This is a genomic window from Paraburkholderia fungorum, assembly GCF_046027215.1.
In the GTDB taxonomy this organism is placed as follows: Bacteria; Pseudomonadota; Gammaproteobacteria; order Burkholderiales; family Burkholderiaceae; genus Paraburkholderia; species Paraburkholderia fungorum_D.
This window is the reverse complement of record NZ_JAQQEN010000001.1, coordinates 4189562-4414357: the sequence shown is the minus strand read 5'-3', so window position 1 is coordinate 4414357 and position 224796 is coordinate 4189562. Positions and strand designations below refer to the sequence as shown.

The window sequence follows — 224796 nt, the reverse complement described above, 5'->3', positions numbered from 1 at the left end:
GCCCTTATCCGCCGATCATGGCTTGCGTCGAGCGGGAATAATCGCTCTCACTGGAAAGAGGCGTCGTGCCTCGCCCGACTGGAGAGCTTTTGTGGCAGAGGATAGCGACCTCGAAAAAACCGAATCAGCCACTCCCCGGCGCCTGCAAAAGGCGCGCGAGGAAGGGCAGATCGTGCGTTCGCGGGAGCTGTCGACCTTTGCGCTGCTGGCAGCGGGGTTCTATGGCGCATGGGGCATGTCTGGCCACATCGGCGAGCATCTGCAAAACATGCTGCGCGCGGCGTTCACCTTCGATCACGCCGGTGCGTTCGAAACCCGCCGCATGATGATCGGAGCCGGCGCGGCGGGCCGTGAAGGCCTGTACGCGCTGCTGCCGATTCTCGGTTTTACCGGCGCGGCCGCCTTGTTCGCGCCAATGGCGCTGGGCGGCTGGCAACTGTCGGCCAAAGGGCTGGAACCGAAATTCAACCGGCTCAACCCGGTCGCCGGGCTGGGCAAGATTTTTTCGATCAATGGGCCGATCCAGCTCGGCATGTCGCTCGCCAAGACGCTGGTGGTGGGCATCATCGGCGGCACGGCGGTGTGGAATCGCCGTGAAGAGATTCTCGCGCTGGCCACGCAGCCGGTGCACCTTGCGCTTGCCAACACCCTGCACCTGATCGCCGTGTGTTGCGGGATGACGGTGGCGGGCATGTTCATCGTGGCAGCGCTGGATGTGCCCTATCAGCTGTGGCAGTTCCACAAGAAACTGCGCATGACGAAGGAAGAAGTGAAGCGCGAACACCGCGAAAGCGAAGGCGATCCGCACGTCAAAGGCCGGATTCGCCAGCAGCAACGCGCGATTGCCCGCCGCCGCATGATGACCCAGGTGCCGAAAGCCGACGTGGTGGTGACCAACCCGACCCACTTCGCGGTCGCGCTGCAATACACCGATGGCGAGATGCGCGCACCGAAGGTCGTCGCCAAGGGCGTGAACCTGGTGGCCGCGCGGATTCGCGAACTCGCGAAGGAAAACAACGTGCCGCTTCTGGAGGCGCCGCCGCTCGCGCGTGCGCTGTATCACAACGTCGATCTGAACCGCGAGATTCCAGGGCCGCTGTATGGCGCTGTGGCCGAAGTGCTCGCGTGGGTCTATCAGTTGCGACGCTTCAGGACCGAAGGCGGCGAAGCGCCGGTCGCACCGACCGACTTCGACGTGCCGGCGGACCTCGACAAGGGCGGCGTATCGGATGAAGAAGCCGATCAGGAAGCCGCCGACACGCTTAACCCAGATAACGACGACGTTTCAGGAGCCTCCGCATGAACGCTCGCGCCGGATTCCTGTCCCGACGGCCGGATGCCTTGAGCGGCACCAATTTGCGCGCCCTCGCCGGGCCGGTGCTGATCTGCATGATCCTCGGCATGATGATTCTGCCGTTGCCGCCGTTCCTGCTGGATCTGCTGTTCACCTTCAATATCGCGCTTTCCGTGATGGTGCTGCTCGTCAGCATGTACACGATGAAGCCGCTCGACTTCGCCGCTTTCCCGAGCGTGCTGCTGTTCTCGACGCTGCTGCGCCTCTCGCTGAACGTGGCGTCCACGCGGGTCGTGCTGCTCGAAGGGCATACCGGCCCGGACGCGGCGGGGCAGGTGATCGAGTCGTTCGGTCACTTCCTCGTGGGCGGCAACTTCGCGGTCGGTATCGTCGTCTTTATCATTTTGATGGTGATCAACTTCATGGTGATCACCAAGGGCGCGGGGCGGATTGCGGAAGTTTCCGCGCGCTTCACGCTCGATGCGATGCCCGGCAAACAGATGGCGATTGACGCCGACCTGAACGCCGGCCTCATCAACGAAGAACAGGCCCGCAAGCGCCGCCTTGAAGTCTCCCAGGAAGCCGAGTTCTACGGGTCGATGGACGGCGCGAGCAAGTTCGTGCGCGGCGATGCGATCGCCGGTTTGCTGATCATGGTGATCAACATCGTCGGCGGGCTGATCGTCGGGATGGTCCAGCACGGCATGGACTTCGCGTCGGCGGGCAAGAACTACACGCTGCTGACCATCGGTGACGGCCTCGTGGCGCAGATCCCTTCGCTGGTGATCTCCACGGCAGCCGGTGTGATCGTGTCGCGCGTGGCCACCAATGAAGACATCGGCACGCAACTGACGGGGCAGTTGTTCACGAACCCGCGCGTCCTGGTGATCACAGGCTGCATTCTCGTGCTGATGGGCCTGATTCCGGGCATGCCGCACTTCGCGTTTCTGATTCTCGGCGGCGGTTTGATCCAGCTCGGCCGCACCATGAAAAAGCGCGCCGAGGACCGCAAGAACGGCACGGCGCTGGTCGATGTCGCACCGGCCGCGATGACGCCGGTCGAGAACACCGAAGCCAGCTGGGACGACGTGACGATGATCGACACGCTCGGCCTCGAAGTGGGCTACCGGCTGATTCCGCTCGTCGACAAGAACTCGGACGGCGAACTGCTCAAGCGGATCAAGAGCATCCGCAAGAAGTTCGCGCAGGAAATCGGCTTCCTGCCGCCGGTGATCCATATCCGCGACAACCTCGAACTACGGCCGAACGGCTACCGGATCGCGCTCAAGGGCGTCGAAGTGGGCGTTGGCGAAGCGTATCCGGGACAGTGGCTCGCCATCAATCCGGGGCAGGTCTCCGCCGCGCTGCCCGGCACGCCGACGCAGGATCCGGCATTCGGCCTGCCGGCCATCTGGATCGACACGAATCTGCGCGAGCAGGCGCAGGTGTATGGCTACACCGTGGTCGATTCGAGCACGGTGGTGGCGACGCACCTGAATCACCTGGTCGTCACGCATGCGTCCGAGCTGCTGGGCCGCCGCGAGGTCCAGGCGCTGCTCGAGCGGATGCAGAAGGACACGCCGTCGCTGGTCGACGATCTGGTGCCGAAGACGCTGCCGCTCACCACGCTGCAGAAGGTGCTGCAAAACCTGCTGGAAGAAGGCGTGCCGATCCGCGACATGCGCACGATTCTCGAAGCCTTGTCCGAACACACGCCGAAGGTCACCGACGCACACGATCTCACCGCCGCCGTGCGCCTTGCACTGGGCCGCGCGATTACCCAGCAGTGGTTCCCGGGGACGGGCGACATGCAGGTCATGGGCCTCGACGCGAACCTCGAGCGGGTGCTGTCCCAGGCGCTGTCTACCGGCGCCAATCCGGGCCTGGAACCCGGTCTCGCAAATACGCTCCTGACTGAAACCCAGAAAGCGATGACGCGTCAGCAGAACCTTGGCCTCGCTCCCGTGCTGCTGGTCCAGCATGCGCTGCGGCCGATGCTCGCGCGCTTCCTGCGCCGCAGCCTGCCGCAGTTGAAGGTGCTGTCTTATGCGGAAGTGCCGGACACGCGCAATATCAAGGTCGTCAATCTGATCGGCGCGCGCGGGTAAGCCGGGCGCTTGCCTCGTCGAGGGTTTGATCGACACTTTCGCCGGCGCTCAGGGAGCGCCGGTTTGCATTCCGGGATCTGACCTGGCGGCCCGCAAGCGGTCGGGAAAGTCCACCCCGCGGGCGCCAAAAGGCCGGTTAAAACCACCGTGCGGGCGACTTGCGGTGCGTTTCCATCACCCGAATTGCCTGCCTTTACCCGTCCTTATCCATCGATCGTGACTGGACGGCTTTCGCAATAATTGATCTCAATGGGAAGCGGTATGTTGCCGGTCCGTTAGTCCGTTTACCTCATCGGGGGTCCAGCTTGAACATTCGTAAATTTGTCGGTGCTACCAGTCGTGATGCTCTGCGTCTTGTTCGCGAAGCCCTGGGCCCGGATGCAGTCGTTCTGTCTAATCGCACGAAGGACGACGGCAGCGTCGAAATCGTCGCGCTGGCCGACAGCGACCTTGCAGCCATCACGCCGAAGGTTCCGCGCGGCAACGCAAGCGCACTTCAGGCCGCACTGACGAATGCAACGGCCGGACTGCCGCCACTCGGCGCGCCGCGCGGCAACCCGCCCGCGCAGGCGAATCCGTATGCGAGCGGTATGCCCGATGTGTTCTCTTCGGTGTTCGGCGCGAGCCCGGAAGCGGGCGCTGAGAATATCGGCGGCCACGGCGCCAGCGCCAGCGCGCCTGCCAACGATGCCCCGGCCACGCCTGCGGTAGCCAGGCCTGTCGCCGCTGCGCCGGCCGCGCTTCCCGCAGCACCGGCGTCGCAACCGGTCAGCATCGACCAGCCCAGCGCCCGCGCCGCGGCGACGCGTCTGTCCGATGACCTCCGCGCCGATCTGTTCAGGGCAGCCGGCGTGCCGTCCGCTCCCGCCGCGCTGCCGAGCGAGAAAGACCTGCCGCGCACGATGGCCGAATCGAATCCGTGGCTGATCGATCACGCTCGCCGCATCGCTGCCGAACAGCAGGAGCAGGAAGGCGCCCACAGCGCGCGCCCGGCGGCGATGACGCCGGCCGCCGCCACCGCCAAGGGCCTCGGCGCGGCTGTCGAAGTCAGCAAGGACGCCACTCAACCGGCCGCTGCGCCACAAGCGGCCGACACGCCCGAATGGGCCCGCGAAGCCGCCCAGGTTGCCGCTCGCCGCACCGCGCAGAAGAGCGCGCCGGCGCTGCCCACGGGCGAGGACGCCCGCACGCCGGCCTCCGTCGCCGAGGCAATCAAGGTGCGCATGGAGCAGGTCGTCAACGACACCGTGATGAGCGAACTGTCGTCGATGCGCGGCATGATGGAAGAGCACTTCGCCGGCCTGCTGTGGGGCGACCGCCAACGCCGCAGTCCGACGCGCGCCGCGCTCACCAAGCATCTGTTTGCCGCCGGCTTCTCCGCGCAGCTCGTGCAGATGATGGTCGACAACCTGCCGGACGACATCGACAACATGGAAGGCGGCATGGAGTGGGTGCGCTCGGTGCTCGGATCGAACCTGCCGGTGATGGAAGATGAAGACGCGCTGATGGAGCGCGGCGGCGTGTTCGCCCTGATGGGCCCGACGGGCGTCGGCAAGACGACGACCACCGCCAAGCTCGCCGCGCGCTGCGTGATGCGCTTCGGCGCCAGCAAGGTCGCGCTGCTTACCACCGATAGCTACCGGATCGGCGGACACGAGCAACTGCGCATTTTTGGCAAGATTCTCGGCGTCTCCGTCCATGCGGTAAAAGACGGCTCGGACCTGCAACTCGCGCTCTCCGAGTTGCGCAACAAGCACATCGTGCTGATCGACACGATCGGCATGAGCCAGCGCGACCGCCTCGTGTCCGACCAGATCGCGATGCTGTGCCGCGCCGGGCAGCCGGTGCAGCGCCTGCTGCTGCTCAACGCGACGAGCCATGGCGACACCCTCAATGAAGTCGTGCAGGCCTATCAGCGCGCGCCGGATCAGCAGCCGCTCGCCGGCTGCATTCTGACCAAGATCGACGAAGCCACCAATCTCGGCGGCGTGCTCGACACGGTGATCCGCTACAAGCTGCCGGTGCATTACGTGTCGACCGGTCAGAAGGTGCCCGAGAACCTGTATGTCGCAACGAAGAAATTCCTGATCAAGAGCACCTTCTGCATCCCGCGCGACAACTCGCCGTTCGTGCCGCACGACGACGACATTCCGGCATTGCTGTCCGCGCTGTCCGCGCGTTCGACGGCCGAACTGCACGAGGTTCGCTTTGGATAAGCTCATCTCCGATCAGGCAGAGGGACTGCGGCGCCTGTTGGCGCGAAGCGGCGCGCGCGTGATTGCGGTGACGAGCGGTTCGGCGCGTGTGGGCTGTACGACGACGGTGGTGAACCTCGCTGCGGCGCTCGCGCAACAGGGCAAGGACGTCCTGGTGATCGACGAGTGTCTCGGCGAGCAGTCGGTGAGCGAGATGCTCGGCGGCGTACGCGGGGCAGGTAATTTTGCTGCGGTGATGCGCGGCGAGATGGCAATCGACGACGCTGCCGCGCGGCACGCGCTGGGTTTTTCCGTGCTGGCCGCCTCGCGCCATAGCCGCGAAGGTCTCACGGCCGCGCAGTTCCGCGTCGTGCTGAGCGGTTCCGCCGACATCGTGTTGATCGACGCGCAACTCGATCCGCAAGGCCATTTGTCGCCACTCGCGATGCAGGCGCACGACGTGTTGATCGTCACGCGTATGGCCGCGCAGGCGATCACCGATGCCTACGCGTGCGTAAAGCGTCTGCACTACGCGCACGCCACCGCGCAGTTTCGCGTGCTGGTGAACCACGTGCAGAGCGTGAACGACGCGCATACCGCGTTTGCAAACCTGGCCGGCGTGGCCGGGCGCTACCTGACGGTGGCGCTGGAAGACGCCGGTTGCATTGCCGCCGACGTGCGGATGGCGCGAGCCCTCGAGTTGTCGCGGTGTGTCGTCGATGCGTTCCCATCGACACCGGCTGCGCGGGACTTCCGGCACCTTGCCGCCGAATTGCAGTACTGGCCGATGCGGCCAGCGATGTCGTCGCAAACGCCCTGGCGGGCGCCTGCGACAGTTACAGCGGCGCAACACGCCGACCAACCGTCCGCGCAGCACGCCTGAAAGGCGGCACAAGGATAAGGGGAGCACGATGTATAACGCTCAGGGAAAGATTTCCCAAGCCGAAGTTCTGACGAAGTACGCACCACTCGTGCGTCGCCTCGGCTTGCAGCTCGTCGCCAAGATGCCGGCGAGCGTCGATCTCGACGATCTGATCCAGGCCGGCATGATTGGATTGCTGGATGCCGCGAGCCGCTATAAGGAAGACCAGGGCGCGCAGTTCGAAACCTATGCCAGCCAGCGGATTCGCGGCGCGATGCTCGATGAATTGCGCAGCAACGACTGGTTGCCGCGCAGCTTGCGGCGCACCTCGCGCGAGGTCGAAACGGCCGTGCACAAGGTCGAACAGAACCTGGGCCGCTCGGCGAGCGAGACCGAGATCGCCGAACACCTGCAGATGCCGCTCGACGAGTATCAGTCGATGCTCCAGGACCTGCACGGCAGCCAGCTGATCTATTACGAAGACTTCGACCGTTCCGCGGACGACGAACCGTTTCTCGACCGTTACTGCGTCGATCATTCGGATCCGCTCTCGGCGCTGCTCGACGACAGTCTGCGTTCGGCGCTGATCGAGGCGATTGACCGCCTGCCGGAGCGCGAAAAGCTGCTGATGTCGCTGTACTACGAGCGCGGCATGAATCTGCGCGAAATCGGCGCGGTGATGGAAGTCAGCGAGTCGCGCGTGTGCCAGTTGCACAGCCAGGCGGTGGCCCGTTTGCGCACGCGCTTGCGGGAGATGGCCTGGGCGAATGCCGAGGCGACCTGACGCGTTGTGTGAGTGCCTGAATGACTGAGCGGCAGCCGCTCACCTCTACATTGCGTTATGCGTCGGCCATCTCATGTTCGGCCGCGAGAGCGAGAAACGCCGAACGCGACATGCCACGAGCCTGTGCATAGGCGTCGATATCGTGAACCAGCGACTCGGGCAACGAGATATTGATGCGTATCGCCTTCTTCAGCGCGGGGATATTCCGGGTCGCGACGAAACCCCACGTAAAGCCCGAGTAGTCCGGATTGCGCCGATGCTCATCCAGCGTGAGCCGTTCAGGCAGCGGCAACCCTTCGTCGAGCAGCGTATCCAGATGCGCTTCGATCGCTTCCTTCGCATTCGCGTAGGCTTCTTCCAGCGTATCGCCAGCTGAGTGACAACCGGGAATGTCGGGAACCACTACGCCGAACGCGTGGTACGCATCACCTGGCTCGATCGCGATCGGGAAAATCAAGTTCTTCATTTCAGGCCCGCCTGTTTCAGGATGCTGTTCAGTGTGCCGCGCGGAAGATCCTTTTTGGGGTGCGGGATGGTCACGAGACCGGCTTTTACCGCATGCCGGAAATGATGGTGGCTGCCCGATATCCGGATCAACCGCCAGCCATCCGCTTGAATCAACTTGACGACCTCGGCACTGTTCATAATGCGTTCCTCGAACTGTACACACGATTACACAACCTCGCTAGTGGTAATGCTCCGCCGTCGGCGCGGCCCAACGACACGTCGAAGCCGCAATGACGGCGGAGAACCTCTGTGGGGGAATCGGTGATTTCAACCTGACGAGGGATTCCGCGCTACCTGGCCGGATGGCCAACGCGAGGCAAAGAGTTGACTGGTGGGTTTCGAGGGCGCCAGAAACAGAAAGGGCTCGTCAGTGACGAGCCCTTTCTGTTCAACGAATACTGCTCAACCGGATGGGCGCGCTGAGGGCGCCAACCCGAGGCATCAACTTACGCCGCACTGCGCGCCGGAATCCGGCCATCCGGTCCATAGAAGCCGGCCTTCGGCGGCACGGATACCTGCAGCGCTGTCAGCGCGCGCTGGTTGTATTCCATGCGCACACGGATCAGTTCGCCATTACTGGTATTGAAGCGCCGCGCGCGCTCGGCGGCTTTTTGCAGCAGCGACCATTGCGCAGCGATTCGCGCGTCGGTGCTGGCCGCGAGCTCCATGCCGGGCCAGCCGGCCGGAAAGCCCATTTCCGCCAGATGCGCGTCGCGCGTGGTTTCCAGCGTAGCGAGCAAGCCGATCAGTTCGGTTTTCTTCTCGACGATCGGCGGCAATTGCTCCAGCGGCGACAAGGCGGTCAGTGCCTTGGTCTCGAGCGTCAGAACCGAGGCAAATGCCTCGACGGCCGAATATTCTTCGATGAGGGTGGCAAGCAGGGCGTCTTTCATCTCAACAACTCGCTGAACACGACGGCTCGCGCTTGAGTCGCGAGCCGGGTTTGTCGAACGCCGCCCGGCAATTCACCGTACACCGATGTGGCGATCAGTTGCCGGTCGACGCGTTTTTGCTTTGCAACAGTTCGCGTGCGGTATTGAGCACGCCGTCCGCGATCTTGCCTGAGTCGATCTTCAGCGAGCCGTCCTTGATGGCCTGCTTGATCGACTCGACGTGCGCCGTGTCGATATCGGCCGAGCCCGACGCCGCGAGGCTGCGCAGATGCTGCGACAGGCCCGACAGGCTGACGCTGGCGTCGCCCGAAGCGCTGGTGGGGGTCTGCGAGACCGTGCCCGCACTCTGCACGCTGCTGTTCGCGGTGGTCGCGTCGCTGTTCTGCGAGCGGGACACGGCGTCTTTCAACGTCGGCAGATTCGAATTGGTTGTGGAATCGACTTTCACGATTGGCTTCCTGAACGATTTGATTCTGATAACGGCAATCAGTGATCAAAACTTTAGCGCAATCGCTCCGCGTTTTGCCTTGCCTTTCAAGCCGATACGGCCCCATGGGCGTGGCGTTCGCCCGTCCTGCCGGCTCTGCTGTCCCAATGAGGCGCTTCACAACTGGATCTCCACCGTTGAACCGTCCTTGACGATCCCGGAGATGATCTGGCCGTTGGCCGTCTTCACCCGCACCTGCTGGCCTGGCGACGCGCTGTTCATCGCGCTGCCTTCGGCGGAAATCGAGAACCCGTCACCTGCCGCGACCACCCGGACCGTTTGGCCGATCGCAATCGCCGATGCGCTTTTGAGCATGTCGCGCCGCAGCGGCATGCCGCCGGCGATACGCACGAGCGACGCCGAGCCGACCACCTGCGACGGGTCGGTGACGATGGCCTGCGGCAAACCGGTCAGGTCACCGTCGCGCGCCACGAGATCGGCGGAGGTGAACACGTCGCCTGGCGCCATCGCACGGGCGGCCAGGTAGTAGGTCGCGTGCAGCGAGATGCGCGCCTGCAGATAGATGGTCCACGGGCGCTCGCCGGCGCAGCGCACGCCCACGGTCATCCGCCCCCAGAGGCGCGCACCGCTCGGCATGAACGGCTCGAGCTGGGTGCAGGCCGCCAGTCCGCGCGGAAACGCCGCTGCGACGGTGATGTCGACCTTGCCGGGCAAACCGGCGGATTGCTGCTGCAGGAAGGCGAGGGCGGCGCCGCGGATCGCCTCGGCGTCCTGCTGGCCGGGCAGCGGAGCGGGTTGCGCGACCGCTGCGGGGCGCAGATTCTGTTGCGCCACAGCCGGCGCCAACTGGCGCGTTGCCGGCGTGCGCGCAATCGTGGCGGGTGGCGTCGGCATCGGCGCAGGTGTGGCGTTCGTCACAACCGGTTTGCCGTTCGCGCCCAGTTCCGGCGGCTCGCCGCGCGAGGCAAGGCTGTCGAACCCGCCGGCGGTGGGTGCGGGTGCGGCTGCGGGCATGGCCGGATTGCTGGCCGCCGCCGGGGGAATCGTCACAACGCCGTTGGCGTCGGGTTTGAAACTGGTGCGGATCATGGCCGGCGCGGCAGGCCGTTCGCCCGCGCCCGGAATCACGATTGAACCGCTCGCGTTGGCGGCACGCGTGAATTGATCGGCGTCGCGCGCGACGGGCCCAGGCGTCAGCGACTGTGCGGTGGCCGCGGCGAGCGTCGCGGCGGAACCCTGGCGTTTGGCCGGCGCTGCCTGCATCTGCTCGGCCAGCTCGGCGAGCGCGGCCGGATTCTTTTCGCCCGGACCAGGAATCACGATCGGGCCGCCGGCGTCCTGCGCCTGCGCGGTGGCTGGCAGCAGGACGATGCCACCGGCAACCCACAGCGTCACGCTGACGACGAGGCGGGTCAGCAGGCGCGACGCGAAGCGTACGACACGCCGCGAAGCGCGGCGGCCCGCGCCCGCACCCACGCGATGCGCCGCCGCCGCGTCTTGCGCACGGTGCGTCAGATCGGGAGTGGGTCGGTCCATCGGGTTCTCCATCGAGTTGCATCAGTACGCTTTGCATTCTAGTGAGCGCACCCTTGGCGCAAACGTTGAATAGAAGCCCCCTTTCCCGGTTATTCGTCCGATTGCCACTTGCGTTCGGCCCATAAGATGCACCTCATGCAAAAAGGTCTTCCCGGCCGACGCAGTGCTTGCGCGACCTTTCACGGGAAGTCTCGGGAACGTTCTCCGGAGATTCACATGCTGGACAAACTCGATGCCGAATTCGCCTTTGGCCGCCAGGCGCTCGATGTGCGCGCTTACCGGCAGGAACTGCTGTCGTCGAATATCGCCAACGCCGATACGCCTGGGTACAAGGCGCGCGACGTCGATTTCGCTTCGTCGCTCGCCGGCGCGTTGAAGAAGACTGAAGGCGGCGCCGGCCAGGGCGCGTCGAACAACTCGACGCTCGCCATGACGCAGCCCGCGGGCGTGACGAGCGGCATGTCGATGGTGTCGACCGCGCCGGGCCATATGTCCGGCAAAGCGACGCTGACGCCGACGGGCGGCTCGTCTGACGACTACGGCAACCTGCAATACCGCATTCCGACTCAGCCCGCGCTCGACGGGAACACGGTCGATATCGACACCGAACGGGTGCAGTTCGCGGATAACACGCTGCATTTCGAATCGGGCATGACCGCGCTGAGCGGCCAGATCAAGACGATGCTCGCGGCGATCACGTCGGGCTCGTAAGCAGACATACAGCAGCACAGAACAGACACAGCAGTACGCAAGAACAATCGCTACGGGAATTAACACGAAGCCGGGTCGAACCGGCCGCAACCATGTTGCATGGGATCAGAGAGAGCAGGAAAACATGCCATCTTTAATGAATATCTTTGGTGTTGCAGGCTCCGCAATGTCAGCGCAGTCGCAGCGGCTCAACGTGACGGCGTCCAATCTCGCCAACGCCGACAGCACGACCGGCCCGGATGGCCAGCCGTATAAGGCCAAGCAGGTCGTGTTCGCGGTGAACCCGATTGGCGGAGCGCGTACGGCCTCCGGCCAGCAGGTCGGCGGCGTGCAGGTCACCGGCGTGGTCGACGACCCGACGCCGATGAAGACCGCGTACGACCCCGGCAATCCGGCGGCCAATGCGGACGGCTACGTCACCATGCCCAACGTCGACCCGGTGCAGGAAATGGTCAACATGATCTCGGCTTCGCGCTCGTACCAGGCCAACGTCGAGACCCTGAACACCGCGAAGACACTGATGCTAAAAACGCTCACGATCGGAACCTGAGGAGAATTCCTTGACCACCAATACCACCATCGGCAACAACGGCACGAACGTGTCGCAAACGTTGCTCGATACGATGAACGGCACGGGCAGCGCCTCGGGCTCGACCGGCTCGACGGGCAGCACCTCGGGCACCTCGGCGAGCGATCTGCAGAACACGTTTCTGCAGTTGCTGGTCGCGCAGTTGAAGAACCAGGACCCGACCAATCCGATGGACAGCTCGCAGATGACCTCGCAGCTGGCGCAGATCAACACCGTGTCGGGCATCAGCCAGCTGAACACGACGCTCAGCTCGCTCGCGACGCAGTTGACGGCAGGTCAGCAGTCGCAAGCGGCGCTGCTGATCGGCCAGACCGTGCTCGCTCCGGGCAACTCGGTGCCGGTGGCGAGCGGCAAGGCCAGTGCATTCGGCGTGCAGCTCGACAACGCGGTGGGCGACCTGCAGGTGGTGGTGAAGAACTCGGCAGGCACCATCGTCAGCACGATGGACCTCGGCAAGCAGTCGGCCGGCACGATTCCGGTGGGCTGGACGCCGACCGATGCGGCCGGCAACGCGTTGCCCGACGGCAACTACACGATCAGCGCGGTTGGCACGATCAACGGCCAGCCGGCAACGGCCACCACGCTCACCAGCGCGACGGTGCAAAGCGTCGTCATGCAAAACGGTGCGCCGAGTCTCGTGCTGTCGAACGGCACGACCGTGGGGCTGACCGGCATCGCTGCCATCCTCTGATTCAGATTCAGTCAGTTACGACTTTCCAGATACGGAGACCGTCATGGGTTACCAACAAGGTTTGAGTGGTCTGTCGGCATCGTCGAGCGACCTCGACGTGATCGGCAACAACATCGCCAACGCGAATACGGTTGGCTTCAAGAGCGGCGCGGCGCAATTCGCGGACATGTACGCCAACTCGGTGGCGACGGCGGTGGGCAACCAGGTCGGTATCGGCACGCGACTCGCTGGCGTGCAGCAGCAGTTTTCGCAAGGCGACATCACCACGACCAACCAGGCACTCGATGTCGCGATCAACGGCAACGGCTTCTTCCAGCTGTCGAACAACGGCTCGCTGGTGTACTCGCGCAACGGCGTGTTCCAGCTCGACAAGAACGGCTTCATCACGAACGCGCAAGGCCTGCAACTGATGGGCTACGCCGCGAACAGCTCGGGCATCATCAACACCGCGCAAACCGTGCCGCTCACCGTGCCGACCGCGAACATCGCGCCGAAGGAAACCACCACGATCACCGCCGGCCTGAACCTGAACGCGCAGGATCCGCTGCAGCTCGGCACGCCGGCCGTGACGCCGACGCTTGTCGCGGGCAGCACGCTCACGACCCCTGGCGCCACGATTACGAACACCGCGTCGGGTACGAATAACGACAGCTACACCGTCAAATTCACGAGCCCCACGGCCTACACCGTGACCGACAACACGCTCGGCACGACGACGAGCGGCACGTACACGGCGGGCACGGCGGTCTCGCTCGGCAATGGCCAGACCATCACGTTCAACGGCGTGCCGGCCATCGGCGACAGCGTCGCGATCGCACCGACTCCGGTTGCCTTCAATCAGAATGCCCCGTCGACGTACAACTACTCGACCTCCGCGCAGGCCTTCGATTCGCTCGGCGGCTCGCAGACCGTCAACATGTATTTCACCAAGACAGCGGCCGGCACGTGGAACGTGTACGCCGGCACCTCGACGGGCACGGCGCAGCTGATCGGCCACGCGAACTTCAATTCGTCGGGCACGCTGCTCAGCACCACCGACACGGCCGGTGTCGCCACCACCACGCCGTTTGCGTTCAACTTCCAGATTCCGACCACGGACGGTTCGTCGACGCCACAGAACCTCTCGCTGAACATTGCCAGCACGACGCAGTACGGCGGCAAGAGCGGCGTGAATTCGGGGCCCCAGAACGATGGGTACGCTGCCGGCACGCTGACGAGCTTCACGATTGGCGCCGACGGCACGCTGACGGGTAACTACTCGAACTTTCAAACCGCGGCGCTCGGCCAGGTCGTGCTGGCGAACTTCGCGAACCAGAACGGTCTCGTGAACCTCGGTAACAACGAGTTCCAGCAGACCGACGCGTCGGGTGCCGCGGAGGTCTCGACACCGGGCTCGACCAACCACGGCGTGCTGCAGGGCGGCGCGGTGGAAAGCTCGAACGTCGATCTGACGAGCGAACTGGTGAACCTGATCACTGCGCAGCGCAACTATCAGGCGAACGCGCAGACGATCAAGACCCAGCAGACCGTCGACCAGACCCTGATCAACCTGTAAGCGACCGGGACCCACCCATCATGGATCGGCTGATTTACACCGCGATGTCGGGCAGCTCGCAAGCGCTCGAACAGCAGGCTGTCGTTGCGAACAATCTGGCGAACGCCTCGACCACCGGATTTCGCGCGCAGCTCGCGACTTTCCGCGCCGTGCCGATGGCGTTCGGCGACGGCAGTTCGATCAACGACGACACCACGCGCACCTTCGTGCTGTCGTCGACGCCGGGCGCGGACTACACGCCCGGGCCGATCCAGCAGACGGGCAACCCGCTCGACGTGGCGATCCAGGGGCCGGGCTGGCTGGCGGTGCAAACCGCCGACGGCGGCGAGGCCTACACGCGCGCCGGCAATCTGCACGTCGACGAAAACGGTCAACTGGTGAACGCCACCAATCAGGTGGTGCTCGGCAACGGCGGCCCGGTATCGGTGCCGCCGGGTGCGGAAATCACCATCGGCAAGGACGGCACGGTGTCCGCGCTGACGCCGGGCGATCCGCCCACCGCGGTGGTGACTGTCGATCAGCTGAAGCTGGTGAACCCGGATCCGCAAACCTTGACGCGCGGCGACGACGGCCTGTTTCGCACCGCTGACGGCAATGCCGCCGACGCCGACCCCACGGTCACGGTGGCGCCGGCATCGCTCGAAGGCAGCAACGTGAATCCGGTCAGCGCGATGGTGGCGATGATCACCAACGCACGGCAGTTCCAGATGCAGACCAAGCTGCTGGAAAACGCCGACAAGAACGATCAGTCCGCCAACCAGCTGCTCAGTTTTAGCTAACGGGTTGCTTCGGCACTTTGGAGAAGAATTATGAATCGCTCGCTCTATATCGCCGCTACCGGCATGAATGCGCAACAGGCGCAGATGGACGTGATTTCGAACAACCTCGCGAACGTCAGCACCAACGGCTTCAAGGGCTCGCGCGCGGTGTTCGAGGATCTGCTGTATCAGACCATCCGTCAGCCAGGTGCGAACTCGACGCAAAACACCGAACTGCCGTCCGGCGTCCAGCTCGGCACCGGCGTTCAACAGGTCGCCACCGAACGTCTGTACTCGCAGGGCAACCTGCAGCAGACCGGCAACTCGAAAGACGTCGCCATTAACGGCCAGGGCTTTTTCCAGGTGCAGATGCCCGACGGCACGACCGCCTACACCCGCGACGGTTCGTTCCAGACCAACGCGCAAGGCCAGCTCGTGACGTCGAGCGGCTATCAGGTGATTCCGGCGATCACGATTCCGAACAATGCGACCTCGCTGACCATCGGCAGCGACGGCGTGGTGTCGATCACCGTCTCCGGCTCGACCGCCAGCCAGCAGCTCGGCTCAATGCAGATCGCCACCTTCATCAACCCGGCCGGTCTCGATGCGAAAGGTGAAAACCTGTTTTCGGAAACCGCTTCGTCGGGCGCGCCGAACGTCGCGCAACCGGGCCTGAACGGTGCCGGCACGCTGCAGCAGACTTACGTGGAATCGTCGAACGTGAACGTGGTGCAGGAACTGGTGAACATGATCCAGACGCAGCGCGCTTACGAAATCAACAGCAAGGCCGTGACGACCTCCGACCAGATGCTGCAGACCCTCAGCCAGATGCAGGTTTAAGGCGTGGGGACTGGGAATCAAGCGCGCCCCGGCGTGTTCTCGAAAGGCAGTAATCAAGATGTCGCACTTCACTCGTAATCCGGTTCATTCGCGCACCGCTCAGGCGCTCGTGCAGCTCACCCTGCTCGTGGCGCTGGGTGGCTGCGGTCTCGTGCCGAAGCAGCCGATCACGCAGCAGCCGATGACGGCCTTGCCGCCGCTGCCGCCGTCGGCGCAGTCACCGGGCTCGATCTACAACCCGGGTTACGCGGGCCGTCCGCTGTTCGAAGACCAGCGGCCGCGCAATGTTGGCGATATCCTGACGATCGTGATTCAGGAGAACGTCAACGCGACGAAGTCCTCGGGCGCCGGCGTCAACCGCAACGGCAGCACCAGTTTCGACGTGCCGACCTCCGGCTTTCTCGGCGGCCTGTTCAGCAAGACCAACCTCAGCGCGAACGGCGCCAACAAGTTCGCCGCGACGGGTGGTGCGAATGCTTCCAACACGTTTAGCGGCGTGATCACCGTCACGGTGACGGGCGTGCAGCCGAACGGCAACCTGATGGTCAGCGGCGAGAAGCAGATGCTGATCAACCAGGGCAATGAATTCGTGCGCTTTTCGGGTGTGGTGAATCCGAACACGATCTCCAACCTGAACGCTGTGTACTCCACGCAGGTGGCCGACGCGAAGATCGAATATTCCGCGAAGGGTTATATCGACGAGTCCGAGAACATGGGCTTCCTGCAGCGTTTCTTCCTCAACTTGTCGCCGTGGTGATCATGCGTACCGTCTTCTCACGCACCCGCCGCGTCGCGCTCGTTGCGCACCTCGCCCGCCTTGGCCACTTTGGTCGTGCGATGGCCTTGATCGCGCTCGCCTGCGCGGCGCTGCCCGCGGCGACGCCGGCCCATGCCGAGCGTCTGAAAGACCTCGTGCAGATTCAGGGCGTGCGCGACAACCCGTTGATCGGCTACGGCCTCGTCGTCGGTCTCGACGGCACGGGCGACCAGACCACGCAAACGCCGTTCACCACGCAGACGCTCGCCAACATGCTGGCGAACCTCGGTATCTCGATCAATAACCAGGCGGCGGGCTCGAGCAATTCGCAGTCTTCGCTGTCGAACATCCAGTTGAAGAACGTCGCCGCGGTGATGGTGACGGCGGTGTTGCCGCCGTTCGCGCGTCCCGGCGAAGCGATCGACGTGACGGTGTCCTCGCTCGGTAACGCCAAGAGCCTGCGCGGCGGCACGCTGCTGCTTACGCCGCTGAAGGGCGCCGACGGCCAGGTGTATGCGCTCGGCCAGGGCAACCTCGCGGTCGGCGGCGCCGGCGCGAGCGCCAACGGCAGCAAGGTGCAGGTGAACACGCTGGCCGCCGGCCGCATCGCTGGAGGCGCGATTATCGAGCGCGCGGTGCCGACCACGGTATCGCAAGCGGGCACCATGCAGCTCAACCTCAATGATATGGATTACGACACCACGCAGCGCGTGGTGGCAGCGGTGAACAACGCGTTCGGCGGCGGTACGGCAACCGCGCTCGACGGCCGCACGATTCAACTGCACGCGCCGAGTGACCCGGAGCAGCAGGTGTCCTTCATGGCGCAATTGCAGAACCTGGACGTCAAGCCGGCGCAAGCCGCCGCAAAGGTGATCCTGAACGCGCGGACCGGCTCGATCGTGATGAACCAGATGGTCACGTTGCAGAACTGCGCGGTGGCGCACGGCAATCTGTCGGTGGTGATCAATACGCAGCCGGTGGTGAGTCAGCCGGGCGCATTCTCGAACGGCCAGACGGTGGTGGCCAAGCAGTCGCAAATCCAGATGAAGCAGGACGACGGCGCATTGAAGCTGGTCACCGCCGGCGCGAATCTGGCCGAGGTAGTGAAGGCGCTTAACGCGCTGGGCGCGACGCCCGCGGATCTGATGTCGATCCTGCAGGCCATGAAAGCGGCGGGCGCTCTGCGCGCCGACCTGGAAATCATCTAAGGACGACACAAGATGAATTCGGATACGACCAATACCGCGAACGCGGCCAGCGCCGCGAACGACCTGAACCAGCGCTTTGCCCTCGACGTGCAGGGTTTCGCGAAGTTGAGCGCGCAGGCCAAGGCATCGCCGCAAGCCGGCATGAAGATGGCCGCGCAGCAGTTCGACGCGGTGTTCACGCAGATGATGCTCAAGAGCATGCGCGATGCGACGCCGCAGGATGGGCCGTTCGATTCGCATGACAGCGCCACCTTCACGTCGATGATGGATCAGCAGTTGTCGCAACAGCTGTCGCAGAAAGGCATCGGCGTGGCCGACGCCATGCTCAAGCAGCTGATGCGCAATCAGGGCATGCAGGTGAGCGGCGGCGCCGGAGGGTCGAGCGGCGGCATGGGCGCCCTCGGTGGCGGCAGTGGCGGCGACGAAGGTCAGACCGCGGCGCTGAACGCGCTCGCCAAAGCCTACGGCAATGCCCAGGCCAATGGCCAGTTGGCGACCGGCAAAGGCTACTCGGCCAACAGCGCGCTGACGCCGCCGTTGCGCGGCGACGGCAGCTCGCCGAGGGTCGATGCATTCGTCAACAAGCTCGCCGAACCCGCGCAAGCCGCAAGCGCGGCGACCGGCATTCCGGCGCGCTTCATCATTGGTCAGGCGGCGCTCGAATCGGGTTGGGGCAAGAGCGAGATCAGGAAGGTGGACGGTTCGACGAGCCACAACGTGTTCGGCATCAAGGCGACCAAAGACTGGACCGGCAAGACCGTTTCGACCGTCACCACCGAATATGTGAATGGCAAGCCGCAGCGCACCGTCGAGAAATTCCGCGCCTACGATTCGTACCAGGAAGCGATGACCGACTACGCGAGCCTGCTCAAGGGCAATCCGCGCTATGCCCAGGTGATCAATTCGTCGCATGACGTGAATGGCTTCGCCAACGGCATGCAGCGCGCGGGTTATGCAACCGATCCGCACTACGCCCGGAAACTGATGTCGATTATGCAGAAAATGGGCTGACCTGCCGTTAATACAGGTGCAGGCAGTTTCAGTCACACCGCATTACCAGTACGTGTTATCAGTGTGTATTACCGGCGAATAAACAGACGTCACGGATTGCGCGCAGACGTAGACCGGCGGTTTAACGTTTGCGGCAAATATTTCAATAGCGGCCCCTAAATTTTGGCCGGACGCTGCCGCTAATCAGTTAGACCCGATACCGGAAAGCGTTGTAATGTCCGGTTGAATGCGCGTACCGCGGCCTTGATGAGACCGCGCGAAAGCCCCGGCAGGAGCCGGGGGCACGCGCCCGCAAGAACAAGCATACCGGCAAGCCCATGGATACTACCCAGTCGAACGGCCAGACCGAAGCACCCGTCCAGCCGCACGCTGCACCTGAAGAAGGTGGTCACGATTTCGGCCGTCGCAACCCGCTCGAGATCGGCGTTCAGTTGCGCAACCTCGTGAATCGAGGCGATTTTCTCACCGTTCAATACGCGGGCGGCCAGCTCGTGACGCGCCTGCTCGATGTCGACGTGCGCGGACGCACCTTCACCTTCGATTGGGGGGCGTTGTCCGAGCAGAACGTCGGCCTGCTGGCGGCGCCGCGTTGCCAGTTTCACGCCGCGCCGGATGGCGTGCGCGTCGAATTCGCCACCGGCTCGCCGCGTGAAACCCGCTATGAAGGACTGCCTGCATTCGAGGCCGACTTCCCCGAGGTGCTGTTCTACGTGCAGCGCCGCGAGTACTTTCGCGTCGATGCGCCGATTCTCGATCCGTACATGTGCACGGGCCGTTTGCCCGGCGGCGACACGTTCCGCTTCGAGGTGCACGATCTGTCGCTCGGCGGCGTCGGCATGCGTACCGTGGACGAACGCGTAGCCGAACTGCCGATGGGCACGCGGCTGCTTGATTGCGAACTGTCGCTTGGCGGGCTCGGCCGCCTTTCGCTCGATCTGCAACTCGTGTCGCACCGCGCCACTGCGTTGCCTAACGGCACGCAGCGCTATCAGCTCGGCTTCCGTTTTGTGACGCTGCCCGGCAGCGCCGAAAACACGCTGCAACGGCTGATTACGCAACTCGAAATGAAACGCCGCTCGCTGGTGCGTTGATGCGGATTGGCCCTCAATTTTTCCTCGTGAGGGCCGTTAAACAGGATGTTCAAGTCACGCGGCGGCACGTGTACGGCGTCGCCCTTCAGGATCTTCAGGATCGCGCATGTCCAATCTCATCAATATCGGCCTCAGTGGACTGAACGCAGCCCAGTGGGGACTCACGACGACCGGCCAGAACATCAGCAATGCGTCGACGCCGGGCTATTCGATCGAAAACCCGATCTACGCCGAAAGCGGCGGCCAGTACACGGGCTCCGGCTATCTGCCGCAAGGCGTCTCGACCACGACCGTGACGCGCCAGTACAGCCAGTATCTGACCACGGAGCTGAACAACGCGCAGAGCTCGGGCAGCTCGCTGGCGACCTACAACACGCTGATCTCGCAGCTGAACAATCTGATCGGCAGCCCGACTGCCGGCATTGCGAGCGCGATTACCGGCTATTTCACCGGTCTGCAGAACGTCTCGAACAACGCCTCCAGCCTGGCCACCCGCCAGACCGCGATGAGCGGTGCGCAGACGCTCGTGAACCAGATCAACGCCGCGGGTCAGCAGTACGACGCGCTGCGCCAAAGCGTCAACACGCAGCTCACCAATACGGTTTCCCAGATCAACAGCTACACGGCGCAGATCGCCCAATTGAACGGGCAGATCGCCGCCGCCAGCACGCAAGGCCAGCCGCCGAACCAGCTGCTGGATCAGCGCGATCTCGCCGTGTCGAATCTGTCGCAGCTGGTTGGCGTGCAGGTCGTGCAGAGCAACGGCAGCTACAACGTGTTCATGGCCAGCGGCCAGTCGCTGGTGAGCGGAGGGAATAGCTACAACCTGGGCACCGCGCCTTCGACGGGCGACAGCAGCGAACTCTCGGTGCAGTATCTCGGCCAGGCGGGCGCAAATCCGGCGGCCACGCCGCAGAATATGCCCGACAGCAAGATCACGGGCGGTGCGCTTGGCGGGCTCGTGGCGTTCCGCAGCCAGACGCTCGATCCGGCTGAAGCGCAACTCGGCGCGATCGCCGTAAGCTTTTCCTCGCAAGTCAACGCGCAGAACGCGCTCGGCATCACGCTGGCCGGCGCGCAGGGCGGCGCGCTGTTCTCGGTGGGCGGCCCGACGGTCTATGCGAACTCGCAGAACACTGGCAATGCGTCACTGAACGTGTCGTTCGCGAACCCTTCGCAACCAACCACGGGCGACTACACCCTGGCGTACAACGGCACCACTTACACGCTGACGGACAACGCGAGCGGCGCGGTCGTGGGTTCGGCGACCAACCTGAGCCAGCCGATCAACGGCCTGAATTTTTCGACCACCGGCACGATGAACGCGGGCGACTCGTTCACGGTCGAACCGACCCGCGGCGCGCTGAACAGCTTCACCACGGCGACCACGGCCGCCTCGGCGATCGCAGCCGCTTCGCCGGTGCTCGGCGCGGCGCCAGCCACCAATACCGGCACCGGCGCGATTTCGCCGGGTACGGTGACGGCCGGCTACACCATGCCGAACTCGACTACCACGCTGACGTACAACGGCACGGGTTTGTCCAACTTCCCGGTGGGTTCGACGGTGACGGTGGCGGGCTCGCCCCCGACCACCTACACGATCGCCAGCGCGACAACTGTGGTGCCGTATTCGTCCGCCACGGGCGCGACGCTGACGATCAACAACGCCACCGCCGGCCAGATGAACAACGTGACGGTGACGATCAGCGGCGCACCGGCCGCCGGCGACAAGTTCACTATCGGCCCGAACACCGGCGCGACCAACGACGGCAGCAATGCACTGGCGCTGTCGGGTCTGTCCAGTGCGAAGGCATTGGCGGGCGGCACGGTCACGCTGGCGGGCGCGTATGCGAACTACGTCAACCAGATCGGCAACCAGACCAATCAGATTCAGACGTCGAGCACCGCGCAGTCCTCGCTGGTGACGCAGATCACCACCGCGCAGCAGTCGGTCTCGGGCGTGAACATTAACGAAGAAGCAGCCAATCTGCTTCAGTATCAGCAGCTGTATCAGGCGAACAGCAAGGTCATCCAGACCGCGCAGACCCTGTTCCAGACGATACTCGGCATCTTCCAGTGAGGCGTTGAACATGCGCATCTCCAGTTCGCAGTACTTCAACATGAACGTGTCGACCATGAGCGATCAGCAAGCTCAGTTGGCGCAGTTGTACGCCGAGATTTCGAGCGGATCGAGTCTCACCACGCCCTCGGACAATCCGCTCGGCGCAGCGCAGGCGGTGCAGTTGAGCACGACCGCGACCACCCTGTCGCAGTACACGAGCAACCAGGGCACCGCGCTTGCGTCGCTGCAACAGGAAGACTCGACGCTCGGCAGCGTCAACAACGTGCTGCAGAGCATTCACACGCTGGTCCTGCGCGCCGGCGACGGCTCGCTGAACGACGGCGACCGCGGCGCGATTGCCACGCAGCTGCAGAGTCTGCGCAGCCAGTTGATGACGCTCGCCAACGCCACCGACCCGCAGGGCAATTACCTGTTCGCGGGCTTCCAGAGCGGCGCGCAGCCATACACCACCAGTGCCTCGGGCGCCGTGACCTATTCGGGCGACACCGGCACGCGTGCCGTGCAGATCACCGACACGCGCACGATGCAGACCGCCGACAACGGCCTTTCGATTTTTGGCAGCGTCGCGTCGATCGGCACTAGCGCGGTACCGGCCGCCGTCACGGGTAACGGCGGTTCCGGCGTAATCAGCAGCGTGAGCCTGACGAATCCGACCAATCCGGCCAACGCGGACACGTATACGATCAATTTCACGTCTGCGACCACCTACACCGTGGACCAGACCGACCCGGCGACCGGTGTCGTCACGCCGGGCACGCCGCAGCCGTTCACGTCCGGCTCGGCGATTACGCTCGGCGGCCAGTCGGTGACGATTACCGGCGCGCCGAACGCAGGCGACAGCTTCACGGTGACCCCGGCCACGCAAGGTAGCATGGACGTGTTCGCGAACCTGAGCCAGCTGATTACCACGCTGCAGACGCCGGTCTCGGGCGCCGCCTCGACGGCCAGCTTCCAGAGCGGCCTGGTCACCAGCATGACCCAGCTCGAGAACACGATGAACAACGTCGTCACCGCGCAGGCTACGGTGGGCGGCCGCGAGCAGGAAGTGCAGGCACTGCAGACCGTCACGCAGACCAACACGCTGCAGACGACCAGCAACCTTGCGGATCTGACCCAGACCGACATGGTCAAGACGATCGGCCAATACACGCTGACGCAAAACGCGCTGCAAGCGGCGCAACAGGCGTTCGCGAAGATTCAGAGTATTTCGCTGTTCCAGTACCTGAACTGAACGCGCGAGTTTTGAATTAGAGAAGGGCGGAAGCCGGTGTGAGCCGGTTCCGCCCTTTTTTCTGATGCGCGTGAGATAGGCAGCGTGCGAATCTGGGAGACCGTGCTACTTCAACCCCATCGCCAAACGTCCCATCATTGCAAAGAATTGTCACGCACGGTTGACATGCGCGACCCCCAACCACCAAAGTCAGGCGATAACTGAAGGGGAGCAAAACAATATGCCTGACGCATACATTGGTAACCAGTCCGTTCCCTACTACAAAATCAATTTTCTGCGTTTAGGATGGTCTGCAAACGAGGGCGAAGAAGGTTGTCGGTGCGTCCATGAAGTCGCGTTATCGCTAGACCGCTTGCCGCCAGAGAACAAGAGTGCACCACTGCCGCCGAAGCGCATCCAGCCGACGTCGGTCCAAAAGAAAAAGACGCTGGCGATGGGTTGCTCGCGATCCTGCGTGGCATCGACCGCTTTAAAACGTGGCGCGATACGCCAGACCCACCGAAACAGCGTAAGGCGGAAAAGCAGCAGTCGCGGCAAGTGCCGCCATTCGACATTCAGCAGATTCCTGAGGCAATGCGAAAAGAGGACATGCCAATTTCCGCGAAACTAATGGAGCGATGGTTCGCGGGAGTGCTGAATTACTCCCCTACCGACGCCGACGAAGGAGCTGAACTCAGTCAGGACGGCAAGCCGTACCCCGAGAGCATGGTTGATCGAACAACGATAAAAATGAAATGGGTTCTTGGCTACGGGAGAGCGCAAAGACAATATGAACACCTTTTGTCGGACCTGATCTATAGCGACAGAGCGCGTACAGCCCTGACGAAAATACTACGTCGGCACGTCGACGCATTCGAATTAAGACCGTGGACAATGTGTGGCAATGACCTTCGGAGCCTGCACAAAAAATTCCAGTTCCAGCGCGCACTCGTAGGCAGCACACTTAATCAGCGTTTCATGCAACTGATTGAACGCGTTCCAAAGGGCGCAGTCCCCGACGACCTTTGCGGCGCGCTAGGTTCGTTCAATCTATATGCAGCAATAGCCGGGGCGAAATACAGTCTGGACCGGAAAAGCGCGGTTGTTACGCATATCGTCGTCTACATCAAAGACAATTACACATTTGATGCCATTCCCGATTCGCGCTCGCAATACCTGGGTCATTGGAACAAGAATGGGATCATCGTCGTTCCGGCTCTCGAACTTCTTAATATGGCTGGCGTCCCGTGGCTTGACTACCCGGTTGTCACGGGCGCTAACACTGGCGACCTGTATAAGGATGGAAAAGTCTTTTATCCCGTCAGGAATCACGACTTCCGCACGTGGCAACTTAAACACAAGCGCGGCGGCGACTTCATCATTCTTTCCGACTACATACCGATCTTTTTGAAGCGCCCGATAACGGTCTATATCTGACATGAGCCAACACGAATACGTGTTTAGCGCGATTCTCGTGATAGCAGTCTTCATCCTTGCCGCTGTAGCGATCCTCGGCGTTGCATATCTCATAGCTGACGAAAGGGACCGCAAACGTCGTTCTTTGCGGTTCATCCGCCTGTTCGGCATCGGCTTTGCCTGCGTGATGCTTGCTTCCTATGCTTCGGGATACTACGACAATGCCAAGGCGCGCGCAGCAGTAACGCAGTTCCAGCAAGAAACGTCGGATGGAGACGGCGGCCTTTACACAGCACGGTATGCCTACCTGGGCAATCACAAAATATGGCTTCGATTGTTCCGAGCTTCGGACATGACGTTGCTTGCCGAGCGGACATACTATGAACCCGATGCGCCACAACTGCTTTGGGCAAAGGATGCGCTTTTCTATGGCAACGAAGACGCCGGCCTAATACGGCTACCGCCGTCCATGTGGGACGGTCTAGTGGCCCGTTTACCGTAACGTGACCTCGACCCTACAGGATTTTTCTACGGCCGTTGGTGGCGCTGGCGGGATGCCGGTGTGAGCCGGTTCCACCCTTGCGTGCGAGACAGACTGACCGCGGGCCTGGAAGACGGTGAGCTACTTTAACCCCATCGCCACACGCCCCATCTGATCGATACCGATGTCGAACATGCGCGTGAAGAACGGAATCATGTTCGGGATCATCAGTTGCAACAGCAGCATGCCGATCAGCATCGTCATCGGAAAGCCGATCTGGAACACGCCGATCTGCGGTGCGGCGCGGTTGAGAATGCCGAGCGCGAGATTGGTAATCAGGAGCGCCGCGACCACCGGCAAAGAGAGCAGCAGCCCTGCCGAAAAAATCGTGCTGCCGAAGTTCGCCAGCGTGCGCCAGCCGGGCGCGCCCAGCACGTTCGCGGCGACCGGCAGCGACTGGAACGTCGCCAGCAATGCGCTGATCATCTGCAGATGGCCGTCGATCACCAGAAACACCAGCATCGCGATGGTGTTCATGTAGGTCGACAGCACCTGGCTCGAACTGGCCGCCTGTGAGTCGAAGAACGTCGCAAAGCCGAGGCCCATGCCCAGGCCGACGAAGTCGCCGGTAGCGCTGATTGCCTGAAACACGATCTGCATGGTGAGGCCGAGCGCGATGCCAATCAGGAACTGATTGACGATGATCCACACGCCCTCGGCGGAAAACACCGTGACCTGCGGCAATGCGCCGAGCGTGGGCGCGACGATGATCGAGATGAACGCGCCCAGGCCGATTTTCACGCGCATCGGCAGAGAGCGGTTGCCGAGCACCGGCGCGGTGGCGACCAGCGCAAGAATCCGCACGAACGGCCACAAAAACGCGGTAAGCCATGCGTTCAGTTGTGCGTAAGTGACGGAAAACATGGCGGCGAGAGAGAGCGGGAGACCGGCGGGACGCTCAGTTGACGAGCGTCGGGATATTGGTGAGCGTCTGGCGCAGATAGTCGAGCATGATCGTCAACATCCATGGCCCGGCGATCACCATCGTGATGGCGATGGCAAGCAGCTTGGGAATGAACGACAGCGTGGTCTCGTTGATCTGCGTGGCGGCCTGGAACAGACTCACCACCAGACCGACCACCAGCGCGACCAGCAGGAGCGGCGCGGCGAGCAGCAGGGCGACATACATGGCCTGGTGCGCCAGCGTCATGACGGATTCTGAATTCATGGTGGTTCGACCGGAAGCGTGAGAGGTTGTACGAAACGAGTCAGGCGCGACGAATACCGAAGCGCTTAAACGAAGCTCTGCGCCAGCGAGCCGAGCAGCAACTGCCAGCCGTCGACCAGCACGAACAGCATCAGCTTGAACGGCAGCGAGATGGTGGCGGGCGACACCATCATCATCCCCATCGACATCAGTACGCTCGCCACCACCATGTCGATGATGAGAAACGGAATGAAAATCGTGAAGCCGATCTGGAAGCCGGTTTTCAGTTCGCTGGTGACGAAGGACGGCACCAGCAGCGACAGCGGCACATCTTCCGGACCTTGCATCGGCGCGGCGTGGGAGATGCGGGCGAACAGGGCGAGATCGCTTTCGCGGGTCTGACGCAGCATGAAGGTCTTGAACGGCGCGAGACCGCGACTGACCGCCGTCTCCATGGGCATCGAGCCTTCGGAAAACGGCTTGTAGCCGTCGTTATAGGCTTTGTCGAGCACCGGCGACATCACGAACAGCGTGAGGAACAGCGCCAGACCCACCAGCACCTGGTTAGGCGGCGTGGTGGCCGTGCCGAGCGCCTGACGCAGCAGCGACAACACGATGATGATGCGCGTGAAGCTTGTCATCATCAACACCATCGCCGGCAGGAACGACAGCATCGTGAGCAGCAGCATCGTCTGCACACTCAGCGAGTACGTCGTGCCGCCGTTCGGGCCGGGGCTTGTGTTGAACGCCGGCAGACCGGCGGTTTGCGCGAACGACAGCGTCGGCAGTGCGAGCATCAGCGCAGGCAGTGCGACGGGTGCGGCGCGGCGCAACGCGGAAGCGATTCTGGCGGCGCAGGACGTGCGCGCGGCGTGCGCGTGACGCGCTGATTGAAGACTGAACTGCATTACCGATCCCCGCCGCCTTGCCCGTTGAAACGTTTGCCCATTTCGCCTTTTAACGCGTCGCGAAAGCGTTGGCCGAAGGTGCCGGGCAAGGTTGTGCCGGGGCCTGGCGCGGCCGGCCGCATGCCCGCGACCGTATCGACCGCGGCAGAGCCGGCCGGCAGCGTGTGCAGGAGGCGCACATTGCCGGGCGCCGTGCCGAGCACGAGCCACGTATCGCCAATCTCGACCACTGCGACCCGCTCCTTGCCGCCGAGCGAGGCGCCGCCGATCGTCTTCACGAGACCGCCGCGATTGGCCGGCTGCAAGCCGAAGCGGCGCGCGAGCCACGCACATCCGAAGACGAGGCCGATCACCACCAGCAGACCGACGATCGTTTGCAGCACCGCGCCGACGCCGAGCGCCGGAACCGCGGTGCCGGCGCCGACACCCGAGGCGATCTTCGCGGCGTTGTTGACCGCATTCATGTCAGCGGCGTGCGCCATGAGCGGCGCGAACATCAGTGCCGATGCAAGCGTGGCCGTCGCTGTGAGTATTGGGCAATTGGGAACATTGCGCGACGCGGACAACACGGACAACGCGGCGCGACCGGCAACACGTTTCATCGATTCAACTTCCGGATGCGTTCGGACGGCGTGATGATGTCGGTCAGGCGAATACCGAACTTGTCGTTGACCACCACCACTTCACCCTGAGCGATCAGACAGCCGTTGACCAGCACGTCCATCGGTTCACCGGCCAGCCCGTCCAGTTCCACCACTGAACCTTGCGCGAGTTGCAGCAGGTTGCGGATCGCGATCTTGGTGCGGCCCAGTTCGACGGTCATCTGAACGGGAATGTCCAGGATCATGTCGATGTCATTGCGCGTCGAGGTCGGCTCGACTTTCGACAGCGGCTGGAATACGCCAGCCGTGGTCGCGCTGACTTCCGTGTTGTCGTTCTGCTCGGCCAGCGCGCTGGCCCAGTCGGCCATCGCCGCGTCGTCTTCGGCGCCGACTGCGTCGGCAGCCAGTTCGGCCTCAGTCTTTGCGTTCAGGTCACTCATATCCACCTTCCTTCATCGTGTCGGCTGCGCTGATCATCTTCTGGACCCGCAACGCGTACTGACCATTGAAAATTCCGTAGCCGCACTCCATCACCGGTACGCCATCGACTTTCGCCGTGATGTGCTCGGGGATGTTGATCGGCAGAACATCGCCTTTGCGCATGTTCAGGATCTGTTCGAACGTGACCGGCACCTGGGCCAGGTCGGCGGTCAGTTCCACTTCTGCTGCCTGCACCTGCTGCGACAGCACACGAACCCAGCGGCGGTCGACTTCGAGCGCCTCGCCCTGGATCGGCGACGAGAGAATGTCGCGGATCGGTTCGATCATCGAATACGGCATGCAGATGTGCAGCGTGCCGCCCGTCGTGCCGAACTCGATCGAGAACTGCGTGACGATGACGATTTCGTTGGGCGTCGCGACGTTGGCGAACTGCGTGTGCATTTCCGAGCGCACGTATTCGAACTGCAGCGGACGCACGCTTTTCCACGACGCCGTGTAGTGCTCGAACGTGAGGTTGAGCAGCTTCATGATGATGCGTTGCTCGGTTGCCGTGAAATCGCGGCCTTCGACGCGGGTATGAAAACGCCCGTCGCCGCCGAACAGGTTGTCGACCACGAAAAACACCAGATTCGGGTCGAACACGAACAGCGAGGTGCCGCGCAACGGCTTCACGTGGACCAGGTTCAGGTTGGTCGGGATCGGCAGGTTGCGGGTGAATTCGCTGTACTTCTGTACTTTCACAGGACCGACTGAGATTTCCGCCGAGCGCCGCATGAAGTTGAAGATACCGACGCGCAACAGGCGCGCGAACCGGTCATTGATGATTTCAAGACCGGGCATCCGGCCGCGGACGATGCGTTCCTGCGTCGCGATGTTGTACGGGCGTACGCCCGTATGCGTGGCCTGCTCGGATTCCGAGTCGGACTCGCCGGTTACGCCCTTGAGGAGGGCATCGACCTCCTCCTGGGACATGAACTCTTCGTGGCCCATTCCTTATTCCTCGTGCATCCCGTGGCGGTTGATAGTGGCAGCGCTAGGTAGCGTCACTGCACGACGAATTCGGTGAACAGCACGTCCTGGACGTGGACGGGTGCGGCGCCCTTATCGGTTGGCTGTTCGATGATCGTTTTGAGTTCGGTCGCGAGCGCGCGCTTGCCTTCGAGTGGCGCGAGTTCGTCGGGGTGCTTGTTCGAGAGGGCGAGCAGGATATGGCTGCGCACTTCCGGCATATGGTCGGTGAGTTCCTGCTGGGTTTTCGGGTCGTTGAGCTTGAGCGTCAGGCCGATCCGCAGGAAGTGTTGTTGACCGTCGTCCGATTGCAGGTTGACCGTCATCGATTCGAGGGGGAAGAACAGTGGCACGGGCAATGACGCTGGCGCGCTGGCGGTTTCCGCTGACGCGGGAGCCGGGGCGCGTTTGGACATGAAGAACCACACACCCGCGCCGGCTGCGCCTGCGGCGATGATCGCGATGAGGGCGATCAGGATGATGCGCTTCAAGGGGCCCGGGGAGGCGGGCGCGGCTTGCTGGTTTGCGGTCGTCGTTGCCATGAGGTTTGCTTTGCTTGCCTTTAGTGCTGGTGATTGTGATTGTTGTTGATTTGCCTGCGGCGCGATGGGTCGAAAAGAAGGGTTATTGAGGGCTATCTCTGGTTTTTGCCCTTTTGGGCGGTGGGCGCCTGACGGCGGGCTCTTTGCCTGCGGTGTTGGGGTTTTCTTTCTTCTGTATGCCTACGGCGTTGGCCCTTTCTTGTTTGCTTATTGGTTTATTAGCGTTCCCCCTGTGCGGGGGGGCACCTACTTTTCTTTGCCGCCGCAAAGAAAAGTAGGCAAAAGAAAGCGGCTCAAACCGCTAATTTTTAAGCGGCTCCCTTGGCTTGGAGGGGATCGTGGCTCCGTAGAGACCGAGCCTGCGCACCCTTCTGGCCGGAGTGACCAGGCCGTCATTCCTCCGGCGGCGCTGCGCGCGCCGATGCGGTACTTCATCAAACCGCCCGCCAGATTTTACGTATGCGGTTTGCCCGATGCGGTGGCCGCTAACTTTGGTGCTGGCGCCAGCACTTCCAAAACCATCCGTGTTTTTCAGCACCTCGCCGAGGCGAAGCCGATGGCCCCGCTCACGCTCGACCGAAGCACCCGGTTTCCCTGGCAGACCCACCCGCGACGCACGCAGTGCGGAGCGGGAGCGGATGACGGCTGTGTCACTGACGGTTACCGACCGCGGTGTGATCCGTTTATCGCACCACAATCCCCTCCAAGCCAGGGGACCCACTTAAGAATTGGCGGTTTGAAGCCGCTTTCTTTTGCCTACTTTTCTTTGCGGCCGGCAAAGAAAAGTAGGTGCCCCCCCGCACAGGGGGAACGCTAATAAACCAAAATGAAAACAAGGAAAGGCCAAAGAGGCAAGAACGAGGAAATGCCGCCGCCAAAGGCATACAGAAAACCCCAACCCCAAAGGCGAAAAATCAGGCAAACGTATCCACCAACCCCACAGTCCGCCGCACGGCACCCTCCCCCCTGGCAGGGCCAACAGAATCAGCAGAACCACCACCGCCACCGGCCAAACCCGTACCGGAACCCCTACCGGAACCCCCATCCCCGGCACTCTGCTGCCCACTCCCCTGTCGGGCAAACCCATCACTCACACTAGCGCTGCCCAGCCCAATCCCATTGGATTCCATCGCCTCCCGCAATTTCGGCAAAGCCGCCTCGACGGCTTCCCTAACCTGTTGATGCTGGGAAACAAAAAGAGCATGTGCATGGTTATCGGCAACCTGCAACACAACCTGTAGTGGGCCCAGATCCTTCGGATTTAAAGTGAGTTCGGCACTCTGCGAATGCGCATTCGACAGGAACACGACCTTCTGGCTCAGTGCCTCTTCCCAGTCAGTCGTCCCCACTTGCGGCGTCAGCGTACTCGCGGCTTCCGCCGCGCCCGCATTACCCGTGGTCTGCACGGCCGCCGTCGTGCTCGCGACGCCGGCCGCCGCGCCCTGTGTGGCGGCCAGTGCCGCAGTCGCCGCGTCAGCCGCACTCCTGAACGACGCCAGTTCGTCGGCCTGAGCGCCGCCAGCCGACGACGCCGCCAGCGCGTCAGCCGCCGCTTTCGCCGCCGCCGATGAGTCAGCCACCGTGGTGGCCGCGGTAGTCAACAGGCTCCTGGACGCGGACGAACCCTTGCCGTCGCCGAATAGTCCCGCGCCAAGCATCCTCTCGCCCGTGGCGCCATTCAGGCCGGTGTTCGTATCGCCCGCCAATCCGCTCGCGCCGGCCGACGCGTTCGCCGCCGCGCCACTCGCCAGCGCCTGCGCAGGCACCGCGCCCTGGCCATTCGCCAGCGCGGCCAAGGCGGCCTGCAGGGCGTCCTGCGCCGACTTCGGATCCGTCGCGCCGGCTTTTTTGCCCGTCGTGCCGGGCGTTGTCGTATCGGTAGTGGTGCCAGGCAGCGCCGCCGCAGCATCGGCCAGCGCCGCAGCCGGGTCGGCGGCAGGGTCCGCCGCGTCGTTTGCGTCGGCTTGAGCCTGTGCTTGCGCCTGGGCGGCGGCCGCCGCTGCCGACGTGTTGGCGTCGGCGTTGGTCGTGCTGCCGGATTTTGGCGGCGTCGCGGCAGGCTTGTCGGTCGAAGCCTGTTGCGTGTTACCAGACGACGAACTGCCTGACGACGCGTTCGTCGAATTGTTGTTGTCCTTGCTGCCGCTCGCGGCGCCCGTGCTCTTCGATGAAGCGTCGGGCGCCGGCGGTGCGTCATGCACGCTGGACGAGGACCCGGAAGACCCCGACGCGGAAGACGAAGCAGATGACGACGACGCCGAAGACGAAGCAGCCGGCGTGCTCGCGCTTTGCGCGGCGGCACTGTTCTGCAAGTCGATGCTTCGCTGGAGCGTTTGTGAGAACGGCCTGGCGTTCGCGGCGGCGGCCAGAGCCGCGCTGGTGGACGTGCTGCTGGCGGAGCCGAGCAGTGAGCCGATCGGTGAAAGAAGCGACATAGGTAATCCTGTCAATCCGTCAAACGGAGTGTTCGATCAGTTGAGGCGTGCGGACATGTCCGATGGTTTCAGGCGCCCTCGGCACGCATCCTCAGAATTCGGGCGGCGTGTTCGTCGGCGTCGCGCTGGTCGCGCCGCGCCATGGATTTCGCTTCGGCGGCGTCGCCGCGCGCCTGCAGCACTTCATACGAGCCGAGTTTCTGTTTCTGGCGCTGCCAGTCGGGTTTGGCGGCTTCGACGCGGGCGTTGGCCGTCGCCAGCAAGTTGCGCTGCTGTTCGATGGCGGCATCGAGCGTGTCGATGAATGCCTGAAAATTGCGCATGTTGCCGGCCGGCATGCCCGTCTGGGCCGTCGCCGTGAAGCGCGCGTGATATTCGTCCCGGTACTGCACCAGCGCGTCGAGCTGCGTCTGCACTTCGCCGCGCTCGCGTTGCGCGCGGCCCAGACGTTGCGCGGCGGCATCCACATCGTCCTTGGCGAGGCCGATGAGCGTCTTGATCGGAAAGTGTTTCGCCATCGTCAGCCTCCTTGGGCAAACAGCGCGTCCAGCATCTCGAGACTCGGTTCAAAGTTCGCGCACTCGCGAAAACCTTGCTGCAAAAAGGCTTCCATCCGCGGATACAACGCAATCGCACGGTCGAGCAGCGCGTCGCGCCCACTCGAATACGCGCCGACGTTGATCAGATCGCGGTTGCGCTGATAGCGCGACAGCATCTGCTTGAACATACGCGTTTTGTCGAGATGGTTATCGTCGATCAGCGCGGTCATTGCCCGGCTAATCGACGCTTCGATGTCGATCGCGGGATAGTGGCCAGCCTCGGCGAGCGAGCGCGACAGCACGATGTGGCCGTCGAGAATCGCCCGCGCGGAGTCGGCGATCGGGTCCTGCTGGTCGTCGCCTTCGGTGAGCACGGTGTAGAACGCGGTGATCGAGCCGCCGCCCGCCGGGCCGTTGCCGGTGCGTTCGACGAGGGCCGGCAGTTTGGCGAACACCGAAGGCGGATAGCCCTTGGTGGCCGGCGGTTCGCCCACGGCCAGCGCGATCTCGCGCTGCGCCATCGCGTAGCGGGTCAGCGAATCCATCAGCAGCAGCACATGCTTGCCCTGGTCGCGGAAATATTCGGCAAGCGAGGTCGAGTACGACGCGGCCTGCATGCGCAGGAGCGGTGAGACGTCGGCAGGCGCGGCGATCACTACGGAGCGCGCCAGACCCTCCTCGCCGAGAATCTGTTCGATGAATTCCTTCACTTCGCGACCGCGTTCGCCAATCAGCCCGATCACGATCACTTCGGCGCTGGTGTAGCGCGCCATGGTGCCGAGCAGCACCGATTTGCCGACGCCCGAGCCGGCAAACAGTCCCATGCGCTGGCCTCGGCCCACGGTCAGTAGCGCGTTGATCGCGCGCACGCCGACGTCGAGCACCTTGTGAATCGGTTCGCGGTTCAGCGGATTGATGACCGGCGCGGAGAGCGGCGCGTCGGCGTGCGCGCCGAGCGGGCCGAGACCGTCGAGCGGCCGGCCCGATGCGTCGAGTACGCGGCCGAGCAATTCCCAACCGACCGGCAAGCGCTTCGCGCCGGCCATCGGATCGGCGATCGGCGCGCTTTCAAGCGGAAACACGCGTGCGCCGGGCAGGAGACCGATCACTTCGGTGGTCGGCATCAGAAACAGTTTGTCGCCGGAGAAGCCGACCACTTCGGCTTCGGCCATCGGCAGCGAGCTGCCGGCCGGCAGTTCGATCATCACTTCGGCGCCCACCGAGAGGCGCAGACCGACGGCTTCGAGCACCAGACCGGCGGCGCGCGTCAAACGTCCGCAGGCGCGCATCGGCTTGGCGATCGCGTTGCGGGCGCGCAGCGCGTCGAGGCGGCCGCGCCATGCCTGTACGTGCGGGTTGTTGTCGAGCGCGGGATCGTAGGGAGCGTGGGCGGCGTGGGCTGAAGCAGGGCTCGAAGTGGCATTGGAAGCGGCAGACTCGCGGCTAGCCGCCGCGCCCGTCGCGGGATGAGCGTGAGACGGCAGCCCGGCGCCCGGCAGGCCGGCGCCCGGCAGGCCGGCCCCCGGATCCCGCAGCGCGGCTTCGATGGCCGCGACTGCAGCCGCCGCGGGTGTCAGCGCGGCCGGCTCGTCCGCGAACGCCTCGGCGCCGAACGACGCCAGCGCCAGCTCACGTTCGAGCGGCGTCAGATCGCTGGCGCGGATCTCTCCGAGCGTCGGCTTCACCATGTGCTCACTTTGCCGAGCGCCGCGGCAACGCGCTCCCAGCGTGTGTCGATGCCGGCGTCTACCTCACCGGTGCTGGACTGGGCGCGGCAACCGCCACGCTCGACCGACGGATCGGTACGCACGGTCCAGCCGCGCGTTTGCAGCTCTTCCATCAGATAGGCTTCAACCACCGGCAGATCAGCTGGGCTCACGATCAGCGCCGGGGCGCCGACCAGCGTGGGTTCGGTCGCCAGCACCTCGCGTGCGGCAGCGATCAGCGCGGTCGGGTCGTGCTGCACATGCTGGCGCACCACCTGTTGCGCGATGTCGAGCGCCAGCGCGACCAGCGTCTCCGAGATCGCGCCCTGGGCGCCCTCGAGTGCGGCCTTGAAGGTTTCGGCGAGCGCGGCAAGGCGTGCCGCTTCTTCGCGCGCTTCGCTCTGGCCCTGCTCGAAACCCTGCGCATGGCCTTGCTCGTAACCCGCCTGGTAACCCAGCGCCTGTCCCGCCACGTGACCGGATGCAATGCCTTGTGCATGCGCGGCGTCGCGCAGACGTTCCAGCTCGGCCTCGAAAGCGCCGTCGTCGACTTCGGGTTCGGGCGGCGCCGGCGGCACCGGATCGAACGAGGCCATCTCCCAGCGCTGGTAGGCCGAAAGGCTCGCCTTCGCCGTGGAGTTCTGATCAGACATATGCATCTTCCGCCTTGCCGCCTAGAACGATCTGACCGCTTTCCGCCAGATTGCGCACGATCTGCAGGATGCGGCGCTGTTGCGTCTCGACTTCGGAGACACGGACCGGGCCGCGCGCGTCGAGGTCTTCGGCGAGCAGTTCGGCCGCGCGCTGCGACATGTTCGACAGGAACTTCTGGCGCAGCGCGGGCGGCGCGCCCTTCAGCGAGATGATCAACGCCTCGGACTCGACTTCCTTAAGCAACAGCTGGATCGCGCGGTCTTCCAGATCGAGCAGGTTCTCGAACACAAACATCTGATCAATGATCTTCTGCGCAAGTTCCGCGTCGTACTGGCGAACATTCTCGATCACGCCTTCTTCGTGATTGCTCGACATGAAGTTGAGAATTTCCGCCGCCGTGCGGATACCGCCCATCGGGCTGCGCTTGAGGTTGTCGCTGCCGGACAGCAGGCCGGTGAGCACATCGTCGAGTTCGCGCAGCGCGGCCGGCTGGATGCCGTCGAGCGTCGCGATCCGCAACAGCACGTCGTTGCGCAGCCGGTCCGTGAAGCAGCCGACGATTTCCGAGGCCTGATCGCGGTCCAGGTGAACGAGAATGGTCGCGATGATCTGCGGGTGCTCGTTCTTGATGAGTTCGGCCACTGCCGCGGAATCCATCCACTTGAGGCCCTCGATACCGCTGGTATCGCTGCCTTGCAGAATCCGGTCGATGATCGCGCCGGCCTTGTCGTCGCCGAGCGCCTTGGTCAGCACCGAGCGGATGTACTCGCTGGAATCGAGCGACATGCCGGTATGCTGTTCGGCCTCGCGCACGAATTCCTGCAGGACCTCGTCGACCTGCTCGCGCGTCACGCTCTTCAGCGCGGCCATCGCCACGCCGATCTTTTGCACCTCACGCGGCCCAAGGAATTTGAACACCTGCGCGGCTTCTTCCTCGCCGATCGACATCAGCAGGAGCGCGCTTTTCATTACGCCTTCAGCGCTCATCGGACACCCAGTTTTTCACGACGGTTGCAACAATCCTCGGATCCTGGCGCGCGATGTTGCGCGCGAACTCCAGATTCCGTTCGTATTTATGTTTCACGCTTTCCAGCGCGAGTACTTCGCTGTCCGTTTCCAGCTGGACGACCGCGCCGTCGCGCTCGGCCGCCGGAATGCCGTCGAGCAGGATCGGCTCATCGTCAGGCGACGGCAACGCCGCTGCCATGGCCGACTCCGGCGGCGGGAAGGCGCGGCGCATTGCCGGCTTCACCATCACGAAGTAGAGGAACAAGGCGACTGCGCCGATGCCGAGGTAAGTGGCGATCTGCCTGGCGAGCGCGAGCATGTCCGGCGTGCGCCACCACGGCAGGTCGGCATTCGGATCGACGTCGACGCTGAACGGGCTGTTGACCACGTTGACCGAGTCGCCGCGCGCGGCGTCGAAGCCCATCGCATCCTTCACGAGCTGATTGACCTGCTGGAGTTTGTCGGCGGTGACCGGCTGCATGGTGGCGTGGCCCCTGGCGTCGACCACCCGCATATAGTTGACCACCACCGCCACCGACAGCCGCTTGATGCCGCCCATTGGCTGCTCCAGATGACGCACCGTCTTGTCGACTTCGTAGTTGGTGGTCGAATCCTTGCGGTCGCTGACCGGCGTGGTGGTGACGCCAGGCGTGCCGTTGCCCGCGGTGATCGGCGCGGAGGCCGGCTGCGGCGGCTGGTTCGACAGCGCGCCGGGCACGCCCGAGGCGGCGCCCTGCGACGTTTCGGTGGCGCTGCTCGATTGCTGGCTGCGGATCGCGGCCTGCTGCGGGCTGCCGTTCGGAGCGTAGTTTTCCGAGGTCTGCTCGCTGCGCGAGAAGTCGATATCCGCGCTGACCTGCGAATGCGCGTTGCCGGAGCCGAACAGGGGCGAGAGGATCGCGTCGATGCGCTGCTGGGTGCTGCGCTCGATCTGCTGGCGGTACTTCAGTTGCGAGGCGTCGAGACCGCTGCCGGTGGACGGCTGCGTCAGCAGGTTGCCGTCCTGATCGAGGATGGTCACGCCTTTGACCGGCATATCCGGCACCGCCGACGACACCATATGTGTGATCGCCAGCACCTGGCCTTCGTCGAGCGCGCGGCCCGGGTACAGGTTGACCAGCACGGAGGCGGACGGCGCTTCCTTGTCGCGTACGAACACCGACGGCTTCGGAATCGCCAGATGCACGCGGGCTGACTTCACCGACGAGATCGATTCGACCGTGCGTTCGAGTTCGCCTTCCAGCGCGCGCTGATAGTTGATCTGTTCGGCGAACTGGCTGATGCCGAATTTCTGGTTGTCCATCAATTCGAAGCCGACCGAGCCGCTCTTGGGTAGACCTTGCGACGCCAGCCTGAGGCGCATTTCATGCACCTGCTCGGCCGGCACGAGGATCGCGCCACCGGCGTCGGAGAACTTGTAGGGGATGTTGGCCGCCTGGAGCGCGGTGATGATGGCGCCGCCGTCGCGGTCCGACAGATTGCTGTAGAGCACCCTGTAGTCAGGCGCACGCGACCACAGGAACAGGCCGGCCACGATGGCCACCAGCAGCGCGACTGCGAAGATCAGGGGCGCGCGCGGGTTGCCGCGCATTTGCGCGAGACCCGAGAGGCGCTGGCCGAAATTGCCGCCAAGGTTGCCCCCGAGGCCGCCGAGGTCCGCTGCGCCGCCGGGCTGGCCGGTGCCGGACGCGCCGGCGCCCGGTTGCGCGCCGGCGAGACCCATGCGGGCGTCGGGGTTGATCAAAGAGTTGGCTGACGAATCCATGCGTCGGGTATCTCCGGGATGCCTTTGCGTTCTGCCGCCTGCCGCCGCACCGAGGGTCGGCGGGCGTACGGACAGAGACTTTCACCATTGAAATTATCCGCAGGCGCGCTCAACCCGATTGCTTGAATAGAGCCGGGTTTTCCCCCTAGTTTCGGGGCTTTCCCGCACGACCCGCTGCTATGCTTTCGTTCAGATCGGTACGGTTCTGGCATGCCGGTCGTCATTCCTGGAGAGAACATGACTTTGCCCGTGAACGCGCTTTCGTCGGCGCTGCAACAGATGCAGTCGATGGCGGCGCAGGCGGCCGGCAGCAGCAACGCGGTGGCCGGTGAGCAGTCCGGCGCGGCGACGGCCGGCGGTTTCGCCGCCGCGCTGAAGGCTTCGCTGGACAAGATCAGCGGCGATCAGGCCACGGCAGTGGGCGAATCGAAAGCGTTCGAGCTTGGCGCGTCGAACGTGTCGCTCAATGACGTGATGGTCGATATGCAGAAGGCCAACATCGGCTTCCAGTTCGGCCTGCAGGTGCGCAATAAACTGGTGTCCGCCTATAACGACATCATGCAGATGTCCGTGTAAGCGCGATCCGGGCGGCGTGGCTGTCGCTGCGCCCGCCCGCGATGACGCAAGCACGCACACACCCACGTACGCACATGCACACGGCGACGCAGACCGTGTGGCCCGTGCGGGCCGCGCCATGGCGCCCGTTAATCCTCCTTACACCGGCCTAAAGCTTTCCCGCTGCCTATCCGATAACCAGGTACAGGCAGAAATCAGGGCGCGGCGACGTGCCCGGATGGGGGCCACGACAAACCGCACTGTAAGAGAGGAGGAGCGCCGATGTTTTCCCCAGGACACTCTGGAGCCAATGCGTACGCACGCGTGGGCGTCGAGACAGGGGTGATGGGCGCGAGTCCGCATCGTCTGATCGTGATGTTGTATCAGGGCGCCCGGCAAGCGATCGCGCAAGCGCGCATGCACGTGCAGCTAGGCAATGTGCCGGCTCGTGGAGAGGCTATCGGCAAGGCGATTCAGATCGTCGAAAGCGGGCTGCAACAGTCGCTCAACCTTGAGGCGGGCGGCGAGATTGCAGAGCGGTTGAACGCGCTATATGTGTATATGTCGCGCCGGCTGCTCGAAGCCAACATAAAACAGAGCGAGGCGATGCTGGTCGAGGTCGATGGCCTGCTGGCGACGCTCGAAGAGGCCTGGATCGGGATTGCCCCGGAGATCGCGCGGATGGCAGCCCAGCCGGCCGCGGAAAGCATGAGATGACATCGAACGCACAATATTTCGCCCGCTACGAGGCGATTGCAGCGATTTCCCGCCACATGCTGATGGCTGCCCGGCGTGCCCTGTGGAGCGATCTGGCCGTGCTGCAGGAGGAATATCGGCATCTGGTGGATGCGTTGAGGGACGCGGAATCGGGCGTCAAACTGGACGATTCCGAGCGACTGCGCAAATACGCGTTGATCCGGCAGATCCTGGCGGACGACGCGGCGATCCGCGACCTGGCGAATCCGCGCATGGCCAATCTGTCGGCGCTATTCGCCGGGCGGCCGACTCGCGTGCTCAAGGAACTGTACGGGGCGCGTTGAGCGGGTTCGGGCGCGCCCGGCACGCCTGAGCGCGCCGACGCACATGTGACCAAGGAATCATCGGCATGAACGGAATCGACACGGCCATCGCTTCGCTGCTCGCAAGCCGGGTCGACAGTCTGCTCAATATTGCGCCTGGCGCTGCGACGACCTCGCAGACCGGCGCGGCCGGCGTCGACCCCGCACCGGCCGTCGTCACGCCGGCTGCGCCGCCGGCTTCCGCGCAGACCGCGCTGTCCGCGGTGGCGCTCACGCTCAATGCGATCGTGCGCTCGGGCGGCGAGGCGACACTCGCCGTGCTCGGCCAGGCGCCGATCTGGCCCGCCGCACCGGCGCTCGATGTCGAAGTCGGCGGTTTGCCGCTGTTCGATGGATCTCCCAGTTCTCCCGTTTCCTCGCCGTCAACCGCTAATCCGAATACCGCCGCTACGACGGCTACCGCCAATGTGGCGGCCGCGCAGGTGCCGGTCGCCGCGCTTGCCGCGGCACTCGAGCGGACGGTTGGCGACAGCGGCTTGTTCTATGAAGCCCATCTGGCGCAGTGGCTCGCGGGCCAGCGCTCGCCGGCCGATCTGGGCGGCGAGCCGCAAAACAGACTGGTGGCGGCCGCGGGGCAATTGCCGCTCGACTGGGCGAGCGACGCCGATCAGGCGGCCTCGGCCAACGGCACACCGCGCCAGGGCGCGGGGACTACGCCCAACAACGCCTCCAGCAACCCCCCCAACAATGCAGCGGACGGCAACGCCGCCGCCCGCGCGACGCCGATCCAGACGGCGCAGGCCGCGCGCTTCGCGGCTGGCGAGGTGCTCGCGAATTCGCTTTCCGACCTGAACGGCCAGCCGGCGCACGCGAGCCTGCATAGTGCCGCGGCGCAACTGGCCGACGGCGGGTCGTCGCAAAACGCTCAATCGATGGCGGCTGCGGTGCATCCCGCGACGATTCCGCTGGTGCGCCAGCAGCTCGACATGCTCGCGACCGGGCAGTTTCGCTGGACCGGTGAGGCGTGGCCGGGCGCCAAGCTCGACTGGACGATCGAGCAGGACGGCGACGAATGGGACCGCAGCGGCGGCGGCGCGGCGAGCGAGGACGATCAGCCGTGGCGCACGCGTTTGACGCTTTCATTGCCGACGCTCGGCACAGTCGACGCGGAATTGACGCTGACGGGCAATCGGCTGGTCGCGCGTGTGCAGGCGAGCCCCGGCGGCGCGGCACGGCTGGCGATGCAGGGCGACAGCTTTCGCCAGCGGCTGGCAGCGGCGGGTATCGAATTGAATGGATTGACGATTCGCGAGATTGGCGGCGGCGCGCCGGTCACCGCGGCCGGCACCGCAGGTGCGGTGGCTGCGCAAGCGGCGGCCTCGGCATATGCGCGCTCAGCTTCGGCGGCGGAAACGGCGCCGGCCTCACGCCGTGCCGCCCGTGCGGTACGGCCGGAAGCCGCGTCGCTCGACGACTTCGACTGGGACATGCGATGAGCCGCAAACACCGCCGCAGCGCGGCAGCGCTCGCCTACGACAGCAAAGGTAGCGACCCCGCGCCGCGGGTGGTTGCCCAAGGTTACGGGCTCGTCGCCGAGATGATCGTGCAGCGGGCCAAGGACGCCGGCCTGTATGTGCACGAGGCGCCGGAAATGGTCTCGCTGCTGATGCAGGTGGACCTCGATTCGCGCATCCCGCCGCAGCTTTATCAGGCCGTGGCCGAATTGCTGGCCTGGCTGCATCGGCTGGAAAGCGGCGCGGAAGTGGAGCCCGCACACGATCTTGCGGCCAATCCGCGCGACGTGACCGATGTGGTCGCCGTCGACGTGGCCGACGGTCCCGCCGCGCGGTAAGCGGGCTCGCTGCGTCAGAGCCGCATCATCAGTTTCAGCAATGCGTTCACCCGTTTGCCGTACGGCGGCGAGACCCATCCGCGGGCGTTCAGGCGCGCCTGCGTCAATACCGGCTTCATCTTCGAGAAAGTCACGAAGCCTTCGTAGCCGTGATATGCCCCCATCCCGCTCGCCCCGACGCCGCCGAACGGCAGGCTTTCGCACGCCAGATGCATCAGCGTTTCGTTGATCGCCATGCCGCCCGCGATGGTTTCGTGCGTGACCCGCTCGATGGTGGCGGCGTCGTCGGCATACAGATAGAGCGCGAGCGGGCGGGGGCGGGCGTTGATCCACGCGATTGCCTCGTCGAGGGTGTCGTACGGGACGATCGGCAAGAGCGGGCCGAAAATTTCCTCCTGCATCAGCATGCAATCGGACGGCGCATTGGTGACGGCGAGCGGCGGAAAGCGGCGGCTGGCCGGATCGGGCGACGCATCGGTCAGCGCGTGGAGTTGCGCGCCGGCGGCCTGCGCTTCGTCGGCGAGACGCTCGAGGCGCGCGAAGTGCCGCTCCGAGATGATCGACGTGTAGTCGCGATTCCCCGCAAAGCCGGGATACATCTTCGCCATCCGCGTGCGCGCCCGCTCGATAAACGCCTGCTCCTTGCCGCGCGGCACCAGCACGTAGTCAGGCGCGACGCAGGTCTGGCCGGCGTTGAGCGTCTTGCCGGCGAGGAGGTTATCGACGGCGTTGTCAAAGCGCGCATGCGCGCCGATGATCGCCGGCGACTTGCCGCCCAGTTCGAGCGTCACCGGCGTCAGATGCTCGGCGGCGGCGCGCATGACTTCGTGGCCGACCGTCGTCGAGCCGGTGAACAGCAGGTGGTCGAACGGCTGCGCGCTGAAGGCGGCGCCGAGTGCCGCGTCGCCATTCACCACGGCAACGTGATCGCGTGCGAACGTCTGGCCGATCAGCTGTTCGAACAGCGCCGAGGTGCGCGGCGTCAACTCCGACATCTTGATGATCGCACGATTGCCGGCGGTCAGCGCGCTGATCAGGGGCCCCGCAGCGAGCAGCACCGGATAATTCCACGGCACGATGATGCCGACCACGCCGAGCGGCTGCGGCACCACCTTCGCACGCGCCGGCAAAAGCCATTTGTTGGTGCTGCGGCGCTGCGCTTTCATCCAGCGTTTGCCGTGCCTGAGCGCGGCGTCGATCTCTTCTTTCACCAGCAGGAATTCGGCGAGCAGCACTTCCTCTTTCGCACGATTGCCGAAGTCCGCGCTCATCGCGTCGGCGAGTGCGTCGCGGTTGTCGAGCAGCATCTTGCGCAGCGTTCGCAAATGCGTCGCACGGGTTTCCCACGACGGATACGGCGCCCGCAAATAAGCATGGCGTTGATCGCGCAGCAGTGCTTCGAGCGCGACGACCTCTGGCAAATCGTTCTTCATCGTGTCCTCTCCCTCGCGGGATGTCGGTGCGCGTGATCGCGCTTTCTGGTTAGCTGATGCGTGAGCGGCGTCGCGTACAGGCCTCGTGCGGCGCTCAAACTGGAAATGTCCGTTCCACGATCGCCGCATGGTTGAAGGCGACCGGCAGCGTGCCGTACACCCGCCCGCTTTCGCCGCAGCCGTCGGCGAGGCGCGTGGCGATGAAGGCGTCGGCGATCTCGGCGGGCGCATGTTTGACCAGCAAGGTCGCCTGCGCGATCAGCACGATTTGCTGCGCGATACGCCGCGCCGACGCTTCACGGTCTTCGGCGGGGCCGCTGACGGTGGCGAGCAGTTTGCCGAGGGCGGCGCGCAAACCCGCATGCCCTTGCGCGTCGGCTTGCCAGGCGGCGAACAGCGCCTGCGCGGCTTCGGGCTCACGCTCCATCGCGCGCAGCACGTCGAGACACATCACGTTGCCCGAGCCTTCCCAGATCGAATTCACCGGCGCTTCACGATAGAAGCGCGCCATCGGACCGGTTTCGACGTAACCATTGCCGCCCCACACTTCCATCGCCTCGCCGGTGAATTCGAGCGTACGTTTGCAGACCCAATACTTCGCCGCGGGCGTGACGATGCGCCGCCACGCGCGCTCGGCGGGCGACGTGGTGGCGGCATCGGACGATGCTTCGAAAGCATGCGCGAGGCGCATGAACAGGACGGTGGCGGCTTCCGATTCCAGCGCGAGATCGGCCAGCACGTTTCGCATCAGCGGCTGCTCGGCGAGCCGGCGGCCGAACGCGCTGCGGTGCCGCGCGTGATGGATCGCCTGGACGAGCGCCGCGCGCATCAATGCCGCGCTGCCGATCACGCAATCGAGCCGCGTGTAGTTCGCCATTTCGATGATGGTCGGCACGCCGCGCCCTTCTTCGCCGACCATGATGCCGAAGGCGTCGAAGAATTCGACCTCGCTGCTCGCATTCGAGCGATTGCCGAGCTTGTCTTTCAGACGCTGGATCTGCACCGCGTTCTTGCTGCCGTCCGGCGCGAAGCGCGGGACGAAGAAGCACGACAGGCCTTCGTGATCGTCGGTGCGGGCGAGCACGAGGTGGGCGTCGCATTGCGGCGCGGAGAAAAACCACTTGTGTCCGACCAGACGATATTCCGCGCCGCGGCCGTTGCCACGGGTGGCATAGGCACGTGTCTGATTGCTGCGCACGTCCGAGCCGCCTTGCTTCTCGGTCATGCCCATGCCGATCATCGCCGAGTTTTTCTGCGTGAGGGGCACGTCGCGGGGATCGTGTTCGCGTGTGTAGAGCTTCTCGCGCAGCGTGTCGAACAACGCGGATTCACGCTGCAATACCGGAATGCTGGCGAAGGTCATCGTCAGCGGACACAGCGAACCCGATTCGAGTTGCGCATGCAGGAAGTAACCGGCGCAACGCGCGGCCATCGCGCCGGGCTGCGGATCGGAAAACGGCAGCGCATGCAGGCCTTCGCGGCGCAACAGCGACAGCAGCGTGTGCCATGACGGATGAAACTCCAGCGCGTCGATACGTTCACCGCGCGGGCTGTGCGTGAAGAGTTCGGGCGCATGGCGGTTCGCCAGTTCGGCGAGCGCAAGCGTTTCCGGCGCGGTAAGCGCCGCGCCGTCGCGGATCAGCGCCTCGCGATGCCAGCCGGCGCCGTCGCGTTCGAGGGCGGCGGATAAGGCGGTGTCACTGGAAAACAGGTTGTAGTCCGCGAGCGGCGGCGCCTGATTGGTTACGTCGTGGGTGTGGCCGCGAGTGAGGCCCGTGTTGTGCGGTTCCATCTGCTGTCTCCGTTTACCGGATGCGCGCCGGCGCTGATCGACGGTGTGCTGTTTCATCGCTGCGTGTCGTGCCGCACGCTGGCAAGGCGGCGCGCCTCGCGCCGTGTTTGAATGCCGTGCGCGAGCGGCCTGGCGGGCGCTTGCGCGTCTTTCATCATAGGGTCGTGGCGGCCCTTTCGTTTAGAGGAATCGCTCTGACGTGAAGCGGTCGCGCCGTCACAACGCTCCCTACAATGCCGATGAAACACACGTAGACAAGTGTGCCGCAATCGCTTGCGAGCAACGCGGCCCGCCAGGAGGAGCGCATGCAATACGACTACATCATCGTCGGTGCAGGTTCGGGCGGCTGCTCGCTCGCGAGCCGTCTCGCGGATAGCTGCCCGGACGCGACAATCGCCCTGATCGAAGCCGGACCGCACACGGACCGCAATCTGTTCGTGAACATGCCGGTCGGCGTGGCGGCGATCGTGCCGCACAAGCTCAAGACCAACTACGGTTACCTGACCACGCCGCAACCGGGCCTCGGCGGCCGTCAGGGCTATCAGCCACGCGGCCGTGGCTTTGGCGGTTCGAGCGCGATCAACGCGATGATCTACACGCGTGGCCATCCGCTCGACTATGACGAATGGGCGCAACTCGGCTGCGAGGGGTGGTCGTGGGCGGAAGTGCTGCCGTATTTCCGTCGAGCCGAGGGTAACGAGCGCGGCGCCGATGCATGGCACGGCGACGACGGCCCGCTCTCGGTGTCCGATCTGCGCTATCGCAATCCGTTTTCAACGCGCTTCGTCCAGGCCGCGATCGAAGCGGGCTACCGGCCAAACAGCGACTTCAACGGCGCGGATCAGGAAGGCGTGGGTTTCTATCAGGTGACGCAGCGCAACGGACGCCGCTGCAGCGTGGCGCGCGCCTATATCTACGACCGGCAGCGTCCCAACCTGCATACGATCGCCGAAGCGACCGTGTTACGCGTGACCTTTGACGGCAAGCGCGCGAGCGGCGTCGAGATGGTGCGCGGCGGCTGTACCGAAACACTCGAAGCGCGCGCCGAAGTGGTGCTGGCCGGCGGGGCATTCAATTCACCGCAACTGTTGATGTGCTCGGGCATTGGTCCGGCGGCGCATCTGCAAGCGCAGGGCATTGCGGTGCTGCACGATGCACCCGAGGTCGGTCAGAACCTGATCGACCACGTCGATTTCACGATCAACAAGCGGGTGTCGTCGATCGAGCCGACCGGCTTTTCGCTGCGCGGCATCGCGCGGATGCTGCCGCAGTTCGTCACCTTCATGCGCCACGGGCGCGGTATGTTGTCGAGCAATGTGGCGGAGGCGGGTGGCTTCCTGAAGAGCCGTCCGACGCTCGACCGGCCCGATCTGCAACTGCATTTCTGCGCGGCGCTGGTCGACGATCACAACCGCCAGATGCACTGGGGCCACGGTTATTCGCTGCATGTGTGCGTGCTGCGGCCGCGTAGCCGGGGCACGGTGACGCTCGCGAGCGCCGACGCGCGGTCCGCGCCGGTGATCGATCCGCGGTTTTTCAGCGATTCACGCGACCTCGATCTGCTGGTGGAAGGCACGCAAATGGCGCGGCGCATTCTCGATGCACCTTCGCTCTCGCTGCATGGCGGCAAGGAGTTGTACACGCAACCCGGTCAGACGGAAGCGGAATTGCGCCAGACCATCGCCGAGCATGCGGACACGATCTACCACCCGGTAGCCACCTGCCGGATGGGCGGTGACGCTCGCTCGGTGGTCGATCCGCAGTTGCGGGTGCGGGGCGTGTCGGGGCTGCGGATCGTCGACGCTTCGGTGATGCCGACGCTGATCGGCGGCAATACCAATGCGCCCACCGTGATGATCGGGGAGCGCGCGGCTGAGTTGATCGCGGCGACACGGCGCGCTTCCCAGACGCTGTCGCCGACCACGCTGGCCGGCGTCGCGGTCGCGACGATGAATGCGGTCTGAACTGCCTGCCGGGCAGCGCGGCGGTCGCGGTAGTCGCGCGCGTAAGGGCTGCGCGCGGTATGCAGTTGTGCGTGCGAAATCGAAGACCGCCCTTGCCTTGCACAGGCGGGCGCTTCGCCAACCGCCGCATCGAGTTTGTCGCTGCGAAGTAACTCACCGCAGCGGTCGATGAAGTAACCCGCATGCCGCCCGGTTCGCCCCGCGCGGCATGCTGTCATTGGCCGGCCGCGCTGCGGTGGCCGCATTTGCGGCGGCCGCGCTGCGGTGGCCGCATTTGCCGCGCTCGCGTTTCCAGTGGCTGGATTTACGACTGCGGTATCTGCGGCGGCGTGGTGATGCCGGTGAAACCGATGCCCGGCCCGAGCATGAAATCGTCGCCGGCCTGACCGGGCAGCGCCTCGCGCGCGACGTCGAGCCAGGCGCGCGCCGCATGCGACAGATAGCCGTTGCGGCGCCAGCCGATCGCCATTTCCCACGGAATCTCCGGTTCGACAACCGGCCGGCAGGTGAACTGCGCGGCATCGAGCCGCCTGCAGTAGGGCGCCGGCAGCAGTGCAATGCCGACCCCGGCCAGCACGAGCGCCGCCATGAAGTCCCAATGGCCGCTGCGCCCGACAATGGTCGGCGCAAAGCCGGCCGTGCGGCACGCATTCAAAACAACATCATTGAGCGCAAGACTCTCGCCGTAGAACACGAATGGCTCATTGGCCAGTTGGGCGAGCGGCACCTCGTTCAGATCGTCCCAACGCGAACCGGTGCGTGCGACCAGCCACAGCAACTGGCGCGTCATGGGCAGGATGTCGATGTGTTCCGGATCGACCGGCTGCAGGACACCGCCCAACTCCAGTTCTCCGCTGATCAGGGCGGTTTCGATCGCGCGCGAACCCTGTTCGAACAGCTTGAGTTCGATTTTTGGATAGCGCTGCCGGAACGCGGCGATGGCTGGCGTGAAGAGCGAACCACCCATTGGCGGAATGCCGATGGTCAGTTCGCCGCGGCCGAGGGTATCGAGATCGTTCAACTCGGCTTGCAGCCGCGCGTGCGCAGCCAGTACATCCTGGCCTCGCTGATAGACGATCCGGCCGGCGTCGGTCAGCACCATCTGGCGCCCGTCGCGCAACAACAGCGGCGAACCGATTTCGTCTTCGAGCGACTTGACCATCTTGCTGATGGTCGGCTGCGTGACGAACATCTGCTCGGCGGCAGCGGTGAAGCTCTGCTGACGCACCACTTCGACGAAATACCGTAGCGCACGTAGTTCCACGATCACAGGCTCCAGAATTCCAAAACGGAATGGTTTTGATGATTGTAAGTCATTATATTTATGTTGCAGCGCAACCTATACTGACTTCCATCAAATGTCACCTAGGGTTTGCCATGACCACGCCGCTTCTCTCCCGGCTTCTCTCCCGGCTTCTCTCCCCATTCGCCAACGCCGCCCGCGCAAGCGGTGTCCTGCGCGTGACGCGGATCGCCGTGCAGAGCGCCGCGCTGGCCGGTGTCTGGTTTGTCGCCGATTTTGTCGCGCGTCGGCTTCATTTGCCAGTGCCCGGCGGCGTGGTCGGGCTGATCGCGTTGCTCGCGCTGCTGTTTTGCGGCGGCGTCGCGCCTCGCTGGATCAAGGCCGGCGCCGACTGGCTGCTCTCGGACATGTTGCTGTTCTTTATCCCGGCCGCGGTCGCCGCCGTGCAGTACGGCGGGCTGTTTCGCGACGACGGCTGGCGCCTCGCGCTGGTGGTGGTCGCCGGCACGTTGATGGTGATGGTGGCCGTGGCCTTCGCTGTCGAGCAGGCTGCCCGGCTCGAACGGCGTCTCGCGCTGCGCCGGGTGGTCGTCGCGCGCCACGCCGCTCGCGCGTGATCCTTCTTCATCGTCTATCTTCGCCCGGGACCCGCCCATGAGCACGCTCTATTCGTCCCTGTTTGCCGACGATGCGTCCCGCCTCATCGCCGCTGGCTGTTTCGTGCTGACCGTGGTGCTGTACTTCGCGTCGAAGGCGCTTTATGCGCGCTTCAGGTCGCCGTGGCTCACGCCGTTGCTGGCCGTGCCGGTTGTGCTCGCGGCGATTGTCGTGCTGGCGCACATTCCGTATCCGGTTTACTTCCAGGATACGCGCTGGTTGATGTGGCTACTCGGGCCGGCCACCGTGGCGTTCGCCGTGCCTATTTACGAATACCGCAATTTGCTCAAACAGCATTGGATCTCGCTGACGGTCGGCGTGACGGTGGGCATCGTGGTGGCGGTTGGCGGCTCGCTGGTGCTGGCGAAGCTGTTGCACCTGTCGCCCGAATTGCAGCGCAGTCTGATGACGCGCTCGATCTCGACACCGTTCGCGCTCGCCGTTTCCGACAAGATTCACGCGCCGAGGGATTTGACCGCGCTGTTCGTGATCGCCACGGGTGTGTGCGGCATGCTGTTCGGCGAACTCGTGCTGGGACTCGTGCCGCTGCGCACGCGGCTTGCGCGCGGGGCGTTGTTTGGTGCGGCGGCACACGGTGTGGGCACCGCGAAAGCACGTGAACTGGGCAACGAAGAGGGTGTGGTCGCGAGCCTGACGATGATGATCGCCGGCGTCGTGATGGTGCTGCTCGCACCCATGCTTGGGCTGTTGCCGATCTGACGCGGCTGGCGATGGCGCGGCCAGCCAAGGTGCGGTCGGCCTAGCCGCGACGTTGCCATGACGCGGGCGGACCCAACACGCGGCCGACCAAGGCCCTGCCTGCGACGGCGCGACCGGCCCCAACGCGCGGGGCGGCGCGCACACGGCATTTCAGGATGGACCTGGCCGCGGACGGGCTACCATCGACGGCTTCCCACCGTTCGGCCCGTTCGCCCGTTTCAGCTCATGACGCCCATCTCGATCATCATTCCCTGCTACAACGGCGCGGCAACGCTCGGCCGTGCGCTCGAAAGCTGCCTGATTCAGGCTGAAGCCGCGCAGATCCTGGTGGTGGACGACGGCTCGACCGACCCGTCAATCGACGTGGTCGCGCAATACGGCCGGCTCGACTCGCGCGTGTGCCTGCTGCAGATGCCCTACAACGGCGGCGCGGCGCGAGCGCGCAACTGGGGCGCGATGCATGCGTCGCACGAACTGCTCGCTTTTCTCGATGCCGACGACGAATACCTGCCTCGCGCGCTAGCCGCGGCGAGTGCGTTCCTCGCGCAGAACCCAACCGAAGTATCCGTGCGGCTCGACGTCGACTACGCGGGTTTTCCGGTCGAACTCACCGGCCACCCCGATTTCAATATCCACGCGGCGACGCTCAGCAATACCGTGCCGAGCAGCCTGATCATCCGCCGCGCGGTGTACGCCGCGATGGGCGGTTTTCCAATGGACGACCTGTTTCGCCGCATAGGCGGAGAAGACGGCGCGTTTTCCTGGGCATTGCGCGAGATTTTCGGCAACCGGCGTCTCGCGGATGCGAAGCGTGTGTACATGCATTACCACGCGGGGATTCATGCCGAAGGCTATTTCCGCATTGCGTTGGGTCTGCAAAAGCCCGCTCCCGCCGACGTGGCCGACGCCTTCCGTGTTTCCCGGCAGTTCCTCGAAACTGCGCGCGCGGGCATCGCGCAATTGCGTGCAGTGCGTGTCACGGCCGAGGAAGCGGCGCTCGCCGTGCCGGCCAGCGCTACCTAGCCCCGATAGCAGCGCCGCGGTAACAGCGCGAGGGCGTTCCGCGTCAATCCATGCTGTGCGGGACAGGACACCTACACGGCATTCCAATCACGCCCTGAAGCCATCTCGATTTGCTACAATCGCCGTTCGTCTTCGAGGAGCGTTGCGACGGGTACCGCGAATCACTATATTCGCAGGCCGCCCGCCAGGCTCGAAGGCTTCAATCGGAGGGCCAGGACGCGCATTGCGCTCCCATCCACCGCATCGAACCGCGCTCACGTCAAATTTCTAGTCAATTTCTTAGAAAGGAGGGCGTGATGAACGCCGCAGTTATCGATTCGAACACCAAGCAAGATTTCCTCGTCGCCGATATGTCGCTTGCCGACTGGGGGCGCAAGGAACTGAACATCGCCGAGACCGAAATGCCCGGTCTCATGCAGACACGCGAAGAATACAAGACGGCGCAGCCGCTGAAAGGCGCGCGTATCGCGGGCTCGCTGCACATGACGATTCAAACCGGCGTGCTGATCGAAACGCTGACTGCACTCGGCGCTGACGTGCGCTGGGCCTCGTGCAATATTTTCTCGACCCAGGATCATGCCGCTGCTGCGATTGCGCAAGGCGGCACGCCGGTGTTCGCGTTCAAGGGCGAGTCGCTCGACGAATACTGGGAATTCTCGCACCGCATTTTCGAATGGCCGAACGGCGAATTCGCCAACATGATCCTCGACGACGGCGGCGACGCCACGTTGCTGCTGATCCTCGGCTCGAAGGCCGAGAAAGACCGCTCGGTCATCTCGAAGCCGGAAAACGAAGAAGAGGTCGCGCTGTACAAGTCGATCGCGCGTCATCTCGAAGCGGATCCGGTGTGGTACTCCACGCGTCTCGCGCACATCAAGGGTGTGACCGAAGAAACCACGACCGGCGTGCACCGTCTGTATCAGATGGAAAAGGAAGGCCGCCTGCCGTTCCCGGCGATCAACGTCAACGACTCGGTCACCAAGTCGAAGTTCGACAACCTGTATGGCTGCCGTGAATCGCTCGTCGACGGCATCAAGCGCGCGACCGACGTGATGATCGCGGGCAAGATCGCGGTGGTCGCCGGTTATGGCGACGTGGGCAAGGGCTGCGCGCAATCGCTGCGCGGTCTGGGCGCAACCGTGTGGGTCACGGAAATCGATCCGATCTGCGCATTGCAAGCCGCGATGGAAGGCTACCGCGTCGTGACGATGGAATACGCCGCGGACAAGGCCGACATCTTCGTCACGGCAACGGGCAACTTCCACGTGATCGGCCACGATCATATGGCGGCCATGCGCAACAACGCGATTGTCTGCAATATCGGTCACTTCGATTCGGAAATCGACGTTGCTTCGACGCGCCAGTACACGTGGGAAAACATCAAGCCGCAAGTCGATCACATCATTTTCCCCGACGGCAAGCGCGTGATCCTGCTGGCTGAAGGCCGCCTCGTGAACCTGGGTTGCGCGACGGGCCACCCGTCGTTCGTGATGTCGGCTTCGTTCACGAATCAGACGATCGCGCAGATCGAGCTGTTCGTTCACGGCGACAAGTACGAAAACAAGGTTTATGTGTTGCCGAAGCACCTTGATGAAAAGGTCGCGCGTCTGCATCTGGGTCGTATCGGCGCAGAACTGACGGTGCTGTCCGACTATCAGGCCAGCTACATCAGCGTTGACAAGAACGGCCCGTTCAAGCCGAATCACTACCGCTATTAAACGCGTGGGCAGTTCCAGGGCATGACAGTTTGACGACAGGGCGGCGCGTAGAGCGCCGCTTTGTTCGCCATGCCCGCCCCCGCCCCGTTTCGTTCACCGGACATCCTGCCCACAAGGAGCTCTACATGACCGTGCTGCTGACCTGGCTGATCAACGCGCTCGCGCTCCTGATCATCACCTACCTCATTCCGTCGATTCATATCCGCAGTTTCGGCACCGCATTGATCGTCGCGGTGGTGCTCGGGTTGATCAACACGATTCTGCGACCGGTGCTGATCCTGTTGACTCTGCCTGTCACGATCGTCACCCTCGGACTCTTCATTCTGGTGGTCAACGCGCTGTGCTTCTGGCTGTGCGCGTCGCTGCTGAAGGGCTTCGAAGTGTCGGGGTTCTGGTCGGCATTCTTCGGCTCGATTCTGTACAGCATCGTTTCGTGGCTCCTGTCCGCGCTCATTTTCGGCAACCGCAGTCTCGGTTGAAATACTGAACCATGAACCCGATCGAACTTTCATTCGAATTCTTCCCGCCGAAAACGCAGGAAGGTGTCGACAAGCTGCGCGCCACCCGCGCGCAGCTCGCCTCGCTCAAGCCCAAGTTCGTGTCCGTCACGTTCGGGGCCGGCGGCTCGACGCAGCAGGGCACGCTCGATACCGTCGTCGATATGGCGAAGGAAGGGCTCCAGGCGGCGCCGCACGTGTCGTGTATCGGCTCGTCGAAAGAGAGCCTGCGCGCGATCCTCAACGAGTACCGCGCGCATGGCATCCGCCATATCGTCGCGTTGCGCGGCGATCTGCCGTCCGGCATGGGCGAAGTCGGCGAACTGCGCTATGCATCGGAACTGGTGAGCTTCATTCGCGCCGAGTTCGGCGACTGGTTCTGGATCGAGGTGGCAGGCTACCCCGAGTACCACCCGCAGTCGCGCTCGCCGCGTCACGATCTGGAAAACTTCGCCAACAAGGTGAAGGCCGGCGCCAATTCGGCTATCACGCAATATTTCTTCAACGCGGACGCGTATTTCCGCTTCGTGGACGATACGCGGAAGCTGGGTGTCGATGTGCCGATCGTGCCGGGCATCATGCCGATCACGAACTTCTCGCAGCTGATGCGTTTCTCGGAGATGTGCGGGGCGGAAGTGCCGCGCTGGGTGGCGCGCAGGCTGGAAAGTTTCGGCGACGACCGCGAGTCGATTCGCGCGTTCGGGCTGGACGTGGTGGCGGACCTGTGCGGGCGGCTCATCGACGCAAAGGTGCCGGGCCTGCACTTCTACACGCTCAATGGCGCTGCGGCGACCAAGGCGATCTGTGAACGGCTGGGCGCCTGAAGCGCGTCTGAAGTCGGAAAGCGTTGTACAAAAACCGCGCGGCTCAAAAGGCTGCGCGGTTTTTTTCATGCGGCGCTGGCTGCTGCGTTGCAGCAAATTTGTGCAACGCGGACTTCCTTGCAGCGCGTAAGCCCCCATTGAACCCGATTTTTGTGCTGTCTATGATCAAAGCGCAGCTGACGTGGCTGCCGTGCGGAGAACATGATGACAGTATCCCGATTGCTGTTTGCAGTTCGCCATACCTGTCTGCCGGCTTTGAGCGCGTGCGCGCTTCTGGCTGCTGGCCTTTCGTCCACCGCTGCGGAGGCGGTCACGCTGCCCGACAAGACCCTCGTGTTCTGCTCCGAGGGCAGTCCGGCAGGCTTCGATACCGCGCAATACACGACCAGCGTCGAATTCAGCGCCGGCTCGTACACCGTCTACAACCGGCTGGTCGAGTTCGCGCATGGCAGCACCGATATCGAGCCGGGCCTCGCGGAGAAATGGGACGTATCGCAGGACGGCCTGCAATACACGTTCTATTTGCGCCATGGGGTGAAGTTCCAAACCACGTCGTTCTTCAAACCCACCCGCGAATTCAACGCGGACGACGTCATTCTCACCTATCAGCGAATGCTCGATCCGGAGCAGCCTTTCCGCAAGGCATACCCGGTGCCGTTCCCGTATTTCAGCGATCTCGGCCTCGCCAAGAATATTTCAAAGATCGAAAAGCTCGATCCGTACACGGTGCGTTTCACGCTGAAGGAAGTCGATGCACCTTTTTTGCAGCAGATCGCGATGCCGTTCGCGTCGATTCTGTCGGCTGAATATACCGATCAGTTGCTGAAGGCGGGTAAAGCGTCCGATATCAATCAATATCCGGTCGGCACCGGCCCATTCATTTTCCGCAGCTATACGAAGGACGACACGATTCGTTTCGACGGCAATCCGGATTACTGGAAGCCGGGCGTGGTCAAAGTGGGCAAGCTGATATTCGCGATTACCGTCGATCCGGCCGTGCGGCTGCAAAAGCTGAAACGCGGCGAATGCCAGGTCATGGCCTACCCGCGTCCCACCGATATTGCGGGGATCAAAACCGAGGCGTCGCTGGCGATGCCGAATCAGGTCGGCTTCAACCTCGGCTTCATTGCTTACAACACGACCAAGAAGCCGCTCGACAATGTGCTGGTGCGCCGCGCGCTCGATATGTCGATCAACAAGAAAGCGATTATCGAATCGGTGTATCAGGGTGCCGGCCAGGCGGCCACCAATCCCATGCCGCCGACGCAATGGGGCTACGACAAGAATCTGAAAGACGCCCCGTACGACCTCGACAAGGCGAAAGCGCTGCTCAAGCAGGCGGGCTATCCGGACGGCTTCGACCTGACGTTGTGGGCGATGCCGGTTCAGCGGCCCTACAACCCGAACGCGCGCCTGATGGCGGAAATGCTGCAAGCCGACTGGGCGAAGATCGGGGTCAAGGTGAACATCGCCACGTACGAATGGGGTGAGTACATTCGCCGCGGCCATTCCGGTGAGCACCAGGCGATGCTGATTGGCTGGACCGGCGACTATGGCGATCCTGACAACTGGCTTGGGGTTTTGCTCGGCTGCGACGCGGTCAATGGCAGCAATTTTTCAAAATGGTGCTACAAACCTTACGATGACCTGATCAGGAAAGGCCGCAGCACGACCGATCTGGCGGAGCGCACCAAGGCGTACACGGAAGCGCAGGAGATCTTTAAACAACAGGTTCCGTTCACGCCGATTGCCCATTCCACGGTCTATCAGCCGATCAGCAAAGACGTCACCGGGTTCAAGATCGACCCGTTCGGACCGACGCAATTCATGAATGTTGGCCTGAAATAAGCACAAGTGGGCTTTTTTCCAGGCTCGACCTTCAGCGCCGCACGCACCGGCCAGCGCCGGCGTGCGGCCGTCGCTCATGCCTGATTGAATTCCGATCGTCAACAGAGGGAATTTCCTCCGCTTGTTGGTGTTAGCCAAGCTCAAGTAAGATCGCGCTACGCCGGCGGGAGCCGGCCACGAACCTGGAGGAAACATGAAGCAAAACAATCTGTTGCGCGCCGCGCGTGTTACGACGCTCGTCGCAGCTGCAGCGGCATCGATGCTGGGCGCAAGTGTCGCGCGCGCTGAGATTCCGAATAAAACCCTGGTTTACTGCTCAGAAGGCAGTCCTGCGGGTTTCGATCCGGCCCAATACACCACGGGCACCGATTTCACGGCTAATACGTTCACGGTCTACAACCGTCTCGTCGAATTCGAACGCGGCGGCACCAAGGTCGAACCGGGCCTCGCCGAAAAGTGGGAAGTGTCCGCGGACGGCAAGACGTACACGTTCCATCTGCGTCATGGCGTGAAGTTCCAGACCACGTCGTTCTTCAAGCCGACGCGCGAATTCAATGCGGACGACGTCGTGTTCACGTTCCAGCGCATGCTGGACCCGAACTCGGCCTTTCATAAGGCTTACCCGGTCCAGTTCCCGTACTTCACGGACATGGGCCTCGACAAGCTGATCACCAGTGTTGAAAAGGTCGACCCGTACACGGTCAAGTTCACGCTGAAGGAAGTCAACGCACCCTTCATCCAGAATCTGGCAATGGAATACGCGTCGATCCTGTCGGGTGAATACGGCGACCAGCTGATGAAAGCCGGCAAGGCGGCCGACATCAACCAGTTGCCGGTCGGCACGGGTCCGTTCATCTTCCGCAGCTATACAAAGGACGCGACGATCCGCTTCGACGGCAATCCGGATTACTGGAAGCCGAACACGGTGAAGATCTCGAAGCTGATCTTCTCGATCACGCCGGACGCCGGCGTGCGCGTGCAGAAGATCAAGCGCGACGAATGCCAGGTGATGAGCTATCCGCGTCCGGCCGACATCGCGCCGCTGAAGGCTGAAGCGAACATCGCAATGCCGTCGCAGCCGGGCTTCAACCTCGGCTACCTCGCGTACAACGTGACGCACAAGCCGGTCGACAAGGTGGAAGTGCGTCAGGCGCTCGACATGGCGATCAACAAGAAGGCGATCATCGACTCGGTGTACCAGGGCGCGGGCCAGGCCGCCACGAATCCGATGCCGCCGACGCAATGGTCGTATGACAAGAACCTGAAGAGCGCATCGTTCGACACGGACAAGGCCAAGGCCCTGCTGGCGAAGGCAGGCTATCCGAACGGCTTCGACATCACGTTGTGGGCGATGCCGGTGCAACGCGCGTACAACCCGAACGCCCGCCTGATGGCGGAAATGATCCAGGCCGACTGGGCCAAGATCGGCGTGAAGGCGAAGATCGTCACGTACGAATGGGGTGAGTACATCAAGCGCGCTCACGCAGGCGAAGACGACACGATGCTGATCGGCTGGACCGGCGACAACGGCGATCCGGACAACTGGCTCGGCACGTTGCTGGGTTGCGAAGCGGTGAACGGCAACAACTTCTCGAAGTGGTGCTACAAGCCGTTCGACGACCTGATCCAGAAGGGTCGCGTCACGTCCGATCAGGGCGCGCGCACGACGGCTTACATGCAGGCGCAGCAGATCTTCGCGCAGCAACTGCCGTTCTCGGCGATTGCCCACTCGACGGTTTACCAGCCGGCGAGCAAGAAGGTGGTCGACATGCGCATTGAGCCGCTCGGCTACGCACGCTTTGATGGCGTCAGCGTCAAGTAAAAGTAATAGAGTAAAGCTTACGCAGTAGCTTTTCGTACCGTTAGAAAACTGGTCGAAATGGTCCGGCGGCCGGGGTCACAAGCCCTCGTCGCCGGTTGCGTTTTTTCTTCATCAAGACCATAGGGACGAACCATGTTCCGCTTCGTTTTGCGCCGCATCGGCATGGTGATACCGACGTTCATCGGCATCACGATCCTCGCGTTCGCGCTGATTCACCTGATTCCGGGCGACCCCATCGAAGTGATGATGGGCGAGCGCGGCGTCGATCCGGCAATGCATGCCGCCGCCATGCACCGGTTGGGGCTCGACGAGCCGCTGCCGATGCAATACATCCACTACATCGGCCGCGCGCTGCACGGTAATCTCGGCACCTCGATCATCACCAACACCAGTGTGATGGGCGAATTCCTCGCGCGTTTTCCCGCTACCGTTGAACTGTCGATCTGCGCCATGCTGTTTGCGCTGATCATCGGCCTGCCTGCGGGTGTCTTCGCCGCGCTCAGGCGCGGCACGGTGGTCGATCACGGCGTGATGGGCGCGGCCCTCACCGGTTACTCGATGCCGATCTTCTGGTGGGGCTTGATCCTCATCATGTTTTTTTCCGTCGACCTCGGCTGGACGCCGGTGTCCGGCCGCATTGCGGTCGAATACGACATCCCGCACGTGACCGGCTTCATGCTGATCGACGCGATGATGTCCACCGACGAAGGCGCGTTCAGATCCGCGCTGAGCCATCTGATCCTGCCGGCCATCGTGCTCGGCACGATTCCGCTGGCGGTGGTCGCGCGCATGACGCGTTCTTCCATGCTCGAAGTGCTGCGCGAAGATTACATTCGCACTGCACGCGCGAAGGGTTTGTCGCCTGGCCGCGTGATCGTCGTGCATGCGCTGCGTAACGCGCTGATTCCGGTGGTGACGGTGATCGGCTTGCAGGTCGGCACGCTGCTGGCCGGCGCCGTGCTGACCGAGACGCTGTTTTCGTGGCCGGGTATCGGCAAATGGCTGATCGACGCGATCGGCCGGCGCGACTATCCGGTGGTGCAGGGCGGTATCCTGATGATCGCTACGCTGGTGATCGTCGTGAACCTCGTCGTCGATCTGTTGTACGGCGTGCTGAATCCGCGCATTCGCCATACGAGGTGAAAATATGAACCCCCACGCTCTCTTACGTTCGCTGCCCCCCGAGGGGGCGCATGCCTCCCTTGAGGCGGCTCTGCGGGAGGCATGAACGACCATGGCAGACATTCAAAATACAGTCCCCACAGCGGTGACGCCGCCCAGCGGCCGCGCCATCGCCGCCCGTGAATTCTGGGCGAATTTCTCGCGTAACCGCGGCGCGGTTGGCGCCGGCATCATCGTGCTGGTGCTGGTCTTCATCGCCATCTTCGCGCCGTTGATCGCGCCGCATAGCCCGATCGAGCAGTACCGCGATTCGGTGAAGATTCCGCCCGCGTGGCTCGACGGCGGCAACTGGAAGTTCATTCTCGGCACCGACGAAGCGGGCCGCGACATCCTCTCGCGCCTGATGTACGGCGCGCGGCTGTCGTTCTGGATCGGCTTCGTGTCGGTGGTGCTCGCGCTGATTCCTGGCATCGTGCTCGGGCTGATCGCGGCATTCTTCGAGAAGTGGGCCGATACGCCGATCATGCGCATCATGGACGTGCTGCTCGCACTGCCGTCGCTGCTGCTGGCGGTCGCGGTGGTCGCGATCATCGGTCCGGGTCTCGTCAACACGATGCTGGCGATCGCGATCGTCGCGCTGCCCGGCTATGTGCGTCTGACGCGCGCTGCCGCCCAAGGCGAATTGCAGAAGGAATACGTCACGGCTTCCCGCGTCGCGGGCGCCGGCACGTTGCGCCTGATGTTCTCGCAAGTGCTGCCGAACTGCACCGCGCCGCTCATCGTGCAGGCCACGCTTGGCTTCTCGTCGGCGATTCTCGATGCGGCCGCGCTCGGCTTCCTCGGGCTCGGCGTGCAGCCGCCGTCGGCGGAGTGGGGCGCGATGCTGGCCTCGGCGCGCGATTACATCGACAGCGCCTGGTGGATCGTCACGATGCCGGGTCTTTCCATCCTGATCTCGGTGCTCGCGATCAATCTGCTCGGCGACGGGCTGCGCGACGCACTCGATCCCAAACTGAAACGGATGGCATGACATGACTAGCTTATTGACCATCCGCAATCTGGCGGTGAACTTCAACGGACTGCCCGCTGTCGATCGGATCAACCTCGATGTCGCGCCGGGCGAAGTGGTCGGCGTGGTCGGCGAATCGGGTTCGGGCAAGAGCGTGACGATGATGGCGCTGATGGGCCTGATCGATGCGCCCGGCAAAGTCACGGCAGATGAAATCACCTTCAATGGCAAGAGCCTGCTGAAGGCGTCGGCAAAGGAACGCCGCAAGATCATCGGCAAAGATATCGCCATGGTGTTCCAGGACGCGCTCACCAGTCTGAATCCGAGCTACACCGTCGGTTATCAGATCAAGGAAGTGCTGAAACTGCACGAAGGCCTGCGCGGCAGCGAACTGGATAAACGCGCCCTGGAGTTACTCGACCAGGTCGGTATTCCGGATGCAAAGAGCCGGATTACTTCGTTTCCGCACCAGATGTCGGGCGGGATGAACCAGCGCGTGATGATCGCAATGGCGATCGCCTGCAATCCGAAGCTGCTGATTGCCGACGAACCGACCACCGCGCTCGACGTGACCATCCAGGCGCAGATCATGGAGCTGCTGATCAAGCTGCAGAAGGAACGCGGCATGGCGCTCGTGCTGATCTCGCACGATCTGGCGGTGGTGTCCGAGGTCGCGCAGCGCGTGGCGGTCATGTACGCTGGCGAAGTGATCGAGACCAATCGTGTGCCGGACATCTTCGCCGCGCCGCATCATCCGTATACGGAAGCGTTGCTGGCTGCGATTCCCGAACACAATGTCGGCGCAGTGCGGCTTGCCGCGTTGCCGGGCATGGTGCCGGGACGCGACGACCGCCCGAAAGGGTGTCTGTTCGCACCACGCTGCAAATACGTAGTGGACGACTGCATGAAGGCGCGACCTGCACTGGCGCCGATGCAAGGTCATACCGAGGTGGCGCGCGTGCGCTGCATCAAACCCCTGAACCTGAGCGGCGACGCCAACATTCACACCCATGGAGGCGCACGATGAACGCAGTACTCGAAACGCGGCGCCAGTCGGACCATGCGGGCGAACATGTGCTGGTCGCCGACAAGCTGGCGCGCTACTACACGGTCAAGCGCGGCATGTTCGCGTCGGGCACGGTGAAGGCGCTCAACGGCGTGTCGTTCGCGCTCGAGCGCGGCAAGACGCTGGCGGTGGTCGGTGAATCCGGTTGCGGCAAGTCCACACTCGCTCGCCAATTGACGATGATCGAAGCGCCCAGCGCGGGCCGCCTGCTGATCGACGGTGAAGACGTGGCCGGCGCCGATCACGCGAGGATCGCGGCACTGCGGCGGCGCGTGCAGATGGTGTTTCAGAATCCCTTTGCCTCGCTGAATCCACGCAAGACCGTTGAGCAAACGCTCGGCGAGCCGCTCGCCATCAACACGCAACTCAGCACTGCCGAACGCGCCGAACGGATTGCGCAGATGATGCGTACCGTCGGCTTGCGGCCCGAGCACGCAAAGCGCTATCCGCATATGTTCTCCGGCGGGCAGCGCCAGCGTGTCGCGATTGCGCGCGCGATGATTCTCGATCCGCAGATCGTCGTCGCCGATGAACCGGTCTCCGCGCTCGACGTGTCGATCCAGGCGCAGATTCTCAATCTGTTCATGGATCTGCAGGAGCAGTTCAAGACCAGCTACGTGTTCATCTCGCACAATCTGTCGGTGGTCGAGCACATCGCCGATGACGTGATGGTGATGTATTTCGGCGGCGTGGCGGAGCTTGGCGACAAGAAGCGGATTTTCTCGAACCCGCGGCATCCCTACACACGCGCGCTGATGTCGGCGACGCCTTCGATTTTCGAGGCGGATCGCAGCATCAAGATCAAGCTGCAAGGCGAAATGCCGTCACCGTTGAATCCACCGTCGGGTTGCACATTCCATCAGCGCTGCCCGTATGTGATCGATCGGTGCCGTAGCGAAGAACCGAAGCTGCGTGAAGTGGATGGTCGTCAGGTGTCGTGTCACCGCGCCGAGGAGGTGGGGGACGTGGATGCCTGATGGGGTAGCGGCGCGTCGTCTTATGCGCCGCTCGCGTGATGGTGGCCGCCGTGTTGCTTTCGCGCGGCGCTGGCGAGCGCGTGCACTGGCGAGTGCCGCGCTCCTTGGCGTTTGTTCTGTCTTTCATCTGGGCGCAGGGCCGATCGGCCTCGCCCATGCCGCTGGGGCGGCTGCCAATACACCGTCTCAGGCAGGGCGTCCGGCGTTGCCGGTGCCCAATATGCCGGCACCGCCGCGTGCTGCCTTACCAGGCTTCAATCCGCCGCCCGCTACGCCGGGCACTACGGCGAGCGGTCCGGTGCGGCTGCAGCCGGCGCGCATGCCGTTCTATGTCGCGACACGCGGCACGACGACCATCTACGTGCTCGGCACCTTGCATGTCGGCGACCCTGCCGACTACCCGGTCAAGCAACCCTTCCGGGCGCCGATTCTCGGGGCGCTGGCAGCGTCGCCGACGCTCGCACTCGAACTCTCACCCGACGAACTGCTGGTCTCGCAAGACGACGTGTCGAAGTACGGCGTATGCCGCCGCGACTGTCTGCCGGGGCTATTACCCGACGCGTTGTGGCGCAAGCTCGCGTTCCGCTTGCGTGGCAATCCTGCCGCGCTGGAAGAAATCAAGAAGATGCGGCCGTGGCTGGCGTCGTTGGTGGTCGAAACCTACGATTCGCTGAGTGCCGGTTTGCAGACCGAGTACGGCACGGAAGCGCAACTGCAGAACGTGTATATCAGGACGCGCGGCAAGATCGTCGGACTCGAGACCTTGTCGCAACAGATGCGCGCGTTCACCGGACTCACGCTGGCCCAGCAGCGCGAAATGCTCGCGCAGGATCTGGTGCAGACGCCCGCGGAAAATGTCGACGACGTACGGACTTTGCATCGCCTGTGGAGAGTCGGCGATGCCGATGCCATTGCGGCCTGGCAAGCGGCGAAATCGGAAATGCTGGCGCGCGACAAGCGCATCTCAGATCAGATCGACAACAAGATCGTGTACGAGCGCAACCGGCGTTTCGTGTCGCGGATGCTGCTGATTGCGGGGCCGAACAAGCCAGTATTCGTCGCGATCGGCGCGTTGCATCTGGGTGGACGCAAAGGCGTGCTGCAGCTGTTGCGGCAGCACGGGTTTGTGGTCGATGCGAGCTGAAAACGGCGCACCCAAGGTCGCTCTCGTGACAGGGGCCTTAGCACGCGTAGGCCGCCTGGCCAGGATAGGAACCGGGATTTGACCCATTGGTCCGATGGTGGCGTGTGCAGCAAACTGCTCGCGGCACACGGGCCATAGCTGCGCTTTGTATGCTATGCTGTATGTACAGACGTCAATACAGGTGGTGCGTGCGTTTTGAATGGGATGAAGTTAAAAATCAGCTCAACATCCGTAAGCATGGCATCGACTTCAATGATGCGATCGACGTGTTCAACCATCCGGTACTTACGGCGCTGGATCAGCGGGAAGACTACGGTGAGGACAGATGGGTCGCACTGGGCTGGATGGCTGCGATCGTCGGCGTGGTGGTGTATGTCGAGCGCAATACGGATGCGATCCGCGTTATCTCGGCCCGCAAGGCGACGAAACACGAGGTCAAACGCTACAAGCACAGCGTCTGGAATTGACGGGGGCAACGGCAATTGGCAGAAACGAGCAGAGGCGAAATGATGGGTAAAGCAACGGGAACCGACTGGAAGCGACTAGCAAAGACGGACGACACCCAGATCGACACGAGCGACGTACCAGAATTGGGTGACGAATTTTTCGAACGTGCCGAATTGCACGTTCCGCCCAAACAGGCCGTGACGATGCGTCTCGATGTCGACGTGCTGAACTGGTTCAAGGAGCAAGGGCAGGGCTATCAGACGCGCATCAACAAGTTGCTGCGGGCGTACATGCTGGCGCAGCAGCGTCGACGCCCTTAGGTAGAACAAAGGCGGCGCCACTGCCGTCTGTGCCGAATGCCGGGAGAACGCTGCGCGGAACCGCTCGGCACCCGCGCAGCGCGATTCTTATTCGCTGCCGTCGCCTAGTTGTTCGGCCACTCGTTCAACCACCGTTCGCCAATCGCCCAATATCGCTTGCCGGAACAGTTTCACGCCTGGATACCACGGCGAGTCGCTGCGGTTTTCCAGCCAGCGCCAATCGGAGTTGGCGGGCAACAGCACCCACACCGGTTTGCCCAGTCCGCCCGCCAGATGTGCGACGCCAGTGTCCACCGCGATGACCAGATCGAGATTCATGATGAGCGCGGCCGTGTCGTCGAAGCTGTGCAGATCGGCGGTGAAATCGTGAGCGCGGAACGCGGGTGGCGCATCGGCCAGTTGCGCGTGCGCGGCGCCCATTTGCAGCGCGTACCACGCGACGTCTTTCACGTCGCTTAAGGCGGACAGGTCCGCGAGTGCCATCGACCGGTAGCGGTCATTGCCGAACGTTGGACTGCCGGCCCACACAAGCCCTACCTTGCGCTTTGCTTTGCCGGCAGCGTCTACCCGCTTGCGCCATGTCTTCACCTTGGCTTTGTCGGCGAACAGATAGGGAATATCGGCCGGAATGGTCGACAGGTCGGTGCCGACGCACGACGGCACGCTCGTCATCGGCACCCAGAAATCGTACTCACCTTCGGGCTTGCCACTGAAGGCGCGATGCACGCCCGGGACGCGCTCAGCCATCGACAACAGCGGCTCCCGCACGCACGCATCGACTGTCGCGCCACGCTGCTCGAGCACGCGCGCGTAGCGCAGAAACTGGAAGTGGTCGCCGAAACCCTGTTCACCGACCAGCAAGATCCGTCGTCCCATAAGCGACTCGCCCTGCCATTGCGCAATACCGGGCACCGCAATCGCCGCGTACTCATGCGGACGCCAGCGCCTGGCGTATGCCGCCCAGCCTTGCTTGTAGTCGCCGCGTTTGAGCAGAAGCCACGCCAGATTCTGGTGTGCATCGGCGTAGTTGGGATCGAGTGCCAGCGCATGTCGATAGAAGCCTTCCTCTTCATCAAGGTGCCCTTGCGCGCCGAGCGACCCGCCGAGACACACCAGGTTAGTGGGATTCGGCTTGAGGGCGACCGCGCGCCGATACTGCGACTCGGCGCCGGCGTAGTCGCCGAGCTTGCCGATCAGACTGCCGAGGTTGACGTGCGCCTCAGCATAGTCGCTGCGCAGCGCCAGCGCCCGTTCGAAGCTGGCGATGGCGGCGTCATGATCGCCTCGGGCGTTGTACGTGTTGCCCGCGTTGAAGTGCGCTTCTGCCGACTGCGGGTCGAGTGCCAGCGCGTTCCGATAGTGCGCCAGCGCTTCGTCGTAATGGCCGAGCTTGCTCAGCGCGGTGCCGAGATTCAGATGCGCATCGACAAACAAGGGGCTCGCCGCCAGCGCCTGCTGGTACTGGTTGATTGCGTCGTCGAGCGCGCCTTGTGCCTGCAGGGCCACGCCGAAGTTATTGCGGGCCTCGGCAAAATCCGGCTGCAATTGCAAGGCCTGGTCGTAGCAGATCATCGCTTCTTCGCGATGGCCGAGCGCCGCGGCCACGAGACCGCGGTTGCTCCAGCAGGCGGCGTCGGTGCGATCCAGCTTGAGCGCCTCGCTCATCAATTCGGCGGCGAATACGTGGTTGCCGCGTTGATGTTGCAGCACGCCGAAGTAGTGAAGCGCCCTGGCGTGTGTGGGATCGAGCGAAAGGGCTTCGCGATAGAACGGCTCGGCGGCTTCGAGTCGGCCGGCCTGATGCGCTTCGAGCGCGGCATCGACCAGCGAAGCGAGATAAGCGAACGGGGGCGCAGCCGTGTGCGCATTGTCGGGGTGGGATGGGTGTGCCATGAGGACCTGCTGGAGAGTACCGGTGGCGCATAGTGCGCACCGATGTATGTGGATGGAAGACCATCCGCCAGCTTATGTTCCGACATCCTCTCCGACGATCGGACGCATCCTAATCTGGATGCGTCCTTGTACCGCAGCTTGCCCAATCACCACTGAAGCGCCGATAAATGCGTATCTATCGATGCCGACGCGGCGCGGCGCGGCAGGCAAGTCCTACAGAAACATCAGGAAATTCAACAGCAAGATGTTCACGACCAGCAAGCTCAGCGCGGTGGGCACCTGCACCTTGATCACCGCGTTCTTATCCGGCAGTTCCAGCAGCGCGGCTGGTACCATGTTGAAGTTCGCGGCCATCGGCGTCATCAGGGTGCCGCAGTAGCCCGAAAACATGCCAATGGCGACCATCACCGCCGGGTTGCCGTGAAACACGCCAACCAGAATAGGCACGCCGACGCCGCCTGTCATCACCGGAAACGCGGCAAAGCCATTGCCCATTACTACCGTGAACAGCGCCATGCCGATGCAGTACACGGCCACCGCGATAAACCGGTAATCGAGGCTGATGTACGCCGTGGTCACGTGCGCGACGGCCTTGCCCACGCCTGCATCCGAGAACACGAGACCGAGCATGCCGAGCATCTGCGGCAACACCGCGGCCCACGACAAGGCATCGACCAGCCGGCGCGCTTCCTTCATCGATTGACCGACGGTGTCGCGCGTCATCACGCACGTAATCGCGAGCGCGATCACACAGCCGATGCCGAAGCCGATCAGCGTGACGTTGGCCTTTTCGATCAGCGGCATGCCGCCGAAAATCAGGTGGCTGGCCGATAGCGTGATGATCACGGTGACGACCGGAATCGTCAGCGCGGGGACGAACAGCTTGTTGCCCAGACGCGCGGCGCTAGCCTTGCGCGCTTCGAGCGAGAGCGTTTTCGGTTTGGCCGCAGTGACGCCGCCGAAGCCGGCGATCAGCGCCATCACGATCACCAGCACGCCGACCACCGCGGGCGGCAGCCTGTCGCCGATCAGGAAGATGAGCGCGTAAAGAATCCAGAAACCACCGGCGGTGAAACGGCGCGGGTGCTCCTTGTCCGTCACGATCATGCCGCCGATGACGAGCAGCACCACACCCAGCAGCCAGAACAGATAGGTAATCGTGAAGGTCATGCTTTGTCTCCCGCGGCGGATTGCGCTGGCGCAGCGGCCGCCGTGTTAGCGGCAGCATTGCCACGCAGTTCGCGCTCGAGCCTGCGGTCGAGCAGATACAGGCGAAAGCCGTGAATGATGAATGCGCAGATCGCGGTGGGGATGCCCCAGACGGCCACGTGAATCGGTTCGACGATGATGCCGGCTTCTTTCAGGAAGGTCGTCATCAGTACGATCGCGCCGAACGCGACGAAGATGTCCTCGCCGAAGAAGAGACCCACGTTATCGGTTGCCGCGGAGAACGCACGCAGCTTGAAACGTACCGCATCGCTGATCTTGCCGAAGCGGGTTTCCGTGGCGCCCTCGGCCATTGGCGCGATCAGCGGACGCACCATCTGCGCATGGCCGCCCAGGCCCGTGAGGCCGACCGCCGCAGTCAGCTCGCGAACCAGCAGATAGACGATCAGCAGACGCCCGGCGGTCGCCGCCTTGATGCTGCCGATCCAGGCCTGGGCGCGCTCGCGCAGACCATGCCGTTCCAGCAGACCGATCACCGCGAGGGGCAACAGAATGATCAGCGGGATATTGCGCGTCTTGATGAAGCCGGTGCCGATTTCAGCCAGGATCTTTTCCGGCGGGAAGTGCGCGGCAAAACCCGTGATGATCGCGGCGACGGCCACGATCAGCATCGGATTGAACCGTAATAAAAAGCCGACGATGATGACGGCCACGCCAATGAGCGGCCATAGACTGACGGTTGTCTGCATCTGGATCTCCAAACAGGGTTTTAACCTCGCCGCTTGTGGCGGCGCATGTGGGCCGGCGCCAGGGATCCCGCGCCGCCCTGCTGCTACGGCTCTTGACGGCCGCATTGCTTCGACTACACCCGCGCCAGCAACGGCTGGTTTGCCGCGGGTACTGCGATGAGTCCTGCACCTGGCAAACGCCCCGCATGGAGCGGGGCGTTTGCCGTTTGCCATTTGCCGCCTGGCAGGGATTGAGCTTGCGACGTCCCGCTTCAGACGCTCGCGGCGCCGCCCGCCTGCACTTGAATGCCGGCGTCTTCCAGCGCGTGGCGGATGCGTCGCGCGAACGCCAGCGCGTGGGGGCCGTCGCCGTGCAGACAAATGGTCTGCGCATTCAGCGGCACCCAGTTTCCGTCGACCGCCTGCACGCGGCGTTCGCGCACCATCGCGAGCGTGCGCTCCAGCACCACGTCTTCGTCATCGAGCAGCGCGCCTGGCTCCTTGCGCGGCACAAGCGAGCCGTCGGCGCGATAGCCGCGATCGGCGAACACTTCTTCGACGGCGGTCAGGCCCGCGTTGCGCGCGGCTGTCACGAGGCCGCTGTTGGCGAGCGCGAACACGGCCACCGACGGGTCGAAATCGTGCACCGCGGACACAATCGCGTCAGCGATCTTTGCGTCGCGCGCGGCCTGGTTGTAGAGCGCGCCGTGCGGTTTGACGTGCGCGATGCGGCCGCCTTCGGCCTGCGCGATCGCGGACAATGCGCCGAGCTGGTACAGCACGCCCGCATAGATATCGTTGGCCGGCAGGTCCATTTCCTTGCGGCCGAAATTTTCCGGGTCGTTGAAACTCGGATGCGCACCAATCGACACGCCTTTCTGCACCGCCCAGCGCACGCAGTCGCGCATCGCGTTGGCGCCGCCCGCGTGCCAGCCGCACGCGATGTTTGCCGAGCTGACGAGGTCGAGCAACGCCTCATCGGAGCCGCAGCCTTCGCCGAGATCGGCGTTCAAATCGATTTCCATGGTGTTCCCCTACTTATTGTCACAGCGCCGCGACCGCCGCCTGGCGCGCACAGCGTTCTTCATGCATCGCGATCGCGGCGTCGATCTGCCGTAAGTACGTGCGTTCTTCCAGTAAAGCATGACGCGCCTCATAAGGCGTCGTCGGGATGAAGCGGATGGCGGCGTTCAGGCGCACCTGCGCGAGTTTCCACAGATCGGCCTGAATCACCGCGCCGATCTTCGGATAACCGCCGGTGGTTTGCGCATCGCTCATCAGCACGATCGGCTGGCCGCTGGGCGGCACCTGAATCGTGCCCGGTAAAACAGCGTGTGATAGCAGATCGGTCTTGCGGGTGCGTTTCAGTTCGGTGCCGGCAAGGCGGTAGCCCATCCGGTTGCTGTTGGGCGTGACCAGCCATTCGTCGGACCAGAACGATTGGTGCGCTTCTGCCGTGAAGCTGTCGTATTCCGGACCTTGCAGCACGCGGATCGGCACAGCCCAGGGCACGCCCGCCGGATGCCGGCCGCGCCGCAGCGGCTCGTGAACCAGCACGAACTTGCACCAGGCGGGCGCCTTCACGCCGAACTCCGGCGCTTCCGGCGTGAAACCGAGGTGGCCCCGCTGCGGTGGCGCGCCGACCGGCAGGCGGTCGCCGTCGCGCAGCGCACGTCCGCCGAGTCCGCCGAAATGGCCCGCGAGATCCGTGCTGCGCGAGCCGAGCATCGGCAGGACATCGATGCCGCCGGCAATGCAGACATAGCCGCGCATGCCGCGCCTGGCCGCTTGCAGCACCAGTTCCTGCCCGGCCTGCACCGGCAGGCTCCACCATGAATAGACCGGCTTGCCGTCGAGTGTCGCACCGAATTCGGTGCCGGTGATGGCCACACGTGTAGCGCGCAAAAAGCGCAGCACGGTCGGGCCGAAAGTGATTTCCAGACCGGCCGCATCGGGCCGGTTGCCGACCAGCCGGTTGCCGACTTCGAGCGACAGACGATCGAGCGCACCGCCCATCGCGACGCCGAGATGCCGATGGCCGTGGCGGCCGAGATCCTGGATCGTGGTCAGAAGACCCGCGCGAATCACATCGATCATGCGTGTATCCCCGCGATGGTGAAGCGCACCCGGTCGCCCGGTTGCAACAGCGTGGGTGGGCGGCGCGCTGGGTCGAACAGCGGCAGTTCGGTGCGGCCGATCAGCTGCCAGCCGCCGGGGGAGGTGGCCGGATAAATGCCAGTCTGTTCACCACCGATGCCGACCGAACCGGCCGGCACTTCGAGCCGGGGCGACGAGCGGCGCGGCGTATGCAGTGCCGCCGGCAGGCCGCCCATGTAGGCGAAGCCGGGCTGGAAGCCGAGGAAGAACACCACGTACTCAGCTTCCGAGTGACGTTGCACGACCTCGCGCACGCTCATGCCGGTATGACTGGCGACCACCTGCAGATCGGGCCCGAACTCACCGCCGTATTGCACGGGGATGTCGACGTCGCGGCCAACTGGCGGCGCCTCGCCGACCGCCTCCCAGGCAGCGCGCAGGAGACTGGCGAGCGCTTCGCGATCGGCTTCGAGCGGATCGAACACGAGCGTCAGATTGTTCATGCCCGGCACGACTTCCAGTACGTGCGGCCAATCGCGCGCGGCCTCGGCGGCAGCCCACACGCGCCGTTGGCACGCCAGCGTGGCAGGCGGTGGCGACTCGCACACCAGCGCGGCATCGCCCAGCGGAAAAATTCTTGGTTGGCTCATCACTCACTGGCCCAGGTCGAGTCGGGGAATTCGAACACCACGCCCCTATGGATGGTTTAACGGGTTAACGGCATCCGGCTGACGATGTTTGAAGCGTACATTATCAATAAAATATCGACAATTTCTCAATAAGCGTTTTCGCCAGGCTCCCTGGGAGGGATTCGTCGTCGTACACTCCGGACACTTTCCCAACCTGCCTTCGAGAATCTTCGCCATGTCGCGCCATCCCACCAAGATCGTCTCCTCGGAACACCTCGTTTCTGACACAAGCGCGGAATTGTCCGAGCTGGAGTACGCACTCATCATGGCTGGCAACGCATTCAACCGCTGGATGGTGCGCTGCATGTCGGCGGCCGGTGAAAAGGACATGACCGCCATCGAGGTCTCGCTGCTGCACCACGTCGGCCATCGCGAGCGGCGCAAGAAGCTGGCGGACATCTGCTTCGTGCTGAACATCGAAGACACGCACGTTGCCACCTACGCGTTGAAGAAGCTCGTAGCTAGAGGGTATGTAAAAAGCGAAAAGACCGGCAAGGAAGTGTTCTTTTCCGCGACCGATGCGGGGCGCGAACTCTGCATGAAGTATCGCGACGTGCGCGAGAGCTGTCTGATTTCGACGCTGAAGGAAAGCGGGCTGACCAATGAGCAGATCGGCGAGGCGGCGCAACTCATGCGCAACGCATCCGGTCTCTACGACACGGCCGCGCGGGCGGCGGCTTCGTTATAACAGAATTCGGCGACTGCATCCGTGAGCGGATGCAGCGCGAGCGGCACGCGCCGGACTCACCGCACGGGTGGCGGATAGAGGCCCGCTTCGGTCACGATCAGGTCGAGCGGGACGTCGTGGGGTTCGCGTTGCAGCGCTTGCGTGCGGCATGCTTCATAGGCGATGCCGACCGTCACCGGCTTCTTCGAACCCGGCCATGCGGCCAACGTGCGATCGTAGTAGCCGCCGCCGTAGCCGAGCCGGTAGCCGTCGGCGTCGAAGCCGACGCACGGCACGAACAGCAGATCGGGGACCACCGCGCGCCCGGAAGTGGGCTCGGCAATCTTGTGATGGCCGACTCTCATCGGCGTATCGGGCGACCACGCATGGAATTCGAGCGGCACGCCGCGCTCCCGGACGACCGGCAAACTCGCTTCGCGTTGCACGTTCGCCGCGAGCCAGATCGTGATCGCGGCGCGCGCATCGAATTCACCCGCGAGCGGCCAGTAGAACCCCACGCTGCTCACGCCGTAGTGCTTCAACGCATCGAGCATGCGACGATTCAGCGCGGCATTGCTGGCCGGCTCGGAAGCCGCTTGTAGCCTTGTTTCCAATAGCATTCGACGCAGCGCCTTTTTCGATTCCGCGACGGGGTTGCATGCTATGCTTGGGTTCAATTCGCGCTCCAGAAACAACGATGTCAAAACGCCTCTATCGAGTATATCGCGCGGCCGGTCTCGCGCTGGCCGCTGCGGCACTCGTCGCGTGCAGCACGGCCTCGGCCGTCAAGCCAATTCCCCTGTCACAACTCACGAACGACGACCAGATTTTCGTCCAGCTTCGCGAGGCCGCCCGTAATAACGACACGGCGCGCGCGGCGCAACTGGCGAGCATGATCCCGAACTATCCGGCGCCCGCGTATCTGGAGTACTTCCAGCTCAAGCCGCAACTGTTCGACTCCACTGGCCATGCGCGTGTCGACGCGCCGGACGCGCCGGTACTGGCGTTCCTGCAGAAGTACGACGGCCAGGCGATCGCCGACCGCATGCGTAACGACTACCTCACGGTGCTCGGCGCGCGTCACGACTGGCGCAACTTCGACCAGCAATACGCGCGCTTCGTGCTGAACGACGACACGCAGGTGAAGTGCTACGCGCTCGAGTCGCGGGCCGCGCGTGGCGAAAATGTCGCCGACGCGGCGCGTGCACTGCTGGTCGATCCGAAGTGGTATGGCGACGGCTGTGTCGACCTGATCACTGCGCTAAGCGTCAATCAGCAATTCAGCACAGCCGACATCTGGCAACAGATCCGTCTTGCTTATGAACAGAACTACACGAACACCGGTAGCAAGCTGGTCGATGCGCTCAGCAACCAGCCGCCCGATCCGGTGTTGTTCGGCCAGGCGACCAGCACGCCGCCGTTGTTGCTCGCGCGCGGCGTCGGTCCTGACACGCAGTCGCACCAGCTCGCGCTGCTCGCGATCACCCGCATGGCGCGCAACGATCCGGCCATGGCCGCTGCCACTTTCGCATCGGTGGCGCCGTCGTTGAGCTCGCCGGAGCGGGCGATCGGCTGGGGCACGATTGCCTATCAGGCTGCTCTCAAGCAGATGCCGAGCGCGGTCGACTGGTATCGGCTGTCGGTGAATGCGCCGCTATCGAACCCGGCATACGAATGGCGCACCCGCACTGCGCTGCTGGCGGGCGACTGGACGATGGTGCGCTGGTCGATCGAACAGATGCCGGCGGCGCTGCGTAACCAGCCTTCGTGGGTGTACTGGCATGCGCGCGCCTTGAAACAGGCTGGCGACACCGCAACGGCGAATCAGGAATTCGAGTCGATCTCGCAGGGCTTCAACTTCTACGGTCAACTGGCTGCGGAAGAATTGGGCCAGAAGATCAGCGTACCGCCGAAAACCACCGTGACCGACGCTGAAGTCCAGGCGGCCGGCAATACCCCGGGCTTCGATCTGGCGCAGCGTTTCTATGCGCTGAACCTGCGGCTCGAAGGCAATCGCGAATGGAACTGGCCGCTGCGCACCATGAGCGACCGGCAACTGCTCGCCACCGCCGAATACGCGCGCCGGATCGAGCTGTATGACCGCACCGTCAACACGGCGGACCGCACCAGGAGCGATCACGATTTCTCGCTGCGGTATCTGTCGCCGTTCAAGGATATTGTCGAGCGCGATTCGCAATCGAATGGACTCGATGTCGAATGGGCGTACGGGCTGATTCGCCAGGAGTCGCGTTTCATCATGAACGCGCGCTCGGAAGTCGGCGCGAGCGGCTTGATGCAGTTGATGCCGGGCACCGCGCAACTGGTCGCGAAGAAGATCGGTCTCGGTCCGATTTCGCGCGAGCAGATGAACGACATCAACACCAACATCCTGCTCGGCACGAACTATCTGTCGATGATCTACAATCAGTTCGACGGGTCAGCCGTGCTGGCCACTGCGGGGTATAACGCCGGCCCAGGCCGTCCGCGCAACTGGCGCCAGTCGCTGCAGCGTCCGGTTGAAGGGGCGATCTTCGCCGAGGCGATTCCGTTTCAGGAAACGCGCGACTACGTGAAGAATGTGTTGTCCAACACGGTCTACTACGCGGCATTGTTCGAAGGCCGTCCGCAATCGCTGAAGGCGCGTCTGGGCTATATCGCACCGTAAGCGCCGTGCCGCCGTCGCGTCTTCCCGATGCGGCGGTGCGCCACGCCAGCCGTTGCCGCGGCTTCCACCAGGGAGTCGAAAATGCGACATCAAGCCATTGCGATCATCGGCGGTTCCGGTTTTATCGGCAGCCATCTCGTCAACGCCCTCGTTGAAATGGGCAAGGATGTCCGCATCGCCACCCGGCGGCGCTACAACGCCCGCCATCTCACCCTGCTCCCTATCGACGTGATCGAAGCCGACGTGTTCGATCCGGTGCAACTCGCGCGCTTCGTCGAGAATGCCGACGCCGTGATCAACCTGGTCGGCACGTTGCATGGCAAACGCGGCACGCCCTATGGACCCGAATTCGCGAAGATACACGTCGAGTTGCCGACGAAGATCGTCGCGGCCTGCGAAGGCAAGGGCGTGCATCGGCTGATTCATGTCAGTGCGCTTGGCGCCGACGCGAACGGGCCGAGCATGTACACGCGCTCGAAGGGCGATGGCGAGAAGGCGGTGCATGCCGCGAACCTTGCGTGGACCGTGTTCAGGCCTTCCGTAGTATTCGGTCCGGAAGACGAATTCCTCAACAAGTTCGCGTTTCTGCAACGCGTCTTACCGGTGATTCCGCTTGCCATGCCGGACGCACGGTTCCAGCCCGTGTACGTCGGCGACGTGACGACGGCCCTCGTCAACGCGCTCGATCTCGATGCAGCCAGTGGTCATACTTACGAGCTGGGCGGCCCGACCGTCTACACGCTCGAAGACCTCGTCAGCTATTGCGGCGACGCGATCGGCCGGCACGCGCGGATCATCCGTTTGCCGGATTCGCTGGCGCGCCTGCAAGCATTGTCGTTTGAAATGGCGCCCGGCAAACCCGTGATTTCGCGCGACAATCTCGATTCAATGAAAGTCGACAACGTGATGACTGGGCCGATCGCGCCCGAACTTGGCGTCGAGCCGGCTAGCATCGAAACGATCGCACCGGTGTATCTGACCGGCGTGTCGAGCCGTTCGCGCTTCAACACGTTCCGCGCCAACGCGGGCCGCTGAACCTTTTTCTCTCTCCTTTGATACGAAGCATGAAGCTGATTATCGGTGACAAGAACTATTCGTCGTGGTCGATGCGTCCGTGGCTGCTGCTCAAACATTTCGGCATTTCTTTTGAAGAGGTGCTTATTCATCTGAATGACGCCGGCACGACGTCCGCGATTCTGGCTCACGCGCCGACTGGGCCGGGCAAGGTGCCATGTCTGATCGGTGAAGATAGTTTGGCCACCTGGGATTCGCTGGCGATCGCGGAGACGTTGGCTGAGCGCTTCCCGCAGCATGCGCTCTGGCCGCGCGACGCGGCGGCGCGCAGCCACGCGCGCAGCGTGAGCGCCGAGATGCATTCGGGATTCGGCGATTTGCGCTCGAACATGTGGATGAACATCCGTGCGTCGTTTCCGGGCAAGAACGCCACGCCGGGCGCACTCGCCGATATCGCGCGCATCGAGGCGCTCTGGAACCAGTGTCTCGCGGCTTACGGCGGTCCGTTCCTGTTCGGCGAGTTCAGCATTGCAGACGCGATGTACGCGCCGGTGGTGATGCGTTTCAATACGTGGCGGCCGGCGCTATCGGAAGTTTCAGCGGCCTATGTGAACCGGGTGACGACGCTGCCGGCAGTGCAAGCCTGGATCGACGACGCGCTGCGGGAAACGCATGCGATTCCTTATCAAGACGTATGTCCATGAATATCTATGCCGTAGGCGGAGCGATTCGCGACGAACTGCTGGGCGTGCCCGTGCAGGATCGCGACTACGTCGTGGTCGGCGCGACGCCCGAGCAGATGGTCGCGCAGGGCTACCGGCCGGTGGGCAAGGATTTCCCTGTGTTCCTGCATCCGCAGACGCACGAGGAGTACGCGCTGGCGCGCACTGAGCGCAAGACGGCGGCGGGCTATCACGGCTTCCAGTTTTTCTACGCACCGGACGTCACCCTCGAGGAAGACCTTGCACGCCGCGATCTCACGATCAACGCGATGGCGCGCGAGATGCGCCCGGATGGCGAGTTGACGGGGCCGGTGATCGACCCGTTCAACGGCCAGGGGGATTTGCAGGCGCGGCTCTTTCGTCACGTCAGCGATGCGTTCCTTGAAGACCCTGTGCGGATCTTGCGGATTGCGCGGTTTGCTGCCCGGTTTGTCGACTTCACCGTTGCGCCGGAGACGATGGCGCTGATGCGCAAGATGGTCACCGATGGCGAGGTTGACGCGCTGGTGGCGGAGCGCGTGTGGCAGGAAGTATCGCGCGGGCTGATGGAGAAGAAGCCGTCGCGGATGTTCGAGGTGTTGCGGGAATGCGGGGCGTTGGCGCGGATTCTGCCGGAGGTCGACGCGTTGTTCGGTGTGCCCCAGCGGGCTGACTATCACCCCGAGGTGGATACGGGCGTGCACGTGATGATGGTGGTCGATCACGCTGCGCAGCAGGGGTATGCGCTGGCGGTTCGGTTCGCTGCGTTGACGCACGATCTAGGCAAGGCGACTACGCCGGAAGATGTGTTGCCGCGGCATATCGGGCATGAGGGACGCAGTGTGGATTTGCTGAAGCCTTTCTGCGAGCGGTTGCGGGTGCCGAATGATTGCCGCGATCTGGCGATGCTGGTCGCGCGGGAGCATGGGAATATTCATCGGGTGATGGAGATGGGCGCTGCCGCGCTGGTGAGGTTGTTTGAGCGCAGCGATGCGATTCGGAAACCTGGGCGGTTTGCTGAAGCCTTGCAGGCTTGTGAGGCGGACGCTCGCGGGCGTCTGGGGTTTGAGATGCGGGAGTATCCGCAGGCAGAGCGATTGCGGGTTGCGCTTGTTGCCGCGCGGGGGGTGGATGCTGGGGCGGTGGCTGGGAGGTTGGTTGATGCGCCTCAGGGGATCAGGGATGCTGTGCATCTGGAGAGGGTTCGGGCTGTTGAGAATGTGATTGGGTGAGTTTTTTGCCTTTGGCGGCGGCATTTTTGCTGTATGCCTACGGCGGTGGTTGTTTCTTTTGCTTTTGGTTTATTAGCGTTCCCCCTGTGCGGGGCGACGCTAATAAACCAATAAGAACACAAGGAAAGGCCAAAAAAGCGAGAACCACGAAATGCCGCCGCAAAAGGCAAAAAAAGCCACTACAAAATCCTGGCAACAATCGACAACAAAATAGACAACACAAGCGTCGACATAAACGGAAAGGGATACTCCTTTCCAAACACCCGAAGGGTCACATCACCGGGCATCCGTCCGATGCCAATCTTCCTGAGCCACGGCCAGCAGGCTGACAACACCGCCACGGCAACAAACGTAGTCAACAGCCAGCGGATCATCGAAACCTCGAAACAAAAATCGAAACGAAAATCAAAACAAAAAATCGAATCACAGCGAATGCGACCGATCACCACTGGAAAAAGCCACCAGCGTGTCACCAATCCCGCGTGAAAAACCAATCACCTTAAACAGTTCGCCCATCTCCGCTTCGGATAACAACTTCTGCACCGCATTCGCCGCAGGCAAAAACCGCCCGGCATCAGAAGGATCAATCCCGGACAGCGCCTCGGTAATCCCCGCATTCAGCAAAAACCGCGCTTGCGAAGTAAACCCCAGCAAATCGGCGCCAGCCTCAACCCCAGCTTCCGCAATACCGGTAAATTCCACGTGCGCCGTAATGTCCTGCAAGCCAGGATAAACAAACGGATCACCATGCGCCCGGTGCCGGTAGTGGCACATCAACGTGCCCTGCGCCCGCTGCGCATGGTAGTACTCGTGACGCGGAAAACCATAGTCGATAAAGATCGCCGCACCACGCGTGAGCATCGTGCAAATGGTTCGCGTGAACGCACGAGCGGCGTCGTGCGTCTCGGTGACGTAATCGTCGCCGCCTGTTTCAATGTCCGCCAGAAACGCCACGTCAGCCGCAGAGGTAACAGGGCGGTCGGCGAATGCAAAAACCTCATTGCGCCAGACGACGCCGCGCTCATGCCAGGCGCTATCGGTAAAGGCAAAAAGCCGGACCGGCATCGCGTCCAGCACTTCGTTGCCGATCACCACGCCTTCGAATTGCGCCGGCAGCGCGTCGAGCCAGCGCACCTTGGCGGCCAGCGCCGGCGCGGTGGCTTCGATCGTCTCGCGCTGGCGCTCGCGCAGTTCGCCCGACAAATCCACGATCGAGTAGCTGTCAAACGCGACACCCAGCGCATCGAGCGCGTTCAGTACCCCGGACGCCAGCTTGCCCGTGCCGGCACCGAATTCCATCAGGTGGCGCGTGCCGCTCGCCTGCAGCGCCTCGGCGAGCGGGCGCGCCAACGTCTCGGCAAACAGCGGCGACAGTTCGGGTGCGGTGACGAAGTCGCTGCCATCGTCTCCACGCAGGCCGAATTTGCGGGCGCCGCCGCTGTAATAGCCCAGTCCCGGCGCGTACAGCGCACGTTCCATGTAGCGGTCAAACGGCAGCCAGCCGCCGGCGGTTTCGAGCTCCGCGCGGAGCTGCGCGATCAGCGCTTCGGACTGCGCAAGCGCGCTCGGGCCGGGAGCAGGTAAACTATCGGGTTGGTGAGCTTTCGGATTCATCCCCGCATTGTAAATGACCGCCTCTTTGGACACCGCCGCCGCCCGCGCGCCTGAAACGCCGCGCATCGTGCTGATTACGGGCGCCGCCCGCCGCATCGGCCGGGCGCTCGCGCTCGGCTTTGCCGCGCGCGGCTGGGACGTGGCGGCCCATTACGGCTCCTCTCGCGCCGAGGCCGACGAACTCGTCGAGGAAATCGTCGCGCTGGGCCGCCGGGCGGTCGCCTTGCACGCGGAATTGGCCGACGAGGCTCAGGTCGAGCGTCTGTTGCCGGACTGCACCACGGCGCTGGGGCGCCCAGTGTGCATCGTCAATAACGCGTCGCGCTTCGAAGAAGATACGGCACACAACGTCGGTTACGACCTGCTGCTGAAGCTGACGGCGATGAATCTGGGCGCGCCGCTCGTGCTGGCGCGTATGCTGTTCGAGGCGACGCCCGAGGCGGCGCGCCTCGACGAAAGCCAGCGCACGGTCGTGATCAACGTGCTGGACCAGAAGCTGTACAACATGAATCCGGACTACCTGTCGTACACGCTGTCCAAGGCGGCGTTGCAGACAGCCACGGTTGCGCTGGCACAGGCGCTGGCGCCGAAAGTGCGCGTGGTCGGGCTCGCGCCCGGCTTGACGATGCAGTCCGGCGATCAGACGCCGGATGGTTTTGCAGAGGCTCACCGTTCTACCCCTCTTGGTCGCGCGTCGCGGCCGGAGGATATTGTCGCCGCCGCGCTGTATCTCGCCGATGCAGCGGGCGTCACCGGAACGACGTTGGTGGTCGACGGCGGGCAGCACCTCGTGCCGCTGCCGCGCGACGTAATGTTTTTGACGGGCGCCTGAAGCGCGCACGGCCTGCCGATCCCGGTGGCCGCCGCGCCTCGATGTGCCCCCTTGCGTGCTCCGCACGCTTTTTTCGACTGGAACGAACATGTTTGCCGCTCTTTCGCATCCCCGGCTCGCCGATTGCCGCCGGCTCTTTCTGCGCAATTACGAAGTGCACATTAACATCGGCGTGCACGACTTCGAAAAGCGTGGCGAACAGCGCGTCGTGATCAACGTCGATCTGTTCGTGCCGCTCGCGCTGTCCACGCCGGTTGAAGACAAGTTGCGCGAAGTCGTCGATTACGACTTCATGCGCTCCACGATCGCGCGCCGCGTCGAGCAAGGTCATATCCACCTCCAGGAAACGCTCTGCGACGACCTCGTCAAAACACTGCTCGCGCATCCACAAGTGCGCGCAGTCTGCGTCTCGACCGCGAAGCCGGACGTTTATCCCGACTGCGACGCCGTGGGTGTCGAAGTCTTCCGTATCAAGGAGGATTGAGCCATGAATGCTCAGGAAATCCTGAACGACCCCGCAACCCCGGCCGCGCCGACCAAAGCACCGCTCACGCGCCGTGAGCAGAAAGAAGCCTACGAGAACAACAAACTGTTCAAGCGGCTGGCGCGCCAGGTTGGCGAGGCGATCGGCGACTTCAACATGATCGAGGACGGCGACAAGGTGATGGTCTGCCTGTCGGGTGGCAAGGACAGCTACGCGATGCTCGAAATCCTGATGCGGCTGCGCGAACGCGCGCCGATCAATTTCGAGATCGTCGCGGTGAATCTCGACCAGAAGCAGCCGGGCTTCCCGGAGCATGTGCTGCCCGAGTACCTGAAGCAGCTCGACATTCCGTTTCACATCGAGAATCAGGATACCTACAGCATCGTCAAGCGGCTGGTGCCGGAAGGCAAGACTACCTGCTCGCTGTGTTCGCGGCTGCGTCGCGGCATTCTGTACCGCGTCGCGGGCGAGCTCGGCGCGACCAAGATCGCGCTCGGCCATCATCGTGACGACATCCTGCAAACGCTGCTGCTCAATCTGTTCTATGGCGGCAAGCTGAAGGGCATGCCGCCCAAGCTGCAATCGGACGACGGCAAGAACATCGTGATCCGGCCGCTCGCTTACGTGAAGGAAACCGATCTGGAAAAATACGCAGAGCTGCGCGAGTTTCCGATCATTCCGTGCAATCTGTGCGGTAGCCAACCTAACCTGAAACGCGCGGAGATGAAGGCGCTGATCCGCGACTGGGAAAAGCGCTTCCCGGGCCGTGTGGAGAACATGTTCAACGCCTTGTCGAACATCGTGCCGTCGCATTTGATGGATCACAAACTGTTCCCGTTCGCGGGTTTGCGTGCAACGGGCGAGGCCGATTCACAAGGTGACATCGCTTTCGACGAAGAGCCGTGTTCGACCGACATTGGCGATGGCGCGATGCCTGGCGCGTCGAAGCCTATTTCGATCGTCCAGTTCGACGATCTTTGATGAACAGCTGAAATGTGCGGAATCCGTGCGATTCCGCGCATTCTGGCCTGTTATCAGGCCGTGCGGGCGGCCTTGGTGTCATAACCCGCATGTTAGAATTGGCGCCTCCAACTCGTCTAATTGCCGACGCCATGAACATTGTGATTTTGGCGGCAGGCACCGGCAAGCGCATGCGGTCCGCGCTTCCCAAGGTGCTCCATCCCCTGGCTGGCCAGCCGCTCCTCGCTCATGTCATCGACACAGCTCGCACGCTCAAGCCCACGCATCTCGTCGTGGTAATCGGCCACGGCGCCGAAGCGGTGCGCAAAGCTGTAGCGGCGCCGGATGTCCAGTTCGCCGTGCAGGAGCAACAGCTCGGCACCGGCCACGCTGTACAGCAGGCATTGCCGTTGCTCGATCCATCCGCGCCCACGCTCGTGTTGTACGGCGATGTACCGTTGACGCGCGCGAGCACCCTGCAAGCGTTGGCCGACCGTGCGGGGCAGGGCGGCTACGGCGTCCTTACCGTCACGCTCAACGACCCCAGCGGCTATGGCCGCATCGTGCGGGATCAGCACGGCAAGGTATCGCGAATCGTCGAACAGAAAGACGCGACCGCTGAGCAGTTGAAGATCGCCGAGATCAATACGGGCATCATCGTCGCGCCGACCGAGCGACTCGGCGGCTGGCTCGCCGCGCTGAAGAACGACAACGCGCAAGGTGAGTTCTACCTGACCGACGCGGTGGAGATGGCGATCGAAGCCGGCCTCGAAGTCGTTACCACGCAGCCGGACGAAGAATGGGAAACGCTCGGCGTGAACAGCAAACAGCAACTCGCCGAACTCGAGCGGATCCATCAAGGCAACGTAGCCGATGAACTGCTGGTTGCGGGCGTCACGCTGGCCGACCCGGCGCGTCTGGACGTGCGCGGCACGCTCGAATGCGGCCGCGATGTATCGATTGACGTGAATTGCGTATTCGAAGGCCGCGTGACACTGGCCGACAACGTGACGATCGGGCCGAACTGCGTGATCCGCAATGCGACCATCGGCGCGGGCACCCGCGTCGATGCCTTCACGCATATCGAAGGCGCCGAAGTCGGTGCGAACGCCGTGCTCGGCCCATACGCGCGGTTGCGTCCCGGCGCGACGCTGCACGACGAATCACATGTGGGCAACTTCGTCGAAGTGAAGAACGCGGTGCTCGGTCACGGCTCGAAGGCAAATCACCTCACGTATATAGGTGACGCGGACATTGGTGCGCGAGTGAACATTGGCGCGGGGACCATCACCTGCAACTACGACGGCGCGAATAAATTCCGCACTATCATCGAAGATGACGTGTTTGTCGGTTCCGATACGCAACTGGTCGCGCCGGTGCACGTGAAGCGCGGCGTGACGATTGCGGCGGGCACGACAGTCTGGAAGGACGTCGCGGAAGACATGCTGGTTCTGAACGACAAGATTCAAACAAGCAAGGCGGGCTATGTGCGCCCGGTCAAAAAGAAAAGTTGATGGGCACGACGCGCGCGTAAGGCGCGCTCCTTGATAACCCAGCGCTTAAAAGGAATTGAGCTATGTGCGGCATTGTCGGCGCGGTTGCGCAACGTAATATCGTCCCCGTCCTGATCGAAGGACTGCGTCGCCTCGAGTATCGTGGCTACGATTCGTGCGGCGTCGCCGTTCTCGGAGAAGATGGACCGCGCCGCGCACGCAGCGTCGCGCGCGTCGCGGATCTCGACGAGCAGGTGCGCGAGGGTCACCTCGAGGGCATCACGGGCATCGCGCATACGCGCTGGGCCACGCACGGCGCGCCGGTCACGGACAACGCGCACCCGATCTTCTCGCAAGACGCGCTCGCGTTGGTACACAACGGCATCATCGAAAACTACGAGACTCTGCGTGAAATGCTGCGGGGTAAGGGTTATGTGTTCGTTTCGCAAACGGATACAGAGGTTATCGCTCACCTGATTCACAGCATCTATCGCGGCGACCTGTTCGCCGCGGTGCGCGAGGCCGTCGCGCAATTGCATGGTGCGTACGCGATCGCCGTACTGCATAAGGACCAGCCTCACACGGTGGTCGGCGCACGGCAAGGCTCGCCGCTGGTGGTGGGGCTCGGCGATGGTGAAAACTTCCTTGCTTCGGACGCGCTGGCGCTCGCCGGCAGCACGGAACGCTTCATCTTCCTGGAAGAAGGCGACGTGTGTGAACTGTCGCTCGACGGCGTGCGTATCGCCGATCGCGACGGCTACGAAGCGCAGCGCGATATCCGCCAGGTCGCGGCCTATGGCGGCGCGGTCGAACTCGGTCCGTATCGTCACTTCATGCAGAAGGAAATCTTCGAGCAGCCGCGCGCGATCACCGACACGATTCCGCAATCCGATTCATTCGACGCGTCGATCTTCGGCGAGAACGCGGACAAAGCGTTCGCGGACATCGACAGCCTGTTGATTCTGGCGTGCGGCACAAGCTACTACTCGGGGCTGACCGCAAAGTACTGGCTCGAATCCGTCGCGAAGATCCCCACCCAGGTGGAGATCGCGAGCGAGTATCGCTACCGCGAGTCGGTGCCCAATCCGAAGTCGCTGGTGGTGGTGATCTCGCAGTCCGGCGAGACGGCCGACACGCTGGCGGCGCTCAAGCATGCGCAGTCGCTCGGGCACAAACATACGCTGGCCATCTGCAATGTCGGCACGAGCGCGATGGTGCGTCAAACGGAACTGTCGTTCCTCACGCACGCCGGCCGCGAGATCGGTGTGGCGTCGACCAAGGCGTTTACCACGCAACTGGTTGCCCTGTTCGTGCTGGCCTTGACGCTTGCCAAACTGCGCGGGCATGTCAGCAAGGAGCAGGAGGCCGAATACGTGAAGCTGCTGCGCCACTTGCCGGCGGCGTTGAATAGCGTGCTGGCGCTGGAGCCGCAGATCATCGCGTGGTCGGAAGAGTTTTCGCGCAAGGAAAACGCGCTGTTCCTCGGGCGTGGGTTGCACTATCCGATTGCACTCGAGGGCGCGCTCAAGCTCAAGGAAATTTCCTATATTCACGCGGAAGCCTATCCGGCCGGCGAGTTGAAGCACGGGCCGCTGGCGCTGGTGACCGAAGCGATGCCGGTTGTTACCGTCGCGCCGAACGACGCGTTGCTGGAAAAGCTGAAGTCGAATATCCAGGAAGTGCGGGCGCGCGGCGGTCAGCTTTATGTGTTCGCGGATGCGGATACGAAGATCGTCAACGACGAAGGCCTGCACGTGATCCGGATGCCGGAGCACTACGGGTTGCTGTCACCGATCCTGCACGTTGTGCCGCTGCAATTGCTGGCGTATCACACGGCTTGTGCGCGGGGCACGGACGTGGATAAGCCGAGAAACCTGGCGAAATCCGTGACAGTGGAATGAGGGCGCGAGGCGGATTTTGCTAGCAGCGTCACGCAAAAAAAACGGTCACCTGTTGGTGGCCGTTTTTTTTCGGCCCCGCGCTATGCTTCGTACCCTGATCGGGTACGAACGCAACCCCGCCTTATCGTGCCGCCCGCACCAACTGCACCGCAACCGCTGCAATAAACTGCGCCCGCACGCTGTCCCCAACCTTGAGATCGTTGAGCGGGATCCCACTCGCGGCCCGCAGCACCTGCCGGTGCTTTGCTCCGCGCAGCGTCACCATCCGGGTCTTGCGATCGATTTTCACCACTGTCGCGACGACCTCAATTCTATGTGCCGATGACGCATATCCGCCCGAGGCAGGTATCGTCGTTGTCGTATCAATGCGCTCGCGGACACCCTTTGTCGCCATTTTGTCGACGCGAAGCAGCAGCGCCTGCTGATACGCCACGTTCAGCCTGTCACCCACCCGCAGTTTGCTGACATCGGCCACGGCGGGATCGACATCGACATCGGCCAGATTGCCGCGCGGGCCACGCAGCGTGACGCTGTTGGTCACGGCGTCGATCGCGACGACGCTGACCTGGGCGTGCACCACTTCAGCCTGTCCGAGCGCTCTCTGTCCCGCATCGGCATCCGCGTTCTGGGCAAAGCCGGGCGGACAGAAAGCGGCCACCAGCACAGCCGCGCCCCATCCGATTGCGGCCGACGAGCCGATTTTGCGCAGACTGGTCATTCGTTACTCCGCGGTCTGGGTGACACCCTTAGGTGACACCGATAGTGATTAACGAAAAACTAGCCACGCTCCGGCATCTACAGTTCCGGACGCGCCAGGTCGCTGGTGACGATGTGTTCGCCATACACTTGCGCTGCGGCGATCGCTTCGAGTTTGGTCGGGTACGGGCCGAGTTCCGGTGCACCGTCGAACGGGAACAGCACGCGGCCATCCGTGGTTCTGACCACTTTCAGGACGCCGAAAAAGCGCCGGTAGCCAGCCAGCTTCGAGCTCGCCGATACTTCAAAATCGTCCTCTGACGTAGCAGGGACGCTGGGAATAAACGCGGTCTTGCTCATACCTGAAAACATCTCATGTTCGATGGGCCGCCGCTTGCTCGAGAGGCAGGGCGTCACCCGGTTGTCCCGGGAAAACATTCACCGGCGGTCTTCATTGTCTCAAATCCCGGCCGCCGACACGCTGTCGCCGAGCAGATAGGGTGCCACCCGCAACGGATTCTCCACCGTCCCGATCATTGAATCGAAGTCGCAGTAAGGTGAGGTGGCAAGTGGTGCGGGTTCACGCTTCATGGTCGGAGAAAGATATCGACGATGTTTTTTGCCGCGTTCCTCACCACGTTGAACGACGGCTACGTGCTGAGTCCCAGACGCTCGAAGTGAGGCTCGCAAAATTTCTGGTTGGCCTCATTTCATCAGACGAATTCTGGTCGATTGGAAGCCCCTTTAAGGGGCAGAGCTATAATGTGTGGATCCTTTTCCTTCCTTCCCGTCCACCGTTATGAGCCGGTTACTTTGCCTGATCGTGCTTTCGCTCGGCCTGATGCAGACCGCAACGGCCGACGAAAACAATGACCGCATGTCCGCGTATCTGACGCAAAAGTTCGGTCTGGCGAAGGAAAAGGCTCAGAAGATTTCGGACGCTGTGCAATCCGCTGCTTCGAAATATTCACTGCCGCCGGCACTGCTGCTGGCGATCATCTCCATCGAATCCCGCTTCAAGGAAAAGGCCAAGGGCGCCAACGGCGCAACCGGGTTGATGCAGGTGGTGCCGGGTGCCCACCGCGGGCTTCTGAGGAACGTCAAGGACCTCACGGAGCCGACTGCCAACATCGAAGTGGGCTCGGCGATTCTGTACGGCTATATGCGTTCGGCCAACGGCGACATGAACGCGGCGCTCAAGAGTTACGGCGGCTCGCAGGCGTACGCGCAGAAGGTGAGCCTGCGCGTCGAAGACTTCGCCGGCGTCGCCGGGCCGGAAGACGCCGCGTCGCGTCCGGATGCGCAAGCCGGTACCTGTGACGCTCGCTCCGCCGACCGTTGCGCGGCGCAAGACAACTGGGCCGACGCCTTTACGATTCCGGCAAGCACTACCGCCGGAGCGAGCAGGGCGCCGACGCCGTCGAACGGTTTGCCGGCCACGTCGAAATAGACGCCTGCTGTCTTTCCCTTCACCTGTTTCGTTGCAACGGCAGATGCCGCTGTAACCGATCGTCATCTCACGTAAGGCCGCTCGGGGCGTGCCGTTGCGTGCTTTTTACGCACACTCGACAACCGCTCTACAATGCATTCCCATTCGAGTCCATGCAGCGCCCCCTCCGATCGATCATGTTCATGTCGTTTTCCAAAGCCACCGCCGCTTCCCTGCTCGGCCTGCTGACGCTGGCCGCTTGCAGCAGCGCACCGCAGCCGAAATTCCAGCAGGAATTGTTCGAAACCGGCGCAAGCCCTTACGCGCGCAATTTCAACTCGAGCACCACCGATACCTGCGAAGCCGCGCGCCGCGCTTTGCTGAGTCAAGGCTATCTGACGACGATGACGCGCACCGATACAGTCGACGGGACGAAAAATTTCCAGCCAACAGGGGATTCGCATGTCGTCGTGGAGTTTCACGTCGTGTGCACGCCGGGGGAAGAGGCGAGTAGTACGAGCATTGTCTACGTCAACGCCGTGCAGAACGGTTTTGCGCTGAAGAAAAGCGATACGTCGGCGAGCGTCGGGTTGAGCGTGCTGGGCTCGCTGTCGCTGCCGATCCGCTCGAACAGCGACGCGATGGTCAAGATTTCAAGTGAAACCATTCCATCGGGTAAGTTTTACGATCGATTCTTCAGCCTCGTCGATCATTATCTGCAGACGGTGGTGCGTACCCAGCCGGTGGTGAACAGCAGTATTGAGACTCGCCTGTTGCCGGTGCCGGTGCCGGTGGAAGTCCCCGTTCCAGCGCAGCTTCCTGCGGTGCCGCCTGCGCTCGACCAGGCCACCGCGGTTCAACCTGCAAGCGGAGCCGTCGCAGTGCCGTGAATGTATTGCCCTTCGATGCATCGGGTTTCAGGCTGATCGACGCCTGACCAGCCTTTAATCCGTTCACGACGCGGCACTTATCCTATGTCTTTTACTTCATACGTATATATATGTAGTAATAGTTAACAAGGGTTAACCCACTCTGTGGATAAGTGGCAAATTCCTCGTCGCGTCAAGGCCGTGCGAAATCCATAACCGTGCGGAACACGTCTGTAGAAAAACTACAAAGCTGGGATAACTTTGACTGCGCCTGCTGCGCGGCCTGGTTTATCAAGATTTCGCACACAGGGTGTCCGCTGCGCTATCCCGAAGTTATTCATAGGCAATTGTGGATAACTTGCCTCGCCGGCCGTCTTTCCTATATCGCCGCAACCACCTTGCATCAACACCATGCGCTCGCCAGCGTACAGACCGCGGCGCACCTGGACGCGCACATTAAGGGCGGACGGTATAAAGATTGCGTATCTCTTTTTGCAAGCGCAACTGTTGCTATTTAGTCAAAACCATTTCGGCAACACCCGATCCAGGCATAAAGTTAAAGTGTTTTCTGAAGTTATTGGTGCAGTGCGGGGGTGTGTAATGAAACGCAGAACAGCACGACAGCTAGTCCGACTTCTCTCCGATATCCGGCACGCGACCCATTGCAGTACGCTGCGGGCAGCCGCGACGAATCGGGCCATCTCCCTCGCGTCCACCGAACACGACGCATCGGCCGACAGCGACGAAAACGACCAGAATGCCGATGCCTCACGCGAGGCCAACCGCGGCAAACCGGCCCGGAGCGGATCATGAGAGCCACGAGCGAACAATCGCTGCGTTTTCTGGTGGAGAAGTGGCTGGCACCGGGGCCTTCGGTTTCGGTTCACGTTACCGAATTCAGCCGCACACGGGCGGGCGGCCGGCGTTATGTGCGCGTCGAAACCTCGCCGGAAGCAGGCTCGCGCGGCCTGTTTTTCTTTCGACACGACGACGGTTGCTGGTGCGTGTTTCCACCCACCGCGGATAGCTCCAGGCAGTTTAGCTACCCACGCGCTGCATAGCGGGGCGGCCGTGCCGGGCCGCCCGCACCGCCCTCATGACGCGTTGGGCAAGCGTTCGCTTCCGCGTCGCCACACCGGCATCACCTGACACACGATCAAGCCCGTCATCATCAGCGCGCATCCGAACAGCGCGCGCGCCGATAGCGTTTCGCCGAGCACAAGCCATCCCGCGAACGCGGCGAACACACCTTCCATGCTGAAGATCACCGCGGCGTGCGACGGCGCCGCGTGCTTCTGCGCGACCACCTGAATCGTGTACGCGATACCGACTGAAAGCGCACCGCCGTACAGGATTGTCGGTGCGGCGCGTGCGATCACCGCGAGACTCACGGGCTCGATCGCGAGGCCGATGAGCAGACACGCAAGCCCGCAGGTCACGAACTGTACGAGCGCGAGCATGAGTGGATCGTGCCGCAATGCAAAGCGGCCAACCAGCATCATCTGTACGGAAATGACCAGTGCGCCGGCGAGTTGATACCAGTCGCCGTAGAGCATCGAAAAGTGTTCATTCACGCTCAGAAAATACATACCGACCGCGGCGAGCGTCGCGCCAAGCCATGTGCCGAATCCGGTTCGATGACGAAACAGCACGCCCAGCAGCGGCACGATCACCACATATAGCGAGCTGATGAAACCGGCGTTGGCAACCTTGGTGTATTGCAGGCCGATCTGCTGCAACGAAATCGACACGGACAGCACAACGCCGAGCAGCACGCCGGCGCCGAGCAACTCCCGCGCACCGCCGGGGGCTCGCTTCGTGAGTTCGGCGAGCGCAGCGCGCCGCACGCAGACGATCATCGTCAACACGACGAGCGCGCCTAGCAGGAAGCGCAGTCCGGTAAACAGAAACGGTCCAATCGCATCGAGACTCAGACGTTGCGCGACGAATGCGGAGCCCCAGATGATTGCCGCGATCAGCATGAGCAGATTGGCGCGCAGGTGTTGGCGGGTGTCGGATTTCAAAGGCTGTTCTTCTAAAAATTTGCTTGAGGCTTATGGGTGGCCGCGCGTCTTGTCGCCGGCGTGGGCATTGTCGAACAGATAGGCTTTCCACGCACGTTCCAGCTCTTTCTCGGCACTCTAGGTATTCGCCCTGATATGGCGTGCTTAACGAGTGAAAGCGCCGCGAAAGCCAGCTGTCTCCCGGAAAATACATATCGAGTTTTGGGCATGACAAACCGCCTACACTGCGTAATACTCTCCCGCGGGGAGCGGGAAGGCGTCTCGCGCGCTGTCTGCTTCACCCGTGCAGCTATTTCATTCACACTGACTCAGTCGTCCAGGTTTGGGGAACAACACATGAAAAAAGTAATCGTCTCGCTCGCAGCAGCATCGATCGCGCTGGTGTCCGTTCAAGCTTTCGCACAGGCATCGGACGCAGCAGCGCCGGCCGCAGCAGCAAGCACGCCGAAGAAGCATCAACCCAAGAAGCTGAAGACCCACGGCAAGCGCGCTGGCGTTTCGTCGGCAGCTTCGGCAGCTGGTACGAACGACAAGGGCACGCAGAACTAAGCTACGGCTCGGTTCGTTGGGCGAGCCTCGCGGATTCGCCTCTGCATGCCGCTAGTCGGCCAGTGCTGGGCGGTTCCGCTGCGGCGTCGCCAACAAAAAGGCCAGTGCCTATGCACTGGCCTTTTTGTATTGGATCGGCGGTTTCTGCCACCGGAGTGCGGCCACGGTTTCGCCATGGCACGCCGCTCGGCGCTTAGGCAGCCAGACCGCGCTTGATCACCTCGTTCAGCAGCCCGGTCATGCCATCCGGGTGCGTGGCGGCACGATCTTTCAGTTCGGTGACCAGTTCGCCATTCAGCTTGCAGGCAAAGGCAACCAGACCCTGCGCCTGATCGAGTTTGCGCTGTTCGCGGCGATCGAGTTTCGGCTCGGCAGCGGCGGCTTTGCCGAAGCGGTCGGCGGTCGACAGTTTCATTGCGTTGTTCAGCTTGAGTGCCTTGTTCTTTTCAAGGTCGGTTTTTTTCATCGCCATACGGAAGGCCTCTGCCAGATAAGTAATCCCGCATTGTACGCGTCGCGCGAGCGGCGCCTGGCGTGCCCCCGGCGACACCTTGATGCGCGGCTCACGCGCCGTGCTGGTGGCGCTCAGGCGAGTCGCCGGCCACGCTGTCCATCAGCGCGCGCATTCTTTGCCAGTGCGTGCCTTCCCAGAACACGCGCCGGCACACGTCGCAGGTCACGAACTGGCTATGCCGCTCCAGCACGCCGTCAGGCGCGCGAGCGCCGACTTCTTCCTTGGCGATCCGCCGCAGCGGCGCGTTGCACATCAGGCACAGGCGAAAGGGCCGGGCGCTGCCGGCCAGATCGAGCCGTTCAAACACTTCGCGCAACTGCTCACGGGGTCGTAAGGTGCGCACGTAGCAGCCATGGGTGATGGTGCGGCGTTTCAGCAACTCGCGATCACGCGTCAGAACGATGCGCTGTTCTTCCGCGGCGAGCGCCTCGATATCGGCGTCCGGATAGTGGTTGTCATAGAGGGTGTCAAAGCCGGCGAGCCGCAGCAGCGGGGCAAGGCCGCCGAGATGCGCGTCGGCGATAAAGCGTACGACACGCAGCGGCCGCTCGCGTACGCGCAGTAGCGGCTGGATGTCGAGCGCTTCAAACTTCGGATAAACAGCGACGCGGTCGCCGTCCGCTAACAGGTGATTGAAACCGACTGATTCGCCATTCACCAGAATCAACTCGACTTCAGTGTGCGGCACGCCGAGTGCCTCGATCATATGTTTCACCGTGGCGCCGCGCGCACAGGCACAACTGAACGTGCGCCGGCGCAGCGGCCGGGCGAGAAAATCGTTCAGCTCCTCGTAGAAGCGGAATGTCGCGGTGCCCATCGCACCAGTATCGCACCGTGTTTTGATGCGCGCTGTCCTGCAGGTGTCGCATGGCTGTGCTTTACTTCAAGTTCTTTAGAAGACGGAGCGACAGATGGACATCGGTTTTATCGGTCTCGGCGAGATGGGCGCCGCGATGGTTGCAAACATTTTGAAAGCTGGGCACCAGGTGCGCGTGTGGAACCGCTCGCCGGAACGCGTGCAACCGCTCGTGGAAGCGGGCGCGCGGATGGTGGCGACGCCGGCCGAAGCGTTTGCGGGTGACGCGGTGTTCTCGATGCTCGCCGACGACGCCGCGCTGCGTGAAGTCATCACCGCGTCGCTGCTGGAACACGCTGCGCGCGGGCTGATTCACGTCAACATGGCGACGATCTCGGTCGCGCTGGCCGAGGAACTCGCCACGGCGCACGCGTCGCGTGGCGTCGACTATGTGGCGGCACCGGTACTCGGGCGCCCGGACGTCGCGGCGGCGGGCAAGCTGACGATCGTAGCGGGTGGTCCGGCCGAGGCAATCGACCGCGTGCAACCGGTTTTCGATGCCATCGGCCAGAAAACGTGGCGTATCGGTTCGCTGCCGCAGCAGGCCAACGTGATGAAGCTCGCGGCGAACTTCATGCTGGCTGCGGCGGTCGAGACGCTCGGCGAGGCGGCCACGCTGGTCACCGGCCACGGCGTTGCGATGCAGGATTTTCTGGATGTGATCACGAGCGGACCGTTCCCGGGACCGGTCTATCAAGGCTACGGCAAGATGATCGCGGAGCAGCGCTACGAGCCGGCGCTGTTCAAGGCGCGTCTCGGCCTGAAAGACGTGCGTCTGGCCCTCGCTGCCGCCGACGCGGTGACGACGCCGTTGCCGATCGCAAGTGTGGTGCGCGACAGCTTGCTGGAAGCGGTAGCGCACGGCGACGGCGAGAAGGACTTCGCCGTGCTGGGCCAGGTGGCGAGCCGGCGGGCAGGGCGCTAAGCTGCGTCCGCGTCCCGGCGCCGCATGAAAGCGCCCGGGCGCGAACTCTGGCCGCGCCCGCCTTTCGGAGACGTGGCGGCATTCCGGCCGGTCAGAGCCCGCGCTGGCGCTATGGTTCTCGTGCGCGGGCATAATAGCGGCCCGACCTCTTTTCCTGTTTCGATCCAAATGAGCCTGCATACCTGGTGGCTGTTCGTCGCCACTGTTTTCGTCGTTTCCGCGATTCCCGGTCCGAACATGCTGCTGGTGATGACCCATGGCGCCCAGCACGGCCTGCGCCGTTCCAGCGCGACCATGGCCGGCTGCCTGTCTGCCCTCGTGTTGATGCTGGCGGTCTCCGCAGCCGGCCTTGGCGTGTTTCTGGAAGCCTGGCCGGCCATGTTCAACGCGCTGCGCCTGATTGGCGCGGCCTATCTCGTCTATCTGGGCATCAAGGCATGGCGCGCACCCGCTGACGAAGCCGCTGCCGGTGGAGTCGACGATCTGACCGCAAAGCCCGCGCGCTCGCGTGTTGCGCTGTTTCGCAACGGCTTTCTGGTGGCCGGCAGCAATCCGAAGGCCATTCTGTTTGCCGCCGCGCTGCTGCCGCAATTCATCGACGCCGGGCAACCGAAGTTGCCGCAGTTCGGCGTGCTTGTCGCCACGTTCGCCGTGATCGAAGTGAGCTGGTATCTGGTGTACGCCGGGTTCGGCACGCGGATTGGCGCCAGGCTGAAGAGCCGCAGCGTCGCAAAGATGTTCAATCGTCTGACGGGCGGTGTCTTCGTTGGTTTTGGCGCGATGATGGCGCTTGTGCGCCATTAGGCGCGGGTCGGCCGTGCAGGTTTTGATCGGCAATGTGTTGTATGAGAGCAACGCCGAGGGTCTACCCTAATTTGCATGTTGCGACGCACCAAGCCATTTGCTATAGTTCTTCTTGTCTCCTCCATGTCTCCTCTGATATGGATTCAGCCCGCCCACTTAGGCGGGCTTTTTTTTGCCCCGAATTTCCAGCATTCCTCAGAAACGACAAAACCGGCGGGCCCCTGCGCAGGGCCGCCGGCTTTGTTGCGTATCGTCTGTGCCGTTGTGGCCAACTCAGAATTTGTATGAAACGGCCAGGAACGAAATGATCGGATCCGCGCTCAGGTCGGCCTTGGACACACCCAGTTCCGTGCCGTCCGCCGCCTTGATGATGACCGACGAGGTCGTTTTCAAGGGGATGTACGTGACCGACGCCACCAGACCCCAGTGCTCGGTGATGTTGTACATCAGACCCGCATTGAACACCGGCGCCCATGACGACGAAGCCTTCGCCGACACCTGCGTCTGCCCCGGCTTGCCGGCGCCCGCCGCCAGCACCGCGCCGAGGTTGTTTTGCGTCGACGTCACGAAATTCGGGCTCAGCTGAATATCGGAGAACCAGTTGTACGACACGCCGATGCCGAGGAACGGCCGAAGCTTTGCCGTCGGCGCGTTGAAGTAGTACTGGAACAGCAGCGCCGGGCTCCACTGCCGCACGCTTTTCACGATCGGATTGGACTGTGGGTCGCCGAGATCCTGCTGACCGAGCGCGCCTGCCGGTCCCGGCGGCTTGATGGTGCCGTGCCCGTAGATCTTGAAGACGGGCGGCACGCCCGCTACCGTCGTCACCGCAATGTGATCGGTGAGGTAATGGCTGAACACGAGGCCGGTGGTGTCGGCTTTAGTGGTCGACAAACCCGTCCCCGCCGAGGTGAACGAACTCGGCAAGCGCAGCGGCGTGTTGATCGGCGTTGGCGCGACATGGGTGGTGAGCGGCGTGCTCGAATCCTGCGGCATGACGTGGAACCAGCCGAGTACAGCGACATCGTCGCCCGCATGCTGGGCGTGCGCGCTGGCGGACAGGCAAGCAGCCAGTATCGCGAGATAGATTTTTTTCATGTTATTCCTCCTGAGGCGCCGGCCGTCCCCATTGCGCGCGGCAAGCGGCTGCGGGTTAGCTGCCCGACTGCTCTGTGTCACTGCCGTTCCCGGCAGCCGGGATGCGAACACCACATTGCGTATTTGCGGCGGCGCGTGCTTCGCCTGCTACTGGACGAAAGCGCCGATCGTGAAGTACGGCGAGGCCGCGTTAGTCAGATCGAGGTAGCCGAACACTCCACCCGTGAAGATCATCTTTCCGGTCGGCGTGGTGCCCGTCGCTGCGCCCACTTGCGTCGTCGTCACAACACCCGGCACGGCTTGCGTGAAGTTCAGATCCAGCGCGGTCGCAAGCGATGCCTGCGAGGCATTGAACGGGTCGAGCAGCGTTGCCTGCGTGCCTTCCAGCGCGGTGGTGCGGTAGTCGAACTGGCTATCCACGCCGATGTACTCGCCGTTCTGCGCGTTCACCGTGGTCGCGCTTTGCGGCGCCAGAATCGAGATGCCCGATTCATCATCTGCGTACGGTCCGAGCGCGCCGTTTTGCGGCGCGGTCACCGACGAGTTCGCCGCGCCCGCCCGAACCAGAATCGGCACCAGCTGGTTACGCAGCTTGCCGACGATCATGTAGCCGCGGGCTTCGGGGGTGGTCGCGAGCGTCGGCTTGGCCTGGCCCTGGAAGTTGTTGGTCTGAAACGCGCCGCTGCCGTCGGCGGACTGCGCGAAGTTCGTGCCGGCCTGCTGGCACTTGCCCGCGTCCACACCGGCGTTGTCGCACTCGCTCCATGTGCCGTCCGCGTTGATCGTGATCTTCGAATCGACCACGACCGGCGCGAAGTTTTGCGACGGGATCTGGTGATAGCCGAGTTGGTTGTAGATGCCGGCCACGTTCGCGAGGTTCGTTTCAATCGACGAGAAGCCGATGAACGGGTAGTACGGGAATTTGGTATCGGGCACCGCGCCCACGCCGAGAATCCCACCGAACGAAATCTCCGCGCCCGGAATCGTGCCGCCCGCCACACCTTCGCCAACGAAAATCCGCGCAGGACGATTCGGGTCGAGACTCGCACCGTTCAGACGGTAGGCGCACTGATTGAGCTTCTGGGTCGGCAGCAGGGTTTCCTGGGTCAGCGTGCCGCTGGCAGTCTGGCCGGCGCGCGTCGGCACGACGGTGCCCGTGGTCGCCGGGATCGGCGATTCGATGTAGTTGACCTGCCAGGTCAATTTGGTCGTATCGAGTTGCAGCTTGACCAGCTCGCCGTCGCCGCCACCGCCCGTGAACACCGTGTTGTAGTCGAGCGACGCGGGACACAGACGCACTTCGGTCACCGGTCCATCGCCGCCGCTACCACCGCCGCACGCCCCCAGCAACGGTGCAGCAAGAGCGAGCACCGAAAGGAATCTCCATTTCATACTGCCTCCAGAATTTTCTCGTTGTGTGTGGCCGGCTCCCAGTCCGGCCACCTTTTGCTCTATTTATGTCTCGCAGTGCGAACTGTCTTTGCCTTGCCCGTCATTTGCTGATCTGTGCTCCGATGCCGAAGTACGGGGCGCTGGAGGCTGTGCTGCTGAGTTGCGACGTTGGCGCCACGCCACCGTTGACCGCGCCCTGAATCTCGATGGCATACAGGCCGCCGGAAGCAATCGCGAAGCCGCTTTGGCCATTCGCTTGCTGGACACCCACCAGTCCGGGACTTGACAGGCCATAGCCCAGACCGAAGCCGTCTTCCGCGGCCGAAGTCGACGGGTTGATGAAGGTGCCGACGCCGCCCTGGATCAACGCGGCGGTCGATCTGAAGTTGGAGTCCGCGCCGACATAGCCGCCGTCGAAGCCGCCTGACGCGAGCGGTGTGGCTGCCGCGAGCATTGCGATGCCGGATTCGTCGTCGACCTGGGCGTCGAGGTGCGCCGGGAGCGTGCCGAGATTCACGTAGCCTGTGCGGATGACAAGCGGAACGGTCGCGCCATTGACCTGGCCGAGAATCATGTGTGCCTGAGCCACGGAGCCGCTGCGCCCAGTCGGCAGCGTCAGTTGCGTACCGATTTGCGGCGCGTTCTGACTGTCGAAGTAGCCACTGCTGTTGGACGTCCACGCGGTGCCGGTCGTCAGGCAGCCGCTTGCACTGGGATGGAACGCTGCGTTGGCCGGATTCGAGCCGGTGCAGTTGCCGCTCGCGTCGAAGGTCTCAACCGTATTGGTCGCCGTTGCCGCATAGGAGCCCGACGGCACGAGATGGTAGAGCAGCCCGTTATAGGTACCCGGCAACCTGGTGATGTCCGTTGTCGTGCTGGCAAAGCCGAGGAATGGATAGAAATCGAAATGCCGCTGCGCAACGGCGCCGATGTTCGAGAGCAACGGTACGCCAGGCACAATCGTCAGCCCGTCGTATTCCACATCCGCGCCCGGAATGCCGCCACCGGCCACGCCAAGGCCAACGAGGATCGTCGGTGGGTTGGGATTGTTGACGAAGTCGGGCGTGGTGTAGGCCGTGCCATTGGCCGCCGCGGTGCCGGTGCCCTTGCCGAGGATGAACGCGCAACGCGTCTGCTCGGCGGTCGGCAGCGCGCCGGTCGGCGGGTGGATGACCGCGCCGGTGATCGTCGTGCCTTCGCGGGTGATCGTGACGTCGGCGTTGGTCAAGGGAATCGGCGACTTGATCCACTTGAGGGTGTAAGTCATCGCCGTCGCATCGATATTCAGTTGCACGACCTCGCCACTCCCCGCGCCACCGAGAAAGGTCGTCTTGGCGATGTCGGCGGTAGCGGGGCACAGCGCGGTGGCGCTCGCGCTGCTGGCCGGCGGTCCCTGCACGCCACAACTGGAACCCGAGCATTGCGGCGAATTGATCGCGCCTGGATTATCGGCTTTACCGCCGCCGCAAGCGATCAGGAATGGGGCTGTGGCAATGGCCATCGCCAGGGCTCGCGTAATGGCGTGCGACATGCTGCTGTCTCCCTTCATGTAATTGTGCGAAGTAATTTCGCCGCGCGATTAATGCCTGTCAATTGAAGGAGCCGTCTAAAAAGACTGATTCAAACAGCGCAATTTATGCCGGACGCGTGTCCGGTGGACGCTAGCGACCCTTTTAAACAAAAAAGGAATTTTGGAGTGTGCAGCGACGCCGTTGCTTCGCCGCACACGCTTTCCAGACAAGCGTTACGGCAAAATGGCTCTATGATCTTCGAACGACCGTTCGCTAAAAAATCCGGAATTTCCCTAGGCGGAAAATTATGCAGTGTGGATGGATTTTAGGAATGAATTACCGGCAATTGATTAATGGTCCGATTTTGATTTATTAAGTAATGCGGACTAATGCAACTAAGCTTGGGAAAGAGGATTTTGAAAGATTTGTTTTAGAAAAAAAGGCCGGTTTTTTGCAAACCGGCCTTTCGGTAGCTTGACGGCGAATTGCCGCCTGCATTACGACGTTGTTAGCGTTTCAAGCCACTCTCTTCAGCAGCGCCGATCGCAAGGTTCATGCACTGGATTGCCGCGCCCGATGCGCCCTTACCCAGGTTGTCCAGTCGCGCGACGGTGACGAAGCGTTCTTCGTTGCCGAACACGAACAGATCGACACGGTTGGTGTCGTTGTTCGCCTGCACGTCGAAGAAGCCGCCGTCGAGGTTCGCTTCCGCATCGAATGGCGCGACGCGTACGAAGGCTTCGCCCGCGTAGTATTCGGCGAACAGCGCCTGCACGTCGTGCGGCGTAGCTTTCTTGGCCAACTGGTTCGGCGAGAAGAACGTGGTGACAGCAAGGCCCTTGTAGAAATCGCCGACGATCGGCGTGAACACTGGCGCCGACTTCAGGCCCGTGTGCGCGGCCATTTCCGGCAGATGCTTGTGTGTGAGGCCGAGTGCGTACGGACGCGGGCTCTTGAGCGCGTCGTTACCGCCTGCTTCGTAGTCGGCGATCATTTTTTTGCCGCCGCCGCTGTAGCCAGTAATCGAATAAGCATGCGCGGCGAATTCCGGCGCCACGACGCCTGCTTCGACCAGCGGACGCATGGCCAGCACGAAGGCCGACGCGTGGCAGCCCGGCACGGCGATGCGTTTCGCGGTGCGCAGACGCTCGCGCTGCGAGCGGGCCAGTTCGGGCAGACCGTAGGCCCAATCAGCAGACGTGCGGAACGCGGTGCTGGCGTCGATCAGCACGGTGTGGTCGTTCGCCACCAGCGAGGCCGATTCGCGCGACGCGACATCGGGCAGGCACAGGAACGTGACGTCCGATGCGTTGATGAGACGACGGCGCTCTTCGAGGTCTTTGCGCTTCGCTTCTTCGATACGCAGGATCTCCACGTCGGCGCGTTGCGACAGGTATTCGAAAATCTTCAGGCCGGTCGTGCCTTCCTGTCCGTCGACAAAAACTTTCGTGCTCATCTCGATCTCACTGGCTTGCTTGCTGGAAACGGGGCGCGACACCGCGCCGGAACGCTATTTTAAGACCTGATGGCGGCGGGCGTGCGGATCAGGGTAAAAAAACGACGATGCGCGCTGAAAGTGACATCTGAATGACCGGTTGCACGGCAGATGACAACCGATACCAGCAGGTTCAGAGCAGATTCATGCGGCGTTCCACCGCGCCGTCACCGCTGCGATACGCGCGCCGAACATGCGTGCCGTTTCCAGATCGCCCGCCGGCGGCGCTTCTTCCGGGGAGGCGTCCGCTGGCGACTGGGTGAGCAGGCCGGTCCAGCCGCCCACGTAGTTCAGGTCGTTGCGGGTCGCTGCCTTGGTGTTCGACGACATCATGCCGGTGCCCGCCCAGATCATGCCGTGTTGCATGGCCAGCGTGACGAAGTACTGGATGGTCGAGAACTTGTCGCCGTTCATGGTCGCCGAATTGGTGAAGCCGGCGGCGATCTTGTCTTTCCACGTCTGGCCCAACCACGGTTTCGAGCTGGCGTCGGCGAATTTCTTGAAATCGGCCGACGGCCCGCCCATGTATGTCGGGGCGCCAAAGATGATTGCGTCGGCTGCTGCCAGTTCGGCCCAGGCCGCGTCGTCGATTTCACTGACCGGCATCAGTCTGGCCTCGGCGCCGGCTTCCAGGGCGCCTGCCAGCACCGCCTCGGCGACCTTCTTCGTATGACCGTAGCCGCTGTGATAAACGATGACGATTTTCGACATGGCACTCTCCGGCAAAATGAAAAACAATGGGATGACGCACGGCAGCGGTGCGCGCGTGCAATGCGCGATATCGGCAAACTTCGCTCAAGCCGCTGCTGGACACCTTAACGTGCACCGATGACAGACATTCCGCTCAGGATGCAATGCGATGCAAGCCGTGCGCCAGTACGCGCCACAGACCCGGCGAGCCAGCGCGACCCGGTGGCGGCGACGAGCCGCGCTAGCGCCCGTAATTGACCACCATTCGCGCACTGCCGAGCGCGGCGGTGCCAATCTCGTGATCGAACATCAACGCGGGACGGCCTTGCGCGAGGCGCAAGTCGGCGGTGTTCAACGCATACACGGTAATGACATAGCGATGGGGTTTGCCCGGCGGCGGGCACGGGCCGCCGTAGCCGTCGCTGTCGAAATCGTTGCGCGCCTCGACCGCGCCAAGCTTCTTCAGGAAGCCCGACGAACTGGCGTTCTCCGGCAGGCGATCGACCGTGCCCGGAATGCTCGCAACCGCCCAGTGCCACCAGCCGCGGCCGGGCGCATCCTCGTCGAGCATGGTGACTGCGAAGCTGCGGGTGCCAGCGGGCGCGTCGTGCCAGGCCAGTTGTGGAGACCGATTGCCGCCTTTGCAATCGTCCTGATTGAAAACCTGCGGTGTATCTACTGTGCCGCCGTCACGGAAGCTGGCGCTAGTGAGTGTGAACGCACCCTCGGCGAACGCGTAAGAGCTGTGCGCCGCCAGCAGCATGAGACCCAGTCTCGCGCAGGTGAGGAGCGGCATTCGTTGATGGGGCGAAGCAAGCGAAACAACCAGGCAACGCGAGCGCATGTGCCGGTTCTCCTGTCAGGGCGCGAGGCGGTTGTCCTCGCTATGATTATTGTCCCTATTTTGTGCCCCAAGGTCGAATCAAGTCTAACATTAGCTCTGTGATGATTCATTGTGATCGCCGGTGCGGCTTTGCCGACGGGAAATCGGCTATAGTCGGAGGAATTGTCCGCGTGAATATAAGCCACGCCCCCGATTAGTTTGAGTACCAAGAATAGAAAAGCATGTCAGAAGTTTTGGAGAGTGGTTTATCTGTTGAGGGGAGGGCAATGCAAGATCCAGTCAGGGTCGTGGTGGCCGACGACCATCCGGTGATTTTGTTCGGCGCCGAACAAGCCTTGCTCAAGTTTCCAGGCATGCAGGTCGTCGCGCGTGCGCGCCAGTCAACCGAGTTGGTCAAGGTGTTGCAGACCGTTGCGTGCGACGTCCTCGTCACGGATCTGGCAATGCCTGGCGGCCAATATGGCGACGGGCTGCCGTTGATCGGCTATTTGCGCCGCAATTTTCCCGATCTTCCCATCGTCGTGCTGACGATGCTGGAAAACGCTGCGCTGCTCAAACGTCTGAGCGAACTCGGCGTGACGTCGGTCGTCAACAAATCGGACGACCTGAGTCATATCGGGCTCGCTGTGCAGCACGTCAGCCGCAACCTGGAATACATGAGCCCGTCGGTGAAAGCGTCGCTCGATACGCTGCGCATGAATGCCGGTGGCAAGAGCGATGAAGTCATGCTGTCGAGGCGCGAGCTCGAGGTCGTGCGGCTGTTCGTGTCCGGAATGACGATCAAGGAAATCTCGGAGCAGCTCAATCGCAGCATCAAGACGATCAGCACGCAGAAGAACACGGCGATGCGCAAGCTCGGCATCGATCGCGATTCCGAATTGTTCCAGTACGCGCAGAGCAACGGCTTGCTGAATCTGTCGTCACATTCGGCTGAGGGCACCGGCGGCACGTCGTAGCTTCGCACTCGCGCTGCAGGGCGGCGCCTTGAAAAAAAGCCGCCTGTCGAAGGAGACAGGCGGCTTTTTTATTCAATCCGCATCAAGCGGCCAGGCTTACTGCGGCGTCGACATGGCGCCGCCATGCGCTGCCGACCATTCAGCCGGCGCATGCAGGAATTTTTCCACTTCGTCGAGCGTCCTGGTGTCGAAGTAGTTGTTTTCCTTGGCGACGCGCAGCACGTCCCACCACGTGGCCAGCGCGTGCAGATCGACGTCGATGTCTTTCAGCACCGACACGCTTTCCTTGAAAATGTTGTAGTGGAACAGCACGAAGCAGTGGTTCACCGTGGCGCCGGCGGTGCGCAGCGCGTTGATGAAGTTGATCTTGCTGCGGCTGTCCGTGGTCAGGTCTTCGACCAGCAGCACGCGTTGACCTTCGGTCAGCAAGCCTTCGATCTGCGCGTTACGTCCAAACCCCTTCGGCTTCTTGCGCACGTATTGCATCGGCACCATCAGACGGTCGGACAGCCATGCCGCGAATGGGATGCCGGCGGTTTCGCCGCCCGCAACGGCGTCGATCTGTTCATAACCGACATCGCGCAGGATGGTGGCTTCAGCCATTTCCATCAGGCCACGGCGCACGCGCGGATACGAGATCAGCTTGCGGCAGTCGATATAAACCGGGCTCGCCCAGCCGGACGTGAAAATGTACGGTTTCTCCGCGTTGAAGTGCACTGCTTGCACTTCGAGCAGCATCTTGGCGGTGGTGTCGGAGATCGTCTGGCGATCGAAGCCTGTCATGGGCGGATCCTTGGGTGTGAGCGGGGAGAAGCGGGCACGGGGCCCGGTGGCGCAGCAAGCGGGGTATACCGCGCCATAGTGGGCGGCGCCTTGATAGGCAAATACGCAACCGGCCAGTGGAGTGCCGGCCGGTTTTGCTGCGCGCGTAGGCCGACATTTTACCCGAATCGGACCTGTCCGAGGAGGCCGTCGTGCTGGTCACACACGAACGGTCGTCATAACTGTCGCGTCGGACAGGCTTTTCGGCGCACGGTGATGCGTGCTTGCTGGCTCGCTTGTGAGCGGGCTGGGCCGCCCTTACACTCACGCGAACTTCTTGGGCGTTCGAGGAATTGCCGCCCTTTTGCATACGGAAAGCTTTCAATGACCACGGCTTCTTCTGTCACCGACACGCGGGGACCCGCCAAACCAGGTTATGCCGGCCGGGCGCTGATCGCTGCGGTCGCCGGTTACGCGATGGACGGCTTCGATCTGCTGATCCTCGGTTTCATGCTGCCGGTGATCGCCGCCGATCTGCATCTGTCGTCGACGCAGGCGGGCTCGCTCGTCACATGGACGCTGATCGGCGCCGTGGTAGGCGGGCTGATCTTCGGCGTGTTGAGCGACTACTTCGGCCGCGTGCGAATGCTCGCGTGGACGATTCTGATCTTCGCTGTCTTCACCGGTCTGTGCGCGCTGGCGCAAGGTTATACCGACTTGCTGATCTATCGGACCATTGCCGGCATCGGCCTCGGCGGCGAGTTTGGTATCGGCATGGCGTTGGTGGCGGAAGCGTGGCCGGCGTCGCAGCGGGCTCGTGTGTCGTCGTACGTTGGGTTGGGATGGCAACTCGGCGTGCTGGCGGCCGCTTTGCTGACGCCGCTCCTTCTACCGGTGATCGGCTGGCGGGGCATGTTCGCGCTTGGGTCGTTGCCTGCGGTGGTGTCGTTTTTCGTGCGCCGTCGCGTCGAGGAGCCTGCGCTGTTCACTCAGCGCGCGGAGCGTGGCATGCCCAGGCTGCCGCTGAAATTGCTGGTGGCCAATCCGCGCACCACGCGCGCCAGCGTCGGCGTGGCGATTCTCTGCTCGGTGCAAAACTTTGGCTATTACGGCCTGATGATCTGGCTACCCAGCTATTTGTCGAAGACCTTTGGCTACTCGCTGACCAAATCCGGACTATGGACCGCCGCGACGATTGTCGGCATGGCCTGTGGGATCTGGCTGTTCGGTATCGCTGCCGACCGCTTTGGCCGCAAGCCGACCTTCCTGTTTTATCAGGCGGGCGCGGTCGTGATGGTGTTCGTCTATGCTCATCTGAGCACGCCGATGGCGTTGCTGATCGGCGGCGCGGCGATGGGCGTGTTCGTCAACGGGATGATCGGCGGGTATGGTGCGCTGATCTCCGAGCTTTATCCGACCGAAGCACGTGCGACCGCGCAGAACGTGCTGTTCAACGTCGGCCGGGCGGTTGGCGGCTTTGGCCCGGTGGTGGTGGGCGCGCTGGCCGCGCGCTACTCGTTTGGTGCGGCGCTGGCGTTGCTCGCATCGATCTATCTGCTCGACATCGTCGCCACGCTGTTTCTGATCCCTGAGCGACGCGGCGCCGAACTCGAATGACGCAGGCGCGGCGACGCGCTCCCATCGCTGCGCAATGCGGCGCCGCACCATTGCGAGGCCTTGTTTCGCCGATGGTGAGCGGCGTTAACCACTCGGTTCATCGACGCATTCGGGGTGTACACTAACCGGCCCGCGTAGCACTCCGCACCGCCTTGCCTGCCGCCCAGGTTATACGCCGCGCCCAACCGGCGTGTGCGAAAACCGTCTCAGTCGATTATCCATTCGATCGATGCAAGCGACGCCTACGGTGCGGTGTGCCGGGCCCAATTACTTACGTCTCGCAGGCCAAAAAATGGACGAACAACTTAAGCAAAGCGCTCTCGCATACCACCAGAATCCGAAGCCCGGCAAGATTTCGGTCACGCCTACCAAGCCGTTGTCGAACCAGCTCGACCTCTCGCTTGCGTACTCGCCGGGCGTTGCCGCGGCCTGTATGGCGATCTACGACGAACCGCTCGACGCGCAGAAGTACACCTCGCGCGGCAACCTCGTCGGCGTGATTACGAACGGCACGGCCGTGCTAGGTCTCGGTAACATCGGCCCGCTCGCCGCGAAGCCGGTAATGGAAGGCAAGGGCTGTCTCTTCAAGAAGTTCGCCGGTATCGACGTGTTCGACATCGAACTCGCCGAGTCCGATCCGGACAAGCTGGTCGAAGCAATCGCGATGCTCGAACCCACGCTGGGCGGCATCAACCTCGAAGACATCAAGGCGCCGGAATGCTTCTACATCGAGAAGAAGCTGCGCGAGCGTATGAAGATTCCGGTCTTCCACGACGATCAGCACGGCACGGCGATCATCGCTTCGGCGGCGATTCTGAACGGGCTGAAAGTGGTCAGCAAGAAGCTCGATGAGGTGAAGCTGGTGTGTTCGGGCGCGGGCGCTGCGGCGATTGCGTGCCTGGATCTGCTGGTGAACCTGGGCCTGTCTAAGAAGAACGTGCTCGTCACCGATTCGAAGGGCGTGATCTACGAAGGCCGCGGCAACCTCGATCCGTCGAAGGAACGTTACGCGGCAAACACCGAAGCACGCACCCTGGCTGACGCGATCCGCGGCGCCGACGTGTTCCTCGGTTGTTCGAGCGCAGGCGTGCTGAAGCCGGAAATGGTTGCCGAAATGGGCACGCAGCCGCTGATTCTGGCGCTGGCGAATCCGGAGCCGGAAATCCGCCCGGAAGACGCGAAGAAGGTACGCCCGGACTGCATCATCGCAACCGGCCGTTCGGACTATCCGAACCAGGTCAACAACGTGTTGTGCTTCCCGTTCATCTTCCGCGGTGCGCTGGATGTCGGCGCTACCACGATCACGGAAGAGATGAAGCTCGCATGCGTACGCGCGATTGCGGAGTTGGCCGAAGAAACCGATCAGGGCGATGAAGTCGCGAAGGCCTACGAAGGTCACTCGCTCGAGTTCGGTCCTGACTACCTGATTCCGAAGCCTTTCGATCCGCGCCTGATCATCAAGATCGCGCCGGCTGTCGCACAGGCTGCGATGGATTCGGGCGTCGCGACCCGTCCGATCAAGGACATGGACGCATACCGCGAAGAACTCGGTACTACCGTGTACCGCACAGGGATGGTGATGCGTCCGGTGTTCGCGGCTGCGAAATCGGAGCCGGCACGCATCGTATTCGCCGAAGGTGAAGATGAGCGCGTGCTGCGCGCCGCACAGTTCGTGCTGCTCGAAAAGATTGCCAAGCCGATTCTGGTCGGCCGTCCTTCGGTGATCGAAATGCGCCTGAAGAAAATGGGTTCGAAGCTCAAGTGTGGCGAAGACTTCGAAGTCGTCGATCCGGAAGACGATCCGCGCTATCAGCGATCCTGGCAGGCGTATCACGAACTCGGCGCGCGTGAAGGCGTCACGCCGGATGTCGCGAAGGCCGCGATGCGCAAGTTCAACACGCTGATCGGTGCGATTCTCGTGCGCCTCGGCGAAGCGGACGGCATGATCTGCGGGATGATCGGGCAGTACCACACGCACCTGAACTTCATCGAGCAGGTGCTGGGCAAGGCCGATAACGTGCAGAACTTCGCTGCCATGAATCTGCTGATGCTGCCGGGCCGTAATCTGTTCATCTGCGATACGTACGTGAACGAAACGCCGACTGCCGAACAACTCGCCGACATGACGATGCTCGCTGCGCGCGAAATCGAAAAATTCGGCATCACGCCGAAGGTCGCGTTGTTGTCGAATTCGAACTTCGGCAGCGCACCGTCTTCGTCGTCGCAACGTATGGCCGCGGCTCGCAAGCTGATTGTGGAACGCTCGCCGTCGCTCGAGATCGACGGTGAAATGCATGGTGACGCGGCGTTGTCGGAGGCGGTGCGCAAGGCTGCGTTCCCGGGCACGACGCTGACCGGCGAAGCGAACCTGCTGATTATGCCGAACGTGGAAGCCGCGAACATCACCTACAACCTGCTGAAGATGATCGGTGGTGAAGGCGTGACAGTCGGTCCGTTCCTGCTGGGCGCGGAAAAACCGGTGCACATTCTGACGCCGGCTGCGACCGTGCGGCGGATCATCAACATGACGGCGGTGGCTTCGGCAAACGCACGCAAGCCGGTGAGCGCGAAGTAATGCGGATGGACTAATTGCTGAAGCGGCGCCGCGCACTGCGGCGTTCGCAACAAGCTTGCAAGAACGCCACGGGAGCGACTTCCGTGGCGTTTTTTTATGGTGCGTATTCTTGGTTCGACGAGCCTTGATCCGAAAGGATCTTAGGGTGGCAAGCGATCTTTAAGAATGCTCCTATTCGATTCGTTGTGACACTTTTGTAAAGTTACTTCTGAAGCGCGGCACATCTCAAGCGCGACGGAACAGTCGGCTGGTAATTTCCTGCGCTGCTTCGAGGCGCTGCGTTTCATCTGGTATGGGGTATGAGCAGTTGCAGTTCTGATGGTGAAGACAAGTAGTACCGATGGGTTGCAGTACTGGCAGTGGGTATGTGTTGTAGCAGTAGGCGTTGGTTGTAGAAGATGTTGGTAGAAGTAGATGTTGGTTGCAGAAGTAAATGTTGGCAGTAGATGTTGAAGTTGGCAGTGGAAGTTGAAGTTGGTAGTAGAACTAGCAGTAGGTAATTGTCATTTGTTTCTGGTAGTTGTTGTGTTGTTGGAAGGAGCAGTACCGCTTGTTCTTGTACACACGCATCACGTGTCAAAACAGGCAAAAAAAAGCGACTGTCCGTGAGGACAGTCGCCTTTTCCATTTCCGGCCGATGCAGCCCGGTCAAACCCGCATGATCACGCTGCGTGCTGCGTCTTTCCCGTTTCAGCCGAGCGCCAGCGAGTCAGCAAGTCGTTCCACTTGACCCGCACGCCCTTCAGATTGTTTTCCTTCACGTGTCCGTAGCCGCGGATACCGTCGGGCAGATTCGCCAGTTCGATCGCCAGGTCACGCTTTTGCGCCGTCAGGCCGCCGATCAGTTCGCGCACGAGTGCCTCGTACTCGACGATCAACGCACGTTCAGTACGACGCTCTTCGGTCTTGCCGAACATGTCGAGCGCCGTGCCGCGCAGGAACTTGAACCTGGCCAGCACATGCATGGCGCTGAACACCCACGGTCCGTACTTCTTCTTCACCAGATGGCCATGTGCGTCTTTCTTCGAGAACGTCGGCGGCGCGAGGTGAATGTGCAGCTTCCAGTCGCCTTCGAAATTCGCCTTCAACTTTTCGATAAACGCCGGGTCGCTGTACAGCCGCGCGACTTCGTACTCGTCCTTGTATGCCATCAGCTTGTGCAGGTTCTTCGCAACCGCTTCGGTCAGCGGCAACTGGCCGTCGATCGAATCGAGCGCCGATTCGGCGACCCGCACTTGCCCAACCAGCGCGCGGTAACGATTCGCGTATGCGGCGTTTTGCCAGCCAGCGAGATAGTCGGCGCGCTTGTCGATCAACGTGTCGAGCGCTTTCGGCGTATGCAGTGAAATGATCTTGCTGCTGGCCGTTTCCGCTACGGCGCCGCGTCCTTGAGACTGCGCGAGCTTGCGCACGGCAGCCAGATCATGCGCGGCCCGGCGACCCCATTCGAACGCCGCACGGTTCTTCTCGACCTGCACGTTATTCAGTTCGATCGCGCGTATCAGCGACTGATACGTGAGCGGCACCCAGCCGCGCTGCCATGCGTAGCCGAGCACGAAAGGATTCGTGTAGATCGCGTCGCCGAGTAGCGCGACGGCGAAGTGATTCGCATCGACAGTATCGACCCCATCGTCGCCCGCAGCGGCGCGTACATCCGCTTCCGTGCTGCTGCCTGGGAAACGCCAGTTCGGATTCTTGATGAGTTCGGCGGTCGGCGTGTGGGCGCTATTGAGTACCACGCGTGTGCGGCCCACCTGCATCCGCGAGACGCATTCGTCGCTGGCCGTGACGATCGCGTCGCAGCCGATCACGAGGCTGGCTTCACCCATCGCGATGCGCGTCGCGTGGATGTCGGCGGGGTTCTTTGCGATCTGCACGTGGCTCATCACGGCGCCGCCCTTTTGTGCGAGGCCGGTGACGTCGAGCACTGTCACACCCTTGTTCTCCAGATGCGCGGCCATGCCGAGCAGCGCGCCGATTGTCACGACGCCGGTGCCACCGACGCCCGTCACCAGCACCCCGTAAGGACGCTCGATCGACGGCAGGTCGGGTTCCGGTACCGGCGGCATGGCATCGCCAACCACGCCAGAAGCGGCCTTCGGCTTGCGCAACTGACCGCCTTCAACGGAGACGAAGCTCGGGCAGAACCCGTTCACGCACGAGAAATCCTTGTTGCAGGTCGATTGATTGATCTGGCGCTTGGTGCCGTACTCGGTGTCAAGCGGCTCGACCGACAGGCAATTCGACTTCACCGAGCAATCGCCGCAGCCTTCGCATACCGCCTCGTTGATGACGATGCGGCGTGCCGGGTCCGGATAGGTGCCACGTTTCCTGCGGCGGCGCTTCTCGGTGGCGCAGGTCTGGTCGTAGATCAGGATCGTGGTGCCGGAGACTTCGCGCAGCTGGCGCTGTACTTCATCCAGCTTGTCGCGATGATGAATGTCGATGCCTGGCGCAAGCCCGACGTTCGCGGAGTACTTCTCCGGCTCATCGGTAACGATCACGATCTTCGTCGCGCCTTCGGCGGCCAGCTGATGCGTGATCTGAGGCACGGTCAGCACGCCGTCGACCGGTTGGCCGCCCGTCATTGCCACCGCGTCGTTATAGAGAATCTTGTAGGTGATGTTCGTTTTCGACGCGATGGCCGCGCGAATCGCCAGAAGCCCCGAGTGGAAATAGGTGCCGTCGCCGAGATTGGCGAACACGTGCTTGTCGTTGGTGAACGGCGCCTGGCCGATCCACGCCACGCCTTCGCCGCCCATCTGGCTGAAGGTGCTGGTGCTGCGGTCCATCCAGACGGTCATGTAGTGACAGCCGATGCCGGCCATCGCACGCGAACCTTCCGGCACGTTGGTGGACGTATTGTGCGGGCAGCCCGAGCAGAACCACGGTTTGCGTTCGGCTTCCACGCGCGGACGGGCCAGCGCCTTTTCTTTCGCTTCGATCACGGCGATGCGCGTGGCGATGCGTGCGCGCACGTCTGACGGCAGGTCGAATTTGTCGAGCCGGGTGGCGATCGCCTTGGCGATGATCGCCGGCGACAGTTCGTAATGCGCCGGTAGCAGCCAGTTGCCCATTGGCACTGACCATTCGCCGCCTGCGCCGTCCTTTTCGTCGAACTTGCCGAACACGCGCGGACGCTGCGCATCGGGCCAGTTGTACAGCTCTTCCTTGATTGCGTATTCGAGAATCTGGCGCTTTTCCTCGACCACCAGAATTTCTTCGAGGCCCTTCGCAAAGCTATGCGCGCCTTGCGCCTCGAGCGGCCAGACGCAGCCGACCTTGTACAGGCGGATGCCGATACGCGAGCAGGTTTCGTCGTCGAGACCGAGGTCGGTCAGCGCCTGACGCACGTCCAGATAAGCCTTGCCGCCCGTCATGATGCCGAAGCGCGCGTGCGGCGAATCGATTTCGACGCGGTCCAGCTTGTTCGCGCGCACGTAGGCGAGCGCGGCGTACCACTTGTAGTCGAGCAGGCGTGCTTCCTGCACCAGCGGCGGATCCGGCCAGCGGATATTCAGGCCGCCCTCGGGCATGGCGAAATCTTCCGGCAGGATGATTTTGGTGCGGTGCGGATCGATATCGACCGAAGCCGACGATTCGACCACGTCGGTCACGCACTTCATGGCCACCCACAGGCCGGAATAGCGGCTCATCGCCCAGCCGTGCAGACCGAAGTCGAGGTATTCCTGCACGTTCGACGGAAACAGCACAGGCAGTCCACACGCCTTGAAGATGTGTTCGGACTGGTGCGCAAGCGTGGAGGATTTGGCCGCGTGGTCGTCGCCTGCCAGCACCAGGACACCGCCATGCTGCGCCGAGCCGGCAGAGTTGCCGTGCTTGAAGACGTCGCCGGACCGGTCGACGCCCGGGCCCTTGCCGTACCACATCGAAAACACGCCATCGTATTTGGCGCTTGGATACAGGTTGACCTGCTGTGAACCCCACACAGCGGTCGCCGCGAGGTCTTCATTGACGCCGGGCTGGAACACCACCCGACGCGCGGCGAGATGCTGTTTCGCCTTCCACAGGGATTGGTCGAGTCCGCCGAGTGGCGATCCACGGTAACCGGAAATGAACCCGGCGGTGTTGAGCCCGGCGGCCTGGTCGCGTTCCTGCTGCAACATCGGCAGACGCACTAGCGCCTGGATGCCGCTCATGTACGCGCGGCCGCGTTCGAGGGTGTATTTGTCGTCTAGCGTGACGGAAGATAGCGCGGCTTCGAGCGAGGCTCGCTGACCTGCATCTAGCGGGGCATTCATTATGTGTACTCCTTCCACCCAGTTTGGGATCACCAAAGCTTTTTGGGCCACGGCATCTTGTGAATGCCCAGGGCCAGGGTCGCCATATTGACGTGTTTTAAGTGATGGTAGCACTGGTGAAAACCCGCCGCAGTGCGCCAATAATGGGGCAATGCGGCGCGATTCCGGGTAATGCCAAACAATAACCTGCGCGCACAAGCGGCGCGGGGCATGCTGCTGTAACAAGCCGTAAAAACTACAAATCTGCGGAACCGCAGTTGGAATGCCTGTCTAATACCCCACCTGTGAGCAATGTCTGCCAACGCTCTGCATTCGGCAGAGCTTCACGACAACAGGGCAGTCAGAAAAGGAGTACGCATGAACACTAGAAATATCCAGACCTTCCTGATGGTTTCGGCCACATTTTTCGCGATGAGCGCGCCGGTGCGCTCGGGCAGCGCGGGAACGCTGTCGAACGCAGTCACCCGCGTGGCGCAAGTTGCGCCGACGCGTATCGCGGTGGAACGGGTAACCCGGTCGACCAAAACCGACGAGGAAGACCAGAATTCGTGATGCGCCGGTGATGCGGCGTATCGGTTGACAACCGGTCGTTGTCCAGGTGTGGACAGCGGCATGAGACAAAGGGCGAAGATCATCCGATCTTCGCCCTTTTTTATTGCAACCGCGCGCAGGTCGCCTTAACGGCATTAAACCTTGTCCTGCACCACGCCGCGTCGAATCTGATCCAGTTCGATCGATTCGAACAGCGCCTTGAAGTTGCCTTCACCGAAGCCCTGATTGCCCTTGCGCTGGATGATCTCGAAGAAGATCGGGCCAATCTGGTTCTCCGTGAAAATCTGCAGGAGCAGGTCGTCAGGCGCGCCGTCGATCAGAATCTTGCGCTTGCGCAATTCGTCGAGCGGTTCGCCATGATTCGGCACGCGGCGATCGACCAGTTCGTAATACGTGTCGATCGTATCGAGCAGCGAAATGTTCGCCGCGCGCAGGCCGTCGACCGTGCGATAGATGTCGTTGCTGCCGAGCGCGATGTGCTGAATGCCTTCGCCGTGGTACGCGTCGAGGTATTCCTGGATCTGGCCAGCCGTCTCCGAACCTTCTTCGTTGATCGGAATGCGGATTTTGCCGCACGGCGAAGTCATCGCCTTCGACTTCACGCCCGTGACCTTGCCTTCGATATCGAAATAACGCACTTCGCGGAAGTTGAACAGGCGCTCGTAGAATTCCGCCCATTCCTGCATGCGGCCACGGTGGACGTTGTGCGTCAGGTGGTCGATGTAGGTGAGGCCGTGGCCAACCGGATTCGGGTTCGCGCCGGGAATCGGCTCGAAGTCCACGTCGTAAATATCGATGTTGCCGATGCTGTTCGGCTCGGCGCCGTTCTTGCCGCGCCAGCGGTCGACGAAATAGATCAGCGAGTCGCCGATCCCCTTGATCGCCGGAATGTTCAGTTCCATCGGGCCGGTTTTGTTATCGAAGCCCCAGGCACCTTTCTCCAGGGCCTGCTGATAAGCCTTGCCGGCGTCCTGAACGCGGAATGCAATCGCGCAGATCGACGGACCATGCAGGCGCGTGAACCGTTGCGCGAACGAATCCTTCTCCCCATTGACGATGAAGTTGATTTCGCCCTGGCGATACAGCGTCACGTTTTTATGACGATGCCGTGCGACTGCGGTGAAGCCCATTTGTTCGAATAGCTTGCCGAGCGCAACCGGATCGGGTGCGGTGTATTCGATGAATTCGAAGCCGTCCGTGCCGACTGGGTTTTCCCAAGTTGAAACCTGCATTGTCTGTCTCCATGCAAAGCTAAGGGGCGCGCGAGGTATGCGATTGAGCGCGACTGAATGACGCAAGTGTATAGGCCACCTCGCGGCGAAAGCTTGCGAACTTAATCGTGGATCGATACGCTTGCGCTATTTTCTAGCTTAAATTTTTACGTGGACGGCAGAAAATGGCCAATATAGAGATTGACGCTATCGACAGGCGTATTCTGGAGATCCTTCAGGAAAACGGGCGACTGTCGAATCAGGAGATCGCGGAGCGCATTAATCTGTCTCCGAGCCCTTGCCTGCGGCGTATCCGTCGGCTGGAAGAAAGCGGGGTGATTCGTGGCTATGTCGCGTTACTCGACCCACAGAAGCTGGGGCTCGATCTGCTTGCTTACGTGAATGTGCGTTTGGAAAAGCGCGGTGGTTCCGCGTTCAGTCCACGGGGCGACGCGACGCACGCGGATCTTTTCCGTGCGGCAGTCCAGACATGGCCGGAGGTGGTCGCGTGCCACGCGATGACCGGCGACATGGACTATCTGCTGCGTGTGCAGGTGGAGGATATGGCTCACTTTTCGCGCTTCGTGCAGGATCATCTGCTGCACCATCCGTCGGTGATCGACGTGAAAACAAGCTTTTCGCTCGAAAAGATCAAGGAAACGACGGCGCTGCCGATTTTGTGAGTGCAGGGAACCGGACCACGGGAAAACAGAAAGGGCAGCCATCAGGCCGCCCTTTGCATTTCACCGAAGCGTGGGCCGCTCAGGCCGCCGCTGCTTGCGGCAAGAATGTTTCAAACAATTTAGTCGCGCGACGTGCCTGGCGCTTGAGTGCGTAATCGAACACCGCGGCTTGCTCCTGCAGCATTTCCGCCATGATGCTCGATTGGTCTGCCGGCGCGAGGGTCAGGTAGGCGTCTGCTTCACCGTACGCGTATTCGATCTTCATGCCGGCCTTCTTGGCGATGTGCATCATGGTCGAATTGCGCGAAAGGCAGTGCATGTACAGCATGGTGACGTGTGTATTGCGGCTGCGAATGGCGGCGCGCTCGAAAAGCTTCGAGCCGATACCCTGGCCGCGCACGCTTTCCAGGACGGACACGCCGAACTCGGCGGTGCGCTTGTCGCCTTCGGCCGGCAGATAAGCCAGATGGCCGACGCCGGTCAGTTGCAATTGATTGTCGAACACGCCAAAAACGGTATCGCGTGTGAAATCGATCGCGCGAACGTAGTTTTCGATGACGTGGTTCGGCACGATCTGGCCGAAACGCAGCAGGCGGTCGTCTTCGTCTAGCGCGAGGAAGTGAGCCAGCAGCCGATCCCGGTCTACGGCGGTGAGTTCCCGGACCAGCGCTGGCGCACGTCCGGCTGGCAACGACAGGCGATCGTGCGTGACGATCGACTCGGCGGCGCGGGGTGTAAGCATTTTCATGGTCAGGTTCTCCTTTAATCAAGCGGCCTGATGCACCGCAAAAGCGATTTTAGCGGAAACCCTAACCCGGGACTAGGGAAAACCCGTATAAAAATTTGAGGTGTTTGCCTAAAAGATTGGCGCCCTATTTTTATGCTATTGATTAATAAAGATTAATAAATTGAACGAGCGTTCTTGAAAATGTGTCGTGCAGGGACAACTATTCCGTATGAATAATGTTGCCATGCGTCAATCAGGCTCCCGGGGCGCCTAAACCGTGGTCCACCATATCAACCACCTGTTCGGCGAACTCGCGGTAGCCCATCCGCCCGTCTGGCTTGAGCCAGGTGAATGTCCAGTTGATCATGCCGAACACCATCATCGTGAGAGCGGTCTGGTTTTCGCGTGTGGCGCGCTCAGGATAGGCGCGTGCGAGTTGGCGGGCGAATGCGGCCACCACATCACGCTGACGGTTGAGAATGACTTCGCGCTGGGTATCGACCAGATACTTCACGTCGTTGAGGAGCGCGACGTGCCGGCTGTGCGACGTCTCATACTCCGAGAGAAACGCGCGGATCAACTCGGCGAATGTTTCCCGCTCGGTCAGCCCGCGGCGCTGGCTCGCACCTTCCACCTCGGCGATGATCAGCATCAGCCGCTTGGTGTAGCGGTCCAGCAGATCGAACAGGATCGCTTCCTTGCTCGCGTAGTAGTGGTACAGGCGCGCTTTCGAGGTGCCGCTTGCGGCGGCGAGATCGGCCATCGAGGTGCTCGGATAGCTGGTCTGCGCAAATTTGGCAGCTGCCAGTTCGAGAATCTGATCGCGCTGGGTTTCGTGGTCGGGGGCTCGGGTGCGGGCCATAGTCGTTTGTTTTATTAGTTTGGACAGGGGGCGAGGGCCGCGCACAACTCCAGCGTGCGCCACGCGTTCGCGTCGCCGCGCAGCTTGATGCGCCGGGTCGCGGCCAGTTCGCGCATGCGCCACAGCACGATGCTGTCGCTAACCAGAAACCAGAGTTCCGCGGTCATCAGTTCGGCGGCCACGCGCGCGGCGGGTTGCCATTCTTCGGTGACGCACTCGAGAATCAGCGCGTCCAGATCAGCGAAACTGCCGCTCGTGAACATATTGTCGCGCCAGCGCCGCGTTTCGCCATTCGCATGTTTGACTTCCTGCCATTCGAGCGCGAGCCGGCTGATACGCAACACGGAGATGGGTGCGGCGTCCGGCAGACGGGCTTCTAGCGCAGCCGGCGCGAACATGCCGACCGATGTCGCGCGGTCTTTGCGACTGTGCGCCCATGCGCCGGGATCGGTGAGGTCGCGAATCGACAGTCGCACTTCGTTGAGCCGCTGCGGACTGTTGCGCAAGTGATAGCAGACGCGGCGCAGCATCAATTGATCGGACGCGCTTTCGCCGTGCCACACCACCAGATTCGCTTCGTCGCGCGCGATCTTCTGCAGCGCGGCCGCCTGGTCGCGAAATTCACGAAGAAAATCGCGCTTCGTATCTGGGCTGACGCGATCCCAGAAGCCCGCTCGAGCTTCGGGTGTATCGTCGACGCCGCGCAGCGGGCCCACCGCCAGATCGTCGCGCAGGGCATGCACGCGGTCGTCGCGGCCGGCTTCGTGCAGCGCAGTGCGCAGGGACTCGGCGGCAACGTCGCCGTTGGTGAGGTGGATCGTGCTCATCGGCAAGGGTTTGGGCTGGCTTATGGCAAAAAGGGGCCGCTCGCGGATCGGAACAGGTGTCCGATTGCGAGCGGCCCCTAGTGTAAGCGGATCGCGGACCTGCTGAAAGCGCAACGGCGTCCCTTCAGGCCGTGCGCTGCGCATCGCCTAACGTTCGTCGTAGCTCACTACCACGCGATCGCTGATCGGATGACACTGGCAGGTGAGTACGAATCCATCGCGGATTTCGTGTTCTTCCAGCGTGTAGTTCTTTTCCATCTTCACTTCACCTTCCAGCACCTTGGCGCGACAGGTGCAGCACACGCCACCCTTGCACGCATACGGCAACGCGAGGCCGGCGCGCAAGCCGACGTCAAGCACGCTCACACCCTGATACGGCAGACGCAGCTTGCGTTTCTTCCCGTCGAGCACGATTTCGAGGTCGGCCGCCGGGGTGTCGTCGGTGATTTCGACCGCTGGCACGCCCGCCTGGGGCAGAGGCGAACCGAAGCGCTCCACATGCACCTTTTCCGGCGCCAGGCCCGCGGCCTTTAATGCCGCTTCAGCGGCGTCCATCATGGGAGCGGGCCCGCAGATGAACGCTTCGTCGATCGCGTCGGCCGGCAGCAGGTTTTCGATGAACGCCGCGCACTTTTCCTGATCGAGCACGCCATTGAACAGTTCGACGTCCTGCAGGTCGTCGGACAGCACGTGATAGAGCACGAAGCGGTTCATGAAGCGGTTCTTCAGATCTTCGAGTTCTTCCGCGAACATGATCTGATCGACGCTGCGGTTGCCGTACACGAGTGTGAATGTGCTGCGCGGCTCGACTTCAAGCGTGGTCTTGATGATCGCGAGCACCGGCGTAATACCCGAGCCGCCTGAGAACGCGAGATACTGCTGCCCCTGGTCCACGTTCAGATGGGTAAAAAAGCGGCCGTCCGGCGTCATGACGTCGATCGTATGGCCGGGCTGCAGCGTATCGAACGCGAAGTTCGAGAAGCGTCCGCCGCGTACGCGCTTGATGCCGATGCGCAGTTCGCCGTCGCGGTCGTAGTCGGTGACGCCGACGCAGATCGAATAGGAACGGCGCGTTTCCTCACCGCCGATATGCGTTTTCAGCGTGACAAACTGGCCCTGCGTGAAACGATAGTGGTCGCGCAGTTCGACGGGGACTTCGAAGGCAACCGAGACCGCGTCGGCGGTTTCGGGCCGCACTTCGCGGATACGCAGCGGGTGAAATTGCGGGGTAGCCATATCAGTATGGTTTGAAGTAGTCGAAGGGTTCGCGGCAGTCGAGACAGCGGTACAACGCCTTGCAGGCGGTCGAGCCGAATTGCGCAAGGCGTTCGGTGTGAGCCGAGCCGCAGCGGGGGCACGACGGCGCCGGCAGCGCGCGCGGTACAAAACGCAGCACTTTTTCCTGAGACGGCAGCGCGCTGCCGCAATTGCCCGTAGGCGGCGCGATGCCGTAGGCGCGCAGCTTCTCGCGGGCCTCGGCGGTCATCCAGTCGGTGGTCCAGGCGGGCGCGAGTACGGTTGAGATCCGGTAGGGTTTCAGTTCCGCGACGTCGAGCGCCCGGGCGACGTCTTCCGCGATCTGCGACATCGCGGGGCAGCCCGAATAGGTCGGCGTGATGACGACTTCCAGCGCGCCGTCTTCGCCACGGCGCACGTCGCGCAGAATGCCCAGTTCACGGATCGAGACCACGGGGATTTCCGGGTCGGGCACCGCTTCGAGCACGGCCCATGCGCGTTCGAGCGTGGCGTCGGCGGCGTGCGTGGCAGTCGAGGTCGTCATCGTGGGATTCCGGTTGGGGGCTTACCAGGTCGCGCCGGGATGCTGGCGCGCGAGGCTTTGCATTTCCGCCAGCACGAAGCCCATGTGCTCCGAGTGCTCGCCGTGCTTGCCGGTGGTGATGTGCTTGACCGCCTCGGGAAGCGTCAGCGTGGCTTCGTCGAGCGTGGCGCGCACGTCATCGAGCCATGCTGCTTCGAGATCGGACGTCAGCGGGCCGATACCGGCTGCGGCAATCGCTTCTTCCACCGCATCCGTGCTGAAGAACTCGCGGGTGTAGGGCAGCAGATAGTCGAGCGCGGCTTGAGCGCGGCGATGCGACTCGTCCGTACCGTCGCCGAAACGGATCAGCCATTCGCTTGCGTGGTGCACGTGATAGCTGGTTTCCTTGATGGACTTCGCTGCAATGGCCGCCAGCTGCTCATCTGTAGACGCAGTGAGCGCCGTCCACAGATGCGCCATCAGCGTCGAATACAGGAAATTGCGCACGATCGTGACCGCGTAGTCTTTCTCCGCTTGCGCGGTGCCGGCCAGCGGCCCGTAATGCGGCAACTCAGCCAGCGTGTAGTTGGCGAACTCGCGTTCGGCGCGGAAGTACGCGTAGTCATTTTCCGTGCGGTTCTGGCCGGTGAGCTGCTGTTCCAGCGAGGCCGCGTGGGTGTACAGCAGCCGCGCCTGCCCGATCAGATCGAGGCTCATGTTCGACAGCGCGATGTCCTCTTCGAGGATCGGGCCGTGGCCGCACCATTCGGTGTTGCGCTGACCGAGGATCAGTGCGGTGTCCGCGAGGCGCAGCACGTATGACAGATGTTGAGGCGTGATGTCCATGGCTGCGCTTACATGTGGTTGACTTCGTCGGGGAGCGTATAGAACGTCGGGTGGCGATAAATCTTGTCGCCAGCCGGTTCAAACAGCTCCGCCTTGTCTTCGGGTGAGGACGCCGTAATCGCCGAGGACGGCACCACCCAGATGCTCACGCCTTCCTGGCGGCGCGTGTAGACGTCGCGCGCCATGCGCAGCGCCATCGGCGCGTCCGCGGCGTGCAGGCTGCCGCAGTGTTTGTGGTCGAGTCCCTGCTTGCTGCGCACGAAGACTTCCCAAATCGGCCATTCCTTGTTCATTGCTGATCTCCTGATTCTTTGCTTGGCGGGCCGCCTGGCTCAGGCGGCGTGCTGTTGTGCGCGTTGGCGCTGTTTTTCGGCGTGGGCGAGGGCGGCTTCGCGTACCCAGGCGCCGTCGTCGTGGGCTTTCACGCGGGTGGCGAGACGTTCGCGGTTGCACGGGCCGTCACCGTTTACGACGCGCCAGAATTCTTCCCAGTCGATGTCGCCGTAGTCGTGATGACCGCGTGCTTCGTTCCACTTCAGATCTGGGTCGGGCAGCGTGACGCCGAGCACCTTGGCCTGGTCGACGGTGGCGTCGACGAATTTCTGGCGCAGATCGTCGTTCGAAATACGCTTGATGCCCCATTTCGATGACTGACTGCTATGGATCGAGTCTTTGTCGCTCGGGCCGAACATCATCAGAACCGGCCACCACCAGCGGTTCACAGCCTGTTGGACCAGTTCGCGTTGCGCTTCAGTGCCGCTCATCATCGACATCAGCGCATCGAAACCCTGGCGTTGATGGAACGACTCTTCCTTGCAGATGCGGATCATCGCGCGGGCGTACGGGCCATAGGTGCAGCGGCACAGCGGAATCTGGTTCATGATCGCCGCGCCGTCGACCAGCCAGCCAATTACGCCGACGTCAGCCCAAGTGGGTGTGGGGTAATTGAAAATGCTCGAATACTTGGCCTTGCCCGAGTGCAATGCGGCGATCAACTGATCGCGCGACACGCCGAGCGTTTCGGCTGCGCTATACAGATAGAGGCCGTGACCGGCTTCGTCCTGCACTTTGGCGAGCAGGATCGCCTTGCGCTTCAGGCTGGGAGCGCGCGTGATCCAGTTGCCTTCCGGCAGCATGCCGACGATTTCCGAATGCGCGTGCTGCGAGATCTGCCGAACCAGCGTCTTGCGATAGGCGTCCGGCATCCAGTTCTGCGCTTCGATCTTGCCGTCGGCGGCCATGACTGCGTCGAACTGCGCCTGCTCGGGCGAACCGGCGCCCGCGTCGAGCGGGGCCACATTACCGGGAATATCCAGGGATTGCGTGTACATGGGGACGCTCTTAGCGGAAGTTGTCTGTGTTTGCGCAGTATAAACCAACCGACCGGTCGGTTAATAAATTTTTTGAGATTGACTGCCCGGACCGATAGGGAAGCGGGTGATGCCGTCGTGGCGTTTCGCGGCCGTCACCGCCACGCGCCGACACATAACCTATAAAATTGCGAATTGGCCGCGATTTGCGGCCTTCCTGCATCCCCCGGTACTCATGTTACGTCTAAGCGAAATCAAACTCCCGCTCGACCACCCCGAAAATGATCTCGAAGCCGCCGTCCACGCGCGCCTCGCAGAACTCGGCGTGGCCGCTGATGGGCTTATCCGATACACCGTGTTTCGCCGTGCGCACGATGCGCGCAAGCGCGCCGACATCAAGCTTACGTACATCGTCGATGTCGAGGTGAAGGACGAAGCAGCTGCCCTCAAGCGGCTGGCTGACGTGCCCCACTGCGGCGTAACGCCGGACATGGCCTACCGGTTCGTCGCCAAGGCGCCGGCGCACCTCACGGCTTTGCGCCCGGTCGTGATCGGCATGGGGCCGTGTGGCCTGTTTGCCGGGCTGATCCTTGCGCAGATGGGCTTCCGGCCGATCATCCTCGAGCGCGGCAAGGCCGTGCGCGAACGGACCAAGGATACTTTTGGCCTGTGGCGTAAGTCGGTGCTCAATCCTGAGTCGAACGTGCAATTCGGCGAAGGCGGCGCGGGCACGTTCTCGGACGGCAAGCTGTACAGCCAGATCAAGGATCCGAAGCACTACGGCCGCAAGGTGCTCGACGAATTCGTCCGGGCGGGTGCGCCGGAGGACATTCTTTATCTGAGCCGGCCGCACATCGGCACGTTCCGCCTTGTCAGCATGGTCGAAAAGATGCGCGCGACCATCCACGAGCTCGGCGGCGAGGTGCGTTTCGAGACGCGCGTCGACGACATCGAGATTGATCAGGGGAAAGTGCGGGCGCTCAAGCTGTCCACGGGCGAAACCTTGCGTTGCGATCACGTGGTGCTGGCAGTCGGCCATAGCGCGCGCGATACCTTCGAGATGCTCCACGACCGCGGCGTCTATATCGAAGCGAAGCCGTTTTCGCTCGGATTCCGGATTGAGCACCCCCAAGGTCTGATCGATCGCAGCCGGTTCGGCAAATTCGCCGGCCACAAGCAACTGGGCGCTGCGGACTATAAAGTCGTGCATCACTGCAGCAATGGCCGCGCGGTCTATAGCTTCTGCATGTGTCCGGGCGGCACCGTGGTGGCGGCGACCTCCGAGCCGGGCCGGGTGGTGACGAACGGCATGAGTCAATACTCCCGCGCCGAGCGCAATGCGAACGCAGGGATCGTAGTCGGTATCACGCCGGACGATTTTCCGGGCGGTCCCCTCGCCGGCATTGCTTTCCAGCGCAAATGGGAGGAGCGGGCGTTTGAATTGGGCGGCGGGAATTACCAGGCGCCGGGTCAACTGGTTGGCGACTTCATCGCCGGCCGGCCGTCTACGTCGCTCGGTTCGGTGGTGCCGTCCTACAAACCCGGCGTGCATCCGACCGATCTCAGCACGGCGCTGCCCGACTACGTGATCGAGGCAATTCGCGAAGCGTTGCCGCAGATGGACAAGAAGATTGCCGGCTTTGCAATGCACGATGCGGTGCTGACGGGCGTTGAGACGAGAACGTCGTCACCGATTAGGGTGCGCCGGCGGGACGACTATCAGAGTATGAATGTCGAGGGCCTGTATCCGGCGGGTGAGGGGGCGGGATACGCCGGTGGCATTTATTCGGCGGCTATCGACGGCATCGAAGTGGCCGAGGCGCTTGCATTGAAGATGACGGGCGCACCGGCGACCGCTTGATCCGGGTGCGGGTGTGAGGCTGTCGCGGTGGTCCGCGACAGCCATGGCGATCGGGCACAATGCACGTTTCGCCTCGAACCGACCACCCGAATGACCATCCGCACTCTGGCCGCCGCATGTGGCGCGGCGCTGCTGTCACAACTCGCTGTTTCTCCCACCGTTTTCGCCGCAGACGCCAGCACGCACTGGGTCACCGCGTGGGCCACCGCGCTGCAGCCCATTCCTCAAAGGGCGGATTTGCCGCCGCTATACCGGGCGCCGGAGGTAGCCGGGCGCACGGTTCGCCAGATTGTGTATCCAACGCTGTCCGGAAAATCTGCGCGCATGCATCTCAGCAATGAGTACGGCAAAACGCCGCTCGTGATCGAGGACCTGCGCATTGCGCGTTCGGCCGGCGGCGCGGCGGCGCTGGGCAACGGTGAAATGCGGGTGACATTTGGCGGTAAAACCGCGGTGAGCGTGCCCGCGGGTGGTGAAATCGATAGCGACCCCGTTGCCATCGACATTGCCGGCGGCGCGCCCTACGCGATCAGCGTATTAATGGGGCCTGAACAACGGATCGTGGCGTGGCACCGCGTGTCGAGTCAGGTGAATTATGTTTCGACGCCGGGCAATCACACCGCTGACGCTTCCGCCGATTCGTTTCGCGGCCGGTTTACGCAGTACGTGTGGGTGACAGGGCTATCTGTGGACGCGCCCGCCACAGCTGCGGTCGCGGCGATTGGCGACTCGATCACTGACGGTATGCGCTCCAGCCTCAATCAGAACCGGCGCTGGCCGGACGCACTGGCTCGCCGGTTTGCGGGCGCAGGCGACCGGTCGACCGCGATCGTCAATCTTGGTATCAGCGGTAACCGCTTGCTGAGTGACTCCCCGTGCTACGGCGACGCGCTCGTGCGGCGTTTCGACCGCGACGTGCTCGAACGCGCGGGCGTCAAGGCGGCGATTCTACTGATCGGAATCAACGACATCAACTTCGCAGGGATGCCGGCGCGAAGCGGTCTCGACTGTGACTTTCCTCATACCTCGGTGACGGCCGCCGACCTGATTGCCGGCTATCAAAGGGTTATCGCAGTCGCGCGGCACCGCGGCGTGAAAGTGTTCGGCGCAACGCTGACACCGGCATCGTTGCCGGCGCCGCGCGAAAGCATCCGGCTCGCGGTCAACCAATGGATCCGGAGCAGTCACGCGTTCGACGGGGTAGTGGATTTCGATGCGGCCTTGCGCGACCCGGTACAACCAGAGCGCTTGCAGCGCACCTTTGACAGTGGCGACCACATTCACCCGAGCGACGCGGGCTATGCCGCAATGGCCGACGCGGTCCCCGTGGACGCAGTGGTGAATTCGACCCGGAAGTGACTCGCCAAAAAAAGATTTCGTCAAACCCTTGTCACATAGCCGATGTTCGCCTAATATTCGCCTCCTCGTTTGCGAACGAGCGCCGCTGCAGAAACAAGCGGCCGTAGCGTCAACAAGGTTTTAAGCGAAAGCGAAAAAAAGTTGTTGACGAGACGAAAAAGATTCTTCATAATCTCGTTTCTCTGCTGCTGATGCAGCGACGCAGAACGAAGCGGTACCGGGTGGTTGAAGTTGAGGTGTCCGGTGCGGGTTTGGTAGTGAATGCGGACTCGATCTTTAAAAATTAACAGCCGATAAGTGTGGGCGCTTGATGCGCGACGCGCGGTGGGATCTCCGGATTCTGCCGACAAGCGAAAGTATCAAGTCTCACACTAGTATTAAAGGAAGGTTTTCCCATCTTCGGATGGGATGATCATTCGTCAGTACGTTGAGTGAGCGACCGGTTTCGAAAGAGACCGAAAACAGTAACAGGTTTGAACTGAAGAGTTTGATCCTGGCTCAGATTGAACGCTGGCGGCATGCCTTACACATGCAAGTCGAACGGCAGCACGGGAGCAATCCTGGTGGCGAGTGGCGAACGGGTGAGTAATACATCGGAACGTGTCCTGTAGTGGGGGATAGCCCGGCGAAAGCCGGATTAATACCGCATACGCTCTACGGAGGAAAGGGGGGGATCTTAGGACCTCCCGCTACAGGGGCGGCCGATGGCAGATTAGCTAGTTGGTGGGGTAAAGGCCTACCAAGGCGACGATCTGTAGCTGGTCTGAGAGGACGACCAGCCACACTGGGACTGAGACACGGCCCAGACTCCTACGGGAGGCAGCAGTGGGGAATTTTGGACAATGGGGGAAACCCTGATCCAGCAATGCCGCGTGTGTGAAGAAGGCCTTCGGGTTGTAAAGCACTTTTGTCCGGAAAGAAAACCTCTGGGTTAATACCCTGGGGGGATGACGGTACCGGAAGAATAAGCACCGGCTAACTACGTGCCAGCAGCCGCGGTAATACGTAGGGTGCAAGCGTTAATCGGAATTACTGGGCGTAAAGCGTGCGCAGGCGGTCCGCTAAGACAGATGTGAAATCCCCGGGCTTAACCTGGGAACTGCATTTGTGACTGGCGGGCTAGAGTATGGCAGAGGGGGGTAGAATTCCACGTGTAGCAGTGAAATGCGTAGAGATGTGGAGGAATACCGATGGCGAAGGCAGCCCCCTGGGCCAATACTGACGCTCATGCACGAAAGCGTGGGGAGCAAACAGGATTAGATACCCTGGTAGTCCACGCCCTAAACGATGTCAACTAGTTGTCGGGTCTTCATTGACTTGGTAACGTAGCTAACGCGTGAAGTTGACCGCCTGGGGAGTACGGTCGCAAGATTAAAACTCAAAGGAATTGACGGGGACCCGCACAAGCGGTGGATGATGTGGATTAATTCGATGCAACGCGAAAAACCTTACCTACCCTTGACATGTATGGAACCCTGCTGAGAGGTGGGGGTGCCCGAAAGGGAGCCATAACACAGGTGCTGCATGGCTGTCGTCAGCTCGTGTCGTGAGATGTTGGGTTAAGTCCCGCAACGAGCGCAACCCTTGTCCCTAGTTGCTACGCAAGAGCACTCTAGGGAGACTGCCGGTGACAAACCGGAGGAAGGTGGGGATGACGTCAAGTCCTCATGGCCCTTATGGGTAGGGCTTCACACGTCATACAATGGTCGGAACAGAGGGTCGCCAACCCGCGAGGGGGAGCCAATCCCAGAAAACCGATCGTAGTCCGGATCGCACTCTGCAACTCGAGTGCGTGAAGCTGGAATCGCTAGTAATCGCGGATCAGCATGCCGCGGTGAATACGTTCCCGGGTCTTGTACACACCGCCCGTCACACCATGGGAGTGGGTTTTACCAGAAGTGGCTAGTCTAACCGCAAGGAGGACGGTCACCACGGTAGGATTCATGACTGGGGTGAAGTCGTAACAAGGTAGCCGTATCGGAAGGTGCGGCTGGATCACCTCCTTTCTCGAGCTAACGTGTCAAACGTTGAGCGCTCACGCTTATCGGCTGTGAAATTAAGACAGATACGCAGACAGACTCAGGGGTCTGTAGCTCAGTTGGTTAGAGCACCGTCTTGATAAGGCGGGGGTCGATGGTTCGAATCCATCCAGACCCACCACTGTTTCTGCGGTGGCTGCAGCTAACCGGTGAAGACTCCGGGACTATCAGATTGCGTTATCTGCATGACTGGGGGATTAGCTCAGCTGGGAGAGCACCTGCTTTGCAAGCAGGGGGTCGTCGGTTCGATCCCGTCATCCTCCACCAATCTTCAATGCGCAGGGTTCTGTGTTTAAAGGCACAGAGCGTTTCGCATTGGCGATTGAGCCAGTCAGAGTGATACGCGGTTATAGCAACTGCGATATCGGCTGTCGTTCTTTAACAATCAGGAAGAAGTAGTAAAGAGATTCACGAAAGCATACTTAGAGATGGGTGTGCGAGTAGGTGAATCAGGGTTGTGATTGTATCAATGTATGAAAAGGTGATCGAAAGATTGCTTTGGAATACGGCGCAACACGAATACTCAACCTGTAACGATGTGAGGAGCGCTGCATCCCCAGTGGATGCGGCATGAGACACACCCGTTATAGGGTCAAGCGAACAAGTGCATGTGGTGGATGCCTTGGCGATCACAGGCGATGAAGGACGCGGTAGCCTGCGAAAAGCGGTGGGGAGCTGGCAAACGAGCTTTGATCCACCGATATCCGAATGGGGAAACCCACTCCTTATGGAGTATCCATGACTGAATACATAGGTCATGCGAAGCGAACGCGGTGAACTGAAACATCTAAGTAACCGCAGGAAAAGAAATCAACCGAGATTCCCAGAGTAGTGGCGAGCGAAATGGGACCAGCCTGTACTCTTTATCTTCATTGTTAGTCGAACGCTCTGGAAAGTGCGGCCATAGCAGGTGATAGCCCTGTAGACGAAAACAGCGAGGAAGAACTGGGTGTACGAGAAGTAGGGCGGGACACGTGAAATCCTGTCTGAAGATGGGGGGACCATCCTCCAAGGCTAAATACTCGTGATCGACCGATAGTGAACCAGTACCGTGAGGGAAAGGCGAAAAGAACCCCGGGAGGGGAGTGAAATAGATCCTGAAACCGCATGCATACAAACAGTCGGAGCCTCGCAAGGGGTGACGGCGTACCTTTTGTATAATGGGTCAGCGACTTACATTCAGTGGCAAGCTTAACCGATTAGGGCAGGCGTAGCGAAAGCGAGTCCGAACAGGGCGTTCAGTCGCTGGGTGTAGACCCGAAACCAGGTGATCTATCCATGGCCAGGATGAAGGTGCGGTAACACGTACTGGAGGTCCGAACCCACTAACGTTGAAAAGTTAGGGGATGAGCTGTGGATAGGGGTGAAAGGCTAAACAAACCTGGAAATAGCTGGTTCTCTCCGAAAACTATTTAGGTAGTGCCTCGTGTATCACCTTCGGGGGTAGAGCACTGTCATGGTTGTGGGGTCCATTGCGGATTACTACGCCATAGCAAACTCCGAATACCGAAGAGTGCAATCACGGGAGACAGACATCGGGTGCTAACGTCCGGTGTCAAGAGGGAAACAACCCAGACCGCCAGCTAAGGTCCCCAAATATTGCTAAGTGGGAAACGAAGTGGGAAGGCTAAAACAGTCAGGAGGTTGGCTTAGAAGCAGCCATCCTTTAAAGAAAGCGTAATAGCTCACTGATCGAGTCGTCCTGCGCGGAAGATGTAACGGGGCTAAGCAATATACCGAAGCTGCGGATGCACATTTATGTGCATGGTAGGAGAGCGTTCCGTAAGCCTGCGAAGGTGCATTGAAAAGTGCGCTGGAGGTATCGGAAGTGCGAATGCTGACATGAGTAGCGATAAAGGGGGTGAAAGGCCCCCTCGCCGTAAGCCCAAGGTTTCCTACGCAACGTTCATCGGCGTAGGGTGAGTCGGCCCCTAAGGCGAGGCAGAAATGCGTAGCTGATGGGAAGCAGGTTAATATTCCTGCACCATTGTTAAATGCGATGGGGGGACGGATCGCGGAAGGTTGTCCGGGTGTTGGAAGTCCCGGTCGCTGCGTTGGAGAAGGCACTCAGGCAAATCCGGGTGCGCAATTCAAGGGCGTGGCGCCATTCACTTCGGTGAAGAAGCAACTGGAAGTGGTTCCAAGAAAAGCCTCTAAGCTTCAGTTTAACAAGACCGTACCGCAAACCGACACAGGTGGGCGAGATGAGTATTCTAAGGCGCTTGAGAGAACTCGGGAGAAGGAACTCGGCAAATTGGTACCGTAACTTCGGGATAAGGTACGCCCCTGTAGCTTGACTGGCCTGCGCCAGAAGGGTGAAGGGGTTGCAATAAACTGGTGGCTGCGACTGTTTAATAAAAACACAGCACTCTGCAAACACGAAAGTGGACGTATAGGGTGTGACGCCTGCCCGGTGCCGGAAGATTAAATGATGGGGTGCAAGCTCTTGATTGAAGTCCCGGTAAACGGCGGCCGTAACTATAACGGTCCTAAGGTAGCGAAATTCCTTGTCGGGTAAGTTCCGACCTGCACGAATGGCGTAACGATGGCCACACTGTCTCCTCCCGAGACTCAGCGAAGTTGAAGTGTTTGTGATGATGCAATCTCCCCGCGGCTAGACGGAAAGACCCCATGAACCTTTACTGTAGCTTTGCATTGGACTTTGAACCGATCTGTGTAGGATAGGTGGGAGGCTATGAAGCGTGAACGCCAGTTTGCGTGGAGCCGTCCTTGAAATACCACCCTGGTTTGTTTGAGGTTCTAACCTTGGCCCGTGATCCGGGTCGGGGACAGTGCATGGTAGGCAGTTTGACTGGGGCGGTCTCCTCCCAAAGTGTAACGGAGGAGTACGAAGGTACGCTAGGTACGGTCGGAAATCGTGCTGATAGTGCAATGGCATAAGCGTGCTTAACTGCGAGACCGACAAGTCGAGCAGGTGCGAAAGCAGGTCATAGTGATCCGGTGGTTCTGTATGGAAGGGCCATCGCTCAACGGATAAAAGGTACTCTGGGGATAACAGGCTGATACCGCCCAAGAGTTCATATCGACGGCGGTGTTTGGCACCTCGATGTCGGCTCATCTCATCCTGGGGCTGTAGCCGGTCCCAAGGGTATGGCTGTTCGCCATTTAAAGAGGTACGTGAGCTGGGTTTAAAACGTCGTGAGACAGTTTGGTCCCTATCTGCCGTGGGCGCTGGATATTTGAAGGGGGCTGCTCCTAGTACGAGAGGACCGGAGTGGACGAACCTCTGGTGTACCGGTTGTCACGCCAGTGGCATCGCCGGGTAGCTATGTTCGGAAGAGATAACCGCTGAAAGCATCTAAGCGGGAAACTCGCCTTAAGATGAGATATCCCCGGGGCTTCGAGCCCCTTGAAGGGTCGTTCAAGACCAGGACGTTGATAGGTCAGGTGTGGAAGCGCAGTAATGCGTTAAGCTAACTGATACTAATTGCCCGTAAGGCTTGATCCTATAACAGGTGTGTTTCGTGTCCGGTTAGCGCTAGTGCTTCAGCACTTACGCGGACCCCACCCCCGAAGGGGGGGCGGACACCACACACGGTTGAGTGATCGTTGTTGTGCCAGAAACAACACAACCCGCACGTATTGAACGTGTTGCGAGAGGCATCCTCTCAGCTACTTCTTCCAGATTGGTTGTGCCGCCCTCAAGGGCGACACGACAACAAGTCATGCCTGATGACCATAGCGTGTCGGTACCACCCCTTCCCATCCCGAACAGGACCGTGAAACGACTCCACGCCGATGATAGTGCGGATTCCCGTGTGAAAGTAGGTAATCGTCAGGCTCCCTAGCAGCAACAGAAACCCCACCCAGCAAGGTGGGGTTTCTGCGTTTACGGCGGCGGCTGAACTCACCATATAAGTGAGAGCCTTGGGTTTGGAACGGTCAAGCAAGTCTTGACAACAAGCGGTTGTTCCCCCATAATCATCAGTTCTCTGCGGAGGGGTGCCCGAGTGGCTAAAGGGGGCAGACTGTAAATCTGTTGGCTTACGCCTACGTTGGTTCGAATCCAACCTCCTCCACCAGAATGCAAGTTGTAGCAGTAGCTGGGAATCCATGGATCCTTGCGGGTGTAGCTCAATGGTAGAGCAGAAGCCTTCCAAGCTTACGACGAGGGTTCGATTCCCTTCACCCGCTCCAGCAACAAAGAAGTAGCGCCCATGTGGCTCAGTGGTAGAGCACTCCCTTGGTAAGGGAGAGGTCGGCAGTTCGATCCTGCCCATGGGCACCAGAAGTACTCGGTGATTGTTTGCGCCCGGCGCAACGTACGGAAAAATCCTCTTAGGAGTCGAAAATGGCCAAGGGTAAGTTTGAGCGGACCAAGCCGCACGTGAACGTCGGCACGATCGGTCACGTTGACCACGGCAAGACCACGCTGACGGCAGCGATCACGACGGTGCTGACCAAGAGGTTTGGCGGCGAAGCAAAGGCATACGACCAGATCGACGCGGCGCCGGAAGAAAAGGCGCGCGGCATCACGATCAACACGGCGCACGTCGAGTACGAAACGGCTAACCGCCACTACGCACACGTGGACTGCCCGGGCCACGCTGACTATGTGAAGAACATGATCACGGGCGCAGCGCAGATGGACGGCGCGATCCTGGTGTGCTCGGCAGCAGACGGCCCGATGCCGCAAACGCGTGAGCACATCCTGCTGGCGCGTCAGGTTGGCGTTCCGTACATCATCGTGTTCCTGAACAAGTGCGACATGGTGGACGACGCTGAGCTGCTGGAGCTGGTCGAGATGGAAGTTCGCGAACTTCTGTCGAAGTACGACTTCCCGGGCGACGACACGCCGATCATCAAGGGTTCGGCCAAGCTGGCGCTGGAAGGCGACGCAGGCGAGCTGGGCGAAGTGGCGATCATGAATCTGGCCGACGCGCTGGACACGTACATCCCGACGCCGGAGCGCGCAGTTGACGGTGCGTTCCTGATGCCGGTGGAAGACGTGTTCTCGATCTCGGGTCGTGGCACGGTGGTGACGGGTCGCGTTGAGCGCGGCATCGTGAAGGTCGGCGAAGAAATCGAAATCGTGGGTATCAAGCCGACGGTGAAGACGACCTGCACGGGCGTGGAAATGTTCCGCAAGCTGCTCGACCAGGGTCAGGCAGGCGACAACGTGGGTATCCTGCTGCGCGGCACGAAGCGTGAAGACGTGGAGCGCGGCCAGGTTCTGGCGAAGCCGGGTTCGATCAACCCGCACACGCACTTCACGGCTGAAGTGTACGTGCTGAGCAAGGACGAAGGCGGCCGCCACACGCCGTTCTTCAACAACTATCGTCCGCAGTTCTACTTCCGTACGACGGACGTGACGGGCTCGATCGAGTTGCCGAAGGACAAGGAAATGGTCATGCCGGGCGACAACGTGTCGATCACGGTGAAGCTGATCAACCCGATCGCGATGGAAGAAGGTCTGCGTTTTGCAATCCGCGAAGGCGGCCGTACCGTCGGCGCAGGTGTGGTTGCCAAGATTCTCGAGTAACGCCAGATAGTTCTCGTTGATCGGTGGTTTCGGGGTTGGCGGTGTCGTCAACCCCAAAATGGTTTAGGGGTATAGCTCAACTGGCAGAGCGTCGGTCTCCAAAACCGAAGGTTGGGGGTTCGATTCCCTCTGCCCCTGCCAATTCTCGCGCCGCATATGGCGCTTCGTTAAGGTGTTATGGCGAATCCTTCCGTCGAAACTGTAAATACATCCGGCGACAAGCTGATGCTCGTCGCGGGCGTATTGTTGGTCTTGGCCGGGTTCGTGGGGTTCTTCTGGCTCAGTGGCCAGGAATGGTACGTCCGCGGAGCCGCCTTGGCTGTTGGCGCTATCGCGGGTGTTGCAGTCGGTCTCCTCTCCGCGCCTGGCAAGGGTTTCATCGCTTTCGCCAAAGATTCGTATAAAGAAGTCCGCAAGGTTGTCTGGCCGACTCGCAAAGAGGCTACTCAGACGACGCTCGTGGTGTTCGGCTTCGTGTTCGTTATGGCGATCTTTCTTTGGGTTAGCGACAAATCCATCGAATGGGCGATTTTCTCGGTGATTCTGGGTTGGAAATGATATGAGCGAAACTCCGGCATCCCCGAGTGGTAAGCGTTGGTACGTCGTGCACGCCTACTCCGGCATGGAGAAGAGCGTGCAACGTGCGCTTCAGGAGCGCATCGAACGTGCTGGCATGCAAGATCAGTTTGGTCAAATCCTCGTTCCGACTGAAGAAGTTGTCGAGGTGAAGGGCGGTCACAAATCGGTGACCGAACGTCGTTTCTTCCCGGGCTATGTCCTCGTGGAAATGGAAATGACTGACGAAACGTGGCACCTCGTGAAGAACACGGCGAAGGTGACGGGTTTTGTTGGCGGTGCGCGTAATCGTCCGAGCCCGATTTCCCCGAGGGAAGTCGAGAAGATCATGTCGCAAATGCAGGAAGGCGTGGAGAAGCCGCGTCCGAAAACCCTGTTCGAAGTAGGCGAGATGGTGCGGGTGAAGGACGGTCCGTTCACGGATTTCAACGGCAGCGTCGAAGAAGTGAACTACGAAAAGTCGCGCGTGCGTGTTTCCGTTACAATCTTCGGCCGCGCAACGCCGGTCGAGCTGGAATTCGGCCAGGTCGAAAAGTTGTAATCCAGAATTCCACGGGGTGCATCAGTCGGTGCGCCCCGTATTTCGCGCTTACGGCCCGCGTAATGGCCGTTGAGGAGCGCCAGTAACCCGTTTCTTGGTGAGCGCGCGCTACTACTCACTGAACGCTAACGCGTTCCAAAGAGGTTTTCAACATGGCAAAGAAAATCATTGGCTTTATCAAGCTGCAGATTCCTGCAGGTAAAGCCAACCCGTCGCCGCCGGTCGGTCCGGCACTGGGCCAACGCGGCCTGAACATCATGGAGTTCTGCAAGGCGTTTAACGCGCAGACTCAGGCACTGGAACCGGGTCTGCCGATTCCGGTCGTGATTACCGCGTTCGCGGACAAGAGCTTCACGTTCGTTCTGAAGACGCCGCCGGCTACGGTTCTGATCAAGAAGGCAGCGAAGATCGACAAGGGTTCGGCCAAGCCGCATACCGATAAGGTCGGCAAGATCACCCGTGCTCAAGCTGAAGAAATCGCCAAGACCAAGATGCCCGATCTTACGGCAGCTGATCTGGATGCGGCGGTTCGTACGATCGCTGGTAGCGCCCGCTCGATGGGCATCACCGTGGAGGGCGTGTAAATGGCTAAGCTTTCAAAGCGTCTGCAGGCATTTGCAGCCAAGGTTGATCGTCAAAAGTTGTACGCGATCGACGAAGCCCTGTCGCTCGTGAAGGAATGCGCGAGCGCGAAGTTCGACGAGTCGATCGACGTTGCAGTGCAACTCGGCATTGACGCGAAGAAGTCGGACCAAGTCGTTCGCGGTTCGGTCGTGCTGCCGGCTGGTACCGGTAAGTCGGTTCGCGTGGCAGTGTTCGCACAAGGCGAAAAGGCTGAGCAAGCTCGTGCAGCTGGCGCAGAAGTCGTCGGTATGGAAGATCTGGCTGAACAAGTCAAGGCGGGCAAGCTGGACTTCGATATCGTGATCGCTTCGCCGGACACGATGCGCGTGGTCGGTACGCTCGGTCAGATCCTGGGCCCGCGTGGCCTGATGCCGAACCCGAAGGTTGGTACGGTTACGCCGGACGTCGCGACTGCGGTCAAGAACGCTAAGGCGGGTCAGGTGCAATTCCGTGTCGACAAGGCCGGTATCATCCACGCCACCATCGGTCGCGCTTCGTTCGAGCCGACAGCTCTGCGTAGCAACCTGAACGCTCTCGTCGACGCGCTCCAAAAAGCGAAGCCGGCAACGAGCAAGGGTGTCTACCTGCGCAAGGTTGCGCTGTCGAGCACGATGGGTGTTGGCGTTCGCGTCGACCAGGCATCGATCGCAGCACAATAATAGATTTCATCGCCTCGGTGCGAGTCGAGGCGGTTTTATGGGCTTTGGGCGGTCGCAAGATGGCAGTCAGCATCGAGCGACCGGTTGTCAAAGACCGTTGGCGGGAGCGCAGCAGGTAGGCGGTCCCTTAATGTAAAGCCAACGCAGATGGCGAACCCGAAAAGGTTTTGTAGTGATGAAGCCGGTTGAGGTCCACAGCAATGCGGATTTCAGGCGGTCGAAATACTCCTGACTGGTCGGACGCCGTTATTGAACGCGGTACACAAGGCGCACGCTGCGTGTATCGAATCTGGAGGTTAACCGTGCCACTTAACAAAGAAAGCAAGCAGGCCGTCGTCGCTGAGGTTGCCGCGCAAGTCGCGAAAGCCCAGACCGTGGTTCTGGCTGAGTATCGTGGAATCGCGGTTGGCGATCTGACCAAGCTGCGCGCGAAAGCGCGTGAGCAACAGGTTTACCTTCGTGTGTTGAAGAACACGCTGGCGCGTCGCGCTGTCGAAGGTACCCCGTTTGCTCCGCTGGCAGAGCAGATGACTGGTCCCCTGATCTACGGCATCTCGGAAGATGCAATTGCTGCTGCTAAGGTCGTCAACGACTTCGGCAAAACCAATGACAAGTTGATCATCAAGGCTGGTTCCTACGAAGGCAAGGTGATGGACAAGGCTGGCGTGCAAGCGCTGGCAAACATCCCGAGCCGCGAAGAACTGCTCTCCAAGCTGTTGTACGTTATGCAAGCACCTGTTTCCGGCTTTGCGCGCGCTCTGGCCGCGCTGGCAGAAAAGAAACAAGGCGAAGAAACCGCTGCATAACGCACTTCAGTCGAGCGTGATTGATCGCTGGCTGTATCCGAATTCAATTTAGGAGTATTTCAAATGGCAATCGCAAAAGATGACATCCTCGAGGCAGTAAGCTCGATGTCGGTTCTGGAACTGAACGAACTGGTCAAGGCGTTCGAAGAAAAGTTTGGCGTCTCGGCAGCTGCTGTTGCAGTGGCAGGCCCGGCAGGCGCAGCTGCAGCTGTCGCTGAAGAGCAAACCGAATTCACGGTCAACCTGACGGAAGTCGGCGCGAACAAGGTTTCGGTCATTAAGGCTGTTCGTGAACTGACGGGTCTCGGCCTGAAGGAAGCGAAGGACCTGGTCGACGGCGCACCGAAGCCGGTTAAGGAAGCGGTGCCGAAGGCTGCTGCTGAAGAAGCGAAGAAGAAGTTGGAAGACGCCGGCGCGAAGGCTGAAATCAAGTAAGTTTCAGCGCGTTGTGCGAAGGCTGGCGGTTTTCCACCGCCGGCCTTTTTGTGCTTTGTGGAAACCACGTTTTTACCGGCCGAATTCGGCAAAAGCGTGGGTCTAGAAGCCAAAGAAAATCGCCTATCGGCAACATTGACCGGCGCTTCTCTTTGTCTTCTGAAGCGACTGCAGAAGGCAAGTTTGGTCGGGTAGCGGGCAACATAGGCATCCGCTGCCGTCAGCCAGCGGTTGGTAGCGGCCAACCACCAAGCTTCTAGGCTCGTTCAAGCCATCGGACGGCCATCGGGTCTCAGTCGGTGAACACTCGGGTTGTCTCATCAAGGTATCCTGCCTCGACAACAATGCCCGCCGTGATTCGGAGATCGTATGCAATATTCCTTCACCGAGAAGAAGCGTATTCGCAAGAGTTTTGCGAAGCGCCCCATCGTTCACCAAGTACCTTTCCTGCTGGCTACCCAGCTTGAATCATTCAGCACGTTTCTGCAAGCAGACACGTCGTCTACGCAACGCAAGCCGGAAGGCCTGCAAGCTGCGTTTACCTCCGTTTTTCCGATTGTTTCGCATAACGGGTTCGCTCGTCTAGAGTTCGTCAGCTACATGCTGTCGCCGCCGGCATTCAACATCAAGGAATGTCAGCAGCGCGGTTTGACGTACTGCTCGGCCCTGCGCGCGAAAGTGCGTCTGGTGCTGCTCGACAAGGAATCGCCGAGCAAGCCGGTCGTCAAGGAAGTGAAGGAACAGGAAGTGTACATGGGCGAAATTCCGCTCATGACGCCGACGGGTTCGTTCGTGATCAACGGCACGGAACGTGTGATCGTTTCGCAGCTGCACCGTTCGCCGGGCGTGTTCTTCGAACACGACAAGGGCAAGACGCACAGCTCGGGCAAGCTCCTGTTCTCGGCACGTATCATTCCTTACCGCGGTTCGTGGCTCGATTTCGAGTTCGACCCGAAGGACGTGCTGTACTTCCGCGTCGACCGTCGCCGCAAGATGCCGGTCACGATCCTGCTGAAGGCAATCGGCCTGACGCCGGAACAGATCCTCGCAAACTTCTTCGTGTTCGACAATTTCACGCTGATGCCGGAAGGCGCGCAGATGGAATTCGTGCCGGAGCGTCTGCGTGGTGAAGTCGCACGTTTCGACATTTCGGACCGTGACGGCAACGTGATTGTCCAGAAGGACAAGCGGATCAACGCCAAGCATATTCGCGATCTCGACAACGCGAAGACGAAATTCATTTCGGTGCCGGAAGACTACCTGCTCGGCCGCGTGCTGGCGAAGAACGTCGTCGACGGCGACACCGGTGAAGTCATCGCCAACGCGAACGACGAAATCACTGAAACCGTCCTCGAAAAGCTTCGCGAATCGAAGATCAAAGACATCCAGACGCTCTACACGAACGATCTGGATCAAGGCCCGTACATTTCTTCGACGCTGCGCATCGACGAAACCGCGGACCGTATGGCTGCACGCATTGCGATCTACCGCATGATGCGTCCGGGCGAACCGCCGACCGAAGAAGCGGTCGAGGCGCTGTTCAACCGTCTGTTCTACAGCGAGGACGCATACGACCTGTCCAAGGTGGGTCGTATGAAGTTCAACCGCCGTGTCGGTCGCGACGAAATCGTCGGGCCGATGACACTGCAAGACGACGACATCCTCGCCACGATCAAGATCCTGGTCGAGCTGCGTAACGGCAAGGGCGAAGTGGACGACATCGACCACTTGGGCAATCGTCGTGTGCGTTGCGTCGGCGAACTGGCGGAAAACCAGTTCCGCGCTGGTCTCGTGCGTGTCGAACGTGCTGTGAAGGAACGCCTCGGCCAGGCCGAAAGCGAAAACCTGATGCCGCACGACCTGATCAACTCGAAGCCGATTTCGTCGGCGATTCGCGAGTTCTTCGGTTCGTCGCAGCTGTCGCAGTTTATGGACCAGACCAACCCGCTGTCGGAAATCACCCACAAGCGCCGTGTTTCGGCACTTGGCCCGGGCGGTTTGACGCGTGAGCGCGCTGGCTTTGAAGTCCGCGACGTGCATCCGACCCACTATGGCCGTGTGTGCCCGATCGAAACGCCGGAAGGTCCGAACATCGGCCTGATCAACTCGCTCGCTCTGTACGCGCACCTGAACGAATACGGCTTCCTCGAAACGCCGTATCGCAAGGTCGTGGACAGCAAGGTGACGGATCAGATCGACTATCTGTCGGCGATTGAAGAAGGCCGTTACGTGATCGCTCAGGCGAACGCGGCGGTGGCTGCTGACGGCTCGCTGACCGACGAACTGGTGTCGTCGCGTGAAGCTGGCGAAACGCTGATGGTCACGCCGGACCGCATCCAGTACATGGACGTGGCGCCGTCGCAGATCGTGTCGGTGGCAGCATCGCTGATTCCGTTCCTCGAGCACGATGACGCGAACCGCGCATTGATGGGTTCGAACATGCAGCGTCAGGCTGTGCCGTGTCTGCGTCCTGAAAAGGCGGTAGTCGGTACGGGTATCGAACGCACGGTGGCAGTCGACTCGGGTACGACGGTTCAGGCATTCCGCGGCGGTGTGGTCGATTACGTCGACGCAGGCCGTATGGTGATCCGCGTGAACGACGATGAAGCCGTTGCTGGCGACGTCGGCGTGGACATCTACAACCTGATCAAGTACACACGTTCGAACCAGAACACGAACATCAACCAGCGCCCGATCGTGAAGGTCGGCGATATTGTGTCGCGTGGCGACGTGCTGGCTGACGGTGCATCGACCGACCTCGGCGAACTGGCTCTCGGCCAGAACATGCTGGTCGCGTTCATGCCGTGGAATGGCTACAACTTCGAAGATTCGATCCTGATCTCGGAGAAGGTGGTTGCTGACGATCGTTACACGTCGATCCACATCGAAGAACTGAACGTCGTTGCCCGCGATACGAAGCTCGGACCGGAAGAAATCACGCGCGACATCTCGAACCTGGCTGAAGTGCAACTCGGCCGTCTCGATGAGTCGGGCATCGTCTACATCGGCGCAGAAGTCGAAGCAGGCGACGTGCTGGTCGGTAAGGTCACGCCGAAGGGCGAAACCCAGCTGACGCCGGAAGAAAAGCTGCTGCGTGCAATTTTCGGCGAGAAGGCTTCGGACGTGAAGGACACGTCGCTGCGCGTGCCGTCGGGCATGAGCGGCACGGTCATCGACGTGCAAGTGTTCACGCGTGAAGGCATTCAGCGCGACAAGCGTGCGCAACAGATCATCGACGATGAACTGAAGCGTTATCGCCTCGACCTGAACGACCAGCTGCGTATCGTGGAAGGCGATGCATTCCAGCGTCTCGCACGTATGCTGACCGGCAAGGTCGCGAACGGCGGTCCGAAGAAGCTCGCGAAGGGCACGAAGATCGAACAGGCTTACCTGGAAGATCTGGATCACTACCACTGGTTCGACATCCGCCTCGCGGACGAAGAAGCAGCGGCACAGCTCGAAGCGATCAAGGACTCGATCGAACAGAAGCGTCACCAGTTCGATCTCGCGTTCGAAGAAAAGCGCAAGAAGCTCACGCAAGGCGACGAACTGCCGCCGGGCGTGCTGAAGATGGTCAAGGTGTATCTGGCAGTCAAGCGCCGCCTGCAGCCTGGCGACAAGATGGCCGGCCGTCACGGTAACAAGGGTGTGGTGTCGAAGATCGTTCCGATCGAAGACATGCCGTACATGGCCGATGGCCGTCCGGCTGACGTCGTTCTGAACCCGCTCGGCGTGCCGTCGCGGATGAACGTGGGTCAGGTTCTCGAAGTGCATCTGGGTTGGGCCGCGAAGGGTCTCGGCTGGCGTATCGGCGAAATGCTGCAACGTCAGGCGAAGATCGCTGAACTGCGCGAATTCCTGACCAAGATCTACAACGAGTCGGGCCGCGCTGAAGAGCTGGACAGCTTCACGGACGACGAAATCGTCGAACTGGCGAAGAATCTGCGCGAAGGCGTTCCGTTTGCCACGCCGGTGTTCGACGGTGCGACGGAAGAAGAAATGTCGCGCGCGCTGGATCTGGCATTCCCGGACGACATCGCGAAGAACCTCGGCATGACGCCGTCGAAGAATCAGGTGCGTCTGTACGACGGCCGCACGGGCGAGATGTTCGAACGTACGGTGACGGTCGGCTACATGCACTACCTGAAACTGCACCACTTGGTCGACGACAAGATGCACGCGCGTTCCACGGGCCCGTACTCGCTCGTGACGCAGCAGCCGTTGGGCGGTAAGGCGCAGTTCGGTGGCCAGCGTTTCGGTGAAATGGAAGTGTGGGCGCTCGAAGCGTACGGCGCATCGTATGTGCTGCAGGAAATGCTGACGGTGAAGTCGGACGACGTGACTGGCCGGACCAAGGTTTATGAAAACCTCGTCAAGGGCGATCACGTGATCGATGCAGGCATGCCGGAATCCTTCAACGTGTTGGTGAAGGAAATCCGCTCGCTCGGTATCGACATCGACCTCGACCGCAACTAATCGGACTACGGAGAGAAAGCAATGAAAGCTCTGCTCGATCTATTCAAGCAAGTCCAACAGCCTGAAGTTTTTGACGCGATCAAGATCGGTCTGGCCTCGCCAGACAAGATCCGTTCGTGGTCGTTCGGTGAAGTGAAGAAGCCGGAAACCATCAACTACCGGACGTTCAAGCCGGAACGCGATGGTTTGTTCTGCGCGAAGATCTTTGGCCCGATCAAGGACTACGAATGCCTTTGCGGCAAGTACAAGCGCCTGAAGCATCGTGGCGTGATCTGCGAAAAGTGCGGCGTCGAAGTGACGCTCGCGAAGGTGCGTCGCGAACGGATGGGCCACATTGAGCTGGCCTCGCCGGTCGCGCACATCTGGTTCCTGAAGTCGCTGCCGTCGCGTCTGGGCATGGTGCTCGACATGACGCTGCGCGACATCGAACGCGTGCTGTACTTCGAAGCATATGTGGTGATCGATCCGGGCATGACGCCGCTGAAAGCGCGGCAGATCATGACCGAAGAGGATTACTACAACAAGGTCGAAGAGTACGGTGACGAGTTCCGTGCCGAGATGGGCGCGGAAGGCGTGCGCGAACTGCTGCGCGCGATCAACATCGACGAGCAGGTCGAGATGCTGCGCACCGAACTCAAGAACACGGGTTCGGAAGCGAAGATCAAGAAGTACGCGAAGCGCCTGAAAGTGCTCGAGGCATTCCAGCGTTCGGGCATCAAGCCTGACTGGATGGTGCTCGAAGTGCTGCCGGTGCTGCCGCCGGAACTGCGTCCGCTGGTGCCGCTGGATGGCGGCCGTTTCGCGACGTCGGACCTGAACGACCTGTATCGCCGCGTGATCAACCGTAACAACCGGTTGAAGCGTCTGCTCGAACTGAAGGCGCCTGAAATCATCGTCCGCAACGAAAAGCGGATGCTGCAGGAAGCCGTCGATTCGCTGCTCGATAACGGTCGCCGCGGTAAGGCAATGACCGGCGCGAACAAGCGTCCGCTGAAGTCGCTCGCTGACATGATCAAGGGTAAGGGCGGTCGTTTCCGTCAGAACTTGCTCGGTAAGCGCGTTGACTACTCCGGCCGTTCGGTGATCGTGGTTGGCCCGACGCTCAAGCTGCATCAGTGCGGCCTGCCGAAGCTGATGGCGCTCGAACTGTTCAAGCCGTTCATCTTCAACAAGCTGGAAGTGATGGGTGTTGCTACCACCATCAAGGCTGCGAAGAAGGAAGTCGAGAACCAGACGCCGGTGGTGTGGGACATCCTCGAAGAGGTGATCCGCGAACATCCGGTCATGCTGAACCGTGCGCCTACGCTGCACCGTCTTGGCATTCAGGCTTTCGAGCCGGTGCTGATCGAAGGCAAGGCAATCCAGCTGCACCCGCTCGTTTGCGCGGCGTTCAACGCCGACTTCGACGGTGACCAGATGGCTGTGCACGTGCCGCTGTCGCTCGAAGCGCAGATGGAAGCGCGTACGCTGATGCTGGCGTCGAACAACGTCCTGTTCCCGGCCAACGGCGATCCGTCGATCGTGCCGTCGCAGGATATCGTGCTCGGTCTGTACTACGCGACCCGTGAAGCAGTGAACGCGAAGGGCGAAGGCCTGACGTTCACGGGCGTCTCGGAAGCGCTGCGTGCGTACGAGAACAAGGAAGTCGAGCTCGCCTCGCGCGTCAACGTGCGGATCACGGAAATGGTCCACAACGAAGACAAGTCGGAAGGCGCGCCGGCGTTCGTGCCGAAGATCACGCTGTATGCGACGACCGTCGGCCGTTCGATCCTGTCGGAAATTCTGCCGCCGGGTCTGCCGTTCTCGGTTCTGAACAAGCCGCTGAAGAAGAAGGAAATTTCGCGCCTGATCAACACCGCATTCCGTAAGTGCGGTCTGCGTGAAACGGTGATTTTTGCCGACCAGTTGATGCAGTCGGGTTTCCGTCTGGCCACGCGCGCTGGTATCTCGATCTGCGTCGACGACATGCTCGTGCCGCCGCAGAAGGAAACCATCGTCGGCGACGCCGCGAAGAAGGTGAAGGAATACGACCGTCAGTACATGTCGGGTCTCGTCACGTCGCAAGAGCGCTACAACAACGTGGTCGACATCTGGTCGGCAACGTCGGAAGCGGTCGGCAAGGCGATGATGGAACAGCTGTCGACGGAACCAGTTGTGGATCGCGACGGCAACGAAACGCGTCAGGAATCGTTCAACTCCATCTACATGATGGCTGACTCGGGTGCTCGTGGTTCCGCGGTTCAGATTCGTCAGCTGGCCGGTATGCGTGGCCTGATGGCGAAGCCGGACGGCTCGATCATCGAGACGCCGATTACGGCGAACTTCCGTGAAGGCCTGAACGTGTTGCAATACTTCATCTCGACCCACGGCGCACGTAAGGGTCTGGCTGATACGGCACTGAAGACGGCAAACTCGGGTTACCTGACGCGTCGTCTGGTCGACGTGACGCAGGATCTGGTGGTGGTCGAGGACGATTGCGGTACGTCCAACGGCGTCGCCATGAAAGCGTTGGTCGAAGGCGGTGAAGTCGTCGAAGCGCTGCGTGACCGTATTCTCGGTCGCGTGACGGTGGCTGACGTCGTCAATCCGGAATCGCAGGAAACGCTGTACGAAACGGGCACGCTGCTCGACGAAGACGCGGTCGAAGAAATCGAACGACTCGGCATCGACGAAGTGCGCGTGCGTACCCCGCTGACTTGCGAAACGCGTTACGGCCTGTGCGCCGCCTGCTATGGCCGCGACTTGGGTCGTGGCTCGTCGGTCAACGTTGGCGAAGCAGTGGGCGTGATCGCTGCTCAGTCGATCGGTGAACCGGGTACGCAGCTCACGATGCGTACGTTCCACATCGGTGGTGCGGCATCGCGTGCAGCAGTGGCTTCGTCGGTTGAAGCGAAGTCGAACGGTACCGTGCGTTTCACGGCGACCATGCGTTACGTCACCAACGCGAAGGGCGAGCAGATCGTCATCTCGCGTTCGGGCGAAGCGATGATCACCGACGACCACGGCCGTGAGCGTGAACGTCACAAGGTGCCGTACGGCGCGACGCTGTTGCAACTGGACGGCGCGCAGATCAAGGCCGGCACGCAACTGGCGACGTGGGACCCGATGACGCGTCCGATCATCACCGAGTGGGGCGGTACGGTGAAGTTCGAAAACGTCGAAGAAGGCGTGACGGTTGCCAAGCAGATCGACGATGTGACGGGTCTGTCCACGCTGGTCGTGATCGACGTGAAGCGTCGTGGTTCGCAAGCGTCGAAGACGGTGCGTCCGCAGGTCAAGCTGCTCGATGCGAACGGCGAAGAAGTCAAGATCCCGAACACCGAGCACTCGGTGCAGATCGGCTTCCAGGTCGGCGCTCTGATCACCGTGAAGGACGGTCAGCAAGTGCAGGTCGGTGAAGTGCTGGCACGTATCCCGGTTGAATCGCAGAAAACGCGTGACATTACCGGTGGTCTGCCGCGTGTGGCCGAACTGTTCGAAGCGCGTTCGCCAAAGGACGCCGGTATTCTGGCGGAAGTCACGGGCACGACGTCGTTCGGTAAGGACACGAAGGGCAAGCAGCGTCTCGTTATCACGGACCTCGACGGCAATCAGCACGAGTTCCTGATTGCGAAGGAAAAGCAGGTTCTGGTGCACGATGGTCAGGTCGTCAACAAGGGCGAAATGATTGTCGACGGTCCGGCCGATCCGCACGATATCTTGCGTCTGCAAGGTATCGAAGCGCTGTCGCGTTACATCGTGGACGAAGTGCAGGACGTGTACCGTCTGCAAGGCGTGAAGATCAACGACAAGCACATCGAAGTGATTGTTCGTCAGATGCTGCGCCGCGTGCAGATTTCGGACAACGGCGATACGCGTTTCATCCCGGGCGAACAGGTCGAGCGGTCGGATATGCTCGATGAGAACGACCGTATGATCGCGGAAGACAAGCGTCCGGCAACGTACGAAAACGTCTTGCTCGGTATCACGAAGGCCTCGTTGTCGACCGATTCGTTCATCTCGGCGGCGTCGTTCCAGGAAACGACCCGCGTGCTGACCGAAGCGGCGATCATGGGCAAGCGCGACGATCTGCGCGGTCTGAAGGAAAACGTGATCGTCGGCCGTCTGATTCCGGCCGGTACGGGTCTCGCGTTCCACAAGGCACGCAAGAGCAAGGAACTGTCCGACCGCGAGCGTTTCGATCAGATCGCAGCGGAAGAGTCGTTCGAATTCGGTACGCCGGAAACTCCGGCCGCCGAACAGCAGCACTCAGGCGAGTAAGTCCGGGCGGCGCAAGCCGCTTGGGCTCATCAGCCAGCGAAGCCGCTCAGTTTCGACTGAGCGGCTTTTTTTTGTCCCACGCACCGCGCGCGCCTCACTTTTGTGCGTTTTCGTTGATTCGTCGGCCAAATAGCTAACGTTGTCGCAAAACGCGGGCGCAGCACGAATGCGTTGGTAAAATTCGTGTCACCGGCATCACGCTGCTTCTCTCGAACTCATGTCCCGTCCGCTCGAAATCCTCAACGAAGTCTTCGGCTACCCCGCGTTCAGAGGACAGCAGGGCGAAATTGTCGAGCACGTCGCCAGCGGCGGCGATTGCCTCGTGCTGATGCCGACCGGCGGCGGCAAGTCGCTGTGTTATCAGATTCCGTCGCTGGTGCGGCGCGAAGCGGGCTGCGGAGCCGGGATCGTGGTGTCCCCGCTGATCGCCTTGATGCAAGACCAGGTTGCCGCGCTAACAGAAGTCGGCGTGCGTGCCGCTTACCTGAATTCGACGTTGTCGAGTGCAGAAGCGATGGCCACTGAGCGAGCGTTGCGCGAGGGTGAGATCGATCTGCTGTATGTAGCGCCGGAACGGCTGATGACACCGCGTTTCCAGGAATTGCTCGAGCGCACCCGCATCGGCTTGTTCGCAATCGACGAGGCGCATTGCGTGTCGCAATGGGGCCATGACTTTCGGCCTGAATATATCCAGTTGTCGGTGTTGCACGAACGCTTCCCGAACGTGCCGCGCATTGCGCTCACCGCCACCGCGGATGCGATCACGCGTGATGAGATCATCCACCGCCTGGCGTTGGACGACGCACGCATCTTCGTGTCGAGTTTCGATCGGCCGAACATCCGCTACCGGATCGTAGAAAAAGACAACGCGCGCACGCAACTGCTCGACTTCATTCGAGCCGAACACTCGAAGCCAGACGGCACGACCGACGCTGGCGTGGTTTATTGCCTGTCGCGCCGCAAGGTCGAAGAAACAGCGGAGTGGCTGAAAGAGAAGGGCATGCGTGCTTTGCCGTATCACGCCGGCATGGAGTTCGAAATCCGCCAGAAACATCAGGAGATGTTTCAGCGCGAAGAAGGCATCGTGATGTGCGCGACGATCGCGTTCGGTATGGGTATCGACAAGCCGGACGTACGTTTTGTGGCGCACCTGGATTTGCCGAAGAGCGTGGAAGGGTATTACCAGGAAACGGGGCGAGCGGGCCGCGACGGCATGCCAGCCAATGCATGGATGGCATACGGTCTTGGCGACGTCGTGCAGCAGCGGAAAATGATCGAGGAGTCGGATGCCGACGACGCGCATAAACGCGTGCAGACCGGCAAGCTCGACGCGTTGCTCGGCTTGTGCGAAGCGGCCACCTGTCGCCGGGTTCGATTGCTCGCGTACTTCGGTGAAACGAGCAAACCGTGCGGCAATTGCGACAACTGTCTCGAACCGCCAGCCACATGGGACGCGACGCGCGAAGCGCAAATGGCGCTGTCCTGCGTGTTCCGTGCACAGCGGGCGAGCGGATTCAACTTCGGCGCCGGCCACTTGATCGACATCCTGCGCGGCAACCGCAGCGAGAAGGTCATGCAGCGCGGTCACGAAAAGCTGACCACTTTCGGCATCGGCGCGGCACTCGGCGAGCCGGAATGGCGCGCGGTATTCCGTCAACTCGTCGCGTTTGGCTATCTGACGGTAGACCACGAGGGATACGGTTCGCTCATGCTTACCGCGGCGGCCAAAGGCGTGCTGAAAAGCGAGCAGAACGTCACGATGCGCCGCTATGTGAAACCCACGCGCACCCGTCAGTCGTCCGGGCGTACGAGTGAGCGCGCTGACCCGACAATCGGCATGGGCCCGCGCGAGCGTGCTCGCTGGGACCGCCTACGTGCCTGGCGAACCGAGACGGCGAAAAGCGATGGCGTGCCGGCCTACGTCATCTTCCACGACGCCACTCTGGCGGAAATCGCCCGCAATGGCCCCGATTCGATTGAAGATTTGCGCGGCATTCCTGGTATGGGAGCACGCAAACTTGACCGTTTTGGCGACGAGTTGCTGGAAGTCGTCGCTGCCGATTGAGCGGCTCCAGCGGTCGGCAGGCGTGCGAAACGTCGCAACCTGTTGACTCTCTTAGCATTTTCGGAATATTATGCTAGGTTCCGGTTCTTGGAATGCCTGTGTGCGAAGTCAATTCGTGCGCTGACACCCCGGTCCGGAAGTTCGATGCGCAATCGTTTCTGCTTTGCCCGGAAACAGATGCGTCGATTTTGTTCAATTTCAGGAATAAACAATGCCAACCATCAATCAACTGGTTCGCAAAGGCCGCGCGTCGGAAACGACGAAGAGCAAGAGCCCGGCTTTGCAGGACTGCCCCCAGCGTCGCGGCGTGTGCACCCGTGTGTACACCACGACGCCGAAGAAGCCTAACTCGGCACTGCGTAAGGTTGCCAAGGTTCGTCTGACGAACGGCTTCGAAGTTATTTCGTACATCGGTGGTGAAGGCCACAACCTGCAGGAACACTCGGTCGTGCTGATTCGCGGCGGCCGTGTTAAGGACTTGCCGGGTGTGCGTTACCACATGGTTCGTGGTTCGCTGGATACCCAGGGCGTCAAGGATCGCAAGCAGGCTCGCTCGAAGTACGGTGCGAAGCGTGCAAAAGCAGGCAAATAAGCTGGCAAGTAATTAGCCGGTGAAGTATTTCAGGTCGCCTGCAAAGGCGGTAATAGCGGTGGTGCCGGAATCGCCGGCGCTGTCGAGTAAGTGGTCACCCGACCAGGCTGGTAAGTCGTTAGAGATGAATCGGGTTAGTTGGTGACCGCGGGGCTGAAAACAGCTCCAACTGAAAAAGTAAAGGAAGAAACATGCCGCGTCGTCGCGAAGTCCCCAAGCGGGAAGTGTTGCCGGATCCGAAGTTCGGTAACGTAGATGTAGCCAAGTTCATGAACGTACTGATGCTCTCCGGCAAGAAGTCGGTTGCTGAGCGTATCGTGTACGGCGCTTTCGAACAGATCCAGACCAAGGGTGGCAAGGACCCGCTGGAAGTGTTCACGGTAGCGCTCAACAACGTCAAGCCGGTGGTCGAAGTTAAGAGCCGCCGCGTTGGTGGTGCGAACTATCAGGTTCCGGTCGAAGTGCGTCCGTCGCGTCGTATGGCATTGGCGATGCGTTGGTTGCGTGAAGCCGCGAAGAAGCGCAGCGAGAAGTCGATGGCCCTGCGTCTGGCAGGTGAACTCTCCGAAGCGGCCGAAGGCCGTGGCGGTGCGATGAAGAAGCGCGATGAAGTTCACCGGATGGCAGAAGCCAACAAGGCGTTCTCGCACTTCCGTTTCTAAGCTTCCCGAACCCGGGTTTAGCAGAAAAAGCGGAAAGAAATTCCGGGCGGGTGCGCTTACAAAGCGCCTCGCCCGTTTGTGTTACAGCGCGATGGGTATTTCTCGCATCGCGTTATCCCAATAGAGGATCAAAGTGGCTCGCAAGACACCTATCGAGCGCTACCGTAACATCGGTATCAGCGCTCACATCGACGCCGGCAAAACGACGACGACCGAGCGCATCCTGTTCTACACCGGCGTGAATCACAAGATTGGTGAAGTTCACGACGGCGCTGCAACCATGGACTGGATGGAGCAGGAGCAGGAACGCGGCATCACGATCACGTCCGCTGCTACCACGGCGTTCTGGAAGGGCATGGCCGGCGACCGCGCTGAGCATCGCATCAACATCATCGACACCCCGGGCCACGTTGACTTCACGATTGAAGTTGAGCGCTCGATGCGCGTGCTCGACGGTGCATGCATGGTGTACTGCGCAGTGGGCGGCGTGCAGCCGCAGTCGGAAACCGTGTGGCGTCAGGCCAACAAGTACAAGGTTCCCCGTCTCGCGTTCATCAACAAGATGGATCGTACCGGCGCGAACTTCTTCAAGGTCTACGACCAGCTCAAGTTGCGTCTGAAGGCAAACCCGGTTCCGGTCGTGGTGCCTATCGGTGCTGAAGAAACGTTCACGGGCGTGGTCGATCTGCTGAAGATGAAAGCGATCATTTGGGACGAGGCGTCCCAAGGTACGAAGTTTTCGTACGAAGACATCCCGGCTGAACTCGTCGACACGTGCAACGAATGGCGCGAGAAGATGATCGAAGCTGCAGCTGAGTCGACCGAAGACCTGATGAACAAGTACCTCGAGTCGGGCGAACTGACGGAAGCGGAAATCATCAAGGGTCTGCGCGACCGTACGATCGCTTGCGAAATCCAGCCGATGCTGTGCGGCACCGCATTCAAGAACAAGGGCGTGCAGCGCATGCTGGACGCTGTGCTCGACTTCCTGCCGTCGCCGATCGACATTCCGCCGGTTACGGGTGAACTCGAAAACGGAGAAAAGGCTGAGCGCCGTGCGGCTGACGACGAGAAGTTCTCGTCCCTCGCATTCAAGATCATGACCGACCCGTTTGTCGGCCAACTGATCTTCTTCCGTGTGTACTCGGGTACGACGAAGTCGGGCGACACGCTGCTGAACGCGACCAAGGACAAGAAGGAACGTCTCGGTCGTATTCTGCTGATGCACGCAAACCAGCGTGAAGAAATCAAGGAAGTGCACGCAGGCGACATCGCTGCTGCCGTTGGCCTGAAAGACGCGACCACGGGCGACACGTTGTGCGATCCGCTGCACCCGATCGTGCTCGAACGCATGATTTTCCCGGAACCGGTGATTTCGCAGGCTGTTGAGCCGAAGACGAAGCCCGACCAGGAAAAGATGGGTCTGGCTCTGAACCGTCTGGCTCAGGAAGATCCGTCGTTCCGCGTTCAAACGGACGAAGAGTCGGGTCAAACCATTATTTCGGGTATGGGCGAGCTCCACCTGGAAATTCTGGTCGACCGGATGAAGCGTGAATTCGGCGTCGAAGCAACCGTCGGCAAGCCGCAAGTGGCGTATCGTGAAACGATCCGCGGCAAGGCGGAAGACGTTGACGGTAAGTTCGTCAAGCAGTCGGGTGGTCGCGGCCAGTATGGTCACGCGGTCATCACGCTCGAGCCGAATGAGCAGGGCAAGGGCTACGAATTCCTGGACGAAATCAAGGGCGGTGTGATTCCGCGTGAATACATCCCGGCAGTCGACAAGGGTATCCAGGAAACGCTGAAGGCTGGCGTGCTGGCGGGCTTCCCGGTCGTTGACGTGAAGGTTCACCTGACGTTCGGTTCGTACCACGATGTTGACTCGAACGAAAACGCGTTCCGCATGGCCGGTTCGATGGCGTTCAAGGAAGCAATGCGCAAGGCTCAGCCGGTCATCCTCGAACCGATGATGGCTGTTGAAGTCGAAACGCCGGAAGACTACATGGGCAACGTGATGGGCGACCTGTCGGGCCGTCGCGGTATTGTTCAGGGCATGGAAGACATGATTGGTGGCGGCAAGATCGTTCGCGCCGAAGTCCCGCTGTCGGAAATGTTCGGCTACTCGACGTCGCTGCGTTCGCTGAGCCAAGGTCGTGCAACGTACACGATGGAGTTCAAGCACTACTCCGAAGCACCGCGCAACGTGTCTGAAGCGATCATCAACGCGAAGTCGAAGTAAGCGCGCGGCAAAGTCATTCAACGATTAACTTATTGAAAGAAGAGAAACATGGCTAAAGGTAAATTCGAACGGACCAAGCCGCACGTGAACGTCGGCACGATCGGTCACGTTGACCACGGCAAGACCACGCTGACGGCAGCGATCACGACGGTGCTGACCAAGAAGTTTGGCGGCGAAGCAAAGGCATACGACCAGATCGACGCGGCGCCGGAAGAAAAGGCGCGCGGCATCACGATCAACACGGCGCACGTCGAGTACGAAACGGCTAACCGCCACTACGCACACGTGGACTGCCCGGGCCACGCTGACTATGTGAAGAACATGATCACGGGCGCAGCGCAGATGGACGGCGCGATCCTGGTGTGCTCGGCAGCAGACGGCCCGATGCCGCAAACGCGTGAGCACATCCTGCTGGCGCGTCAGGTTGGCGTTCCGTACATCATCGTGTTCCTGAACAAGTGCGACATGGTGGACGACGCTGAGCTGCTGGAGCTGGTCGAGATGGAAGTTCGCGAACTTCTGTCGAAGTACGACTTCCCGGGCGACGACACGCCGATCATCAAGGGTTCGGCCAAGCTGGCGCTGGAAGGCGACGCAGGCGAGCTGGGCGAAGTGGCGATCATGAATCTGGCCGACGCGCTGGACACGTACATCCCGACGCCGGAGCGCGCAGTTGACGGTGCGTTCCTGATGCCGGTGGAAGACGTGTTCTCGATCTCGGGTCGTGGCACGGTGGTGACGGGTCGCGTTGAGCGCGGCATCGTGAAGGTCGGCGAAGAAATCGAAATCGTGGGTATCAAGCCGACGGTGAAGACGACCTGCACGGGCGTGGAAATGTTCCGCAAGCTGCTCGACCAGGGTCAGGCAGGCGACAACGTGGGTATCCTGCTGCGCGGCACGAAGCGTGAAGACGTGGAGCGCGGCCAGGTTCTGGCGAAGCCGGGTTCGATCAACCCGCACACGCACTTCACGGCTGAAGTGTACGTGCTGAGCAAGGACGAAGGCGGCCGCCACACGCCGTTCTTCAACAACTATCGTCCGCAGTTCTACTTCCGTACGACGGACGTGACGGGCTCGATCGAGTTGCCGAAGGACAAGGAAATGGTCATGCCGGGCGACAACGTGTCGATCACGGTGAAGCTGATCAACCCGATCGCGATGGAAGAAGGTCTGCGTTTTGCAATCCGCGAAGGCGGCCGTACCGTCGGCGCAGGTGTGGTTGCCAAGATTCTCGAGTAAAATCGAGGATTGAAGTCGCAGTAAGTAGTGCCCGGGGCCGGGCACTGGCACTCAGCAGGTGCCCGGCTCTACGTTCTTTTACTATCTGGCGGCGCAATACCGCCTCGTTCTTTCCAAGGAATTGTCATGCAGAACCAGAAAATCCGCATTCGCCTGAAGGCTTTCGACTATCGCCTGATCGACCAATCGGCAGCTGAAATCGTCGACACGGCAAAGCGGACTGGCGCAATCGTTCGTGGTCCGGTGCCCCTGCCGACCCGCATCCAACGTTTCGACATCCTGCGTTCGCCGCACGTCAACAAGACGTCGCGCGATCAACTCGAAATCCGTACGCACCAACGCCTGATGGACATCGTCGATCCGACGGACAAGACCGTTGACGCACTGATGAAGCTGGACTTGCCGGCTGGCGTGGACGTGGAAATCAAGCTGCAATAAGGCTTCCAGAGGTTGTCCGAAGTGTCGGGCAACGCTAAGTCATTGATTGCTTGCGAAAAACGAAAAGCCTCGCTATAATGCAAGGCTTTTCGCGCATTGGCGCAAAAAAGTCGGTGTGCTGCAGCATGAATTCATGCCTGAAACGGCACCGGCATTTTGTAAATTAGCCCCGACCAATCGCAGTTGGGAATGGAGAAAACGATGAGCCTTGGACTCGTAGGTCGCAAGGTTGGCATGACCCGTATCTTCACGGCAGAAGGGGATTCGATTCCCGTTACCGTGCTGGACGTGTCCGACAACCGCGTGACGCAGATCAAGACTGTTGAAACCGACGGCTACACAGCCGTGCAGGTTGCATTCGGTACGCGCCGTGCATCGCGTGTGACGAAGCCGTTGGCCGGTCATCTCGCCAAAGCCGGTGTTCAAGCCGGTGAAATCCTCAAAGAATTCCAGATCGATGCTGCCAAGGCTGCCGAGTTGTCGAACGGCACCGTGGTCGGTCCGGATCTGTTCGAAGTAGGCCAGAAGGTCGACGTGCAAGGCGTGTCGATCGGTAAGGGCTACGCCGGTACCATCAAGCGTTACAACTTCGCATCCGGCCGTGCATCGCATGGTAACTCGCGCTCGCACAACGTGCCGGGCTCGATCGGTATGGCGCAGGATCCGGGTCGTGTTTTCCCGGGTAAGCGCATGACCGGTCACATGGGTGACGATACGGTAACCGTGCAAAACCTCGAAATCGCTCGTATCGACGCTGACCGCAAGCTGTTGCTGGTCAAGGGCGCCGTTCCGGGTGCGAAGGGTGGCAAGGTATTCGTTACGCCGGCCGTGAAGACGCGTGCCGTGAAAGGAGCGAAATAATGGAACTTAAGCTCCTGAATGCCAATGGTCAGGAAGGTGCAGGCGTTAGCGCGTCGGACGTCGTGTTCGGCCGCGATTACAACGAAGCCCTGATTCACCAAGTGGTAGTGGCGTATCAAGCGAATGCCCGTAGCGGTAACCGCGCGCAGAAGGACCGTGAGCAAGTCAAGCACACGACCAAGAAGCCGTGGCGCCAGAAGGGTACGGGCCGCGCCCGTGCCGGTATGTCGTCGAGCCCGTTGTGGCGCGGCGGTGGCCGGATCTTCCCGAATTCGCCGGAAGAAAACTTTTCGCACAAGGTTAACAAGAAGATGCATCGCGCAGGTCTCTGCTCGATCTTCTCGCAGCTGGCCCGCGAAGGCCGCATCTCGGTGGTCGACGAGCTGACGCTCGAAGCGCCGAAGACTAAGCTGCTGGCCGAAAAATTCAAGGCGATGGGTCTCGACTCCGTGCTGGTGATTACCGACACGGTTGACGAAAACCTGTACCTCGCGTCGCGCAACCTCGCCCATGTGGCAGTTGTCGAACCGCGTTACGCCGACCCGCTGTCGCTGATCTACTTCAAGAAGATCCTGATCACGAAGGCTGCGGTCGCCCAGATCGAGGAGTTGCTGTCATGAGCGAGATTCGCAAGAACGATCATCGTTTGATGCAGGTCCTGCTCGCGCCGGTGATCTCCGAAAAGGCGACGCTGGTGGCCGACAAGAACGAGCAAGTTGTGTTCGAAGTCGCGCCCGATGCCACGAAGCAGGAAGTGAAAGCTGCAGTCGAGCTGCTGTTCAAGGTGGAAGTCAATTCCGTCAACGTGCTGGTCTCGAAGGGCAAAGCCAAGCGCTTTGGTCGCTTCATGGGCAAGCGCAAGGACGTGAAGAAGGCGTACGTCTGCCTGAAGCCCGGCCAGGAAATCAACTTTGAAGCGGAGGCCAAGTAATCATGGCAATCGTTAAAGTTAAGCCGACTTCGCCGGGTCGCCGTGCGATGGTCAAGGTGGTCAACAAGGATCTGCATAAGGGCAAGCCGTTCGCACCGCTGCTCGATTCGCAATCCTCGACCGCCGGCCGTAACAACAACGGCCACATCACCACGCGTCATAAGGGTGGTGGTCACAAGCATCATTACCGTGTCGTCGATTTCCGTCGCAACAAGGACGGCATTGCGGCTAAGGTCGAACGTCTTGAGTACGATCCGAACCGTAGCGCGAACATCGCGCTGGTTCTGTACGCAGACGGCGAGCGCAAGTACATCATCGCTCCGAAGGGTGTGACGGTTGGCCAGCAACTAATGTCGGGTTCGGAAGCTCCGATCCGCGCAGGTAACGCGCTGCCGATTCGCAACATTCCGGTCGGTACGACGATCCACTGCATCGAAATGCTGCCGGGCAAGGGCGCGCAAATGGCGCGTTCGGCTGGTACGTCGGCGATGTTGCTGGCTCGTGAAGGCATCTACGCACAGGTCCGCCTGCGCTCGGGTGAAATCCGCCGCGTTCACGTTGAATGCCGCGCGACGATTGGTGAAGTTGGCAACGAAGAGCATAGCCTCCGTCAAATCGGTAAGGCTGGCGCGAATCGCTGGCGCGGTATCCGCCCGACGGTGCGTGGCGTTGCAATGAACCCGGTCGATCACCCGCACGGCGGTGGTGAAGGCAAGACGGCTGCAGGTCGCGATCCGGTGAGCCCGTGGGGCACGCCTGCTAAGGGTTATCGCACCCGCAGCAACAAGCGCACGACGAGCATGATCGTCCAGCGCCGTCACAAGCGTTAAGGAGTAGGCAATGGCACGTTCTGTAAAAAAAGGTCCGTTCTGCGACGCCCATTTGCTGAAGAAAGTTGAGTCGGCAGCCGCTGCGCGTGACAAGAAGCCGATCAAAACCTGGTCGCGTCGTTCGACAATTCTGCCGGATTTCATCGGTCTGACGATTGCTGTGCATAACGGCCGTCAACACGTCCCGGTGTACATCTCGGAAAACATGGTCGGCCACAAGCTTGGCGAGTTTGCATTGACCCGGACGTTCAAGGGTCACGCAGCCGACAAGAAGGCTAAGAAATAAGGGGCTCATGATGGAAGTGAAAGCAATTCATCGCGGTGCCCGCATCTCGGCGCAGAAAACGCGCCTTGTGGCTGACCAGATCCGCGGTTTGCCGGTCGACAAGGCGTTGAACGTTCTGACGTTCTCGCCGAAGAAGGCTGCGGGAATCGTGAAAAAGGTCGTGCTGTCGGCGATCGCGAATGCGGAGCATAACGAAGGCGCCGATATCGACGAGCTCAAGGTAACGAGCATCATGGTCGACAAGGCTGCCTCGCTCAAGCGTTTTACCGCGCGCGCTAAAGGCCGTGGTAACCGCATCGAGAAGCAATCCTGTCACATCACTGTGACGGTCGGGAATTAAGGGGTCATACGATGGGACAGAAAATTCATCCGACTGGCTTCCGTTTGGCCGTCAGCCGCAATTGGGCGTCGCGTTGGTACGCGAACAACAACAATTTCGCGGCGATGTTGCAGGAAGACATCGGTGTTCGTGAATACCTGAAGAAGAAGCTGAAAAACGCTTCGGTTGGTCGCGTCGTTATCGAGCGTCCGGCGAAAAACGCGCGCATCACGATTTATAGCTCGCGTCCGGGTGTGGTTATCGGTAAGAAGGGCGAGGATATCGAGCTGCTGAAGTCGGAACTGCAACGCCGTATGGGCGTTCCGGTCCACGTCAACATCGAAGAAATCCGCAAGCCGGAAACCGATGCGCAACTGATCGCGGACTCGATCACGCAACAACTCGAGCGCCGGATTATGTTCCGCCGCGCGATGAAGCGTGCGATGCAAAACGCAATGCGTCTGGGTGCTCAAGGCATCAAGATCATGAGCGCTGGCCGCCTGAACGGTATCGAAATCGCTCGTACGGAATGGTATCGCGAAGGTCGCGTGCCCCTTCATACGCTGCGTGCTGATATCGACTACGCAACGTCGGAAGCGAAGACGACGTACGGCATCATCGGCGTGAAGGTGTGGGTCTATAAGGGCGACACGCTCGGCCGCAACGACGCACCGGTGGTTGAAGAAGCCGCTGAAGAAAAGCGTCCGCGCCGCAACGCACGTCCGGGTGGCGATCGCCGTCCGCGTCGCGATGGTGAAGGTGGTGGCCCGGCAGGTGCACGCCGTGGCGCTCCTCGTCGTGCTGGCGGTGCCGGCGGCGACGGGAAGACTGGAGAATAACGATGCTGCAACCGAAACGCAGAAAGTATCGCAAAGAGCAGAAGGGTCGTAACACCGGTATCGCTACCCGCGGCAACGCGGTGTCGTTCGGTGAGTTCGGCCTGAAGGCTATCGGTCGTGGTCGTCTGACCGCGCGCCAGATTGAAGCGGCACGTCGTGCAATGACGCGTCACATCAAGCGTGGTGGCCGCATCTGGATCCGCATCTTCCCGGACAAGCCGATCTCGCACAAGCCGGCTGAAGTACGGATGGGTAACGGTAAAGGTAACCCTGAGTACTACGTCGCAGAGATTCAACCGGGCAAGATGCTGTACGAAATGGACGGCGTAACCGAAGAGCTGGCACGCGAAGCGTTCCGTCTGGCTGCAGCTAAGCTGCCGCTCAAGACGACGTTTATCGTGCGTCAGCTCGGCGCCTAAGGAGCAAATGATGAAGGCTTCCGAACTTCACCAGAAAGATCAGGCCGCGCTCAACAAGGAGCTGTCGGACCTGTTGAAGGCGCAATTCGGCCTGCGCATGCAACTCGCGACCCAGCAGCTCACGAACACGAGCCAGCTGAAGAAGGTTCGTCGCGACATCGCGCGTGTGCGGACCGTCCTGACTGAGAAGGCGAACCAGAAATGAACGATAGCGTAAAAACCTCGCTCAAGCGGACGCTGGTCGGCAAGGTCGTCAGCAACAAGATGGACAAGACGGTCACCGTGCTGGTCGAGCACCGCGTGAAGCACCCGATCTACGGCAAGTACGTTGTGCGTTCGAAGAAGTATCACGCGCACGACGATGCGAACACGTACAACGAGGGTGACCTCGTTGAAATCCAGGAAACGCGTCCGATTTCGAAGACGAAAGCTTGGGTTGTTGCTCGCCTGGTCGAGGCTGCTCGCGTCATCTGACGCCGCAAAGTTGTAGAAGTAATTGAAATCGCAGTAGGTTTCGCTTGCAAGACCGAGATTATTTGTTATAATCTCGGTCTTCCCTCTTTTATGGGAGCCCCGTCGCGGGCGAAGTTGGTGGGGGAAGCGGTTCAGGCGCCAGTCTGTTCCGAAGGATTCACCGGATTGCGATGGCGGGTTTCGTTTGCCGTCGCTGCTGTTCATACCCAAGCAGCCGATTGGCTGACGGGACCAAGACTGACCGGGTACGCCATGGTGGTGTGACCGGATTAAGTTGGGATAGATAAACCATGATCCAGACCGAAACTCGGCTTGAAGTGGCCGACAACACCGGTGCGCGTGAAGTCATGTGCATCAAGGTTCTCGGCGGCTCGAAGCGTCGTTATGCCAGCATTGGCGACATCATCAAGGTGACCGTCAAAGAAGCAACGCCGCGCGGGCGCGTGAAGAAAGGCGAAATTTATAACGCCGTGGTGGTTCGTACCGCCAAGGGCGTGCGCCGTCAAGACGGCTCGCTGATCAAGTTCGATGGCAATGCTGCAGTGTTGTTAAATGCCAAGCTCGAACCTATTGGCACCCGTATTTTCGGGCCTGTCACGCGCGAGTTGCGCAGCGAACGATTCATGAAGATCGTTTCGTTGGCACCGGAAGTGCTGTAAGGAGTCGCGATGAACAAGATTCGCAAAGGTGACGAAGTTATCGTCATCACCGGCAAAGATAAAGGCAAGCGCGGCGTCGTGCTGTCCGTTGGCGAAGGCAAAGTGATTGTCGAGGGCATTAACCTCGTCAAGAAACACGTCAAGCCGAACCCGATGAAGGGTACGACGGGCGGTGTTGAAGCCAAGACGATGCCGCTGCAAATTTCGAACGTCGCATTGGTCGACGCGAATGGCAAGGCGTCGCGTGTAGGCATCAAGGTCGAAGGAGACAAGAAAGTCCGTTTCCTTAAGACGACCGGTGCCGAGCTGAGCGCCTGACGCTGCGGAGTAAAAAAATGGCTCGTTTGCAAGAGTTTTACAAAGAAAAGGTTGTACCCGGCCTCATCGAGAAGTTCGGTTACAAGTCCGTGATGGAAGTGCCGCGCATCACCAAGATCACCCTGAACATGGGCCTTGGCGAAGCGGTTGCTGACAAGAAGATCATCGAAAACGCCGTTGGCGACCTGACGAAGATCGCAGGCCAGAAGCCGGTGATCACGAAGGCACGCAAGGCAATCGCTGGCTTCAAGATCCGTCAGGGCTATCCGATCGGTGCAATGGTCACGTTGCGTGGTCAGGCAATGTACGAATTTCTGGACCGTTTCGTGACGGTCGCGCTCCCCCGTGTGCGTGACTTCCGTGGCGTGTCGGGTCGTGCGTTCGATGGTCGCGGCAACTACAACATCGGTGTGAAAGAGCAGATCATTTTCCCCGAAATCGACTACGACAAGATCGACGCACTGCGTGGGCTGAACATCAGCATCACGACGACTGCGAAGACCGACGACGAAGCAAAGGCTCTGCTCGCCAGCTTCAAGTTCCCGTTCAGAAACTGAGGTTACCGTGGCTAAACTGGCACTGATCGAACGTGAAAAGAAGCGTGCTCGCCTGGCCGCTAAGTACGCTCCCAAGCGTGCTGAGCTGAAAGCGATCATTGGCGATATGAGCAAGTCGGACGAAGAGCATTACGCAGCACGTCTGGAACTGCAACAACTGCCGCGCAACTCTAACCCGACCCGTAAGCGCAATCGTTGTGCAATTACCGGTCGCCCGCGTGGCACGTTCCGTAAATTCGGGCTGGCGCGTAACAAGATTCGCGAAATCGCGTTCCGCGGCGAGATCCCTGGCCTGACCAAGGCGAGCTGGTAATAGGAGAAACGTAAATGAGCATGAGTGATCCTATCGCCGATATGCTGACTCGCATCCGCAATGCGCAGATGGTTGAGAAAGTTTCGGTGACAATGCCCTCGTCGAAAGTCAAGGTTGCGATTGCGCAGGTCCTGAAGGACGAAGGCTATATCGATGATTTCGCAGTGAAGTCCGAAGGTGCGAAGTCTGAATTGAACATCGTGTTGAAGTACTACGCTGGCCGTCCGGTGATCGAGCGCATTGAACGCGTTTCGAAGCCTGGTCTGCGTGTGTACCGCGGCCGTAACGACATCCCCGTGGTCATGAATGGCCTCGGCGTGGCAATCGTGTCGACGCCGAAGGGCGTGATGACGGACCGCAAGGCGCGTGCAACGGGCGTTGGCGGCGAAGTCATCTGCTACGTCGCTTAAGGCCGAAAGGAGAGAAACATGTCTCGAGTAGGTAAAAGCCCGATCGCGCTGCAAGGCGCAGAAGTGGCCCTGAGCGACGAACGCATTACCGTCAAGGGCCCGCTGGGTACGATTTCGCAGGCTGCAAACAGCCTCGTGAAGGTGGTGAACGACAACGGCACGCTGAAGTTCGAGCCGGTTGACGAAAGCCGCGAAGCGAATGCGATGTCGGGCACGATGCGCGCACTGGTTGCGAACATGGTGAACGGCGTGACGAAGGGTTTCGAGCGCAAGCTGACGCTGGTTGGCGTCGGTTACCGCGCACAGGCGCAAGGCGACAAGCTGAACCTGTCGCTGGGTTTCTCGCACCCCGTGGTGCACCAGATGCCGGAAGGCGTCAAGGCTGAAACCCCGACGCAAACCGAAATCGTGATCAAGGGGATCAATAAGCAACAAGTTGGCCAAGTCGCTGCAGAAGTGCGCGGCTATCGCCCGCCGGAGCCCTACAAGGGCAAGGGTGTGCGTTACGCCAATGAGGTTGTGATCCTCAAAGAAACGAAGAAGAAGTAAGGGTGCGCAATCATGGATAAGACTCAATCTCGCCTGCGCCGCGCTCGTCAGACGCGTATCAAGATCGCTGAGCTGCAGGTCGCGCGTCTCGCCGTGCATCGCACGAACACGCACATCTATGCGCAAGTGTTCTCGCCGTGCGGCACCAAGGTGCTTGCCAGCGCGTCGACGCTCGAAGCCGAAGTGCGTGCGCAACTGGCTGATCAGACGGGCAAGGGCGGAAACGTCGCTGCTGCGACCCTGATCGGTAAGCGCATTGCAGAAAAGGCTAAGGCTGCCGGCATCGAATCCGTCGCCTTCGACCGTTCGGGTTTCCGTTACCACGGCCGCGTGAAAGCGCTGGCTGATGCGGCGCGCGAAGCCGGACTCAAGTTCTAAGGGAAGAATTCGTCATGGCAAAGATGCAAGCGAAAGTTCAGGCTGACGAACGCGACGACGGCCTGCGCGAAAAGATGATTTCGGTCAACCGCGTGACCAAGGTTGTGAAGGGCGGCCGGATTCTCGGTTTTGCCGCACTGACCGTGGTTGGTGACGGTGATGGCCGCGTCGGTATGGGCAAGGGCAAGGCGAAGGAAGTGCCGGTCGCTGTTCAGAAGGCGATGGAACAGGCTCGCCGCAACATGTTCAAGGTGCCGCTTAAGAACGGTACCCTGCAACACGAAGTGCACGGTAAGCATGGCGCATCGATGGTCCTCCTCGCTCCGGCGAAAGACGGTACCGGTGTGATCGCTGGCGGCCCGATGCGCGCAGTGTTCGACGTGATGGGCGTGCAGAACGTTGTGGCCAAGAGCCACGGTTCGACGAACCCGTATAACCTCGTTCGTGCAACGCTCGACGGTCTGCGTAAGCAGTCGACGCCGGGTGATATCGCGGCGAAGCGCGGCAAGTCCGTCGAAGATATTCTGGGCTAAGGTGGACACCATGTCTGATAAAACTGTCAAGGTCCAGCTCGTCAAGAGCCTGATCGGCACCCGTGAAACGCACCGTGCAACGGTGCGTGGCTTGGGCCTGCGCCGACTCAACTCGGTTAGCGAGTTGCAGGACACGCCGGCTGTGCGCGGCATGATCAACAAGGTTTCGTACCTCGTTAAGGTCATCAGCTAAGCGGCTGACCAGGACTCAAGGAGTTGATAATGGAATTGAATAACCTGAAGCCGGCTGAAGGCTCGAAGCACGCTAAGCGTCGCGTCGGCCGTGGCATCGGCTCCGGTCTGGGCAAGACGGCTGGCCGCGGTCACAAGGGTCAGAAGTCGCGTTCGGGCGGCTTTCACAAGGTCGGCTTCGAAGGCGGTCAAATGCCGCTGCAACGTCGCCTGCCGAAGCGTGGCTTCACCTCGCTGACGAAGGAATTTGTCGGTGAAGTGCGTCTCTCTGATCTGGAAAAGCTGCCGGTCGACGAAATCGATCTGTTGGCTCTGAAGCAAGCCGGCCTGCTCGGCGAGCTGATCAAGAGCGCCAAGATCATCGCGACGGGCGAGCTGAAGCGCAAGGTCGTTGTGAAGGGTCTGGGTGCGACGAAGGGTGCGCGCGCTGCTATCGAAGCAGCCGGCGGCTCTTTTGCCGAGTAACGCGCAAGTTATTTGCCGTCACTAGCATTTGCATCGGAGAAGGTACTTGGCTAACAGTCCGAGTCTCGCAAAACCCGGTCGCAGCGCGGCGAAGTTTGGCGATCTGCGTCGGCGTGCAGTATTCCTGCTGCTGGCGTTGATCGTCTACCGTATCGGCGCGCACATTCCGGTGCCGGGTATTGACCCGGACCAGCTGGCAAAGTTGTTTCAAAGCCAGTCGGGCGGCATCCTTGGCATGTTCAACATGTTCTCGGGTGGTGCACTTTCGCGGTTCACGATTTTTGCGCTGGGGATCATGCCGTACATTTCGGCGTCGATCATCATGCAGTTGCTGGCGATTGTCTCGCCGCAGCTGGAAGCGCTGAAAAAGGAAGGACAGGCGGGTCAACGGAAGATTACGCAGTACACGCGTATCTTTACGGTCCTGCTGGCGACGTTTCAGGCGTTCGGCATTGCCGTCGCAATGGAAAATCAGCCAGGCCTGGTGATCGATCCGGGAATGGTATTTCGGCTGACGACGGTCGTGACGCTGGTGACCGGCACGATGTTCCTGATGTGGCTGGGTGAGCAGATCACGGAACGCGGGCTTGGCAACGGTATCTCGATCATCATTTTCGGTGGTATTGCGGCGGGCCTCCCGAACGCAGTCGGTGGTCTTTTCGAACTGGTGCGAACCGGCTCGATGAGCATCATCTCGGCGATTATCGTGGTCGCGCTGATTGCCGCTGTGACGTATCTGGTTGTGTTCATTGAACGCGGCCAACGCAAGATTCTTGTGAACTACGCCAAGCGGCAGGTCGGTAACAAGATTTACGGCGGACAGTCTTCACATCTGCCGCTGAAGTTGAATATGTCGGGTGTGATTCCGCCGATCTTTGCATCGTCGATCATTCTCTTCCCGGCAACCATCCTGAACTGGTTTAGTTCGGGGTCGCGTGCCAGCTGGTTCGCAGACACGTTGCACAACGTGGCCGAAGCCCTTAAGCCCGGTCAACCCGTGTACGTGTTGCTGTACGCGTTGGCGATCGTCTTCTTCTGCTTCTTCTACACCGCACTGGTGTTCAACAGCAGAGAAACGGCCGACAACCTGAAGAAGAGTGGCGCTTTCGTCCCAGGCATCCGCCCGGGCGATCAAACCGCGCGATACATCGACCGCATCCTGACGCGTCTGACGCTGGCTGGTGCGATCTACATCGTGTTTGTTTGTTTGCTGCCTGAATTTTTGGTACTGCGCTGGAACGTGCCGTTTTATTTTGGTGGAACGTCGCTGCTGATCATTGTCGTCGTCACAATGGATTTCATGGCGCAGGTGCAGTCGTACGTTATGTCGCAACAGTATGAATCGCTGCTGAAGAAAGCTAATTTCAAAGGCGGCGGCGTCCCGATGCGTTGAAAGGACTTATGGCCAAAGACGATGTTATCCAGATGCAGGGTGAAGTCATCGAAAACCTGCCTAACGCTACCTTTAGGGTGAAGCTGGAAAACGGCCATGTCGTATTGGGACACATATCCGGCAAGATGCGGATGCACTACATCCGAATCTTGCCGGGCGACAAGGTAACGGTTGAATTGACGCCTTACGATCTGTCGCGTGCGCGGATCGTGTTCCGGGCGAAGTGATTTGAAAAAAGGGTAATATCATGAAAGTGATGGCATCGGTTAAGCGCATTTGCCGCAATTGCAAGATCATCAAGCGCAAAGGCGTTGTGCGCGTGATTTGCAGCTCTGATCCGCGCCACAAACAGCGTCAAGGCTGAACGCCGCGCTTTTTGCTGCGCTTTTTGTTTGAGGAAAAACAATGGCTCGTATCGCAGGGGTTAACATCCCGAATCACCAGCATACCGAAATCGGCCTGACGGCTATTTACGGTGTCGGCCGCACGCGCTCGCGCGACATCTGCGTCGCTGCTGGTGTGGCATTTTCGAAGAAGGTCAAAGACCTGAACGACGCAGACCTCGAAAAGCTGCGTGAAGAAGTCGGCAAGTTCATCGTTGAAGGCGATCTGCGCCGTGAAACGACGATGAACATCAAGCGCCTGATGGATCTCGGCTGCTACCGTGGCGTGCGTCATCGCAAGGGCTTGCCCCTGCGTGGCCAACGCACGCGTACGAATGCCCGTACGCGCAAGGGTCCGCGTCGTGCAGCGCAATCGCTGAAGAAGTAAGCGGAACTGACAGTTACAGGAAAACGTAATGGCTAAGGCTTCGAACAACTCCGCGGCGCAACGCGTTCGCAAGAAGGTCAAGAAGAACGTCGCCGAGGGCGTGGTTCACGTTCACGCGTCGTTCAACAACACCATCATCACGATCACCGATCGTCAAGGCAATGCACTTGCCTGGGCAACGTCGGGTGGCCAGGGCTTCAAGGGTTCGCGTAAATCGACCCCGTTTGCAGCCCAGGTGGCAGCCGAATCGGCTGGCCGAGTGGCGATGGAATACGGCGTGAAGAACCTCGAAGTGCGTATCAAGGGCCCCGGTCCTGGCCGCGAATCGGCGGTGCGCGCGTTGCATGGTCTTGGCATCAAGATCACCGCGATCTCCGACGTGACCCCGGTCCCGCACAACGGCTGCCGTCCGCCGAAGCGTCGTCGTATCTAAGACGCTGTTTTCGCTAGCGCCTGTTGGCCGCCGGATTGATAGTTCGGCGACGACAGGCTGCTTGCGCTATTGAATTGACTAAGCCCACCGTTCGACCCAAAGGGTTCGGACTAGCGCGAATGTACGCATTCGTGTGATTAATCATAGAAGGAATCAACGTGGCACGTTATATCGGCCCTAAGGCCAAGCTGTCCCGCCGTGAAGGCACTGACCTCTTCCTGAAGAGCGCCCGTCGTTCGCTCGCTGACAAGTGCAAGCTTGACAGCAAGCCCGGCCAGCATGGCCGCACGTCGGGTGCACGTACGTCCGACTACGGCACGCAGCTGCGCGAAAAGCAAAAAGTGAAGCGCATCTATGGTGTCCTCGAGCGTCAATTCCGCCGTTACTTCGCCGAAGCCGACCGCCTGAAGGGCAACACGGGTGAAAACCTGCTGCAACTGCTCGAATCGCGTCTGGACAACGTCGTGTATCGCATGGGTTTCGGTTCGACGCGCGCTGAAGCGCGTCAGCTCGTGAGCCACAAGGCGATCACGGTGAACGGCGTTGTGTCGAACATCCCGTCGATGCAAGTTAAGGCGGGCGACATCGTCGCAGTGCGCGAACAGAAAAAGAAGCAGGCGCGTATTCTCGAAGCACTGTCGCTGGCTGAGCAAGGCGGTCTGCCGAGCTGGGTCGCTGTCGATTCGAAGAAGTTCGAAGGCACGTTCAAGTCGAAGCCGGAACGCAGCGACATCGCTGGCGATATCAACGAAAGCCTGATCGTCGAATTGTATTCGCGGTAATCGGATTAATGGCCGGGGCACCCCGATTGCGTTGCGCAAGGGGGCGTCTCGGCTGTTTATTTTCAGGTTGTTACCGGTCAGCCTTATCGGTGTAACGAGCCGAGGGTATTGAAAAGGAAAACCTATGCAAACCAGTTTGTTGAAGCCCAAGATCATCGCTGTTGAATCGCTTGGTGAGAGCCATGCGAAAGTGGTTATGGAACCGTTTGAACGCGGTTACGGCCACACCTTGGGTAACGCGCTTCGGCGTGTGCTGCTGTCGTCAATGGTGGGCTACGCGCCGACCGAAGTGACGATCGCAGGCGTCGTGCATGAATATTCGACGCTCGACGGTGTGCAAGAGGATGTGGTTAACCTGTTGTTGAACCTGAAGGGCGTGGTGTTCAAGCTGCATAACCGTGACGAAGTGACGGTTACACTGCGCAAGGAAGGCGAAGGCGTTGTCACCGCTGGTGACATCGAACTCGCGCATGATTGCGAAGTGATCAACCCGGATCACGTGATTGCGCATCTGTCGAAGGGCGGCAAGCTCGACGTGCAGATCAAGGTCGAAAAAGGCCGCGGCTATGTGCCGGGTAACGTGCGTCGTTATGGCGAAGAGTCGGCCAAGATCATCGGCCGTATCGTGCTGGACGCGTCGTTCTCGCCGGTTCGCCGCGTGAGCTACGCCGTTGAAAGCGCGCGCGTCGAACAGCGTACCGACCTCGACAAGCTCGTGATGAACATCGAAACCAACGGTGTGATTTCGCCGGAAGAAGCGATCCGTCAATCGGCGCGTATTCTGGTTGATCAACTGTCGGTGTTCGCTGCACTGGAAGGCACCGAAGCAACGGCGGAAGCACCGTCGCGTGCGCCGCAGATCGATCCGATCCTGCTGCGTCCGGTTGATGATCTCGAACTGACGGTTCGTTCCGCGAACTGCCTGAAGGCCGAGAACATTTACTACATCGGCGATCTGATCCAGCGTACGGAAAACGAGTTGCTCAAGACCCCGAATCTGGGTCGCAAGTCGTTGAACGAAATCAAGGAAGTACTGGCGTCGCGTGGTTTGACGCTCGGCATGAAACTCGAAAACTGGCCGCCGGCTGGTCTCGACAAGTAATCCCGGGACAGAACCCGCCGCTGAACTGGCAAAGACGCGGATTTTCCTTTAGAATCCGCGTCTTGTCTTTTTTCACTACCGGCCCGTGCACTCGCTACTGTTGTGTAGATTGAGCGCGATAGAAGAGCTGGACCAAAACTTTGAATCAAAGGAATTAACATGCGTCACCGTCATGGTCTGCGGAAACTGAACCGCACGAGCAGCCACCGTCTGGCAATGCTCCGTAATATGTCCAACTCGTTGATCGAGCACGAAGTCATCAAGACCACGCTGCCGAAGGCGAAAGAACTCCGTAAAGTTGTCGAGCCCCTGATCACGCTCGGCAAGAAGCCGTCGCTGGCAAATCGTCGTCTGGCGTTCAACCGCCTGCGCGATCGTGACTCGGTCACGAAGCTGTTCGAAGTGCTGGGCCCGCGTTACGCTACCCGTCCGGGCGGCTACCTGCGCGTCCTGAAATTCGGTTTCCGCGTCGGCGACAACGCACCGATGGCACTGGTCGAATTGCTCGATCGTCCGGAAGTCGAAGAAGTTGAAGTGCAAGAAGCTGAGTAAGCTTCTTGGCATCGGCGAAAAAGCCAGGCGTTGAGCCTGGCTTTTTTGTTTTTGGCGGCCGTGGCCGCGAACGGCATGCGCCGCGGCAATTCATCGCGGCCAAATGCCGCAGTCTGGCCGTGGCCGCGCCTGCGGCACCTCGGGGCCTGGTGGTAGGATAACGGCACCCGAAATATGCCTCGCTGGAGCCTTCTGTGAGCGTGAATGTGATTTTGATTCTGACGACGGCGCCCGACGCTGCCGTTGCTCAAAAGCTCGCAGCCGACGCGCTCGCTGCGCGGCTATGCGCGTGCGTCACACAGCTAGGCGCCGTGCAGTCCAGCTACCACTGGCAGGGCGCAATCGAATCGGCGCAGGAAATCCAGCTGCTGTTTAAAACGAGTGCCGCGCGTGCGCTGGAGCTCGAACAGTACATTCAGGCGCACCATCCCTACGACACGCCAGAAATCCTCTCATGGCAGGCGACGGCGTCCGCCGCTTACGGCCAATGGATCACTGCTGAAACACAACGTCCTCTACATGTTTAACGGTCTCAACCGGCGCGCCCACCATACGTTGCGCGCAGTTTTCTTCCTGCTGGGCTGTCTGATCCTCTTCCAGTTCAGTACGCTTGCGCGCGCCGCGGATGACTTCCTCGATCCCGCCGCGGCCTTCAAATTCAGTGCGACCGAGAAGCCCGGCGAAGTCGACGTCACCTACAAGATAGCGGACGGTTACTACATGTATCGCGAGCGCTTTGCGTTCGCGACCCGCAATGGCACGACGACGGTCGGTGAGCCGCAATTGCCGGCGGGACACATCAAATTCGATCAAACGTTCAACAAGAACGTCGAGACTTATCGCAACGAATTGACGATCCGCATCCCGGTCAAGCAGGCTGCAGGTCCTTTCGACCTGGCGGTGACTTCACAGGGCTGTGCGGATGCAGGCATCTGCTATCCGCCAATGGAGCGCGTGTACCGCGTGAGTGGCGCGGCGTTGCAGCCGGCGGGGAGCGCAGCGAATACCGCTTCGAGGCAGTCGTCCATCGCCGCGGACACGCCGTGGTATGAGCGAGCCACCAGCGCTGACTATGCGCAATCGTTGCTCCAGGGTGGCGGCTTCTTCGCGATTATCGGGCTCTATTTCGTGGCGGGCATCGTGCTCAGCCTGCTGCCGTGTTCGTATCCGATGATTCCGATCCTGTCGGCGATCATCATTGGCGAAGGCGCGCGCGTGACGCGTGCTCGAGGGTTTGCGTTGTCGTTTGCCTATGTAATTGGTATGGCGCTGGTTTACACAGCGCTCGGGATCGCCGCCGCGTTGGTCGGGCAGAGCCTCGGCGCGTGGCTGCAGAACCCGTGGGTGTTAGGCGCGTTCGGCGTCCTGCTGACCATCTTTGCCCTGACCCTGATCGCAGGCTTTGACATTGCGCTGCCGCAGCGCTGGCAGGACGGTGTTTCGCGTGCGTCGACCGGGCGCTCGGGCGGTAAGTTTGCGGCGGTGGCGGTGATGGGCGCGCTGTCCGCGCTGGTTGTCGGCGCCTGCATGACGGCGCCGCTTTTTGCCGTTCTGGCGTTCATTGCACACACGGGCGATGCGCTGCTCGGGGGCGCCGCGCTGTTTTCGATGGGGCTGGGCCTCGGCGTGCCGCTTCTGATCATCGGCCTTGGCGCTGGCACCTTCCTGCCGCGCGCGGGTGGCTGGATGGACAGCGTCAAGGTCTTTTTCGGCGTGGTGCTGCTTGCGGCGGCTCTGTGGATTGTCTGGCCGGTGCTCGGCGCGAGCGCCGTGATGCTGCTGAGCGCACTGTGGCTGCTGGTCGCCGCTGCCGCTCTCGGGCTGTTTTCGGCCCCTGCCGCAGGCGCTTCCATCTGGCGTGGGCTCGGTCGCGGCATTGGCGTGGCGCTGGCCATGTGGGCCGCGGTGCTGTTAGTCGGACTGGCCGCCGGGTCGACCGATCCGCTTCGCCCGCTTGCTGTGCTCGCGGCGCGTGGCGGCGAAGCGGCGGTGGCGAATGCTTCGCGCGCGCCGAATACGTCGCCGGAGAGCGCTCTCACGTTCGCACCCGTTCGCTCATCGAATGAACTTGACCAGGCCGTCAAAACGGCTGCACAACCGGCCATGCTCGATTTCTACGCGGACTGGTGCGTCAGCTGCAAGGAGATGGAGAAGTTCACCTTCAGCGATCCACGTGTCCAGGCGAAACTGAAGCAGATGAACCTGCTGCGCGCGGACGTGACCGCGAATAATCCCGACGATCAGACGCTGCTCAAGCGTTTCAGCCTGTTCGGACCGCCCGGCATCATCTTCTTCGACCGTGGCGGCAACGAAGTGCTGCGCGTCGTCGGTTACGAGTCCGCGGATAAGTTCTTGCGCAGCCTCGATCGCGCGAACGCGCCTGGGGCGTAAGCGGGAGCCAGTTCGCAGTCCGAGGCGGGCAAAAAAAACGGAGGCGCGACCAGCAGGCCCGCCTCCGTTTCTCTTTCCGTTTCCAGCCTGGCGTCGCCTCGCAAGGCAAGCCGTCAAATTACTTCTGCGCTCGCAAAATCCGCGCGGCGTCCAGCGCGAAATACGTCAGCACGCCGTCCGCGCCGGCCCGCTTGAATGCCAGCAGCGATTCCATCATCGCCTTGTCGTGGTCCAGCCAGCCGTTCTGCGCGGCTGCCTTCAGCATGGCGTATTCGCCGCTGACCTGGTACACGTAAGTCGGGAACTGGAACTCGTCCTTCACGCGGCGCACGATGTCGAGATACGGCATGCCGGGCTTGACCATCACCATGTCCGCGCCTTCGTTGATGTCCGCTTGCACTTCGCGCAGGGCTTCGTCCGAATTGGCCGGATCCATCTGATAGGTCATCTTGTTGCCCTTGCCGAGATTCGTCGCGGAACCGACGGCGTCGCGGAACGGGCCATAGAACGCCGACGCGTACTTGGCCGCATAAGCCATGATGCGCGTATGGATATGTCCCTCGCTCTCGAGCATCTCGCGGATCGCACCGATGCGGCCGTCCATCATGTCCGAGGGTGCAACAATATCGACGCCGACCTCAGCCTGCGTACGCGCCTGTTCGATCAGAATTTCGACCGTTTCGTCGTTGATCACGTAGCCGGCTTCGTCGAGCACGCCATCCTGGCCGTGACTCGTATACGGGTCGAGCGCGACATCGGTCAACACGCCCAATTCGGGGAAATTCTTTTTCAGTTCGCGGACCGCACGCGGGACCAATCCAGCAGCGTTGGTTGCTTCGCGGCCGTCCGGCGTTTTTAGCGACGGCTCGATGGCCGGAAACAGCGACAGCACCGGCACGCCCAGTTCCATGCATTGCTCGGCCACACCCATCAGCAGATCGACCGACACACGCTCGACGCCGGGCATCGACGGTACGGCTTGCCGCACGCTGGTGCCTTCGACGATGAACACGGGATAGATCAGATCGTTGGTGGTGAGGATGTTTTCCCGCATCAGACGGCGCGAGAAGTCGTCACGGCGCATGCGGCGCGGACGGTAGTGCGGGTAGAAGCTCATAAATGAATCGAAGAAACGTGGATGTGTGGAGTGGACAAGTAACGCCTGCCTCCGCTCCCGGAAACTTTTCGAGACAATGGTATATCATACCGATCGAGCAAGGCGCCTTGCGCTGACCTCCCCGCTTCTCCTCCCTGAGCGGGTGCCTGTCGTTTTTTCGATTAGGCTGTTTGACCCGCCGTTTAAGCGGCGGGTTTTTTTATGGGCGGCCGCAATCGTGCTTTCGCCTCGGCCGGCGGCAGGCGCCGCGACTACCGCGCAGCGTCGGCGTCGCCCTTCGCGCCGGGGATCAGCCAGCTTTCGATCAGTTCGTGCGCCTCATCGATCCCCACGCGTTTGAGCGCCGAGAACAGTTGCGCGGTCAGTTCGCCGCGGTAGCCGGCGGTCCGATATTCAGTCAGCCCTTTCTGCGTCGCACGTAACGCGTTCACGCTTTCCTGGCGCGTCAATTTGTCGCATTTGGTGAGGAGCGTGTGGATCGGCTTGCCGGTCGGCGCGAACCATTCGATCATCCGCCGATCCAGGTCCGTCAATGGGCGGCGCGAGTCCATCATGAGGATCATGCCGCGCAGTTGCGAACGTGACTGCAGGTAGGTGGAGAGCAGCGCTTCCCAGTGAGCCTTGGCCGCGCCCGGCACCTCCGCATAGCCGTAGCCCGGCAGGTCGACCAGATGTGCTGTCGGCTCGTCCGCCTTACCCACCGAGAAGTAATTGATATGCTGCGTGCGTCCCGGCGTCTTACTGGCGAACGCCAGCCGCTTCTGATTGCACAGAATATTGATGGCCGTAGACTTGCCCGCATTCGAGCGTCCCGCAAAGCAGATTTCGGGTTGCGCGGTGGCCGGCAGATCATGCAAGTGATTGACGGTCGTGAAAAAGCGGGATTGGTGGAGCAGGAAGGACATGATCAGGCCAGGATTCGAGACGCCGGGGAACCCGGAGTGGGGACGGGTCAAGCCCGACTGGCGTCTTAGCGATTAGCGAGTTATTGTACAATACGATGGTTTACTGAAAACCTGAGGGGGCCAGCCCGCGTGCCTTGGCGGCTCTCTACGGTCACTCGGTTGCCGTCGTATTTTGCAGAACCTCTAAAATCCCACAAGACGAAACAGGGTGTGCGAATGAATCGACTGTGCAAGACTCTGATGGTGCTTCAAGTAGCGGCAGGTCTTTCAGGTTTGGCAATTCAGGCACGAGCAGCAGATCCGGCAAAACCGGACGTCAATCGGGGGCAGGCAATCGCGGTGCAGGTTTGCGCGTCATGCCACGGCGCAGATGGCAACAGTGCTGGTGGCGCGTATCCGAAGCTGGCGGGGCAGCATCCTGAGTATCTGGTCAAGCAACTCAAGGACTTCAAGACGCAGCCGGGCGCCAGGCAGCCCGCGCGCAACAATGCGATCATGGCGGGTATGGCCGCGGCGCTGTCCGATCAGGATATGGTCAACGTCGCTGCGTACTTCGCTGCACAGACGCCGAAGCCGGGCTACGCGCACAACAAAGACACCGTTCCACTCGGTCAGAAGATTTATCGCGGCGGGATTGCGGACAAGGGCGTGCCGGCGTGCGCAAGCTGCCACGGCCCGACCGGGCAAGGGATTCCGTCGCAGTATCCGCGTCTGTCGGGGCAGTGGGCGGATTACACGGTGACGGAGCTGACTGCGTTCACGCAAGGTCCGCGCGCACGTAACAACAACGACGCGATGCACGCAATTGCAGCGCGTATGTCGGACAGCGAAATCAAGGCTGTAGCCGATTACATCGCGGGCTTGCATTAAGATAGAGGGCCCCCTACCTGTCGCTTCGCGACAGGCCCCCCGAGGGGGCGAGAAAACTTGGGGCGGCCCGGCGTTTTCTCACGAGTCCGCACGCAAGTGCAACCGGCCCGGTGAGGCCGGTAAAAAACAAGAAAAGGGTGAGGGCGTCGTGTCTACGACAGCCCTTCACCCTTTTTTGCTGTTCAGTCGGAGTATGAATGAGCGTCACCACGTCGGGTTTGCAGTCGAAGTCGGGCAACCGCATCACGCGCAGCATCGTCGAAGTAATGAGTTCGATGCGCTTCGCCATCGCCTTGCTCGTGATCCTGTCGATCGCCAGCATTATCGGCACCGTCCTCACGCAGGACGATCCGTATCCCAACTACGTCAATCAGTTTGGCCCGTTCTGGGCGGACATCTTCCGCTCGCTGAGCCTGTACACGGTGTACAGCTCGTGGTGGTTCATGCTGATTCTCGGCTTCCTGATGGTGTCGGTGTCGCTATGCGTGATCCGCAACGCGCCAAAAATGGTCGCCGACGCAAAAAGCTGGAAGGACAAGGTCCGCGAAGGCAGCTTGCGGGCGTTCCATCACAAGGGCGAGTTCGCGGTGCACGGCACGCGCGCGCAGACCTCGGCGGTGCTCGCCAAACTCTCGGCGAAGCTCGGCTACAGGTTCGTCACGCGTGAGTCCGAGGGCGCAACACTGATTGCGGCCAAGCGCGGCGCGCTCACCAAATTCGGCTACATCTCGGCCCACCTTGCGATCGTCGTGATCTGCCTGGGCGGTCTGCTCGACAGCAATCTGCCGATCAAGCTGCAAATGTGGCTGTTCGACAAGTCGCCGATCCGCGCCAACACGGTAATCAATGACATTCCGCCGGAGCATCGTCTGTCGCAGTCGAACCCGACGTTCCGCGGCTATGCATGGGTGCCGGAAGGGCAGCACGTGTCCACGGCGATCCTGAACCAGCCGGACGGCTCGCTGATCCAGGACCTGCCGTTTTCGATCGAGCTGAACAAGTTCATCGTCGACTACTACTCGACGGGCATGCCGAAACTGTTCGCGAGCGACATCGTCGTGGTCGACCATAAGACCGGCGCGCGCGTGCCGGCCCGGGTCGAGGTGAACAAGCCGTTTGAATACGACGGCGTCTCGATTTATCAGTCGAGCTTCCAGGACGGCGGCTCGCAGATGCAGATGACCGCCTACCCGATGACCGGCAACAGCGCGAAAACCGCGCCGTTCGGCGGCACGATCGGCGGCGACGCGCCTTTGAGCACGGCTACGCCGCTGGCGGACGGCCAGACCGTCGAATTTACCGATTTCCGTGCAATCAACGTCGAAAACGTCTCCAACGGCAGCGGCGCGAATGATGCGCGCGGCGTCGCCGCGCATCGCACGCTGAAAGAAGCGTTCGACGAACGCCTCGGTTCGGGCGCGAAGACCTCGAAACCGCTTGATCTGCACAACGTCGGCCCGTCGGTGCAATACAAGGTGCGCGACAAGGACGGCCAGGCGCGCGAATACAACAACTACATGCTGCCCGTCGATGTGAGCGGTGAACGAATGTTCCTCGCCGGCATGCGCCTGAATCCGGACGACCCGTTCCGCTACCTGCGCATCCCCGCGGACACGGGCGGAACGGTCAAGGAATGGATGAATCTGCGCGCCACGCTGGAGAATCCGGCCATGCGCGCCGCAGCCGCGCACCGTTTCGCATTGCGCTCGGTGCCGGGCTCGAATACCGAATTGCAGCAGCATCTGGAAGAAAGCGCGTTGCGCGTGCTGACCCTTTTTGCCGGCGCGGACCCCAGCATCAAGATGCCGAACGGCCAGACTGTCGGCGGCTTCCAGGCGATCGCCGGCTTTATCGATCACTCCGTGCCCAAGGGCGAGCAGGAAAAGGCGGCGGGCCTGCTGCTGCGTATGCTGGAAGGTTCGACATGGGATTTGTGGCAACTGTCGCGCGAGCAGCTCGGCGAGCCCGACGCGCAGGCCAATGCGGACGCCAGCCGCTTTGTCCAAAGCTCGATCAACGCCATTTCCGACAGCTTTTTGTATGGTTCGCCGGTCTACTTGCAGCTTGACTCATTCAAGCAGGTGCAAGCTTCAGTATTTCAGTTGACGCGCGCGCCGGGCAAAAAAGTCGTGTATCTTGGCAGCCTGCTCCTCGTGTTGGGCATCTTTTCGATGTTCTACGTCCGCGAACGGCGCCTCTGGTTCTGGCTCAAAGATACCGATCACGGCACGAATGTCGTGATGGCGATGTCGAGCGCACGCAAGACGCTTGATTTCGAAAAAGAGTTCGTTCAAACGCGTGACGCCGTGGGCGCCGCGCTGGGCGCCAAACTCACAGAAGCATCCGACGCCGCTGGCGGCACAGACAAATCCGGTAAAGCCGGCGCGCCGTCCGCAAGCTCACAAGATTCGACCCGGTAAGATCATGGACTTGACTCAGGTTTCTTCATCCTCCTCTTCGCCCTCGCGTCCGCAGAAAGCATTCGCGAGCGAGGCGCTCAACGTTGAGCAGTATGACGAACGGCCGTTCCTGAAACGGCTCGGTATCGTCGACTGGCTGTTCGCCGTTGCGATGGTTGCGGGCGCGGGCTTCGCGCTGTCGCGCTATCACCCGTTCATGAATTACTACGACAAACTGGTGCTGTGCTGCGCAGTGCCGGTGTTCGTCGTGCTCGGCTGGCGCTGGAAGCCGGTGCGTCCGCTGATGGTGGGTATCGCGGCGTTGTCGTTGCTGGCAATCCAGATCTACCAGGGCGATCTGACACGCGCCGATAACGCGTTCTTCCTCAAATATTTCCTGTCGAGCCAGTCCGCGATTCTGTGGATGAGCGCGCTCTTCGTGTTCGCCACCGTGTTCTACTGGATCGGCCTGCTGTCACGCTCGCCGACCGGCGCGGCGATCGGTTCGAAGATGACGTGGGCCGCAGTGGTGATGGGCTTCGTCGGTCTGATGGTGCGTTGGTACGAGTCGTACCTGATCGGCGCTGACGTCGGCCATATTCCAATCTCGAACCTGTACGAAGTGTTCGTGCTGTTCAGCCTGATCACCGCGCTGTTCTATCTGTACTACGAGCAGCACTACAACACCCGCGCACTCGGCGCGTTCGTGCTGCTGGTGATCAGCGCGGCTGTTGGCTTCCTGATGTGGTACTCGGTCGCCCGCGATGCACAGCAGATCCAGCCGCTGGTGCCGGCGCTGCAAAGCTGGTGGATGAAGATCCACGTACCGGCGAACTTCATTGGTTACGGCAGCTTTGCACTGTCGGCCATGGTCGGTGTCGCTTATCTGATGAAAGAGCGTGGCGTGCTGGCGGATCGCCTGCCGGCGCTCGAGGTACTCGACGACGTAATGTACAAGTCGATCGCCGTCGGCTTTGCATTCTTCACGATCGCGACGATTCTCGGCGCGCTGTGGGCCGCTGAAGCGTGGGGCGGCTACTGGAGCTGGGATCCGAAGGAAACGTGGGCGCTGATCGTGTGGCTGAATTACGCGGCGTGGCTGCATATGCGCCTGATGAAGGGGCTGCGCGGCGCGGTGGCGGCGTGGTGGGCGTTGACCGGCCTGCTGGTCACGACCTTCGCATTCCTCGGCGTCAACATGTTCCTGTCGGGCCTGCATAGTTACGGCAAGCTGTAATATCTGCCTCGCTGAGCCGACCAAAAACCGCCGCGTGCTTCGCACCGGCGGTTTTTTTATGGCTGGCGGAATATTCGCTGCATCCAACGTGTTCGTTAAACGAGTACCTATGGATGGCAGGGCGAATGGCTGGACAAGCCGATCATCAATATGGCCCCGTAAGATGTAGCGACCGATGGGCCGGCAAGGAGCAGCACGATGTGGATCAAGCGAAGCGACCGAATTCAACTCGTCGGCGATGACATCGCGCGCAGCGAAATCACGCCGCAGCGTATCTTCGAGAACCGGCGGCGCGTGCTGCAGGCGGCGGGCGCGTTGGGGCTAGGAAGCCTGATCGGCGTGAACGGCAAAGCCATGGCGGCGTACACGTCGCCCGATCCGAAAGCGCAGAAACTGGTGGCGAAGACCAACACGAAGTTTGTCGCGCTGGACAAGATCACGCCGTTCAAAGACATCACCACGTACAACAATTACTACGAGTTCGGCACGGATAAATCGGATCCGGCGCACAACGCCGGAACGTTGCGCCCGCACCCGTGGAAGGTGAGTGTGGAAGGCGAGATCAAGAATCCGAAGGTGTACGACATCGACGAACTGCTGAAACTCGCGCCGCTCGAGGAGCGCGTGTACCGGTTGCGTTGTGTCGAAGGGTGGTCGATGGTCATTCCATGGATCGGCGTGCCGCTTGCGGAACTGATCAAGCGCGTGCAGCCGACCGGCAATGCCAAATACGTGCAATTCATCACGTTGGCCGATCCGTCGCAAATGCCGGGACTGTCGACGCCTGTCCTCGATTGGCCCTATTCGGAAGGGCTGCGCATGGACGAAGCGATGAATCCGCTGACGCTGCTCACGATGGGCCTCTACGGGCAGGTGCTACCGAATCAGAACGGTGCGCCGATCCGGATCGTGGTGCCGTGGAAGTACGGCTTCAAGAGCGCGAAGTCGCTGGTGAAGATCCGCTTCCTCGACAAGCAGCCGTCGACCAGCTGGAACACGTATGCGTCGAACGAATACGGTTTTTATTCGAATGTGAACCCGAACGTCGATCATCCGCGCTGGAGCCAGGCGACCGAACGGCGCATCGGCGAGGACGGTTTTTTCACGCCAAAGCGCAAGACGCTGATGTTTAACGGCTATGGCGATCAGGTCGCATCGCTCTATCAGGGCATGGACCTGAAGAAGAACTTTTGATCAGCGGCGACTATGGCTTCCGATACACAACCCACCTCCGCGACCGCGCCGAAAGCGCAACGGGCGCCGCGCGCGCAACCACCTGCAACGGCAAGGCGGCCCGCCAGCGGCGCGCGCTGGATCGTGCCGGCGAAGATCGCGGTGTTTATCGCGGCATGGTATCCGCTCGCGCGCATTGTGTTGTTCGGTATGACCGACCGGCTCGGCGCCAATCCAATTGAGTTCATCACACGCTCAACGGGTCTCTGGACGCTCGTCTTTCTGTGCATCACGTTGGCCGTGACGCCGTTGCGTCGGCTGACTGGCGTGACCGCGCTCGTGCGCTTTCGCCGCATGCTCGGTCTTTATGCGTTCTTTTACGCGACGCTGCACTTCACAACCTACCTCTGGTTCGACAAGTGGTTCGACGTCGCTGCAATTATCAAGGACATCGGCAAGCGGCCGTTTATCACCGTCGGCTTTGCTGCGTTTGTGTTGCTAATCGCGCTGGCGGTCACGTCGCCACGCGCGATGGTGCGCAAGCTTGGGCGCCGCTGGCAGACGCTGCATCGCGCGATCTATGCGATTGGCGCGCTCGCGATCCTGCATTTCTGGTGGATGAAGGCGGGTAAGCACGACCTCGTGCTGCCGAAAATCTACGGCGCAATCATGCTCGCTTTGCTGGGCTGGCGATTGCTCGTCTGGCTGCGTGAGCGGAGGTTAAACGCGCGTTGATCGCCATAAGTAAAAAAGGGCGATGCCTTGACGGTATCGCCCTTTTTTATGATGCGTACGGTTTTGACGTTTACGCCGGCAGGATCGTTTCGCCCGCAAACAGCTGCTTGACCTCTTCGCGAGCGCGAACCACATACGCTTGTGTACCATCCACCATGATTTCGGCCGCACGCGGGCGCGTGTTGTAGTTCGAACTCATCACGAAGCCATACGCGCCGGCTGAGCGAATTGCCAGCAGATCGCCGGGTTCGACCGCGAGCAGACGCTCGCGACCTAGCCAGTCGCCACTTTCGCACACCGGGCCGACCACGTCGTACACGTGCGCGGGCACCGCGCGTTGCACTACTGCGTCGATCGCGTGATACGCCTCGTACATGGCGGGGCGCGCGAGATCGGTCATCGCCGCGTCGACAATCGCGAAGTTCTTTTCCGCGCCGGGCTTCAGAAACTCGACGCGCGTCAGCAGCACGCCAGCATTGCCAACCAGCGAACGTCCCGGCTCGAAATACACTTCGCGATGGCCGTGACCGCGCGCTTCGATACGATCGAGCACGGTGCGCACGAAGTCGCCGATTTCCGGCGGCGTTTCGTTGTCGTACGTGATGCCCAGACCACCGCCTACGTCGATATGGCGAATCTTCACGCCGTCCTGTTCGATCTGCTCGACCAGTTCCAGAACCTTGTCGACCGCATCCAGATAGGGCGCGACTTCGGTAATCTGCGAGCCGATATGGCAATCGATACCGACCACGTCGAGATGCGTCATGGCCGCGGCGGCGCGATACGTGGCGCGTGCGTCCTCGAATGCCACACCGAACTTGTTCGACTTCAGGCCGGTGGAAATATACGGATGCGTCTTCGCGTCGACGTCAGGATTCACCCTCAGCGACACCGGTGCCTTCTTGCCCATTTCCGCGGCGACCACATTCAGGCGGTCGAGCTCCGGAATCGATTCGACGTTAAAGCATTTGACGCCGGCCGCCAGCGCGTCGCGCATTTCGTCCGCGTGCTTGCCGACGCCGGAAAATACGGTGTTTTCCGCTTTGCCGCCAGCCGCCAGCACGCGCGCCAGTTCGCCGCCCGAGACGATATCGAAGCCGGCGCCGAGGCGCGCGAACACATTCAGCACCGCGAGATTGCTATTCGCCTTGACGGCAACGTGCACGGTCGCGCGACGGCCGGTGCACGCACCGGCGTATGCGTTCCATGCTTCGGTCAGCGCGGCGCGCGAATAGACGTACAGCGGCGTGCCGAACTGCTCGGCGAGGGAGACGGCGGACACGCCTTCGGCGTGCAGTACGCCGTCGACGTAGTCAAATGCGGATCGAGTCATGCGAAAGTCTTATTGAGCGGGAGTGACGGCGGAAGCAGGCAGCGGGACCGCGGTAGCAGCTGATGCGGCAGACGCAGGCGGCGCGGCGAGTTCGGTTTCCGGCGCCAGCGAAAGTGGCGTGCCCGAGGTGTCGGGAACCGTACCCACCTCGGCGCCGGTGTCCGTGCCGGATTTCACTTCATCCGGCGACGGCGGTTGCGTGCGGTCGATCGGTTTGGCCGGCAGCGGCGGCACGGTTGGCAAGTAGAGCGAACCGCGTTGCCCGCAACCGCCGAGCGCACAACCTGCGAGAATGGCCAAAGCCGCTACAATCGCGCGGGGCGCTGACACGCCGGGCTTCGATACGCCGGACGCCGCCGCACGCATCCGAGATACGACTCGCATGACTGTCCCTGAATAAATAATCGATGGAGTTTAGCATGTCCGATAGTGAATACCTGACCCGCGCGGAAGCCGCGCTAGCCGCCATCGAACGCGCGCTCGACGACACTGAAGCCGACATCGAATTCGAGCGCAGCGGCAATGTCCTGACCCTCGAATTCGAGAACCGCTCGAAGATCATCGTCAATCTGCAACCGCCGATGCGCGAGATCTGGATCGCGGCAAAAGCAGGCGGTTTTCATTTCCGTTTCATTGATGGCGAGTGGCGCGACACCCGCAGCGGCACGGAATTTTTCGCTGCGCTGTCGGAGTATTCGACGCAGCAGGCCGGCGAGCCGATCCATTTCGAAGCGTAAGGTCGAAGGCTCGTTTAACCGCAGAAACAGGAACGCCGCGCATCGAGCGCGGCGTTCTGCATTTCTGGCTGCATGCGGTGACGCTTCAGTGCCCGCGGAACAGATTCATGATGTCCTGCTTTTCCTGTTCGCCGACCTGTTCGGGCGCCGCCTCGGACGCCGAACCGTTCGCTTGCGCATCGAGCGCCGCCTGGCTGATGCCGACCGTGGCGACGAAACCCTGGCCCGGTGTGAAGTCCTCGAAATACAGTTCTGAGCCGATTTCGACCACGTCGTCGGGCTTCGGCATCTTGTACTCCGGCACGCCCTTGAGTGCGCGAGCCATGTAGTCGACCCATACCGGCAACGCCAGGCCGCCGCCAGTTTCCTTGTCACCCAGGCTGCGCGGGTTGTCATAGCCGATCCACGCGATCGCCGTGAGCGTGTGCTGATAACCGGCGAACCACGCGTCCCGCGAATCATTGGTCGTGCCGGTCTTGCCGCCGAGATCGGTGCGCTTCAATACATTGGTCTTCGCACCGGTGCCGCGTTGCGCGACACTTTGCAGCAGGCTGTTCATCACATACGCATTGCGCGGTTCGATCGCGTGCGGTGCGCTCTGCGCGGCGACGAGCGGTTGCGCGTGCGCGACCACCGCGCCGCGTTGATCGGTGACTTCCGCAATCAGATAGGGGTTGATCCGATAGCCGCCATTGGCGAATACCGAGAACGCGCCCGCCATCTGCAGCGGTGTCACCAGACCCGCTCCGAGCGCCATCGGCAGATAAGCCGGATGACGCTCCGCGTCGAAACCGAAACGCGTGATGTACTGCTGCGCGTACTTGGTGCCGATCTGGTTCAGGATGCGAATCGATACGAGGTTCTTCGACTTCTGCAGCGCGGTGCGCATGGTCATCGGGCCATCGAAGCCGCCGCCGTAGTTCTTCGGCTCCCACGCCTGGCCGCCGGTCTCAGCCGCGGTAAAAAAGAGCGGTGCGTCGTTGATCACCGTAGCCGGTCCAAGCCCCTTTTCGAGCGAAGCGGAATAGATGAACGGCTTGAAACTCGAACCCGGCTGGCGCCACGCCTGGGTCACGTGATTGAACTTGTTCTTGTTGAAATCGAAGCCGCCGACCAGCGCGCGGATCGCGCCATCTTGCGGCACCACCGAAACGAACGCGCCTTCCACTTGCGGCAACTGCGTGATTGACCAGTTGCCCTCGTCGTTCTTCACCAGACGAATGATCGCGCCGGGCCGCACGCGTTGATTCGGTTGCGCGCGTGTGCCGAGCGCGAATTGCGCATAGCGCAGGCCGTCGCCCTGAATGGTCGCGACATTGCCGTCGATGAAAGTGGCCTGCACCTGCTTCGGACTTGCCGACGTCACGACCGCGGCGATGATTTCGCCGTTATCGGGATGCTCGAGCAGGGCGTCGTCGATCGCCTGCTCGCGGTCGTCGGCGTCCGAGGGCAAATCGATGAACGCTTCCGGACCGCGATAGCCGTGGCGCCGTTCGTAGTCCATCAGACCTTTGCGCAACGCCCGGTAGGCGACGTCCTGATCGGCCGAGTCGATGGTGGTCACCACGTTCAGGCCGCGCGTATAGGCCTCCTCGCGATACTGCGCGTACATCATCTGCCGCACCATTTCCGCGACGTACTCCGCGTGTACGCTGAATTCCTTGCCCGCACCCTTGACGACTAGCGGCTGTCTGCTTGCTTCGTCATATTGTTCCTGAGTGATGTAGTGCAGTTCGTACATGCGCTGCAGGATGTACTGCTGACGCACCTTGGCGCGTTTCGGATTGACCACCGGGTTGTAGGCAGATGGCGCCTTTGGCAGGCCAGCCAGCATGGCCGATTCCGCCAGTGTCAGATCCTTCAGATCTTTGCCGAAGTACACCCGCGCAGCACTCGCGAAACCGTAGGCGCGCTGGCCGAGATAGATCTGATTCATGTACACCTCGAGAATCTGATCCTTGCTCAGCTTCGACTCGATCTTGTACGCGAGCAGCATCTCGTAGATCTTGCGCGTGTAGGTCTTCTCGCTCGACAGGAAGAAGTTGCGCGCCACCTGCATCGTGATCGTGCTCGCGCCCTGGGTGGCATGGCCATTGGTCAGTGCAACGAAACCGGCCCGCGCGATGCCGGTCAGATCGACGCCGCCGTGATCGTAGAAGCGCGCGTCTTCAATTGCGAGTACGGCCTTCTTCAGGCTATCGGGCACGTCCTGGATATGCACGATGTCGCGCCGTTCTTCACCGAATTCGCCGATCAGCACGTGGTCGGCCGTATAGATGCGCAGCGGCACCTTGGGCCGGTAATCGGTGAGCGCATCGAGCGACGGCAGGTTCGGGGTGGCCACCACCAACGCATAGCCGAGCACCAGCAGCACGCACAGAATGCCGGCGACGATCAGGCCCACGAAGCCGATGATGAGCTTCAGCCATAACGGGCGTTTGCGCTTTGGCGGCGCGGGCGGTGGAGACGTAGGAGACGTGGATTGCATATGGGCACCAAAAAACAGTCCCGCGATTATAGCCGCCTCGCTTTTCAGCTTTCGGCATGCTTACGACAGTTCTTGACAAGTCCTCGTGCCGTGCAGGAATGACTTCACTGTAGTCGCTTTGATGGTGCGCGGGGCGCGTGTCGCGCAACGTTAGCCATTTGGCTGAGTGTCGCGCGGCGGCGTGTCTACGCACAATTCTTCTTCGTTACTCGCGTTCGAATGGTTCGTCGCGTGAGTTTAAGGGAGGGCGTCATGGCGTTCAAAAGATCGTGGCTTCAGGACATGCAGCTTGGTGCGCAGCGATTTGCTGCGGGGATCGATGTCGGTTCACAGGCCGTGCGCCTGGTTGTGTTGAGTCAGCGTTCGCGCGCAAGCGCCGCACTGCAGATCGAATATGTGACCAGCGTGCCGCTTGCCGCGAGCGCGATGGCCGGTACGGAGATCGCCGACCGGCACGCCGTGGCGCGTGCGCTGCATGACGCATTTGCCGGGCTGCCGCGCGCCTGTGCGACGCAGGCATTGCGCTGCGCGATGGCGCTGCCCGCTTCGGCCACGTTGACCACTACGGTGCCGCTCGCGCAGCTCGCCGCGCTCAGCGGTTGTGCGGAAAACTGCGGGCATGAACTGGCCGAACTCGAGCCCGCGGTGATGAGCGAAGTCGAGCGCATCGCGGGACTCGAGCGGCACGCGTTGGCCGTCGACTGGTTTGTCGATGAAGCGCCTTCTCCGCTCCGCTCGGTCACGATCGCGGCGACTGCACGTCAGCATCTCGAAGCGCGAATCGAATGCGCCGCCACTGCTGGCATTTCGCTCACCGCGATCGACGGTGAACCGCACGCGGCACTGCGCGCCATGCGTTACGCGGCGAGCCATGAACTCGATCCGCACGAGCCGTATGTCGCGCTCTGGATCGGAGCGGATGGCGTGTATGGATGGCGTATTGGCGACGACAGCATTGTCGGCGAAATTCGCTATCCGGCGCCTGAGCATACCGACCTCGCCGACGCGTTGCGCGATCTCGCCCATGGTCCCGCACTCGATTGCGCATTGTTGAGCGGCGATATCGAATTGCTCGACGGAGTGGGTTTTTCGTCCGCCGACATCGCCGACGTTCTGGGCTGCACGGTGCTGCCGTTCGAGTGCTCGGCGCTTGGCGGTCTCGCGCGCGAGCTGAACGATCCGCTCTTGCACGAGCCAGCAGGCGCGGTCGCATTCGGTCTTGCGTTACGCGGGGTGCTGGAATGATGCGCGAACGTTTGCATACTGCGGGCAGACACGTGCCCGCTTCGTCGCGCGGCGCCCGGCACATCCGGCCGTGGCTCGGCGGTTTCAATCTGCTGCCTTATCGGCAACGCAATGCGCGGCTGGCGCGGCGGCGCTGCCTGCTCGAATGGAGTGCCGCCACGCTCACCGGGTGTGCCGCGCTGCTCGCATTGGCGGGATGGCAGGCATTCGAGAGGGCGCGGCTCGATGCGCAGCGCGCGTCCGTCGAGCAATCGCTCATGCAACTCACTGCACCGCTTTCCGAGCACGCGAAGTTATTGCAGGCGCAAGACGAGCAACGTAAAGGCGCCGCGCGAGCAATCAAGTTATCCGAGCCGCTCACCCGTGTGCGTGATCTGCTGGATGCGCTGAGCTTCGAACCCGGCGACGGCGTCGTGTTGCAGCAGTTACGTCAACGCGAGCATGAAACCGAGTTGCTCGCAACCTCGCGCGCCCACCTTGCTTCGGCCGACTGGCTCAAACGACTGAGTGCGATTCGCGGCGTGAAGGGGGCGGAGGTCAGCGACCTGCGTCGCTCGGCCGCACGCAACGGTACGGCAGCAACAGCCGGGGAACCCGGTGCGATTGAATTCGCCGCGCGTTTGCGATGGGACGACCCAGCGCAGAAAACGGCCAACCTGTCTGGCCTCGCTGCGCAACGTCCAATGAAATCTGAACAATCGAGAGGTGTGAAATGAGTACGACAATTGCCGATATCGGCGGCGCGGGGAGCGCACAGCTATCTTTTTCTCAATGGATGAAGCGTGCACGCTTGCCGCTCGATGCATGGAGCCGGCGGCGTCGGCTGGTAGTCGCCGTGTTGATCGCCGCGCTGGTGTTCGGGCTTGGCGCGCACGGCTTGATTGTGGCCGATCTGGGCGGGGTCGAGGCGAGCCGGACTGCATTGGACGCCGCCGTGAGGCATCTCGCCGATGCGCGGCGCGCGCTGACGCAATTGCCTTCGCTACGCCGCGGCGTTGCCGCAGCGCCCGCAGTGGGTTTGCCGGCGTCATGGACGTCAGCGGACGACGTACGAATCGTTTCCGAGCTGGCCGCGCAGAATAACGTCGTGCTGCTTTCGGTGGAGCCCGGCGCTGCGAGCGGCTCGGGCAACGAGACCATGCGTCCCATACAACTCACGGCGCAAACCGATTTCGTCCACCTGATGGCGTTTCTGCGCGGTCTGTCCGATCTGCCGGTGCTGGCCGTCCCCGCGGATCTCACCGTCAAACGGAATGGCGCGTCACTCGCACTGAGTGCAACGCTGCAGATGTTCAGCGCGCTGCGGCCGGTACCGTCAATGGCCGTTGCGGACGCGTTCGCCGACGAAAGTCTCGATTCGGATGACGAAGAAGATATCGTTTTCTACGATCCATTCTCGCTGCCGCAAATGCTGGCTTCAGGTGAGTTGCCGGGTGCTTCGCAACTGCGGCTGGTCGGCCTGCTGCACGATCGCACGCGCGCTCTGGCCTTGCTCGATACCCCGGACGGCGCAAAGACTGTCGCTTCCGGGCAGCAATTCGGCGCCGAGCGGCTCGCGCGGTTCGACGGGTTCAGCATTACGCTGGTCAATGGTGGTGCGACGCGCACGCTCGCGCTGACGGAGGCATCCTGATGAGGCTTGCGAAGCCATGGCGCCAGACCAGGTCGAGCCTGGGCGCGCGCCTATGTTTCTTGCTATGCGTCTACGCGGCGACGAACTCCGGCATCGCGCACGCTTTGACACAGCCACCGCCGTTGCCCGTGGGCATGCCGCTTGATGCGCCTTACGACGTACCGCCGCTGCCGCACGGTATCGTCACCGAAATGCCCAACCCGTTTCGCGACAGTGCCGCTGAAGAGCCGGGTGCATCGCGCGCGGCGACCAGTGCGACAACCGCTACCGAAGACGGTCGCCCCGCCGACCTTGACGCCGACGCTGACGGCTCGCAGCCGCTGCCAAAGCCACCCGCCGTCGTCCGCGATGTTGCCGTAGAAGCTGCGCCGCTCGAAGGGCCGCCGGTGCCGTTGCCCCCGCTCGCGCGTCTGAGCAACGCGCCGATCAATACGACAGACCCGACCCTTGCCGCAGACGACAAACCGATCTCGCTAAACTTCCAGCGGGCCGAGCTGGGCGCCGTGCTCAATGCGTTCGCCCAGTTCACCGGACTGAACATCGTCGCGAGCGAGAGAGTGCGCGGCGCCGTTTCGCTGCGGCTCGACAAGGTGCCGTGGCGTACCGCATTCGATACTCTGCTTGACGTCAACGGTCTGGCGATGGAGCGTCACGGCAATGTGGTCTGGGTGGCTCCGCTCGCCGATCTGGCCGCGCGCGAGCGGCAGCGCTTCGAGGCGCACGCGCGGGCCGCCGATCTGGAACCTCTCGCCAGCCGTACTTTCGAGTTGCACTATGCGCGCGCGGAAGACGTGCGGCGCCTGCTCACTGGTTCCGGTAATCAGCGGGTGCTATCCAAACGCGGCGCCGCGACCGCCGATCCGCGTACCAATCTGCTGTTCGTCACCGATCTCGAGGGGCGGCTCGCGCAAATCACGGCGTTGCTCGCGTCCGTCGATCGGCCCACGCGCCAGGTGTTGATCGAAGCGCGTATCGTCGAGGGCGAGCACGGCTTTTCGCGCAATCTCGGCGTGCGGTTGTCGATGGCCACGGCCAACGCCGACGGTACCGCGAGGGGGCTGACCGGCGGCGCGGACGGCACGGTCTACGATCTGTCGGCCCGGCCGATTTCCGGGTTCGACGCCGCGACCGCCGGGCTGACGCTGTTCGCGGCGGGCGCGACGCGGCTGCTCAACATCGAACTGAGCGCGCTGGAGGCCGAAGGGCGCGGCGAAATCGTGTCGAGTCCGCGGGTGGTCACGGCGGACCGCATGAAGGCGGTGGTCGAGCAGGGCACCGAGCTGCCTTATCAGGCGAAAGTGGGGCAGGGCGTCTCGGGCGTGCAGTTTCGCCGCCCCACGCTCAAACTGGAGGTGGAGCCGCAAATCATGCCAGACGGCCGGGTGGTGCTGGACCTCGACGTCGCCAAGGACAGTGTCGGCGAGCAAACCGACGCTGGGCCCGCGATCAACACCAAACACGTGCAAACGCGGGTCGAAGTCGAGGATGGTGGTACGGTCTCGATCGGCGGAATTTACGCGACCGATAACCGGGACGATGTGACGCGGGTGCCGGTTCTGGGCAAAATACCGGTTTTAGGCGCACTTTTCCGCCATCGGGCGCACCGCGACAAGCGCAGCGAACTGGTAGTTTTCATCACGCCGCGCGTTGTTCAGACAAATTAGAGGCATGCTCCCGCCGCACTCCAGCGGCGGCGCGCAGGCTCGACAAGGCAGCCGCTTTGCCAGTAAGCTGCGGCACGAACCATACCGGATTAGCCAGAGGACACCGTTGCAAGCGCGGGACGCACACGCCAATGTATTTTTCGTAGGGCTCATGGGGGCGGGCAAAACCACCGTGGGCCGGGCCATTGCGCGCCGTCTCGATCGCCCGTTCTTCGATTCCGATCATGAAATCGAGGCGCGCACGGGCGCGCGCATTCCGGTGATCTTCGAGCTGGAGGGCGAAGCGGGCTTTCGCGAGCGCGAAGCGCACGTCATTTCCGACCTGACCGGACGCGACAATATCGTGCTCGCAACAGGCGGCGGCGCGGTGCTGCGACCGGAAAACCGCGAAGCGCTGCAAAATCGGGGGGTGGTGATCTATCTGCGCGCCAATCCGCACGATCTGTGGCTGCGCACCCGGCGCGACAAGAATCGCCCGCTTCTGCAGACTGAAGACCCCAAAGCGCGTCTCGAAGCGCTCTACGAAGTACGCGACCCGCTATACAGGGAATGCGCGCATTTCGTGATCGAAACCGGCCGGCCTTCCGTCAACGGACTCGTCAATATGGTTCTGATGCAGCTCGAGATGGCCGGCGTCGCCAAACATCCTGCGTCATAATGGACCGTATGATTACCGTCAATGTCGAACTGGGCGAACGCGCCTACCCCATCCATATCGGGGCCGATCTGATCGGCCAGACCGCATTGTTCGCGCCGCATATCGCCGGCAACTCGGTCACGATCGTTACGAACACTACGGTCGAGCCGCTGTACGGCGAGAAGCTGCGCACCGCGCTGGCGCCGCTCGGCAAGCAGGTTTCGACGGTCGTTTTGCCGGACGGCGAAGCTTACAAAAACCTCGAAACGCTGAATCTGATTTTCGACGCGCTGCTGGGCTCCCGTGCCGATCGCAAGACCACCCTGATCGCTTTGGGCGGCGGCGTGATCGGCGACATGACGGGTTTTGCGGCGGCTTGCTACATGCGCGGCGTGCCGTTTATTCAGGTGCCGACCACTTTGCTATCGCAGGTCGATTCGTCGGTAGGCGGCAAGACCGGCATCAATCACCCGCTCGGCAAGAACATGATCGGCGCGTTCTACCAGCCGCAGGCCGTGATCGCCGACATCGGCGCGTTGCGCACGCTGCCCGCACGCGAACTGGCGGCGGGCGTCGCCGAAGTGATCAAGACGGGCGCCATTGCTGACGCCGGTTTCTTCAACTGGATCGAAGCGAACGTCGAGGCGTTGAATCGCTGCGAACCCGCGGCGCTGGCTGAAGCGGTCAAGCGCTCGTGCGAAATCAAGGCGTCGGTGGTGGCGCAGGACGAGCGCGAAGGCGGACTGCGCGCGATCCTCAATTTCGGCCACACCTTTGGTCACGCGATCGAAGCCGGACTTGGCTATGGCGAATGGCTGCACGGCGAGGCGGTCGGCTGCGGGATGGTGATGGCGGCGGACCTGTCCGTGCGTCTGGGCTATCTCGACGAAGCGGCGCGCAAGCGCCTGGTCGATGTAATCGTTGCGGCGCACTTGCCCACCCGGGCGCCGGCGCTTGGCGAATCGCGCTATGTCGAACTGATGCGCGTCGACAAAAAGGCTGAAGCCGGCGCGATCAAATTCATTCTGCTGAAGCGTTTCGGTGAGACGCTGATCACTCAGGCGCCCGACGCCGACGTGCACGCAACGCTGGCCGCCGCCGTCTAGATACGGAGAGGCATTGCAGCAAGGCATCGCGCATCGGCGTCCAAAGGCGCCGCCCATGTTTCGGAGAAACCGGTGACAGATAGGCGCGGCGACGATGTAAAGCATAGAGCAGGCGGCGCGGCGACTGGCGCCATGCCCTCGCAGGACGCGCTGGAGGCGCACCTCGCACCGTATGCGGCCCATTCCGCGCAGTCGCGCGGCCGCCGCTATCCCGAAGCCGCGCCCAGCGCGCGCACCGAATTCCAGCGTGATCGTGACCGCATCGTCCACTCGACGGCGTTCCGCCGGCTCGAATACAAGACTCAGGTGTTCGTGAATCACGAGGGCGATCTGTTCCGTACGCGTCTCACGCATAGTCTCGAAGTCGCGCAGATCGCCCGTTCGGTCGCCCGGAATCTGCGTGTGAATGAGGACCTGGTCGAAGCCATTTCGCTCGCGCACGACCTCGGTCATACGCCGTTCGGCCACGCCGGCCAGGACGCGCTGAACGAATGCATGCGCGAACACGGCGGCTTCGAGCACAACCTGCAAAGCCTCGCGGTGGTGGACGATCTCGAGGAGCATTACGGCGCATTCGACGGCCTGAACCTGTGTTTCGAAACGCGTGAAGGCATCCTGAAGCACTGCTCGCGCGAGAATGCGCGCCGGCTCGGTGCGCTGGGTGAGCGTTTTCTGGAGGGACGGCAACCGTCGATCGAAGCTCAGATTGCGAATGTCGCCGACGAAATCGCCTACAACAATCACGATGTCGACGACGGCTTGCGCTCCGGCTTGCTCACTGTGGAGCAGCTCGCCGAAGTGGAGTTGTGGCACACACATTACGCGGCGGCGCGCAGCGACTTTCCGCACATCGAGGGGCGCAGGCTGATTCATGAGACGGTGCGCCGCATCATCAACACGCTGATCGTCGACCTGATCGATACGACCACGCTTAATCTGGCGCGTCACGCACCGGCCTCGCTAGACGCCGTGCGTGCCGCACCGCCGCTCGTAGCGCACAGCGAGGCGATTGCCGCGCAGGCCGCCGCGCTCAAGCGTTTCCTGTTCAAGAATCTGTATCGTCACTACCGCGTCATGCGGATGGCTAACAAGGCCCGGCGCGTCGTGGTCGGCCTGTTCGGCGCGTTCACGGAAGACCCGCGGCTCCTGCCGCCGGGCTACCAGGCGGCGGATGCCTCGCAGCAACCGCGCCTGATTGCCCATTACGTTGCGGGCATGACCGATCGTTACGCGGTCAAGGAATACCAGCGGCTGTTCGTGATCGACGATAACTAAGCAGAGCGCGCCACGGGCCGCCGCGCAGCAGCCGCACAAGGCGGCGCCGGCGCATGGACGGGATCGTGGCGCAGCGCGTGCGCAGAATGCGAGCCGCCGGAACGGCGGCCGCGCGCCCTAGCGCAGGCGCGAGGCGAACAGCGCGCCCGCGATCAGCGCAACCCCGCCGACGATCGCAATCGTCTGCCACGGATTTTCATGGACGTAATCGTCGGCACCGGACATCGCTACTTCGGCGCGTTCGCGCATGGCGTCGCGGGTGTCGTTCAGACGGCCGCGCGCAACGTCAAGTTGCTTGCGCAGCTTGCCGCGCAGCGCCACGGCGTCGGCCTGGGTGCCGTCGGCTAGCGTGTCTTCAAGTTCGGACATCAAGGTACGCAGTTCGCCTGCGATGTCTTCGGCCGCGTGGCGGCTATGGCGGGCGATGCGCCGAGCACGGCGGCTGGTCGTGGTCCAGGATTCGCCGAGGGCGTCTCGTGTGTTCGGAAGTGCAGTCATGGTCGCTCCGTCGATGAGGGTGAAAAACATCCCACGCGGTTCCACAGCGTCGCGTTACCAGGCAGGAAACACCATGGGAACGCAACTTCGGTGCCAAACGCGCCGCCCCGGCGGGACGTGGCATTGCCTGTCATTCGTCAGCAGATATTGCACGAGCGAGCGGGTCGCTGGGTCAAATTTACAAACCCTGATGCCGGAGCACGGCGAGGTATCCCTGCGGCCCGCGGACTGCCGCTTTGACGCCCGCAAAATAAAAAACGCCGTCAATGACTAGATGACGGCGTTGTCCAAGCCGCGAAAATTCGACTACCCTAACTCAACAGCCCCCAATTTTATGAAGGGTTAGAAACGGTAACCGAGATTGACGTAGGTAACGATCGGGTTCAGCTTGATCTTGGTTTGCGATTGGACGGTCAGCGTACCGACCGGCGTGTTCGCTGCGGTGTTCAGTTTGGCGGTCGTGCTGAGCGGCAGATACGAAACCGAAACGCCCGCGAACCAGTGCTGGTTGAACGCGTAGGTGAAGCCCGCATTAAACACGGGCTCCCACGAACTATCCGTGGATACGCTGGTCGGACCATGCAGTACGTTTTGCTGGAAGACGCCGTTGGTGATCTTTTCGTCGGTGAACCAGATGCGGCTCACGCCGACGCCGAGATACGGGCGGAACGTAGCCGTCGGGGCGTTGAAGTAGTACTTGAACAGCAGCGTTGGGCTCCACTGTTTTGCCTGGCCCAGCTTGCCGAACTGGGAGAGGCTGCCGGAGCCTTCCAGGTCGAACGAAGGCGGGACGCCAATCACGAATTCGGTCGCAATGTGATCGGTGACGAAGTAGCCGGCGGTAAAGCCGATGGTGTCGGCTGAACTGAGTGTTGCACCGGTATTGGCTTCTGTGATGTTGGTCGGGCTGCCACCAATGCTTGTTACCTTCAGCGGGTCGCTGCTCGATTGAGGTGCAAGATGGAACCAGCCTGTCGTGACGTAAAAGCTGCCGGCCGATTGCGCGTGCGCTGCTGTTGTCATACAGGCTAGCGCCGCGATCCCCGTTACGGCCTGTTTTAATTTCATATGTGCTCCTCCAAAAAAGGCCCGCTCATTATGACTACAACGTTTGAAACAAACCATACGCGGCGGCTAGAGCTTTCTCCCTAAGCGCCGCGTGGTTTCTGGCTTGGCCGCGCCGCGCCGAACCTAGAGCGCATGCGGTTCTTCGGACCTTCGGGTATGTACCAACGCGACTATCGGATACTTCAGCATGGCACGGCTTGCACGTCTCTATGTCCCTGACCAGCCGCAACACGTGATCCTCCGCGGGCTCGACCAGCAGCCCGCATTCGTCGACGACCAGGACTACGAGCTTTTCATCGACTGTCTGAAAGCGGCTTCGCGCGACCATCACTTATCCATCCACGCGTATGCGTTGATGCCAGGCGCTGTGCAACTGCTCGTCACGCCGACTGAGGAGTCGAGCTTGCCGAAGGCAATGCAGGCGGTGGGGCGCCGCTACGTCGCCCACTTCAACCGCCGCTACGCGCGGCGCGGCACCTTGTGGGAGGGCCGCTACCGGGCCACGGTGATCGAAGGCGAGCGCTACTTCCTGCTGGCGAGCCGCGTCGTCGAGATGTGCCCGGTGCGTGCGCAGATCGTGAGCGCGCCCGAAGACTATCGCTGGTCGAGCTACCGGCACCATATTGGCCTGACGCTCGACAGTCTCATCACCGACCATCCGCTGTACTGGTCGCTCGGCAACACGCCGTTCGAACGGCAGCGGGCGTACCGCGAACTATGCGAGCAGCCGCTCGACGAACGCGAAGCCAGTCAGCTTCAGCAGGCCACGTTGAAAGGCTGGGTATTGGGCAGCGAGACGTATCGGGAGTGGGCAGCGCGGGCCGCCAACCGGCGCGTATCGCCGCTTCCGCGCGGGCGGCCGCGCAAGGTGCGCGAAACGCCACAGACGCAATAAAGCGTTTCGCATCAAAGGGCTAGACCCGGAACGGCATCCTTGCATGCCGTTTTCTTTTGCACCATTTTGATATGGCACCAATAAAAACTAGCTGCAATGCACCAACTTGATAATAGGGGTCGTACCATCACGTTTTGTTTGCTATTCCATTGATTCGTCGCGTATATTCCGAATTCCGGCGTTTTTGGCACGCGCAGCATCAAGCGTGCTGAGTCGCCGTCGCGGTGGCGGTGCGCACTGCGGCAATAGAAAAACGGTTTAACGGCCTGTCCGGCCCCTCACAGACGGTGTCCCCATGAACGACCACCAGCAACCGACTCATCCGGTTCCCGCCGCGCAAGGTCTGTACGACCCGCAAAACGAGCACGACGCCTGCGGCGTCGGCTTCGTCGCTCACATCAAGGGCAAGAAAAGCCACGAGATCATTCAACAAGGCCTGAAGATTCTCGAGAACCTCGACCACCGGGGCGCCGTCGGCGCCGATCCGCTGATGGGCGACGGCGCGGGCATCCTGATCCAGATTCCGGACGGTTTCTATCGTGAGGAAATGGCCAAGCAGGGCGTCGTGCTGCCGCCGAACGGCGAGTACGGCGTGGGCATGGTGTTCCTGCCGAAGGAACATGCGTCGCGTCTCGCCTGCGAACAGGAACTGGAACGCACGGTGAAGGCCGAAGGCCAGGTCGTGCTGGGCTGGCGCGATGTGCCGGTCGACCACACCATGCCGATTTCGCCCACCGTGAAGGCGAGCGAGCCGCTGATCCGCCAGATTTTCATCGGCCGCGGCAAGGACATCATGGTGACCGACGCGCTCGAGCGAAAGCTGTACGTGATCCGCAAGACCGCGAGCCACCGCATCCAGGCGCTCAAGCTCAAGCACGGCAAGGAATACTTCGTGCCGTCGTGCTCGGCGCGCACGGTCGTCTATAAGGGCCTGCTGCTGGCCGGTCAGGTCGGCGTGTATTACCGCGACCTGCAGGACGAGCGCACGGTGTCGGCGCTGGCGCTGGTGCACCAACGCTTCTCGACCAACACGTTCCCGGCATGGGAACTGGCTCACCCGTACCGCATGATCGCCCACAACGGCGAAATCAACACGGTGAAAGGCAACGTCAACTGGCTGAACGCCCGTACCGGCGCGATCGCGTCGCACGTGCTCGGCGACGACCTGCCGAAACTGTGGCCGCTGATCTACCCGGGCCAATCGGACACCGCCTCGTTCGACAACTGTCTCGAACTGCTGGTGATGGCCGGCTACCCGCTCGTCCACGCGATGATGATGATGATCCCGGAAGCCTGGGAACAGCACACGCTGATGGACGACAACCGCCGCGCGTTCTACGAATACCACGCTGCGATGATGGAGCCGTGGGACGGCCCCGCTGCGATCGCCTTCACCGACGGCCGCCAGATCGGCGCCACGCTCGACCGTAACGGTCTGCGTCCGGCGCGCTATATCGTCACGGACGACGACCTCGTGATCATGGCGTCCGAAGCCGGCACGTTGCCTATCCCCGAGTCGAAGATCGTCAAGAAGTGGCGTCTGCAGCCGGGCAAGATGTTCCTGATCGACATGGAACACGGCCGCATCATCGACGACAAGGAACTGAAGGACAACCTCGCCAACGCCAAGCCGTACAAGAGCTGGATCGACGCGGTCCGGATCAAGCTCGACGAAATCGAGGCGAAGGCCGAAGACGTCGCGACGGAACGCCGCGAAGCCGCAGCTTTGCTGGATCGCCAGCAGGCCTTCGGCTACACCCAGGAAGACCTCAAGTTCCTGATGGCGCCGATGGCGCAAGCCGGTGAAGAAGCCGTCGGGTCGATGGGCAACGACTCGCCGCTGGCGGTCATGTCCAACAAGAACAAGACGCTCTATCACTATTTCAAGCAGCTGTTCGCACAAGTCACGAACCCGCCGATCGACCCGATCCGTGAAAACATGGTGATGTCGCTGGTGTCGTTCGTCGGGCCGAAGCCGAACCTGCTGGACACGAACAACATCAACCCGCCGATGCGTCTCGAAGTGTCGCAGCCGGTGCTCGACTTCAAGGACATCGCCAAGATCCGCGCGATCGATCAGTACACGGGCGGCAAGTTCAGCTCGTACGAACTGAACATCTGCTATCCGGTGGCGTGGGGCAAGGAAGGTATTGAAGCGCGTCTGGCCTCGCTGTGCGCGGAAGCCGTGGATGCGGTCAAGTCCGGCTACAACATGCTGATCGTGTCGGACCGCAAGACCGACCGCGACAACGTCGCGATTCCCGCGCTGCTGGCTACGGCCGCGATCCACACGCACCTCGTGCAGCACGGTCTGCGCACGAGCGCGGGTCTGGTCGTCGAAACCGGCTCGGCACGTGAAACGCACCACTTCGCGCTGCTCGCGGGCTACGGCGCGGAAGCCGTGCACCCGTACCTCGCGATGGAAACGCTCGGTCAGCTCGCGGCCGGCCTGAAGGGCGACCTGTCGGCGGAAAAGGCGGTCTACAACTTCACCAAGGCAGTCGGCAAGGGCCTGCAGAAGGTCATGTCGAAGATGGGCATTTCGACCTACATGTCGTACACCGGCGCGCAGATTTTCGAAGCGGTCGGTCTGGCTGAAGATCTGGTGCAGAAGTACTTCAAGGGCACGTCGTCGAAGGTCGGCGGCATTGGCCTGTTCGACGTCGCGGAAGAAGCGATCCGTCTGCACCGCGATGCATTCGGCGACAACCCGGTCCTCGCGAACATGCTCGACGCGGGCGGCGAGTACGCCTACCGCGTGCGCGGCGAAGAACACATGTGGACGCCGGATGCGATCGCCAAGCTGCAACACTCGGCGCGCAGCAACTCGTATCAGACGTACAAGGAATACGCGCATCTGATCAACGATCAGACCAGGCGTCACATGACGTTCCGCGGCCTGTTCGAGTTCAAGCTGGATCCGTCGAAGGCGATTCCGCTCGACGAAGTCGAACCGGCGAAGGACATCGTCAAGCGTTTCGCGACCGGCGCCATGTCGCTCGGCTCGATCAGCACGGAAGCGCACGCCACGCTGGCGGTCGCGATGAACCGCATCGGCGGCAAGTCGAACACCGGCGAAGGCGGCGAGGACGTGAACCGTTATCGCAACGAGCTGCGTGGTATTCCGATCAAGAACGGCGACACCATGAAGTCCGTGATCGGCGACGAAGTGATCGTCGACATTCCGTTGAAAGACGGCGATTCGCTGCGCTCGAAGATCAAGCAGGTGGCATCGGGTCGTTTCGGCGTGACGGCGGAATACCTCGCTTCGGCCGATCAGATCCAGATCAAGATGGCGCAAGGCGCGAAGCCGGGCGAAGGCGGTCAGTTGCCGGGTCACAAGGTGTCGGATTACATCGGCAAGCTGCGTTACTCGGTGCCGGGCGTCGGCCTCATTTCGCCGCCGCCGCACCACGACATCTACTCAATCGAAGATCTGGCGCAGCTGATTCACGATCTGAAGAACGCCAACTCGGCGGCAAGCATCTCGGTGAAACTGGTGTCGGAATCGGGTGTCGGTACCGTGGCAGCCGGTGTTGCGAAGGCCAAGGCCGATCACGTCGTGATCGCCGGCCATGACGGTGGCACGGGCGCGTCGCCGCTGTCGTCGGTGAAGCATGCCGGTACGCCGTGGGAGCTGGGTCTGGCTGAGACGCAGCAAACCCTGGTGCTGAACCAGTTGCGCGGCCGGATCCGCGTGCAGGCCGACGGTCAGATGAAGACCGGCCGCGACGTCGTGATCGGCGCGTTGCTCGGCGCGGACGAATTCGGCTTTGCGACGGCGCCGCTGGTCGTGGAAGGCTGCATCATGATGCGCAAGTGCCATCTGAACACCTGCCCGGTCGGCGTCGCGACGCAAGATCCGGTGCTGCGTGCGAAGTTCCAGGGCCAGCCGGAGCACGTCGTCAACTTCTTCTTCTTCGTTGCGGAAGAAGCGCGCGAACTCATGGCGCAACTGGGCATCCGCAAGTTCGACGACCTGATCGGTCACGCCGAACTGCTCGACATGAAGAAGGGCATCGAGCACTGGAAGGCGAAGGGTCTCGACTTCTCGCGCGTGTTCTATCTGCCGCAAGTGTCGGCTGAAGTCGCACGCAAGCACGTCGACGTGCAGGACCATGGCCTCGAGAAGGCACTGGATCACACGCTGATCGAGAAAGCCAGGGCCGCGATCGAAAAGGGCGAGCACGTCTCGTTCATCCAGCCGGTGCGCAACGTGAACCGTACGGTCGGCGCAATGCTGTCCGGCACGATCGCGAAGAAGTACGGCCACGACGGCCTGCCTGACGACACGATTCATATCCAGTTGAAGGGTACCGCGGGCCAGAGCTTCGGCGCGTTCCTCGCGCGAGGCATCACGCTGGATCTGGTCGGCGACGGCAACGACTACGTCGGCAAGGGCCTGTCGGGCGGCCGCATCATCATCCGTCCGACCAACGATTTCCGCGGCAAGTCGGAAGAAAACATCATCTGCGGCAATACGGTGATGTACGGCGCGATTGAAGGCGAATCGTTCTTCCGCGGCGTCGCGGGCGAGCGTTTCTGCGTGCGTAACTCGGGCGCGACGGCGGTTGTCGAAGGCACGGGCGACCACGGTTGCGAGTACATGACGGGCGGCACGGTGATCGTGCTCGGTGAGACGGGCCGTAACTTCGCGGCCGGCATGTCGGGCGGCATCGCGTACGTGTACGACCCGGACAGCACGTTTGCCGGCAAGTGCAACAAGTCGATGGTCGCGCTCGATCCGGTGCTGCAACAGGCCGAACAGGAACGCACGGTCGACAAGGGCTTGTGGCACAGCGGCGCAACCGATGAAGCCCTGCTGAAGGGTCTCATCGAACGTCACTTCCAGTTCACGGGTTCGCCGCGTGCAAAGGCGCTGCTCGAAAACTGGGATGCATCGCGCCGTCAATTCGTGAAGGTGTTCCCGACCGAATACAAGCGCGCACTGGGCGAGATGGCAGCGAAGAAGGCGAACAAGGAAGTCCTCGCCGCTTAACTGCGCCAGCCTCAGACGTCACCTTTAGCCGTACCCGCCGCATTCGACCGTTCAAACGCTCGGCGCGGCGGGTGTAGATCACCCCACCTGATTAGATAGAGAAGAGAACCACATGGGCAAGGCAACCGGTTTTCTCGAGTTCGAGCGCCGCCACGAGGCGTACGAAGCTCCGCTCACGCGTGTGAAGCACTACAAGGAATTCGTCGCCGCACTGACCGACGACGAAGCGAAGATTCAAGGCGCACGCTGCATGGACTGCGGCATTCCGTTCTGCAACAGCGGCTGCCCGGTGAACAACATCATCCCGGACTTCAACGACCTGGTGTTCCATCAGGACTGGAAGAACGCGATTGAAGTGCTGCACTCCACGAATAACTTCCCCGAGTTCACGGGCCGCATCTGCCCGGCGCCGTGCGAAGCGGCGTGCACGCTCGGCATCAATGACGACGCGGTCGGCATCAAGTCGATCGAACACGCGATCATCGATAAAGCATGGTCCGAAGGTTGGGTCGCGCCGCTGCCGCCGAAGCACAAGACCGGTAAGAAGGTCGCGGTGGTCGGATCAGGCCCCGCCGGTCTGGCGGTCGCGCAGCAACTCGCGCGCGCGGGGCACGATGTCACCGTGTTCGAAAAGAACGACCGCATCGGCGGACTGCTGCGTTACGGCATTCCTGATTTCAAGCTGGAAAAGTGGCTGATCGATCGCCGCATGCGTCAGATGGAAGCCGAAGGCGTGACGTTCCGCGCCAATGTGTTCATCGGCCGCGCGGATTCGCTGCCGGACCACATCGGCAATACGGCGAAGGAAACCATCACGCCGGCCGAGCTGAAAGAACAGTTCGATGCCGTCGTGTTGACGGGCGGTGCGGAAACGCCGCGCGATCTGCCGGTGCCGGGCCGCGAGCTGGAAGGCATCCACTACGCAATGGAGTTCCTGCCGCAGCAGAACAAGGTCAACGCTGGCGATAAGGTCGCGAACCAGTTGCTCGCCAAGGGCAAGCATGTGGTCGTGATTGGCGGCGGCGATACGGGTTCGGACTGTGTTGGTACGTCGAATCGTCATGGCGCGAAGAGCGTCACGCAATTCGAACTGCTGCCGCAACCGCCGGAAGAAGAGAACAAGCCGCTCGTGTGGCCGTACTGGCCGATCAAGCTGCGTACGTCGTCGTCGCATGACGAGGGCTGCTCGCGCGATTGGGCGGTGGCCACCAAGCGTCTGGAAGGCAAGAACGGCAAGGTCGAGAAGCTGATCGCCGCGCGCGTCGAATGGAAGGACGGCAAGATGCAGGAAGTGCCGGGTTCCGAATTCGAAATGAAGGCCGACCTGGTGCTGCTGGCAATGGGTTTCACGCAGCCGGTCTCGCCGGTGCTCGAAGCGTTCGGCGTCGACAAGGACAACCGCGGCAACGTGCGTGCCGCGACCGAAGGCGACAAGGCGTATTACACCTCGGTGGACAAGGTGTTCACGGCGGGCGATATGCGTCGCGGCCAGTCGCTGGTGGTGTGGGCGATCCGCGAAGGCCGCCAGTGCGCGCGTTCGGTCGATGCGTTCCTGATGGGTCATTCGGAACTGCCGCGCTAAAGTCTTCACATGCAACATGGTTGCTGCCGGCTTCCTCGTGATAAACGCGATGAAGCCGGCTACTGTTTGCAGGAAGAGGTGGAGACGACAAAGCAGTACATCTAGCGGTAAATAAATAAAGCCGGGCGCCTGAGAGGGCGACCCGGCTTTTTAGCGTGTGCGGCGCGCTGTTGCGCCTGCTATTTACGGTAGCGCGCCAACGTGAGCCCTTCGAGATCGATCTCCGGCTTGCGCTGCGTGATCAGATCCGCGACCACACGGCCCGAACCCATCGACATGGCCCAACCCGTCGAGCCGTGCCCGAGGTTCAGCCACAGATTGTCTACGCCAGACTGACCGAGCAGCGGTGCGCCATCCGGCGTCATGGGACGGCGGCCCACCCAGAAGTGCGCGGAGGTTGGATTGGCTGCGCGCGGGAACCAGTCGCTGAGCACCTTCATGAGCGTCTGTAGAGCCTGCTCGCGCAAAGTGGTTTGGCGATTGCCGAGTTCGGCGGTGCCGGCCACGCGCAGGTTGTCGCCAAAACGCGTGATTGCGGTTTTCAGGGACTCGTCCATCAACGCGGCGCGCGGGGCTTTTTCTTCGTCGGTGACCGGCAGCGTCGCCGAATAGCCTTTCACCGGATAGAGCGGCACTTTCACGCCGAGCGGCGCCAGCAGCGCCGCGCTGTCGACACCCAGTGCCACCACTACCGCATCCGCCTGCAAGGTTTCGCTGCCGCGTTCGCTGGCAATACGCACGCCGCGCACCGCACCGCCTTGTACATCGAGCGACTTCACGTGCGTGTCGAAGCGAAATCGCACACCGATGCGCTCGCAGATCGCGCGAAGTTCGCGGGTGAAGCGCGCGCAATCGCCGGCTTCGTCGTCGGGAAGGTAGAGCCCCGAGAGTGGCGCCTGGCGCGCCCAGCGCAGACCCGGTTCGATCTCGACACATTGCGCGGCGTTGACCTCGCGGTGCGCGATCCCGGCATCGCGCAGAATCGCCAGCGCCGGTTGCGCGAGTTCGACGTCGTACTCGCTGCGGAACAATTGCAGGTAGCCCTGGCTGCGCCCGTAGTCGAAGGGATAACAGCGGCGGAATTCGTGCAGGCATTCGCGGCTGTAATAGGTGATGCGTTGCATCCGTTGCTTGTTGACGCGAAAACGTTCAAGGTCGCATTCGTGCAGCCAGCGCGCGATCCAGCGCCATTGAGCCGGGTCGAAAGTCGGGCGGAAGACGAGCGGCGAAGCCGGCTTGAACAGATATTTGAGGATTTTCGTCGGCATGCCGGGCGCCGCCCACGGCGTGACATAACCTGGCGCGATCACGCCGGCATTGCCGAAGCTGGTGGAGAGCGCGACATCCGGCTCACGCTCGATCAACGTGACTTCGGCGCCTTGCTGACGCAGATAAAACGCGGTGGTGACACCGATGACGCCGCCGCCGAGAACAATCGTATTCATGTGTTGGTACTGCGCGTTCAAACAGTGGGGTGGGGCGCGCCGAGCACTTTGCCCTTGGTTTCCGGCAGGCACACGGCGGCGACGATTACCAGCAGATAGCCAGAACCGGCGACGATGCCCATCGCTTTCACGAGCGTCATGGTTTGCGACAACGTACCGACCAGAATTGGAAAGAATGAGCCGAGGCCACGCCCGAGGTTGTAGCAGAAACCTTGTCCCGAGCCGCGGATTGCATTCGGATACAGCTCCGACAGATACGCGCCGACGCCCGCGAAAATCCCTTGCACGACGATGCCGAGCGGAAAGCCGAGCGCGAGCATCATGCCGTCAGTGATCGGCAGCATGGTGTAGACCATACCGAGTACGAACGAACCGATGGCGAACAGGACGAAGGAGGCGCGCCGGCCGATCTTGTCGCAGAGGATCGCGCCGACGATATAGCCCGTGAACGAGCCGACGATCAGCACGATCAGATAGCCGCTGGTATTGAACACTGACAGATGACGCACCGTCTTCAGATAAGTAGGCAACCAAGTGGTGATCGCGTAGTAGCCGCCGAGCATGCCGGTGCACAGTACGCTGCCGAGCAGGGTGGTTCTGAGGTGGGGGAACGAGAAGATCTGCAGGAAGTGCGAGGTATCGAAGCCGCTTTCGCGGGCGCGGCGGGTTTCAAGAAAGATCTCGGGATCGCTCACATTGCGGCGGATATAGATGATCCATGCCGCGGGCAGCAGGCCGATCCAGAAGCAGGCGCGCCACGCGTATTGTTCCGGCAGCAGCGCGAAGAAAGCCCAGTAGATGATGGCCGCCGCGGCCCAGCCGAAGGACCAGCTGCTTTGCACGGTGCCGACGGCTTTCGCCCGATGCTGGGGGGAGCGAATGGTTTCCGCCATCATGATTGTCACGACGGACCATTCACCGCCGAAGCCGATACCTTGCAGGGTGCGGGTGGTGAGGAGTTGCCAGAACGAGTGAGTGAAGCCTGACAGGCAGGTGAAGATCGCGAAAGTGGCGATGGTCCACTGGAGCACGCGGACCCGGCCGTAGCGATCGGCGAGGATGCCGGCGAGCCAGCCGCCGACTGCTGATGAGATGAGCGAACTGGTGGCGATCATGCCCGCTTCGCTTTTGGTCATGCCCCATGTCGCGATCAAGGTCGGGATGAGGAATGAGTAGATCATGAAGTCGAAGGCGTCGACTGCGTAGCCGCCGAAGCCGGCGTATAGGGTGCGGCGTTCGCGCTGGGTTAGGTCGGTGAACCATTGGAGAGAGGGCATGTTTTTTTGTGTCTCCTGGACCGATTTTTTTTGCCTGGCGGCGGGCAGGTGGTTTGGGGTTTTTGTATTCTAAGGGGAATGGGGTTGGTTTGCTTTTGCCTTTGGCGGCGGCATTATTGCTGGATGCCTGCGGCGGTGGTTGTTTCTATTCTTATTGGTTTATTAGCGTTCCCCCTGTGCGGGGGGCACCTACTTTTCTTTGCCGCCGCAAAGAAAAGTAGGCAAAAGAAAGCGGCTCACACCGCCAATTTTTAAGTGGGTCCCCTGGCTTGGAGGGGATCGTGGCTCCGTAGAGATTGAGCCTGCAGACCTTCTCGCCTGAGTGACCAGGCCGTCATGCTTACGGCGGCGCTTCGCGCGCCGGGGCGGTACTTCACAAAACCATCGGTGTTTTTCGGCTCCTCGCCGAGGCGAAGCCGATGGCCCCCACCGCACACAAACGAAGCGCCTGGTTTCCGTGGTGGACCCAACCGCGACGCACGTAGTGCGGAGTGGGAGCGGATGACGGCTGTGTCACAGGCGGTTGCGGACCGAGGTGTGATCCGTTAATCGGACCACTAGCCCCTCCAAGCCAGGGGACCCACTTAAATGTTGGCGGTTTGAGCCGCTTTCTTTTGCCTACTTTTCTTTGCGGCGGCAAAGAAAAGTAGGTGCCTGCCCCGCACAGGGGCGACGCTAATAGACCAATAAGCAAACAAGGAAAGGCCCAAGAAGCCAAAACCAGGGAAATGCCGCCGCCAAAGGCAAAAAAACCACCACATACAAAACAGGCTAAACGGCTACACCCCAGCAGCCACCACCACTCCAACAGGCAATTCAATCCGCACTTCCAACCCACCCCGCGCATGATTGCGCACATGACACCGCCCACCGCGGTCATGCGCGAGCCGCGCCACAATCGCCAGTCCAAGACCGCAATGCCCTTCGCCGCCTCGCGCGGCATCAAGCCGTACGAACGGTTTCATCGCGGCGGCGATGCGGCCATCCGGAATCCCCGTGCCATGATCGCGCACGCTGATCACCCAATGCCGGTCCTGCCGCTCCGTGACGATATCCACCGGCGGCGCGCCGTGGTCAAGCGCATTGTCGACGAGATTCGTCACGAGGCGGTCGAGCAAGGTGCGTGGCAAGACGAACCCTGGACCGGCTCGCAGATCCAGCGTGAAAAGCGGTGCCTCGTTGTTGTCGCTGGCGGAAAACTGTTCCTGCAGAAATGCGTCCACTTCGATCGGCTGCCCGGCGTCCGCAGACTGTCCGGCGAACTCCAGAAACTGCTGGACGATGTTGGTCAGCGAGTCGACGTCGCGAATCAGGCCGGCGCGCTCGCTTTCAGCCACCAGCACACTCGCACGTAATTTGAGCCGCGTGAGCGGCGCTTTCAGATCGTGCGCGACGCCGGCCAGCATCACAGCCTGGTCGTCGCCGGCTTCGTTCAGGCGCCGCATCATGTCGTTGAACGAACCGATCAGGTCGCGCAATTCGCGTGGACCCTGTTCGGTCACGGGTTCCGGCCGGCCGCCAGAACCGAACGCGCGCGCAGCGTCGGCCACGCGCGACAAGGGTCGCTGCATCTGCCAGACCGCGAACAGTGACAGAATCAGCGAGGCCAGCAGCATCGAGATGGATTCGATCAGAAAGCGTGGGCGCGGCGGCATGTTGACCGGTACCACCACCCAGTTCGGCTTGCCAGGGAACAGAACCCACAACTGCGGCGGGCGTAGATCGTCGACGGCGATCTGCGTGCCGGCTGGCAGGTTCTCGCGCAAATGCCGGCTCAATTCGACCAGCGGATGATCGGTTGGCGGGCGCAGATGAACACTCGCCGGCATGTTCGAGGTGGGCACGAGATGCACACGCATCGCAGGCGCAAGGGCGGCGCTCTTCATCGGCTCGCCATTGACCGCTTGCAGCACCAGCAGAATGCCGCGCGCGAAGCCGTCGACTTCATGGCGCGGCGGTTGCATCACCACGAGCACGAACCAGCCGGCCTGAATCGCGAACAACACCACCGTCGACAGCAACGCCATCCTGCCGAACAGTGTGTTCAGCGGATTTCTCATACGCGCGGCGTGATCTCGTCGGCGAAGGGCATGCCGTCGGCGTCCGGCACGAACACATAGCCTTTGCCACGCACCGTCTGGACGTAATACGGATTGGACGGATCGTCTTCGATCACCCGGCGCAGCCGCCAGATGGGTACGTCCAGACTGCGGTCACGGAAGGCGAGATTGTCGCGATGCATGAGATCGTGAATCAGCACACGCGAAAGGACCTTGTACGGATTGTTGACGAAGATCTTCAGGAGCGCGAACTCACCGTCGCGTAACGGCAGCTTGGTGTCGTCGCGCGAGAGCGAGCGCGTAGCGAAGTCGAGTTCGAACGGCCCGAAGTGATAGGGCTTGCGGGCCTCTGGCGCACTGGTGGTCGACGGTCCACGGCGACGCAGCACCGTATGGATACGCGCGAGCAACTCGCGTGGATCGAACGGCTTGGTCAGATAGTCATCTGCGCCAAGCGATAGTCCGACGATGCGATCGGCCACCGTGCCGCGCGCCGTGACGAAAATCACCGGGATATCGTCGCCGGCGGCGCGCAGTGCGGTGAGCGCACGCAGGCCATCGGTGTTCGGCATCATGATGTCGAGCACGACGACAGAGGGGCGTTCGCGCTCGAGCCTGCGTTGCAGATGGGTGCCGTCGTGCAGCACTGACGCATCGAAGCCGTTCGACTGCAGAAACTTGCAAAGCAGATCGCGTACAACCGGATCGTCGTCGACGATAAGGACCTGTGGATTCATGGCGAAATTCTAGACCGGGGCGCGCGACGCACGGCCGACTGTTTTCTTACCAATGCTTACGACATTGCGCGGCCGCTTCCGAGGTTCGCGCGCAAGCCCCGTCATTCAAGGCTCACGCCGTATTTCAGGACTGCCAGAATGGATGGGCTCTCAAGGATCATCCTGCTGACCCGCGCGAGCGGCGCAAAGCACGTAACGCATTCCGAGCCTTTCTGATTCGATGGGAGCGCGTGGCCCGCCTAAATTGCGAGCCGGCGGCGTCGCTCAGCCGAGCGTCAGGCCGCCGTCGATATGAATCACCTGGCCGGTGATGTGACGGGCTTCGTCGGAGAGCAGGAAGGCAATCAGCGCGGCGATGTCCGCGGGTTCGGCGACATGGCCGAGCGGAGTCGCTGCGGCGGCGCGGGTCCATATCGCTGCATTGTCGGCGCTCGGGCCGCGATCTTTACGGGTGTAGCCAGGCGCCACGCAGTTCACCGTCACGCCATGTGGGGCGAGTTCGGCGGCCGCGGTTTTCGCCAGCGACTCGAGCGCCGCTTTCGCCGCCGCCGTTGCCGCGAACGGTGTGTCCGCGCGATAGCGATGCGCGACGAACGAACTGAGCGCGACCACGCGGCCGCGTTTCGAGGTTTCCAATGCGGGTATTGCGCGTTTCACCAGCGCGGCGAACGCCCCAGGCATTGCCGCGAACGCCGCACTGAAGGTATCCGCATCGAGTGCATTGAGGGTTTGCCGTTGCGCGTGGCCCGCATTGGCAACCAGTTGATCGAGCGCGCCAAAGTTCGCTAGCGTGTGGTGAATCAGGTGTTCTGCAGCGCCGCGCTCGGTCAGATCCGCGAACACCAAGGCGCTGCGTGCGCCATTCGCAGCGCAATCGGCGGCAACCTGGGTGAGACGTTGACGCGCTTCGTCATCGGCGCCACGTGCGTGCAGCATCAAGGCCGTACGCGGAGCGGCGATACGCCGAGCCAGCGCCGCGCCGATACCGGAACCCGCGCCCGTGATCAGAACGACGCGGTCGAGCTCGGCGACACTGATGCCACTCATGCCGCGACTGCTTCGCCCGAGCGTTCGACGTCGAGCGTTTCGCCGTGGAAGGCAGCCAGAGATTCGCGGTGCGCGACGCTGACAATCGCCGCCTTCGGCAAGCGCTCGGTGAACAGATGATAGAGACGCGCTTCGTTTTCCGCGTCGAGCGCGCTGGTCGCTTCGTCGAGGAACAGGTAGTCGGGCTTGTGCAGCAGCACACGGGCACCGGCGAGACGTTGCTGCTCGCCCGGCGACAGGATGCGCGTCCAGTGTCCCGATTCCTGCAGACGGTCGGCGTATTCCGAAAGATGGCAGACGACGAGCGCTTCGCGGCATTCATCGTCCGTGTAGGTGTCCGCGGCGGACGGGTAGGTGAGCGCCGCCTTGAGCGTACCGATCGGCATGTAACTCACTTGCGGAATAAACATCATCCGCGCGTTGACGGGTGCGTCGATCGAGCCGTCGCCGAACGGCCAGAGGCCCGCGAGCGCGCGCATCAGCGTGCTCTTGCCCGAGCCGGACGGGCCGCGCACCAGCCAGCGCGAGCCCGGCTGGATCGCGATATCGCGGATGCGCGACAGCGGATTGCCGTTGGGCAGCGCGAGCTTGAGGCCGTCGGTAGAGAGCTTGTCTTCGTCGACGAAATGCAGGTTGATGCCGCCGTGCGCGGTAGCCGGCGACACCGATTCCTTCAGACGCGGCGCATGCACGATGCGCTTGAATTCGCGCAACCGGTTCACGGTAGCGCGCCATTCCACCAACGTGCCGTAACTGTTGATGAACCACGAAAACGAATCGCTGACCGTGCCGAACGCGCTCGAAATCTGCATCAGCACGCCGAACGTGAACGCACCGGCGAAGTAGCGCGGTGCGGCGACCACTAGCGGGAAGATGATTGCGATCTGGCCGTAGAAGCTCAACACGAAGGTGAGCCGCTTGGTGTACTTCATCACCTGCCACCAGTTGTCGCGGATGCGGCCGAACAGCGTGTGCGCGTTCGTCTTCTCGGTTTCCATGCCGTTGTAGAAGGCGATCTGTTCGGCGTTCTCACGCAGACGGATCAGCCCGAAACGGAAATCCGCCTCGACTTTCTGCGCCTGGTAATTGATCGGCACGAGCGGGTGGCCGACCTTCTGGATGATCAGCGAGCCGACCACCGCGTAGAGCGCCGCTGCCCACACCATGTAGCCGGGAATCTCGATCGGCATGCCGCCGAGCGAAATGCTCAGCGCGCCGGCCAGCGACCACAGAATCGTGATGAACGACACCAGCGTGACGACGGTGGACAGCAGATCGAGCGTGAGCGAGAGCGTGGTGGTGGCGAACGATTGCAGGTCGTCGCTGATCCGCTGGTCGGGGTTGTCGGCGAGACGGTCGCGTTCGATCCGGTAGAAGGCGCTGTCGTGCAGCCACTCGTTCAGGTAGCGGGTGGTCAGCCACTGGCGCCAGCGGAAGCCAAGCATCTGCCGCAGATAGCGGCCGTACACCGCGAGAATGATGAAACCGAACGCGAGTCCCGAGAACACCATCAGAAGGTGCGGGAAATCGTGCACGTTCTTGGTTTGCAGCGCGTTGTAGAAGTCGGCGCTCCAGCGGTTCAGGCGCACGTTGATCCACACGACGAGCAGATTCATCACGATGATCGCGATGAGTAGTCCCCATGCCGTTTTTCGTTCTTCGGAGACCCAGTAAGGTTTGATCAGGCTCCAGGCGGAGACTTTTTCGTCTGGCGGCAGCACGGGGCTGGAGGCGGTATTCGGTGTCATGAGCATCCTGAAGAAGTGCTGGCCCTTCGGGGTTAATTCATCGGGCGCTGGCGCCAATGAGCTAACCCGCAGCGGGGAGCGGTGCATGCCCGGGCATCGTGCTCGGCGAACGCACGCCCGAGTGAGCGTCCGATTCTGGCGCGAACCCCTTAAGTGAAAATTAATTTCCACCCGACGGCTTCGTCGGATGCCGCTATTGCCCGGGCGGGCCGCTTGCGCCGCCGACGCCCGGCTCCAGCAGCACCCGGTCCCGGCATTGTGCCAGAGCGGCGGGTGCGGCCGCATGGATGAATCGACGCATAGTGCCAGATCAGCGCGCATGACGGCAAAAGCCGCTGGTTTGCGGGCGCCGCGCCTTTTATGGTCTAATGACCTTCGACGAAACAGGGGTGCTTCGCCCACAGGCTGCGTGATGTTCATGTAGCGGCGGCGAGGCTGAGAGAGACCCTTTGCACCCGATCCGGGTAATACCGGCGCGGGAAGTTTCCGGAAGCAGCCAGTCTTCCACTCCCCGCCGGGCGGCGTCCGTCATTTATTTGACGCGCGTATTGTCCGGCCGGCCTCACCCGCCGGTTTCGTCCTGGGTACGTGCGTTTTGTTGGCCGTACGGAAAGGACTCGATGACCGCCTATTCTTCAGATATGTGTTTTGTTCTTCGCCACGTTGCCGTCGGCGTGGGGTGCCTTGCTAGCCATTCATGCCGCGAGTGCAGTGCGGAGCGTGCGCAATGACCCGTCTTGCTGAACCCGATTTCGCGGTGCTCGGCGGCGGTCTGTGCGGACGCCTGGTTGCGTGGCGGCTGGCCGGCCAGGGGCATCGCGTGGCGCTCTATGAACGTGGCGACGCGGCTGGGTCGCAAGCCGCCGCGTGGGTGGCCGCTGCGATGCTGGCGCCGCTCGCGGAAGCCGCCAGCGCCGAATTGCTGATCACACGGCTGGGCGCACGCTCACTCGACACCTGGCCAGAGATATTGGCCGACTTGCCCGAGCCAGTTTTTTTCCAGCGCAATGGCACGCTGGTCGTCTGGCATCACGCGGACCGCACCGAGGCTCCGCTGTTCGAACGGCGGGTCCGCTCAAACGCGCCTGCCGAGTTGCTGGACGGCGGCTTCGTGACGCTCGCCGGTGCCCAGGTCGGCGCCGCCGAGCCCGCGCTGGCGGGCCGCTTCAATCAGGGCTGGCTGCTGCCGCGTGAAGGACAGCTGGATAACCGCCAGGTGCTGACCGCGCTCGCCGCGGGATTGGCCGAGCGCGGTGTCGAGACGCACTGGAATACGCCAGTCGACGAGCACGCGTTGCCGGCTGCCCGAGTCACGATCGATTGTCGCGGGTTGGGCGCCAAGCCGGTCATGCCGACACTGCGCGGCATCCGCGGCGAGGTCGCGCGCGTGCATGCCCCAGGGATCAATCTGACGCGGCCGGTGCGCCTGCTGCATCCACGTTACCCGCTTTATATCGCGCCGAAGCAGGACGATCTCTACGTGATCGGCGCGACCGAAGTGGAAGGCGAGGACATGTCGCCAGTCAGCGTGCGCTCGGCGCTCGAACTGCTGAGCGCGGCTTTCTCGGTGCATCCTGGCTTTGGCGAGGCCCGCATCCTCGAACTGAATTCGCAGTGCCGCCCGACCTTGCCGGACCACCGCCCGGCGCTGCTCTGGGATGGCGCGCAGACCCTGCGCGTGAACGGCCTGTACCGGCACGGCTACATGATCGTGCCCGAAGTCGCTGACGAAGCCGTGCGCTTCGCCGCGGCGCTTCTCGACGGCCGCATTGGCGATGCCGACGCTTTCGCCGACTGGCAACGCGCGGCGCGCTGGAGCGAGCTGTTTCAACTGGATTCCACGCGGGAGCCGGCATGAACGTTGCGGTTTTTATCGCACGTCCCGCCGCTCTCGCCATCGATTGAACTGTATTTGCACACCATGGACATTCATATCAACCAGAAGCCGTTGTCGTTGCCCGAAGGCGCGACCGTTGCCGATGCGCTCACCGCGTTCGGCGCGCGTCCGCCGTTTGCGGTCGCACTGAATGGCGATTTCGTCGCGCGCACCCAGCATGCGGCGCGCGCGCTGCAGGCGGGCGACAAGCTCGATGTCGTGCAACCCGTGGCCGGCGGTTAAGCGCCCGCCACGTATTGCCGGAGACAAGGATTATGCAAATGACTTCCCCCCAACCCGCCGACGCGCTCAAACTGTACGGCGAAACCTTCGCGAGCCGTGTGCTGCTTGGCACGTCGCGCTATCCGTCGCTGCAGTCGCTGTCCGATTCGATCGACGCGGCCCGGCCCGGTATGGTGACCGTCGCGCTGCGCCGGCAGATGAACGAGGGCGGCGCGGAAGCCGGCTTCTTCGACTTGCTCAAACGCCACGGCGTGCCGCTCTTGCCGAATACGGCCGGCTGCCTGACCGTCGGCGAGGCCGTCACGACCGCGCATATGGCGCGCGAAATTTTCGAAACGGAGTGGATCAAGCTTGAACTGATCGGCGACGACTACACCTTGCAGCCCGATCCGGTCGGTCTGATCGAGGCGGCCGCCCAGCTGATCAAGGACGGTTTCAAGGTGCTGCCGTATTGCACGGAAGATCTGGTGATCGGCCGCCGTCTGCTGGACGCCGGCTGCGAAGCGCTGATGCCGTGGGGTGCGCCGATCGGCACCGGCAAGGGCGTAATCAATCCCTATGGCCTGCGCGTGTTGCGCGAACGCCTGCCGGATGTGCCGCTGATCGTCGACGCGGGGCTCGGCGTGCCGTCGCACGCCGCGCAGGTCATGGAGTGGGGCTTCGACGGCGTGCTGCTGAATACCGCTGTCTCGCAGGCAACCCACCCCGACGCAATGGCGCGCGCTTTTGCGCTAGGCGTCGAAGCGGGTCGCCAGGCTTTTCTGGCCGGGCCGATGGCCGAGCGCGAAACCGCGCACGCGAGCACGCCGGTGGTCGGCATGCCGTTCTGGCATCAGGATGGGAGCGCCGCATGACGCAATCTTTGCCGCTGGAAAACCGCGACCTCTTCTGGCCGCCCGCCGATGAGCTGACCGAAGCCGCCGAGCGTATCCGCGCCCGGCTGGGCGAATGGCCGCCGACGCACGCGCCGTGGCGCATCTGTCTGACCGCGCCGGACGAGCCCAACGGTGGCGACCTGATCATCGTCGCCGACGCGCAGCAGCACGGCGAGCAGGTGGCCCGCTGGCTGGTGCAGGGCGCCGGCGTGATCGTCGCCGCCGAAAACCGCGCCACCCTGCATCTGGGCGGAGAAAAGTACCCCTTGGAAGGCCATCTGTCGGAAGACTGGATTGCCGCGCTGGCCGCGTTTCTGGACTGCGGTTTCGATCCGCACGACGCGCTGGTGTTGGCGCTGGCCTGGCGTGACGGCGACGAAACGCAAGCGGACGACGCCTTTCCCGCGGATTTGACACGTTTCCCGCGCATTGCCGGTTTGCCGGACGCGCCGGCGCAAGCCTTCGCGCGTTGCCCGGACCGGCTGGGCCTGTATCCGGTGCTGCCGACGGCAGAGTGGGTCGAGCGGGTAGTGGGCTTTGGTGTGAAAACCGTGCAGTTGCGCCGCAAATCAGCTGAACCGGCGGACGAACTGAAGCGCGAAATCGCCCGCTGCGTGGCCGTAGGCCGCCAGCACGACGCGCAGGTCTTCATCAACGACCATTGGCGAGCCGCGCTCGAAGCGGGCGCCTACGGCGTGCATCTCGGCCAGGAAGACGTGCATACCGCCGATCTGTCGGCGCTGGCGGCAGCCGGCGTGCGGCTCGGTTTGTCGACCCATGGGTTCTACGAGATTCTGACAGCCCTGCATTTCCGCCCCAGTTATATTGCATTGGGCGCTGTGTTCCCGACCACCACCAAGGTCATGCCCACCGCGCCGCAAGGCCTGAAGCGCCTCGCGCGCTATGTGCGCCTGCTCGACGGCGTAGTGCCGCAGGTGGCAATCGGCGGGATCGATCTGCAGGTACTGCCGGACGTGCTCGCGACGGGCGTGGGCTGTGCAGCGGTGGTGCGCGCCGTGACCGAAGCCGCCGATCCGGCTGCCGCGGTTTCCGCGCTGCAACATGCGTTTGCGCAATAATCGTCAAGTTGGGTAAACGGACGGGGCGCTTCAAGGCAGCTTTTGCATGATGGCCCTATAATTCGGCCTTCCGTGTAAAAGGACTGTCAGTTTCGTGTCTTCCTCTCCCGAGACCTTACTCGAGCTGCGCGACGTCGACTTCGGTTATGGCGACCGGCTCGTCCTGTCGAACCTGAATCTGCGCTTCAGGCGCGGCCAGGTTGTCGCGGTCATGGGCGGCTCGGGTTGCGGCAAAACCACCGTCCTGCGTCTGATCGGCGGTCTGGTGCGCGCGAGTCGCGGCCAGATCCTGTTCCAGGACCAGGACGTCGGCGCACAGACGCGCGATGGCCTCTACGCGTTGCGCCGCAAGATGGGCATGCTGTTCCAGTTCGGCGCGCTGTTCACCGACATGTCGGTGTTCGAAAACGTCGCCTTCGCATTGCGCGAGCACACCGACCTCCCTGAAGAACTGATCCGCGACCTCGTGCTGATGAAGCTCAACGCGGTCGGTCTGCGCGGCGCGCGCGATCTGCTGCCCTCGGAGATTTCCGGCGGCATGGCGCGGCGTGTGGCGCTGGCGCGCGCCATCGCACTCGACCCCGAACTGATGATGTACGACGAACCGTTCGCCGGCCTCGATCCGATTTCACTCGGCATCACCGCGAATCTGATTCGCACGCTGAATCAGGCACTTGGCGCAACCTCGATCCTGGTCACGCACGACGTGCCGGAATCGTTCGCGATTGCGGACTACGTCTATTTCCTCGCCAACGGCGGCGTGCACGCCGAAGGTACGCCGGCCGAGCTGCGTGCGTCCGCCGACCCTACGGTGCGCCAGTTCATCGACGGCGCGCCTGACGGCCCCTTCAAATTCCACTATCCCAGCAAGACGCCGCTTGCGGCGGATTTCGGCATCGGCGGAGGTCAGTCATGATCAGTGCGATCGGCCGCTCGGTGCTCGACGGGCTGGGAACGGCTGGCTACGCAACGCGCTTTTTCCTGCGGCTGCTGCTTGAGTTTTTCCCGTTGCTGCGCCGTCCGCGGCTTGTCACGAAGCAGATCCACTTCGTGGGTAATTATTCTTTGGTGATCATTGCCGTGTCGGGGCTGTTTGTCGGCTTCGTGCTCGGCTTGCAGGGCTATTACACGCTCAACCGCTATGGTTCGGAGCAGGCGCTCGGCCTGCTGGTCGCGCTTTCGCTAGTCCGCGAACTCGGGCCGGTGGTGACCGCGCTGCTGTTCGCCGGGCGGGCCGGCACGTCGCTCACGGCTGAAATCGGCTTGATGAAGGCGGGCGAACAACTCACCGCAATGGAAATGATGGCGGTGGATCCGGTCAAGGTGGTGGTGGCGCCGCGCCTGTGGGCGGGCATCATCTCGATGCCGATTCTGGCGGCGATTTTCAGCGCGGTCGGCGTGTTCGGCGGTTATGTGGTGGGTGTGCTGCTGATCGGCGTCGATGCTGGCGCGTTCTGGTCGCAGATGCAAGGTGGCGTCGATGTCTGGCGCGATGTCGGCGCCGGCGTCATCAAGAGCGTGGTGTTTGGCATCGCGGTGACGTTCGTGGCGCTGTTTCAGGGCTATGAAGCCAAGCCGACGCCGGAGGGCGTGTCGCGCGCTACGACCAGGACGGTCGTCTATGCGTCGCTTGCGGTGCTCGGCCTCGATTTTCTGCTGACCGCGTTGATGTTCAGCTAAGACTGCGCTGCAGATTTTCCGTCGATCGGCGCGTAACGGTACGCGGTACGTGCGCGGCGGGAGTCTCAATGGCGCGGCGGATTCACTTTGGGATGACGATGAAAAAGACTGCTCTCGACTTCTGGGTCGGCCTGTTCGTGGTGCTGGGTTTCGTGGCGTTGCTGTTTCTCGCGCTGAAGGCCGGCAACATGAGCTCGTTGTCGTTCCAGGCCACCTACCCGGTGAAGCTCAAGTTCGACAATATCGGCGGATTGAAGGCGCGCGCGCCGGTCAAGAGCGCGGGTGTGACGGTCGGGCGGGTTGCCTCGATCGGCTTTGACAGCAATGCGTATCAGGCAGTGGTCACGATCGATATCGACAAGCAGTACCCGTTTCCGAAAGACACCTCGGCGAAGATCCTGACCTCGGGTCTGCTCGGCGAACAATACATTGGCCTCGAACCCGGCGGCGACAGCGAAATGCTCAAGGCAGGCGACACGATTTCGATGACGCAATCGGCGATCGTGCTGGAAAACCTGATCGGGCAATTCCTGTATAGCAAGGCGGCGGACTCGGGCGCCTCCAGGCCGGGCGCGTCGGCGGCAACGCCCGCGGCTCCGGCACCGGCGCTGCCCGCTTCGGGCGCGGCCGGTCAATAAGGAGAACAAGGATGCAGACCATACCCATCAGGGGCGCGCGCACCTTCCAGGTGGCGAAGCTGGCGCTGGCGGCGGTAGCGCTCGCCGGCTGCACGACCGTGCAGACGCCCACCAAAAGCGACCCGCTGGAAGGCCTGAACCGCACGATCTTCACCGTGAACGACAAGCTCGACCAGTACGCGTTGAAGCCGGTCGCGAAGGGCTACGTCTGGGTGACCCCGCAGCCGGTGCGCGACAGTGTCACCAACTTCTTCTCGAATATCGGCGATGTCTACATTGCGGCGAATAACCTGCTGCAATTGAAAATCACCGATGGCGTTGAAGACATCATGCGGATCGTGATTAATACGGTGTTCGGCGTCGGCGGCCTGTTCGATGTGGCGACGCTTGCCAAGCTGCCCAAGCACGACAACGACCTCGGTTTGACGCTTGGCCACTACGGCGTGCCGGCGGGGCCCTACCTCGTGCTGCCGCTGTTCGGGCCGAGCACGGTGCGCGACGCGGTTGGCTCGATCGGCAACTACTATATCAACCCGCTCAGCTATATTCATCCGGATGGTCTGAGCTGGGCGCTATACGGGCTGAATGTGGTCAATACGCGGGCGAATCTGCTGGGTGCGAGCGACGTACTGGAAGGCGCTGCGCTCGACAAGTATTCGTTCGTGCGTAATGCATATCTGCAGCGTCGTCAGTATCTGCTGTCGGACGGCAAGCAGTCGCAGGCGCTGCCGAACTATGGCGAAGAAGCCCCACTGCCGAAGTACGAAGACGTGGAAGGCGGTGCGGCCACGGCGCCGGCTGCGTCCGGGGCAACCTCGGCAACGGCGCCGCAAGCCGCCTCGGCGGCTGGCGCGACCGCTGGTTCGACCGGCACCGCTGCCGCGCCGGAAGCGGCCTCCGGCACCTCTGAGTCTCCCCCGCTCGACTTGAACGGCGGTCCGGAAACCACGCAGATTCCAGCCGGCCAACTGGTGCCGCCGACGCGTTTCAACTTTCCGTCATTCAAATTGCGTTAAACATGCTCCCGTAACAGATCGATACGACTCTCGCAGTTTGCGCATGGATTGCTGCTGAACTCGCGTGCTAATGTCGGCTCAAACGGTTGCACTATTTTTAAGGCAAGGCTACATATGAAAAAATTCTTCCTGATTCCGTTGTTCGCTGCGTTGTTCTCGTTCGCCAGCGTGGGTGCCTCGGCACAAACCGTCGACGCGAACTCGCCGGATGTTCTCGTCAAGACGGTGACCCAACAGGTGATCGACGCCGTGCGCGCCGACAAGTCGATCCAGCAGGGCGACATTTCGCATATCACCCAGCTCGTCAACGAAAAGATCTTGCCGTACACCGATTTCCGCCGCACCACGCAGCTGGCGATGGGCCGCAACTGGCGTACCGCTACGCCGGAGCAGCAGAACCAGGTGGTCGAGCAGTTCAAGATGCTGCTGATCCGCACCTACTCGGGCGCGCTGGCGCAAGTGCGCGACCAGCAGATCCAGTACAAGCCGTTCCGCATGAATCCGGACGACACCGACACGGTGGTGCGCTCGGTGGTGATGAACAACGGTTCGCCGATCGAATTGGACTACCGTTTGTACAAGACGCCGCAAGGCTGGCGCGTGTATGACATCAACGTGCTTGGCGCGTGGCTGATCCAGGCGTATCAGCAGCAGTTCACGGAGCAGATCCAGCAGAAGGGCGTGGAGGGGCTGATCCAGTTCCTCACGCAGCGCAATCAGCAGCTTGCCGCGGGCAAGCAGTCGTGAGCGACGTGCTGAACCCGGTCGCGAACTGCTTTGAGAGCGGCGCGACGCTCACCCACGCGAGCGCGAACGCCGCGCTCACGGCGGGTTTGCAGCGGATCGCAGCGGGCGCGACCGGCGTGGATTGCGCGCCGCTCGCGCAGTTCGATTCGTCTGCGCTGGCTGTTCTGCTTGCGTGGCAGCGTGCCGCTCAGGCGCGCGGCGCCGCGTTCGAGATTGTCAACCTGCCGGCTGGTCTTGCCAGCCTCGCACAAGCTTACGGCGTCGATACCCTTCTTCGTTGACCGGAGTTAGCGCTTCCTGCTCACACGCAGGATGTCACCGCCGCGACATTGCCACTTCATCGACGTCTCCTTGACGCGCCAGCCGCGTCACCTGCCAATCCTCCGGCCAAGTCGGGCCTATTGATTTTTGCCCTATAATCAAACGTTTTTTGGGGCATATAACCGGCCCCAATTCCGTTCCTTCCAGCACTATTGCGCCCCCCATTCAGGCGCCGCCATGCAAGCGGCGCATAGTCATGTCAGCCATAGAAATTCGTAACGTCAAGAAGCGCTACAAAGACTTGCAGGCGCTCAAGGGCGTCAGCCTCACGGTGGAAGAAGGCGAGTTCTTCGGACTGCTCGGTCCGAACGGCGCGGGCAAGACAACGCTCATTAGCATACTCGCCGGTCTCGCGCGCGCCGATGAAGGCAGCATCGCGGTGCGCGGTCACGACGTGGTCGCCGATTTCCGCGACGCGCGCCGCGCGCTCGGCGTGGTGCCGCAGGAACTCGTGTTCGATCCGTTCTTTACCGTGCGCGAAACCTTGCGCATCCAGTCCGGCTACTACGGCCTGCGCAATAACGACGCGTGGATCGACGAGATCATGGCCAATCTCGATCTGACCGAAAAGGCCGACGCCAACATGCGCGCGCTGTCGGGCGGCATGAAGCGGCGCGTGCTGGTCGCGCAGGCGCTGGTGCACCGGCCGCCGGTGATCGTACTCGATGAGCCGACCGCGGGTGTCGACGTTGAATTGCGTCAAACCTTGTGGAAATTCATCTCGCGCCTGAATCGCGAAGGCCACACCATCGTGCTGACCACGCACTATCTGGAAGAAGCCGAGTCGCTGTGCGACCGTATCGCCATGCTGCGACGCGGCGAAGTGGTCGCGCTCGAGCGCACTAGCACGCTGTTGCAACGCTTTGCCGGCATGCAACTGTTCCTGCGCTTCGCGCAAGGCGTCTTGCCCGCCGAGCTGCGTCCGCTCGAAGTGGAAAGCGGCGCTGGCAACGGCAATGGCCGCCAGCACCTGCTGCGTCTGGCGAGCTATGACGACGTGGAACGCATCCTGGCGCAGTGTCGCGCGGCGGGCTGCACATTCGAAGAAATCGAGGTCCGCAAAGCCGATCTCGAAGATGTGTTCGTTCAGGTGATGAACGGTCCGGAAGTGATCGAGGGACTCGCATGAGTGGCTACAGTGGTTTCAGTACGCTGTTTTACAAGGAGCTCCTGCGCTTCTGGAAAGTGTCGTTCCAGACCGTGCTGGCGCCGGTCATCACGGCGCTGCTGTACCTGACGATTTTCGGCCATGCGTTGCGCGGCCATGTGCAGGTGTATCCGGGTGTCGAATACACGAGTTTCCTGATTCCGGGTCTCGTGATGATGAGCGTGTTGCAGAATGCGTTTGCGAACAGCTCGTCGTCGCTGATCCAGTCGAAGATCACCGGCAACCTGGTGTTCGTGCTGCTGCCGCCGCTGTCGCACTACGAGATGTTCGGCGCCTATGTGCTGGCAGCCGTCGCGCGGGGTCTCGCGGTTGGCTTCGGCGTGTTCATCGTGACGATCTGGTTCGTGCCGGTCAGCTTCAGCGCGCCGCTGTACATCATCGCGTTTGCGATTTTTGGCGCGGCGATTCTCGGCACGCTCGGTTTGATCGCCGGTATCTGGGCCGAAAAATTCGATCAGCTTGCCGCATTTCAAAACTTTCTGATTATGCCGCTCACGTTCCTCTCGGGCGTGTTCTACTCCACTCACACGCTGCCGCCGGTGTGGCGCGAAGTGTCGCGGCTCAATCCTTTTTTCTACATGATCGACGGCTTTCGCTACGGTTTCTTCGGGATGTCGGATATCGATCCGCTCGTGAGCCTTGTGATCGTTGCCGGTTTCTTTGTGGTGCTGGCCGTGGTGGCGATGCGCATGCTCGCTTCCGGCTACAAACTGCGCCACTGATCAGGAGCTTCTCTCATGTTGCCGACTCCCGAACAGGTCAAGCAATACATCGCGGCTGGACTCGCTTGCCAGCATCTCGAAGTCGAAGGCGACGGCCAGCATTTCTTTGCGACCATCGTTTCGCCGACCTTCGAAGGCAAGCGTCTGATCGCGCGCCACCAACTCGTGTATGCGGCGCTCGGCGACCGCATGCGTGAAGAAATCCACGCGCTCAGCATGAAGACGCTGACGCCCGCCGAATGGCAGAACGCGTAATCTGGAAATTTAGTGCGAATTACTCAAGAAGGGCGCGAGGCCGGTAGCGGCGCGCCGAACACAAGCAAAGCAGTGCCGGCGCAAGGCCGGGTCGATCAGGAACTGACAGGCATGGATAAACTCGTCATTGAAGGTGGCTCCCCGCTTTCGGGTGAAGTCGTTGTCTCTGGTGCCAAGAATGCGGCATTGCCGATTCTGTGCGCGAGTCTGCTCAGCGCGGAGCCGGTGCATCTGGAAAACGTCCCCGACTTGCAGGACGTGCGCACGATGCTCAAGCTGCTCGGCCAGATGGGCGTGCGTATCGAGAGCGGTGAAGGACGTGTGGCGCTGGACGCGTCGAAGGTCGATAACGTCGTCGCGCCGTACGAAATGGTGAAGACCATGCGCGCGTCGATTCTCGTGCTCGGCCCACTGGTCGCGCGCTTCGGTCACGCGAGGGTGTCGCTGCCGGGCGGCTGCGCAATCGGTGCGCGTCCGGTGGATCAGCACATCAAGGGCCTGCAGGCCATGGGCGCCGAGATCACGATCGAGCACGGCTTCATCGAAGCACGCGCGAAGCGTCTGAAGGGCGCGCGCATCGTCACCGACATGATCACCGTGACCGGCACCGAAAACCTGCTGATGGCGGCCGTGCTCGCCGAAGGCGAAACGGTGATCGAGAACGCGGCGCGCGAACCGGAAGTGGGCGACCTTGCGCACCTGCTGGTCGAGATGGGCGCAAAGATCGAAGGCATCGGCACCGATCGTCTGGTGATTCAGGGCGTCGACAAGCTGCACGGCGCGAAGCACACGGTGATTCCGGATCGTATCGAAGCGGGCACGTTCCTGTGCGCGGTCGCGGCCGCGGGCGGCGACGTCACATTGCGCAAAGTGCGTCCGCTGATCCTCGAAGCGGTGATCGAAAAGCTGCGCGAAGCGGGCGTGATGATCGAAGAGGGCGACGACTGGATCCGCGTGCGCATGGACAAGCGCCCGAGCGCCGTAACGTTCCGCACGTCCGAATACCCCGCATTCCCGACCGACATGCAGGCACAGTTCATGGCGCTCAACACGATCGCGGATGGCACCTCGCAGGTCGTCGAGACGATCTTCGAGAACCGCTTCATGCACGTGCAGGAATTGAACCGCCTCGGCGCCAGCATCACGATCGACGGCAACACCGCCCTCGTGACCGGCGTCGACAAGCTCTCGGGCGCTAAGGTCATGGCCACCGACCTGCGCGCGTCGGCGAGTCTCGTGATCGCCGCGCTGCGCGCTGAAGGTGAAACGCTGATCGACCGTATCTATCATCTGGACCGCGGTTACGACCGGATGGAAACCAAGCTCACCGCTATCGGCGCGAAAGTGCGCCGCATCTCGGGGAGCCAGGCATGAGTTCGATGCCGCAAACGTCGTCGTCGCCAGCGGTGAGCGCGCCGCTCACGCTGGCGCTGTCGAAAGCGCCAGCGGTGAGCGCGCCGCTCACGCTGGCGCTGTCGAAAGGGCGTATCTTCGAAGAGACGCTGCCGCTGCTCGCCGCAGCTGGCATCGAAGTGGCTGAAGATCCGGAAACCTCGCGCAAGCTGATCCTGCCCACCACGGACGCAAACCTGCGCGTGATCATCGTGCGCGCGACCGACGTGCCGACCTATGTCGAGTACGGTGCAGCTGACTTCGGCGTAGCGGGCAAAGACGTCCTCCTCGAACACGGCGGCAGCGGGCTGTACCAGCCGGTCGATCTGGACATCGCGCGGTGCCGGATGTCGGTCGCCGTGGCGGCTGGTTTCGACTACGCAAACGCGGTGCGTCAAGGCGCGCGCCTGCGCGTGGCCACCAAGTATGTGGAAACCGCGCGCGAGCATTTCGCGGCCAAAGGCGTTCACGTCGACCTGATCAAGCTGTACGGATCGATGGAGCTGGCGCCGCTGGTCGGCCTCGCCGATGCGATCGTCGACCTGGTCAGCTCGGGCAACACCTTGCGCGCCAACAATCTTGTCGAGGTGGAGGAGATCATGCAGATTTCGTCGCGCCTCGTTGTGAATCAGGCGGCGCTGAAGCTCAAGCGCGCCGCGCTGCGGCCGATCCTCGACGCATTCGAACGCGCGTCGAAAGCCGGCACTGCGGCGGCCTGAATAGTCTGACCACGCGCGGGGTCAAACTTTTAACGCGCGCCTTACCGAAACGGATACCCGTATGTCTATCAAGATTCGCAAACTCGATTCCCGCGCTCCCGACTTCCAGAAGTCGCTGCACGCGGTGCTCGCGTTCGAGGCGAGCGAAGACGAAGCAATCGAGCGCTCGGTCGCGCAGATTCTGAACGACGTGAAGGCGCGTGGCGATGCCGCGGTGCTTGAATACACGAACCGCTTCGACCGCGTCGAGGCGAAGAGCGTCGAGGCGCTCGAGTTGCCGATGTCGGAACTGGAAGCCGCACTCGAAGGCCTCGAGCCGAAGCGCCGTGCGGCGCTCGAAGCCGCGGCGGCACGCGTGCGCGGGTATCACGAGAAGCAGAAGATCGAATGCGGCAGCCATAGCTGGCAGTACACGGAAGCCGACGGCACGGTGCTCGGCCAGAAGGTGACGCCGCTGGATCGTGCGGGCATCTATGTGCCGGGCGGCAAGGCGGCGTATCCGTCGTCGGTGCTGATGAACGCGATTCCGGCGCGGGTGGCCGGTGTGCGCGAAATCGTCATGGTCGTGCCCACGCCGGACGGCGTGAAGAATCCGCTGGTGCTGGCCGCTGCATTGCTGGGCGGGGCGGATCGCGTATTCACGATCGGCGGCGCGCAAGCAGTGGGCGCATTGGCATACGGCACGCAAACCGTTCCGGCGGTCGACAAGATCTGCGGTCCGGGTAATGCGTACGTGGCGTCGGCCAAGCGCCGGGTGTTCGGCACGGTCGGCATCGACATGATCGCCGGGCCGTCGGAAATTCTCGTGCTGTGCGACGGTACCACCGACCCGCGCTGGGTCGCGATGGACCTGTTCTCGCAAGCCGAGCACGACGAACTCGCTCAATCCATTCTGCTGTGCCCGGACGACGCGTTCATCGCCCGCGTGCACGATGCGATCAACGAACTTCTGCCGAGCATGCCGCGCCGGGACGTGATCCGTGCGTCGCTGGAAGGCCGCGGCGCGCTGATCAAGGTGCGCGACATGGCCGAAGCCTGCGCGATCGCCAACGACATCGCACCGGAACACCTCGAAATCTCCGCGCTGGAACCGCATCAATGGGGCAAGTTGATCCGCCACGCCGGCGCGATCTTCCTTGGCCGTTACACCAGCGAGAGTCTCGGCGACTACTGCGCGGGGCCAAATCACGTGCTGCCTACGTCGCGTACCGCACGGTTCTCGTCACCTTTGGGCGTCTATGATTTCTTCAAGCGTTCGAGCGTGATCGAAGTCAGCGCGGACGGTGCGCAGACGCTCGGTGAGATCGCGGCCGAGCTCGCATACGGCGAAGGCCTGCAGGCGCATGCCCGCAGCGCGGAATACCGGATGCGCCAGAACGGCTGAGCGCGGCAGACTCCGATCACGGAACAGGGCGGCATCGAGCCGATGCCCGATGCCCGATGCCCGCTGGCTCCCGTGACGGATTTCGCGCGATTGTCCGTTAAATAACGACGATACAGACCAACCTGGGGCGGCCCGCGTGCCGCCGATACCAGGCCGGATTCTCCCTTGCGGGCCCGCTCCGCCGACCTATGACGACACCTCAAGACATCATCCGCCGCGACGTGCTCGCGATGACGAGCTATCCGGTTCCGGACGCCACGGGCTACATCAAGCTCGACGCGATGGAAAATCCGTTCCCGCTGCCGCCGGTGCTGGCCGCCCATCTCGGTGAGCATCTGGCGGGTGTTGCGCTGAACCGTTATCCGGCGCCGCGCCCAGAAGCGCTGATCGAGAAGATCAAGCGGGTGATGAGCGTGCCGGCAGGCTGCGACGTGCTGCTTGGCAACGGCTCGGATGAAATCATCAGCATGATCACGATGGCGTGCGCGAAGCCGGGCGCCAAGGTGCTTGCGCCGCTGCCGGGTTTCGTGATGTATCAGATGTCGGCGAAGCTGGCGAACGTGGAATTCATCGGCGTGCCGCTGAAGGCCGATTTCACGCTCGACACCGAAGCCATGCTCGCCGCGATTGCCGAACATGAACCGGCGGTCGTGTACCTGGCGTATCCGAACAATCCGACCGGCACGCTGTACGACGACGCCGACATGGAGCGCATCGTCGCCGCGGCGAACAAAAGCCTGGTGGTGGTCGACGAGGCGTACCAGCCGTTCGCGCAGCAAAGCTGGCTGCCGCGCGCCGACGCGTTCGACAACGTCGTCGTAATGCGCACGGTGTCCAAGCTCGGTCTGGCCGGCATCCGCCTCGGCTATCTGGTCGGCAAGCCCGCGTGGCTAACCGAATTCGACAAGGTGCGCCCGCCGTACAACACCAACGTGCTGACGCAATCCGCCGCCGATTTCCTGCTCGACCATATCGACGTGCTCGACAGTCAGGCGGCGCAACTACGCGAAGAACGCACGAAACTCGCGCATGCCGTGGCCCAATTGCCGGGCGCCGAAGTGTTCCCGAGCGCCGGCAATTTCCTGCTGGTGCGGGTGCCCGACGCATCCGTTATGTTCGAAACGCTGCTGTCAGCACGGGTTCTGATCAAAAACGTGAGTAAAATGCACCCATTGCTGGCCAATTGCGTGCGTTTAACCGTCGGTTCGCCCGAAGAAAACGTCCAGTTGCTCGCCGCACTGAAACTCGTGCTGCACTGAACGGCGCACCGAACGGCCGTGTGAGCGCCATTGAATGGCGCGCGCGGCCCGCCGTTTTCCCATCCCACACTACTATCGCTTTCTAGCTAGATTCGAGGAATTACCATGCGCCTTGCGGAAGTCGTTCGCAACACCAGCGAAACGCAGATCCGTGTGAAGATCAATCTGGACGGCACCGGTCAGCAGAAGCTGGCCACCGGCGTACCGTTTCTGGACCACATGCTCGACCAGATCGCGCGGCATGGATTGATCGACCTCGATATCGAAGCACATGGCGACCTCGAAATCGACGACCACCATACGGTCGAAGACGTCGGCATCACGCTCGGCCAGGCGGTAGCCAAGGCCATCGGCGACAAGAAGGGCATTCGCCGCTACGGTCATTCTTACGTGCCGCTGGACGAAGCGCTGTCGCGCGTCGTGATCGATTTTTCCGGCCGCCCCGGACTCGAATTCCATGTGCCGTTCACCCGCGCGCGCATCGGCACCTTCGACGTCGATCTCTCCATCGAATTTTTCCGCGGCTTCGTGAACCATGCCGGCGTCACGCTGCATATCGACAACCTGCGCGGTCTGAACGCCCATCACCAGATGGAAACGGTGTTCAAGGCGTTCGGGCGTGCGGTCCGCATGGCGGTCGAGCTGGACGAACGCGCGGCGGGGCAGATTCCGTCGACCAAGGGCAGCCTTTAAGCGCTCCTTTACCCGCTCATTTACCCGATTTTGGACCAGGACCGGCTACGCTCACGCGCGCACGGTATGCGATGGACACTCTGAAGTCGTTTATTTCGCTGCTTGCGTTGATCAATCCGGTCGGCGCCATCCCGTTCTTCATGAGCCTCACGGCGCATCAGAACGATGTGGAGCGCCGCAGGACCATTCGCATCGCAGCCATTTCGGTGTTCTGCGTGATTGCGGTGACAACGCTGCTCGGGCAGCAGATCATCAGTTTCTTCGGCATTTCGGTCGGCTCGCTCGAAGTGGGCGGCGGGATCATCATGCTGTTGATGGCGATCAACATGCTGAACGCGCAGATCGGCAATAGCCGTTCAACGGCCGAAGAGCGCGACGAAGCCGAGCAGAAGGACAATATCGCGGTCGTGCCGCTGGCGATTCCGCTGTTGACCGGCCCAGGCGCGATCAGCACTACGATCATTTATGCGGCCGGCTCGGCGCATTGGTACGACCGGCTCAGCCTGATTGCAATCGGCGCGGTGCTGGCCGCAATCTGCTTTTTTTCGCTGCGGCTGGCCGAACCGATTGCCCGTTGGGTAGGTCGCACAGGTATCAACATCGGCACGCGGCTCATGGGGTTGATGTTATCGGCGCTGGCGGTGGAGTTCATCGTCGACGGATTGAAGGCATTGCTGCCTAACTTGAAATGAAAACTTCGATAGCGATTGTGGATTACGGAATGGGCAACCTGCGCTCGGTTGCCCAGGCATTGCGCCACGCCGCGCCGGAGGCGGACGTGGCGATCGTCGACCAGCCCGAAGCGATCCGCTCAGCCGATCGCGTGGTGCTGCCCGGCCAGGGCGCGATGCCTGACTGCATGCGCAGTCTGGCCGAATCCGGCCTGCAGGAAGCGGTCATTGAAGCCTCGCGCAGCAAGCCGCTGATGGGCGTGTGCGTTGGCGAGCAGATGCTGTTCGACTGGAGCGCGGAGGGCAATACGCCCGGTCTGGGCCTGATGCCCGGCAAGGTGCTGCGCTTTGACCTCGCAGGCCAGGTGCAGGACGACGGCTCGCGCTTCAAGGTCCCGCAAATGGGCTGGAACCGGGTGCGCCAGGCGCAGCCGCATCCGCTGTGGGACGGCGTCGCGGACAACGCCTTCTTCTATTTCGTGCACAGCTATTACGTCGTGCCCGACAATGCCGCCCATACCTCGGGCGAAACGGTGTACGGTGTGCCCTTTACCTCGGCGGTGGCGCGGGATAACATCTTCGCGACCCAATTCCACCCGGAAAAGAGCGCTGAAGCGGGGCTGCGCGTGTATCGCAACTTCGTGCACTGGAACCCGTGAGCGCCTTTCTTCATTCTGTGGCCGTGCGCCGTTCCGCCACAAGCGGGGCGTGTGTCGCGCGTCACAGCGGCAGCAAGACGATTTCGCTTCTCCACAGCGCTCAGCAAGGGCGCCGAAAGAGTTGTACTAAACTAGCGAAACGGCGTGATGGCGGGCTGATTGACCAGCCGCTGCCGCCGACCTTCAACCACCTCCCAGACAACACCCGATTGCTATGCTGCTGATTCCCGCCATCGACCTGAAAGATGGTCAGTGTGTACGCCTCAAACAAGGCGATATGGACCAGGCGACGATATTTTCCGAGGAACCGGCGGCAATGGCCCGACATTGGGTCGACCGCGGCGCCCGGCGTCTGCATCTCGTCGACCTGAATGGCGCGTTCGCCGGCAAGCCGAAGAACGAAGACGCGATCCGCGCGATCATCGAGGAAGTAGGTGGCGAGATTCCCGTCCAGCTGGGCGGTGGCATCCGCGACCTGAACACGATCGAACGCTATCTGGACGACGGTCTGTCGTATGTGATCATCGGCACGGCGGCCGTGAAGAATCCGGGCTTTTTGCAGGACGCCTGCACGGCGTTCGGCGGCCACATCATCGTCGGTCTGGATGCGAAGGACGGCAAGGTTGCGACCGACGGCTGGAGCAAGCTGACCGGCCACGAAGTGGCGGATCTGGCGCGCAAGTTCGAGGATTACGGCTGCGAGTCGATCATCTACACGGATATCGGCCGCGACGGCATGCTGCAAGGCATCAACATCGAGGCCACGGTGCGCCTCGCGCGCGCGGTGAAGATTCCGGTGATCGCGAGCGGCGGCCTGTCGAATCTGGCCGACATCGAGTCGTTGTGCGAGGTCGAGGACGAAGGCATCGAAGGCGTGATCTGCGGTCGGGCGATCTACTCGGGCGATCTGGACTTCGCGGCTGCGCAGACGCTCGCAGACCGCCTGCGCGAATCGGACGACGCCTAAGGCGCTCTCCGGTCGATTCAAACGCGACGCAACGGCGTGTCCTGAAAGCGTCATGCCGCATGCGTTTCACACGTAGAGCGGCCTCACGCGGCGGGCCGCGCCGGCACTGTGCCGCTCGTTGAAGGTTCAGGCGAGCGGCCTTATCAGCGGTATTGGCAGAATTGCACGATCATGGCTCTAGCTAAACGCATCATCCCCTGTCTCGACGTCACGGCTGGACGCGTGGTCAAGGGCGTCAACTTCGTCGAACTGCGCGATGCGGGCGATCCGGTCGAAATCGCCCGCCGCTATGACGACCAGGGCGCCGACGAACTCACCTTCCTCGACATTACCGCGACCTCGGATCAACGCGATCTGATCCTGCCGATCATCGAGGCGGTGGCGTCCCAGGTGTTCATTCCGCTGACGGTCGGCGGCGGCGTGCGCGCCGTCGAAGACGTGCGGCGTCTTCTGAATGCCGGCGCGGACAAGATCAGCATGAATTCATCGGCGGTGGCGAATCCGCAACTGGTGCGCGATGCGAGCAACAAGTACGGCTCGCAATGCATCGTGGTGGCGATCGACGCCAAGCGCGTGTCCGCCGAAGGCGAGCCGCCGCGCTGGGAAGTTTTCACCCATGGCGGGCGCAAGGCCACCGGACTCGAAGCTGTGGAGTGGGCTCGCAAGATGGCCGAATTGGGCGCCGGCGAAATCCTGCTGACCAGCATGGATCGCGACGGCACCAAAAGCGGCTTCGACCTCGCGCTGACCCGCGCGGTATCCGACGCGGTGCCGATTTCGGTGATCGCTTCAGGTGGCGTGGGCTCGCTGCAGCATCTGGCCGACGGCATCACAAACGGTCATGCTGACGCGGTGCTGGCCGCCAGCATTTTCCACTACGGCGAACACACCGTGGGCGAGGCCAAGCGCTTCATGGCCGATCAGGGCATTTCGGTGAGGTTGTGACGTGGTGAATCCCTCGGCAGTGGGCTGGCTGGACAAGGTCAAGTGGGACGCGAACGGCCTCGTGCCGGTGATCGCGCAGGAAGCGTCGACCAACGACGTGCTGATGTTCGCGTGGATGAACCGCGAGGCATTGTCGAAGACCATTGAACTGGGGCGCGCGGTGTATTTCTCGCGCTCGCGTCAGCGTCTGTGGTTCAAGGGCGAAGAGTCCGGCCACGTGCAGCATGTGCACGAAGTGCGGCTCGATTGCGACGAAGACGTCGTACTGCTGAAGGTCGAGCAGGTGTCGGGCATTGCCTGCCACACTGGGCGCCATTCGTGCTTTTTCCAGAAATTCGAAGGCACGGCCGACGATGGCGACTGGGTCGCCGTCGAACCCGTGTTGAAAGACCCCGAACACATTTACAAATGACGCAATCCACGCAAACCACAAACGACACGCTGCTGCGCCTCGCCGCGATCATCGACAGCCGCAAGGGCGGCGATCCGGACGTCTCCTATGTATCGCGCCTGTTCCATAAGGGCGATGACGCGGTGCTGAAGAAGATCGGCGAGGAAGCCACTGAAGTCGTGCTGGCCGCGAAAGACGCGCGCCACGGCGGCGCGCCGAAAGCGCTGGTCGGCGAAGTTGCGGACTTGTGGTTCCATTGTCTCGTGATGCTGTCGCATTTCGATCTGAATCCCGCCGACGTGCTCGCCGAACTCGAGCGCCGCGAAGGCATGTCGGGCATCGAGGAAAAGGCGCTGCGCAAAAGCCGCGACCGCGAGCAGAACGGCGACTGATCGTCGCTCCGTCTTGAACCGGCGGACGCCGGCGCCCATATTGCACCGAACGTATCTGATCGCATCTTCAGGAGGAAGCAAGCATGGACCAGTCGCCCGACAGCTATCCGCCACCGGTTTATCGCAATGCCATCGAGCCCGACCGTGAGCGCAGTCTGCGTACGCTGACGCATGTTCTGTATGCGCTGTACGCGGTGCACTGGCTGACAGGCGGGCTGACGATTCTGATTGCGATCATCATCAACTACGTGAAGCGGCCGGATGTTGTGGGCACACCGTACGAGGCGCACTTCGAGTGGCAGATCCGCTCGTTCTGGATGTGCCTGATCGGCTACCTGATCGGCGGCGTGCTGCTTTTCGTCGTGATCGGCATTCCAGTTCTGTGGGCCGTCAGCATCTGGATGTTGTACCGTATTATCAAGGGCTGGCTGTATCTGTACGATAACAAGCCGCTTGCGAATCCGCGCGGCTGGATTTGAGGTTCACCGGGCCGGATACCAGCGGGTTCCGCCCCGGCACGCCGCACGCTTTTGCGCTTTAGTCATACCGCGTAAGGAATACGATGAGCCACGACCCGAACTGTCTTTTCTGCAAGATCGCCGCCGGCGAGATCCCGTCGACCAAAGTCCATGAAGACGAAGAATTTTTTGCCTTCAAGGACATCCGTCCGGCGGCTGAGACCCATGTGCTGGTGATTCCGCGCAAGCATATCGCGACGCTATCGGACTGCACTGAAAGCGACACATCGCTACTTGGTAGAATGCTTGTTTTGGTGGCGCGTCTGGCCGACCAGCTGGGCGTCGCGTACACCGGTGGGGAAACCGGCTTTCGCACGGTCATTAATACCGGTCCGGGCGGCGGGCAGGAGGTGTACCACCTGCACGCGCACATTCTGGCGGGGCCGCGCCCCTGGCAGCGCATGGGCTGAGCCGGGCAGCCGCGGTGAGTGCTGGCCGTGAATAATGGTCCGACCGTTATTTTTGCCGCATTGTAACGACGCCGACGCGATCGTCAGGTCAAATGGCATGCCGTGTTGTGGGGTCGCATCGAAAGAGCCTGCAGTAACGAATAGATGAAGCAAACGCGCTTCGAGTCACGCCGCAAGGCGCAAGAGTTTAGCCGCATCATGATGCGGTTGTGGGGTTAAGGAGAGTAGTCATGGGTTCATTGAGCATTTGGCATTGGTTGATCGTGTTGCTGATCGTAGCGCTCGTGTTCGGCACGAAGAAACTGCGCAATATCGGCACCGACCTGGGTGGTGCGGTGAAGGGCTTCAAGGAAGGTATGAAGGAAGCCGATACGCCGGGCGGCGAAGCGCAGCAGCGCGAACTGCCGCGCAACGGCACGGTGGACGTGGAAGCCAAGGAAAAGACGCCGCGTTCCGGCGATTACCGCTAAGCCGCGGATCAACCGCGTTACTGACGGACACTCCACTTCATGCTGGACCTCGGTCTAACCAAGATGGCGCTGATCGGCGTCGTCGCGCTGGTCGTACTCGGGCCTGAGCGCCTGCCACGCGTGGCCCGCACAGCCGGCGCGCTGTTCGGTCGCGCGCAGCGGTATATCAACGACGTCAAGGCGGAAGTGACGCGCGAAATCGAACTCGACGAGTTGCGTAACATGAAAAGCGAGTTCGAAACTGCGGCGACCAATGTCCAGGCCTCCGTTCAGGAAAATCTGCGCAAGCACGAAAGCCAGCTGAACGAAGCGTGGAGCGGCGGCTCGTCGGTGTCACCGAGCATTGCCGGCGGCGCGCTCGAAGACGCCAGCAGTTCATCGTGGCCGACCAGCACGCCGTATGCCGCGCCCAAACGCAAGAACTGGCGCGTCAAGCAGACGGCCATGCCCACCTGGTACAAGCGTGCCACCACGCGCCGCACGCGCGTGCAGTCGGGCGCTGCGCGCGTGGCGCGACATACGCCGGCCAGCATGCGTCGTCCGACGCGGTTCTTCTGATGATCAGAACGACAATCCCTAACCGAGGGCCGG

General features: G+C 61.8%; 219 protein-coding genes, 6 tRNA genes, 3 rRNA genes and 2 riboswitches. Of the genes, 161 read left to right on the top strand and 67 right to left on the bottom strand.

The window, feature by feature from the left end; genetic code table 11:
- The first annotated feature begins 91 nt into the window (after window positions 1–91).
- The 5 genes from flhB (at window position 92) to PQR27_RS19885 (ending at window position 7243) form a co-directional block, all read left to right on the top strand.
- Window positions 92–1303, top strand: a complete 1212-nt coding sequence (gene flhB, locus PQR27_RS19905) for a flagellar biosynthesis protein FlhB (protein ID WP_408525221.1) — start codon at window positions 92–94, stop codon at window positions 1301–1303.
- Window positions 1300–3402, top strand: coding sequence for a flagellar biosynthesis protein FlhA (gene flhA, locus PQR27_RS19900; RefSeq protein ID WP_408525220.1), 2103 nt, complete (start codon window positions 1300–1302; stop codon window positions 3400–3402). The genes flhB and flhA overlap by 4 nt, the downstream gene beginning before the upstream one ends.
- Window positions 3403–3707: 305 nt before the next feature.
- Window positions 3708–5618, top strand: a complete 1911-nt coding sequence (gene flhF / locus PQR27_RS19895) for a flagellar biosynthesis GTPase FlhF (RefSeq protein ID WP_408525219.1) — start codon at window positions 3708–3710, stop codon at window positions 5616–5618.
- Window positions 5611–6480: a nucleotide-binding protein gene (locus PQR27_RS19890; RefSeq protein WP_408525218.1), complete on the top strand. Its 870-nt coding sequence runs from the start codon at window positions 5611–5613 to the stop codon at window positions 6478–6480. The genes flhF and PQR27_RS19890 overlap by 8 nt, the downstream gene beginning before the upstream one ends.
- A gap of 28 nt (window positions 6481–6508) precedes the next feature.
- Window positions 6509–7243 carry an RNA polymerase sigma factor FliA gene (locus PQR27_RS19885; RefSeq protein WP_408525217.1) on the top strand — a complete coding sequence of 245 codons (735 nt, stop codon included), beginning with the start codon at window positions 6509–6511 and terminating at the stop codon, window positions 7241–7243.
- A 55-nt stretch (window positions 7244–7298) separates the two neighbouring features.
- Here the strand turns inward: PQR27_RS19885 and PQR27_RS19880 are convergent, their stop codons facing one another.
- The 5 genes from PQR27_RS19880 to flgA form a co-directional block, all read right to left on the bottom strand.
- Window positions 7299–7709: a type II toxin-antitoxin system HicB family antitoxin gene (locus PQR27_RS19880; RefSeq protein ID WP_408525216.1), complete on the bottom strand. Its 411-nt coding sequence runs from the start codon at window positions 7707–7709 to the stop codon at window positions 7299–7301.
- Window positions 7706–7888 carry a type II toxin-antitoxin system HicA family toxin gene (locus PQR27_RS19875; RefSeq protein WP_408525215.1) on the bottom strand — a complete coding sequence of 61 codons (183 nt, stop codon included), beginning with the start codon at window positions 7886–7888 and terminating at the stop codon, window positions 7706–7708. Before PQR27_RS19875 ends, PQR27_RS19880 begins: the two co-directional genes overlap by 4 nt.
- 308 nt (window positions 7889–8196) lie before the next feature.
- Entirely contained in the window at window positions 8197–8643 is a 447-nt protein-coding gene (locus PQR27_RS19870) for a flagellar protein FlgN (RefSeq protein WP_408525214.1), read from the bottom strand.
- Window positions 8644–8737: 94 nt separating this feature from the next.
- A complete protein-coding gene (gene flgM, locus PQR27_RS19865) occupies window positions 8738–9091 on the bottom strand; it encodes a flagellar biosynthesis anti-sigma factor FlgM (RefSeq protein WP_408525213.1) in 354 nt (117 codons plus the stop codon).
- A 156-nt stretch (window positions 9092–9247) separates the two neighbouring features.
- A complete protein-coding gene (gene flgA / locus PQR27_RS19860; protein WP_408525212.1) occupies window positions 9248–10627 on the bottom strand; it encodes a flagellar basal body P-ring formation chaperone FlgA in 1380 nt (459 codons plus the stop codon).
- Between the two features lie 216 nt (window positions 10628–10843).
- On the opposite strand from flgA, the gene flgB reads away from it, so the two are divergent.
- The 14 genes from flgB (at window position 10844) to PQR27_RS19790 (ending at window position 25049) form a co-directional block, all read left to right on the top strand.
- Window positions 10844–11338 (top strand): flagellar basal body rod protein FlgB, encoded by a 495-nt coding sequence (gene flgB, locus PQR27_RS19855; protein ID WP_408525211.1) that lies wholly within the window; start codon window positions 10844–10846, stop codon window positions 11336–11338.
- A gap of 124 nt (window positions 11339–11462) precedes the next feature.
- Entirely contained in the window at window positions 11463–11888 is a 426-nt protein-coding gene (flgC, locus tag PQR27_RS19850; protein WP_408525210.1) for a flagellar basal body rod protein FlgC, read from the top strand.
- 10 nt (window positions 11889–11898) lie between these two features.
- Entirely contained in the window at window positions 11899–12618 is a 720-nt protein-coding gene (locus PQR27_RS19845) for a flagellar hook assembly protein FlgD (protein ID WP_408525209.1), read from the top strand.
- 43 nt (window positions 12619–12661) lie between these two features.
- Window positions 12662–14173: a flagellar hook protein FlgE gene (locus tag PQR27_RS19840; protein WP_408525208.1), complete on the top strand. Its 1512-nt coding sequence runs from the start codon at window positions 12662–12664 to the stop codon at window positions 14171–14173.
- 20 nt (window positions 14174–14193) lie between these two features.
- On the top strand, window positions 14194–14952 hold the full coding sequence (flgF, locus tag PQR27_RS19835; RefSeq protein WP_408525207.1) for a flagellar basal-body rod protein FlgF: 759 nt from the start codon (window positions 14194–14196) through the stop codon (window positions 14950–14952).
- A gap of 30 nt (window positions 14953–14982) precedes the next feature.
- Window positions 14983–15771: a flagellar basal-body rod protein FlgG gene (gene flgG / locus PQR27_RS19830; RefSeq protein ID WP_408525206.1), complete on the top strand. Its 789-nt coding sequence runs from the start codon at window positions 14983–14985 to the stop codon at window positions 15769–15771.
- Window positions 15772–15829: 58 nt separating this feature from the next.
- Window positions 15830–16528 (top strand): flagellar basal body L-ring protein FlgH, encoded by a 699-nt coding sequence (flgH, locus tag PQR27_RS19825; RefSeq protein WP_408525205.1) that lies wholly within the window; start codon window positions 15830–15832, stop codon window positions 16526–16528.
- Window positions 16529–16530: 2 nt separating this feature from the next.
- Window positions 16531–17736, top strand: coding sequence for a flagellar basal body P-ring protein FlgI (locus PQR27_RS19820; RefSeq protein WP_408525204.1), 1206 nt, complete (start codon window positions 16531–16533; stop codon window positions 17734–17736).
- A gap of 12 nt (window positions 17737–17748) precedes the next feature.
- Window positions 17749–18747, top strand: coding sequence for a flagellar assembly peptidoglycan hydrolase FlgJ (gene flgJ, locus PQR27_RS19815; RefSeq protein ID WP_408525203.1), 999 nt, complete (start codon window positions 17749–17751; stop codon window positions 18745–18747).
- 317 nt (window positions 18748–19064) lie between these two features.
- A complete protein-coding gene (locus PQR27_RS19810) occupies window positions 19065–19838 on the top strand; it encodes a flagellar brake protein (protein WP_408525202.1) in 774 nt (257 codons plus the stop codon).
- Window positions 19839–19944: 106 nt separating this feature from the next.
- Window positions 19945–21918 (top strand): flagellar hook-associated protein FlgK, encoded by a 1974-nt coding sequence (flgK, locus tag PQR27_RS19805; RefSeq protein ID WP_408525201.1) that lies wholly within the window; start codon window positions 19945–19947, stop codon window positions 21916–21918.
- 10 nt (window positions 21919–21928) lie between these two features.
- Window positions 21929–23152, top strand: coding sequence for a flagellar hook-associated protein FlgL (flgL, locus tag PQR27_RS19800; RefSeq protein ID WP_408525200.1), 1224 nt, complete (start codon window positions 21929–21931; stop codon window positions 23150–23152).
- 438 nt (window positions 23153–23590) lie between these two features.
- The gene (locus PQR27_RS19795) at window positions 23591–24568 is read left to right on the top strand and encodes a DUF6402 family protein (RefSeq protein WP_408525199.1); all 978 of its coding nucleotides are present in this window, start codon (window positions 23591–23593) and stop codon (window positions 24566–24568) included.
- A gap of 1 nt (window position 24569) precedes the next feature.
- Complete coding sequence (locus tag PQR27_RS19790) at window positions 24570–25049, top strand: hypothetical protein (protein WP_408525198.1); 480 nt, start codon at window positions 24570–24572, stop codon at window positions 25047–25049.
- Window positions 25050–25169: 120 nt separating this feature from the next.
- Here the strand turns inward: PQR27_RS19790 and fliR are convergent, their stop codons facing one another.
- From fliR to fliF, 13 genes are all read right to left on the bottom strand, one after another.
- The gene (fliR, locus tag PQR27_RS19785) at window positions 25170–25952 is read right to left on the bottom strand and encodes a flagellar biosynthetic protein FliR (RefSeq protein ID WP_408525197.1); all 783 of its coding nucleotides are present in this window, start codon (window positions 25950–25952) and stop codon (window positions 25170–25172) included.
- Between the two features lie 34 nt (window positions 25953–25986).
- Entirely contained in the window at window positions 25987–26256 is a 270-nt protein-coding gene (fliQ, locus tag PQR27_RS19780; RefSeq protein WP_408525196.1) for a flagellar biosynthesis protein FliQ, read from the bottom strand.
- A gap of 65 nt (window positions 26257–26321) precedes the next feature.
- Window positions 26322–27143, bottom strand: a complete 822-nt coding sequence (gene fliP, locus PQR27_RS19775) for a flagellar type III secretion system pore protein FliP (protein WP_408525195.1) — start codon at window positions 27141–27143, stop codon at window positions 26322–26324.
- Window positions 27143–27745 (bottom strand): flagellar biosynthetic protein FliO, encoded by a 603-nt coding sequence (fliO, locus tag PQR27_RS19770; protein ID WP_408525194.1) that lies wholly within the window; start codon window positions 27743–27745, stop codon window positions 27143–27145. Before fliO ends, fliP begins: the two co-directional genes overlap by 1 nt.
- Complete coding sequence (fliN, locus tag PQR27_RS19765) at window positions 27742–28185, bottom strand: flagellar motor switch protein FliN (RefSeq protein WP_408525193.1); 444 nt, start codon at window positions 28183–28185, stop codon at window positions 27742–27744. Before fliN ends, fliO begins: the two co-directional genes overlap by 4 nt.
- Entirely contained in the window at window positions 28178–29176 is a 999-nt protein-coding gene (gene fliM, locus PQR27_RS19760) for a flagellar motor switch protein FliM (protein ID WP_408525192.1), read from the bottom strand. The genes fliN and fliM overlap by 8 nt, the downstream gene beginning before the upstream one ends.
- Window positions 29177–29229: 53 nt before the next feature.
- Window positions 29230–29736: a flagellar basal body-associated protein FliL gene (gene fliL / locus PQR27_RS19755; protein ID WP_408525191.1), complete on the bottom strand. Its 507-nt coding sequence runs from the start codon at window positions 29734–29736 to the stop codon at window positions 29230–29232.
- 914 nt (window positions 29737–30650) lie between these two features.
- Window positions 30651–32171, bottom strand: coding sequence for a flagellar hook-length control protein FliK (locus PQR27_RS19750; protein WP_408525190.1), 1521 nt, complete (start codon window positions 32169–32171; stop codon window positions 30651–30653).
- Between the two features lie 68 nt (window positions 32172–32239).
- Window positions 32240–32689 carry a flagellar export protein FliJ gene (fliJ, locus tag PQR27_RS19745; RefSeq protein ID WP_408525189.1) on the bottom strand — a complete coding sequence of 150 codons (450 nt, stop codon included), beginning with the start codon at window positions 32687–32689 and terminating at the stop codon, window positions 32240–32242.
- A gap of 2 nt (window positions 32690–32691) precedes the next feature.
- A complete protein-coding gene (gene fliI / locus PQR27_RS19740; protein ID WP_408525188.1) occupies window positions 32692–34398 on the bottom strand; it encodes a flagellar protein export ATPase FliI in 1707 nt (568 codons plus the stop codon).
- Window positions 34392–35075 (bottom strand): flagellar assembly protein FliH, encoded by a 684-nt coding sequence (gene fliH, locus PQR27_RS19735; RefSeq protein ID WP_408525187.1) that lies wholly within the window; start codon window positions 35073–35075, stop codon window positions 34392–34394. Before fliH ends, fliI begins: the two co-directional genes overlap by 7 nt.
- Window positions 35062–36057: a flagellar motor switch protein FliG gene (gene fliG / locus PQR27_RS19730; RefSeq protein ID WP_408525186.1), complete on the bottom strand. Its 996-nt coding sequence runs from the start codon at window positions 36055–36057 to the stop codon at window positions 35062–35064. Before fliG ends, fliH begins: the two co-directional genes overlap by 14 nt.
- The gene (fliF, locus tag PQR27_RS19725; protein WP_408525185.1) at window positions 36047–37843 is read right to left on the bottom strand and encodes a flagellar basal-body MS-ring/collar protein FliF; all 1797 of its coding nucleotides are present in this window, start codon (window positions 37841–37843) and stop codon (window positions 36047–36049) included. Before fliF ends, fliG begins: the two co-directional genes overlap by 11 nt.
- A 237-nt stretch (window positions 37844–38080) precedes the next feature.
- Here fliF and fliE point away from each other — a divergent pair, with 237 nt between their 5' ends.
- The 5 genes from fliE (at window position 38081) to PQR27_RS19700 (ending at window position 41269) form a co-directional block, all read left to right on the top strand.
- On the top strand, window positions 38081–38419 hold the full coding sequence (fliE, locus tag PQR27_RS19720) for a flagellar hook-basal body complex protein FliE (RefSeq protein ID WP_408525184.1): 339 nt from the start codon (window positions 38081–38083) through the stop codon (window positions 38417–38419).
- A 261-nt stretch (window positions 38420–38680) separates the two neighbouring features.
- Window positions 38681–39115 carry a flagellar export chaperone FliS gene (gene fliS / locus PQR27_RS19715; RefSeq protein ID WP_408525183.1) on the top strand — a complete coding sequence of 145 codons (435 nt, stop codon included), beginning with the start codon at window positions 38681–38683 and terminating at the stop codon, window positions 39113–39115.
- The gene (gene fliT, locus PQR27_RS19710) at window positions 39112–39438 is read left to right on the top strand and encodes a flagellar protein FliT (RefSeq protein WP_408525182.1); all 327 of its coding nucleotides are present in this window, start codon (window positions 39112–39114) and stop codon (window positions 39436–39438) included. The genes fliS and fliT overlap by 4 nt, the downstream gene beginning before the upstream one ends.
- Window positions 39439–39503: 65 nt before the next feature.
- Window positions 39504–40913 carry a flagellar hook-length control protein FliK gene (locus PQR27_RS19705; protein ID WP_408525181.1) on the top strand — a complete coding sequence of 470 codons (1410 nt, stop codon included), beginning with the start codon at window positions 39504–39506 and terminating at the stop codon, window positions 40911–40913.
- Window positions 40910–41269: an EscU/YscU/HrcU family type III secretion system export apparatus switch protein gene (locus PQR27_RS19700; RefSeq protein WP_408525180.1), complete on the top strand. Its 360-nt coding sequence runs from the start codon at window positions 40910–40912 to the stop codon at window positions 41267–41269. Before PQR27_RS19705 ends, PQR27_RS19700 begins: the two co-directional genes overlap by 4 nt.
- 14 nt (window positions 41270–41283) lie before the next feature.
- Here the strand turns inward: PQR27_RS19700 and PQR27_RS19695 are convergent, their stop codons facing one another.
- On the bottom strand, window positions 41284–42702 hold the full coding sequence (locus tag PQR27_RS19695; RefSeq protein ID WP_408525179.1) for a coniferyl aldehyde dehydrogenase: 1419 nt from the start codon (window positions 42700–42702) through the stop codon (window positions 41284–41286).
- A 94-nt stretch (window positions 42703–42796) separates the two neighbouring features.
- A complete protein-coding gene (locus PQR27_RS19690; RefSeq protein WP_408525178.1) occupies window positions 42797–44494 on the bottom strand; it encodes an isovaleryl-CoA dehydrogenase in 1698 nt (565 codons plus the stop codon).
- Window positions 44495–44799: 305 nt separating this feature from the next.
- Here PQR27_RS19690 and PQR27_RS19685 point away from each other — a divergent pair, with 305 nt between their 5' ends.
- The gene (locus PQR27_RS19685; RefSeq protein ID WP_408525177.1) at window positions 44800–46458 is read left to right on the top strand and encodes a GMC family oxidoreductase; all 1659 of its coding nucleotides are present in this window, start codon (window positions 44800–44802) and stop codon (window positions 46456–46458) included.
- 304 nt (window positions 46459–46762) lie between these two features.
- On the opposite strand, the gene PQR27_RS19680 is transcribed toward PQR27_RS19685, so the two are convergent.
- Entirely contained in the window at window positions 46763–47722 is a 960-nt protein-coding gene (locus PQR27_RS19680) for a LysR family transcriptional regulator (RefSeq protein WP_408525176.1), read from the bottom strand.
- 113 nt (window positions 47723–47835) lie between these two features.
- Here PQR27_RS19680 and PQR27_RS19675 point away from each other — a divergent pair, with 113 nt between their 5' ends.
- The 15 genes from PQR27_RS19675 to PQR27_RS19605 all read left to right on the top strand — a co-directional run bounded on the left by PQR27_RS19675 (window position 47836) and on the right by PQR27_RS19605 (window position 62895).
- Window positions 47836–48318, top strand: coding sequence for a CidA/LrgA family protein (locus PQR27_RS19675; protein ID WP_408525175.1), 483 nt, complete (start codon window positions 47836–47838; stop codon window positions 48316–48318).
- Window positions 48319–48355: 37 nt separating this feature from the next.
- Window positions 48356–49078: an LrgB family protein gene (locus PQR27_RS19670; RefSeq protein ID WP_408525174.1), complete on the top strand. Its 723-nt coding sequence runs from the start codon at window positions 48356–48358 to the stop codon at window positions 49076–49078.
- A gap of 225 nt (window positions 49079–49303) precedes the next feature.
- Window positions 49304–50101, top strand: a complete 798-nt coding sequence (locus PQR27_RS19665; protein ID WP_408525173.1) for a glycosyltransferase family 2 protein — start codon at window positions 49304–49306, stop codon at window positions 50099–50101.
- A 128-nt stretch (window positions 50102–50229) separates the two neighbouring features.
- Window positions 50230–50364, top strand: a riboswitch (S-adenosyl-L-homocysteine riboswitch).
- Between the two features lie 33 nt (window positions 50365–50397).
- On the top strand, window positions 50398–51819 hold the full coding sequence (ahcY, locus tag PQR27_RS19660) for an adenosylhomocysteinase (protein WP_408525172.1): 1422 nt from the start codon (window positions 50398–50400) through the stop codon (window positions 51817–51819).
- Between the two features lie 125 nt (window positions 51820–51944).
- Window positions 51945–52298 (top strand): phage holin family protein, encoded by a 354-nt coding sequence (locus PQR27_RS19655; protein WP_408525171.1) that lies wholly within the window; start codon window positions 51945–51947, stop codon window positions 52296–52298.
- A gap of 11 nt (window positions 52299–52309) precedes the next feature.
- Window positions 52310–53140, top strand: a complete 831-nt coding sequence (gene metF / locus PQR27_RS19650; protein ID WP_408525170.1) for a methylenetetrahydrofolate reductase [NAD(P)H] — start codon at window positions 52310–52312, stop codon at window positions 53138–53140.
- Window positions 53141–53344: 204 nt separating this feature from the next.
- Complete coding sequence (locus tag PQR27_RS19645; RefSeq protein ID WP_408525169.1) at window positions 53345–54988, top strand: ABC transporter substrate-binding protein; 1644 nt, start codon at window positions 53345–53347, stop codon at window positions 54986–54988.
- Between the two features lie 193 nt (window positions 54989–55181).
- Window positions 55182–56810 (top strand): ABC transporter substrate-binding protein, encoded by a 1629-nt coding sequence (locus tag PQR27_RS19640; RefSeq protein WP_408525168.1) that lies wholly within the window; start codon window positions 55182–55184, stop codon window positions 56808–56810.
- Window positions 56811–56942: 132 nt separating this feature from the next.
- Window positions 56943–57953: an ABC transporter permease subunit gene (locus PQR27_RS19635; RefSeq protein WP_408525167.1), complete on the top strand. Its 1011-nt coding sequence runs from the start codon at window positions 56943–56945 to the stop codon at window positions 57951–57953.
- 91 nt (window positions 57954–58044) lie between these two features.
- Window positions 58045–58962: an ABC transporter permease subunit gene (locus PQR27_RS19630; RefSeq protein ID WP_408525166.1), complete on the top strand. Its 918-nt coding sequence runs from the start codon at window positions 58045–58047 to the stop codon at window positions 58960–58962.
- A gap of 1 nt (window position 58963) precedes the next feature.
- Entirely contained in the window at window positions 58964–59968 is a 1005-nt protein-coding gene (locus tag PQR27_RS19625; RefSeq protein ID WP_408525165.1) for an ABC transporter ATP-binding protein, read from the top strand.
- A complete protein-coding gene (locus PQR27_RS19620; RefSeq protein WP_408525164.1) occupies window positions 59965–60984 on the top strand; it encodes a peptide ABC transporter ATP-binding protein in 1020 nt (339 codons plus the stop codon). The genes PQR27_RS19625 and PQR27_RS19620 overlap by 4 nt, the downstream gene beginning before the upstream one ends.
- Window positions 60977–62128, top strand: coding sequence for a TraB/GumN family protein (locus PQR27_RS19615; protein ID WP_408525163.1), 1152 nt, complete (start codon window positions 60977–60979; stop codon window positions 62126–62128). Before PQR27_RS19620 ends, PQR27_RS19615 begins: the two co-directional genes overlap by 8 nt.
- A 188-nt stretch (window positions 62129–62316) precedes the next feature.
- Window positions 62317–62595: a BrnT family toxin gene (locus tag PQR27_RS19610; protein WP_408525162.1), complete on the top strand. Its 279-nt coding sequence runs from the start codon at window positions 62317–62319 to the stop codon at window positions 62593–62595.
- Between the two features lie 39 nt (window positions 62596–62634).
- A complete protein-coding gene (locus PQR27_RS19605) occupies window positions 62635–62895 on the top strand; it encodes a BrnA antitoxin family protein (protein ID WP_408525161.1) in 261 nt (86 codons plus the stop codon).
- Window positions 62896–62982: 87 nt separating this feature from the next.
- On the opposite strand, the gene PQR27_RS19600 is transcribed toward PQR27_RS19605, so the two are convergent.
- From PQR27_RS19600 to pxpB, 6 genes are all read right to left on the bottom strand, one after another.
- Window positions 62983–64788 (bottom strand): tetratricopeptide repeat protein, encoded by a 1806-nt coding sequence (locus PQR27_RS19600; protein ID WP_408525160.1) that lies wholly within the window; start codon window positions 64786–64788, stop codon window positions 62983–62985.
- A gap of 213 nt (window positions 64789–65001) precedes the next feature.
- Window positions 65002–65958: a DUF979 domain-containing protein gene (locus PQR27_RS19595; protein ID WP_408525159.1), complete on the bottom strand. Its 957-nt coding sequence runs from the start codon at window positions 65956–65958 to the stop codon at window positions 65002–65004.
- Complete coding sequence (locus PQR27_RS19590) at window positions 65955–66704, bottom strand: DUF969 domain-containing protein (protein ID WP_408525158.1); 750 nt, start codon at window positions 66702–66704, stop codon at window positions 65955–65957. The genes PQR27_RS19595 and PQR27_RS19590 overlap by 4 nt, the downstream gene beginning before the upstream one ends.
- A gap of 251 nt (window positions 66705–66955) precedes the next feature.
- On the bottom strand, window positions 66956–67708 hold the full coding sequence (pxpA, locus tag PQR27_RS19585) for a 5-oxoprolinase subunit PxpA (protein WP_408525157.1): 753 nt from the start codon (window positions 67706–67708) through the stop codon (window positions 66956–66958).
- A 19-nt stretch (window positions 67709–67727) separates the two neighbouring features.
- On the bottom strand, window positions 67728–68780 hold the full coding sequence (locus tag PQR27_RS19580) for a 5-oxoprolinase subunit C family protein (RefSeq protein WP_408525156.1): 1053 nt from the start codon (window positions 68778–68780) through the stop codon (window positions 67728–67730).
- Window positions 68777–69430, bottom strand: a complete 654-nt coding sequence (pxpB, locus tag PQR27_RS19575; protein ID WP_408525155.1) for a 5-oxoprolinase subunit PxpB — start codon at window positions 69428–69430, stop codon at window positions 68777–68779. Before pxpB ends, PQR27_RS19580 begins: the two co-directional genes overlap by 4 nt.
- A gap of 214 nt (window positions 69431–69644) precedes the next feature.
- Here pxpB and PQR27_RS19570 point away from each other — a divergent pair, with 214 nt between their 5' ends.
- Window positions 69645–70157 (top strand): winged helix DNA-binding protein, encoded by a 513-nt coding sequence (locus PQR27_RS19570; RefSeq protein ID WP_408525154.1) that lies wholly within the window; start codon window positions 69645–69647, stop codon window positions 70155–70157.
- Window positions 70158–70213: 56 nt separating this feature from the next.
- Here PQR27_RS19570 and PQR27_RS19565 read toward each other — a convergent pair whose 3' ends face one another.
- Complete coding sequence (locus tag PQR27_RS19565) at window positions 70214–70756, bottom strand: 5-formyltetrahydrofolate cyclo-ligase (protein ID WP_408525153.1); 543 nt, start codon at window positions 70754–70756, stop codon at window positions 70214–70216.
- 77 nt (window positions 70757–70833) lie between these two features.
- Here PQR27_RS19565 and PQR27_RS19560 point away from each other — a divergent pair, with 77 nt between their 5' ends.
- From PQR27_RS19560 to PQR27_RS19545, 4 genes are all read left to right on the top strand, one after another.
- Complete coding sequence (locus tag PQR27_RS19560; RefSeq protein ID WP_408525152.1) at window positions 70834–72801, top strand: lytic transglycosylase domain-containing protein; 1968 nt, start codon at window positions 70834–70836, stop codon at window positions 72799–72801.
- 81 nt (window positions 72802–72882) lie between these two features.
- Window positions 72883–73836 (top strand): complex I NDUFA9 subunit family protein, encoded by a 954-nt coding sequence (locus PQR27_RS19555; RefSeq protein WP_408525151.1) that lies wholly within the window; start codon window positions 72883–72885, stop codon window positions 73834–73836.
- 29 nt (window positions 73837–73865) lie between these two features.
- Entirely contained in the window at window positions 73866–74519 is a 654-nt protein-coding gene (locus tag PQR27_RS19550; protein WP_408525150.1) for a glutathione S-transferase family protein, read from the top strand.
- Window positions 74516–75748 carry a multifunctional CCA addition/repair protein gene (locus tag PQR27_RS19545; protein ID WP_408525149.1) on the top strand — a complete coding sequence of 411 codons (1233 nt, stop codon included), beginning with the start codon at window positions 74516–74518 and terminating at the stop codon, window positions 75746–75748. Before PQR27_RS19550 ends, PQR27_RS19545 begins: the two co-directional genes overlap by 4 nt.
- 179 nt (window positions 75749–75927) lie before the next feature.
- Here the strand turns inward: PQR27_RS19545 and PQR27_RS19540 are convergent, their stop codons facing one another.
- Entirely contained in the window at window positions 75928–76122 is a 195-nt protein-coding gene (locus tag PQR27_RS19540) for a DUF2905 domain-containing protein (protein ID WP_408525148.1), read from the bottom strand.
- 49 nt (window positions 76123–76171) lie between these two features.
- Entirely contained in the window at window positions 76172–77362 is a 1191-nt protein-coding gene (locus PQR27_RS19535) for a class I SAM-dependent methyltransferase (protein ID WP_408525147.1), read from the bottom strand.
- 13 nt (window positions 77363–77375) lie between these two features.
- Between PQR27_RS19535 and PQR27_RS19530 the strand changes: the two genes are divergently transcribed.
- From PQR27_RS19530 to glmS, 5 genes are all read left to right on the top strand, one after another.
- Entirely contained in the window at window positions 77376–78194 is an 819-nt protein-coding gene (locus tag PQR27_RS19530; protein ID WP_408525146.1) for an SDR family oxidoreductase, read from the top strand.
- An 88-nt stretch (window positions 78195–78282) separates the two neighbouring features.
- Window positions 78283–78678, top strand: coding sequence for a dihydroneopterin aldolase (locus PQR27_RS19525; protein ID WP_408525145.1), 396 nt, complete (start codon window positions 78283–78285; stop codon window positions 78676–78678).
- A gap of 3 nt (window positions 78679–78681) precedes the next feature.
- Window positions 78682–79659 (top strand): tRNA 2-thiocytidine(32) synthetase TtcA, encoded by a 978-nt coding sequence (gene ttcA, locus PQR27_RS19520; RefSeq protein ID WP_408525144.1) that lies wholly within the window; start codon window positions 78682–78684, stop codon window positions 79657–79659.
- A 131-nt stretch (window positions 79660–79790) separates the two neighbouring features.
- On the top strand, window positions 79791–81152 hold the full coding sequence (gene glmU, locus PQR27_RS19515; RefSeq protein WP_408525143.1) for a bifunctional UDP-N-acetylglucosamine diphosphorylase/glucosamine-1-phosphate N-acetyltransferase GlmU: 1362 nt from the start codon (window positions 79791–79793) through the stop codon (window positions 81150–81152).
- A 62-nt stretch (window positions 81153–81214) separates the two neighbouring features.
- Complete coding sequence (gene glmS, locus PQR27_RS19510) at window positions 81215–83032, top strand: glutamine--fructose-6-phosphate transaminase (isomerizing) (protein ID WP_408525142.1); 1818 nt, start codon at window positions 81215–81217, stop codon at window positions 83030–83032.
- A gap of 121 nt (window positions 83033–83153) precedes the next feature.
- On the opposite strand, the gene PQR27_RS19505 is transcribed toward glmS, so the two are convergent.
- The 3 genes from PQR27_RS19505 to PQR27_RS19495 all read right to left on the bottom strand — a co-directional run bounded on the left by PQR27_RS19505 (window position 83154) and on the right by PQR27_RS19495 (window position 84319).
- Window positions 83154–83750 (bottom strand): hypothetical protein, encoded by a 597-nt coding sequence (locus tag PQR27_RS19505; protein ID WP_408525141.1) that lies wholly within the window; start codon window positions 83748–83750, stop codon window positions 83154–83156.
- A gap of 77 nt (window positions 83751–83827) precedes the next feature.
- On the bottom strand, window positions 83828–84088 hold the full coding sequence (locus PQR27_RS19500; protein WP_408525140.1) for a DUF6723 family protein: 261 nt from the start codon (window positions 84086–84088) through the stop codon (window positions 83828–83830).
- 99 nt (window positions 84089–84187) lie between these two features.
- Complete coding sequence (locus PQR27_RS19495; RefSeq protein WP_408525139.1) at window positions 84188–84319, bottom strand: hypothetical protein; 132 nt, start codon at window positions 84317–84319, stop codon at window positions 84188–84190.
- Window positions 84320–84527: 208 nt separating this feature from the next.
- On the opposite strand from PQR27_RS19495, the gene PQR27_RS19490 reads away from it, so the two are divergent.
- From PQR27_RS19490 to PQR27_RS19480, 3 genes are all read left to right on the top strand, one after another.
- Window positions 84528–85178: a lytic transglycosylase domain-containing protein gene (locus PQR27_RS19490; RefSeq protein ID WP_408525138.1), complete on the top strand. Its 651-nt coding sequence runs from the start codon at window positions 84528–84530 to the stop codon at window positions 85176–85178.
- A gap of 176 nt (window positions 85179–85354) precedes the next feature.
- A complete protein-coding gene (locus PQR27_RS19485; RefSeq protein ID WP_408525522.1) occupies window positions 85355–86047 on the top strand; it encodes a DUF2242 domain-containing protein in 693 nt (230 codons plus the stop codon).
- Between the two features lie 788 nt (window positions 86048–86835).
- Entirely contained in the window at window positions 86836–87087 is a 252-nt protein-coding gene (locus PQR27_RS19480; protein ID WP_408525137.1) for a hypothetical protein, read from the top strand.
- Between the two features lie 33 nt (window positions 87088–87120).
- Here the strand turns inward: PQR27_RS19480 and PQR27_RS19475 are convergent, their stop codons facing one another.
- A complete protein-coding gene (locus PQR27_RS19475) occupies window positions 87121–88050 on the bottom strand; it encodes a DMT family transporter (RefSeq protein WP_408525136.1) in 930 nt (309 codons plus the stop codon).
- A gap of 336 nt (window positions 88051–88386) precedes the next feature.
- On the opposite strand from PQR27_RS19475, the gene PQR27_RS19470 reads away from it, so the two are divergent.
- Window positions 88387–88599: a hypothetical protein gene (locus PQR27_RS19470; RefSeq protein ID WP_408525135.1), complete on the top strand. Its 213-nt coding sequence runs from the start codon at window positions 88387–88389 to the stop codon at window positions 88597–88599.
- A 193-nt stretch (window positions 88600–88792) separates the two neighbouring features.
- On the opposite strand, the gene PQR27_RS19465 is transcribed toward PQR27_RS19470, so the two are convergent.
- Together PQR27_RS19465 and PQR27_RS19460 are read right to left on the bottom strand one after the other, a co-directional pair.
- Window positions 88793–89071, bottom strand: a complete 279-nt coding sequence (locus PQR27_RS19465) for a hypothetical protein (protein WP_408525134.1) — start codon at window positions 89069–89071, stop codon at window positions 88793–88795.
- Between the two features lie 91 nt (window positions 89072–89162).
- Window positions 89163–89930 (bottom strand): Mut7-C RNAse domain-containing protein, encoded by a 768-nt coding sequence (locus tag PQR27_RS19460; protein ID WP_408525133.1) that lies wholly within the window; start codon window positions 89928–89930, stop codon window positions 89163–89165.
- 94 nt (window positions 89931–90024) lie between these two features.
- On the opposite strand from PQR27_RS19460, the gene PQR27_RS19455 reads away from it, so the two are divergent.
- Together PQR27_RS19455 and PQR27_RS19450 are read left to right on the top strand one after the other, a co-directional pair.
- Window positions 90025–90894 (top strand): NAD(P)-dependent oxidoreductase, encoded by an 870-nt coding sequence (locus PQR27_RS19455; protein ID WP_408525132.1) that lies wholly within the window; start codon window positions 90025–90027, stop codon window positions 90892–90894.
- A gap of 168 nt (window positions 90895–91062) precedes the next feature.
- Entirely contained in the window at window positions 91063–91698 is a 636-nt protein-coding gene (locus PQR27_RS19450) for a LysE family translocator (protein WP_408525131.1), read from the top strand.
- Window positions 91699–91971: 273 nt separating this feature from the next.
- Here the strand turns inward: PQR27_RS19450 and PQR27_RS19445 are convergent, their stop codons facing one another.
- From PQR27_RS19445 to PQR27_RS19420, 6 genes are all read right to left on the bottom strand, one after another.
- The gene (locus PQR27_RS19445) at window positions 91972–92796 is read right to left on the bottom strand and encodes an OmpW/AlkL family protein (protein WP_408525130.1); all 825 of its coding nucleotides are present in this window, start codon (window positions 92794–92796) and stop codon (window positions 91972–91974) included.
- Between the two features lie 147 nt (window positions 92797–92943).
- A complete protein-coding gene (locus tag PQR27_RS19440) occupies window positions 92944–94188 on the bottom strand; it encodes a DUF2957 domain-containing protein (RefSeq protein WP_408525129.1) in 1245 nt (414 codons plus the stop codon).
- Between the two features lie 100 nt (window positions 94189–94288).
- Window positions 94289–95719 carry a DUF2957 domain-containing protein gene (locus tag PQR27_RS19435; protein WP_408525128.1) on the bottom strand — a complete coding sequence of 477 codons (1431 nt, stop codon included), beginning with the start codon at window positions 95717–95719 and terminating at the stop codon, window positions 94289–94291.
- Between the two features lie 488 nt (window positions 95720–96207).
- Window positions 96208–97155 carry an N-acetyl-gamma-glutamyl-phosphate reductase gene (gene argC, locus PQR27_RS19430; RefSeq protein ID WP_408525127.1) on the bottom strand — a complete coding sequence of 316 codons (948 nt, stop codon included), beginning with the start codon at window positions 97153–97155 and terminating at the stop codon, window positions 96208–96210.
- A 183-nt stretch (window positions 97156–97338) separates the two neighbouring features.
- The gene (locus tag PQR27_RS19425) at window positions 97339–97905 is read right to left on the bottom strand and encodes a flavodoxin family protein (protein WP_408525126.1); all 567 of its coding nucleotides are present in this window, start codon (window positions 97903–97905) and stop codon (window positions 97339–97341) included.
- Window positions 97906–98125: 220 nt separating this feature from the next.
- Window positions 98126–98728, bottom strand: a complete 603-nt coding sequence (locus tag PQR27_RS19420; RefSeq protein WP_408525125.1) for a YbhB/YbcL family Raf kinase inhibitor-like protein — start codon at window positions 98726–98728, stop codon at window positions 98126–98128.
- 266 nt (window positions 98729–98994) lie between these two features.
- Here PQR27_RS19420 and PQR27_RS19415 point away from each other — a divergent pair, with 266 nt between their 5' ends.
- The gene (locus PQR27_RS19415; RefSeq protein WP_408525124.1) at window positions 98995–99684 is read left to right on the top strand and encodes a response regulator; all 690 of its coding nucleotides are present in this window, start codon (window positions 98995–98997) and stop codon (window positions 99682–99684) included.
- A 96-nt stretch (window positions 99685–99780) separates the two neighbouring features.
- Here the strand turns inward: PQR27_RS19415 and PQR27_RS19410 are convergent, their stop codons facing one another.
- Window positions 99781–100467, bottom strand: a complete 687-nt coding sequence (locus tag PQR27_RS19410) for an orotate phosphoribosyltransferase (RefSeq protein WP_408525123.1) — start codon at window positions 100465–100467, stop codon at window positions 99781–99783.
- A gap of 363 nt (window positions 100468–100830) precedes the next feature.
- Between PQR27_RS19410 and PQR27_RS19405 the strand changes: the two genes are divergently transcribed.
- Window positions 100831–102063, top strand: coding sequence for an MFS transporter (locus tag PQR27_RS19405; RefSeq protein ID WP_408525122.1), 1233 nt, complete (start codon window positions 100831–100833; stop codon window positions 102061–102063).
- 292 nt (window positions 102064–102355) lie between these two features.
- Window positions 102356–104638: an NADP-dependent malic enzyme gene (locus tag PQR27_RS19400; protein WP_408525121.1), complete on the top strand. Its 2283-nt coding sequence runs from the start codon at window positions 102356–102358 to the stop codon at window positions 104636–104638.
- Between the two features lie 662 nt (window positions 104639–105300).
- Here the strand turns inward: PQR27_RS19400 and PQR27_RS19395 are convergent.
- Window positions 105301–108900: an indolepyruvate ferredoxin oxidoreductase family protein gene (locus tag PQR27_RS19395; protein ID WP_408525120.1), complete on the bottom strand. Its 3600-nt coding sequence runs from the start codon at window positions 108898–108900 to the stop codon at window positions 105301–105303.
- Between the two features lie 357 nt (window positions 108901–109257).
- On the opposite strand from PQR27_RS19395, the gene PQR27_RS19390 reads away from it, so the two are divergent.
- Window positions 109258–109452, top strand: coding sequence for a hypothetical protein (locus tag PQR27_RS19390; RefSeq protein WP_408525119.1), 195 nt, complete (start codon window positions 109258–109260; stop codon window positions 109450–109452).
- 134 nt (window positions 109453–109586) lie between these two features.
- On the opposite strand, the gene hppD is transcribed toward PQR27_RS19390, so the two are convergent.
- On the bottom strand, window positions 109587–110684 hold the full coding sequence (hppD, locus tag PQR27_RS19385) for a 4-hydroxyphenylpyruvate dioxygenase (protein WP_408525118.1): 1098 nt from the start codon (window positions 110682–110684) through the stop codon (window positions 109587–109589).
- Between the two features lie 164 nt (window positions 110685–110848).
- Here hppD and PQR27_RS19380 point away from each other — a divergent pair, with 164 nt between their 5' ends.
- The gene (locus PQR27_RS19380) at window positions 110849–111346 is read left to right on the top strand and encodes an Lrp/AsnC family transcriptional regulator (protein ID WP_408525117.1); all 498 of its coding nucleotides are present in this window, start codon (window positions 110849–110851) and stop codon (window positions 111344–111346) included.
- A 79-nt stretch (window positions 111347–111425) separates the two neighbouring features.
- Here PQR27_RS19380 and PQR27_RS19375 read toward each other — a convergent pair whose 3' ends face one another.
- From PQR27_RS19375 to paaA, 8 genes are all read right to left on the bottom strand, one after another.
- Window positions 111426–112094 (bottom strand): GNAT family N-acetyltransferase, encoded by a 669-nt coding sequence (locus PQR27_RS19375; protein WP_408525116.1) that lies wholly within the window; start codon window positions 112092–112094, stop codon window positions 111426–111428.
- Window positions 112095–112326: 232 nt separating this feature from the next.
- Window positions 112327–112935: a TetR/AcrR family transcriptional regulator gene (locus PQR27_RS19370; protein ID WP_408525115.1), complete on the bottom strand. Its 609-nt coding sequence runs from the start codon at window positions 112933–112935 to the stop codon at window positions 112327–112329.
- A gap of 14 nt (window positions 112936–112949) precedes the next feature.
- Window positions 112950–113762, bottom strand: a complete 813-nt coding sequence (locus PQR27_RS19365; protein WP_408525114.1) for a DUF1835 domain-containing protein — start codon at window positions 113760–113762, stop codon at window positions 112950–112952.
- Window positions 113763–113909: 147 nt separating this feature from the next.
- Window positions 113910–114998 carry a 1,2-phenylacetyl-CoA epoxidase subunit PaaE gene (paaE, locus tag PQR27_RS19360; RefSeq protein ID WP_408525113.1) on the bottom strand — a complete coding sequence of 363 codons (1089 nt, stop codon included), beginning with the start codon at window positions 114996–114998 and terminating at the stop codon, window positions 113910–113912.
- A gap of 1 nt (window position 114999) precedes the next feature.
- Window positions 115000–115542, bottom strand: coding sequence for a 1,2-phenylacetyl-CoA epoxidase subunit PaaD (paaD, locus tag PQR27_RS19355; RefSeq protein WP_408525112.1), 543 nt, complete (start codon window positions 115540–115542; stop codon window positions 115000–115002).
- Window positions 115543–115563: 21 nt separating this feature from the next.
- Window positions 115564–116367: a 1,2-phenylacetyl-CoA epoxidase subunit PaaC gene (gene paaC / locus PQR27_RS19350; RefSeq protein ID WP_408525111.1), complete on the bottom strand. Its 804-nt coding sequence runs from the start codon at window positions 116365–116367 to the stop codon at window positions 115564–115566.
- 8 nt (window positions 116368–116375) lie between these two features.
- Complete coding sequence (paaB, locus tag PQR27_RS19345) at window positions 116376–116660, bottom strand: 1,2-phenylacetyl-CoA epoxidase subunit PaaB (RefSeq protein WP_168795449.1); 285 nt, start codon at window positions 116658–116660, stop codon at window positions 116376–116378.
- Window positions 116661–116699: 39 nt separating this feature from the next.
- Entirely contained in the window at window positions 116700–117698 is a 999-nt protein-coding gene (paaA, locus tag PQR27_RS19340; RefSeq protein ID WP_408525110.1) for a 1,2-phenylacetyl-CoA epoxidase subunit PaaA, read from the bottom strand.
- A gap of 214 nt (window positions 117699–117912) precedes the next feature.
- Here paaA and PQR27_RS19335 point away from each other — a divergent pair, with 214 nt between their 5' ends.
- Window positions 117913–119538, top strand: coding sequence for an NAD(P)/FAD-dependent oxidoreductase (locus PQR27_RS19335; protein WP_408525109.1), 1626 nt, complete (start codon window positions 117913–117915; stop codon window positions 119536–119538).
- Window positions 119539–119628: 90 nt separating this feature from the next.
- Complete coding sequence (locus tag PQR27_RS19330; RefSeq protein ID WP_408525108.1) at window positions 119629–120897, top strand: SGNH/GDSL hydrolase family protein; 1269 nt, start codon at window positions 119629–119631, stop codon at window positions 120895–120897.
- Window positions 120898–120947: 50 nt separating this feature from the next.
- On the opposite strand, the gene PQR27_RS19325 is transcribed toward PQR27_RS19330, so the two are convergent.
- The gene (locus PQR27_RS19325; RefSeq protein WP_408525107.1) at window positions 120948–121247 is read right to left on the bottom strand and encodes a hypothetical protein; all 300 of its coding nucleotides are present in this window, start codon (window positions 121245–121247) and stop codon (window positions 120948–120950) included.
- A 125-nt stretch (window positions 121248–121372) separates the two neighbouring features.
- Between PQR27_RS19325 and PQR27_RS19320 the strand changes: the two genes are divergently transcribed.
- From PQR27_RS19320 to PQR27_RS19055, 54 genes are all read left to right on the top strand, one after another.
- Window positions 121373–122903 (top strand): 16S ribosomal RNA (locus tag PQR27_RS19320).
- A gap of 77 nt (window positions 122904–122980) precedes the next feature.
- A tRNA-Ile gene (locus PQR27_RS19315) sits at window positions 122981–123057 on the top strand.
- A gap of 70 nt (window positions 123058–123127) precedes the next feature.
- Window positions 123128–123203: transfer RNA gene (locus PQR27_RS19310), tRNA-Ala, on the top strand.
- Between the two features lie 323 nt (window positions 123204–123526).
- Window positions 123527–126405, top strand: a 23S ribosomal RNA gene (locus PQR27_RS19305).
- Between the two features lie 220 nt (window positions 126406–126625).
- Window positions 126626–126738: ribosomal RNA gene (rrf, locus tag PQR27_RS19300) — 5S ribosomal RNA — on the top strand.
- Together the 16S, 23S and 5S rRNA genes with 5 tRNA genes alongside form the textbook arrangement of a ribosomal RNA operon.
- Before the next feature lie 155 nt (window positions 126739–126893).
- A tRNA-Tyr gene (locus PQR27_RS19295) sits at window positions 126894–126979 on the top strand.
- A 41-nt stretch (window positions 126980–127020) separates the two neighbouring features.
- A tRNA-Gly gene (locus PQR27_RS19290) sits at window positions 127021–127094 on the top strand.
- 16 nt (window positions 127095–127110) lie between these two features.
- Window positions 127111–127185, top strand: a tRNA-Thr gene (locus PQR27_RS19285).
- A gap of 63 nt (window positions 127186–127248) precedes the next feature.
- Window positions 127249–128439: an elongation factor Tu gene (gene tuf / locus PQR27_RS19280; protein WP_408525106.1), complete on the top strand. Its 1191-nt coding sequence runs from the start codon at window positions 127249–127251 to the stop codon at window positions 128437–128439.
- A 65-nt stretch (window positions 128440–128504) separates the two neighbouring features.
- Window positions 128505–128580, top strand: a tRNA-Trp gene (locus PQR27_RS19275).
- A gap of 36 nt (window positions 128581–128616) precedes the next feature.
- Entirely contained in the window at window positions 128617–128997 is a 381-nt protein-coding gene (gene secE / locus PQR27_RS19270) for a preprotein translocase subunit SecE (RefSeq protein ID WP_011490062.1), read from the top strand.
- Window position 128998: 1 nt separating this feature from the next.
- Complete coding sequence (nusG, locus tag PQR27_RS19265; RefSeq protein ID WP_408525105.1) at window positions 128999–129556, top strand: transcription termination/antitermination protein NusG; 558 nt, start codon at window positions 128999–129001, stop codon at window positions 129554–129556.
- Between the two features lie 152 nt (window positions 129557–129708).
- Window positions 129709–130140, top strand: a complete 432-nt coding sequence (gene rplK, locus PQR27_RS19260) for a 50S ribosomal protein L11 (protein WP_408525104.1) — start codon at window positions 129709–129711, stop codon at window positions 130138–130140.
- The gene (gene rplA, locus PQR27_RS19255) at window positions 130141–130839 is read left to right on the top strand and encodes a 50S ribosomal protein L1 (RefSeq protein WP_007180145.1); all 699 of its coding nucleotides are present in this window, start codon (window positions 130141–130143) and stop codon (window positions 130837–130839) included.
- A 302-nt stretch (window positions 130840–131141) separates the two neighbouring features.
- Window positions 131142–131645, top strand: a complete 504-nt coding sequence (gene rplJ / locus PQR27_RS19250) for a 50S ribosomal protein L10 (RefSeq protein ID WP_007180144.1) — start codon at window positions 131142–131144, stop codon at window positions 131643–131645.
- A 63-nt stretch (window positions 131646–131708) separates the two neighbouring features.
- Window positions 131709–132080 (top strand): 50S ribosomal protein L7/L12, encoded by a 372-nt coding sequence (gene rplL, locus PQR27_RS19245; RefSeq protein ID WP_408525103.1) that lies wholly within the window; start codon window positions 131709–131711, stop codon window positions 132078–132080.
- Between the two features lie 369 nt (window positions 132081–132449).
- Window positions 132450–136556: a DNA-directed RNA polymerase subunit beta gene (gene rpoB, locus PQR27_RS19240; RefSeq protein WP_408525102.1), complete on the top strand. Its 4107-nt coding sequence runs from the start codon at window positions 132450–132452 to the stop codon at window positions 136554–136556.
- Window positions 136557–136577: 21 nt separating this feature from the next.
- Window positions 136578–140816 carry a DNA-directed RNA polymerase subunit beta' gene (gene rpoC, locus PQR27_RS19235; protein WP_408525101.1) on the top strand — a complete coding sequence of 1413 codons (4239 nt, stop codon included), beginning with the start codon at window positions 136578–136580 and terminating at the stop codon, window positions 140814–140816.
- A gap of 217 nt (window positions 140817–141033) precedes the next feature.
- Window positions 141034–142881 carry a DNA helicase RecQ gene (gene recQ, locus PQR27_RS19230; protein ID WP_408525100.1) on the top strand — a complete coding sequence of 616 codons (1848 nt, stop codon included), beginning with the start codon at window positions 141034–141036 and terminating at the stop codon, window positions 142879–142881.
- A gap of 211 nt (window positions 142882–143092) precedes the next feature.
- Window positions 143093–143473, top strand: coding sequence for a 30S ribosomal protein S12 (gene rpsL / locus PQR27_RS19225; RefSeq protein WP_006998493.1), 381 nt, complete (start codon window positions 143093–143095; stop codon window positions 143471–143473).
- 191 nt (window positions 143474–143664) lie between these two features.
- Complete coding sequence (gene rpsG / locus PQR27_RS19220) at window positions 143665–144135, top strand: 30S ribosomal protein S7 (RefSeq protein WP_006053291.1); 471 nt, start codon at window positions 143665–143667, stop codon at window positions 144133–144135.
- Between the two features lie 133 nt (window positions 144136–144268).
- Complete coding sequence (gene fusA, locus PQR27_RS19215; RefSeq protein WP_408525099.1) at window positions 144269–146371, top strand: elongation factor G; 2103 nt, start codon at window positions 144269–144271, stop codon at window positions 146369–146371.
- Between the two features lie 48 nt (window positions 146372–146419).
- Window positions 146420–147610 carry an elongation factor Tu gene (tuf, locus tag PQR27_RS19210; RefSeq protein ID WP_074762375.1) on the top strand — a complete coding sequence of 397 codons (1191 nt, stop codon included), beginning with the start codon at window positions 146420–146422 and terminating at the stop codon, window positions 147608–147610.
- Window positions 147611–147736: 126 nt separating this feature from the next.
- On the top strand, window positions 147737–148048 hold the full coding sequence (gene rpsJ, locus PQR27_RS19205; RefSeq protein ID WP_006998489.1) for a 30S ribosomal protein S10: 312 nt from the start codon (window positions 147737–147739) through the stop codon (window positions 148046–148048).
- A gap of 201 nt (window positions 148049–148249) precedes the next feature.
- A complete protein-coding gene (gene rplC / locus PQR27_RS19200; protein WP_007180137.1) occupies window positions 148250–148909 on the top strand; it encodes a 50S ribosomal protein L3 in 660 nt (219 codons plus the stop codon).
- Window positions 148909–149529, top strand: coding sequence for a 50S ribosomal protein L4 (rplD, locus tag PQR27_RS19195; protein WP_007180136.1), 621 nt, complete (start codon window positions 148909–148911; stop codon window positions 149527–149529). The genes rplC and rplD overlap by 1 nt, the downstream gene beginning before the upstream one ends.
- Window positions 149526–149840, top strand: a complete 315-nt coding sequence (gene rplW, locus PQR27_RS19190; RefSeq protein ID WP_007180135.1) for a 50S ribosomal protein L23 — start codon at window positions 149526–149528, stop codon at window positions 149838–149840. The genes rplD and rplW overlap by 4 nt, the downstream gene beginning before the upstream one ends.
- Window positions 149841–149842: 2 nt before the next feature.
- Window positions 149843–150670, top strand: coding sequence for a 50S ribosomal protein L2 (gene rplB / locus PQR27_RS19185; protein ID WP_408525098.1), 828 nt, complete (start codon window positions 149843–149845; stop codon window positions 150668–150670).
- A 10-nt stretch (window positions 150671–150680) separates the two neighbouring features.
- Window positions 150681–150956 carry a 30S ribosomal protein S19 gene (gene rpsS / locus PQR27_RS19180; RefSeq protein ID WP_054036552.1) on the top strand — a complete coding sequence of 92 codons (276 nt, stop codon included), beginning with the start codon at window positions 150681–150683 and terminating at the stop codon, window positions 150954–150956.
- 7 nt (window positions 150957–150963) lie between these two features.
- Window positions 150964–151296: a 50S ribosomal protein L22 gene (gene rplV, locus PQR27_RS19175; protein ID WP_197070230.1), complete on the top strand. Its 333-nt coding sequence runs from the start codon at window positions 150964–150966 to the stop codon at window positions 151294–151296.
- Between the two features lie 11 nt (window positions 151297–151307).
- A complete protein-coding gene (gene rpsC, locus PQR27_RS19170; protein WP_408525097.1) occupies window positions 151308–152114 on the top strand; it encodes a 30S ribosomal protein S3 in 807 nt (268 codons plus the stop codon).
- 2 nt (window positions 152115–152116) lie between these two features.
- Window positions 152117–152533 carry a 50S ribosomal protein L16 gene (gene rplP, locus PQR27_RS19165; RefSeq protein ID WP_007180131.1) on the top strand — a complete coding sequence of 139 codons (417 nt, stop codon included), beginning with the start codon at window positions 152117–152119 and terminating at the stop codon, window positions 152531–152533.
- Window positions 152534–152543: 10 nt separating this feature from the next.
- Window positions 152544–152738 (top strand): 50S ribosomal protein L29, encoded by a 195-nt coding sequence (gene rpmC / locus PQR27_RS19160; protein WP_007180130.1) that lies wholly within the window; start codon window positions 152544–152546, stop codon window positions 152736–152738.
- Window positions 152735–153007: a 30S ribosomal protein S17 gene (rpsQ, locus tag PQR27_RS19155; protein WP_007180129.1), complete on the top strand. Its 273-nt coding sequence runs from the start codon at window positions 152735–152737 to the stop codon at window positions 153005–153007. The genes rpmC and rpsQ overlap by 4 nt, the downstream gene beginning before the upstream one ends.
- A 290-nt stretch (window positions 153008–153297) precedes the next feature.
- Window positions 153298–153666, top strand: coding sequence for a 50S ribosomal protein L14 (rplN, locus tag PQR27_RS19150; protein ID WP_006052212.1), 369 nt, complete (start codon window positions 153298–153300; stop codon window positions 153664–153666).
- 9 nt (window positions 153667–153675) lie between these two features.
- Window positions 153676–153984: a 50S ribosomal protein L24 gene (gene rplX, locus PQR27_RS19145; protein WP_006052213.1), complete on the top strand. Its 309-nt coding sequence runs from the start codon at window positions 153676–153678 to the stop codon at window positions 153982–153984.
- 17 nt (window positions 153985–154001) lie between these two features.
- Window positions 154002–154541 carry a 50S ribosomal protein L5 gene (gene rplE / locus PQR27_RS19140; RefSeq protein WP_006052214.1) on the top strand — a complete coding sequence of 180 codons (540 nt, stop codon included), beginning with the start codon at window positions 154002–154004 and terminating at the stop codon, window positions 154539–154541.
- A gap of 7 nt (window positions 154542–154548) precedes the next feature.
- Complete coding sequence (rpsN, locus tag PQR27_RS19135; RefSeq protein ID WP_006052215.1) at window positions 154549–154854, top strand: 30S ribosomal protein S14; 306 nt, start codon at window positions 154549–154551, stop codon at window positions 154852–154854.
- A 14-nt stretch (window positions 154855–154868) separates the two neighbouring features.
- A complete protein-coding gene (gene rpsH / locus PQR27_RS19130; RefSeq protein WP_006052216.1) occupies window positions 154869–155264 on the top strand; it encodes a 30S ribosomal protein S8 in 396 nt (131 codons plus the stop codon).
- 18 nt (window positions 155265–155282) lie between these two features.
- Window positions 155283–155813, top strand: a complete 531-nt coding sequence (gene rplF, locus PQR27_RS19125; protein ID WP_028199570.1) for a 50S ribosomal protein L6 — start codon at window positions 155283–155285, stop codon at window positions 155811–155813.
- Between the two features lie 12 nt (window positions 155814–155825).
- The gene (gene rplR / locus PQR27_RS19120) at window positions 155826–156191 is read left to right on the top strand and encodes a 50S ribosomal protein L18 (RefSeq protein ID WP_006052218.1); all 366 of its coding nucleotides are present in this window, start codon (window positions 155826–155828) and stop codon (window positions 156189–156191) included.
- 14 nt (window positions 156192–156205) lie between these two features.
- The gene (gene rpsE, locus PQR27_RS19115; protein ID WP_006052219.1) at window positions 156206–156724 is read left to right on the top strand and encodes a 30S ribosomal protein S5; all 519 of its coding nucleotides are present in this window, start codon (window positions 156206–156208) and stop codon (window positions 156722–156724) included.
- A 10-nt stretch (window positions 156725–156734) separates the two neighbouring features.
- A complete protein-coding gene (rpmD, locus tag PQR27_RS19110; RefSeq protein WP_007180126.1) occupies window positions 156735–156917 on the top strand; it encodes a 50S ribosomal protein L30 in 183 nt (60 codons plus the stop codon).
- A 29-nt stretch (window positions 156918–156946) separates the two neighbouring features.
- The gene (rplO, locus tag PQR27_RS19105; RefSeq protein WP_074281990.1) at window positions 156947–157381 is read left to right on the top strand and encodes a 50S ribosomal protein L15; all 435 of its coding nucleotides are present in this window, start codon (window positions 156947–156949) and stop codon (window positions 157379–157381) included.
- Window positions 157382–157427: 46 nt separating this feature from the next.
- Window positions 157428–158774, top strand: coding sequence for a preprotein translocase subunit SecY (secY, locus tag PQR27_RS19100; RefSeq protein WP_408525096.1), 1347 nt, complete (start codon window positions 157428–157430; stop codon window positions 158772–158774).
- Between the two features lie 8 nt (window positions 158775–158782).
- Complete coding sequence (gene infA / locus PQR27_RS19095) at window positions 158783–159001, top strand: translation initiation factor IF-1 (protein WP_004521905.1); 219 nt, start codon at window positions 158783–158785, stop codon at window positions 158999–159001.
- A gap of 20 nt (window positions 159002–159021) precedes the next feature.
- Window positions 159022–159138, top strand: a complete 117-nt coding sequence (gene rpmJ, locus PQR27_RS19090; RefSeq protein ID WP_004199844.1) for a 50S ribosomal protein L36 — start codon at window positions 159022–159024, stop codon at window positions 159136–159138.
- 41 nt (window positions 159139–159179) lie between these two features.
- Window positions 159180–159545 (top strand): 30S ribosomal protein S13, encoded by a 366-nt coding sequence (gene rpsM, locus PQR27_RS19085; RefSeq protein WP_012434566.1) that lies wholly within the window; start codon window positions 159180–159182, stop codon window positions 159543–159545.
- A gap of 28 nt (window positions 159546–159573) precedes the next feature.
- On the top strand, window positions 159574–159978 hold the full coding sequence (gene rpsK / locus PQR27_RS19080) for a 30S ribosomal protein S11 (protein WP_006052224.1): 405 nt from the start codon (window positions 159574–159576) through the stop codon (window positions 159976–159978).
- Window positions 159979–160136: 158 nt separating this feature from the next.
- The gene (gene rpsD / locus PQR27_RS19075; RefSeq protein ID WP_105511086.1) at window positions 160137–160760 is read left to right on the top strand and encodes a 30S ribosomal protein S4; all 624 of its coding nucleotides are present in this window, start codon (window positions 160137–160139) and stop codon (window positions 160758–160760) included.
- Between the two features lie 124 nt (window positions 160761–160884).
- Window positions 160885–161862, top strand: a complete 978-nt coding sequence (locus PQR27_RS19070; protein ID WP_028199575.1) for a DNA-directed RNA polymerase subunit alpha — start codon at window positions 160885–160887, stop codon at window positions 161860–161862.
- Between the two features lie 159 nt (window positions 161863–162021).
- The gene (gene rplQ, locus PQR27_RS19065) at window positions 162022–162414 is read left to right on the top strand and encodes a 50S ribosomal protein L17 (RefSeq protein WP_006052227.1); all 393 of its coding nucleotides are present in this window, start codon (window positions 162022–162024) and stop codon (window positions 162412–162414) included.
- Between the two features lie 194 nt (window positions 162415–162608).
- Entirely contained in the window at window positions 162609–162941 is a 333-nt protein-coding gene (gene cutA / locus PQR27_RS19060; protein WP_408525095.1) for a divalent-cation tolerance protein CutA, read from the top strand.
- Entirely contained in the window at window positions 162934–164805 is a 1872-nt protein-coding gene (locus PQR27_RS19055) for a protein-disulfide reductase DsbD (protein ID WP_408525094.1), read from the top strand. The genes cutA and PQR27_RS19055 overlap by 8 nt, the downstream gene beginning before the upstream one ends.
- Window positions 164806–164923: 118 nt before the next feature.
- On the opposite strand, the gene hemB is transcribed toward PQR27_RS19055, so the two are convergent.
- Entirely contained in the window at window positions 164924–165922 is a 999-nt protein-coding gene (gene hemB / locus PQR27_RS19050; protein ID WP_408525093.1) for a porphobilinogen synthase, read from the bottom strand.
- A gap of 251 nt (window positions 165923–166173) precedes the next feature.
- Window positions 166174–166827 (bottom strand): ribosome biogenesis GTP-binding protein YihA/YsxC, encoded by a 654-nt coding sequence (gene yihA, locus PQR27_RS19045; protein ID WP_408525092.1) that lies wholly within the window; start codon window positions 166825–166827, stop codon window positions 166174–166176.
- Window positions 166828–167043: 216 nt separating this feature from the next.
- On the opposite strand from yihA, the gene PQR27_RS19040 reads away from it, so the two are divergent.
- The 5 genes from PQR27_RS19040 to msrQ all read left to right on the top strand — a co-directional run bounded on the left by PQR27_RS19040 (window position 167044) and on the right by msrQ (window position 173241).
- The gene (locus PQR27_RS19040; protein WP_408525091.1) at window positions 167044–167697 is read left to right on the top strand and encodes a c-type cytochrome; all 654 of its coding nucleotides are present in this window, start codon (window positions 167044–167046) and stop codon (window positions 167695–167697) included.
- A 197-nt stretch (window positions 167698–167894) separates the two neighbouring features.
- Window positions 167895–170117: a cytochrome c biogenesis protein ResB gene (gene resB / locus PQR27_RS19035; RefSeq protein WP_408525090.1), complete on the top strand. Its 2223-nt coding sequence runs from the start codon at window positions 167895–167897 to the stop codon at window positions 170115–170117.
- Between the two features lie 4 nt (window positions 170118–170121).
- Window positions 170122–171333, top strand: coding sequence for a c-type cytochrome biogenesis protein CcsB (gene ccsB, locus PQR27_RS19030; RefSeq protein ID WP_408525089.1), 1212 nt, complete (start codon window positions 170122–170124; stop codon window positions 171331–171333).
- A 198-nt stretch (window positions 171334–171531) separates the two neighbouring features.
- Entirely contained in the window at window positions 171532–172527 is a 996-nt protein-coding gene (gene msrP, locus PQR27_RS19025) for a protein-methionine-sulfoxide reductase catalytic subunit MsrP (RefSeq protein WP_408525088.1), read from the top strand.
- A gap of 12 nt (window positions 172528–172539) precedes the next feature.
- The gene (gene msrQ / locus PQR27_RS19020; protein ID WP_408525087.1) at window positions 172540–173241 is read left to right on the top strand and encodes a protein-methionine-sulfoxide reductase heme-binding subunit MsrQ; all 702 of its coding nucleotides are present in this window, start codon (window positions 172540–172542) and stop codon (window positions 173239–173241) included.
- A 70-nt stretch (window positions 173242–173311) separates the two neighbouring features.
- Here msrQ and lysA read toward each other — a convergent pair whose 3' ends face one another.
- Complete coding sequence (gene lysA / locus PQR27_RS19015) at window positions 173312–174574, bottom strand: diaminopimelate decarboxylase (RefSeq protein ID WP_408525086.1); 1263 nt, start codon at window positions 174572–174574, stop codon at window positions 173312–173314.
- A 9-nt stretch (window positions 174575–174583) separates the two neighbouring features.
- A complete protein-coding gene (lptM, locus tag PQR27_RS19010; RefSeq protein ID WP_408525085.1) occupies window positions 174584–174958 on the bottom strand; it encodes an LPS translocon maturation chaperone LptM in 375 nt (124 codons plus the stop codon).
- A gap of 35 nt (window positions 174959–174993) precedes the next feature.
- Here lptM and cyaY point away from each other — a divergent pair, with 35 nt between their 5' ends.
- Window positions 174994–175311 carry an iron donor protein CyaY gene (gene cyaY / locus PQR27_RS19005; RefSeq protein WP_408525084.1) on the top strand — a complete coding sequence of 106 codons (318 nt, stop codon included), beginning with the start codon at window positions 174994–174996 and terminating at the stop codon, window positions 175309–175311.
- Between the two features lie 85 nt (window positions 175312–175396).
- Here cyaY and PQR27_RS19000 read toward each other — a convergent pair whose 3' ends face one another.
- Window positions 175397–177799 carry a penicillin-binding protein 1A gene (locus PQR27_RS19000; protein WP_408525083.1) on the bottom strand — a complete coding sequence of 801 codons (2403 nt, stop codon included), beginning with the start codon at window positions 177797–177799 and terminating at the stop codon, window positions 175397–175399.
- Between the two features lie 252 nt (window positions 177800–178051).
- On the opposite strand from PQR27_RS19000, the gene pilM reads away from it, so the two are divergent.
- From pilM to PQR27_RS18965, 7 genes are all read left to right on the top strand, one after another.
- On the top strand, window positions 178052–179044 hold the full coding sequence (pilM, locus tag PQR27_RS18995) for a type IV pilus biogenesis protein PilM (protein WP_408525082.1): 993 nt from the start codon (window positions 178052–178054) through the stop codon (window positions 179042–179044).
- A complete protein-coding gene (locus PQR27_RS18990) occupies window positions 179041–179760 on the top strand; it encodes a PilN family protein (protein WP_408525081.1) in 720 nt (239 codons plus the stop codon). Before pilM ends, PQR27_RS18990 begins: the two co-directional genes overlap by 4 nt.
- A complete protein-coding gene (locus PQR27_RS18985) occupies window positions 179757–180677 on the top strand; it encodes a hypothetical protein (protein WP_408525080.1) in 921 nt (306 codons plus the stop codon). The genes PQR27_RS18990 and PQR27_RS18985 overlap by 4 nt, the downstream gene beginning before the upstream one ends.
- Entirely contained in the window at window positions 180677–182341 is a 1665-nt protein-coding gene (gene pilQ, locus PQR27_RS18980; RefSeq protein ID WP_408525079.1) for a type IV pilus secretin PilQ, read from the top strand. Before PQR27_RS18985 ends, pilQ begins: the two co-directional genes overlap by 1 nt.
- 106 nt (window positions 182342–182447) lie before the next feature.
- Window positions 182448–182999: a shikimate kinase gene (locus PQR27_RS18975; protein ID WP_408441820.1), complete on the top strand. Its 552-nt coding sequence runs from the start codon at window positions 182448–182450 to the stop codon at window positions 182997–182999.
- Window positions 182999–184084 carry a 3-dehydroquinate synthase gene (gene aroB, locus PQR27_RS18970; protein ID WP_408525078.1) on the top strand — a complete coding sequence of 362 codons (1086 nt, stop codon included), beginning with the start codon at window positions 182999–183001 and terminating at the stop codon, window positions 184082–184084. Before PQR27_RS18975 ends, aroB begins: the two co-directional genes overlap by 1 nt.
- A gap of 132 nt (window positions 184085–184216) precedes the next feature.
- Window positions 184217–185359 carry a deoxyguanosinetriphosphate triphosphohydrolase gene (locus PQR27_RS18965; RefSeq protein WP_408525077.1) on the top strand — a complete coding sequence of 381 codons (1143 nt, stop codon included), beginning with the start codon at window positions 184217–184219 and terminating at the stop codon, window positions 185357–185359.
- A 117-nt stretch (window positions 185360–185476) separates the two neighbouring features.
- On the opposite strand, the gene PQR27_RS18960 is transcribed toward PQR27_RS18965, so the two are convergent.
- Window positions 185477–185857: an ElaB/YgaM/YqjD family protein gene (locus PQR27_RS18960; RefSeq protein WP_408525076.1), complete on the bottom strand. Its 381-nt coding sequence runs from the start codon at window positions 185855–185857 to the stop codon at window positions 185477–185479.
- A gap of 342 nt (window positions 185858–186199) precedes the next feature.
- Window positions 186200–186925 carry an OmpW/AlkL family protein gene (locus tag PQR27_RS18955; RefSeq protein ID WP_408525075.1) on the bottom strand — a complete coding sequence of 242 codons (726 nt, stop codon included), beginning with the start codon at window positions 186923–186925 and terminating at the stop codon, window positions 186200–186202.
- 187 nt (window positions 186926–187112) lie between these two features.
- On the opposite strand from PQR27_RS18955, the gene PQR27_RS18950 reads away from it, so the two are divergent.
- From PQR27_RS18950 to gltD, 3 genes are all read left to right on the top strand, one after another.
- Window positions 187113–187820 carry a transposase gene (locus PQR27_RS18950; RefSeq protein WP_408525074.1) on the top strand — a complete coding sequence of 236 codons (708 nt, stop codon included), beginning with the start codon at window positions 187113–187115 and terminating at the stop codon, window positions 187818–187820.
- Window positions 187821–188115: 295 nt separating this feature from the next.
- A complete protein-coding gene (locus PQR27_RS18945) occupies window positions 188116–192819 on the top strand; it encodes a glutamate synthase-related protein (RefSeq protein ID WP_408525073.1) in 4704 nt (1567 codons plus the stop codon).
- A 112-nt stretch (window positions 192820–192931) separates the two neighbouring features.
- A complete protein-coding gene (gltD, locus tag PQR27_RS18940) occupies window positions 192932–194401 on the top strand; it encodes a glutamate synthase subunit beta (protein WP_408525072.1) in 1470 nt (489 codons plus the stop codon).
- A 179-nt stretch (window positions 194402–194580) separates the two neighbouring features.
- On the opposite strand, the gene PQR27_RS18935 is transcribed toward gltD, so the two are convergent.
- The 6 genes from PQR27_RS18935 to PQR27_RS18910 form a co-directional block, all read right to left on the bottom strand.
- Window positions 194581–195846: a D-amino acid dehydrogenase gene (locus PQR27_RS18935; RefSeq protein WP_408525071.1), complete on the bottom strand. Its 1266-nt coding sequence runs from the start codon at window positions 195844–195846 to the stop codon at window positions 194581–194583.
- 17 nt (window positions 195847–195863) lie between these two features.
- Window positions 195864–197123, bottom strand: coding sequence for an MFS transporter (locus PQR27_RS18930; RefSeq protein ID WP_408525070.1), 1260 nt, complete (start codon window positions 197121–197123; stop codon window positions 195864–195866).
- Window positions 197124–197902: 779 nt separating this feature from the next.
- The gene (locus PQR27_RS18925) at window positions 197903–199183 is read right to left on the bottom strand and encodes an ATP-binding protein (RefSeq protein ID WP_408525069.1); all 1281 of its coding nucleotides are present in this window, start codon (window positions 199181–199183) and stop codon (window positions 197903–197905) included.
- Window positions 199180–199920, bottom strand: a complete 741-nt coding sequence (locus PQR27_RS18920; RefSeq protein ID WP_408525068.1) for a response regulator — start codon at window positions 199918–199920, stop codon at window positions 199180–199182. Before PQR27_RS18920 ends, PQR27_RS18925 begins: the two co-directional genes overlap by 4 nt.
- 264 nt (window positions 199921–200184) lie before the next feature.
- On the bottom strand, window positions 200185–200967 hold the full coding sequence (locus PQR27_RS18915; RefSeq protein WP_408525067.1) for an SDR family NAD(P)-dependent oxidoreductase: 783 nt from the start codon (window positions 200965–200967) through the stop codon (window positions 200185–200187).
- Entirely contained in the window at window positions 200964–202715 is a 1752-nt protein-coding gene (locus PQR27_RS18910) for an ABC transporter ATP-binding protein/permease (RefSeq protein ID WP_408525066.1), read from the bottom strand. Before PQR27_RS18910 ends, PQR27_RS18915 begins: the two co-directional genes overlap by 4 nt.
- 375 nt (window positions 202716–203090) lie before the next feature.
- Window positions 203091–203214, top strand: a riboswitch (TPP riboswitch).
- A 228-nt stretch (window positions 203215–203442) separates the two neighbouring features.
- Here PQR27_RS18910 and PQR27_RS18905 point away from each other — a divergent pair.
- From PQR27_RS18905 to tatB, 28 genes are all read left to right on the top strand, one after another.
- Complete coding sequence (locus tag PQR27_RS18905) at window positions 203443–204573, top strand: FAD-dependent oxidoreductase (protein ID WP_408525065.1); 1131 nt, start codon at window positions 203443–203445, stop codon at window positions 204571–204573.
- Between the two features lie 63 nt (window positions 204574–204636).
- Window positions 204637–204834 (top strand): sulfur carrier protein ThiS, encoded by a 198-nt coding sequence (gene thiS / locus PQR27_RS18900; protein ID WP_012434522.1) that lies wholly within the window; start codon window positions 204637–204639, stop codon window positions 204832–204834.
- 38 nt (window positions 204835–204872) lie between these two features.
- Window positions 204873–205688, top strand: coding sequence for a thiazole synthase (locus PQR27_RS18895; protein WP_408525064.1), 816 nt, complete (start codon window positions 204873–204875; stop codon window positions 205686–205688).
- Window positions 205685–206788: a thiamine phosphate synthase gene (gene thiE / locus PQR27_RS18890; RefSeq protein WP_408525063.1), complete on the top strand. Its 1104-nt coding sequence runs from the start codon at window positions 205685–205687 to the stop codon at window positions 206786–206788. The genes PQR27_RS18895 and thiE overlap by 4 nt, the downstream gene beginning before the upstream one ends.
- Window positions 206789–206882: 94 nt before the next feature.
- Window positions 206883–207704 (top strand): ABC transporter ATP-binding protein, encoded by an 822-nt coding sequence (locus PQR27_RS18885; protein WP_408525062.1) that lies wholly within the window; start codon window positions 206883–206885, stop codon window positions 207702–207704.
- Window positions 207701–208468 carry a lipid asymmetry maintenance ABC transporter permease subunit MlaE gene (mlaE, locus tag PQR27_RS18880; RefSeq protein ID WP_408525061.1) on the top strand — a complete coding sequence of 256 codons (768 nt, stop codon included), beginning with the start codon at window positions 207701–207703 and terminating at the stop codon, window positions 208466–208468. The genes PQR27_RS18885 and mlaE overlap by 4 nt, the downstream gene beginning before the upstream one ends.
- A gap of 98 nt (window positions 208469–208566) precedes the next feature.
- Complete coding sequence (mlaD, locus tag PQR27_RS18875) at window positions 208567–209106, top strand: outer membrane lipid asymmetry maintenance protein MlaD (RefSeq protein WP_408525060.1); 540 nt, start codon at window positions 208567–208569, stop codon at window positions 209104–209106.
- Window positions 209107–209117: 11 nt separating this feature from the next.
- Window positions 209118–210122, top strand: a complete 1005-nt coding sequence (locus tag PQR27_RS18870) for an MlaA family lipoprotein (protein ID WP_408525059.1) — start codon at window positions 209118–209120, stop codon at window positions 210120–210122.
- A 114-nt stretch (window positions 210123–210236) separates the two neighbouring features.
- Window positions 210237–210869 (top strand): MlaC/ttg2D family ABC transporter substrate-binding protein, encoded by a 633-nt coding sequence (locus tag PQR27_RS18865; protein ID WP_408525058.1) that lies wholly within the window; start codon window positions 210237–210239, stop codon window positions 210867–210869.
- The gene (locus PQR27_RS18860; protein WP_408525057.1) at window positions 210866–211150 is read left to right on the top strand and encodes an STAS domain-containing protein; all 285 of its coding nucleotides are present in this window, start codon (window positions 210866–210868) and stop codon (window positions 211148–211150) included. The genes PQR27_RS18865 and PQR27_RS18860 overlap by 4 nt, the downstream gene beginning before the upstream one ends.
- 236 nt (window positions 211151–211386) lie before the next feature.
- Entirely contained in the window at window positions 211387–212319 is a 933-nt protein-coding gene (locus PQR27_RS18855) for an ABC transporter ATP-binding protein (RefSeq protein ID WP_408525056.1), read from the top strand.
- A complete protein-coding gene (locus tag PQR27_RS18850) occupies window positions 212316–213080 on the top strand; it encodes an ABC transporter permease (protein ID WP_408525055.1) in 765 nt (254 codons plus the stop codon). Before PQR27_RS18855 ends, PQR27_RS18850 begins: the two co-directional genes overlap by 4 nt.
- 15 nt (window positions 213081–213095) lie before the next feature.
- Window positions 213096–213335, top strand: coding sequence for a BolA family protein (locus PQR27_RS18845; RefSeq protein ID WP_408525054.1), 240 nt, complete (start codon window positions 213096–213098; stop codon window positions 213333–213335).
- 111 nt (window positions 213336–213446) lie between these two features.
- Window positions 213447–214709, top strand: a complete 1263-nt coding sequence (gene murA / locus PQR27_RS18840) for a UDP-N-acetylglucosamine 1-carboxyvinyltransferase (protein WP_408525521.1) — start codon at window positions 213447–213449, stop codon at window positions 214707–214709.
- On the top strand, window positions 214706–215446 hold the full coding sequence (hisG, locus tag PQR27_RS18835) for an ATP phosphoribosyltransferase (RefSeq protein ID WP_408525053.1): 741 nt from the start codon (window positions 214706–214708) through the stop codon (window positions 215444–215446). The genes murA and hisG overlap by 4 nt, the downstream gene beginning before the upstream one ends.
- Before the next feature lie 61 nt (window positions 215447–215507).
- Window positions 215508–216830 (top strand): histidinol dehydrogenase, encoded by a 1323-nt coding sequence (gene hisD, locus PQR27_RS18830; protein WP_408525052.1) that lies wholly within the window; start codon window positions 215508–215510, stop codon window positions 216828–216830.
- A gap of 188 nt (window positions 216831–217018) precedes the next feature.
- Window positions 217019–218089 (top strand): histidinol-phosphate transaminase, encoded by a 1071-nt coding sequence (hisC, locus tag PQR27_RS18825; RefSeq protein WP_408525051.1) that lies wholly within the window; start codon window positions 217019–217021, stop codon window positions 218087–218089.
- Between the two features lie 105 nt (window positions 218090–218194).
- Entirely contained in the window at window positions 218195–218782 is a 588-nt protein-coding gene (gene hisB / locus PQR27_RS18820) for an imidazoleglycerol-phosphate dehydratase HisB (protein WP_408525050.1), read from the top strand.
- Between the two features lie 71 nt (window positions 218783–218853).
- A complete protein-coding gene (locus tag PQR27_RS18815) occupies window positions 218854–219474 on the top strand; it encodes a YchE family NAAT transporter (RefSeq protein WP_408525049.1) in 621 nt (206 codons plus the stop codon).
- Window positions 219471–220112 carry an imidazole glycerol phosphate synthase subunit HisH gene (hisH, locus tag PQR27_RS18810; protein WP_408525048.1) on the top strand — a complete coding sequence of 214 codons (642 nt, stop codon included), beginning with the start codon at window positions 219471–219473 and terminating at the stop codon, window positions 220110–220112. Before PQR27_RS18815 ends, hisH begins: the two co-directional genes overlap by 4 nt.
- Before the next feature lie 214 nt (window positions 220113–220326).
- Entirely contained in the window at window positions 220327–221079 is a 753-nt protein-coding gene (hisA, locus tag PQR27_RS18805) for a 1-(5-phosphoribosyl)-5-[(5-phosphoribosylamino)methylideneamino]imidazole-4-carboxamide isomerase (RefSeq protein WP_042329166.1), read from the top strand.
- A gap of 171 nt (window positions 221080–221250) precedes the next feature.
- Window positions 221251–222024 (top strand): imidazole glycerol phosphate synthase subunit HisF, encoded by a 774-nt coding sequence (hisF, locus tag PQR27_RS18800; protein WP_408525047.1) that lies wholly within the window; start codon window positions 221251–221253, stop codon window positions 222022–222024.
- A 1-nt stretch (window position 222025) separates the two neighbouring features.
- A complete protein-coding gene (gene hisI, locus PQR27_RS18795) occupies window positions 222026–222436 on the top strand; it encodes a phosphoribosyl-AMP cyclohydrolase (protein WP_408525046.1) in 411 nt (136 codons plus the stop codon).
- Complete coding sequence (locus tag PQR27_RS18790; protein WP_408525045.1) at window positions 222433–222807, top strand: phosphoribosyl-ATP diphosphatase; 375 nt, start codon at window positions 222433–222435, stop codon at window positions 222805–222807. Before hisI ends, PQR27_RS18790 begins: the two co-directional genes overlap by 4 nt.
- A gap of 83 nt (window positions 222808–222890) precedes the next feature.
- Window positions 222891–223286 (top strand): DUF4870 family protein, encoded by a 396-nt coding sequence (locus tag PQR27_RS18785; protein ID WP_408525044.1) that lies wholly within the window; start codon window positions 222891–222893, stop codon window positions 223284–223286.
- An 83-nt stretch (window positions 223287–223369) separates the two neighbouring features.
- Window positions 223370–223735, top strand: a complete 366-nt coding sequence (locus PQR27_RS18780) for a histidine triad nucleotide-binding protein (protein WP_408525043.1) — start codon at window positions 223370–223372, stop codon at window positions 223733–223735.
- A gap of 230 nt (window positions 223736–223965) precedes the next feature.
- Complete coding sequence (gene tatA, locus PQR27_RS18775; RefSeq protein WP_408525042.1) at window positions 223966–224205, top strand: Sec-independent protein translocase subunit TatA; 240 nt, start codon at window positions 223966–223968, stop codon at window positions 224203–224205.
- 39 nt (window positions 224206–224244) lie between these two features.
- Window positions 224245–224763, top strand: a complete 519-nt coding sequence (gene tatB / locus PQR27_RS18770; protein WP_408525041.1) for a Sec-independent protein translocase protein TatB — start codon at window positions 224245–224247, stop codon at window positions 224761–224763.
- The last annotated feature ends 33 nt before the right edge of the window (window positions 224764–224796 follow it).

What these genes read in the sequence shown, in the direction of transcription:
- flhA (WP_408525220.1), top strand. Translation starts at nt 1,300, where the DNA reads ATGAACGCTCGCGCCGGATTCCTGTCCCGACGGCCGGATGCCTTGAGC.
- PQR27_RS19885 (WP_408525217.1), top strand. Translation starts at nt 6,509, where the DNA reads ATGTATAACGCTCAGGGAAAGATTTCCCAAGCCGAAGTTCTGACGAAG.
- PQR27_RS19880 (WP_408525216.1), bottom strand. Translation starts at nt 7,709, where the DNA reads ATGAAGAACTTGATTTTCCCGATCGCGATCGAGCCAGGTGATGCGTAC.
- PQR27_RS19875 (WP_408525215.1), bottom strand. Translation starts at nt 7,888, where the DNA reads ATGAACAGTGCCGAGGTCGTCAAGTTGATTCAAGCGGATGGCTGGCGG.
- PQR27_RS19870 (WP_408525214.1), bottom strand. Translation starts at nt 8,643, where the DNA reads ATGAAAGACGCCCTGCTTGCCACCCTCATCGAAGAATATTCGGCCGTC.
- flgA (WP_408525212.1), bottom strand. Translation starts at nt 10,627, where the DNA reads ATGGACCGACCCACTCCCGATCTGACGCACCGTGCGCAAGACGCGGCG.
- flgB (WP_408525211.1), top strand. Translation starts at nt 10,844, where the DNA reads ATGCTGGACAAACTCGATGCCGAATTCGCCTTTGGCCGCCAGGCGCTC.
- flgC (WP_408525210.1), top strand. Translation starts at nt 11,463, where the DNA reads ATGCCATCTTTAATGAATATCTTTGGTGTTGCAGGCTCCGCAATGTCA.
- PQR27_RS19840 (WP_408525208.1), top strand. Translation starts at nt 12,662, where the DNA reads ATGGGTTACCAACAAGGTTTGAGTGGTCTGTCGGCATCGTCGAGCGAC.
- flgF (WP_408525207.1), top strand. Translation starts at nt 14,194, where the DNA reads ATGGATCGGCTGATTTACACCGCGATGTCGGGCAGCTCGCAAGCGCTC.
- flgG (WP_408525206.1), top strand. Translation starts at nt 14,983, where the DNA reads ATGAATCGCTCGCTCTATATCGCCGCTACCGGCATGAATGCGCAACAG.
- flgH (WP_408525205.1), top strand. Translation starts at nt 15,830, where the DNA reads ATGTCGCACTTCACTCGTAATCCGGTTCATTCGCGCACCGCTCAGGCG.
- PQR27_RS19820 (WP_408525204.1), top strand. Translation starts at nt 16,531, where the DNA reads ATGCGTACCGTCTTCTCACGCACCCGCCGCGTCGCGCTCGTTGCGCAC.
- flgJ (WP_408525203.1), top strand. Translation starts at nt 17,749, where the DNA reads ATGAATTCGGATACGACCAATACCGCGAACGCGGCCAGCGCCGCGAAC.
- PQR27_RS19810 (WP_408525202.1), top strand. Translation starts at nt 19,065, where the DNA reads ATGGATACTACCCAGTCGAACGGCCAGACCGAAGCACCCGTCCAGCCG.
- flgK (WP_408525201.1), top strand. Translation starts at nt 19,945, where the DNA reads ATGTCCAATCTCATCAATATCGGCCTCAGTGGACTGAACGCAGCCCAG.
- flgL (WP_408525200.1), top strand. Translation starts at nt 21,929, where the DNA reads ATGCGCATCTCCAGTTCGCAGTACTTCAACATGAACGTGTCGACCATG.
- PQR27_RS19790 (WP_408525198.1), top strand. Translation starts at nt 24,570, where the DNA reads ATGAGCCAACACGAATACGTGTTTAGCGCGATTCTCGTGATAGCAGTC.
- fliR (WP_408525197.1), bottom strand. Translation starts at nt 25,952, where the DNA reads ATGTTTTCCGTCACTTACGCACAACTGAACGCATGGCTTACCGCGTTT.
- fliQ (WP_408525196.1), bottom strand. Translation starts at nt 26,256, where the DNA reads ATGAATTCAGAATCCGTCATGACGCTGGCGCACCAGGCCATGTATGTC.
- fliP (WP_408525195.1), bottom strand. Translation starts at nt 27,143, where the DNA reads ATGCAGTTCAGTCTTCAATCAGCGCGTCACGCGCACGCCGCGCGCACG.
- fliO (WP_408525194.1), bottom strand. Translation starts at nt 27,745, where the DNA reads ATGAAACGTGTTGCCGGTCGCGCCGCGTTGTCCGTGTTGTCCGCGTCG.
- fliN (WP_408525193.1), bottom strand. Translation starts at nt 28,185, where the DNA reads ATGAGTGACCTGAACGCAAAGACTGAGGCCGAACTGGCTGCCGACGCA.
- fliM (WP_408525192.1), bottom strand. Translation starts at nt 29,176, where the DNA reads ATGGGCCACGAAGAGTTCATGTCCCAGGAGGAGGTCGATGCCCTCCTC.
- fliL (WP_408525191.1), bottom strand. Translation starts at nt 29,736, where the DNA reads ATGGCAACGACGACCGCAAACCAGCAAGCCGCGCCCGCCTCCCCGGGC.
- PQR27_RS19750 (WP_408525190.1), bottom strand. Translation starts at nt 32,171, where the DNA reads ATGTCGCTTCTTTCACCGATCGGCTCACTGCTCGGCTCCGCCAGCAGC.
- fliJ (WP_408525189.1), bottom strand. Translation starts at nt 32,689, where the DNA reads ATGGCGAAACACTTTCCGATCAAGACGCTCATCGGCCTCGCCAAGGAC.
- fliI (WP_408525188.1), bottom strand. Translation starts at nt 34,398, where the DNA reads ATGGTGAAGCCGACGCTCGGAGAGATCCGCGCCAGCGATCTGACGCCG.
- fliH (WP_408525187.1), bottom strand. Translation starts at nt 35,075, where the DNA reads ATGCATATGTCTGATCAGAACTCCACGGCGAAGGCGAGCCTTTCGGCC.
- fliG (WP_408525186.1), bottom strand. Translation starts at nt 36,057, where the DNA reads ATGAGCGCTGAAGGCGTAATGAAAAGCGCGCTCCTGCTGATGTCGATC.
- fliF (WP_408525185.1), bottom strand. Translation starts at nt 37,843, where the DNA reads ATGGATTCGTCAGCCAACTCTTTGATCAACCCCGACGCCCGCATGGGT.
- fliE (WP_408525184.1), top strand. Translation starts at nt 38,081, where the DNA reads ATGACTTTGCCCGTGAACGCGCTTTCGTCGGCGCTGCAACAGATGCAG.
- fliS (WP_408525183.1), top strand. Translation starts at nt 38,681, where the DNA reads ATGTTTTCCCCAGGACACTCTGGAGCCAATGCGTACGCACGCGTGGGC.
- fliT (WP_408525182.1), top strand. Translation starts at nt 39,112, where the DNA reads ATGACATCGAACGCACAATATTTCGCCCGCTACGAGGCGATTGCAGCG.
- PQR27_RS19705 (WP_408525181.1), top strand. Translation starts at nt 39,504, where the DNA reads ATGAACGGAATCGACACGGCCATCGCTTCGCTGCTCGCAAGCCGGGTC.
- PQR27_RS19700 (WP_408525180.1), top strand. Translation starts at nt 40,910, where the DNA reads ATGAGCCGCAAACACCGCCGCAGCGCGGCAGCGCTCGCCTACGACAGC.
- PQR27_RS19695 (WP_408525179.1), bottom strand. Translation starts at nt 42,702, where the DNA reads ATGAAGAACGATTTGCCAGAGGTCGTCGCGCTCGAAGCACTGCTGCGC.
- PQR27_RS19690 (WP_408525178.1), bottom strand. Translation starts at nt 44,494, where the DNA reads ATGGAACCGCACAACACGGGCCTCACTCGCGGCCACACCCACGACGTA.
- PQR27_RS19685 (WP_408525177.1), top strand. Translation starts at nt 44,800, where the DNA reads ATGCAATACGACTACATCATCGTCGGTGCAGGTTCGGGCGGCTGCTCG.
- PQR27_RS19675 (WP_408525175.1), top strand. Translation starts at nt 47,836, where the DNA reads ATGACCACGCCGCTTCTCTCCCGGCTTCTCTCCCGGCTTCTCTCCCCA.
- PQR27_RS19670 (WP_408525174.1), top strand. Translation starts at nt 48,356, where the DNA reads ATGAGCACGCTCTATTCGTCCCTGTTTGCCGACGATGCGTCCCGCCTC.
- PQR27_RS19665 (WP_408525173.1), top strand. Translation starts at nt 49,304, where the DNA reads ATGACGCCCATCTCGATCATCATTCCCTGCTACAACGGCGCGGCAACG.
- ahcY (WP_408525172.1), top strand. Translation starts at nt 50,398, where the DNA reads ATGAACGCCGCAGTTATCGATTCGAACACCAAGCAAGATTTCCTCGTC.
- PQR27_RS19655 (WP_408525171.1), top strand. Translation starts at nt 51,945, where the DNA reads ATGACCGTGCTGCTGACCTGGCTGATCAACGCGCTCGCGCTCCTGATC.
- metF (WP_408525170.1), top strand. Translation starts at nt 52,310, where the DNA reads ATGAACCCGATCGAACTTTCATTCGAATTCTTCCCGCCGAAAACGCAG.
- PQR27_RS19645 (WP_408525169.1), top strand. Translation starts at nt 53,345, where the DNA reads ATGACAGTATCCCGATTGCTGTTTGCAGTTCGCCATACCTGTCTGCCG.
- PQR27_RS19640 (WP_408525168.1), top strand. Translation starts at nt 55,182, where the DNA reads ATGAAGCAAAACAATCTGTTGCGCGCCGCGCGTGTTACGACGCTCGTC.
- PQR27_RS19635 (WP_408525167.1), top strand. Translation starts at nt 56,943, where the DNA reads ATGTTCCGCTTCGTTTTGCGCCGCATCGGCATGGTGATACCGACGTTC.
- PQR27_RS19630 (WP_408525166.1), top strand. Translation starts at nt 58,045, where the DNA reads ATGGCAGACATTCAAAATACAGTCCCCACAGCGGTGACGCCGCCCAGC.
- PQR27_RS19625 (WP_408525165.1), top strand. Translation starts at nt 58,964, where the DNA reads ATGACTAGCTTATTGACCATCCGCAATCTGGCGGTGAACTTCAACGGA.
- PQR27_RS19620 (WP_408525164.1), top strand. Translation starts at nt 59,965, where the DNA reads ATGAACGCAGTACTCGAAACGCGGCGCCAGTCGGACCATGCGGGCGAA.
- PQR27_RS19615 (WP_408525163.1), top strand. Translation starts at nt 60,977, where the DNA reads ATGCCTGATGGGGTAGCGGCGCGTCGTCTTATGCGCCGCTCGCGTGAT.
- PQR27_RS19605 (WP_408525161.1), top strand. Translation starts at nt 62,635, where the DNA reads ATGATGGGTAAAGCAACGGGAACCGACTGGAAGCGACTAGCAAAGACG.
- PQR27_RS19600 (WP_408525160.1), bottom strand. Translation starts at nt 64,788, where the DNA reads ATGGCACACCCATCCCACCCCGACAATGCGCACACGGCTGCGCCCCCG.
- PQR27_RS19595 (WP_408525159.1), bottom strand. Translation starts at nt 65,958, where the DNA reads ATGACCTTCACGATTACCTATCTGTTCTGGCTGCTGGGTGTGGTGCTG.
- PQR27_RS19590 (WP_408525158.1), bottom strand. Translation starts at nt 66,704, where the DNA reads ATGCAGACAACCGTCAGTCTATGGCCGCTCATTGGCGTGGCCGTCATC.
- pxpA (WP_408525157.1), bottom strand. Translation starts at nt 67,708, where the DNA reads ATGGAAATCGATTTGAACGCCGATCTCGGCGAAGGCTGCGGCTCCGAT.
- PQR27_RS19580 (WP_408525156.1), bottom strand. Translation starts at nt 68,780, where the DNA reads ATGATCGATGTGATTCGCGCGGGTCTTCTGACCACGATCCAGGATCTC.
- pxpB (WP_408525155.1), bottom strand. Translation starts at nt 69,430, where the DNA reads ATGAGCCAACCAAGAATTTTTCCGCTGGGCGATGCCGCGCTGGTGTGC.
- PQR27_RS19570 (WP_408525154.1), top strand. Translation starts at nt 69,645, where the DNA reads ATGTCGCGCCATCCCACCAAGATCGTCTCCTCGGAACACCTCGTTTCT.
- PQR27_RS19565 (WP_408525153.1), bottom strand. Translation starts at nt 70,756, where the DNA reads ATGCTATTGGAAACAAGGCTACAAGCGGCTTCCGAGCCGGCCAGCAAT.
- PQR27_RS19560 (WP_408525152.1), top strand. Translation starts at nt 70,834, where the DNA reads ATGTCAAAACGCCTCTATCGAGTATATCGCGCGGCCGGTCTCGCGCTG.
- PQR27_RS19555 (WP_408525151.1), top strand. Translation starts at nt 72,883, where the DNA reads ATGCGACATCAAGCCATTGCGATCATCGGCGGTTCCGGTTTTATCGGC.
- PQR27_RS19550 (WP_408525150.1), top strand. Translation starts at nt 73,866, where the DNA reads ATGAAGCTGATTATCGGTGACAAGAACTATTCGTCGTGGTCGATGCGT.
- PQR27_RS19545 (WP_408525149.1), top strand. Translation starts at nt 74,516, where the DNA reads ATGAATATCTATGCCGTAGGCGGAGCGATTCGCGACGAACTGCTGGGC.
- PQR27_RS19540 (WP_408525148.1), bottom strand. Translation starts at nt 76,122, where the DNA reads ATGATCCGCTGGCTGTTGACTACGTTTGTTGCCGTGGCGGTGTTGTCA.
- PQR27_RS19535 (WP_408525147.1), bottom strand. Translation starts at nt 77,362, where the DNA reads ATGAATCCGAAAGCTCACCAACCCGATAGTTTACCTGCTCCCGGCCCG.
- PQR27_RS19530 (WP_408525146.1), top strand. Translation starts at nt 77,376, where the DNA reads ATGACCGCCTCTTTGGACACCGCCGCCGCCCGCGCGCCTGAAACGCCG.
- PQR27_RS19525 (WP_408525145.1), top strand. Translation starts at nt 78,283, where the DNA reads ATGTTTGCCGCTCTTTCGCATCCCCGGCTCGCCGATTGCCGCCGGCTC.
- ttcA (WP_408525144.1), top strand. Translation starts at nt 78,682, where the DNA reads ATGAATGCTCAGGAAATCCTGAACGACCCCGCAACCCCGGCCGCGCCG.
- glmU (WP_408525143.1), top strand. Translation starts at nt 79,791, where the DNA reads ATGAACATTGTGATTTTGGCGGCAGGCACCGGCAAGCGCATGCGGTCC.
- glmS (WP_408525142.1), top strand. Translation starts at nt 81,215, where the DNA reads ATGTGCGGCATTGTCGGCGCGGTTGCGCAACGTAATATCGTCCCCGTC.
- PQR27_RS19505 (WP_408525141.1), bottom strand. Translation starts at nt 83,750, where the DNA reads ATGACCAGTCTGCGCAAAATCGGCTCGTCGGCCGCAATCGGATGGGGC.
- PQR27_RS19500 (WP_408525140.1), bottom strand. Translation starts at nt 84,088, where the DNA reads ATGAGCAAGACCGCGTTTATTCCCAGCGTCCCTGCTACGTCAGAGGAC.
- PQR27_RS19495 (WP_408525139.1), bottom strand. Translation starts at nt 84,319, where the DNA reads ATGAAGCGTGAACCCGCACCACTTGCCACCTCACCTTACTGCGACTTC.
- PQR27_RS19490 (WP_408525138.1), top strand. Translation starts at nt 84,528, where the DNA reads ATGAGCCGGTTACTTTGCCTGATCGTGCTTTCGCTCGGCCTGATGCAG.
- PQR27_RS19485 (WP_408525522.1), top strand. Translation starts at nt 85,355, where the DNA reads ATGTTCATGTCGTTTTCCAAAGCCACCGCCGCTTCCCTGCTCGGCCTG.
- PQR27_RS19480 (WP_408525137.1), top strand. Translation starts at nt 86,836, where the DNA reads ATGAGAGCCACGAGCGAACAATCGCTGCGTTTTCTGGTGGAGAAGTGG.
- PQR27_RS19470 (WP_408525135.1), top strand. Translation starts at nt 88,387, where the DNA reads ATGAAAAAAGTAATCGTCTCGCTCGCAGCAGCATCGATCGCGCTGGTG.
- PQR27_RS19465 (WP_408525134.1), bottom strand. Translation starts at nt 89,071, where the DNA reads ATGGCGATGAAAAAAACCGACCTTGAAAAGAACAAGGCACTCAAGCTG.
- PQR27_RS19460 (WP_408525133.1), bottom strand. Translation starts at nt 89,930, where the DNA reads ATGGGCACCGCGACATTCCGCTTCTACGAGGAGCTGAACGATTTTCTC.
- PQR27_RS19455 (WP_408525132.1), top strand. Translation starts at nt 90,025, where the DNA reads ATGGACATCGGTTTTATCGGTCTCGGCGAGATGGGCGCCGCGATGGTT.
- PQR27_RS19450 (WP_408525131.1), top strand. Translation starts at nt 91,063, where the DNA reads ATGAGCCTGCATACCTGGTGGCTGTTCGTCGCCACTGTTTTCGTCGTT.
- PQR27_RS19445 (WP_408525130.1), bottom strand. Translation starts at nt 92,796, where the DNA reads ATGAAAAAAATCTATCTCGCGATACTGGCTGCTTGCCTGTCCGCCAGC.
- PQR27_RS19440 (WP_408525129.1), bottom strand. Translation starts at nt 94,188, where the DNA reads ATGAAATGGAGATTCCTTTCGGTGCTCGCTCTTGCTGCACCGTTGCTG.
- PQR27_RS19435 (WP_408525128.1), bottom strand. Translation starts at nt 95,719, where the DNA reads ATGTCGCACGCCATTACGCGAGCCCTGGCGATGGCCATTGCCACAGCC.
- argC (WP_408525127.1), bottom strand. Translation starts at nt 97,155, where the DNA reads ATGAGCACGAAAGTTTTTGTCGACGGACAGGAAGGCACGACCGGCCTG.
- PQR27_RS19425 (WP_408525126.1), bottom strand. Translation starts at nt 97,905, where the DNA reads ATGTCGAAAATCGTCATCGTTTATCACAGCGGCTACGGTCATACGAAG.
- PQR27_RS19420 (WP_408525125.1), bottom strand. Translation starts at nt 98,728, where the DNA reads ATGCGCTCGCGTTGCCTGGTTGTTTCGCTTGCTTCGCCCCATCAACGA.
- PQR27_RS19415 (WP_408525124.1), top strand. Translation starts at nt 98,995, where the DNA reads ATGCAAGATCCAGTCAGGGTCGTGGTGGCCGACGACCATCCGGTGATT.
- PQR27_RS19410 (WP_408525123.1), bottom strand. Translation starts at nt 100,467, where the DNA reads ATGACAGGCTTCGATCGCCAGACGATCTCCGACACCACCGCCAAGATG.
- PQR27_RS19405 (WP_408525122.1), top strand. Translation starts at nt 100,831, where the DNA reads ATGACCACGGCTTCTTCTGTCACCGACACGCGGGGACCCGCCAAACCA.
- PQR27_RS19400 (WP_408525121.1), top strand. Translation starts at nt 102,356, where the DNA reads ATGGACGAACAACTTAAGCAAAGCGCTCTCGCATACCACCAGAATCCG.
- PQR27_RS19395 (WP_408525120.1), bottom strand. Translation starts at nt 108,900, where the DNA reads ATGAATGCCCCGCTAGATGCAGGTCAGCGAGCCTCGCTCGAAGCCGCG.
- PQR27_RS19390 (WP_408525119.1), top strand. Translation starts at nt 109,258, where the DNA reads ATGAACACTAGAAATATCCAGACCTTCCTGATGGTTTCGGCCACATTT.
- hppD (WP_408525118.1), bottom strand. Translation starts at nt 110,684, where the DNA reads ATGCAGGTTTCAACTTGGGAAAACCCAGTCGGCACGGACGGCTTCGAA.
- PQR27_RS19380 (WP_408525117.1), top strand. Translation starts at nt 110,849, where the DNA reads ATGGCCAATATAGAGATTGACGCTATCGACAGGCGTATTCTGGAGATC.
- PQR27_RS19375 (WP_408525116.1), bottom strand. Translation starts at nt 112,094, where the DNA reads ATGAAAATGCTTACACCCCGCGCCGCCGAGTCGATCGTCACGCACGAT.
- PQR27_RS19370 (WP_408525115.1), bottom strand. Translation starts at nt 112,935, where the DNA reads ATGGCCCGCACCCGAGCCCCCGACCACGAAACCCAGCGCGATCAGATT.
- PQR27_RS19365 (WP_408525114.1), bottom strand. Translation starts at nt 113,762, where the DNA reads ATGAGCACGATCCACCTCACCAACGGCGACGTTGCCGCCGAGTCCCTG.
- paaE (WP_408525113.1), bottom strand. Translation starts at nt 114,998, where the DNA reads ATGGCTACCCCGCAATTTCACCCGCTGCGTATCCGCGAAGTGCGGCCC.
- paaD (WP_408525112.1), bottom strand. Translation starts at nt 115,542, where the DNA reads ATGACGACCTCGACTGCCACGCACGCCGCCGACGCCACGCTCGAACGC.
- paaC (WP_408525111.1), bottom strand. Translation starts at nt 116,367, where the DNA reads ATGGACATCACGCCTCAACATCTGTCATACGTGCTGCGCCTCGCGGAC.
- paaB (WP_168795449.1), bottom strand. Translation starts at nt 116,660, where the DNA reads ATGAACAAGGAATGGCCGATTTGGGAAGTCTTCGTGCGCAGCAAGCAG.
- paaA (WP_408525110.1), bottom strand. Translation starts at nt 117,698, where the DNA reads ATGTACACGCAATCCCTGGATATTCCCGGTAATGTGGCCCCGCTCGAC.
- PQR27_RS19335 (WP_408525109.1), top strand. Translation starts at nt 117,913, where the DNA reads ATGTTACGTCTAAGCGAAATCAAACTCCCGCTCGACCACCCCGAAAAT.
- PQR27_RS19330 (WP_408525108.1), top strand. Translation starts at nt 119,629, where the DNA reads ATGACCATCCGCACTCTGGCCGCCGCATGTGGCGCGGCGCTGCTGTCA.
- tuf (WP_408525106.1), top strand. Translation starts at nt 127,249, where the DNA reads ATGGCCAAGGGTAAGTTTGAGCGGACCAAGCCGCACGTGAACGTCGGC.
- secE (WP_011490062.1), top strand. Translation starts at nt 128,617, where the DNA reads ATGGCGAATCCTTCCGTCGAAACTGTAAATACATCCGGCGACAAGCTG.
- nusG (WP_408525105.1), top strand. Translation starts at nt 128,999, where the DNA reads ATGAGCGAAACTCCGGCATCCCCGAGTGGTAAGCGTTGGTACGTCGTG.
- rplK (WP_408525104.1), top strand. Translation starts at nt 129,709, where the DNA reads ATGGCAAAGAAAATCATTGGCTTTATCAAGCTGCAGATTCCTGCAGGT.
- rplA (WP_007180145.1), top strand. Translation starts at nt 130,141, where the DNA reads ATGGCTAAGCTTTCAAAGCGTCTGCAGGCATTTGCAGCCAAGGTTGAT.
- rplL (WP_408525103.1), top strand. Translation starts at nt 131,709, where the DNA reads ATGGCAATCGCAAAAGATGACATCCTCGAGGCAGTAAGCTCGATGTCG.
- rpoB (WP_408525102.1), top strand. Translation starts at nt 132,450, where the DNA reads ATGCAATATTCCTTCACCGAGAAGAAGCGTATTCGCAAGAGTTTTGCG.
- rpoC (WP_408525101.1), top strand. Translation starts at nt 136,578, where the DNA reads ATGAAAGCTCTGCTCGATCTATTCAAGCAAGTCCAACAGCCTGAAGTT.
- recQ (WP_408525100.1), top strand. Translation starts at nt 141,034, where the DNA reads ATGTCCCGTCCGCTCGAAATCCTCAACGAAGTCTTCGGCTACCCCGCG.
- rpsL (WP_006998493.1), top strand. Translation starts at nt 143,093, where the DNA reads ATGCCAACCATCAATCAACTGGTTCGCAAAGGCCGCGCGTCGGAAACG.
- rpsG (WP_006053291.1), top strand. Translation starts at nt 143,665, where the DNA reads ATGCCGCGTCGTCGCGAAGTCCCCAAGCGGGAAGTGTTGCCGGATCCG.
- tuf (WP_074762375.1), top strand. Translation starts at nt 146,420, where the DNA reads ATGGCTAAAGGTAAATTCGAACGGACCAAGCCGCACGTGAACGTCGGC.
- rpsJ (WP_006998489.1), top strand. Translation starts at nt 147,737, where the DNA reads ATGCAGAACCAGAAAATCCGCATTCGCCTGAAGGCTTTCGACTATCGC.
- rplC (WP_007180137.1), top strand. Translation starts at nt 148,250, where the DNA reads ATGAGCCTTGGACTCGTAGGTCGCAAGGTTGGCATGACCCGTATCTTC.
- rplD (WP_007180136.1), top strand. Translation starts at nt 148,909, where the DNA reads ATGGAACTTAAGCTCCTGAATGCCAATGGTCAGGAAGGTGCAGGCGTT.
- rplW (WP_007180135.1), top strand. Translation starts at nt 149,526, where the DNA reads ATGAGCGAGATTCGCAAGAACGATCATCGTTTGATGCAGGTCCTGCTC.
- rplB (WP_408525098.1), top strand. Translation starts at nt 149,843, where the DNA reads ATGGCAATCGTTAAAGTTAAGCCGACTTCGCCGGGTCGCCGTGCGATG.
- rpsS (WP_054036552.1), top strand. Translation starts at nt 150,681, where the DNA reads ATGGCACGTTCTGTAAAAAAAGGTCCGTTCTGCGACGCCCATTTGCTG.
- rplV (WP_197070230.1), top strand. Translation starts at nt 150,964, where the DNA reads ATGATGGAAGTGAAAGCAATTCATCGCGGTGCCCGCATCTCGGCGCAG.
- rpsC (WP_408525097.1), top strand. Translation starts at nt 151,308, where the DNA reads ATGGGACAGAAAATTCATCCGACTGGCTTCCGTTTGGCCGTCAGCCGC.
- rplP (WP_007180131.1), top strand. Translation starts at nt 152,117, where the DNA reads ATGCTGCAACCGAAACGCAGAAAGTATCGCAAAGAGCAGAAGGGTCGT.
- rpmC (WP_007180130.1), top strand. Translation starts at nt 152,544, where the DNA reads ATGAAGGCTTCCGAACTTCACCAGAAAGATCAGGCCGCGCTCAACAAG.
- rpsQ (WP_007180129.1), top strand. Translation starts at nt 152,735, where the DNA reads ATGAACGATAGCGTAAAAACCTCGCTCAAGCGGACGCTGGTCGGCAAG.
- rplN (WP_006052212.1), top strand. Translation starts at nt 153,298, where the DNA reads ATGATCCAGACCGAAACTCGGCTTGAAGTGGCCGACAACACCGGTGCG.
- rplX (WP_006052213.1), top strand. Translation starts at nt 153,676, where the DNA reads ATGAACAAGATTCGCAAAGGTGACGAAGTTATCGTCATCACCGGCAAA.
- rplE (WP_006052214.1), top strand. Translation starts at nt 154,002, where the DNA reads ATGGCTCGTTTGCAAGAGTTTTACAAAGAAAAGGTTGTACCCGGCCTC.
- rpsH (WP_006052216.1), top strand. Translation starts at nt 154,869, where the DNA reads ATGAGCATGAGTGATCCTATCGCCGATATGCTGACTCGCATCCGCAAT.
- rplF (WP_028199570.1), top strand. Translation starts at nt 155,283, where the DNA reads ATGTCTCGAGTAGGTAAAAGCCCGATCGCGCTGCAAGGCGCAGAAGTG.
- rplR (WP_006052218.1), top strand. Translation starts at nt 155,826, where the DNA reads ATGGATAAGACTCAATCTCGCCTGCGCCGCGCTCGTCAGACGCGTATC.
- rpsE (WP_006052219.1), top strand. Translation starts at nt 156,206, where the DNA reads ATGGCAAAGATGCAAGCGAAAGTTCAGGCTGACGAACGCGACGACGGC.
- rpmD (WP_007180126.1), top strand. Translation starts at nt 156,735, where the DNA reads ATGTCTGATAAAACTGTCAAGGTCCAGCTCGTCAAGAGCCTGATCGGC.
- rplO (WP_074281990.1), top strand. Translation starts at nt 156,947, where the DNA reads ATGGAATTGAATAACCTGAAGCCGGCTGAAGGCTCGAAGCACGCTAAG.
- infA (WP_004521905.1), top strand. Translation starts at nt 158,783, where the DNA reads ATGGCCAAAGACGATGTTATCCAGATGCAGGGTGAAGTCATCGAAAAC.
- rpmJ (WP_004199844.1), top strand. Translation starts at nt 159,022, where the DNA reads ATGAAAGTGATGGCATCGGTTAAGCGCATTTGCCGCAATTGCAAGATC.
- rpsM (WP_012434566.1), top strand. Translation starts at nt 159,180, where the DNA reads ATGGCTCGTATCGCAGGGGTTAACATCCCGAATCACCAGCATACCGAA.
- rpsK (WP_006052224.1), top strand. Translation starts at nt 159,574, where the DNA reads ATGGCTAAGGCTTCGAACAACTCCGCGGCGCAACGCGTTCGCAAGAAG.
- PQR27_RS19070 (WP_028199575.1), top strand. Translation starts at nt 160,885, where the DNA reads ATGCAAACCAGTTTGTTGAAGCCCAAGATCATCGCTGTTGAATCGCTT.
- rplQ (WP_006052227.1), top strand. Translation starts at nt 162,022, where the DNA reads ATGCGTCACCGTCATGGTCTGCGGAAACTGAACCGCACGAGCAGCCAC.
- PQR27_RS19055 (WP_408525094.1), top strand. Translation starts at nt 162,934, where the DNA reads ATGTTTAACGGTCTCAACCGGCGCGCCCACCATACGTTGCGCGCAGTT.
- hemB (WP_408525093.1), bottom strand. Translation starts at nt 165,922, where the DNA reads ATGAGCTTCTACCCGCACTACCGTCCGCGCCGCATGCGCCGTGACGAC.
- yihA (WP_408525092.1), bottom strand. Translation starts at nt 166,827, where the DNA reads ATGTCCTTCCTGCTCCACCAATCCCGCTTTTTCACGACCGTCAATCAC.
- PQR27_RS19040 (WP_408525091.1), top strand. Translation starts at nt 167,044, where the DNA reads ATGAATCGACTGTGCAAGACTCTGATGGTGCTTCAAGTAGCGGCAGGT.
- resB (WP_408525090.1), top strand. Translation starts at nt 167,895, where the DNA reads ATGAGCGTCACCACGTCGGGTTTGCAGTCGAAGTCGGGCAACCGCATC.
- ccsB (WP_408525089.1), top strand. Translation starts at nt 170,122, where the DNA reads ATGGACTTGACTCAGGTTTCTTCATCCTCCTCTTCGCCCTCGCGTCCG.
- msrP (WP_408525088.1), top strand. Translation starts at nt 171,532, where the DNA reads ATGTGGATCAAGCGAAGCGACCGAATTCAACTCGTCGGCGATGACATC.
- msrQ (WP_408525087.1), top strand. Translation starts at nt 172,540, where the DNA reads ATGGCTTCCGATACACAACCCACCTCCGCGACCGCGCCGAAAGCGCAA.
- lysA (WP_408525086.1), bottom strand. Translation starts at nt 174,574, where the DNA reads ATGACTCGATCCGCATTTGACTACGTCGACGGCGTACTGCACGCCGAA.
- lptM (WP_408525085.1), bottom strand. Translation starts at nt 174,958, where the DNA reads ATGCGAGTCGTATCTCGGATGCGTGCGGCGGCGTCCGGCGTATCGAAG.
- cyaY (WP_408525084.1), top strand. Translation starts at nt 174,994, where the DNA reads ATGTCCGATAGTGAATACCTGACCCGCGCGGAAGCCGCGCTAGCCGCC.
- PQR27_RS19000 (WP_408525083.1), bottom strand. Translation starts at nt 177,799, where the DNA reads ATGCAATCCACGTCTCCTACGTCTCCACCGCCCGCGCCGCCAAAGCGC.
- pilM (WP_408525082.1), top strand. Translation starts at nt 178,052, where the DNA reads ATGGCGTTCAAAAGATCGTGGCTTCAGGACATGCAGCTTGGTGCGCAG.
- PQR27_RS18990 (WP_408525081.1), top strand. Translation starts at nt 179,041, where the DNA reads ATGATGCGCGAACGTTTGCATACTGCGGGCAGACACGTGCCCGCTTCG.
- PQR27_RS18985 (WP_408525080.1), top strand. Translation starts at nt 179,757, where the DNA reads ATGAGTACGACAATTGCCGATATCGGCGGCGCGGGGAGCGCACAGCTA.
- pilQ (WP_408525079.1), top strand. Translation starts at nt 180,677, where the DNA reads ATGAGGCTTGCGAAGCCATGGCGCCAGACCAGGTCGAGCCTGGGCGCG.
- aroB (WP_408525078.1), top strand. Translation starts at nt 182,999, where the DNA reads ATGGACCGTATGATTACCGTCAATGTCGAACTGGGCGAACGCGCCTAC.
- PQR27_RS18965 (WP_408525077.1), top strand. Translation starts at nt 184,217, where the DNA reads ATGCCCTCGCAGGACGCGCTGGAGGCGCACCTCGCACCGTATGCGGCC.
- PQR27_RS18960 (WP_408525076.1), bottom strand. Translation starts at nt 185,857, where the DNA reads ATGACTGCACTTCCGAACACACGAGACGCCCTCGGCGAATCCTGGACC.
- PQR27_RS18955 (WP_408525075.1), bottom strand. Translation starts at nt 186,925, where the DNA reads ATGAAATTAAAACAGGCCGTAACGGGGATCGCGGCGCTAGCCTGTATG.
- PQR27_RS18950 (WP_408525074.1), top strand. Translation starts at nt 187,113, where the DNA reads ATGGCACGGCTTGCACGTCTCTATGTCCCTGACCAGCCGCAACACGTG.
- PQR27_RS18945 (WP_408525073.1), top strand. Translation starts at nt 188,116, where the DNA reads ATGAACGACCACCAGCAACCGACTCATCCGGTTCCCGCCGCGCAAGGT.
- gltD (WP_408525072.1), top strand. Translation starts at nt 192,932, where the DNA reads ATGGGCAAGGCAACCGGTTTTCTCGAGTTCGAGCGCCGCCACGAGGCG.
- PQR27_RS18935 (WP_408525071.1), bottom strand. Translation starts at nt 195,846, where the DNA reads ATGAATACGATTGTTCTCGGCGGCGGCGTCATCGGTGTCACCACCGCG.
- PQR27_RS18930 (WP_408525070.1), bottom strand. Translation starts at nt 197,123, where the DNA reads ATGCCCTCTCTCCAATGGTTCACCGACCTAACCCAGCGCGAACGCCGC.
- PQR27_RS18925 (WP_408525069.1), bottom strand. Translation starts at nt 199,183, where the DNA reads ATGAGAAATCCGCTGAACACACTGTTCGGCAGGATGGCGTTGCTGTCG.
- PQR27_RS18920 (WP_408525068.1), bottom strand. Translation starts at nt 199,920, where the DNA reads ATGAATCCACAGGTCCTTATCGTCGACGACGATCCGGTTGTACGCGAT.
- PQR27_RS18915 (WP_408525067.1), bottom strand. Translation starts at nt 200,967, where the DNA reads ATGAGTGGCATCAGTGTCGCCGAGCTCGACCGCGTCGTTCTGATCACG.
- PQR27_RS18910 (WP_408525066.1), bottom strand. Translation starts at nt 202,715, where the DNA reads ATGACACCGAATACCGCCTCCAGCCCCGTGCTGCCGCCAGACGAAAAA.
- PQR27_RS18905 (WP_408525065.1), top strand. Translation starts at nt 203,443, where the DNA reads ATGACCCGTCTTGCTGAACCCGATTTCGCGGTGCTCGGCGGCGGTCTG.
- thiS (WP_012434522.1), top strand. Translation starts at nt 204,637, where the DNA reads ATGGACATTCATATCAACCAGAAGCCGTTGTCGTTGCCCGAAGGCGCG.
- PQR27_RS18895 (WP_408525064.1), top strand. Translation starts at nt 204,873, where the DNA reads ATGACTTCCCCCCAACCCGCCGACGCGCTCAAACTGTACGGCGAAACC.
- thiE (WP_408525063.1), top strand. Translation starts at nt 205,685, where the DNA reads ATGACGCAATCTTTGCCGCTGGAAAACCGCGACCTCTTCTGGCCGCCC.
- mlaE (WP_408525061.1), top strand. Translation starts at nt 207,701, where the DNA reads ATGATCAGTGCGATCGGCCGCTCGGTGCTCGACGGGCTGGGAACGGCT.
- mlaD (WP_408525060.1), top strand. Translation starts at nt 208,567, where the DNA reads ATGAAAAAGACTGCTCTCGACTTCTGGGTCGGCCTGTTCGTGGTGCTG.
- PQR27_RS18870 (WP_408525059.1), top strand. Translation starts at nt 209,118, where the DNA reads ATGCAGACCATACCCATCAGGGGCGCGCGCACCTTCCAGGTGGCGAAG.
- PQR27_RS18865 (WP_408525058.1), top strand. Translation starts at nt 210,237, where the DNA reads ATGAAAAAATTCTTCCTGATTCCGTTGTTCGCTGCGTTGTTCTCGTTC.
- PQR27_RS18855 (WP_408525056.1), top strand. Translation starts at nt 211,387, where the DNA reads ATGTCAGCCATAGAAATTCGTAACGTCAAGAAGCGCTACAAAGACTTG.
- PQR27_RS18850 (WP_408525055.1), top strand. Translation starts at nt 212,316, where the DNA reads ATGAGTGGCTACAGTGGTTTCAGTACGCTGTTTTACAAGGAGCTCCTG.
- PQR27_RS18845 (WP_408525054.1), top strand. Translation starts at nt 213,096, where the DNA reads ATGTTGCCGACTCCCGAACAGGTCAAGCAATACATCGCGGCTGGACTC.
- murA (WP_408525521.1), top strand. Translation starts at nt 213,447, where the DNA reads ATGGATAAACTCGTCATTGAAGGTGGCTCCCCGCTTTCGGGTGAAGTC.
- hisG (WP_408525053.1), top strand. Translation starts at nt 214,706, where the DNA reads ATGAGTTCGATGCCGCAAACGTCGTCGTCGCCAGCGGTGAGCGCGCCG.
- hisD (WP_408525052.1), top strand. Translation starts at nt 215,508, where the DNA reads ATGTCTATCAAGATTCGCAAACTCGATTCCCGCGCTCCCGACTTCCAG.
- hisC (WP_408525051.1), top strand. Translation starts at nt 217,019, where the DNA reads ATGACGACACCTCAAGACATCATCCGCCGCGACGTGCTCGCGATGACG.
- hisB (WP_408525050.1), top strand. Translation starts at nt 218,195, where the DNA reads ATGCGCCTTGCGGAAGTCGTTCGCAACACCAGCGAAACGCAGATCCGT.
- PQR27_RS18815 (WP_408525049.1), top strand. Translation starts at nt 218,854, where the DNA reads ATGGACACTCTGAAGTCGTTTATTTCGCTGCTTGCGTTGATCAATCCG.
- hisH (WP_408525048.1), top strand. Translation starts at nt 219,471, where the DNA reads ATGAAAACTTCGATAGCGATTGTGGATTACGGAATGGGCAACCTGCGC.
- hisA (WP_042329166.1), top strand. Translation starts at nt 220,327, where the DNA reads ATGCTGCTGATTCCCGCCATCGACCTGAAAGATGGTCAGTGTGTACGC.
- hisF (WP_408525047.1), top strand. Translation starts at nt 221,251, where the DNA reads ATGGCTCTAGCTAAACGCATCATCCCCTGTCTCGACGTCACGGCTGGA.
- PQR27_RS18790 (WP_408525045.1), top strand. Translation starts at nt 222,433, where the DNA reads ATGACGCAATCCACGCAAACCACAAACGACACGCTGCTGCGCCTCGCC.
- PQR27_RS18785 (WP_408525044.1), top strand. Translation starts at nt 222,891, where the DNA reads ATGGACCAGTCGCCCGACAGCTATCCGCCACCGGTTTATCGCAATGCC.
- PQR27_RS18780 (WP_408525043.1), top strand. Translation starts at nt 223,370, where the DNA reads ATGAGCCACGACCCGAACTGTCTTTTCTGCAAGATCGCCGCCGGCGAG.
- tatA (WP_408525042.1), top strand. Translation starts at nt 223,966, where the DNA reads ATGGGTTCATTGAGCATTTGGCATTGGTTGATCGTGTTGCTGATCGTA.
- tatB (WP_408525041.1), top strand. Translation starts at nt 224,245, where the DNA reads ATGCTGGACCTCGGTCTAACCAAGATGGCGCTGATCGGCGTCGTCGCG.